The organism is Variovorax sp. PDC80, from assembly GCF_900115375.1.
GTDB lineage: Bacteria > Pseudomonadota > Gammaproteobacteria > Burkholderiales > Burkholderiaceae_C > Variovorax.
The window spans coordinates 1-226,710 of the sequence record NZ_FOWG01000013.1 but is presented as its reverse complement, the minus strand read 5'-3'; the positions used below and the strand labels follow the sequence as shown (position 1 = coordinate 226,710).

The window sequence follows — 226,710 nt, the reverse complement described above, 5'->3', positions numbered from 1 at the left end:
GACCACGCCCGAGTTCGCCCAGAGGTTGTAGTCGAGCTGGTAGCCCGGACGGGCGAGGGTGGTCGTGGCGGCGGTTTCGGCGGCGCGGGTGGGGGCTGCGGCCGAAGAGAGGTCATTCGAATTCATTGCGAGATTGTTGTTCTCGCTCAGGAGGAATATTCTCTTGAATCACTACAGGGTGACCCTGGAATCAGGAATATCCATCTCGAAAATCGCCATGAACGACGAATTCATCCCTCTCGACCATCATTCGCTGCGCATCCTCGACGAGCTGCAGCGCGACGCGCGCCAGACCGTGCAGCAGATCGCCGACGCGGTGGGGCTGTCGCCCACGCCGTGCTGGCGCCGCATCAAGGACATGGAGGCCAGCGGCGTGATCCGCGGCTACACGGTGATCGTCGACCGCGAGAAGGTGGGGCTGAACCTCGCCGCCGTGACGGAGGTGAACCTCGACCGCCACAGCGAGGCCAAGGTGCGCGACTTCGAGCGTGCCGTGGCCGCGAGCCCGCAGGTGGTGCGTTGCGCCTCGGCCACCGGGCCGGCCGACTACATCCTCACGGTGCTGGTGCCCGACATCAAGCACTACGAGCAGTTCCTGCACACCACGCTGTTCGAGCAGGCCGGCGTGACGCACGTGCGCTCGGCGATCGTGCTGCGCGAGGTCAAGGCCGATGCGCCGCTGCCGATCGACATGGCGTCGACCGCGGCGGGGCCGCGGCGCAGGGCGCGCGGCTGAAGCGGCGCGCCCAAAGAAAAAGGCCGGGGCGAACCCCGGCCTTCCGTCGTGTCTGAACGACCCGCCCGTCGAACGCCGAAGCGCTCGCCGGGCGAGAGGCAATTACATGCCCATGCCGCCCATGCCACCCATGCCGCCCATGTCGGGCATGCCGCCGCCGGCAGGAGCGTCGTCCTTCGGAGCGTCAGCCACCATGGCTTCGGTCGTCAGCAGCAGCGAGGCCACCGAAGCGGCGTTCTGCAGCGCGGTGCGGGTCACCTTGGTCGGGTCCAGGATGCCCAGCTCGAGCATGTCGCCGTACGAGTCGTTGGCGGCATTGAAGCCGTAGTTGCCCTTGCCGGCCAGCACCGCGTTCACCACCACCGAGGCTTCGCCGCCGGCGTTGTTCACGATTTCGCGCAGGGGGGCTTCGATGGCCTTCAGGACCAGCTTGATGCCGGCGTCCTGGTCGGCGTTGTCGCCCTTCACGCGGTCGCCCACGGCTTGCTTGGCGCGCAGCAGGGCCACGCCACCACCGGCAACCACGCCTTCTTCCACTGCAGCGCGGGTGGCGTGCAGGGCGTCTTCGACGCGAGCCTTCTTTTCCTTCATTTCGACTTCGGTGGCAGCGCCGACCTTGATCACTGCAACGCCGCCGGCCAGCTTGGCCACGCGCTCTTGCAGCTTTTCACGGTCGTAGTCGCTGGTCGCTTCCTCGATCTGCACGCGCACTTGCTTCACGCGGGCTTCGATGTCGGCAGCAGCGCCCGAACCGTCGATGATGATGGTGTTTTCCTTGCCCACTTCGATGCGCTTGGCCTGGCCCAGGTCGGCCAGCGTCACCTTCTCGAGGGTCAGGCCGACTTCTTCGGCGATGACCTTGCCGCCCGTCAGGATGGCGATGTCTTCGAGCATGGCCTTGCGGCGGTCGCCGAAGCCAGGCGCCTTGACGGCCACGACCTTCAGGATGCCGCGGATCGTGTTCACGACCAGCGTCGCCAGGGCTTCGCCCTCGACTTCTTCGGCAATGATCAGCAGCGGACGACCGGCCTTGGCGACTTGTTCCAGCGTGGGGAGCAGGTCACGGATGTTGCTGATCTTCTTGTCGAACAGCAGCACGAAGGGGTTGTCGAGCAGCGCCGATTGCTTCTCGGGGTTGTTGATGAAGTAGGGCGACAGGTAGCCGCGGTCGAATTGCATGCCTTCGACGACGTCCAGTTCGCTGTCCAGCGACTTGCCGTCTTCGACGGTGATCACGCCTTCCTTGCCGACCTTGTCCATCGCGTCGGCGATGAGCTTGCCGATGGTTTCGTCGCTGTTGGCCGAGATCGAGCCGACTTGAGCGATTTCCTTCGACGTGGTGGTGGGCTTCGAAGCCTTCTTCAGCTCTTCGACCAGGGCCGTCACGGCCTTGTCGATGCCGCGCTTCAGGTCCATCGGGTTGATGCCGGCGGCCACGTACTTGAAGCCTTCGCGCACGATGGCTTGTGCCAGCACGGTCGCGGTGGTGGTGCCGTCACCGGCGTTGTCCGAAGTCTTGGAAGCCACTTCCTTCACGAGCTGGGCGCCCATGTTCTGCAGCTTGTCCTTGAGTTCGATTTCCTTCGCGACCGACACACCGTCCTTGGTCACGGTGGGGGCGCCGAACGAGCGCTCGAGCACCACGTTGCGGCCCTTGGGGCCCAGGGTCACTTTGACCGCGTTGGCCAGGATGTTCACACCCTCGACCATGCGTGCGCGGGCTTCTCCGCCGAAGACGACGTCTTTTGCTGCCATGTTTGTTTACTCCGAATAGGATGGGTGGATTACTTCTCGACGACCGCGAACAGGTCGTCTTCCTTCATGACGAGCAGCTCGTCGCCATCGACCTTGACGGTCTGGCCGCTGTACTTGCCGAACAGGACGCGGTCGCCGACCTTCACGGTCAGGGCCGACAGGTCGCCCTTGTCATTGCGCTTGCCCGGGCCCACGGCCAGGACTTCACCCTGATCGGGCTTCTCGGCGGCGGCGTCGGGGATGACGATGCCCGAGGCAGTCTTGGTTTCGCTGTCGATACGCTTGACGATCACGCGATCGGCCAAAGGACGAAGTTTCATTGCATCTCCTGGATAAGAAACTGGGTGGTGGTTTTTTGGGCGCCCATCCTGCAGGACCGGTTGCCCGTCGACTGGAGGCGAGGCTTGTTAGCACTCAACCACAGCGAGTGCTAATCATAAGGGCAATCGCCGGGGTTTCAAGCGCCGGGGCGGGTTGCGCGGGAAGTCGGTTGCCACGATTCAATATTTCAACGATGATTGAAATATGGAAGAAGAAGCCGTCATCCGCGCCCTCATGGCCCTCGCGCAGAGCGTGCGCCTGCGCGTGTTTCGCGCGCTGGTCGTGGCCGGCCCGCAGGGCATGACGCCCGGCGCGCTGACCGAAACGCTGGGCGTTCCGGCCACGGGCCTGTCGTTCCACCTCAAGGAGCTGGGCCGCGCGGGCCTCGTGTCGCAGGAGCGGCAGGGACGCCACCTGATCTACCGCGCCTCGTTCGACCAGATGAACGGGCTGCTGGCCTATCTGAGCGAGAACTGCTGCCAGGGGCAGCCCTGCGAAGTCGATGCGCAAGGCGCGTCCTGCGACTGCTGACGGTCGGCGCCGCATCGTTTCCTCGCCCCATGCTCACCGCCGTTCTCATCTTTCTCGCGACCCTGGTGCTCGTCATCTGGCAGCCCCGCGGCCTCGGCATCGGATGGAGCGCCGCGCTGGGCGCACTGGTGGCCCTGGCCCTCGGCGTGGTGCATCTGCCCGACGTCGTGCGGGTCTGGCAGATCGTCTGGAATGCCACCGGGACCTTCATCGCCGTGATCGTCATCAGCCTGTTGCTCGACGAGGCCGGCTTCTTCGAATGGGCCGCGCTGCACGTCGCGCGCTGGGGCGGCGGCAACGGCGGCCGGCTGTTCGCCTTCATCGTGCTGCTCGGCGCGGCCGTCTCGGCGCTGTTCGCCAACGACGGCGCCGCGCTGATCCTCACGCCGATCGTGATGGCCATGCTGGTGGCACTGGGCTTCACGCCGGCCACCACGCTGGCCTTCGTGATGGCGGCCGGCTTCATCGCCGACACCGCGAGCCTGCCGCTGATCGTGTCGAACCTCGTCAACATCGTCTCGGCCGACTTCTTCGGGATCGGCTTCAACGCGTATGCGGCGGTGATGGTGCCGGTCAACCTCGCGGCGGTGGTCGCCAGCCTGCTGGCCTTGCTGCTCTACTTTCGCCGCGACATCCCCGCGCGCTACGACGCCAGCCGCTTGAAGCGCCCGGCCGATGCCATCCGCGACCCGGCCACCTTTCGCGCGGGCTGGGTCGTGCTGGCGCTGCTGCTCATCGGCTTCTTCGGCCTGGAGCCGCTCGGCGTGCCGGTCAGCGCCGTGGCGGCCGTTGGCGCGCTGCTGCTGCTGGCCGTGGCGGCCCGCGGGGAGGTCATCGCCACGCGCAAGGTGCTGCGCGGCGCGCCCTGGCAGATCGTCGTGTTCTCGCTGGGCATGTACCTGGTGGTCTACGGCCTGCGCAATGCCGGCCTGACCGAGCAGATCTCGACGCTGCTCGACGTGTTCGCGCAAGGCGGCATCTGGGGCGCGGCTCTGGGCACGGGCTTCCTGGCGGCCGCGCTGTCTTCCGTCATGAACAACATGCCGACGGTGCTGATCGGCGCGCTCTCCATCGATGCTTCGGGCGCCACCGGCGTGGTGAAGGAGGCGATGGTCTACGCCAACGTCATCGGCTGCGACCTGGGCCCGAAGATCACGCCGATCGGCAGCCTCGCCACCTTGCTGTGGCTGCACGTGCTCGCGAAGAAGGGCATCACCATCGGCTGGGGCTACTACTTCAAGGTGGGCGTCGTCATGACGGTGCCCGTGCTCGCCCTGACCCTCGCCGCGCTCGCACTGCGCCTGAGCTTCGGCTGATCTGCTTTCTCACCAGCGACATCCCTCCCATCCATGAGCGACATCACGATCTATCACAACCCCGACTGCGGCACCTCGCGCAACGTGCTCGCGCTGATCCGCAACAGCGGCGAGGAGCCGACCGTCATCGAGTACCTCAAGCATCCGCCGGACCGCGCAACGCTCGAGCAACTGGTCGCCGACATGGGCATCGGCGTGCGCGACCTGCTGCGCCAGAAGGGCACGCCCCACGACGAGCTCGGGCTGGCCGATGCGAAGTGGACCGATGCGGAACTGATCGGCTTCATGCTCGCGCACCCGATCCTCATCAACCGCCCGATCGTCGTCACGCCGTTGGGCACGCGCCTGTGCCGGCCATCGGAGGCCGTGCTCGACCTGCTGCCGCACGCCCAGCGCGGCGCGTTCTCGAAGGAAGACGGCGAGCCCGTCATCGATGCGAAAGGCCAGCGTGTCGCCAAGCCCTGACCTGCCGAACCTGGATGCGGAGGCCTTCCGGCTGCCGGACCCACAGCAGCTGTGGCCCGCCGAGCGCTCGACGCACGCGCCGCGCATCCTGCTGCTCTATGGCTCGGTCCGCGAGCGCTCGTACAGCCGCCTGCTGACCGAAGAGGCCGAGCGGCTGCTGCGCGCGCTGGGCGCGCAGACTCGCGTCTTCGATCCGCGCGGCCTGCCGCTGCCCGACAGCGAACCCGAGGACCATCCGAAGGTGCAGGAGCTGCGCGCGCTCGCGCAGTGGTCCGAAGGCATGGTCTGGTGTTCGCCGGAGCGCCACGGCGCGATGACCGGCATCATGAAGGCGCAGCTCGACTGGATACCGCTGTCGGTCGGTTCCGTGCGGCCGACCCAGGGCAAGACGCTGGCCGTGATGGAGGTGTCGGGCGGCTCGCAGTCCTTCAATGCGGTGAACCAGCTGCGCGTGCTCGGGCGCTGGATGCGCATGATCACCATCCCGAACCAGTCCTCGGTCGCCAAGGCCTACCTCGAGTTCGACGAAGCCGGGCGTATGAAGCCCTCGCCGTACTACGAACGCGTGGTCGACGTCATGGAGGAGCTGGTCAAGTTCACGCTGCTGACGCGCGACTGCGCCGGCCATCTGGTCGACCGTTACAGCGAGCGGCGCGAGAGTGCCGAGGCCCTGTCGCGGCGCGTGAACCTGCGAAGCATCTAGGAGTCTGCGCGGCAGAAGCCGCATCGGCTGCAACGCGCGAGAAAACGGTCCATCGCGGCGATCCCGCCTGCGCCCATAGCCCAGCTATGGGCTTGTCGGTATCACCACGCTGTCCTCGTTTTTCGCGCGTTTCGCTTCGATGCCTTCTGCCGCGCAGACTCCTAACGCCGTGCCTTGCCGGGCGCGGTCCAGCCCGACGGCAGGGCCGGCGCGCCCGCGACCAGCGCATCCCAGAGATGGCGCGACGCGTTCGTGTGATGGCGCGTGCGCGAACGCACGAGGCAGGCCTTGCGCTGCAGTTCGACGCAGTCGATCGGCACCGCGTCGTGCACCGCCAGGCTCGATGCGGCCGCGGCGTTGAGGATCGCGACCATGCCGCTCTCGCGCGCGGCCGCCACCAGGTCTTCGAGCGCATCCGATTCGAGCCGGACCTGCGGCTTGAGGCCCTGCGAGGCGAAGGCCGCGTCGAGCTCGCGGCGCATCATGTATTCGCTCGGCAGCAGCGCGAGCCTGCAGGGCGCGAGCTGCGCCAGCGTGAGCCGCCGCGCGCGCCGTGGCGGGGCGCCGACGGCGACGGCCCGCTCGACGAAGCATTGCGCGATCTCGAGGTCGGCATGGGGATGCGGATCGAAGCTCACCGCGAACTCGAAGTCGCCGCGCAGCACGCCTTCCTCGAGCGCGTGCGCGGTGCGCCGCCGCAGCGCCACGGACAGCGCGGGCCAGCGCGCCTGCGCCGCGCGCATCACCGGCACCACCCAGCAGGCGCCGTAGGACTGCACGAGTCCCACGCGCACCAGGCCCGAGATGGTGTCGGCCCGCTCGGGCACTTCGCGCAAGGCCGACTGCAGCTCGAGCAGGCTGCCCGCGATGCGGCGTTCGAGTTCGTGCCCCGACAGCGTGGGGACCGCGCGGCCGCCGGTGCGGTCGAACAGCGGCACGCCCAGCACCTGTTCGAGCAGCGCGATCTGTTCCGACAACGCGGGCTGCGAGATCGAGCATTCGCGCGCCGCCTCGTTGAAGCTGGGCGCGCGCATCGCGGCGCTGAAGTAGCGCAGCTGCCGCAGCGAAACGAGCTCGAGGGGATCGCGTGCGCGCTGGGCGCGGCTGCTAGGGCGTGCGGTCATGGCGATCGGATTATCCGATGGGGTATGCCGAAAAATGCGATTTGCCGTGGCCGGCGCATGCTCTGAAACTGCTTCCCAAGACGAGACATCAGGAAGCACCGATTCATGCAGCGACGAAATTTCCTCCAGGCCAGCGCGGCCCTTGCGATCCCCGGCCTTGCCGGCGCATCGCACGCACAGGCCTTTCCCTCCAAGCCGATCCGCATCGTCTGCCCGTATCCCGCCGGCGCCACCACCGACGCGATCTCGCGCCTGATGGCGCATGCGCTGCAGACGGAGAGCGGCGCCACGGTGCTCGTGGACAACCGCGGCGGCGCGGGCGGCAACATCGGCACCGAAGCCGTGGCGCGCGGCGAGGCCGACGGCCACACGCTGCTGCTCGCGGCGCTCGGCCCGATGGCGGCGAATGCGGCGCTCTATCCCAAGCTCAACTACGACCCGGCCAAGGACTTCGCGCCGCTGGCCTGGGCCGCGTCGGTGCCGCTGGTGATGGTGGCGCATCCCTCGTTTCCCGCGCCGAACCTGCGCGCGGCGCTCGAGGTGCTGCGCAAGGCGCCGGGCCGCTACTCCTACGCCTCGGCGGGCAACGGCACGCCGCAGCACCTGGCGGCCGAACTCTTCAAGCGCGAGGCGCAGGTGTCGATCCTGCATGTACCGTACCGCGGCTCGGCGCCGGCGCTCAACGATCTGATGGGCGGCACCGTGCAACTGCTGTTCGAGGCCACGCCGGCGGTGCTGCAGCACATCGTGTCGGGACGGCTCAAGGCGCTCGCCGTGACCAGCCCCGCGCGCATCCCCGCGCTGCCCGAGGTCCCGACGCTCAAGGAGAGCGGCGTCGATGCGCAGATCGGTGGCTGGTACGGCTTCGTCGCGCCCGCGGCCACGCCGAGCGAACGCCAGGCCTGGTTGGTCGATCACATGGGCCGCGCGCTGGCGCAGAAGAACACGCGCGACAAGCTCGCGGAACTGGGATCGATCGCCGTCGACAGCTCGCCGCAGGCCTTCGCGCGGATGATGGCCGGCGAGCGCATCCGCTGGCAGCAACTGATCCGCGAGGCCGGCATCAAGCTGGATTGAGGTCGCGCGCCATGCCCCACATCGTTGTCGAGGCATCGCCTCCTCTGCTCGCGGCCATCGATTGGCCGCAGACCCTGCGGACGCTGCACCGCGCGCTCGCGGACAGCGGATCGGCCGCGCTCGGCGATCTGAAATCGCGCGTGCAACCCATCGTGGCCGAGCTCTGCGGCGACGAGCCCGGCGCGCAGCAACTGATCGCCACGCTGGTGCTCACGAATCCGCGTGCGAGCGAGGTGAGCCAGCGGATGGCCGACACCGCGTTCACGGTGCTGTCCCGCGCGGTCGAGGCGCTGTCGCCCGGCCAATGGGTGCAGTGCTGCGTGTTCCTGCGCGAACACCCCAAGGCGAACTACTGGAAGCAGCAGTGGAACCCGCCGTCGAACCCCCACCATCCATGAAAGGGATCCTCCAGATGAACGCCAACCCCTCCATCGGCAGCCTCGAGCGCCGCAACATCCTGCGCGGCGGCGCGGGCACGGTGGCGGCCGCCGCGCTGTCCGGCCTCGCGGCCGGCGAAGCGCGGGCCCAGGCGCGACCGAAGGCCGCAGCCACGGCCGGCACCGGCCGCCACTGGCCGAACGGCGCGCGGCTCGTGATCTCGGTGTCGATGCAGTTCGAGTCGGGCGCGCAGAGCGAGCACGACAACGGCTCGCCGTTTCCGCCCATGGATGCGAAGTACCCGGACCTGCCGGCGCGCACCTGGTTCGAATACGGCGTGCGCGAAGGCATCCCGCGGCTGCTCGACCTGTGGGACCGGCATGGCGTGAAGGTGACCTCGCACATGACCGGCCAGGCGGTCGAGCGCAACCCGCAGCTCGCGCGCGAGATCGTGCAGCGCGGCCACGAAGCCGCCGCGCATGGCCAGACCTGGACCCCGCACTGGGACATCTCGCCCGAGCAGGAGCGCGCCTCCTACCAGGCCAACATCGATGCGCTGGTCAAGGCCACCGGCACCCGGCCCGCGGGCTACAACGCGTTCTGGCTGCGCGGCACGCCACGCACGCTCGGCATCCTGCAGGAACTGGGCTTCACGTACCACATCGACGACCTCTCGGCCGACGAGCCGATGACGACGCAGGTCAACGGCAAGCCCTTCGCGGTGGTGCCCTACACGCTGCGCATGAACGACATCGCCCGCTTCGGCGCGGAGGGTCCGCTCACGGCCGCGGCCTTCGGCCAGGAGCTCAAGGACGAGTTCGACCAGCTCTATGCCGAGGCGGCCGGACGCCGCCGGATGATGTCGATCTCCACCCACGACCGCATCGGCGGCACGCCCGCGCGCGTGAAGGCGCTGGGCGAGTTCCTCGCCTATGCGAACAAGCACCCGGGCGTGGCCTTCGAACGCAAGGACCGGATCGCGCAGTGGGCGCTGTCGATGTCGGGCGTGCCGAGCCGCACCTATTGAGCGGGAGCCCCGGCTCAGGGACTGAAGAGGAGCAGCCCGAAGATCGCGAACAGCGCCAGGTGCATCCAGCCCTGGACCGCCGAGGTCTTCTGGCCGTTGAAGCTCAGCATGCCCAGCGCCACGGTGGCGATGTAGAGCACCGTCTCCATGTTCGAGATGCCCATGATCACCTGCTTGCCGGTCACGAGGCCGATCACGAGCACGGCCGGCACCGTCAGTCCCACGGTGGAGACGAAGGCGCCCAGGCACAGGTTGATGGCGCGCTGCATCTCGTTGTTCATCGCGGCCTTCACGGCCGTGATGGACTCGGGCGTGAACACGATGATGGCGATCAGGACGCCGCCCAGGGCGGTGGGCGCGCCCGCCGCCGCGATGCCGTAGTCGGTGACCACCGCGAGATGGTGGGCCAGCAGCACGATCGGCAGGATCAGCGCGATCAGCAGGGCCGAGCGCAGCACGAGGAACTTCGTGTCCGTCCGCGCGGGCTGGGGCAGCAGGCCGACGGCATGGCGGGCCGGATCGGCATCGACGCCCGGTGCGGGTTCCATGTAGAGCTTGCGATGGCTTCGCATCTGCAGGCCGAGGAAGACCGCGTAGACCACGGCCGTGACCGCCGTGATGCCGATGGCCTGGAAGGTCGTGAACTCGCCCGCGCCGCTCAGGTACTTCGGCAGCACCAGCGCGATGCTGGCCAGCAGCACCACCATCGACAGGTACGAGGCGGTGCCCTGCGCGTTGTAGCCCTGATGGCCGTTGCGGCCGTAGCCCGCGATCAGGCACAGGCCCATCACGAGGTTCATGATGATCATCATGACGGCGAAGATCGAGTCGCGGCCGATGGTGGGGAAGTCGCCCGGCCCCAGCAGCACGGAGGCGATCAGCACCACCTCGATCAGCACGATCGACAGCGTGAGGATCAGCGTGCCGTAGGGCTCGCCCAGCGCATGCGCGAGATGGTCGGCTTCCTTCACCACGCCGAAGGACGCGGCCAGGATCGTGACGAACAGCGCCGCGAACGCGATGCCCGCCGTGACCGGTGTCATCGAGGGGCCGAGCCAGCCGGCGCCGAAGACGGTGAACGCGCCGACGACGGCCCAGGCGGCGATCAGCAGCAGCCAGGTCGATGGCGGAACGGAAGGTTGGAGGGCAGCGCCCGGAGGCGGCAGTTTGCGAGGAGTGACCATGGTTGAACTTCAGCAGAAGCGCAGGGTCGTCCCCGAACGGTGATCGCGTCTTGGAGTCGTCCCCAAAGGCGAGCGCGGCAGGCGCGCTGGAGGCACTCTATCACAGGCAACACCGGGTGAAAGGCGCACCGTCCGCGGCCCAACGCCATCAAGTTGCATTGCCCAGCGCGGGGTGCACCAGGGTGGCCATGAGGCCGTCCAGGCTCTTCTCGACGCGTTCCATGTCGAGCTTCGGCTCGCGCACCGCGCGAATCAACAGGCCCTCGACGAAGCATTCGAGCGTGAGGACGCGGATCCCGATCTCCTGCTCGCTCAAGGCCGCGCCGGACTTGCCGAGGAGATCGCTCAGCCAGTCCGCCAGCGATGTCCTGGCTTCTCCGTCCACCTTGGTGATCTGCTGCGCGATCGCTTCGTTGCGCGTGCTCTCGGCGCTCATCTCGAGGATCAGCGTGGCGCTCGGCACATCGGGATCGCCCGCCAGCCAGCGGCGCAGGTATTCGCAGATGCGCGTGGTCACGACCTTCGGCGGCAGGCCCACCAGGTTCACCCCGTTGCCGGTGCTGATCTGCTGGTGCATGAGCGCGAGAACGATCTCTTCCTTGCTCGCGAAGTAGCGATAGATCAGCCCCGGGCTCATCTGTGCCGCTTCGCTGATGCGGGCGATGGTGCCCGCATGCAGCCCGTCCTCGATGAAGCACTCCCTGGCGGCCTTCAGGATCCTCTGTCGCTGCGACTCCGCCCGCAGTTCGCTCTTGGGGGACGAGCGCTTGGTCGTGCTATTCACTCGGGAATTCCTTGAGGGTGGTGTTGCATGAGGGGGTGGCGTCGACGTTCATGAAAGTCTTGAAAGTATAAACATTCATTCATGTTGTGAGGGGTGCCGGTCGCTGGCAAGGGGGATTGGCGCCATTCCCGGCACCGGACCGAGCCATCTTTCACGAAGAGGGACGTTGCCGACAATTTGATGACGCAGAAGCAAAGTATCGAGAACTAGTTCCGGTTTTCGCGTGAATGTTGTTGCTTTCCCCTAGGAATCAGGCGGACTGGGCCCTCCAGAAAGAGCCAGTAGGTTAACCTAAGAAAAAATGAATATTCACTCTCTTCAATGCAACAGATTCTGTCTGTTCAGCATGCGTCGAAAGGATTCAAGTGGTACAGGAAACAGGGATGAAGCAAGCGGGCGGTGCGCACGATGAAAGTTCATCGCGCAACCGCATTCTTTCGGTGGCGGCCACGTGCTTCGCGCAGCGTGGCATCCGGGCCGTATCGATGGTCTGCATCTGCGATGCGGCCGAAACGAGTCCTGACGAGATTCGTCGCCACTTCGCGACCAAGGACGACATCGTGCTGGCCTTGCTCGACCGTCTGCAGGGGCTGGGGCTCGGCAGCCTGACGGAGCTCACCCCCGAGGCCGTGGCGGCCTTCGTTTGCGACCGGATGCGCTGCTGGCGCTCCACCGGCGCGGCAAACGCGGCATTCATGCTGGAAGCGGTCGCGGAGGGCACACGCCGGGCACGCGTGGCCGGCGCCAACGCGCAGGCCGTGATTCGCGAACGCCAGGCGCTCGTCGCCCTGTTGCAGGCCCGCCTGCGCCAGGCCAACCGCTCTTTGCCCGAGGCGGAGATTCGCGGCCGGGTGTTTGCGTTGCAATGCTTCGTCGAAGGCGTGGTGCTGCGCGCGTCGCGCGAGCCTGACATGGACCTCGATGTGGTCCGCGAAAGCGTCCGGCGCTTCGTGGCCGAGCTGGTCCCGAGCTCCGAATCGGCGGCGCCTGGAGCGTACGCATGAGCCCGACGACGAACGCCGGGCTCTCGAACCCGGGATCCATCTCCTCGCTGGCGCTGGTCTTCGGCGACGACCGCAACCGAGGCGCGTTGCGCGATGCACTCGATTCGCAGGGGTTCGCCTCGGCGGCCTTCGATTCGGTGCAGAACCTGTGGGACTCGCTGTCCTCGGGCCGCCGCTACGACGCGCTGATCGCCTGTGCCGACAAGGCGTGGAGCCCGCGACGCTGGGTGAATCTGCGCAGCATGGTGAAGCTGCCGATCCTCGTGGTCGTCTCGCGCGATGCCCTGGAGCTCGCGTCCACCTTCGACGACGAATCGATCAACGGCGAACGGATCGAGTTCGCCACGGCGCCGGTGGACGGTGCCGAACTGGCCATGCGCCTGCGGCTGCTGCACTCGCGCAGGAACGGCACCAACGCGCCGCCGGTCGAGGAAGACCTGATCTGGGGCAGCTTCCATTTCAAGCGGCAGGCGCGCGTGGTGCTGGTCGATGGCGTGGAAGTCCGCCTGCAGCCACGCGAGTTCGAGGTGGCGCTGATCCTGTTCCAGAACCTCGGCAAGGTCATCGGCCGTGCGGAGATCGAAGCGCAACTCTTCGACCGGCCCGCCAGTCCCGGTTCGCGGGTGCTCGACGTGCACGTGACCCGCGTGCGAAGAAAGCTTTCGCTGGGGCCGGAGAAGGGGGTGAGGCTGTTGACGATCTATGGGGTCGGCTACCGCCTGGTGGCCCTGAATCCCCCCTCGGAAGCGCGGTCAGGGTGACGGTATTGGTGTTTTGCAGACGCAGGAGACAGTATGTTTTGGCAGGGTTCCATCTCTCGTGGCTTTCATGGCGGTCATGCGCGCGCGTTGTCGCGCAAAGCCGAAATGCCCCAGAGCGACAAATGGAGTGTTTCGACGCACCGCATCGAGATGGACTCCGAAGAAGAGCGCTGCGCTGAGCAGCCATTGCAGATTGCGCTGCTGGGCGACGATACGGCACAGGCCGAGGCGCTCGCCAGCTTGCTCGTGGACCTCGGCTATTCGATTCGCACCATGGCGCTCGACGTTCATTCCGTCGAGAAGGACGACACGGGAAATGCCGGCCTGTTCGTCCTCGACCTGCACCGTTTCTCCGCCGAGAAGGCCTGCCTGTTGATCGAGCGTATCCGTGCGCGGGTCGGTGTCTTGCCCCCCGTCCTGCTCCTGAGCACGGAACTCCGTGAAGACGTCATCGCCACCCTGTATGCGGCCGGTGTCGACGATGTCCTGCCGAGGCCCGCGCATCGCTCCGTGTTCGCGGCGCGCATACAGGCGCTGGCCCGGCGCGCCTATCCGCACCTCGAGCTCCCCAGCGATGTATTGCGCGTGGGTGTCTATGCCATCGACCTTCCCGCGCGTCATCTCTGCCTGTACGGCCAGCCGGTCAAGTTGTCGCGCCGGGAGTTCGATCTGGCGCTGTATCTGTTCCGCAATGTCGGCAAGCTCGTCACGCGAACCATGCTCGAAAAGGCCATCTGGGGCCGGGAACTCGGTATCGATTCCAAAACGCTCGACACGCATATCTACCGATTGCGCGTCAAGCTGAAATTGCAGCCCGAGAACGGGGCGCAATTGGCAAGCGTCTATGCGCAGGGATTCCGACTGGTGCGCGTCGTGACATCGAGTGGCGATCGATCGGAGTCCGAATTGCCAGTCATACCTTAGTTGCAATATTGAACAATTGTCAAAGTTCAATTTTTGACGTGTTTTTCCTGAATAGACTTCGCTCCGCCATCTCGGCACTGGTCTCTTAATTTATCAATCTAATTTCCTAGGAAATACAAATGAATCAATTCACGATCGCAAAGATCGTCGCTGTCGCCGCGTTGGGTGTCGCCGCCCAGAGCGCTTTCGCGATCGATGGCACTGTCAACTTCAAAGGCAAGATCATCGAGGCGCCTTGCTCCATCGCTGGCGAGAGCAAGAACCAGAACGTGGAACTGGGCACCATTTCCACCGCCTACATGGCCACCGCGGACGGCACCAAGTCCACGCCGGTGCCCTTCGTGATCAAGCTGATGAACTGCGGCGAAACGGCCACCGGCGCCACGGTGACGTTCAGCGGACCGCCCCATGCCGACAACTCCGCGTATCTGGCCGTCGGCCTGGGCGAAACCGACCCGGCGGCCGGCGTCGGGATCGAAGTGCTCGACTCCGCCGGCAGCCAGATCGCGAACAACGCGGCGTCCGCCAACTACAGCCTGGGCAAGGGCGACTTCTCGCTGCAGTTCAAGGCTGGCTACGTGACGACCAAGAAGGACACCGTCAAGAGCGGTTCGGGCAACGCCGTCGCGAACTTCACGATCGCCTACAAGTAAATCCGGAACCCGTCCGGCGGCAGCCGGATGGGATGTTCCAACCGGATACGGCCCGCTCCTTCACGGGCCATTTTTTCCCTCTTCTTCTTTCTTCTTCTTGGCGCCGGACCGGCTCGCCGCGCACATGAGGCGCGTCACGCGCCGCCTGGGCCGCGCATCGGGGAATTCCATGCTTTTCAAAAACGCGCTGCGCTCGGCAGGTGTCACGTTGATGGTGGTCGGCTTGCTGGGTGTGCATATCGCGCCGGCCGATGCCGCCGTCATGCTCGGTGGGACCCGCGTCATCCTCCACGAGAAAGACCGCGAAGCATCGATCTCGATGAAGAACGAAAGCGGTTCGCCGTATGTCGTGCAAGCCTGGATCGATGCCGGCGAAGGCAAGAACAAGACACCTTTCCTGGTCACGCCGCCTCTTTCGCGGCTGGACCCCGGCGTGGAAAACATTCTGCGCGTACTGCGCACATCCAAGGATCTTCCCGCCGACCGCGAATCGGCGTTCTGGCTCAACGTGAAGGAGATTCCCGAGAAGGCGCAGGAAGACAACGTGCTGCAGATCGCGGTGCGCACGCGCATCAAGCTGTTCTATCGGCCCACGGCCCTGCGCGATGGCGATCCGGCGGCCGCCCGGAACCGGTTGAAGTGGGCCATCGTGGCGGGGCAGGACGGCAAGGGCGCCGCATTGAAGATCGTCAATCCGACACCCTATCACGTCACCTTCACCTATCTCCATGTCAATGGAAATCAGCAGGAGATCAATCCCGACATGTTGCCGCCGATGGACGAGCGCATCTATCCGCTGAACAGCATCACGGAACCGCAGGCTGTTTCCGTGAAGTTCACCACGATCAACGACTTCGGAGGCCAGACCCCCCAGGAAAGCGTCCGCGTTCCCGCGGCGAACGAGCCCGTGGAACTCCAGCCTCAAGCCGCGGCAACCGACAAGCGGCCATGACGTCACGGAGATGAATGTCGTGAGTGCCTCCGTCCCCCCTCGAAATGTTCGAAAGCACGCGCTTTCGGCCATTGCGCTCGCGCTCGTGACACACGCCGGCCATGCGCAGAAGCCGAAGGAAAGCATCTTCAACGAGAAATTCCTGACCATCAACGGCGACCAGGCGAACGCCGATCTTTCGATGTTCTCGTTCGGCAACCAGGTGATGCCCGGCGGCTACATGGTCGAAATCATCCGCAATGGCGCCCCGCTGAGCAAGGCGGAGGTCCGCTTCGATGCGGTGGAAGGCAAGCGCGATGCCGTGCCCTGCCTCACGGTGGACCTGCTGCGCAGTTCGGGCGTGAACGTGGAGGTCTTCTCCAGCCTGTCGACGCTGCCGCCCGAAAGCTGCGTCGACCTGAATGCCGCGGTGCCGGAGGCCACGGCCACCTACGACGCAGGCCAGCAGCGGCTGCTGCTGAGCATTCCCCAGGCGGCCCTGAAGCGTTCGGCCCGGGGCGCGGTCGAGCCGTCGAAATGGGACCATGGCATCAGTGCCGCCATGCTGGACTACCAGCTCAGCGTGTCGCGCAACCATGGATCGAACGGTCTCTCCTACCGAGGTCCGACCACGGCCGGCGCCTTCGGCGGCGAGAAGGTCGAGCGCAACACGTTCTACGCCTCGGTGCTGGGAGGGTTCAACCTCAGTGACTGGCGTTTTCGCCACCGCTCCAACTACGACCGCGGCTTCGATGCCAAAGGGCGCTGGCAGGCCGTCCAGACCTACGCGCAGCGCGATCTTCCTTCGATCGGCGGCCAGCTGCTGATCGGCGATGGCTTCACATCGGCCGAGCTGTTCGACGGCTTCCAGTTCCGAGGCGTGCAGGTGGCCTCGGACACCGCCATGCTGCCGGACAGCCTGCAAGGCTATGCGCCCACCATCCGGGGCGTGGCGCAGACCAATGCCCGCGTCACGGTGAAGCAGAACGGCTACATCATCTACAACACCTATGTCGCGCCCGGCCCGTTCGCGCTGGACGACCTGTACCCGACTTCATCGGGGGGCGACCTGGAGGTGACGATCACCGAGGCCGACGGCCGCGAGACGCGCTACATCCAGGCCTTCGCCGCGGTGCCCACGCTGCTGCGCGAAGGCACGTGGCGCTACAGCGCCACCGCGGGCCAGTTCCGCAGCGGTGACGAGCGCTACAGAGGCAACGCCGAGCGCCCCTATTTCGTCCAGGGCACGCTGGCGCGAGGCCTGCCGAAGGATTTCTCCGTCTATGGCGGCGCCACGCTGGCGCGCGGCTATCAGGCCGGGATGATCGGCTCGGGCAAGAACATGTATGGCCTCGGCGCGGTGTCGCTGGACCTCACGCATGCCCGAACCGAAGGCCAGGGCGATCAGACCCTCAGCGGCCAGTCGCTGCGGGCCCTGTATTCCAAGACGATCGATGACACGGGCACCACGTTTCGCATGGCCGGCTACCGCTATTCGACGAGCGGCTTCCGGACCTTCTCCGAATCGGTCGAGATGCGCTATGCGGCGGAGAACCAGTTGCCCTTCTTCAATCGGCGCAGCGAGGTGCGGCTGGACCTGGCGCAGCCCTTGGGAGAGTGGGGCTCGTTCTACGCGTCGGCCCGGCAGCAGAGCTACTGGGGCAGCGACCGCAAGGACAAGCTCGTGCAGGTCGGCTATTCCGGCAGCTACGGGCGGGTGGGCTACAACATCTTCTACAGCCAGGTCTCCAACCTCCGGGGACCGGCCAATCGCCAGGTCATGCTGACGCTGTCGATTCCGCTCGGATCGAACGTCAATGCGAGCTACGCCGTCTCGCGCAACAACCAGGGCCGTGTCACCCATCAGGCGGGGGTTTCCGGCAGCGCATGGGACGACTTCCGCCTGACCTACGGCCTGACGGTGGACCGCTCCAACGAGGACGGATCGAATGGCAGCGCGAACCTGAACTACAAGGGACGCAGCGGCCAGGTGAACCTGAGCCACAGCCAGGGCCAGGGCTATGGCCAGACCAATATCAGCGTGGCGGGCGGCCTGGTGGCGCATGGCGAAGGCGTGACCTTGTCGCAGCCCCTGGGCGAAACCATCGCGCTCGTGCGCGTTCCCAAGGCCTCGGGCGTGGGCATCGAGTCGCAGTCCGGCGTGAGCACCGACGGCACGGGCCATGCCGTCGTGCCCAACCTCACGCCCTATAGAAACAACCGCCTTGCATTGCTGACGCAGGACCTGGACGACAAGGTCGAAGTCAAGCATGCCGCACGCGAGGTCGTGCCCACGCGAGGCGCCGTGGTGCTGGCGCCGTACGAGACCTCGGTCGGCTATCGGCTGATGTTGACGCTGACCAATCCGCAAGGCCGGCCGCTCCCCTTCGGCGCGCGCATCGACAACGAGGCGGGGCAGGAAGTGGGCGTGGTCGGGCCCGAGGGCCAGGCCTACGTGACCGGCGCGGGTGAGACGGGCACCTTGAAAGTCATCTGGGGCGACCGTGCCGGCGCGCAATGTCAGGTCAGCTATCGCGTACCTGCTCAGGACGTTGCGGCGCCCATCCACGAAATGAAGGAGATCTGCCGATGAGCGCGCTTTATCGTTGCTTTCTCGGGTTCGGTGCTCTGGCGGGGTTGAGCATCGCGTCGGGCAGTGCGTTCGCGAACTGCGAATACAGCACCAACATGAACAAAGGCGCACGCACGTTCAATGTGTCAGGAACGACCACCGCATTGCGGACGGCAAAGGTCGGTGAGACCATTTTGAGCAGCAATGTCATCAAGTTTTCAAGCTATCCATTCTGGATTGGTCAGTGCAATAAAACGGCCGCGGGCGTTCGTGCCGTGCTTTCACCGCTTCGGGGCGCACTGGTGCCTGGACTGTCTCCCCCGACGTACTCGACCAATATCGACGGCATCGGCTACAGAGTGAAGATAGCGGGAAGCAATATCGATCTCAATGACACCTACACCGGAAATTGGCCGACCACTACGTCATCCGTTTATATCGGATGGACAGGAGTGATCATCGATTTGGTCAAGACGGCGCCAGTCGTCGGAAACGGGTTAATTGCTGCCGGCGAATATGCTCGTTTTCATACAAGGGGGGACTCTACGCAGCAGTGGTTCACCGCGAACATCGGCACCGTGAGGATCCTCGCGCCCACCTGCCAGATCACCACGGCGACGCAGAACCAGACGGTCTCGCTGGGGGATGTGCGAATGAATCGCTTCTCGGGCGTGGGCAGCACGGCGGCGGAAAAAACTTTCAATATCGGCGTGGCTTGCGATGTGTCGGAGCATCAGCAGGGCAATACCGTGTCTCTGATCCTCGAAGGGACGGCGGATCCGTCGGAAAAGCCTGGCGTGCTCCAGCTCTCTTCCGATGCCGACAAGGTCGCCGTCGGCGTGGGTATACAGATACTCGACGGCAAGACCAACACGCCGGTGAAATTCGGCCAGCCCGTCGCGATCGGCAATTCCGCGGCTGGCACGATCGACATGCCGTTCAAGGCGCGCTACTACCAGACGGCCAAGGACATCGTCCCCGGTCAGGCCGACGGCATGGTCACGTTGACGCTGGCCTACAAGTAAGCAGGGGCGGCCGGCTCGCGCGGCAACTTCACAGCTGATCCGTCGGCACGAACCACGAGAACAGCAGCAGCTGAAACCGCGTCAGCATGCTCGAATCCGGCTCGCTGTCGAGCACCTCGTTGTTGACGTCCCCCGTGCCGATCCACTGCACGTTCTCGCCATCGGGCTTGAGCACGACGCGGTAGACGCCCTCGATGTCGTCGAGCTGGTAGGCATAGAGCAGGGCCTGGGTCAGGTCGAAGCTGCGCACGCGCACGCCGAACTCGGTGTTGAGCAGGGCCGAGCGCGGGTCGAGGTTCATGGAGCCCAGCATCACCCATTCGCGGTCGATCAGCGCGAGCTTGGCATGCAGCCGGCCGCGCGCCTTCTTCAGCAGGTCGCGGAACTGGCCGCTGCGCTTGAGCTGCTGGGTGCTGACTTCGTAGAGCTCCACGCCGAGCTTGAGCATGTCGACGCGGTAGCGGTTGTAGTTGATGTTGACCAGCGGCTCGTCGCTGTCGGCCAGCGAGTTGGTGATCACGCTGACCTGCACGCCGCGCCGGCGGCCTTCGCGGATGCGTGCCATGCCTTCGTCGCCCGGGATGAAGTAGGGCGAGATCACGAGCACGCTCGAGCGCGCGGTGGCGGCCAGTTCGTGGAAGCGCTGCGCCACCGATTCGGTGGGATGGCGCATCACGCCGAGCGCTTTGTTGGGGCTGTCGGCGCTGGCGTGTGCGTCGGCGCGCATCCATTGCAGGGTGGGAATGTTCAGCAGCTGCAGGCCCAGCGGCGGGTCGCCGAGCACATCGCCGTCGCCCGGTGGATCGGGCCAGGGCGCGAAGCGCAACGAGGTGGCGGTTTCGAAATCGGCCTTCAACACGGCCGGCGTGCGGTGGTTGATGGCCACGGTCTCGATCGGATAGACGACGTCGCTGTTCCAGTAGGTGTCGAAGACCGCGGCCGATTCGGCCACCACCGGGCCGGCCATCAGCAGTTCGAAGTCGATGAAGTTGGCGACTTCGCTGCGCAGGAAGTATTCGTCGGCGAGGTTGCGCCCGCCCGCGATGGCGATGGCGCCATCGGCCACGAACAGCTTGTTGTGCATGCGGTGGTTGAGCCGCCGGAAGTCGCCGAGGAACTCCATCCAGCGCGTGGCCGAGTGGTCGCGCGCATTCACGAAGGGGTTGAACAGCCGCACCGAGGCGTTCGACTCGGTCGCCAGGCCGAGCAGCAGCGGGTCCATGCCGGAGGTATAGAAGTCGTCGAGCAGGAGCCGCACGCGCACGCCGCGGCGCGCGGCATCGCGCAGTTCGCGCAGCAGCAGGCGGCCGGTCTTGTCGTTGCCGAGCTGGTAGGTCTGCACGTCGAGCGAGCTCTGGGCGCGGCGGATCAGCTCGAGCCGCGCATCGAGCGCGAACGAGGCCTCGATCAGCGGCCGCACGCTCGACAGCCCGTCGCGCGGCGCATCGAGATGGGCCGCGGCGCGGCCGAGCAGGGTGGCATTGGAGGCCGGGATGGCGAGCACCGGCGTGTCGGCGGCCCGCGGCGGCAGGCCGGCACAGCCCGCGAGCACGAAGGCGGTCGCCAGCGCGAGCAGCCATGCCGCGGCGCCGCGCAGGGCGAGGAACCGGGAGGCGAGGGTGGTGTGCATGACGGCGGACGCGCGAATGTTGCAGGGGCGGCGGACGAAGCTTGACGGGACTATCCCGCGCCTGGCGCGCGCCGATGCTAGCTGTGTTGCGCCGAAACCACGAGTCGCAAGATCAGGCGGCACCCCTTGGACCCACCCGGATTTGGCGGAAATGTGAATTATTCCGTTTTAGAATGAGAATGGTTCTTAATATCTAGAGGAGTGGAGTCGGAATGGCGGTCTTGTTGACGCAGCGCAATGCCTTGGCGCTGATGGGGTGTCTGGCGATCTACGCGAACCAGCAGGTGCTGGCGCAAACGGCCGCCACGACGGCACTGCCCGAAATCCGGGTCGAGGCCCCGGCCGAAACGGCGACCACGCCGGTGAACGGCTACCGCGCGAGGAATGCGGCGACCGCCACCAAGACCGACACGCCATTGGCTGAAACGCCGCAGTCGGTGACGGTCGTGACCCGCGACCAGATCCTGGACCAGGGCGCCACCAACCTGCAGGATGCGCTCACTTACGCAGCCGGCGTACGCTCCGATGCCTACGGCCTGGACTCGCGCTCCGACAGCTTCCTGGTGCGCGGCAGCGATGCCTCGGTCTACCTCGACGGGCTGCAGCTCTTCTCTGCGGGCTGGTACACCGCGACCGCGCGGCCCGACCCCTACACGCTCGAGCGCCTCGAGGTGCTGCGCGGCCCGTCGGGCATGCTGTTCGGCGCCGGCACGGCGGGCGGCGTGATCAACATGGTCAGCAAGCGGCCGCAGACGCAGGCCGCGCGCGAAGTGGGCGTGCAGTTCGGCTCCTGGGGCCGCAAGCAGATCCAGGCCGACCTGACCGGCCCGCTGACGGCCGACGGCGACTGGTCGTACCGCCTGGTGGCGCTGCAGCGCAAGGCCGACACGCAAGTCGACTACGTGCCCGACGACCGCACGCTGGTCATGCCCTCGCTGACCTGGCGCCCGAGCGCCGCCACCTCGCTGACCCTGCAGGGCCTCTACCAGAAGGACAAGACCGGCAGCACCTCGCAGTTCCTGCCGTGGCAGGGCACGATCCTGCCGAACGTCAACGGCAAGCTGCCCGTGAGCCGCTTCATCGGCGAGCCCGGCGACGGCTACGACACCGAGCGCAAGACCTTCGGCTGGCTGTTCGAGCACCAGTTCAACGACAACTGGTCCTTCCGGCAAAACTTCCGGATGTCGCGCACCTACAACGACTCGCACTACCACTATGCGGACTTCTTCTCCATCCCCGGCGGCTGGGGCATGGACCCGATCGGCCAGCGCGTGATCGGTCGCATCAACGACAAGTCGCTGACCTGGACCCGCATGACGGGCATCGACAACCATGTCGAGGGCCACTTCGACACCGGCGCCCTGCGCCACACGCTGCTGGTGGGCGCCGAGTACTCGCGCCAGCGCCAGGACAAGTACGAAGGCTCGGCCTACAGCGCCATCGACGCCTACACCCCGGTCTATGGCCTGGGCTACGTGCCCGTGACCGACCTGAGCTGGAAGCCCCGCACCACGCAGCGCAATGCCGGCGTGTACCTGCAGGACCAGATGAAGCTCGACAACTGGATCTTCGTCGCGGGCCTGCGCTACGACCGCAGCACGGCCGGCACCGAAGGCAGTGCCTCGGAGACCACCACCGCCACCTCGCGCCGGCTCGGCGTGATGTACACGCTGCCCTCGGGCTGGGCACCCTACCTGAGCTACACCGAGTCGTTCACGCCGCAGGCCGGCACGGATGTCAACGGCCGGCTGTTCAAGCCGCTGCGCGGCGAGCAGGTCGAGGCCGGCGTCAAGTACCAGCCCGCGGGTTCGCCGACCAGCTTCACGGCCTCGGTCTTCTCGCTCAAGGAAAAGAACCGCACCGTCTTCGACAGCACCAACCCGAACTACGGCCGCCAGGTCGATTCGAGCAAGAACAAGGGCCTCGAGCTCGAGCTCAAGACCACGCTCGCGCGCGACCTCGACCTGATCGCCAACTACACCTACATCGAGGTCGATCCCAAGCTCACCGACACGCCGCGCAACCAGTTCTCGGTCTGGGGCAAGTACCGCTTCGCCGTCGGCGGCATCACGGGCTTCTCGGCCGGCGCCGGCGTGCGCTACATGAGCGGCTTCCGCGACATCGAAAGCACGGGCGCGGGCCCGCGCGTGCCGTCGGTCGCGCTGCTCGACCTGATGCTGGCCTACGAGTCGGACAAGTGGCGCTATGCGCTCAACATCAACAACGTGACCGACAAGATCTACTTCAGCACCTGTCTGGCCCGCGGCGACTGCTGGTACGGCACGCGCCGCAACGTGGTCGCCACCGCGACCTACAAGTTCTGAGGTTTTTCGAGCCGCCGCCACACCGAGCCTCGGGGACAATTCCGCCATGTCGATGAACAGCCGAAAGATCAAGACCTGGGCCTGGGTGCACAAGTGGAGCAGCCTCGTGTGCACGGTCTTCATGCTGCTGCTGTGCCTGACGGGATTGCCGCTGATCTTCCACCACGAGATCGGCCACCTGCTGGGCACCGAGGTCGAAGCGCCGAAGATGCCCGCGGGCACGCCGCGCGTGAGCCTCGACCGCGTGCTCGAGGTGGCGCGCGCGCAGCACCCCGACCGCGTGGTGCAGTTCGCCTCGCAGCCCGAGGACGACGACGGCCTGTGGTTCGTCACGCTCACGCCCACGCCCGCGCCCACCGACGACTTCAAGTCGGTCGCGGTCGATGCGCGCACCGGCGTCATCCTCGCGCAGCCGAAGTTCGACGAGGGCTTCATGTACGTGATGTTCAAGCTGCACGTCGACCTGTTCGCGGGCCTGCCGGGCAAGCTGTTCCTCGGCTTCATGGGCTTCCTGCTGCTGGTGGCGATCGTCTCGGGCGTGGTGCTGTATTCGCCGTTCATGCGCAAGCTCGACTTCGGCACGGTGCGCCGCGAGAAGCGGCCGCGCCTCAAGTGGCTCGACCTGCACAACCTGCTGGGCATCGTCACGCTGGTGTGGCTGTTCGTGGTCGGCGCCACCGGCATGATCAACACCTGGGCCGACCTGGTGATCAAGTACTGGCAGTACGACCAGCTCACCACGCTGCTGGCGCCCTACAAGAACGAGCCCGTGGTCGCCGTGAGCGAGCGCGGCTCGGTGCAGCGCTCCTACGAGGCGGCGATGCAGCAGGCGCCGGGCAACCGGCTGTCGTTCATCGCCTTCCCGGGCACCTCGTTCTCGAGCCCGCACCACACCACCTTCTTCCTGCAGGGCAAGGAGCCCTTCACCTCGAAGCTGCTGCAGCCGGTGCTGGTCGATGCGAAGACCGCGCAGGTCACGGCGGCGCCGAAGCTGCCCTGGTACCTCACGGCGCTGCTGGTGTCGCAGCCGCTGCACTTCGGCGACTACGGCGGCATGCCGATGCAGATCCTCTGGGCGCTGCTCGACATTGCGACCATCATCGTGCTGGGCAGCGGCCTGTACCTGTGGCTCAAGCGCGGCAACACCGTGCCCGCGGCGGCTGCAAAGGCGGCCGCCGAACGTCCGCAGCGCGAGGAGGGCGGCGCACCGCAGGCCGATCCCGCGCCCGCATTGAAAGCCTGAGCCCATGACCGCAAAGCATCCGCAGCACCACGGCTTCTGGCGCCTTTGGGGCTGGCCGATCGCCCTCGGCCTGCTCACGGCCTTCGGCCTGATCTCGGCGCTGTTCAGCGACGGCGGCCTGGGCGACGTGCTGGCCTGGATCACGCTCGGCATTCCGGTGGCGGTGGGTGCGTGGTATGGCTGGCGCCGTCCGCGTCCGGCCAGCGAGTAACGCATCGCATCGGCGTGTGCACGGCGCGCGCCACGGTGAGAAACCCCGAGGCCCGGCCGCCGCGCGGCACCGCAGAATCGGCGGCATGAAACCCGTTGCCGCCGCTGCCGTCGCCTGTCTCCTGCTCGATCTCTCCACGGCCTCGCGCGCGCAGTCTGCGACCGAAACCCCGTCGCCGTTCGCGGGCGCCTCGCTGCGCGAGATCACCGTCTCCACGCCGCGCGGCGAGGTCGCGCCCTTCAACGTGCCGGGCTCGGTCGATCGCGTCGACGGCGAGTCCATGCGCGACGGCCGCCTCGGCGTGAACCTGTCCGAGAGCCTGGGCGCGGTGCCCGGGCTGCAGGTGCAGAACCGGCTCAACTACGCGCAGGACCTGCAGCTGTCGATCCGCGGCTTCGGCGCGCGCTCGACCTTCGGCGTGCGCGGCGTGCGGCTCTATGTCGACGGCATTCCCGCCACCCTGCCCGACGGCCAGGGCCAGACCTCGAACATCGACATCGGCTCGCTCGACCGCGTCGAGATCCTGCGCGGTCCGTTCTCGGCGCTCTATGGCAACTCCTCGGGCGGCGTGCTGCAGGCCTTCACCGCCTCGGGCGAGGGCCGGCCGAAGCTGGCCTACTCGGCGGCGGGCGGCAGCAACGGCACCTGGCGCCAGTCGCTGCAGGCCAGCGGCTCGCAGGGCGCCATCGACTACCTGCTCGGCGCCAGCCGCTTCCAGACCGACGGCTGGCGCGAGCACAGCGCCGCGCGGCGCGACATCGCCAACGGCAAGCTCGGCATCGCGCTCGACAACGGCGACCGGCTCACGCTGGTCGTCAACAGCGTGCGCATCGATGCGCAGGACCCGCTGGGCCTCACGGCCGACCAGTACGCGCTGGCGCCACGGCTCGCGCCGCTGGCCGTGCAGTACGACACCCGCAAGACCGTCGAGCAGACCCAGGCCGGGCTGCTCTACGAACGCCGCCTGAGCCAGACGCAGCAGCTGCGCCTGATGGTCTACGGCGGCGAGCGAAAGACCACGCAGTACCAGTCGATCCCGCCCTCGGCGCAGCAGAACCCGCTGCATGCGGGCGGCGTGATCGACCTCACGCGCCAGTACGGCGGCCTCGACCTGCGCTGGACCGGTGCCTTCACCCTGGCCGAGCGCCCGTTCGAACTGGTGGCGGGCCTGGGCTACGACAGCCTGCGCGAATGGCGCCGCGGCTACGAGAACTACCTCGGCAGCGGCGCGGCCCAGATCCTCGGCGTGCAGGGCCGGCTGCGGCGCTACGAGCGCAACGAGGTCTGGAACCTCGATCCCTATGCGCAGGCCAGCTGGCGCTTCGCCGAGCGCTGGACGCTCGAGGCCGGCCTGCGGCGCAGCAGCGTGCACTTCGATTCGGGCGACCGCTACATCGTCGGCAGCAACCGCGACGACAGCGGCAGCGCGCGCTATGCCAAGACCCTGCCCGTGGCCTCGCTGCGCTTCCAGGCCACGCGCGACATCGCGCTCTACGGCTCCATCGGCCGCGGCTTCGAGACGCCGACGCTCAACGAGCTGTCGTACCGCGCGGGCGGCGCGAGCGGGCTCAACTTCGCGCTGCGGCCCTCGGTCAACGACAGTCTCGAGCTCGGTGCCAAGGCGCGGCTCGGCGGCGGGCTGCTGACCGCGGCGCTGTTTCGCACCCGCACGCGCGACGAGATCGTGACCGACACCAACCTCGGCGGCCGCGCCACCTTCCAGAACGCGGGCCGCACGCGGCGCAACGGCTTCGAGCTGGCCTGGCAGCACGAGACCGAGAACCACTGGCGCACCCAGCTCGCCTACACCTGGCTCGATGCCACCTACCGCGATGCCTTCTGTTCGCCCTCGCCGTGCGCGGCCGCCAACACGGTGGCCGCGGGCAACCGCATTCCGGGCATCGCGCGGCAGTCGCTGTTCGCCTCCTTGGGCTGGGTGCCGCCCGAGGGCTGGCGCGCGGGCTTGGAGATGCGCGCGCTGGGCCGCATCCAGGCCAACGACCTCAACAGCGCGAGCGCGCCCGGCTACGCGGTCGCGGCGGCCTATGCCGGTTACCTCAAGAAATGGGAACGCTGGGAGTTCAACGCCTTCGCGCGCGTGGACAACCTGTTTGACCGGCGCTATGCCGGCTCGGTCATCGTCAACGAAGGCAATGCGCGCTATTTCGAGCCCGCGCCGGGGCGCAACTGGACGGTGGGCATGAGCGGTTCGTACCGCTTCTGAGCCTGCGGGTCGCCATGAAAAACGGCGGGCACTGCCCGCCGTCGCGATGGATGGCCAAGCGCCTCAGAAGGCCGCGGGCCGCCACTTCAGCAGCCGCTTCTCGAGCGAGCTCAGCAGGAAGTCGGCCGCCAGCGCGACCACCGCGAGCACGATCATCGCCGCGAACACGCCGCTGGCATTGAAAGCGCCCTGCGCGGTCGAGATCAGCAGGCCGATGCCTTCCTTGGCGCCAAGGAACTCGCCGACCACCGCGCCGACCAGCGCGAAGCCGAAGCTCACATGCAGGCTCGCGAGGATCCACGACATCGCCGAGGGAATCACCACCGCCATCGTGAGCTGGCGCGGCGAGGCGCCGAGGATCTGCGCGTTCGCGATCATGTACTTGTCGGCTTCGCGCACGCCCTGGAAGGCATTGCCGAAGACCACGAAGAACACCATCACCACCGCGAGCGCCACCTTCGAGGCCATGCCCAGGCCGAGCGCGATCACGAAGATCGAGCCGAGCACCACGCGCGGGATCGAGTTGGCGATCTGGATGTAGAGGCTGAACACGTCCGACAGCAGCTTGTTGCGCCCGAGCACGATGCCGCAGATCACGCCGGCGATGGAGCCGATCAGGAAGCCGATCACCGTTTCCTCGAGCGTCACCGCGACCTGCATCCACAGCGACCCCTGGGCCGTGCCGTCGCGCATCCATTCCACGAGCTGGTCGTAGATCATGGTGGGCATCGAATAGAAGAACGGATCGATCCACTTCAGGCGCGCCGCGATCTCCCAGCCGCCGAGCGCGACCACCAGCACGACCAGCCGCAGCGCGATGATCATGCGGCGCCGGCCGCGGATGGCCGCCTGCGCGATCTCGGATTCGCGCGCGAGCGCGGCGTCGCTGAGGGCCGAGGGAAGTTGCGCGGCGGCAGGCGTGTGGGTGGAGGAGCTCATGGCGGCGTGGGAGGGTGTGACAGCGTTGTTCATTGGATGACGACCTCTTCGCGCAGGTCGTCCCAGATGTGCTTGGACAGTTCGATGAACTGCGCGTCGTAGCGCACCTGCGCCATCACGCGCGGTCGCGGCAGGTCGATCTCGTAGACGCGCTTGAGCGTGGCGGGCCGCGCCGAGAGCACGAACACGCGGTCGGCCAGCGCGATCGCCTCCTCGAGGTCGTGCGTCACGAAGACCACGCTGCCGCCGTTGTTCGACCACAGCTGCAGCAGCTCGTCCTGCATCAGCGTGCGGGTCTGCATGTCGAGCGCGGAGAAGGGCTCGTCCATCAGCAGGATCTCGGGGTCGTTGATGAAGGTCTGGGCCAGCGCCACGCGCTTGCGCATGCCGCCCGAGAGCTGGTGCGGGTAGTGCTTGCCGAACTTGGCCAGGCCCACGCGGTGGATCCACTGCTGCGCCAGTTCCATCGCTTCCTTCTTCGGCTTGCCGCGGAAAAGCGGGCCGGCCGCCACGTTGTCCTCCACGCTGCGCCACGGGAACACCGCGTCGGCCTGGAACACGAAACCGATGCGCGGATCGACGCCTGTCACCGGCTGGCCCATCACGCGCACGTTGCCGACGGTGGGCTTGAGCAGCCCGGTGATCATGTTGAGCGTGGTCGACTTGCCGCAGCCCGTGGGCCCGACGATGGCGACGAACTCGCCGCGCGCCACCGACATGCTGAAGTTGCGCAGCGCGACCGTGGCGTTGCCGTCCTGCGAGATGAAGCGCAGCGACACGTCGTCGAAGTCGATCGCGGAGGTGGCCGCTACGTTGCCACCGCTGGAGGAGGGAGAGCCGTGGCGCATGGTCATTTCGCCGCCGCGAGGTAGGCGTTGCTGTAGGTCTTCGACAGGTCGATGTTCTTGCTCTTCACGAGCGGCTTGTAGGTGGCCAGCACCTTGAGCACGGTCTCGGGGCCGCCCGCGGGCATCTTCGCGTCGGCCGTGAACATCGGCAGCGAGGCCCTGAGCGCCTGCACGTAGAGTGCCTTGTCGTTGCCGTAGTAGTCGCGCGGCACCTTCTCGGCGATCTCCTCGGCGCTGTGCGACTGGATGTATTGCATGGTGCGCGCGAAGGCACGCGCCAGCTTGCCGGCCTCGGCCTTGTGCGACTCGGCCCAGGTGTTCTGCACGTAGAGGCTGGCGGCCGGATAGAGGCCGCCGAGCGCCTTCACCGTGTCGGCCTCGGTGCGCAGGTCGACCAGCACCTGCGCATCGCCGCTCTTGACCATCTGCGACACCGTGGGCTCGGTCGTCATGCCGGCCTGGATGCGGTCCTGCTTCATCGCGGCGATGAAGGTGTTGCCCGCGCCCACGGGCAGCAGCGAGTAGTCCTTCGAGGCCACGCCCGCGCGGTCGGCGAGGTAGCGCGTGAGGAAGTCGGTCGACGAGCCCAGCCCGGTCACGCCCAGGGTCTTGCCGCCCTTGGCGTCGGCCATGCTCTTGAAGCCGGCCGCGGCGGCCTTGGTGCTGACCAGCTCGACCTCGCCCGGCACCTTGCAGAAGACGGCGATCGCCTGGATCTCCTTGCCCTTGCTCTGCAGGTCGATGGTGTGGTCGTAGAAGCCGACCACGCCCTGCACGGCGCCGGCGATCAGCTGGTTCTCGGCGTCGACGCCCGCGGGCTGCGACTGCAGCTCGACGTTCAGGCCCTCGTCCTTGAAGTAGCCCAGCGCCTCGGTGAGCTTGGCCGGCAGGTAGATGATCTTGTTGATGCCGCCCACCATGATGGTGATGGGGGCGTCGGCGGCCTGGGCGAAAGGCGTGGCGAAGGCGGCGCAGAGGGCGGCGGCGAGCAGGGTGCGGCGGGTGGCGGACATGGGGTCGGGTGTCTCCGGTCGAGGTTGTTCGGTCGGGCCAGTCTAGGAATCGCCATCCTTCGGCCAGCTTTCAGCGCCGCGTGCGATTCCTCATGGTTATCCCTAGGCCCGTGCCCTGGCCGCCACCCTTCCTAGAATCCACGGCCACTCCCGCCGACCGCATGAAGCTGCTGCTGATCGAAGACAACCCGCAACTCGCGCACTGGCTTTCCAGCCTGCTGCGCGAACAGGACTTCGTGGTCGACCACGTCGCCAACGGCGAGGCCGCGGACCTGCAACTGGCCCAGGCCGGCTACGACGTGGTGCTGCTCGACCTCAACATCCCGGGCTTGCCGGGCAAGGCCGTGCTGCGCCGGCTGCGCGAGCGCGGCGACACGGTGCCGGTGATCATCCTCACGGCCACGGCCTCGCTCGACCAGAAGGTGCTGTGCCTGGAGATCGGCGCCGACGACTACCTGGTGAAGCCCTTCGAGATTCGCGAGCTGGTGGCGCGCATCAAGGTGCTGGTGCGCCGGCAGATGCCGGGCAAGGCCAACGACATCGCCTGCGGCGACCTGCGCTACGACCTGCGCACGCGCCAGTTCGCGCTGGCCGGCGAGGAACTCGCGCTGCCGCCGCGCGAGCGCACGCTGCTCGAAACGCTGATGCTCAAGGCCGGCAGCACGGTGTCGAAGCAGGCGCTGATCGACGCCATCTTCGGCCTCGACGACGAGCCCAGCGCGGACGCGGTGGACATCTACATCCATCGCCTGCGCAAGAAGCTCGAGGCCAGCCAGGCGACCATCATCACGCTGCGCGGCGTGGGCTACCTGCTGCGCACGCGCCAGGAAGAATGAAGAAGCGCTCCAGCCTGCGCCTGCGCCTCGCGCTGTGGCTGCTGCTGCCGCTGTCGCTGTTCGTCGCGCTGTGCGGCTGGCTCAACTGGCGCAACGCCGCCGGCGTGGCCGACTACGTGCAGGACCACGACCTGCTGTCCTCGGCCAAGGTGCTGTCGGACCGGCTGATCTGGGAGGACGACGACGTGCAGGCCAGCGTGCCGCCGTCGGCGCTGAGCCTGTTCGTCTCGCCCGAGCACGACCGCGTGTTCCTCAGCGTGACGGGCGCCAACGGCGAGGTGCTGGCCGGCTCGGCTGACTTCCCGCTGCCCGCGCGGCGCAAGCCCGAGGGCGTCGATCGCGCCCAGTGGTACGACACGGAATTCGCGGGCCTGCCGCTGCGCGCGGTCGTCACCACGCGCTCGATGTACGAGGTCGGCGGCGCGCGCGACATCACCATCGCCGTCGGCAAGACCGAGCGCAGCCGCGACCACATGCTGCGCACGCTGTGGTGGCCGTCGATGGAGTACCTGCTGATCGCGCTGGCGCTGGCCATCGCGCTCGCCGTGGCGGCGCTGACGCTGGAGCTGCGGCCCATCGTGCGGCTGAGCCAGCAGCTCGCGCAGCGCGATCCGCTGCATCTGGACCTGGTGGTGGATCCCGGCGCGCTGCACTCCGAGCTGCGGCCGGTGGCCGACACCATCAACCGCTTCGTCGCGCAGCTGCGCGCGCACTCGGAGGCGCAGCGGCGCTTCATCGCCGATGCGGCGCACCAGCTGCGCACGCCGCTGGCGATGCAGGCCTCGCAGATCGAGTACGCGCGCTACACGCGCCAGCACCGCGGCGAATGGGACACGCGCCGGGCCGACATGGATGCGATGTGGCTCGCGATGCAGACCAGCAACCGGCGGCTGGTCGACGTCACCAACAAGCTGCTGCTGCTCGCGCAGGCCGAGCATGGCGATGCGCACACGCGGCTCGAGCGGGTCGACCTCGCGGCGGTGGCGCTGCGTTGCGTGGAGCAGCTCGCGGCGCTGGCGGACCGGCGTCGCATCGACCTGGGGCTGGAGGCGTCCGGCACGGCCTTCGTGCGGGCGCAGCCGGCGCTGCTCGATGCGCTGGTCAGCAACCTGCTCGACAACGCACTGCGCTACACGCAGGAGGGCGGCCGGGTGACGCTGGGCGTAGACGAGGCCGCGGACGCGGTCGTGCTGAGCGTGGAGGACAACGGCCCGGGCATTCCCGCCGAGGCGCGCGAGCGCGTGTTCGAGCGCTTCTACCGGGTGGCGCAGGACAGCGAGGGAACGGGGCTGGGGCTGGCCATCGTGCGCGAGATCGCGCGGGCCTTCGATGCCGACGTGGACCTGGCGGCCAACCCGCGCGAGGCGAGCGGGCTGCTGGTCACGGTGCGTTTTCCGCCGGCGGGGCCGGCGGAGAACGCGGGGTAGGCCCGGGGTAGGCCTTAGAGGCCGGCGGCAGCGCGCAGGGCCGCGGCCTGCGTGGTCGCTTCCCAGGTGAACTCGGGCTCCTCGCGGCCGAAGTGGCCGTAGGCGGCGGTCTTCTGGTAGATCGGGCGCAGCAGGTCGAGCATCTGGATGATGCCCTTCGGACGCAGGTCGAAGTGCTCGCGCACGAGCTCGGCGATCTTCTCGTCGGGGATCACGCCGGTGCCTTCGGTGTAGACCGTGATGTTCATCGGCTGGGCCACGCCGATGGCGTAGGCCACCTGGATCTGGCACTGGCGCGCCAGGCCGGCGGCCACGATGTTCTTGGCCACGTAGCGCGCGGCATAGGCGGCCGAGCGGTCGACCTTCGAGGGGTCCTTGCCCGAGAACGCGCCGCCGCCGTGCGGGCAGGCGCCGCCATAGGTGTCGACGATGATCTTGCGGCCGGTGAGGCCGCAGTCGCCCTGCGGGCCGCCGATGACGAAGCGGCCGGTCGGGTTGATCAGGTAGCGCGTGTTCTGCAGCCATTCCTTGGGCAGCACGGGCTTGATGATCTCCTCGATGATGGCTTCGTTGAACGAGGCCTTCATCTTGGTCGGCGTCTCGCTCTGGTCGGGGCTGTGCTGGGTCGAGAGCACCACGGTGTCGATGCTGTGCGGCTTGCCGTCGACGTAGCGCATCGTCACCTGGCTCTTGGCGTCGGGACGCAGGAAGGGCAGGCGGCCATCCTTGCGCAGCTGGGCCTGGCGCTCGACCAGGCGGTGCGCGTAGTAGATCGGCGCGGGCATCAGCTCGGGCGTCTCGTCGCAGGCGTAGCCGAACATCAGGCCCTGGTCGCCGGCGCCGGTGTTCAGGTGGTCGTCGCTCGCATGGTCCACGCCCTGGGCGATGTCGTTGGACTGCTTGTCGTAGCAGACCATGACCGCGCAGCCCTTGTAGTCGATACCGTAGTCGGTGTTGTCGTAGCCGATGCGCTTGATGGTGTCGCGCGCGACCTGGATGTAGTCGACGTGCGCGTTGGTCGTGATTTCGCCGGCGAGCACCACGAGGCCGGTGTTGGTCAGCGTCTCGGCGGCCACGCGGCTGCGCGGGTCCTGCTCGAAGATCGCATCCAGGATGGCGTCCGAGATCTGGTCGGCCACCTTGTCGGGGTGGCCTTCGGAGACGGATTCGGAAGTGAAGAGGAAGTCGTTCGCCATTTGTTCAAAGCTCCTTGAAGTGGTTTGGCGCGTTGCCAACTCTGCGGAGCCCTGGCGAACGCTTTAGCAGAATGCCGATGAGCCATCGGCGGGCACAATCGCCATGCGGCGCCCGTGCTTGTCGCCCTGCAAGTTGTTCCGTAACTCGGCGACAATTTCGATTCTATTCGAGCCGCGCCAAACCGTGCGCGCGCGTCCTTGACCCCATTCCCGACCTGTCCATGATCGCTCTCTTCCGATTGCTTGCCCGCGTACCGATGCCCGTGATGCATTGGTTCGGCGCCGGGCTCGGATGGCTGGTCTGGGCCCTGGCGCCCGACTATCGGAGGCGCTTCCGGGCCAATGCCCACAGCGCCGGCTTCGGCCCCGATGCCTACCGCCCGGCCATCGCCGCGGCCGGCAAGATGGCCTCCGAACTGCCCTGGCTCTGGCTGCGCCCCCATGGCGAGACGGTGCTGCCGCGCGTGTTGCGCTGGGAGGGCGTGGAGGCCTTCGAGGCCGCGCTGCAGGCGAAGAAGGGCGTGATCCTGGTCGCGCCCCACCTGGGCAGCTGGGAGATGTGCGGCCAGGCGATCGGCGAGCGTTTCCATGAACGCTATGGCCCGATCACCGCGCTGTTCCGTCCCGCGCGCAAGAAGTGGATGGCCGCGCTGATCGCCGCCGGCTCGCGCGACCGGCCCGGGCTGCAGACCCTGCCGACCAGCATCACCGGCGTGCGCGGCCTGATGCGCACGCTGCGCAACGGCGGCTACACCGGCATCCTGCCCGACCAGGTGCCGCCGTTGGGGCAGGGCGTGTGGGCGCCGTTCCTGGGCCGGCCCGCCTACACCATGAGCCTGCTGCCGCGGCTCGCGCAGCAGACCGGCGCGGCCTGCTTCCTCAGCGTCTGCGAACGGCTGCCGCGCGGCGCGGGCTACGTGATCCGCTTCGAGCCGATCGTGGGCACCGCGCTGACCGACCCGAAGGCCTCGCTCGAGGACGCGGCCGCCGCGATGAACGAGGCCATCGGCCGGCTGATCCGCAGCCTGCCAGGGCAGTACGTGTGGGACTACGCGCGCTACAAGCAACCGCGTGGCGACGCGCCCGTGGTGGCCGAGGCCGGGGGGGCTGCACGATGAGTCTGGGTTCCCGTCTGGGCATCGGTTTCATGCGCGTGATCGCGCCGCTGCCGCTGCCGCTGGTGCGTGGCTTCGGCGCCTTCCTGGGCCGCGTGCTGCACACGATCGCGCTGCCGCGCCGGCGCGTGGTCGACACCAACCTCGCGGTCTGCTTCCCCGAGAAGTCCGAGGCCGAGCGGCGCGCGATCGCGAAGGAGAGCTTCGTCTACGTGACGCAATCGTGGCTCGACCGCAGCTGGCTCTGGCATGCGCCCGAGAAGGTGGTGGCGAGCCGGCTGAAGATCGTGGGCGCGGCCGCGGAGATCCGCGAGATCGCCGAGGGCAGCGAGCCGATGATTTTGTTCGCGCCGCACTTCTACGGCCTGGACGCCGCGGCCACCGCGCTCACGATGCACACGGCGCGGCCCTCGGCCACCATCTACACGACCCAGCGCGACCCGATGGTCGATGCCTGGATTCGCGAGGGCCGCACGCGCTTCGGCGACGTGGCGGCGCTCAACCGGGTCGACGGCATCAAGCCGGTGCTCTCGGGGCTGCGCAAGGGCGGGCTGCTGTACCTGCTGCCCGACATGGACTTCGGCCGCGACCAGACCATCTTCGTGCCCTTCTACGGCGTGCAGGCGGCCACAGTGCCCTCGCTCTCGCGCTTCGCGCGGCTGGGCAAGGCGAAGGTGGTGCCGATCGTCGCGAAGCTCACGCGCGGGGGCTACGAGATCGAGGTGCTCGAGACCTGGCGCAACTTCCCGACCGACGACGTCGAGGCCGACACCGCGTTGATGAACACGCGGCTGCAGGGCTACATCGACCCGATGCCGGCCCAGTACTACTGGGTGCACCGCCGCTTCAAGACGCGCCCCGAAGGCGATCCGCCTATTTATTGAGGAAGGCCTCGATCTCGCCCGCCACGAGCTGCGGCTGCTCGTGCACGATCCAGTGGGTGGCACCCGGCACCTTCTTGACCACGAGATCGGGCACGTACTCGTCGAGCCCTTCGAGCAGGCCCGGCAGCAGCGCGGCGTCGTCGAGCGCCCAGAACACGAAGGTCGGCACGTCGACCACCAGCCGCTCGCGCGGCAGCACCGGGATGCCGTCGATGGTCTGGCCCGGCAGCGGCGGCTTCATCGGCGTCACGCGGTAGAGGTTGCAGGCACCCGTGAGGCCCGCGCTCCAGACCTCGCGGTACTGCTGCTTCACTTCCTCGGTGAGCCAGCCGAAGCCGTCGGGGCCGGCCTTCATCAGCAGGAAGAAGGGCCACATGCGCTTGAAGTCGTCGGCCGCGAGCAGGGCCTCGGCATCGGGCCGCGCGAGGAAGTTCATGTAGGCGCTGGCCTGCTGCTGCGCCGCGCTGTTGCGCAGCTCGCGCGTGAAGGTGCCGGGATGCGGCGAGTTGATGATCACCAGCTTGCCGACCTGTTGCGGGAACGCGTTGGCGTAGCCCCAGCCGAAGGCGCCGCCCCAGTCGTGCGCGACCAGCGCGGCCATCGTGCCGTCCTTGCTCTCGGTGGCCACCAGCTGCTGGATGTCCTGGATCAGCAGCTGCGCCTTGTACTCGGCCACCTCGGTGGGCGCGCTCGACTTCTCGAAGCCGCGCAGATTGGGCGCCACGCAGCGGTAGCCGCCATGCGCGGGATCGGCGAAGTAAGCGAGCAGCTCGTCCCAGATGAACGCGGCCTCGGGGAAGCCGTGCAGGAACACCATCAGCGGGCGGCCGGGTTCGCCGGCGGCGCGGCAGCTCAGGGTGATGCCATTGGGCAGGCTGCGTTGGAAGGTCTCGATCATGCGTCTTGTCTCCTCTTGGTTGCTATCTTTTCGATAGTGAGTTCGGCAGATGGGACGGCCGCTGCAGCCGGTCGTGCTCAGGATTCCTCGGGCGGCTCCGCGGCGGGCCCGCCGGTGTCCTCGTCGGGCTGGGCCGAGGCATCCTCCGTGTGGACCCAGCGCGACAGCAGCTCGGCCGCCTCGCCCACGCCCTGTTTCTTCAGTGCCGAGAACAGTTTGACCTCGCCGCCGCCGGCCTGCAGTCGCACGATGGACAGCACCTTCGCGCCCTCGGAGCGCGTGAGCTTGTCGGACTTGGTCAGCAGCACCAGGAACTTGAGGCCCTGCTCGACGCGCGGGCGGATCACCTCGAGCAGGATCTCGTCGAGCTCGGTCAGGCCGTGGCGCGGATCGCACATCAGCACCACGCCGCGCAGGTTCTCGCGCGTCATCAGGTAGTTGCCCATCACGCGCTGCCAGCGCAGCTTGGCCTCGCGCGGCACGGCCGCATAGCCGTAGCCGGGCAGGTCGGCGAGCACCGCGTCGTCGACCTTCTGCCGGCCGATGCCGAACAGGTTGATGTGCTGCGTGCGGCCCGGCGTCTTCGAGGCGAAGGCCAGCCGCGTCTGCTGCGTGAGCGTGTTGATGGCGGTGGACTTGCCGGCGTTGGAGCGGCCGACGAAGGCGATCTCGGGCAGGGCGAAGGGCGGCAGGTGCTCGAGCTGCGGGGCACTGGTCAGGAAGTGCGCGGTGTGCAGCCAGCCCAGCGCGGCACGTTCGCGTTCGGCGGTCTCGGGGTCTTTGGCGGGGGCCGCGCGGGAAGGAAATGCGGTGCTCTTGCGCGACGGCGTGGTCATCAATGGGCTTTCGGAACGGGGCGCCATTGTAGAATCGCGGGGTTTTGCGCCAATAAATTCGAGCCCCCGATATGAAGTTGTTTGCCAATTTTCTGCTTGCGGCCCTCGTGGGGATCGCTGGTACCGCAGTCAGCACTGGTGCTTTTGCCGAGGAGACGGCAGCCGCACCGACCACACCGGTCAAGGCCAAGCCCGACCCGGCCAAGGGCGACACCATCTTCAATGCCACCCCGGCCAACAGCCAGAGCTGTGCCTCCTGCCACAACGCGGATGGCAACTCGGCGATCCCGGCCAATCCCAAGCTGGCGCAGCAGCACCCCGAATACATCCTCAAGCAGCTCGAGGACTTCAAGTCCGGCAAGCGCAAGAGCGCGATCATGAAGCCGCTGGCTTCGGCGCTGTCCGAGGAAGACATGCGCAACATCGCCTGGTTCGTCGGTTCGAAGAAGGTCAAGCCTGGCTTCTCGAAGGACAAGGACACGATCGCCCTGGGCGAGCGGATCTACCGCGGCGGCATCGCCGACCGCCAGGTCCCGGCCTGCGCCGGCTGCCACAGCCCGAACGGCGCCGGCATGCCCGCGCAGTACCCGCGCCTGGGCGGCCAGCACGCCGATTACACGGCGGCCCAGCTCACGGCCTTCCGCGGCGACGGCACCACGGTGCGCGCCAACAACGCCGTGATGACCGGCGTGGCCGCCAAGCTCAACGACCGCGAAATCAAGGCCGTGGCCGACTACATCGCCGGTCTGCGTTGATCCCGCACGCGCGAGCGTGAACTAACCGCCGACAACAACCCCAAAAGAGGGCGGGCCGATCCAGAAGGATGGCCCGCCCTTTTGCGTTTCGCCTCTTCCGGACGCCTTTTCTTCTCTCTTCTCTAGCAATCGATGTCAGTCTCCACTCACGGCCTTCGCGTCCATCGCGGCCCGCAAGCGGTTCGCGCGGCGGTGGAACTGCTGTCGTCGATGCGCTTCGCGATCGCGCTGCTCACGATCATCTGCATCGCCTCGATCATCGGCACGGTGCTCAAGCAGCACGAGCCGATCAACAACTACATCAACCAGTTCGGGCCGTTCTGGGCCGAGGTGTTCCGCGCCGCGCGGCTCGACTCGATCTACAGCGCCTGGTGGTTCCTGCTGATCCTGCTGTTCCTGGTGATCAGCACCACGCTGTGCATCGTGCGCAACACGCCGCGCATCGTGGTCGAGCTGCGCACCTTCAAGGAAGACATCCGCACCCAGAGCCTCAAGGCCTTCGGCCAGCGCGCGCAGACGCAGCTCGGCGAAACGCCCGACATGGCGGCCAACCGCATCGGCCAGCTGCTCGTGAGCGGCGGCTGGAAGGTCAAGCTGCAGCAGCGCGAGGCCACCGGCGACGGCAAGACGCCGGCCGGCTGGATGGTCGCCGCGCGTGCCGGCGGCGCGCACAAGCTCGGCTACATCGCGGCGCACAGCGCCATCGTGCTGGTGTGCATCGGCGGCCTGCTCGACGGCGACCTGGTGGTGCGCGCGCAGACCTGGTTCAACGGCAAGAGCGTGTTCACCGGCGGCGGCATGATCGCCGACGTGCCGCCGCAGCACCGGCTGTCGGCCAGCAACCCGACCTTCCGCGGCAACATCCTGGTGCCCGAGGGCGGGCAGGGCAGCGTGGCGATCCTCAACCAGGCCGACGGCGTGCTGCTGCAGGAGCTGCCGTTCTCGATCGAGCTCAAGAAGTTCATCGTCGACTACTACTCGACCGGCATGCCCAAGCTGTTCGCGAGCGAGGTGGTGCTGCACGACCGCGAGACCGGCGCGCAGGTGCCCGCGCGCATCGAGGTCAACCATCCGGCCAGCTACAAGGGCGTGGAGATCTACCAGTCGAGCTTCGACGACGGCGGCTCGACCGTGAAGCTCAAGGCGGTGCCGATGGCGGCCGCGGCCAAGCCCTTCGAGGTCGAGGGCGTGATCGGCGGCCCGAGCAGCGAGATCACCAACGGCAAGGAGAAGCTCACGCTGGAGTTCGCCGCGCTGCGCGTGATCAACGTCGAGAACTTCGCCGACGGCGGCGCCATGGGCAGCGGCGCCGACGTGCGCAAGGTCGACCTGCGCCACGACATCGAGTCGCGCCTGGGCGCAGCCAACAAGACCAACAAGCCCAAGGTGCTGCGCAACATCGGCCCGAGCATCGGCTACAAGCTGCGCGACGCGGCCGGCCAGGCGCGCGAATACCAGAACTACATGGTGCCGGTCGACACCGGCGATGGCCAGCCGGTGTTCCTGCTGGGCATGCGCGAGAAGCCCGAGGAGCCGTTCCGCTACCTGCGCGTGCCGGCCGACGAGCAGGGCTCGATGGACGGCTTCGTGCGCATGCGCGCCACGCTCGAGGACCCGGCGATGCGCGCGCGCGCCATCGAGCGCTACATCGCCAAGGCCAGCGATCCGCAGCGCCCCGAGATGGCCGACCAGCTGCGGGTGTCGGCCACGCGCGCGCTGGCGCTGTTCGCGGGCAGCGAGCCCGCGCGCGCCGATGCCGCTGCCTCCGCGGGCGGCTGGCAGGCGATCGCCGAGTTCATGGAGAGCAACGTGCCCGAGGCCGAGCGCGAGCGCGCGGGCGCGGTGCTGGTGCGCATCCTCAACGACGTGCTGTACGAGGTGCTGAACCTCAGCCGCGAAGGCGCGGGCCTCGCGGCCCTGCCGGGCGACGAGAAGTCGCGGGCCTTCCTCACGCAGGCGGTGATCGCGCTGAGCGACGCCCACTTCTATCCGGCCCCGGTCGCGATGATGATGACCGACTTCACCCAGGTGCAGGCCAGCGTGTTCCAGGTGGCGCGCGCCCCTGGCAAGAACGTCGTCTATCTGGGCTGTCTGTTGCTGATCGTCGGGATTTTTGCCATGCTGTACGTGCGCGAGCGTCGGCTCTGGGTGTGGCTGACACCCGCCGGCGCCGCCGGAGACAAAACCACCGAGACCGCCGCGACGATGGCGTTCTCGGTCAATCGCAAGACCATCGACAGCGATCGGGAGTTCGAGCACCTCAAGCACAAACTGCTCGCCCTGAAGAAAGAAGAGTCCGCCTCACCATGAACACCACCACCCTCACGCTCAACGAAAGCTGGCTCTCGCGGCGCAACCTGTTCGACTGGGTGTTCGCGGCGCTGGTGCTCGCGGGCGGCCTGTTCGCCTTCGCGCGTCATGCGGGCTCGATGGATTCCTACGAGAAGCCGATCCTGGTGGGCGCGCTGATCTGCGTGATCGCCATGGGCTGGTTCTGGCGCCCGTTGCGGGTGCTGGCGATCGTGGTCGCGGCGGCCTCGCTGCTGGCCATCGCGTCCTACCAGGGCGACCTGGCGCGCGCCGACACCGTGTTCTGGCTCAAGTACTTCCTCTCGAGCCAGTCGGCCATCCTCTGGATGAGCGTGCTGTTCTTCATGAGCACGCTGTTCTACTGGCTCGGCTTCTTCGGCGGCAAACAGGGCGATGCGCTCGAGGCGATCGGTTCGCGGCTGGCCTGGGCCGCCATCACCATGGCGCTGATCGGCACCATGGTGCGCTGGTACGAAAGCCACCAGCTCGGCCCCGACATCGGCCACATCCCGGTCAGCAACCTCTACGAGGTGTTCGTGCTGTTCTGCTGGCTCACGGCCGCGTTCTATCTCTACTACGAAGAGCACTACCGCACGCGCGCGCTCGGCGCCTTCGTGATGCTGGTGGTGAGCGCGGCGGTCGGCTTCCTGCTCTGGTACACGCTGGTGCGCCAGGCGCACGAGATCCAGCCGCTGGTGCCCGCGCTGCAGAGCTGGTGGATGAAGCTGCACGTGCCCGCCAACTTCATCGGCTATGGCACCTTCTCGCTCGCGGCCATGGTGGCCTTTGCCTACCTCGTGAAGGAACAGGCGAGCGAGACCCGCTGGTACAAGCTCACGCCGATCTGGCTGCTGGGCATGGCGCTGTGCTTCGTGCCGGTGGCGTTCCGCCAGCGCGTGCAGGAAGCCGGCGGCAGCTACTGGGTGGCCTATGCGGCGATCTCGGCGCTGATCGCGGCCGGCATCCTGCTGGGGCGCAAGCGCATCGCGGCGCGCCTGCCGGCCAACGAGGTGCTCGACGACGTCATGTACAAGTCGATCGCGGTCGGCTTCGCCTTCTTCACCATCGCCACCGTGCTGGGCGCGCTGTGGGCCGCCGATGCCTGGGGCGGCTACTGGAGCTGGGACCCGAAGGAGACCTGGGCGCTGATCGTCTGGCTCAACTACGCGGCCTGGCTGCACATGCGCCTGGTCAAGGGCCTGCGCGGCACCGTGGCGGCCTGGTGGGCGCTCGCGGGGCTGGCGGTCACGACCTTCGCCTTCCTCGGCGTCAACATGTTCCTGAGCGGCCTGCACAGCTACGGCACGCTGTAGGCGCGCGCCGGCCGCCTTTCGCGAAGAATTGAAACCGCACGCCCCGCGTGCGCGTAACCGAATCGGGGGTCGCCACGAACTACCTTCCGAGTACAACGATTCCAGCGAAAGGCCCGTCATGTCGTTCCATTCCCGTCCGTCGCGCCGCAGCTCCAGCGGTTTCATCCATCCGCTGTCCAGCGAGATCACGCCGCGCGCCCTCTACGAAGGCCGGCGCGACCTGCTCAAGCTGATGGCCGGCGGTGCCGCCGGTGCCGCGCTGGCCTCCTTCGCGGGGCGCGAGGCGCTGGCCCAGACGGCGCGGCCGAACAAGCTGGAAGCGCTGCCGGGCGCGAAGTCCGCGGTGCCCGGTGCACAGACGATGGAAAAGCTCACCGACTACAAGGACGCGACGAGCTACAACAACTACTACGAGTTCGGCACCGACAAGGGCGATCCGGTCAAGAACGCCGGCACGCTCAAGACCCGGCCCTGGACCGTCGAGGTCGAGGGGTTGGTGAAGAAGCCCGGCAAGTACGCGATCGAGGACCTGCTCAAGCTCAGCGCGCAGGAAGAGCGCATCTACCGGCTGCGCTGCGTCGAGGGCTGGTCGATGGTGATCCCGTGGGTCGGCTATTCGCTGGCCGAACTGATCAAGAAGGTCGAGCCGCAGGGCAATGCCAAGTTCATCGAGTTCGTGACCCTGGCCGATCCCAAGACCATGCCCTTCGTCGGCTCGCGCGTGCTCGACTGGCCCTACACCGAGGGCCTGCGCATGGACGAGGCGATGCATCCGCTCACGCTGCTGGCCTTCGGCATGTACGGCGAGGTGCTGCCGAACCAGAACGGCGCGCCCGTGCGGCTCGTGGTGCCATGGAAGTACGGCTTCAAGTCGGCCAAGTCGATCGTGAAGATCCGCTTCGTCGAGAAGGAGCCGAGCACGGCCTGGAACAAGGCGGCCGCGCAGGAGTACGGCTTCTATTCGAACGTGAACCCGAACGTCGACCATCCGCGCTGGAGCCAGGCGACCGAGCGCCGCATCGGCGACGGCGGCGGCCTGTTCGCCAAGCGCAACAAGACGCTGCTGTTCAACGGCTACGAAGCGCAGGTCGGCCAGCTCTATGCGGGCATGGACCTGAAAAAGAACTACTGAGGCGGGCGCGCACCCCCGCAACCCGCGGGGGCGCGACCCGAACGCCATGAACAAGCTGCTGCTGCATCCCGCCGCCAAGCCCGTCGTCTTCCTGCTGTGCCTGCTGCCTTTCGCGTGGCTGGCCTACGGCGTGGTGGTCGACCAGTTGGGCCCGAATCCCCAGGAGTACCTGATCCGCGCGACCGGCGACTGGACCTTGCGCTTCCTGTGCATCGTGCTGGCGGTCACGCCGCTGCGCGTGACGACGAAGTGGAACGGCCTGGCGCGCTTCCGGCGCATGCTGGGCCTGTACGCCTATTTCTACGTGGTGCTGCACCTGCTGTGCTACGCGTGGTTCGACATGGGGCTCGACTGGGGCGAGATCGCGAAGGACATCGCGAAGCGGCCGTTCATCCTGGTCGGCTTCTCGGCCTTCGTGCTGCTGACGCCGCTGGCGCTGACTTCGTTCAACCGCGCGATCAAGGCCATGGGTGCGAAGCGCTGGCAGCTGCTGCACAAGCTGGTCTACCTGATCGCGGGGCTGGGCCTGCTGCACTTCTTCTGGATGCGCGCGGGCAAGAACAACTTCGCCGAGGTGTTCGTCTACGCGGCGATCATCGGCCTGCTGCTGGCGTGGCGGCTCTGGCGATGGATGAGCGCCCGCAAGGCGGGCGTACCGGCGGCGCGCGCCGGCGCGCGGGCGCGGCCGTCGAATTAGCCGCGGCCCCGTTCAGCCCTTGGCGGCCTGCAGCTCGGCCTGCAGCTGGTCCTCGATGGTTTCGCGCCGGCGGATCAGCGTGGCCGCCGCGCCGCTCACGAGCACCTCGGCCGCGCGTGCGCGCGTGTTGTAGTTGCTCGCCATGCTCATGCAGTAGGCACCGGCCGAGAGCACGCCCAGCAGGTCGCCGGCCACCACGTTGAGTTCGCGGTCGCGGCCGATCCAGTCGCCGCTCTCGCAGACCGGGCCCACCACGTCGTAGCTGGTGGCCGTGCCAGCGCGCTCGCGCAGCGGCACGATGCGATGGAAGGCCTGGTACATCGCGGGGCGCGGCAGGTCGTTCATCGCCGCGTCGACGATGCAGAAGTTCTTGTCCTCGCCGGGCTTGGTGTAGAGCACCTCGGTCAGGCACACGCCGGCATTGCCGACCAGCGAGCGGCCCGGCTCGATGACCAGCTTGCGCTGGCCGAAGCCGCGCGCGTCGAGCCGCGCGAGCAGCTGCTGCCACAGCGCATCGGCCTGCGGCGGCGTCTCGCCGTTGTAGTCGATGCCCAGGCCGCCGCCGAAGTCCAGGTGATGGATGGGAATGCCCGCGGCCTCGATCGCCACCACCAAGTCGAGCACGCGCTCGAAGGCATCGAAGTAGGGCGAGGCCTCGGTGATCTGCGAGCCGATGTGGCAGTCGATGCCGACCACCTCGAGGCCCGGCAGGCTGGCCGCATGGCGGTAGGCCTGCACCGCGCGGTCGTGCGCGATGCCGAACTTGTTGCCCTTGAGGCCGGTGGAGATGTAGGGATGCGTCTTGGGATCGACGTTGGGATTGATGCGGATGCTGATCGGCGCGCGCGCCTTCTCGGCCAGCGCCACTTCGTTGAGCACGTCGAGTTCGGCCTCGCTCTCGACATTGAAGCAGGCGATGCCGGCCGCGAGCGCCTGCCGCATCTCGGCGCGGGTCTTGCCGACGCCCGAGAAGATGATCTTCTTCGGATCGGCGCCGACCGCGAGCACGCGCGCCAGTTCGCCGCCCGAGACGATGTCGAAGCCGCAACCGGCCTCGGCGAACACGCGCAGCACGCCGAGCGAGGAATTGGCCTTCATCGCGTAGCAGATCAGCGCATCGCGGCCTTCGAAGCCGCGCTGGTAGGCCGCCAGGGCGTCGAGCATCCACTGCTTCGAATAGACGAACAGCGGCGTGCCGTGCTCGCGCGCGAGCGCGTCGAGCGACACGCCTTCGACCTGGAGCGCGCCGTCGCGCTGCGCGATGTGGGGATGGCCGGGCAGGGGAAGGGTGCTCATCGGGCGGCTCCGCTGCTGGCGGTGGCGGGCTTCGGCGCGGCCTGGCCGGCGCCGGAAGAGGGGGTGGCATCGCTGTTGCCGCCGGGCATGCTGGGCGTCAGCAGATCGGGCAGCGTGGCGCGCTGCGAGGCGGCCGGATCGGTCGGCAGGTAGAGGGCGCCGCGCTGTCCGCAGGCGGCCAGGCCGAGGGTGGCGGCGGCGAGGCAGACCATGAGCGCAGTGCGGCCGCGGGCGCTCACTAGAATTTGGTGGACATTCAACATAACGAAATTGTAATGACGGACTCCGAATACATGGACCGCGCCGAAGCCGCGCTGGCGGCGATCGAGCAAAGCTGCGACCGCCTCAACGACGCCACGGACGCCGACATCGACAACCAGCGCGTGGGCGGCATGATCACGATTTCGTTTCCCAACGGCAGCCAGCTGATCGTGAACCTGCAGAAGCCGCTGCAGGAGATCTGGCTGGCGGCGCGCTCGGGTGGCTACCACTACCGCTTCGACGGCCAGGCCTGGGTCGACACCAAGAGCGCGGAAGAATTCTTCGGCAACCTGTCGCGCGAGGCGACGCTGCAGGCGGGGCAACCGCTGAGCTTCACCGCGGGCTGAGGCCCGCGGCTCGGCCGACGCGGCATCAGTTGCGGAACAGGTCGAGGATGCGGCTGCGCTCCTCGGGCGGTGCCGGCGGGCTCACCGGCGCGCCGCTCAGCGATTCGGCCGGCGCCGCCGGTGTCGTGTCGACACCCAGGCTGGCCACGCCGCGGCCCGGCGCGTAGTCGTCGTAGTACCACTCGCCGCCCACGTTCACCACGCCGGAAGGCGGCGCGGTCGAGAGGTCGGTGATCGGCGCGCCCTTGATGGCGGTTTCCATGAAGTTGATCCAGATCGGCAGGCTCAGGCCGCCGCCGGTTTCGCGATCGCCGAGGTTGCGCGGCGTGTCGTAGCCGATCCACGAGATCGCGGTCATGGTGGGCTGGAAGCCCGCGAACCAGGCGTCGAGCGAATCGTTGGTGGTGCCGGTCTTGCCGTAGAGGTCGGGCCGCTTGAGCATCGCCTGGGCCTTGGCCGCGGTGCCGGCGCGCGCCACCGACTGCAGCAGGCTGTCCATGATGAAGGCGTTGCGCTGCGGGATGGCGCGCAGCGCCTCGTTGAGCAGCGGCGGCTGCTTGTCGACCAGCAGCTTGTCCTTGTGGTCGGTGATGCGCGTCACGAGATAGGGATTGACGCGGTAGCCGCCGTTGGCGAACACCGAATAGCCCACCGCCATCTGCATCGGCGTGACCGAGCCCGCGCCGAGCGCCATCGGCAGGTAGGCCGGGTGCTTCTCGCGCTCGAAGCCGAAGTTGGTGATCCAGTCCTGCGCGTAGCGCGTGCCGATCGACTGCAGGATGCGGATCGAGACCAGGTTCTTCGATTTCATCAGCGCGGTGCGCATCGACATCGGACCGTCGTAGCCGCCGCCGTAGTTCTTGGGCTCCCAGGGTTGGCCACCGGTGGTGCCGGCATCGAAGAACAGCGGGCCGTCGTTGATCACGGTGGCGGGCGTGAAGCCCTTTTCGAGCGCGGCCGAGTAGATGAAGGGCTTGAAGCTCGAGCCCGGCTGGCGCCAGGCCTGCGTGACGTGGTTGAACTTGTTCTTGCCGAAGTCGAAGCCGCCGACCAGTGCCTTGATCGCGCCGTCGCGCGGGTCCATGGCGACGAAGGCGCCTTCGACCTCGGGCAACTGGGTGATCTCCCAGGTGTTCTTGGGCGTCTTGACCACGCGGATCACCGCGCCGCGGCGGATCTTGATGTTGGGCGGCGCCTTGTCGGAAAGGCCCGATTGCGCGGGCTTGAGGCCTTCGCCCGTGATCTGCACCGCGTCGCCGTTGCCGCGCACCGCGTCGATCTGCTTGGCCGTGGCCTTGAGCACCACGGCCGCCATCACGTCGCCGTTGTCGGGATGGTCGCTGAGCGCGTCGTCGACGGCTTCGTCGAGGTCCTTGGCATCGTTCGGCAGCTCGACGAACTTCTCGGGGCCGCGATAGATCTGGCGGCGCTCGTAATCCATGATGCCCTTGCGCAGCGCCTTGTAGGCGGCCGCCTGATCGGCCGCCACCAGCGAGGTGTAGACCTTGAGGCCGCGCGTGTAGGTGCTGTCGCCGTACTGCGCATACATGAGCTGGCGCACGGTCTCGGCCACGTACTCGGCATGCAGCCGGTTCGGATCGGCGGCATCGCGCAGGTGCAGCTCTTCCTTCTTGGCGGCCGCGGCCTGCTCGGCGGTGATGAAGCCGGCGTCCTGCATGCGGTCAATGACGTAGAACTGCCGGCCGCGCGCGCGCTGCGGATTGTTCACCGGGTTGTTCGCGCCGGGGGCTTTGGGCAGGCCGGCCAGCATCGCGGCCTGGGCGATCGTGAGCTCGGACAGCGGCTTGCCGAAATAGGCCTCGGAGGCGGCGGCGAAGCCGTAGGCGCGGTTGCCGAGGTAGATCTGGTTCAGGTAGATCTCGAAGATCTGGTCCTTGCTCAGCAGGTGCTCGAGCTTGAAGGTCAGCAGCACCTCGTAGATCTTGCGCGTCAGCGTCTTCTCGGAACTCAGGTAGACGTTGCGCGCCACCTGCATGGTGATGGTGGAGGCACCCTGGCTCTTCACGCGGTTCATGTTCGCGAGGCCGGCGCGGATCATGCCCTTGTAGTCGACGCCGCCGTGGTCGTAGAAGCGGGTGTCCTCGGCCGCCAGCACCGCGTCCTTCACCACCTTGGGGATGGCGGAGATCGGCGTCAGGTTGCGGCGTTCCTCGCCGAATTCACCGATCAGGATGCCTTCGGCCGAGAACACCCGCAGCGGCAGCTTGGGCCGGTAGTCGGAGAGCTCGGAGATGTCGGGCAGGTTCGGATAGGCGACCGCCAGCGCCACCGCGACCACGCAGATCACCGACAGCACGCCGGCCGCGGCGATGCCCAGCCCCCAGAACACGAAACGCAGCAGCCATTTGAGCCAGGCGGGTCGGGTGGAGGTGGGGGGAGTCTTGGCTGGGCGTTTGGGGTTTGGCGTTGGCCGTGTGTTTTCTTGCATGGAGGGCCCGAGAGTCACCGCGCATTATAAAAAGCCACCCCTTGAGCGGGCCCGGATGTTTCCTCGGGCGCCCAGTCCTAAATCGAAAGTTACAGAACGAGGCTTTAACGTCAGGTTTTGACAACGTTCGACCATTCCGCCCCGATCCCTCGCTTGGATGCCTTGGAGCGTGCTGCTAGCATGCAACCGAACGCATATTTTTCTATTGGTTACAAATGCAGGGGAAGAGGGACAGAACTTGGCTGCTCTTGGAACGTTGTTTCGTCGTCAGAACGCCCCCCTGCTCGGGCTGGATGTCAGTTCGTCCAGCGTCAAGCTGGTCGAGCTCGGCCGTGAAGCCAGCGGCAAGCTGATCCTGGAACGCTGCGCCATCGAGCCCCTGGAGCGGGGCTGGATCACCGATGGCAACGTCGAGAAGTTCGACGAAGTCGCCGAGGCCGTGCGCCGCGTGGTGCGCAAGAGCGGCACGCGCACGCGCAATGTCGCGCTGGCGCTGCCGCCGTCGGCGGTGATCACCAAGAAGATCATTCTTCCGGGCGGGATGAGCGAGCAGGAGCTCGAAATTCAAGTCGAATCGGAAGCAAATCAATACATTCCTTTCTCGCTGGACGAAGTGAGCCTCGATTTCTGCGTGACGGGGCCGAGCCTGAGCTCGGCGGGCGACGTCGAGGTGCTGATCGCCGCGTCGCGCAAGGAGAAGGTGCAGGACCGCGAAGGCCTGGCCGAGGCGGCGGGCCTCAAGGCCATGATCCTGGACGTCGAGTCCTATGCCTCGCGCCTCGCCACCGCGCGCCTGATCGAGCAACTGCCGGGCAAGGGCCTGGACGCCATCGTCGCCCTGTTCGAGGTCGGCGCCTTCACCACCAGCATGCAGGTGCTGCGCAACCAGGAAGTGCTGTACGACCGCGACCAGGCCTTCGGCGGCGCCCAGTTGACCCAGATGATCGTGCGCCAGTACGGCTTCTCGGCCGAAGAGGCCGAGGCCAAGAAGCGCAGCGGCGATCTGCCCGACGACTACGGCGCGGGCGTCCTCAAGCCCTTCGTCGAAAGCATTGCCCAGGAAATCGCGCGTGCCCTGCAGTTCTTCTTCACCAGCACGCCGCACAACCGCGTCGACTACGTGATGCTGGCCGGCGGGTCGGCCTCGCTGCCGGGCCTGAGCAATGCGGTGACGCGGCAGACCTCCTTCGCCTGCTCGCTCGTGAATCCCTTCGACGGCATGGAGCTCGGTTCGAACATTCGCGAGAAGAAGGTCCGGCGCGAAGCGCCTTCCTACCTGACCTCCTGCGGTCTGGCCATGCGGAGGTTCCTGCAGTGATCCTGATCAATCTGCTCCCTCACCGCGAGGCCGCGCGCAAGCGCCGGCGCGAGGCCTTCTTCGGCACCCTGGCCGCCGCTGCGCTGCTCGGCGGCCTGATCGCCTGCCTGGGCTATCTCTGGTTCGAGGCCCAGATCTCGGCCCAGCAATCGAAGAACCGCTTCCTGCAGGGCGAGATCAAGAAGCTCGAGGTCGAGATCAAGGAGATCTCGACCCTGCAGGAGGAAATCGCGGCGCTGCGCGCACGCCAGCAGGCCGTCGAAGACCTGCAGGGCGACCGCAACCTCCCGGTGCATCTGCTCAACGAGCTGGTGCGTCAGCTGCCCGATGGCGTCTACCTGTCGAACATGAAGCAGGACAACCAGACCGTCACGCTGCAGGGCATGGCGCAGTCGAACGAGCGCGTGTCGGAGCTGTTGCGCAATCTTGGCAACAACAGCCCCTGGCTCGTGAAGCCGGAGTTGGTCGAAATCACCTCCGCGACCGTGAGCTTGAGTGCCAGCCAGCGCGACCAGCGGCGCGTGGCGAACTTCACCATGCGCATCGGCCTCAAGCGGCCCACCGACGCGCAGAAGGCGGCGGCCGACAAGGCGCTGGCCACCGCAGCGCAGTCCAAGGGCTAGGCGATCATGGCAAGCAACCGCTCCTCCCCCAAAGTCGATGTCGGCGCCGCGATGCGCCGCTTCGGCGATCAGTTCCGTGGACTGAACCTCAACGACCCCGCGAACTGGCCGCCCGTGCCGCGCTATGCGCTGTGCCTGGGCCTGTCCGTCTTCGTGGTCGTAGCCCTGTGGTTCGTCTGGCTCACGAATTCGAACGACGAACTCGAATCGGAGCGCGGCAAGGAAGCCACGCTCAAGACCGACTATCAAAAGAAGGTCGCCCAGGCGGCCAACCTCGATCTGCTGAAGAAGCAGCGCGAACAGGTACAGCAGTACGTCACGCTGCTCGAGAAGCAACTCCCGAGCAAGGCCGAGATGGATGCCTTGCTGTCGGACATCAACCAGGCTGGGCTCGGCCGCAGCCTGCAGTTCGAGCTGTTCCGCCCAGGGCAAATCGTCGTCAAGGATTACTACGCCGAGCTGCCGATCTCGGTGCGTGTGACCGGTCGATATCACGACATGGGCGCTTTCGCGGCCGACGTCGCGAGTCTCTCGCGCATCGTCACGCTGAACAACCTGAGCGTGACGCCGCAGAAGGACAAGGACGGTGCGTTGACCATGGATGCGACGGCGCGTACCTACCGCTATCTCGATGAAGAAGAGCGGGCAGCCCAGAAACGCGCTGCGGCGCCCAAAGGCGCAAAGAAATGAGAGCGGCGTTCAAGTTGTTGTGGCTGGCGATGGCCGCGTTGGGATTGAGCGCCTGTGGGGATTCCGACCAGGAAGATCTTCAGCGCTGGATGGTGGAGCAACGCGCTCAGGTCAAACCCAACATCTCGCCAATCACGGAGCCGAAAAGGTTTACGCCACAGGCTTACACGGAGGCCTCGGCGTTCGAGCCCTTCAACATGCTGAAGCTCACGCAGGCATTGCGCCGCGAATCGAACCAGCCGGGAAATTCCGACCTGATCGCGCCCGAACTGGCGCGTCGCAAGGAGGCCCTCGAGGCCTTCCCGCTCGATTCGATGGCGATGGTCGGCACCATGAACCGCAGCGGCCAGCCGGTGGCTCTGGTGAAGGTCGACAAGCTGCTCTACAAGGTGCGCGTCGGCGAATACCTGGGCCTCAACTATGGCCGCATCACCCGGATCAACGAAAGCGAAGTCGCCCTGCGTGAGATCGTGCAGGACGCGGCGGGCGAATGGATCGAACGCGCAGCATCGCTGCAGTTGCAAGAGAGTGCGAAATGAACCTAGAAAAATCGAAGATGGCACAGCGGTTGCGAAACGCCGCGCTCGGGCTGCTGGCATTCGGTGCCCTGGCCATGGCCCATGCCCAGAATGCCATCGAGTCGGTGACGAGTTCGATGCAATCGGGCGCGGAGGTGGTCCGTATTGATCTGGCGCAACCTTTGGCCGCCGTGCCCAATGGTTTCGCGGTGCAGACGCCTGCACGCATCGCGCTTGATTTTCCCGGTGTCACGAACGCCATCGGGCGCTCCGCGATCGAGGTGAACCAGGGCAATCTGCGCTCGGTCAACGTGGTGCAGGCCGGTGAACGCAGCCGCGTGGTGCTCAACCTCAAGCAGGCCACCGCGTACAAGACCGAGATCCAGGGCAAGTCGCTGTTGATAACGCTCGAACCCACGGCGGGCGTGGCGCTCGCGGCGCCGGTTTCCGCAACCTTTGCCGAAAACCGCAACCGGGACACCTTGGCGCTGCGCGATGTCGATTTCCGTCTGGGCTCCGACAACACCGGCCGCGTCATCATCGATTTGGCGAACAACCAGGTGGGCGTGGATCTGCGCCAGCAAGGCAAGAGCCTGGTGGCGGAATTCACCAAGTCCACGCTGCCCGAGGGCCTGCGCCGTCGGCTCGACGTGGCCGACTTCAATACACCAGTGCAGTCGATCACGGCCCAGCAGGCGGGCGATCGCGTGCGCCTGACGATCGAATCCAAGGGCGACTGGGAGCACAGCGCTTACCAGAGCGAGAACCAGTTCGTGGTGGAAGTCCGCGCGCGCAAGGTCGATCCGACCAAGTTGACGCAGGGCGCGGGCTACACGGGCGAGAAGCTCTCGCTCAACTTCCAGAACATCGAGATCCGGTCGCTGCTGCAGGTGATCGCCGATTTCACGAACTTCAACATCGTGACCTCCGACTCGGTGACCGGTGCGCTGACCCTGCGGCTGAAGGATGTGCCCTGGGACCAGGCGCTCGACATCATCATGCAGGCCAAGAACCTCGGCATGCGCAAGAACGGCAGCGTGCTTTGGATCGCGCCGAAGGACGAGATCAACGCCAAGGAAAAGCTCGAGTTCGAAGCCAAGGCCACGATCGAGAACCTCGAACCCCTACGGACGCAGTCGTTCCAGCTGAACTACACCAAGGCGATAGCCATTGCCCAAGGGTTGACGGGAACTGGCTCGTCAGCGGGTGGTGGTAGTGCCGGCACGGCCACGCGCATCTTGAGCCCGCGCGGCAGCGTGATCGCGGAAGCGCGCACCAATCAGTTGTTCGTGTCGGACATCCCCTCTCGTCTGAACCAGGTGGCCGAACTGATCCAGAAACTGGACGTGCCGGTGCGGCAGGTGTTGATCGAGGCCCGTATCGTTGAAGCGACCGACACATTCGGCAAGTCGCTGGGCGCGCGCCTGGGGGGAGGTATTGCGGGCGAGCGCGTGGCTTCTGCCAACGGCAATCGGGCCTTCGGCAACTTTGGTGCGATGCCGGTCGTAACCCAAGGGACCAATGGCAGCGGAAGTACGGGCACCACCACCTGGACCAACTCGAACTTCGTCAACATGCCTGCGTCGGATCCCACCGGCAACGGCGTCGCCGCCGGCACCTTCGCCATCTCGCTCTTCAATTCCAGCTTCTCCCGCATGCTGAACCTCGAGATCTCGGCGCTCGAAGCCGACGGCAAGGGCAAGCTGGTGTCCAGCCCCCGTGTCATCACGGCCGACCAGACCAAGGCCCTGATCGAGCAGGGCGAGGAAATCCCCTACCAGCAGGCGACCTCGAGCGGCGCCACCTCGATCTCGTTCCGCAAGGCGGTGCTCAAGCTCGAAGTCACGCCGCAGATCACGCCCGAAGGCAACATCATCCTGACGCTGGATGTGAGCAAGGACGCCCGGGGCATCAACACCACCGCCGGCCCGGCCATCAACACCAAGCACGTCCAGACCGAGGTGCTGGTCGAAAACGGCGGCACGGTCGTCATCGGTGGTATCTTCGAGCTCAACGAATCCAATGACGAGTCGCGCGTGCCGGTGCTGGGTGAAGTGCCTTATCTGGGGGCGCTGTTCCGCACACGCACTCGCATTGCGAACAAGACCGAAATGCTCGTCTTTATCACCCCGAAGATGATTACCGACCGCAACGCCGCGCGCTGACGCGCGGGCGTAGCAGCCACGGCGTGGCCGTCGCACTCGTCGGATTGCCCGGCGCCGGAAAGTCCGCGGTGGGCCGGCGCCTGGGGCTTCGACTCGATCTTCCCTTCGTCGACACCGACCACGAGATCGAGCAGCGCATCGGCTGCTCGATCCGCGATTACTTCGAGCGCGAAGGCGAAGCCGCCTTCCGCGACCTCGAGCAGCAGGTGATCGCCGAGCTGGCGGCCGGCGCGCATGGCGTGCTGGCCACCGGGGGCGGCGCGGTGCTGCGCGAGGCCAACCGCCAGCAGCTGCGCGGCCATTTCCACGTGATCTACCTGCGGTCCTCGCCCGAGGACCTGTTCCGGCGCCTGCGCCACGACGTCAAGCGCCCGCTGCTGCAGGTGGCCGATCCGCTGGGCCGGCTGCGCGAGCTGCACGATGCGCGCGATCCCTTCTATCGCGAGACCGCTCACGATGTGGTCGACACCGGGCGTCCCACGGTCGCGACGCTCGTGAACATCATCGTGATGCAGCTCGAGCTGGCCGGCATCGTTCCGCCCGGTGCGCATCCCGAGGGCCCCGAGCCGCCCCCGTCCTCGGGCTAGAGAGGCCCGGGCCGGGCACGGATCGACCCTCGCGCGCCAAGGCGCTTGGGGCCGGCGTTCCGGCCCCTGGGCGCCGCACCGCCTAAACTCCCGCCATGCCATCGCCCGCCGCTTCCGCTTCCTCGCCCACCCTCGAACGCGTCGACATCCCGCTCGGCGACCGCAGCTATCCCATCCTCATCGGCGCCGGCCTGTTCGACGATCCCCAGACCTATGGCATCGTGCCGCAGGCGGCCAGCGCGCTGATCGTCAGCAACACCACGGTCGCGCCGCTCTACGCCCAGTCGCTGCGCCAGGCGCTGGCCGGCCGGTTCCGGCAGGTGCATCTGCTCGAGTTGCCCGATGGCGAGGCCTACAAGAACCTCGAAACCCTGAACCTGATCTTCGACGCGCTGCTGGGCCACGGCAGCGACCGCAAGACCGTGCTGTTCGCGCTCGGCGGCGGCGTGGTCGGCGACATGACCGGCTTCGCGGCCGCCAGCTACATGCGCGGCGTGCCCTTCGTCCAGGTGCCGACCACCTTGCTGGCGCAGGTCGATTCCTCGGTCGGCGGCAAGACGGCCATCAACCATCCGCTGGGCAAGAACATGATCGGCGCCTTCTACCAGCCGCAGCTGGTGGTCTGCGACCTCGGCACCCTGCAGACCCTGCCACCGCGCGAACTCAGCGCTGGCCTGGCCGAGGTCATCAAGTACGGGCCGATCCACGACATGGCCTTCCTCGACTGGATTGAAGCCAACATCGAAGCCCTGGTGGCGCGCGATCCCGCCGCGCTCGCGCATGCGGTCAAGCGCAGCTGCGAGATCAAGGCGCTGGTGGTCGGTCAGGACGAGCGCGAGACGGGCCTGCGCGCCATCCTCAATTTTGGCCACACCTTCGGCCATGCGATCGAATCGGGCCTGGGCTATGGCGAATGGCTGCACGGCGAGGCCGTGGGCTGCGGCATGGTGATGGCGGCGCGGCTGTCGCAGCGCCTCGGCGGCGTGGACGCGGCCTTCGTCGAGCGCCTGACCCGTCTGATCGAGCGCGCCGGCCTGCCCATCGTCGGTCCCGACCTCGGCGCGGACCGCTACCTGGAACTGATGCGCGTCGACAAGAAATCCGAGGGCGGCGAGATCCGCTTCGTCGTGATCGACAAGCCCGGCTCCGCGATCATGCGCGGCGCGCCCGACGCGCTGGTGCGCGAGGTGCTCGCGCAGTCCTGCGCGGCGGCCTGAGCCCGCTTCCGATGGCCGGCATCGCCACTGCGGATTCATGAGCCTCGCGCCCTACGCCTCGCATCCCGCGCGTTCACGCGGCCGTCGCCATCCCGAGCCGCCCGCGCCCACGCGCGACGCCTTCCAGCGCGACCGCGACCGCATCGTGCATTCGACGGCATTCCGGCGGCTGGTCTACAAGACGCAGGTGTTCCTCAATCACGAGGGCGACCTGTTCCGCACGCGGCTCACGCATTCGCTCGAGGTGGCGCAGCTCGGCCGCTCCATCGCGCGCGCGCTGCGGCTCAACGAGGACCTGGTCGAAGCGGTCGCGCTGGCCCATGACCTGGGCCACACGCCCTTCGGCCATGCGGGGCAGGACGCGCTCAATGCCTGCATGGCCGAGCACGGCGGCTTCGAGCACAACCTGCAGAGCCTGCGCGTGGTCGATGCGCTCGAGCACCGCTATCCGCAGTACGACGGTCTCAATCTCAGCTTCGAGACGCGCGAGGGCATCCTCAAGCATTGCTCGCGCGCCAATGCCGAAAAGCTCGAGGCGGCCGAGCCCGGCGGCGTGGCGCGCCGCTTCATCGACCGCACCCAGCCCGGCCTCGAGGCGCAGCTGTGCAACCTGGCCGATGCGATCGCCTACAACGCCCACGACATCGACGACGGCGTGCGCTCCGGCCTGATCGCCGTCGAGCAACTGGCCGAGGTCGAGCTGTTCGAGCGCTACCGGCGCGAGGCGCTGGCCGAATACCCGGCGCTCAGCGGCCGCCGCGTGCTCTACGAGACCATCCGCCGCATGCTCAGCGCCCAGGTCTACGACGTGATCGACGCCACCCGCGCGACGCTCGAGGCGCTTGCGCCCGGCGATGCCGACGCGGTGCGGCGCGCGCCGCCGGTGGTCGCGTTCAGCGAGGGCATGCGCGCGCAGTCGGAGACGCTGCAGCGCTTCCTGTTCCGCAACCTCTACCGCCACCCGCAGGTGGTGCAGACCACCGACCAGGCGCGCGAGGTGGTGCGCGAACTGTTCGATGCCTACCTCGAGCGCGGCGCCGAGATGCCCGAGTCCTTCGCCGAGCGCGCGGACCGCCCGCGCGCCGTGGCCGACTACATCGCGGGCATGACCGACCGCTTCGCGATGCGCGAGCACGAGCGGCTGACCGGCCGGCGCGGCATTGCGCGCGCCGACGGGCCGACGGCATGACATCGCCCGGCGCGCGCCCGCGCATCCCCGCGGCCGCCTTCGCGGTCGTGGTCGCGGGCGTCAGCGCCGCGCTGCACCTGGGCAAGCTGCCGCCCGCGGTCCCGGCGCTGCAGGCTTCGCTGGGCATCGGCCTGGTCGAAGCCGGCTTTCTGCTTTCGCTGGTGCAGGTCGCGAGCATGACGCTAGGGCTGCTCGCGGGCCTGGCGGCCGACACCATCGGCCTGCGCCGCAGCATGCTCGGCGGACTGGCGGTGCTGACCCTGGCCAGCCTCGCGGGCGGCGCGGTCGGCAGCCACCTGCCCGCAGAGCAGGCTGTGCCCTGGCTGCTGGTGCTGCGCGCCATCGAGGGCATCGGCTTCCTGCTGGCGGTGATGCCGGGGCCGGGCCTGATCCGCGCCCTCACGCCCGCGGGCGCCGACAAGGCCGCGCTGGGGCTCTGGGGCGCCTACATGCCCTTCGGCGTGGCGCTGGCACTGTTGCTCGGCCCGGTGCTGATCGGCTGGAACGGCTGGCCCGGCTGGTGGTGGACGCTGTCGATGGTGTCGGCGCTGGCGGCGGCCTGGCTGTTCGTCGCGGTGCCGGCCGACCGGCAACGCGCGCCGATCGCCGCCACCGCACCCGAGAGCGGCTGGTCGCGCCTGCGCACCACCGTCGGCGCGCGCGGGCCCTGGCTCACGGCGCTGAGCTTCGCCGTCTATTCGGCACAGTGGATGGCGGTGATCGGCTTCCTGCCCGCGATCTATGCCGGCGCGGGCGTGCCGGCCGGCTGGAACGCAGTGCTCACGGCGCTGGCCGCGGCGATGAACATCGTCGGCAACATCATGGGCGGGCGCTGGCTGCAGCGCGGCATCGCGCCCGAGCGGCTGCTGCAATGGGGCTTCCTGATCATGGCGCTGGGCGGCATCGCGGCCTTCGCGGAACTGCGCGGACCGGGCGCCGATGCCATCGGGCTGCCCGCCTCGCTGCGCTTCGTGGCCGTCTGCGCCTTCTCGCTCGCGGGCGGCATGGTGCCGGCCACGCTGTTCCTGCTTGGCGTGCGCTTCGCGCCCGGGCCGGCCACCGTGTCGACCACCGTCGGGCTGATGCAGCAGGCCTCGTCGCTGGGCCAGTTTCTGGCGCCGCCGACGGTGGCTTGGGTGGCGCACCGCGTCGGCGGATGGCACTGGACCTGGGTCGCGACGCTGGCCTGCTCGCTGACGGGCATCGCGATCGCGCGCCGGCTCGGCCGTGCGCGGCTGGCACTGGAGGCGGCGACGCCATGAGCGGTGATGCTTCCATCACGGCCGAGCAGGCCGTCGCCGACACGCGCCGCTGGCTCGAGCGCGCGGTGATCGGCCTCAACCTGTGCCCGTTCGCCAAGGCCGTGCACGTCAAGGGCCAGATCCACTACGCCACCTACCTGTCCGCCGAGCATGACGACCTGCTCGACGCATTGCTGGCCGAAGCCAGGCAGCTCGTCGCGCTCGATGCCGCCGAGCGCGACACAACCTTGCTGATCGCGCCGAACGCGCTTTTGGACTTCCTCGATTTCAACGACTTCACGGCGCGCGCCGAGCGCCGGCTCGCCAAGGTCGGTTTCGACGGCGTGCTGCAGCTCGCAAGCTTCCATCCTCAATTCCAATTCGGCGGCACCGAGCCCGACGACATCGGCAACGCGACCAATCGCGCGCCCCATCCCACGCTGCACCTGCTGCGCGAAGAGAGCGTGGACCGTGCGGTCGAAGCCTTTCCCGATGCCGAGGAGATCTTCGGCCGCAACATCGACACCCTCGAGGCCCTCGGGCCCGAAGGCTGGGCCGCGCTCGACGTCGGCCCCGGGAGCACCCCCACATGAATACCCACGCACCGAAGAAGACCCGCGACGACCATTCCGCCAAGGGCGGCAAGACCGCCAAGGTGGCGAAGGCCGATGCCGAACTCGCCGAGGCCCTGCGCCCGGGCCAGTCGGTCGAGCTGCTCAAGGAGCTGCACATCCTCACGCGCGAGGGCCGGCTCAACCAGGACTCGCGCCGCAAGCTCAAGCAGGTCTACCACCTGTTCCAGTTCATCGAGCAACTGCTGCGCGAGCTGCCCGAGGGCGGCGCCAACGCCACGCTGGCCGACCATGGCGCGGGCAAGTCGTACCTGGGCTTCATCGTCTACGACCTGTTCTTCCGCGCGGGGCAGGGCGGTCAGGTCTACGGCATCGAGACGCGCGCCGAGCTGGTCAAGAAGTCGCGCGAACTCGCGCAGCGGCTGGGCTTCGACCGCATGTCCTTTCTGAATCTGACGGTGGCCGAGTCCGCCACCGCGGGCGAGCTGCCATCGCAGATCGACGTGGTGACCGCGCTGCATGCCTGCGACACCGCCACCGACGACGCGATCGCCTTCGGCCTCGCGAAGAAGGCCCGCTGCATGGTGCTGGTGCCCTGTTGCCAGGCGGAGGTGGCGGCCTGCCTGCGCGAGACCAAGGCGCTGGCGCTCTCGCGCACGCCGCTGGCCGAGCTCTGGCGCCATCCGCTGCACACGCGCGAGATCGGCAGCCAGCTCACCAACGTGCTGCGCTGCCTGTACCTCGAGGCCAACGGCTACAGCGTCACCGTGACCGAGCTCGTGGGCTGGGAGCACAGCATGAAGAACGAACTGATCCTCGCGCGCCACACCGGCCAGCGCAAGGCGAGTGCGGCGGCGCGGTTGCGCGAGCTGCTGGCGCAGTTCGGGCTCGATGCGTTGGGCGATACGCGCTTTAGGCTCGACTGAGCCTGACGCCGCGTCGGGTCAGCGCGACGCGAGCAGCGCCGGCAGCGCGTCGCGCGCGGGCCAGTCCAGCGTCTTCCACGGGCTGCGCTCGTCTTCCAGCAGCCGCTCGGTCACCGAAGCCAGCACCTTGCGGCCCATGAAGTTGCTGCCCGCGGCATCGCGCTCGCCCTCGAGGAAGCTGCGGCCGTAGTGCTCCCAGCCGTCGAAGCGTTCGATCGCCAGCGCCACCGCCGGCTCGAGCGCGTCCAGCGCTTCGCGCGCTTCCAGGTAGCCGACCGCTGCCGAGCCGGTCGCGAGGTGCGCGAAGCGGGCGATCCACACGGCCAGCTCGCCGTCCGTGCTCCGGGCCATCGCCTCGGCCGCGTCGTGGGTGTCGGCGATGGCTTCGCGTGCCTGTGCCTCGTCGCCCGCGTCGAAGTCGCGCGCCAGCAGCTTCTTCCAGGGCGCGACTTCCTCGTCGGGGATCGGCACGCACAGCAGGTGCACCGCGCTGCGGTTCGCCTCCTTGGCGGCCTTGAGCTCGGGGGCGAAGGTCTCGCGGTAGATCGCGGCCAGCGCCACGGCCATGTTCTCGTAGCGCGACGAGGCCGCGAGCCGTGCCTCGAGCGTCGCGCCGTCCTGCTGGGTCTTGGCCTCGCGCTCGGCGGCTTCCTGCGCCAGCTCGGCGCGTCCCTCCGCCATGCCTTCCTTGACCGTATCGAGCATTTCCTTGAAGAACTTGAACATCGAATGGCTCCTCCCCCGCCAGGATGGAATGGTTCGGCGGGCGGCTTAGGATACAAGCCCCGCGCGTCAACCCTTTCCTGGCCCATGGCCCGCCTTCCCCGTCTCACCCTTGCCGGCCTGCCGCACCACGCGATCCAGCGCGGCAACAACCGCCAGCCGATCTTCGTGGACCGCACGGACCACGAGAAGCTGCTCGCCCTGCTGGCCGACAGCGCCACGCGCTTCGGCGTCGCGGTGCATGCCTACGTGCTGATGGACAACCACTTCCACCTGCTGGCCACGCCCGACAGCGCCACCGGGCTGCCGCAGCTGATGCAGGCGGTCGGGCGCAGCTACGTGCGCTATTTCAACGACCGCCATGGCCGCAGTGGCACGCTGTGGGAAGGGCGCTACAGGTCGACCCTGATCCAGACCGAGCGCTACCTGCTGACCTGCATGGCCTACATCGACCTCAACCCGGTGCGCGCGGGGCAGGTGATCGATCCGCGCGACTTCGCGTGGTCCAGCCATGCGCACTACGCGGGGCTGCGGCACGACCGGCTGCTCACGCCCCATCCGTTGTACTGGGAGCTCGGCAACACCCCATTCGCGCGCGAGGCGGCGTATGTCGAACTGGTGCGTGCGGGCGTCCGGGCCGCCGACCAGTCGACGCTGACCGAGGCCACGCTGCGGGGCTGGGCGGCAGGCGATGCGGATTTTCTGGACGCGTTGCAGAAGAACACCGAGCGCCGAGTGCTGCCGGCCAAGGCCGGGCGGCCGCCTTCGGGCGCCAAGAACTGAACTGAAAAGGGCGGAAACCGCTGTCCAGTTGTGGTTTTCCGCTATCTAATTTGATGTGTCCCCAATTAAATTCTGACAAGAAAACTCAAGATTTAATTGGAATCTGACCCCCATTAAAGTGTTTGGCATTCTTTGTGCATCGCAATATGCTCCCAATCCCTGCGAAAACTGAAGGAGTGCGCCATGACGACGGCTGCCGAGATTCAACATCTCCAACAACACGGTCTGTATTCCGGTGCCGACGAGCACGACGCCTGCGGCGTCGGCTTCGTGGCCCACATCAAGGGCGAGAAGAGCCACGCCATCGTGCTGCAGGGCTTGAAGATTCTCGAGAACCTCGACCATCGCGGGGCCGTGGGCGCCGACAAGCTGATGGGCGACGGCGCCGGCATCCTGATCCAGCTGCCCGACCACCTGTACCGCGACGAGATGGCCAAGCAGGGCGTCACGCTGCCCCCGCCGGGCGAGTACGGCGTCGGCATGATCTTCCTGCCGAAGGAGCACGCCTCGCGCCAAGCCTGCGAGCAGGAAATGGAACGCGCGATCAAGGCCGAGGGCCAGGTGCTGCTGGGCTGGCGCGACGTGCCGGTCAACCGCGACATGCCGATGTCGCCCACCGTGCGCGAAAAGGAACCGCTGCTGCGCCAGGTCTTCATCGGCCGCGGCAACGACGTGATCGTGCAGGACGCGCTCGAACGCAAGCTCTACGTGATCCGCAAGACCGCGAGCGCCAACATCCAGCGCTTGAAGCTCAAGCACAGCAAGGAATACTACGTTCCGAGCATGTCGAGCCGCACCGTGGTCTACAAGGGCCTGCTGCTCGCCGACCAGGTCGGCACCTACTACCTCGACCTGCAGGACAAGCGCTGCGTCTCGGCCCTGGGCCTGGTGCACCAGCGCTTCTCGACCAACACCTTCCCCGAGTGGCCGCTGGCCCACCCGTACCGCTACGTCGCGCACAACGGCGAAATCAACACTGTCAAGGGCAACTACAACTGGATGAAGGCGCGCGAGGGCGTGATGTCGTCGCCCGTGCTCGGCGCCGACCTGCAGAAGCTGTATCCGATCAGCTTCGCGGGCCAGTCCGACACCGCCACCTTCGACAACTGCCTCGAGCTGCTGACGATGGCCGGCTACCCGATCAGCCAGGCCGTGATGATGATGATTCCCGAGCCCTGGGAACAGCACAGCACCATGGACCCGCGCCGCCGCGCGTTCTATGAATACCACGCCGCCATGCTCGAGCCCTGGGACGGCCCGGCCTCGATCGTGTTCACCGACGGCCGCCAGATCGGCGCCACGCTCGACCGCAACGGCCTGCGTCCCTCGCGCTACTGCGTGACCGACGACGACCTGGTCATCATGGCCTCCGAGTCGGGCGTGCTGCCCGTGCCCGAGCAGAAGATCGTGCGCAAGTGGCGCCTGCAGCCCGGCAAGATGTTCCTGATCGACCTCGAGCAGGGCCGCATGATCGACGACGAGGAGGTCAAGGCCACCCTCGCCAACAGCAAGCCCTACAAGCAGTGGATCGAGAACCTGCGCATCAAGCTCGACAGCGTGCAGGCCGAGCCGGTGACCGCGCCGATCTCGCAGGTCGCGCTGCTCGACCGCCAGCAGGCCTTCGGCTACACCCAGGAAGACATCAAGTTCCTGATGAGCCCGATGGCGCAGGCCGGCGAAGAGGGCATCGGTTCGATGGGCAACGACAGCCCGCTGGCCGTGCTCTCGAGCAAGAACAAGCCGCTGTACAACTACTTCAAGCAGCTGTTCGCTCAGGTCACGAACCCGCCGATCGACCCGATCCGCGAAGCCATCGTGATGTCGCTGGTGTCCTTCATCGGACCCAAGCCCAACCTGCTCGACATCAACCAGGTCAACCCGCCGATGCGGCTCGAGGTGAGCCAGCCGATCCTCGACTTCGCCGACATGGCGAAGCTGCGCGACATCGGCAAGTACACGCAGGGCAAGTTCAAGAGCTACGTGCTCGACATCACCTACCCGCTCGCCTGGGGCGACGAAGGCGTCGAGGCCAAGCTGGCCTCGCTGTGCGCCGAAGCCGTCGATGCCATCAAGGGCGGCCACAACATCCTGATCGTCAGCGACCGCGGTGTCGGCCCGACGCAGGTCGCCATCCCCGCCGTGCTGGCGCTGTCGGCCGTGCACCAGTACCTGGTGCGCGAGGGCCTGCGCACCACGGCCGGCCTGGTGGTCGAGACCGGTTCGGCGCGCGAGGTGCACCACTTCGCCGTGCTCGCGGGCTACGGCGCCGAGGCGGTCCATCCCTACCTCGCGATGGATACCCTGGCCGGCATGCATGCCGACCTGCCGGGCGCGCTGAGCGCCGAGAAGGCGATCTACAACTACGTGAAGGCGATCGGCAAGGGTCTGTCGAAGATCATGTCGAAGATGGGTGTCAGCACCTACATGAGCTACTGCGGCGCCCAGCTGTTCGAGGCCATCGGCCTGAACAGCGAGACCGTCAGCAAGTACTTCACCGGCACCGCCAGCCGCGTGGAAGGCATCGGCGTGTTTGAGATCGCCGAGGAAGCCATCCGCATGCACAAGGCCGCTTTCGGCGACGACCCGGTGCTCGCCAGCATGCTCGACGCCGGCGGCGAATACGCCTGGCGCACGCGCGGCGAAGAGCACATGTGGACGCCCGACGCGATCGCCAAGCTGCAGCACAGCACGCGCGCCAACAACTGGAACACCTACAAGGAATACGCCCAGCTCATCAACGACCAGAACCGTCGCCACCTCACGCTGCGCGGCCTGTTCGAGTTCAAGATCGATCCGGCGAAGGCAATTCCGGTCGACGAGGTCGAGTCGGCGGCCGACATCGTCAAGCGCTTCGCCACCGGCGCGATGTCGCTGGGCTCGATCAGCACCGAGGCGCACTCGGTGCTGGCCGTGGCCATGAACCGCATCGGCGGCAAGAGCAACACCGGCGAAGGCGGTGAAGACCCCGCGCGCTACCGCAACGAGCTCAAGGGCATCCCGATCAAGCAGGGCGACACGCTGCGCAGCGTGATCGGCGCCGAGAACGTCGAGGTCGACCTGCCGTTGAAGGACGGCGACTCGCTGCGCTCGCGCATCAAGCAGGTGGCCTCGGGCCGCTTCGGCGTCACGGCCGAGTACCTGCACTCGGCCGACCAGATCCAGATCAAGATGGCCCAGGGCGCGAAGCCGGGCGAGGGCGGCCAGTTGCCGGGCGGCAAGGTCACCGAGTACATCGGCAAGCAGCGCTACGCGGTGCCGGGCGTGGGCCTGATCTCGCCGCCGCCGCACCACGACATCTACTCGATCGAGGACCTGGCCCAACTGATCCACGACCTGAAGAACACAGCGCCGCACGCCAGCATCAGCGTGAAGCTGGTCAGCGAGATCGGCGTCGGCACCATCGCCGCGGGCGTGGCCAAGTGCAAGAGCGACCACGTCGTGATCGCCGGCCATGACGGCGGCACGGGCGCCTCGCCCTGGTCGTCGATCAAGCATGCGGGCAGCCCGTGGGAAATCGGCCTGGCCGAGACGCAGCAGACGCTGGTGCTCAACCGCCTGCGCAGCCGCATCCGCGTGCAGGCCGACGGCCAGATGAAGACCGGCCGCGACGTCGCGATCGGCGCGCTGCTGGGTGCCGACGAGTTCGGCTTCGCCACCGCGCCGCTGGTGGTCGAGGGCTGCATCATGATGCGCAAGTGCCACCTCAACACCTGCCCGGTGGGCGTGGCCACGCAGGACCCGGTGCTGCGCAAGAAGTTCTCGGGCAAGCCCGAGCACGTCGTCAACTACTTCTTCTTCGTCGCGGAAGAAGTGCGCCAGATCATGGCCCAGCTCGGCATCCGCAAGTTCGACGACATGATCGGCCGCGCCGACCTGCTCGACATGCGCAAGGGCATCGAGCACTGGAAGGCCTCGGGCCTCGACTTCAGCCGCCTGTTCGCGCTGCCGAACGTGCCGGCCGATGTCTCGCGCTTCCATGTCGAGAACCAGGACCACGGCCTCGACAAGGCGCTCGACGTCCGGCTGATCGAGAAGTCGCGTCCCGCGATCGACAAGGGCGAGAAGGTGCAGTTCATCGAGGTGGCGCGCAACGTCAATCGCTCGGTGGGCGCGATGCTCTCGGGCGCGCTGACCAAGGTGCATCCGCAGGGCCTGCCCGACGACTCGATCCGCATCCAGCTCGAGGGCACGGGCGGCCAGTCGTTCGGCGCCTTCCTGGCCCGCGGCATCACGCTGTACCTGATCGGCGACGCCAACGACTACACCGGCAAGGGCCTGTCGGGCGGCCGCGTGGTGGTGCGCCCCAGCCTCGACTTCCGCGGCGAGGCCGTGCGCAACACCATCGTCGGCAACACCGCGCTGTACGGCGCGACCACCGGCGAGGCCTACCTGTGCGGCGTGGCCGGCGAGCGCTTCGCGGTGCGCCTGTCGGGCGCCACGGCGGTCATCGAAGGCACGGGCGACCATGGCTGCGAATACATGACCGGCGGCACCGTGGCCGTGCTCGGCAAGACCGGACGCAACTTCGCGGCCGGCATGAGCGGCGGCGTGGCCTTCGTCTACGACGAGGACGGCCAGTTCGCCTCGCGCTGCAACATGTCGATGGTCTCGCTCGAGAAGGTGCTGACCTCGGCCGAGCAGACCGCCAGCGTGCATCGCAAGATCTGGCACGGCGGCGAGACCGACGAGGCCCAGCTGAAGAAGCTGCTCGAGGAACACCACCGCTGGACCGGCAGCAAGCGCGCGCGCGAGCTGCTCGACACCTGGGCCGTGTCGCGCACCAAGTTCGTCAAGGTCTTCCCCAACGAGTACAAGCGCGCCCTCGGCGAGCTGCACGACCGCAAGGTCGAGCTCGCCAGCACCGGCAACAACGCGCACGTCGGCCTCGAGCCGCACGCGATCGCCGCCGCGCCCAAGACGGCGCCGGCCGCCGCCTGAAGGCGCCGGTGAACGAAGACACAACGAAGGAACAGCACGATGGGAAAGATCACCGGTTTTCTGGAGCATGAGCGCATCGAGGAGGGCTACCGCCCGGTCGAGGAACGGCTCAAGCACTACAAGGAATTCGTCGTCGGCCTGGACACCGACCAGGCGAAGGTGCAGGGCGCGCGCTGCATGGACTGCGGCACGCCGTTCTGCAACAGCGGCTGCCCGGTCAACAACATCATTCCGGACTTCAACGACCTGGTGTACCGCAACGATTGGCAGAACGCCTTCGCGGTGCTCGACTCGACCAACAACTTCCCGGAGTTCACCGGCCGCATCTGCCCCGCGCCCTGCGAGGCGGCCTGCGTGCTCAATGTGAACGACGACGCGGTCGGCATCAAGTCGCTGGAGCACGCGATCATCGATCGCGCCTGGGACGAGGGCTGGGTCGCGCCGCGCGTGGCCAAGCACAGGACCGGCAAGAAGGTCGCGGTGGTGGGCGCGGGCCCGGCAGGCATGGCCGCCGCGCAGCAGCTCGCGCGCGCCGGTCACGACGTGACGCTGTTCGAGAAGAACGACCGCATCGGCGGCTTGCTGCGCTATGGCATCCCCGACTTCAAGATGGAGAAGTCGCACATCGACCGCCGCGTCGAGCAGATGAAGGCCGAGGGCGTGGTGTTCCGCACGGGCGTGGTCGTCGGCGCCGCCAAGGATCCGCTGGGCAAGGGCTCCAAGGTCACGAACCTGGCCAAGGAAACCGTCACGCCCGAACAGCTGCAGAAGGACTTCGACGCCGTGCTGCTGACCGGCGGCGCCGAGCAGTCGCGCGACCTGCCGGTGCCCGGCCGCGACCTCGACGGCATCCATTTCGCGATGGAGTTCCTGCCGCAGCAGAACCGCGTCAACGCGGGCGACAAGGTCAAGGGCCAGCTGCGCGCCGACGGCAAGCACGTGATCGTGATCGGCGGCGGCGACACCGGCTCCGACTGCGTGGGCACCAGCAACCGCCATGGCGCCGTGAGCGTCACGCAGTTCGAGCTGATGCCGCAGCCGCCCGAGGAAGAGAACCGCCCGCTGACCTGGCCCTACTGGCCGATCAAGCTGCGCACCAGCTCCAGCCACGACGAGGGCTGCGAGCGCGAGTTCGCGATCTCGACCAAGGAATTCATCGGCGAGAAGGGCAAGATCACCGGCCTGAAGACCGTTCGCGTCGAATGGAAGGACGGCAAGATGCAGGAAGTGGCCGGCAGCGAGCAGGTGCTCAAGGCCGACCTCGTGCTGCTCGCGATGGGCTTCGTGAGCCCCGTGGCGACCGTGCTCGATGCCTTCGGCGTCGAGAAGGATGCGCGCGGGAATGCGAAGGCCAGCGTCGACTTCATCGGCGGCTATGCCACCAACGTGCCGAAGGTCTTTGCCGCCGGCGACATCCGCCGCGGCCAGTCGCTGGTGGTGTGGGCGATCCGCGAGGGCCGCCAGGCCGCGCGCTCGGTCGACGAGTTCCTGATGGGTTTCAGCGACCTGCCGCGATAAGTCCAGGTGCCGCGCCCGCCCTCCCTCGGGAGGGCGGGCGTCTCCTCCAAACGGAGCAGGCCGGCCCGGCGGAAATTTGTTTCAATTCGGCGGGGCTTCTCGTGGCTCCTTTATCATCCGCGGAAACCGCATGCCGGGATGCCTCTTCAGGGCGCCCGGCTTTTTTATTGAGATGGACCCAGCCGCACAGCCACAGCCCTTCGTAGAGTTTCGCGACGTTCGCTTCGGCTATGGCGCGCGCGCGATCCTCGATGGCGTCTCGTTCTCGCTGCCGCGCGGCAAGGTCACGGCGCTCATGGGCGCGTCGGGCGGCGGCAAGACCACCGTGCTGCGCCTCATCGGTGGCCAGCAGCGCGCCCAGCGCGGCGAGGTGCTGTTCGACGGCCAGGACGTCGGCCGCATGGACTCCGCCGCGCTCTATGCCGCGCGGCGCCGCATGGGCATGCTGTTCCAGTTCGGCGCGTTGTTCACCGACATGAGCGTGCTCGACAACGTGGCCTTTCCGTTGCGCGAACACACCGAACTGCCCGAAGCGCTGGTGCGCGACATCGTGCTGATGAAGCTCGACGCCGTCGGCCTGCGCGGTGCGCGCGACCTGCTGCCCAGCGAAGTCTCGGGCGGCATGGCGCGGCGCGTGGCGCTGGCGCGCGCGATCGCGCTCGACCCCGACTTCGTGATGTACGACGAACCCTTCGCCGGCCTCGACCCGATCTCGCTCGGCACCGCGGCGCGGCTGATCCGCCAGCTCAACGACACGCTGGGACTCACCAGCATCATCGTGTCGCACGACGTGGAAGAGACCTTCCGCATCGCCGACCAGGTGATCGTGCTCGCCAACGGCGGCATCGCCGCGCAGGGTACGCCCGACGAGGTGCGCAACAGCAGCGACCCGCTGGTGCACCAGTTCGTGCATGCGCTGCCCGACGGGCCGGTGCGCTTCCACTATCCGGGCGTCAGCATCGAGGACGACTTCGGCCCCGCGCATGGAGGCCATTCATGAGCTGGTGGAACCCGCGCGACGTCGGCTTCGCCGTGCGCAGCAAGCTGGCTGACCTCGGCTATGGCGCCAAGCTGTTCATGCGGCTCGCCTTCCAGGGCTCGCGCAGCCTGCGCCGCTTCGCACTGGTGCGCGACCAGATCCATTTCCTGGGCAACTACTCGCTCGCGATCATCGCGGTGTCGGGTCTGTTCGTGGGCTTCGTGCTCGGCCTGCAGATGTACTACGCGCTGCAGCGCTATGGCTCCTCGGAAGCGCTCGGCCTGCTGGTCACGCTGAGCCTGGTGCGCGAGCTCGGGCCGGTGGTGGCGGCGCTGCTGTTCGCGGGCCGTGCCGGCACCTCGCTCACGGCCGAGATCGGCCTCATGAAGGCCGGCGAGCAGCTCAGCGCCATGGAGATGATGGCGGTCGACCCGGTGCAGCGCATCCTCGCGCCGCGCTTCTGGGCCGGCGTGATCACCATGCCGCTGCTGGCGGCCGTGTTCAGCGCGGTCGGCATCCTCGGCGGCTACGTCGTGGGCGTGCTGATGCTCGGCGTCGACCCCGGTGCGTTCTGGGGCCAGATGCAGGCGGGCGTCGATGTTTGGCGCGACGTCGGCAACGGCGTCATCAAGAGCATCGTGTTCGGCTTCACCGTGACCTTCATCGCGCTGCTGCAGGGCTACGAGGCGCAGCCCACGCCCGAGGGCGTGTCGCGCGCCACCACGCGCACGGTGGTGGCGGCTTCGCTGTCGGTGCTGGGGCTGGATTTCCTGCTCACCGCCATGATGTTCAGTATCTGAAGGGGCTCGCCCCCGATCGTTCTAGATAGAGAGTGCAACCATGCAACGTTCCAACAACGACATCTGGGTCGGCCTGTTCGTGCTGCTCGGTGCGGCCGGGCTGCTGTTCCTCGCGCTGCAGTCGGCCAACCTGCTGAGCCTGAACTTCCAGAAGACCTACACCGTCACCGCGCGCTTCGACAACATCGGCGGCCTCAAGCCGCAGACGGCCGTCAAGAGTGCCGGCGTGGTGATCGGCCGCGTGCAGTCCATCTCGTTCAACGACAAGACATTTCAGGCCGACGTGACGCTGGCATTGCAAAACCGTTACAGTTTTCCCAAGGACAGCTCGCTGAAGATCCTCACCAGTGGCCTGCTCGGCGAGCAGTACATCGGGATCGAGGCAGGCGTCGAAGAGAAGAACCTGCAGGCCGGCGACACGATCACAGCGACCCAATCGGCCGTGGTGCTCGAGAACCTGATCAGCCAGTTCCTCTACAGCAAGGCCGCCGAGGGAAGCTCCACGCCGGCCAACAGCAACAAGAAATGAAAAACCGTCACCCCATGTCGAATGCTATGAAGAACATAGCTACCTATGCCCGCTGGATGGGCGTTTCCGCCGTCCTGTCGGTGCTCGCTGCGTGCGCCACCGGCCCGCAGGCCAATCCGCTCGATCCGCTCGAGCCCTTCAACCGTGGCGTGACCCGCTTCAACGACGTCGTCGACGAGAACGTGCTCGTGCCGGTGGCCACCACCTACACCCGCGTGCTGCCCTCGCTGGTGCGCACCGGCGTCGCCAACTTCTTCAACAACGTGGGCGACGTCTGGAACCTCGCCAACAACGTGGCGCAGGCCAAGCTGCAGAACAGCGCGCAGACCTTCATGCGGCTGAACGTCAACACCATCTTCGGTCTGGGCGGCCTGCTCGACATCGCCACCGAAGCGGGCATCGACCGCCACGACGAGGACTTCGGCCAGACGCTGGGCTACTGGGGCGTGGGCTCGGGCCCGTACCTCGTGCTGCCGCTGCTCGGCCCCTCGACCGTGCGCGATGCCGCGGCGCTGCCGGTGGACCGCTGGGGCGATCCGATCTCGCACATGAACGACGTGGCGTGGCGCAATTCGCTCAACGTGCTGAACCTGGTCGACACCCGCGCCAAGTACCTGCGCGCCGGCCGCCTGCTCGACGATGCGGCGCTCGACAAGTACACCTTCACGCGCGACGCCTACCTGCAGCACCGCCGCAGCGACATCTACGACGGCAACCCGCCCGACGAGCGCGAGGACATCGACGGCAAGGACAGCAAGGGCAACGACGGCAAGTAAGCGCCGGCCCGCCGTGCCTGGCGCATGGCGACCCAGGCAACCGGCTGCGGCATTTGCTTGCATCCGGTTGCAGGCTTCATCCGACGTTCAGGAACCCCGCGAGCCGGTACCCTGTCGAAACCGTTCCAGACTTGGCGCGGCTGCTCTCTTTTTCGAAGAGCCGCGCGGCAGATTCAACCAGAGGGACTCACGATCATGACAAAAACCCAGACCTTGATTCAACGACGCAGCCTCGGCCGCCTGGTGCTGGCCGGCGCGCTGCTGATCGGCGCCGGCGTCGCCTTCATGCGTCCCGCGCAGGCCGCGGACGAAGCGCCCGACGCGCTGGTCAAGCGGCTGTCGACCGACGTGCTCGAGACCATCAAGGCCGACACCTCGATCAAGGCCGGCGACGTCAACAAGATCATGCTGCTGGTCGACAGCAAGATCATGCCGAACGTCAACTTCCAGCGCATGACCGCCTCGGCCGTCGGCCCGGCCTGGCGCCAGGCCACGCCCGAGCAGCAGAAGCGCCTGCAGGAAGAGTTCAAGACCCTGCTGGTGCGCACCTACGCCGGCGCGCTCGACCAGGTGAGCGACCAGACCGTCACCGTGCGTCCCTACCGCGGTTCGCCCGACGACAAGGAAGTGCTGGTGCGCACCGAGGTCCGCGGCCGCGGCGACCCGGTCCAGCTCGACTACCGCCTCGAGAAGACGCCCGGCCAGGGCGGCGGCTGGAAGGTCTACAACCTCAACGTGCTCGGCGTGTGGCTGGTCGATACCTACCGCACCCAGTTCTCGCAGGAGATCAACGCCCGCGGCATCGACGGCCTGATCACCGCGCTGGCCGCCCGCAACAAGGGCAGCGGCAAGGGCTGAGCCCGGCCGGCACGCCAAAACAGGAGCCGAGGCCATGCTGGTCCTGCCGACGAAGCTCACGCACGACGAGGCGCCCGCCTGCATGCGCATGCTGCAGAAGGGCCTCGCCGGCCAGGCCGATGCCTCCGCCACCGTGGTCGATGCCAGCGCGCTGGTGCAGTTCGACTCGTCGGCGCTGGCGGTGCTGCTCGAATGCCGCCGCGAGGCCAGCGCCCTGGGGCGCGGCTTCGCGGTGAAGGGCCTGTCGCCGCGGCTGCGCGAGCTGGCGGCGCTCTACGGGATCGCCGGCCTGCTGCCGGCCGCGCCCTGATCCCTTCTGATCCCTACTTCCCCTCGTCTTTACGCGCTCAGGAGGCCGGAACGGCCTCCATCAGCAGCTTCAGCGCATCGTTGAGCGACCGGCTGTAGACCGGTGCGCCCTTCGAGTGCCCGATGCGCACGATCACCAGGTCGTGCGAGGGCACGATCAGCACCACCTGCCCGTCGGCCCCCAGCATGTAGTAGGCCGAGGTCGGCACCGGGAACACGGTGGCTCCGCTGATCGCGCCGTTGAGCCAGAAGAAGCCGCCGTAGATCGGCCGCTTGTCGGCCGCCCAGCCCGGCGCCACGGTGCGCACGAAGTTCACGTAGCCCTCGGGCAGCAGGCGCTCGCCGTTCCAGACCCCGTCCTGCAGGTACAGATTGGCCAGCCGCGCCCAGTCGCGGCCCGACATGAAGTCGTAGCCCTGCGCCAGGAAATTGCCGTAGGGGTCGGTCTCCAGCACCATCGAGCGGATGCCGATCTTGTCGAACAGCGCGCGCTGCGGGAACGAGAGGTACTCCTCGCCGCGCTTCTCGACCGCGAGGCGCACCAGGTAGCTGGCCAGCACCGGGTCGGTGTTGCGGTAGCGGCCCACGAGGTTGGGCTGCCATTGCTGCGGCCGCGTGGCGGCGTAGTTGAAGGCGTTGATCCGCCCCGTGTAGAAGTAGAGGTGGTCGGGGTAGGTGCCGTTGGGATCGAAGTCCGGATCGTCGGGCGCCTTGATGCGCAGCCCGCTCGACATGTGCAGCAGGTCCGAGATGCGAATCTTCTGGCGGCCATCGCCTTCGCCCTGCCATTCGGGAATCGGCGCCGGCTGGTCGAGCGTGTAGACGCCCTGCTTGATCAGCACGCCCATCATCGTGGCCACCACGCTCTTGCCCATCGACCACGATTCCAGCGGTGTCGTCGGGCCGATGCCCTGCATGTAGCGCTCGCCGATGATCCGCCCCTTGTGCGTGACCACGAAGGCCGAGGTGTAGGCCTCGGGGATGGCGAAGGCGGCGTCCACGGCCTGCGCCACCTTGGCCATGTTCACGCTGGCCGGCGGCGGGGTGCTCGGCAGCAGGTCGCCCATCGGCCAGGGCTGGGTGGCCGCATCGGGCAGCGTGCTCTTGACCTCGAGCGGCGTGAAGAACACGTCGTCGCGTCCGGGTGGCAGCGTCACGCAGCCCTGCGAGCCGAACTGGCGCGCGGTCAGCGTCGGGCCGCCGGGGATGGCGATGCGTACTTCGCGCTTCGTGCGGTCGACGACCGGCTTGCCCACCTTCCTGCGTTCCGAATACGGCCCGACGAAGTAGCCGATGGTCTCGGCGGCGACGTCCGGGTCGAGCCCGGTGATGAAGACCGCCGAGCACATCGCCTTGGCATAGCCCGAGGTGTTGTGTTCGAGCACGTTGCCGGGCGGCGGCACGTAGGGCGTGTTGAGCTCGAGCGCCCGCGCGCGGGCGATCAGCGCCTCGCGGGCCGGCAGCTCGGCCGTGCTGGGCGGCGGCGCGCCGCCGACGCCGGGGAAGCCTCCGCCCCCTCCACCGCCACCGCCGCCACAGGCGGACAGCAGGCTCGCAAGAATGAGGGCCCCGGCGGCCAGCCAGGGCCGGGGAGGGCGGTGCAACGATCGCATCACGAGGGCTCCTTGCGACGGCCGGCGGTGGCGGTGCCCCGCCCGGCGTCGGGCGCGATTCTGATCCGAACCGGGCCCGCGGTCCTTAAGGGTCCGCCGGGCTTGCATTCCCGCACGAACTGCGCTGGAGGACCCGCGCCCTTAAAATCCCGGCCTCCCATGCCCGCGATCTCATTCCAATCGGTCTCCAAGACCTATCCTCCCTCACGACAGCAGCGGGCCCAGGGCAAGGCCGGGCTGCGAGCGGTCGACGAGGTCAGCTTCGACATCGAACCCGGCGAGTTCTTCGGCCTGCTCGGCCCCAACGGCGCCGGCAAGACCACGCTGATCAGCATGCTCGCGGGCCTGTCGCGGCCCACTTCGGGGTCGATCCGCGTGCACGGCTTCGACGTGCAGCGCGATTACGCCGAGGCGCGCCGCCAGCTCGGCATCGTGCCGCAGGAGCTGGTGTTCGACCCCTTCTTCAACGTGCGCGAGTCGCTGCGCATCCAGTCGGGCTATTTCGGCATCAGGAACAACGAGGCCTGGATCGACGAGCTGCTGCAGAGCCTGGGCCTGGCCGACAAGGCCACCGCCAACATGCGCCAGCTCTCGGGCGGCATGAAGCGCCGGGTGCTGGTGGCGCAGGCGCTGGTGCACAAGCCGCCGGTGATCGTGCTCGACGAGCCCACCGCTGGCGTCGACGTCGAACTGCGCCAGACGCTGTGGCAGTTCGTCGCGCGGCTCAACAAGCAGGGCAGCACGGTGCTCCTGACCACCCATTACCTCGAGGAAGCCGAGGCGCTGTGCAACCGCATCGCGATGCTCAAGCTCGGCCGCGTGATCGCGCTCGACCGCACCAGCGAGCTGCTGAAGTCGGCCGCGAGCAACGTGCTGCGCTTCAAGACCGATGCGATGCTGCCCTGGGAGATCGCCCAGCATGCGCGCATCACGGGCCGCATCGTGCAGCTGCCGGCGCAGAACGCGCATGAGGTCGAACAACTGCTGGCCGCCATCCGGCAGGCCGGCGTGGCGGTGGAAGACGTGGAAATGCGCAAGGCCGACCTGGAAGACGTGTTCATCGACCTGATGGCGGGCGAGCAGACGCCGCTGGAGGTCGCGCGATGATGGCTGTCACGGGTTGGCGTGCGCTGCTCTACAAGGAAACGCTGCGCTTCTGGAAGGTCGGCTTCCAGACCGTCGGCGCGCCGGTGCTCACCGCGCTGCTGTACCTGATGGTGTTCGGCCACGTGCTCGAGGACCACGTGAAGGTCTACGGCACCGTCGGCTACACCGCCTTCCTGATCCCCGGACTGGTGATGATGAGCGTGCTGCAGAACGCCTTCGCCAACAGCTCGTCCTCGATCATCCAGAGCAAGATCATGGGCAACCTCGTGTTCGTGCTGCTCACGCCGCTGTCGCACTGGGGCTGGTTCCTGGCCTACGTGGGCTCGTCGGTGATCCGCGGGCTGGCGGTGGGGCTGGGCGTATTCCTGGTCACGATCTTCTTCGCGGTGCCCGACTTCGCGGCGCCCGTGTGGATCCTGGTGTTCGCGCTGCTCGGCTCGGCCATGCTCGGCACGCTGGGCCTGATCGCCGGGCTCTGGGCCGAGAAGTTCGACCAGATGGCCGTGTTCCAGAATTTCCTGATCATGCCCATGACCTTCCTGTCGGGCGTGTTCTATTCGATCGGCTCGCTGCCGCCGTTCTGGCAGTCGGTGAGCCACCTGAACCCCTTCTTCTACATGATCGACGGCTTCCGCTACGGCTTCTTCGGCGTCAGCGACGCCTCGCCGTGGCTGAGCTTCGGGATCGTCGGCAGCGCCTGGCTCGTGGTCAGCGCGATCGCGGTCCACCTGCTGAAGATCGGCTACAAAATCCGGGGCTGAACGGCCCCTTTCCATACCCCATGACCGCAGACCAACTCAAGGCCATCATCCAGTCCCACCTGCCGTGCGAGCACATCGCGCTCGAGGGGGACGGCCGACATTGGTACGCCACCATCGTCTCGGCCGAATTCGAGGGCAAGCGCTCGATCCAGCGCCATCAGCGGGTCTACGCCACCCTCGGTGCGAAAATGCATACCGATGAGGTGCATGCGCTCTCGATGAAGACCTATACGCCGTCCGAATGGGCGGTGGCTGAAAAATAACTCTCCGGGCCTGCGGGCCCTTTGCGAGCCACTCGCTGGACCTTCGATGGACAAACTCCTGATTCGCGGCGGGCGCCAGCTCCGCGGCGAAGTACTCATTTCCGGCGCCAAGAACGCCGCGCTGCCCGAGCTGTGCGCGGCCCTGCTGACCGACCAGCCCGTGGTGCTGCACAACGTGCCGCGCCTGCAGGACGTGTCGACCATGCTCAAGCTGGTGCGCAACATGGGCGTGTCGGCCGAGCGCGACGACAACGGCACCGTGCGCCTGAACGCCGGCGACCTGACCCGCCCCGAGGCCCCGTACGAACTCGTGAAGACGATGCGCGCCTCGGTGCTGGCGCTGGGCCCGCTGCTGGCGCGCTTCGGCCACGCCAAGGTGTCGCTGCCGGGCGGCTGCGCCATCGGTTCGCGGCCGGTCGACCAGCACATCAAGGGCCTGCAGGCCATGGGCGCCGAGATCGTGGTCGAGCACGGCTACATGGTCGCGCGCCTGCCCGCGGGCCGCACGCGCCTGAAGGGCGCGCGCATCCTGACCGACATGGTCACGGTCACCGGCACCGAGAACTTCCTGATGGCCGCCGCGCTGGCCGAGGGCGAGACGCTGCTCGAGAACGCCGCGCAGGAGCCCGAGATCGTCGATCTGGCCGAGATGCTGATCCGCATGGGCGCGAAGATCGAGGGCCATGGCACCAGCCACATCCGCATCCAGGGCGTCGAGACGCTGCACGGCTGCGAGCACGCCGTGGTGGCCGACCGCATCGAGGCCGGCACCTTCCTGTGCGCCGTGGCGGCCGCGGGCGGCGAGGCCTTGCTGCGCCATGCGCGTGGCGACCACCTCGACGCGGTGATCGACAAGCTGCGCGACGCCGGCTGCGAGGTTGGCTGCGAGCAGGACGGCATCCGCATCGCCTCGAAGGGCGCCGAACAGCTCAAGGCCCAGAGCTTCAGCACCACCGAGTACCCGGGCTTCCCGACCGACATGCAGGCGCAGTTCATGGCGCTCAACGTGATCGCGCACGGCGCCTCGATGGTCACAGAGACCATCTTCGAGAACCGCTTCATGCACGTGAACGAGATGGTGCGCCTGGGCGCGCGCATCCACGTCGAGGGCAAGGTGGCGATGGTCGAGGGCGTGCAGCAACTGTCGGGCGCCACCGTGATGGCGACTGACCTGCGCGCCTCGGCCAGCCTGGTCATCGCCGGCCTGGTGGCCGAAGGCGAGACCCTGGTCGACCGCATCTACCACCTGGACCGCGGCTACGACCGCATGGAAGCCAAGCTGCGCGGCCTCGGGGCCGACATCGAACGCGTGACCGGAGCCACCGCATGATCACCCTGGCGCTTTCCAAAGGCCGCATCTTCGAAGAGACCATGCCGCTGCTGGCGGCCGCCGGCATCGAGGTCACGGAAGACCCCGAGAAGTCGCGCAAGCTGATCCTCGGCACCACCCGCCCCGACGTGCGCGTGGTGCTGGTGCGTGCCTCCGACGTGCCGACCTACGTGCAGTACGGCGGCGCCGACCTCGGCGTGACCGGCCTCGACGTGCTGCTCGAGCACGGCAACCAGGGCCTGTACCAGCCGCTCGATCTGCGCATCGCCGCCTGCCGCCTCAGCGTGGCCGTGCGCGCCGACTACGACTACGCCTCGGCCGTGCGCCAGGGTTCGCGCCTCAAGGTCGCGACCAAGTACGTGGGCCTGGCGCGCGACTTCTTCGCCAGCAAGGGCGTGCACGTCGACCTGATCAAGCTCTACGGCAGCATGGAGCTCGCGCCGCTGACCGGCCTGGCCGATGCCATCGTCGACCTGGTCTCGACCGGCAACACGCTCAAGGCCAACCAGCTGGTCGAGGTCGAGCGCATCATGGACATCAGCGCGCGCCTGGTCGTCAACCAGGCCGCGCTCAAGCTCAAGCGCGAACCCATCCGCCGCATCATCGACGCCTTCGCGTCGGCCATTCCCTCCGCCTGATCCCTCGAACCGCACTTCGCCAAATGACCCTGCAAGCAGCCCCCGCCCGACTGTCCACGACTTCAGCCAGCTTCGATACTGAATTCAAGGCGCGGCTGCATTGGTCCGCGGATGCCGATGCCGCGATCGAGAAGACGGTGGCCGACATCCTGGCCGACGTGCAGACGCGCGGCGACGCGGCGGTGCTCGAGTACACGCGCCGCTTCGACGGCCTGGGTGCCGCTTCGGTGTCCGAACTCGAACTGACGCAGGCCGACTTCAAGCAAGCCTTCGACTCGCTGCCCGCCGTGCAGCGCGAGGCGCTGCAGGCCGCGGCCGACCGCGTGCGCAGCTACCACGAGGCGCAGAAGAAGGCCTCGGGCGAGAGCTGGAGCTACCGCGACGCCGACGGCACGCTGCTGGGCCAGAAGGTCACGCCGCTCGATCGCGTGGGCATCTACGTGCCGGGCGGCAAGGCGGCCTATCCGTCGAGCCTGCTGATGAACGCCATTCCGGCCCACGTGGCCGGCGTGGGCGAGATCATCATGGTCGTGCCGACGCCCGTGAAGGGCAGCGTGGCCACCGGCGGCGCCGGCGGCGAATCGTCCGCCAAGGGCGAGCGCAACGTGCTGGTGCTGGCCGCCGCCTACGTGGCCGGCGTCACGCGTGCCTTCACCATCGGCGGTGCGCAGGCCGTGGCCGCGCTGGCCTATGGCACCGCGACCATTCCCGCGGTCGACAAGATCACCGGTCCCGGCAATGCCTACGTGGCCGCCGCCAAGCGCCGCGTGTTCGGCACCGTGGGCATCGACATGATCGCGGGCCCGAGCGAGATCCTGGTGCTGGCCGACGGCAGCACGCCGCCCGACTGGGTGGCGATGGACCTGTTCAGCCAGGCCGAGCACGACGAGCTCGCGCAGAGCATCCTGCTGTGCCCCGACGCCGCCTACATCGACCGCGTGCAGGCCGAGATCGACCGCCTGCTGCCGACCATGCCGCGCGCGGCGATCATCGCGGCCTCGCTCAACGGCCGCGGCGCGCTGATCCACACGAAGAGCATGGAAGAGGCCTGCGAGATCAGCAACCGCATCGCGCCCGAGCACCTGGAAGTCAGCAGCAGCGAGCCGCAGCGCTGGGAGCCGCTGCTGCGCCACGCGGGCGCGATCTTCCTCGGCGCCTTCACCAGCGAGAGCCTCGGCGACTACTGCGCCGGCCCGAACCACGTGCTGCCCACCAGCGGCACCGCGCGCTTCTCGAGCCCGCTGGGCGTGTACGACTTCCAGAAGCGCTCGAGCCTGATCGAGGTCAGCGAGGCCGGGGCCCAGGTGCTCGGGCCGATCGCCGTCACGCTGGCCGAGGGCGAGGGCCTGCAGGGCCACGCCGAGGCCGCGCGCATGCGGCTGCGCAAGGTTTGAGGGCCGCGGCCGCGGGCCCGGTTCCGATGGCATTTCCGTCCACAACCCGCTCGGGAGGAGCAAGCCTGATGATGAATCAACGTCTGCGTCGTTCGCGCCTGTTCAAGTTCGCCCTCGGCCTGCTGGCCGGTACCGCGCTGCTCGTGGCCTGCACCCCGATGCCGCGCACCCAGGGCCAGGCCGAGGCGGTGCCGAGCACGGCCGCCGCCGTTGCCGCGCCCGCCGCACCGGCGCCGCGGCTCGGTACCCAGTGGGGCGAGGGCCGCGAGTCGAACACGCGTAGCGTGCAGGTCCAGCGCTACACGCCCGACCAGCCCGACGAGGTCGCTTCCATCGGCTACAACGACGCCGCCAGCGTGCGCCGCGGCGTCGGTGCCAATCCCGAGCGCCGGCTCAACCTGCAGCTCGCGCAGGGCGACGTCGAATGGTCGGTGATCGACGAATCGGGCCGCGCGATCCCGCTGCAGCGCGCGCGCCGCGGCACGGGCGGCGACGAGAACTTCCGCCTCGCCGGTGCAGAGGGCGCGCGCTACACGCTGCGCTTTCGCAACCTCAGCGACCGCAGCTACGAGGTGATCGCCACGGTCGACGGCCTCGACGTGCTCAACGGCAAGCCCGGCAGCCTGCGCAACGGCGGCTACGTGCTGCGTCCGCTGCAGGTGCTCGACATCGAGGGCTTCCGCAAGAGCCAGTCCGAGGTCGCGGCCTTCCGCTTCGCCACGCCGGGCCGCGCCTATGCCGCCAACACCGAGGCCGGCGACGCGCGCAACATCGGCATCCTCGGCGCCGCGCTGTTCGAGATCGCGCAGCCCGACGCCCCGCGCCGTCCGCGCCGCGGCCCCGATGCCGCGCAGCCCAATGCCTTCCCGGCCGACGGCGCGACCGGCTACGCGCCGCCGCCGCGCTACGCGAAGTGAGGTCCGCCATGCAGCGCATGCGTCTCTGTCTGCTGCTCGCGCTGGCCGCGGCCAGCCTGGGCGCGCAGGCCATGAGCATCCGCGAGTTCCACACCCTCGAGGTGAAGGAGAAGAAGGAGGGCAAGGCCTACGCCAGCTACTACCTCGTGGGCGTGCTCGAAGGCCTGCGCGAGGCCGGCGACGCCGCGCGCCGCACGGGCCAGAAGCCGCTGTTCTGCGTCGAGGGCCGCCGGCTCGAGCCTTCGATGGCGCGCTCGCTGTTCGAGGCCGAGCTCAAGCGCAACGCCGAGCTCTACGAGGCCGACATGCCGGTGCAACTGGTGCTGTCGACCGCGCTGCAGAACAGCTTCCGCTGCGCTTCCTGATTTTTTCCATCGACCGTTTTCCCTCCGAGCCCCCGATGTCCGACACCACCGCCCCCGTCCCCGCGCTCCAGCGCATCCGCGCCGACGTGCGCGCCATGCAGGCCTATGCCGTGCAGGACGCGCGCGGCCTGGTCAAGCTCGACGCGATGGAGAACCCTTTCGGCCTGCCGCCCGCGCTGCAGGCCGAGCTGGGCGCGCGGCTCGGCGCGCTGGCGCTCAACCGCTACCCGGGCGAGCGCGGCGCCGACCTGCAGCGCGCGCTGGCCGCGCAGGCGCGCCTGCCCGAGGGCTTCTCGCTGGTGCTGGGCAACGGCTCGGACGAACTGATCTCGCTGCTCGCGATCGCCTGCGACCTGCCGGGCGCCAGCGTGCTGGCACCGCTGCCGGGCTTCGTCATGTACGCCATGAGCGCCCAGCTCCAGGGCCTGCGCTTCGTGGGCGTGCCGCTCACGGCCGACTTCGAGCTCGACGAGGCCGCCATGCTGGCCGCGATCGCGCGCGAGAAGCCGGCCATCGTCTATCTGGCCTATCCGAACAACCCGACCGCCAACCTCTGGGACGACGCAGTGCTCGAGAAGATCGTCGAGGCCCAGGGCGTGCAGGGTGGCCTGGTGGTGATCGACGAGGCCTACCAGCCCTTCGCCGCGCGCAGCTACATCGACCGGCTCGCGAAGCATCGCCACGTGCTGCTGATGCGCACCCTCAGCAAGTTCGGCCTGGCCGGCATCCGGCTGGGCTACCTGATGGGCCCGGCCGCGCTGATCGCCGAGATCGACAAGGTGCGCCCGCCCTACAACGTCAGCGTGCTGAACTGCGAGTGCGCGCTGTTCGCGCTCGAGCATGCCGAGGTGTTCGAGGCCCAGGCCCGGCAGATCCGCGAGGAGCGCGAGCGGCTGATGATGGGGCTCGGCCGGCTGCCGGGCGTCAAGGTCTGGCCCAGCGACGCCAACATGATCCTGCTGCGCGTGCCCGATGCTTCCCGCACCTTCGACGGCATGAAGGCGCGCGGGGTGCTGGTGAAGAACGTTTCTAAAATGCACGAACTGCTCGCGAACTGCCTGCGCCTGACCGTCGGAACGGCCGACGAGAATGCAAGGATGCTCGCGGCGCTCGAAGCCTCACTATGACCACCCCCCAAGCCGCCCCCGCGGTCACCCCCGACGCCATCGCCGCGCGCACCGCCACGGTCGCGCGCAACACCGCCGAGACGAAGATCACCGTCAGCGTCAACCTCGACGGCACCGGCCGCGCCAAGCTGGCCACCGGCATCGGCTTCTTCGACCACATGCTCGACCAGATCGCTCGCCACGGGCTGATCGACCTCGAGATCGACTGCCAGGGCGACCTGCACATCGACGGCCATCACACGGTGGAAGACGTGGGCATCACGCTGGGCCAGGCCGTGGCCAAGGCCGTGGGCGACAAGAAAGGTATCCGCCGCTACGGCCATGCCTATGTGCCGCTCGACGAGGCGCTCAGCCGCGTGGTCATCGACTTCTCGGGCCGGCCCGGCCTCGAGATGCACGTGCCCTTCACCAGCGGGATGATCGGCGCCTTCGACAGCCAGCTCACCTACGAGTTCTTCCAGGGCTTCGTGAACCACGCCTTCGTCACGCTGCACATCGACAACCTCAAGGGCGTCAACGCGCACCACCAGTGCGAGACCGTGTTCAAGGCCTTCGCCCGCGCCCTGCGCGCCGCGCTCGAGCTCGATCCGCGTTCGGCCGGCGTTATCCCCTCGACCAAGGGCTCGCTCTGATCCTGCAAGCGGAACAGCGTGCCATCGCACGCTCCGCCTGTCATTGAAGCTATGAAAACTGTAGCAAACAACGCCAACACCGTCGCCGTGGTGGACTACGGCATGGGCAATCTGCACTCCGTCGCGCAGGCGGTGCGCCATGCCGCCGACCAGGTCGGCGTGGAGGTGTTCGTGACCTCCGACCCCGAGGTGGTGCGCAAGGCCACGCGCGTGGTGCTGCCGGGGCAGGGCGCCATGCCCGACTGCATGCGCGAGCTGCGCGATTCGGGGCTGCTCGAATCGGTGCTCGAGGCCGCGGCGAGCAAGCCGCTGTTCGGCGTCTGCGTGGGCATGCAGATGCTGCTGTCGCGCAGCGATGAGGGACCGACCGACGGGCTCGGCCTGATCCCGGGCGAGGTGGTCCGCTTCGAACTCGAAGGCCGGCTGCAACCCGATGGCAGCCGCTTCAAGGTGCCGCAGATGGGCTGGAACCAGGTGCGCCAGGCGCAGCCGCACGCCGTGTGGGCCGGGGTGCCCGACGGCAGCTACTTCTATTTCGTGCACAGCTTCTACGCGCGGCCGGTCGATGCGCGGCACAGCGTGGGCGAAGCCGAATACGGGGCATGCTTTACCGCCGCCATCGCACGCGATAACATTTTTGCCACCCAGTTCCACCCGGAGAAGAGTGCGGACCACGGGTTGCAGCTCTACCGAAACTTCCTCCACTGGAATCCCTGAACACTTCGTTCCCCTGACCGGGCGCCGCCGGCCGGCGCCCTTTCGTTGCACTCTCGCGTCACTTTCATGCTCCTCATCCCAGCGATCGACCTCAAAGACGGCCATTGCGTACGCCTGAAACAAGGCGACATGGAACAGTCCACCATCTTCAGCGAAGACCCTGCCGCCATGGCGCGCAAATGGGTCGAGGCCGGTGCCCGGCGCCTGCACCTGGTCGACCTGAACGGGGCCTTCGCGGGCAAGCCGCAGAACCACGCGGCGATCAAGGCGATCCTGAAGGAGGTCGGCGACGACATCCCGGTGCAGCTCGGCGGCGGCATCCGCGACCTCGACACCATCGAGCGCTACATCGACGACGGCCTGCGCTACGTGATCATCGGCACCGCCGCCGTGAAGAACCCGGGCTTCCTCAAGGACGCCTGCAGCGCCTTCGGCGGCCACATCATCGTGGGCCTCGACGCCAAGGACGGCAAGGTCGCCACCGACGGCTGGAGCAAGCTCACGGGCCACGAGGTGGCCGACCTGGGCAAGAAGTTCGAGGACTACGGCGTCGAATCGATCATCTACACCGACATCGGCCGCGACGGCATGCTGTCGGGCATCAACATCGAGGCCACGGTCAAGCTCGCGCGCGTGCTGTCCATTCCGGTGATCGCCTCGGGCGGCCTGTCGAACATGGCCGACATCGACCAGCTCTGCGCGGTCGAATCCGAGGGCGTCGAAGGCGTGATCTGCGGCCGCGCCATCTACTCGGGCGACCTCGACTTCGCTCAGGCGCAGGCGCGCGCCGACGAACTGGCCGGCGCCTGAGGAGGCTCGGCGGCGCGTGCTGTCCGCGCTCGCCATCGCCAACTACCGCTCGCTGCGCCAGCTCACGGTGCCGCTCGCGCGGCTCACCGTGGTCACCGGGCCCAACGGCAGCGGCAAGTCGAGCGTCTACCGCGCCATGCGCCTGCTGGCCGAGATCGCCAACGGCGGCGCGATCCGTTCGCTGGTGCGCGAGGGCGGCCTGTCCTCCACGCTGTGGGCCGGGCCCGAGCGCTTCTCGGCCGCCATGCTGCGCGGCGAGATGCCGGTGCAGGGCACCACGCGCAGCGAACCGGTCGCGCTGAAGCTGGGCTTCGCAGGCGCCAGCTCCGAGGACTTCGGCTACGCGATCGACATCGGCCTGCCGCCGCCGATTCCCTCGACCGCCTTCTCGCGCGATCCCGAGATCAAGCACGAGGCCATCTGGAGCGGCCCGCTGCTGCGGCCGTCCACGCAGCTGGTCGACCGCAAGGGTGCCTCGTTGCGGTTGCGCGACGGCCGTGGCTGGCAGCCCGTGGGCCGGCCGATCCCGCCCTTCGCGAGCATGCTGACCGAGCATGCCGATCCGCGCGACGCGCCCGAGATGCTCACCCTGCGCGAGCAGATGCGCTCCTGGCGCTTCTACGACCACTTCCGCTCGGACGCCGAGGCGCCGGCGCGCCAGCCGCAGCTCGGCACCCGCACGCCGGTGCTGGCCAACGACGGCGCCGACCTCGCCGCGGCGCTGCAGACCATCCGCGAGATCGGCGATGGCGAGGCGCTCGATCGCGCCGTGGACGATGCCTTCCCGGGTGCGCGCATCGAGATCGACGCCGCCGGCGACCGCTTCCAGACCCTGATGCACCAGCATGGCCTGCTGCGCGCACTGACCGCCGCCGAGCTGTCCGACGGCACCTTGCGCTACCTGCTGTGGATCGCGGCGCTGCTCACGCCGCGGCCGCCCGCGCTGCTCGTGCTCAACGAGCCCGAGACCAGCCTGCATCCCGACCTGCTGCCCGCGCTCGGCCGGCTGATCGCGCATGCCGCGCGCGAGTCGCAGGTGATCGTGGTGTCGCACGCCTCGCGGCTGATCGCCGCGCTCGAGGAGGCGGCCGCGGGCGGCGTCGCGCTGCAGTCGGTGGTGCTCGAGAAGCGCCTGGGCGAGACCCGCATCGCGAACCTCGACATGAGCGAGATTCCGCGCTGGGAGTGGCCGGCGCGCTGAAGGCCGCCCCCGCTACTCGGCCTTGACCGACATCGTCTTGATGATCGTCTCGAGCTGCGCGCTCATCGGCAGGTCGAGGCTGGCGCCGGTGGGCAGCTTGCGCAGGAACCAGCGCTTGTACTGGCGCTCGATCTCGCCGTCCTCGGCCAGCACCTGGAAGCTGTCGTTGATCACCTTCGCGAGCTGCGGGTCGCCCTTGCGGTACATGATCCCGTAGGGGTCGTAGGAGAGGAAGTCGCCGACCACGCGGTAGTCGGCCTGGGCGTTCTCCTGCGCGATCAGACCGTAGAGCAGCACGTCGTCGGTCGCGAAGGCATCGGCCTGGCCGCTCCTCACGAGAGCGAAGGACTCGGCATGGTCGCGCGCCACCTGCAGCTGGATGCCGAGCTTGAACTTCTCGGAGAGATCGCGCAGCGTCTTCTCGTTGGTGGTGCCCGCCGTCACCGCCACCTTGCGGCCCGCGAGGTCGCGGAACGAGGCGATCGGCGTGCCCTTCTTCACCAGCACCTTGGTGCCCGAGACGAAGATCGTCGGCGAGAAGCTCACGCGCTTCTGGCGCTCGAGGTTGCTGGTGGTCGAGCCGCATTCGAGGTCGACCTTGCCGCTCGTGACCGCGTCGAAGCGCGAGTCGGAGGTGACCGGCTCCCACTGGATCGCGAGCGTGCGGTCGACCGCGTTGCCGATCGCCGTGACCAGCTCGCGGCACAGTTCGATCGAGTAGCCGACCGGTTCCTTGCGCGTGTTGAGGAAGGAGAAGGGCACCGAGGATTCGCGGTAGCCGATGGTGATGGCGCCGCTGGCGCGCGCCTTGGCGAGCGTGCCGGTGAGCAGCTCCTGGGCCTGCGCCGCGCCGGCCGCGAGCAGCAGGGCCGCGCAGGCCAGGCCGGCCCTGCCAAGCATCGTCGTCATGGTGCGCATCGCCTCAGCCATGCGCCGGATGCGCCAGCGTCGCGGCCGCCTCTTCGTCGAGCTTGGCCGCGTTGAGCTCGGCCTCGCTCTCCGGCAGCAGCTCGCCTTCCCACTTGGCGACCACGGCGGTGGCGATCGAGTTGCCCACCGCGTTGGTGGCCGAGCGGCCCATGTCGAGGAAGGTGTCCACGCCCAGGATCAGCAACAGGCCGGCCTCGGGAATGTCGAAGTGGTTGAGCGTGGCGGCGATCACCACCAGCGAGGCGCGCGGCACGCCGGCCATGCCCTTGGAGGTGAGCATTAGGATCAGCAGCATCGTGACCTGTGTGCTGATCGGCATGTGGATGTTGTAGGCCTGCGCGATGAACAGCACGGCGAAGGTGCAGTACATCATCGAGCCGTCGAGGTTGAACGAGTAGCCCATCGGCATCACGAAGCTCGAGATCTTGCGCTTGACGCCGAAGCGGTCGAGCGCCTGCAGGATCTTCGGGTACGCGGCTTCCGAACTAGCGGTGGCGAACGAGAGCAGGAAGGCTTCCTTGATCAGCACCAAGAGCTTGAACACGCGCGGCCCGAGGAAGGTGAAGCCCGCGAGGATCAGCACGCCCCACAGCACGAACAGGCCAAGGTAGAAGTCGCGCATGAACACCGCGAACTTGATCAGGATGCCCAGCCCGTTGACCGCCACCGTGGCGGCCATGGCGGCCAGCACCGCGAGCGGCGCGAGCTTCATCACGTAGCCCGTGATCTTCAGCATCGCGTGCGAGAGTTCCTCGGTGGCGGCGACCAGCGTCTTCGCCTTGTCGCCGAGCGAGGCCAGCGCCACGCCGAAGAACATCGAGAACACCACGATCTGCAGGATCTCGTTGTTGGCCATGGCCTCGATGAAGGACTTCGGCACCGTGTGGCTCACGAAGTCCTTGAAGGTGAACTTGGAGGTCGCGAGGTTCGCCGAGGCGCCGATGTCGGGCAGCGGCAGGCCCAGGTTGGCGCCGGGCTCGAGCAGGTTGGCCATCACCAGGCCGATCACCAGCGAGATCAGCGAGGCCGTGAGGAACCAGCCGATGGCCTTGCCGAACACCCGGCCCACCGACTTGGCGTCGCCCATGTGCGCGATGCCGACCACGAGCGTGGAGAACACCAGCGGCCCGATCAGCATCTTGATCAGGCGCAGGAACACGTCCGAGACGATCGAGACATAGCCCGCGATCTCCTTGGCGGTTCCCTTGTCCGGGAAGCTCGCGAAGATCATGTAGCCGAGGATGATGCCGAGCACCATGGCAATCAGTATCCACGCCGCCATCGGCAACTTCTTCTTCATTCGATTCCCCTTGTGCTTGGTTGTGTGAGCGATTTTTTTGCAGGCACAGGGTATCCAAGAAGGCCCCCGGCTTGCAATCGGGGCCTGACCATGCAGTCTTTAGGCCCCATGGCCGTGCCGCGCGAGGCGCCGATGTTGCGCGAAGACGGTGCGATCGGAGCGCTGCCTACAATTCCTCACATGCACACCAGCTCGATCGAGTTCCGCGGCCAGCCCGCGCTGCGCGCCACCGGTGCCGACGGCAGCACCCTCACCGTGGCCCTGCACGGGGCGCATCTGCTCTCGTGGACCACGGCCGACGGCAGGGAGAGGCTCTACCTGAGCCCGCGCGCCGTGTTCGACGGCAAGACCGCGATCCGCGGCGGCGTGCCCATCTGCTGTCCGCAGTTCAACCAGCGCGGCATGCTCCCCAAACATGGCTTCATGCGCAATCTGCCTTGGGAGAGCCAGGGCGTGGATCCCGAATCGGGCGCGCTGACCCTGCGGCTGCGCGACGACGACGCCACCCGGGCCCTGTGGCCGCATGCCTTCGAGGCGCGGGTCGCTTTCACGCTCGAGGCCGGGCAACTGCGCACCGCGCTGAGCCTGCGCAACCTCGGCGGCGGGCCCTTCGGCTTCACGGCCGCGCTGCACACCTACCTGGCCGTGGACGACATCGCCGAGGCCCGGCTCGAAGGCCTGCAAGGCGCCAACCGCTGGGATGCGGTGCGCGACGACCGCCATGTGGAAACCGCGCCGGCGCTGCGCTTCGAATCCGAGTTCGACAGCGTCTATGCCGCGCCCGCCGAGCCGCTGCGGCTGGTGCAGCCCGGCGGCACGCTCGAGATCGCCCAGGGCGCCACCTGCACCGAAACCGTGGTCTGGAACCCGGGTGCCGCGCTCGGTGCGAAACTCGCCGACATGCCCGAGGACGGCTTTCGCCACATGCTCTGCGTCGAAGCCGCGCGCATCGACGAGCCCGTGCAGCTCGCGCCCGGCGCCGAGTGGCAGGGCTGGCAGCAGCTGCGCGTCCTCTGATTCCCACTTCCTTCCAGTTACCCCACCATGCTCGCCAAACGCATCATTCCCTGCCTCGACGTCACCGGCGGCCGCGTCGTCAAGGGCGTCAACTTCCTCGAACTGCGCGACGCGGGCGACCCGGTCGAGATCGCCGCGCGCTACAACGCGCAGGGCGCCGACGAGCTGACCTTCCTCGACATCACCGCCACCAGCGACGGCCGCGATCTGATCCTGCCGATCATCGAGTCGGTCGCCTCGCAGGTGTTCATCCCGCTGACCGTGGGCGGTGGCGTGCGCACCGTGGAAGACGTGCGTCGGCTGCTCAATGCCGGCGCCGACAAGACCAGCTTCAATTCGGCCGCCATCGCCAATCCGCAGGTGATCAGCGACGCCTCGGCCAAGTACGGCGCCCAGTGCATCGTGGTCGCCATCGACGCCAAGCGCCGCACGCCCGAGGAAGCGGCCAGCCGCGGCCCGGGCTGGGACGTCTACAGCCATGGCGGGCGCAAGAACACCGGTCTCGACGCCGTCGAGTGGGCCACCGAGATGGCGCGCCGCGGCGCCGGCGAGATCCTGCTGACCAGCATGGACCGCGACGGTACCAAGAGCGGCTTCGACCTGGCGCTGACCCGCGCCGTCAGCGACGCCGTCAACGTGCCGGTGATCGCCTCGGGCGGCGTGGGCAACCTCGACGACCTGGCCGATGGCATCCAGAAGGGCGGGGCGGACGCCGTGCTGGCCGCGAGCATCTTCCACTACGGGGAGCACACGGTCGGCGAGGCCAAGGCGCGGATGGCCGAGCGCGGCATCCCGGTGCGGATTTAATGACCCTTCGGCGTCGGTCGCGGCCGGCCGATCGCCGACAATCCCGCCCATGATCTGGCTCGATGAAGTGAAATGGGACGCCAACGGCCTCGTGCCGGTGATCGCCCAGGAACAAGGCACCAACGACGTGCTGATGTTCGCGTGGATGAACCGTGAGGCGCTCGAGAAGACCGCCGAACTCGGCCGTGCGGTGTATTTCAGCCGCTCGCGCGGCAAGCTCTGGTTCAAGGGCGAGGAATCGGGCCACGTGCAGACCGTGCACGAGATCCGCCTCGACTGCGACAACGACGTGGTGCTGCTCAAGGTCACCCAACTGGGCCACGAGCCCGGCATCGCCTGCCACACCGGTCGCCACAGCTGCTTCTTCAGCAAGTACGAGAACGGCCAGTGGACCGTGACCGAGCCGGTCTTGAAAGACCCGGAATCGATCTACAAATGAGCGGCACCGTGAACACCAACGACGCCCTCGCACGCCTGGCCGCGGTCATCGAGAGCCGCCTGCCCGCCAATGGCGGCGATCCCGAGAAGAGCTACGTCGCGCGGCTGCTGCACAAGGGTCCCGACGCCTTCCTCAAGAAGATCGGCGAGGAAGCCACCGAAGTGGTGCTGGCGGCCAAGGACGCCGACCATGGCGGCGACCGCACGAAGGTGGTCTACGAGGTGGCCGACCTCTGGTTCCACACCATGGTGGCGCTCGCGCACTACGGCCTGACGCCCGCCGAGGTGGTGGCCGAACTCGAGCGGCGCGAAGGCACCAGCGGCATCGAGGAAAAGGCGCTGCGCAAGGTGCAGGCCCGCGAAGCCGCCAGCGAGTGACCGCCTGATTGCCGAGGGATGACTCTGACGACCGAAAGGACATCGCCATGCCCAACGACATCGTGAACGTTCAGCCCGACGACTCGCTCAAGACCTGGGGCTGGGTCAGCTACATCCTGCACCTGATCGTCGCCATCGGCGCCGTGGTGCCGGGCGCCCAGGCCTCGGTGCTGCTGCTGCTGCTGGCGCTGGTGATCGACTTCGTGAAGCGCGACGACGCGGCCGGCACCTGGCAGGCCTCGCACTTCAGCTGGCGCATCCGCTCGGTGCTCTGGGCCGGGCTGCTGTACATCGTCACCTCGTGGCTCTGGCTGCTGCTCTTCGTCCCGGGCTGGATCGCCTGGAGCCTGATTTCGCTGTGGTTCCTCTACCGGATCGTGAAAGGCATGATCCGGATGAACGACGGCCGTCCCATGGAACCCAACGATGTCATCTGATCCGAACTGCATCTTCTGCAAAATCGTCGAGGGCAAGATCCCGTCGCGCAAGGTCTACGAGGACGAGGACGTCTTCGGCTTCCACGACATCGCGCCCTGGGCGCCGGTGCACTTCATGCTGGTGCCCAAGAAGCACATCGCGTCGATGGCCCAGCTGACGCCCGACGACGCGGCCCTGATGGGCAAGATCATGACCCTGGCGCCCAGGCTGGCGCTCGAGCAGGGCTGCAATCCGTACCCCGAAGGCGGCTACCGGGTGGTGGTCAACACGGGTACCGAAGGGGGGCAGGAGGTGCATCATCTCCATGTCCACGTCATGGGCGGTCCGCGCCCCTGGCTTCGCGGCTGAGCCGTTAAGTAAATTTGTCACATTCGCCGCGACTAAAATCGGCACATTCTTAGGAGTCTTCCATGGGTTCTTTTTCCATCTGGCACTGGCTGATCGTGCTGCTCGTCGTCGTCATGATCTTCGGTACCAAGAAGCTTCGGAACATGGGTTCCGACCTCGGTGGTGCCGTCAAGGGCTTCAAGGACGGCATGAAGGACGGTTCCGCGACCGACGCGCCGACCGCCACCGGCCCGGCCGCCCAGGTCACGAGCCAGTCGGCCGCCACCGACAAGCCGACGATCGACGTCGAAGCACGCCACAAGTCCTGATCCGGGCGACACGTGCTGGACCTCGGCATTGAGAAGATGGCGCTGATCGGCGTCGTGGCGCTGATCGTCATCGGACCCGAAAAGCTGCCGCGCGTGGCGCGCACCGTCGGCACGCTGCTCGGCAAGGCGCAACGCTACGTCAACGACGTCAAGGCAGAGGTCAACCGCTCGATGGAGCTCGACGAGCTCCGCAAGATGAAGACCACCGTCGAGGACGCGGCGCGCGACGTGGAGCAGAACATCCATTCGGGCGTGAGCGACCTCGAGAAGCAGTTCTCCACCCCCGCGGGCGAAACCCTCTCGGCGCTGGCCGAACCGGAACCGGTGGTGCCGGTCTACAAGCATCCGCGCAAGAACTGGCGCCTCAAGCAGGGCGCCACGCCGCAGTGGTACAAGTCCCGCAACGGCGTGCGCACCAAGGCGCTGTCGGGCGCGGCGCGCGTCGCGCGCTACCGGCCGCACAAGGTCAGCTAGCAGCGGCGCGGCGCGTTTCCCCCTCCACCCAGCGTTCCCACGCGCGCCGCCCGTCGGCAGCCCACGCTTTCCATCTCCTCAATGGCTGATTCCGACTCCAAGAACAAAGAAGACGAGCTCGCCGGCACCGAGCAGCCTTTCGTCGCGCACCTGATCGAGCTGCGCGACCGGCTGCTCTATTGCGTCTACGGCATGGCGATCGCCGGCATCCTGCTGGCGGTCTGGCCCGGTCCGGGCGGCTTGATCGACATCATCGCGATGCCGATCCGCGCCCACATGCCGCCCGACGCCAAGCTGATCGCCGTGGGCGTGTTCTCGCCCTTCTTCGTGCCGCTCAAGGTGCTGATGATGGCCGCCGTGCTGCTCGCGCTGCCGTGGCTCATGTACCAGGCCTGGATGTTCGTGGCGCCGGGCCTCTACACCCACGAGAAGCGCTTCGCGCTGCCGCTGATCATCTTCGGCAGCCTGCTGGCCTACGCGGGCATCGCCTTCGTGCAGCTGTTCGTGCTCGACAAGATGTTCGGCTTCATCCAGAAGTTCACGCCGGCCGCGGTGGCGGCCACGCCCGACATCTCCTCGTACGTCGAGGCCATCCTGTCGCTCTATCTCGCCTTCGGCGTCGCCTTCCAGGTGCCGATCGTCGTGATGCTGCTGGTGCGCTTCGAGATGGTGACCATCGAGAAGCTGCGCTCCTTCCGCGGCTACTTCATCGTCGTGGCCTTCATCGTGGCCGCCGTGCTGACGCCGCCCGACGTGGTGTCGCAACTGGCGCTGGCGATCCCGATGTGCGTGCTGTACGAGGTCGGGATCATCGGGGCCAAGTACTTCTCGCGCGTCTCGAAGTCGCCGGAGGACGAGGAAGCGGATTCCTCGTCGACCACGCCGCCCTGAGCGGCGAGGATCTTCCGGATCCGGCATGAAAAAAGCGGCCCGTCGGCCGCTTTTTTCATGGCTGCGCGGACCCGGGCCCGCGCGTCTCGTTCGTTCACTCGTTCTGGTTCGGCACCTGCCGCACCGGGCTCTTCGGCCGCAGCCCCGGCATCACGTCCAGTTCCATCTTGTCGCTGCCGCGTTGCAGCGCGAAGCGCGCGGTGCTGCCGGGCTTGAGGCCGGCCACGGCGGTCAGCAGCGCCTGCACGCTGTCGGTCTTCTTGTCGCCCACCGCGGTGATCACGTCGCCAGGGCGGATGCCGGCCTTGGCGGCCGGGCCGTTCTGCAGCACGCCGGTGATGATCACGCCCGCGTCGGCCTTCACGCCGAAGGTCTCGGCCAGCTCGGGCGAGAGGTCGCTCGGCTCGACGCCGATCCAGCCGCGGCGCACCTGGCCTTCCTTCACGATGCCCTCGAGCACGATCTTGGCCATCGACACGGGAATGGCGAAGCCGATGCCCATGCTGCCGCCCGAGCGCGAGTAGATCGCGGTGTTGATGCCCAGCAGGTTGCCGTTGACGTCGATCAGCGCGCCGCCCGAGTTGCCGGGGTTGATGGCCGCGTCGGTCTGGATGAAGTTCTCGAAGTTGTTGATGCCGAGCTGGTTGCGGCCCAGCGCCGAGACGATGCCGCTGGTCACGGTCTGGCCGACGCCGAAGGGATTGCCGATGGCCAGCACCTGGTCGCCCACTTGCAGCTCATCGGAACTGCCCAGCACGATCACCGGCAGCTTGTCGAGCTCGATCTTGAGCACGGCCAGGTCGGTGTCGGGGTCGGTGCCGATCACCTTGCCGCGCGCGTGGCGGCTGTCGTTGAGCGTGACCTCGATCTCGTCCGCGCCCTCGACCACGTGGTTGTTGGTGAGGATGTAGCCGTCGGTGCTCACGATCACGCCGCTGCCCAGGCCCACCTGGGGCTGGTCGTCCTGGTCGCCGAAGAAGAAGCGGAACCAGGGGTCGTTGCTGCGCGGATGGCGCTGCGCCGCCTTGCTGGTGTTGATGCTCACCACTGCCGGCGAGGCCTTCTTGGCCGCGGCGCTGAGGCTGCCGGGCGCGGGCACGCCCGGCGTCGAGCTGGCGGGCGCCTCGATGATCGAGACCACGCCGCCCAGCGAGGTCGTGCGCCGGTTGATCCATTCGGGCTTGAGCGTGGCGACCACGAAATAGGCCGCCAGCAGGACGGTCACGGCTTGGGCGAAGAGCAGCCAGGTGCGTTTCATGAAAACTTGGTGAAAAGGCGCGAAAGGGCGAGGGCGCTGAGGGGGAAAGGCCGCGGAGCGCGGCGCTGCGGGAGATTGTCTCTCAACGGCAGAGGACGAAGACCGCGCCGGCCGGTCGAGATTCCTGGAGGCTCGAGGCGCCTATAAGGGATAACCCTTAGCATCGGTGCCCTGCCGACCCGGCTCTCCTTCGCCGCTGCACCGCCCACCCGGTGGACGCGGCCCGGCACTTTCGTCGGCGTACCGCTTTCGCTTCCCATCCGGCCTTGCGGCCCCGGTGCGCAGCCATGACTCTCCGCCCGCCATGACTTCACACGCCATCACCCCGGACGGCACCACGCCGGCCCCGGCCCGCGCGCTCGATGCCCGCGACTACAAGACGCTCGCCCTGTCCGCCCTCGGCGGCACGCTCGAGTTCTACGACTTCGTCATCTACGTCTTCTTCGCCACCGTGCTGGGCGCGCTGTTCTTCCCGACCGACATGCCCGACTGGCTGCGCCAGCTGCAGACCTTCGGCATCTTCGCGGCCGGCTACCTGGCCCGGCCGGTCGGCGGCATCGTGATCGCGCACTTCGGCGACCTGCTCGGCCGCAAGCGCATGTTCACGCTGTCGATCTTCCTGATGGCCGCGCCCACGCTGGTCATCGGCCTGCTGCCCACCTACGCCAGCATCGGCGTGGCGGCGCCCCTGCTGCTCTTGGCCATGCGCGTGCTGCAGGGTGCAGCCATCGGCGGCGAGATGCCCGGTGCCTGGGTGTTCGTCGGCGAGCACGTGCCCGCGCAGCGCTACGGCTTCGGCGTCGGCACGCTGACCTCGGGCATCACCGGCGGCATCCTGCTGGGCTCGCTGGTGGCCGTGGCCATCAACCGGCACTACGCGCCCGAGCAGGTGAGCGACTTCGCCTGGCGCATCCCCTTCATCCTCGGCGGCGTGTTCGGGCTGGTGTCGGTGTACCTGCGCCGCTTCCTGCACGAGACCCCGGTGTTCCGCGAACTGGCCGACCGCCGCAGCGTGGCGCGCGAGCTGCCGCTGCGCACCGTGCTGCGCGAGCACCGCGGCGCCAGCGTGTTCGTCGCGCTGCAGACCTGGGTGCTGTCGGCCGCGATCGTGGTGATCGTGCTCTACACGCCCACCTACCTGCAGAAGGTGCACCACATCCCGGCTGCGCTTGCGCTCGAGGCCAATGCACTCGCCACCCTCACGCTGACCATCGGCTGCGTGATCGCCGGCTGGGCCAGCGACCGCATCGGCACGCGCGCCGTGATGCTGATCGGCTGGGGTGGCCTGTTCGTGACCGCCTACCTGTTCTACACCGGCCTGCCCGGCACGCCGGCCACGCTGTTCTGGCACTACGGGTTGACGGGCCTGTTCGTGGGCACCATCGCCACCGTGCCGATCGCCGGCGTGCGCGCCTTCCCCGCGCCGGTGCGCTTCACGGGGCTTTCGTTCGCGTACAACATGTCGTACGCCGTCTTCGGTGGGCTCACGCCGGTGGTCCTCACGCTCTGGCTGCAGCACGACAGCATGGCGCCTGCGCACTACGTGGCGGTGCTCGCCGCGCTCGGCTTCGTGCTCGCGTTCTGGCCCCTGGCTGCGCGCGGCCACCCCATGCGGGCTGGCGTGGCGTCGGCCGGCGGCGCGACAATGTCGCGATGAGCACCACCCGCCACGAACTGCTTCACGCATTCGACCTGCTGCTCGCTCCCGAGCGCTTCAAGGACTACGGACCGAACGGCCTGCAGGTCGAGGGCCGCACCACGGTGCGCAAGATCGTCTCGGGCGTGACCGCGAGCCGCGCGCTGATCGAGGCCGCCATCCGCGCCGAGGCCGATGCCATCTTCGTCCACCACGGCCTGTTCTGGCGCGGCCAGGACGGCCGCGTCACCGGCTGGATGAAGCAGCGGCTGGCGCTGCTGCTGAACCGCGACGTCAACCTCTTCGCCTACCACCTGCCGCTCGACGCGCATCCCGAGCTCGGCAACAACGCGCAGCTCGGCCTGCAGCTCGGTCTGCTGGCGCATCCCGGATCGGCCGGACGCTTCGGCGAGCAGGAGTTGGGCTTTCTCGGCGGCCTCGAGGACGGCGAGACCCTGGCCAACGCGAAGGCGCTCGCCGTCCACGTCGAGAAGGTGCTCAAGCGGCCCGTGACGCTGGTCGACGCTGCCCATCGTCCGATCAAGACCATCGCCTGGTGCACAGGCGGTGCGCAGGGCTACTTCGAGGCCGCCATCGCGGCCGGCGCCGACGCCTTCATCACCGGCGAGATCTCGGAGCCGCAGGCCCACTACGCGCGAGAGATGGGCGTGGCCTTCCTGGCGTGCGGGCACCATGCCACCGAGCGCTATGGCGCGCCTGCCGTGGCCGAACACGTGGCTGCGCAGCTCGGGCTCCAGCACGAGTTCATCGACATCGACAACCCGGCATGACGGGCGACGCTTCCGCGGGCAGTAAGCCTGTTGCCATCACGCTCGGAGACCCGGCCGGCATCGGGCCCGAGATCATCGGCAAGGCGTTTCGCGATGCGTCCGACGCCACGCGCGGCGCCTTCGTGGCGGGCGATGTGGGCACGATGCGGGCGGCGCTGCAGGCCCTGTCGGCGCCCGGGCATCCGGTGTGGCCCGTGGTCGAGATTGCTTCGTCGGCCGAGGCGCTGGAGGTTCCGCCCGGTTGTGTGCCTGTGCTGCAGGTGATCGCGTCGCCGCAGGGAGTGGTCCATGGCCGCATCAGCGCCGAGGCTGGGCGCGCGGCGGGCGACGCGGTGGTCTGGGCGGCCCAAGCCGCGTTGCGCGGCGAGATCGCTGCCATCGTCACCGCGCCCTTGCACAAGGAAGCGTTGTCGGCGGCAGGATTTCCCTTTCCGGGCCATACCGAACTGCTGCAGGCCGAGGCCGCGGCGCATCTGGGCCGCAGCGTGGCCGAGGTGCCCGTGCGCATGATGCTGGCCAACGACGAGCTGCGCACCGTGCTCGTCAGCATCCACATGTCGCTGCGCCAGGCGATCGAGGCCGTCACCTTCGACGGCGTGCTCGAGACCCTGCGCATCACCCACCATGCGCTCTCGCGCACCCTGCGCCGCGCGCCGCGCATCGGCGTTGCGGGGCTCAACCCGCATGCCGGGGAGGGCGGACTCTTCGGGTCGGAGGAGCAGGAGATCATCGTGCCGGCCATCGCCGCGGCGCGCGCCGAAGGCATCGCCGCCGATGGGCCGCATGCGCCCGATACCGTCTTCATGCGTGCCCGCGCGAAGCGGCCCGGCGTGGCCGATAGCGGCGAGTTCGACGTGGTGGTGGCGATGTACCACGACCAGGGACTGATCCCGGTGAAGTACCTGGGCGTGGAGAAGGGCGTGAACGTGACGCTCGGGCTGCCGCTGGTGCGGACCAGCCCCGATCACGGGACGGCGTTCGATATCGCGGGCACCGGGCGGGCGGATGCATCGAGCCTGGTCGAGGCGCTGCGCATGGCGCGCGCGCTGGCCGGTATCTGAGAGGGGCGCGCGGTCTTCAGGGCCGCGCTGCGCTTCAGGAGCGCTTGAGGCTGTCGCGGATCTCGCGCAGCAGCACGATGTCTTCGGGCGGTGCGGCGGGGGCAGCCGGTGCGGCTTCTTCCGTGCGGCGCAGGCGATTGATCTGCTTGACCATCATGAAGATGATGAAGGCGAGGATCACGAAGTTGACCACGATGGTGATGAAGTTGCCGTACGCCAGCACCGGCACGCCGGCCTTCTTGAGCTCCGCCAGGTTGTTGGCGATTCCCGCGGGCACCGTGCCCAGGACCACATAGAGGTTCGAGAAGTCCAGCTTGCCGAACACCAAGCCGATGACCGGCATGATGATGTCAGCCACGAGCGAATCGACGATCTTGCCGAAGGCCGCGCCGATGATCACGCCGACCGCCAGGTCGACGACATTGCCCTTGACGGCAAACTCCTTGAATTCGCTGAGGATGGTCATGGTTGGGAGGGTGCGGGAGCACTGGGGTTGAGAGAGGCGCCAGTATGCACGGGAGGCCGTGGTGTTCCGCGTGGCGTGGTGCCTGAGCCTCATGAAGTCCTTCACAAAGCTGAATCGAATCTGGATTTCTGTCGGCGCGACAGATCGCTCGGTGACCCGACTGAGCCCAACTTGTTGCTAGTTGTTTCCAGTCCTGCTCGGACTGAGGCAAGCCTTTGCCTCTTGGCACTCCCTCAAGCGGGGGATGCGCGAACTTTTTCGCAACTTTACATTCACGCGGGCGGCCTTCTCGGCGAGGTTTTTCGTGGGTGTCGAACAACGTTTCCCCACGGAAAACGGTAACGACGTGGGGATCGCTAACACTTTGGCAATGCTACGAAGGTTATAAAAAAGTCTTCTTCATCGAGTAGATTGGTTTGCTGGGCAGGGGGTGTTGAAACGAGAGAGACCAAAGGACTCGCCTATGATCGACCTGTCGAGCAAGGGTTGGACACAATCTTTTGCAACTCACAAGCTGGGATAGCAGTCGTCACGTGCAGCGACAATGCCGGGTTGGCCTGGGGAGGGAAATCCCGCGGGTCTCTTGACCAACAGCCAAACAGGGAGGCTGTCTGACCACCGCGTCAGAGGCCAGGCGCAGATGCGCTTGGGGGTCTGGGTTGTTCAACAATCAATCAGTCGTGCGATGAGGATCGTTTTGAGAAGACGCTATGTGCACCCCATTGGGCCAGCCAATCATTTGGTTCGGGTTTTGTTGAGGTAGGGCTTGTCCCGAATTCGAAATTGACGATGGCGAAAATTGATTTTCCGTGGGGGTTGAAATTGAAAAGAGTAGCGAATTTTCTGAAGTGGGGTCTGCTTGCATCTGTGATGGTGTTGCAGGCATGCGCAATTGCACCAGGCATGGGGAACGTCGAACCCTATGACGCTGCCGGTCCGTTGCCCAACGACTTCCGCTATCTGCCGGACGGGGCGCCCGAGGGCGAGATCACTCCTATTTCCCTTGCGCTGGTTCGTACCTTGGCCGAGGCCGCACCTCAGGGCGTGCCGTCGGAAGTGCGTGCGCTGTTTGGCAAGGGCGCGCGCTACACCATTGGATCGGGCGATGTGGTGGGTGTCATCGTGTATGACCACCCTGAACTTTTGCCGAATGCAGGGGCTGTCATCTCGCAGTCGGTGGATCCGACGGGCGTGCAGGTCGCTCCGGGGTTCATCGTCGATGCCGACGGCGAGATTGCATTTCCCTATATCGGTCGTGTGCGCGTTGCAGGTTTGAGCGAAGGCGATGCTTCGGATCTGCTGATCAAGTTGCTGAGACCGCACATTCGCGATCCCCAGGTCACGGTGCGAATCCAATCCTTCAGAAGTCGCCGTGCGTACGTGGAAGGCGAAGTTCGCACTCCTGGCTCGCAGATCTTCACGGACGTCCCGATGACGCTGAATGAAGCCATCAACCGAGCTGGTGGCATCACGGCGGCGGGGAATCGGTCCTCGGTCACGCTGATTCGGAATGGCCAGTCCATCCTCATTGATTTGGTCAAGCTGCGCGAGGCCGGTTATGACGGCAACAGCATTCCTCTGAAAAGCGAGGACACCATCCGCGTGGCGAATAGGGAGGACTCCAAGGTCTTTCTCATGGGCGAGGTCCTCGCACCTTTGGCATTGCCCATGCGCAGCAATGGTCGTCTCAGCTTGAGTGAAGCCTTGGGCGAAGCCGGAGGGCCAATGAATGCCACGGCCAGTGCCGGTCAGATTTATGTCATTCGGCAAGGTGCAACAGGTGCTCCTGCGATCTTCAATCTCAATGCCAAGAACCCCGCTGCACTTGCGATTGCGAGCCAGTTTCGGCTGCAGTCTCAAGACGTGGTCTACATTGATCCCGTGCCGTTGGTCAAATGGAACCGTGTTGTCAACCTGATTCTGCCTTCGGCTTCGGTGGCGAATACTGCGAGCGAAATTTACATCAGGCATAACAACTGATTCATAGAGCCCCATTCATTGCCTGAACGGCGAATACGGTGATTGGGGCTATCAAAAATCGTTCAGGCGCTCAGGCGAAGTCTTCTGTCGGAGACACGTCGACAAGTCTTTGACTTCGGTGTTCTTAGTATGCAAATTCTTCCTCTCAAACAACCTATTGCGATCGTTGGCCTGGGCTATGTGGGGCTGCCCCTTGCCGTGGAGTTCGGCAAAAAGCGTCAAGTTGTCGGCTTTGACATCAATGCCAAACGCATTGCCGAACTTCAAGGCGGACAAGATCATACGCTCGAGACCACGCCTGAAGAACTGAAGGCTGCAACGCAACTTGTCTTTACGTCACACGCCGATGACTTGCGCGATTGCGCCGTCTTTATCGTGACGGTTCCAACGCCGATCGACAATGCCAATAGACCAGACCTGACGCCTCTGATAAAGGCCAGCGAAACCATCGGCAAGGTCATGAAGACCGGTGCGATCGTGATCTTCGAGTCGACGGTTTATCCAGGGGCCACCGAAGAGGTTTGCGTACCCATGCTGGAGAAGTTCAGCGGCAAGAAATTCAATGTCGATTTCTTCTGCGGATACAGCCCGGAGCGGATCAACCCGGGGGACAAAGTCAACACGCTTACAAAGATCAAAAAGATCACCAGCGGCAGCACCCCTGAAGTAGCAGATCTGGTGGACGCCCTCTACAACGAGATCATTACTGCGGGTACGCACAAAGCGGCCAGTCTCAAGGTGGCCGAGGCCGCCAAAGTTATCGAGAACACGCAACGCGATCTGAACATCGCGCTGGTGAACGAACTCTCCGTGATCTTCGAGCGCTTAGGTATAGATACTCTCGACGTGCTTGAGGCCGCGGGCAGCAAATGGAACTTTCTGCCGTTTCGCCCGGGCCTTGTCGGTGGGCACTGTATCGGCGTGGACCCCTATTACCTCACACACAAGGCCGAGCAGGTTGGCTATCACCCGCAGGTGATATTGGCCGGACGTCGCATCAACGACAACATGGCGCGCTATGTTGCCCGTAACACCATCAAGCTGATGCTTAAGAATGGCATGGACGTGCCGCGCTGCCGTATCGGTGTGCTGGGCATCACTTTCAAAGAAAACTGCCCGGACATCCGCAACAGCAAGATCGTGGATATGGTGCGGGAGTTCGAGGCGTGGGGGGCTTCCGTGGAAGTGGTAGACCCTTGGGCTGAGCCTGAAGAGGTGTCCCACGAGTACGGCCTTCAACTCGGCCATGTCGACGTGGACCATCCGGTCGACGCACTTGTCGTCGCGGTGGGCCACAACGAGTACCGTCGCGCGAGCATGGCTGAATTGCGTGCTTTGTGCCGGGGCGAACGGCCCGTCCTGGTGGACGTCAAGAGCCTGTACAACGCGCAGGATGCGCGCGACAGCGGCTTTTCCGTGTTCCGTCTTTAAGCGTTTTCCCGCCTTTCCCCCGACATGAAAAACTTTGCTCTTATCGGCGCAGCCGGCTACATCGCTCCGCGCCACATGCGTGCCATCAAAGACACGGACAATCATCTTGCGATCGCCTACGACATCAACGATTCGGTCGGCATCATCGACAGCATCTCGCCGCAAAGCGAATTTTTTACGGAGTTTGAACGGTTTTTAGAGTATGCGCAGCAACTCAAGCGCAATCCCGCAACTGCATTGGACTACGTGGCGATCTGCAGCCCCAATTATCTGCATCACCCGCACATTGCCGCAGGTCTGCGCTTGGGTTGCGACGTGATCTGCGAAAAGCCACTGGTGCCGACGCCCGATCTGATTGACGAACTGGAGCTTGTAGAAAAGGAAACCGGCAAGCGCGTCTTCAACATTCTTCAGTTGCGTCATCACGATGCCATTCTCAAGTTACGCGACAAGGTCGCTGCCGCACCGGCAAATACCAAGTTCGATGTCGAGCTGACCTACATCACTTCGCGCGGCAAGTGGTACATGGAAAGCTGGAAGGGCGACAACCGCAAGTCGTTCGGCGTGGCAACCAACATCGGCGTGCACTTCTATGACATGCTGCATTTCATCTTCGGCAAGCTGCAGCGCAATGTGGTGCATTACAGCGGTATCGCAAAAGCGGCAGGGTATCTTGAATACGAGCGTGCGCGCGTGCGGTGGTTCTTGTCCATTGACGCCAACGATCTGCCGGCTGACGTAAAGGGAAAGAAGACCACTTTCCGAAACATCGACATCAGTGGCGAGAAGCTCGAATTTTCCGAAGGCTTCACCGACCTGCACACGGTGAGCTACAAGGAAATCCTCGCGGGTCGCGGCTATGGCCTCGAAGACGCGCGTCACTGCATCGAGACCGTTGACGTGATTCGCCGCTCGACGCCTGTTCAGGGTGAGCAGGGTGAAGTACACCCGTTTGTGCGTCACTTGGCCTGACGCGAAGCGAGGTCGTCATGGCATACAAAGCCCACCCCACCGCCATCATCGACGACGGGGCCCGCATCGGCGACGGTTCCCGTATCTGGCATTGGGTTCACGTCAGCGCGCAGGCATCCATTGGCGAGGGATGCTCGTTGGGCCAGAACGTCTATGTAGGCAACGACGTAACCATCGGCCGCAACGTAAAGATTCAGAACAACGTCAGCGTTTACGACGCGGTCACTTTGGAAGACGATGTCTTCTGCGGGCCGAGCATGGTCTTTACCAATGTCTACAACCCGCGCTCGGCCGTCACTCGCAAGGACGAGTACCGTCGCACTATCGTGAAACGCGGCGCGACGCTGGGCGCCAATTGCACCGTCGTTTGTGGCAACACGGTGGGGGAATACGCTTTTGTCGGCGCCGGCGCCGTAATCAACAGAAATGTGCCGGCTTATGCGCTCATGGTGGGCGTACCAGCCCGGCAGATCGGCTGGATGAGCGAATTTGGCGAGCAACTTTCATTGCCACTCGAAGGTAAGGCAGAAGCCGTTTGCGCACACACCGGTGCGCGTTATGTACTCGAAGGCAACGCCGTGACTAAGTCGGATAACAAGAAGCCATGATCGAATTCATCGACCTCAAGACCCAGCAAGCGCGCATCAAGGACCAGATCGACGCAGCCATTCAGCGCGTCCTCGCTCATGGGCAGTATATCCTCGGCCCTGAAGTCGCTGAGTTGGAGGAAAAATTGGCTGCCTACACAGGCGCTAGGCATTGCATTACCGTGGCCAACGGCACTGATGCATTGCAGATCGCCCAAATGGCGCTTGGCATTGGACCGGGGGACGAAGTTATAACTCCGGGTTTTACCTACATTGCAACTGCCGAGACCGTAGCGCTATTGGGTGCCAAGCCAGTGTACGTGGATATTGACCGGCGAACCTACAACCTGGATCCGGCGCTGCTTGAAGCGGCTATTACTGCGCGGACCAAAGCCATTGTGCCGGTTAGCTTATATGGTCAGTGCGCAGACTTCGACGCTATCAACGCGATTGCTGCCAAGAATGGTATTCCCGTCATCGAAGATGCGGCGCAGAGCTTTGGCGCTACCTATAGAGGGCGCAAGAGCTGTAATCTCAGCACCATCGCGTGCGCGAGCTTTTTTCCGAGCAAACCACTGGGATGCTATGGGGACGGAGGGGCGATTTTTACCAGTGATGACGAACTGGCAAGGGTGATGCGGCAGATCGCACGCCATGGGCAGGACCGCCGGTATCACCATGTTCGGGTCGGTGTGAATAGTCGCCTCGATACGCTGCAGGCGGCGGTGTTGTTAGCAAAAATGGAAATCTTTGATGACGAAATCGCGGCCCGTCAGCGGGTGGCCACGGAATACGGGAAATTACTCAAAGAAATCGATATTGCAGTAACTGCTCCGTATGTCGATTCAGAAAATCGGAGCGCTTGGGCGCAATACACCGTTCGGGTAGCGGATCGTGACGCTTTACAAGAACGAATGAAAAAGGCGGGAATTCCAACCACGGTTCATTATCCCATTCCATTAAATAAGCAGCCCGCAGTGGCTGATTTGAAGGTGAAACTTCTCATTGGTGACGAAGTCGCAAGTCAGGTTTTAAGTCTTCCAATGCATCCATATGTAGATGACGAAGCACTTGGCGCAATTCTGCAAGCACTCAAAAATATTTAGCGACTGCTGTGAAGAAAATTCTGGTAATTGGATCTGCCGAATCTGTATTTGTTAGAGATTTTATTTCTCAGTTTTCCTCCGAAGAACTTGTTGTTGATCTAATTTCGCTGTCGAATGAAGTTCAGGGCGTAAATGCACGCACTATCGAGTATGTACCATTAGATATTCGCAAACAAAAAGTACTTGGGCGGCAACTGGACTTGTTTTTTCGAATTCGTGCGGCTCTGAAAAAAGTCGCATCCGAGTACGATGCCATTGTAATTCACTATGTATTCTTTTTTTTGGCGCCCCATGTTCTTCGCATGCGCTCGATGACAAAAAATATTGTTTCGGTGATATGGGGGAGCGATTTTTACAAATCTACCAAAATAAAAATTCTACTACAGTCAGTTATTTATCGATCTTCCAAGAGCATTGTCTTCACCAACCCAGCGACGAAGGAAGAGTTTTCAAAAAAACACCGCTCGGTCCCGAGCTGCCGATTGAAAGTTGCACGCTTTGGATTACCGGTACTTGAAGAAATCGATCGGATCATTTCGAAAAAAATTGACCGGCATGGTATCTGTGAAGAATTTGGTCTTCCTTCGGAAAAAGTCCTTATATTTGCCGGATACAACGCAAATGAATCTCAGCAACAAACCTTGGTTGTCGAGAAATTTTCGAAGCTAGATCGATCTCTAAAAGATAAGGCGGCTTTGATATTCACGCTCGGATACGGCGATCCTTCCGCAGAGCAGCGTATTAGAGATTCACTGGAGCGAAATCATGTGGAACATTTCGTTGTCCTCAAAAAATTCTATGGACCAGAAGAAATTGCAAAAATACGATGTGTAACGGATGTCTTGATCAATATCCAGCCTAGCGATCAATTCAGCGGCTCAATGCAGGAGGTGCTTTACGCGGGGGGGCGCGTGATAGCTGGAGCATGGTTGCCATACAAGGAGATTATTGAGGCCGGCGGAAGAATAAGAAGTATAAATAATAAAGATGAAGTTGGACGAGCATTAGAGTTCGAAATAAATTTCGATGCTCGAAATTTGGATTTAAATAATGATGGGGCTCGAGGTTTTATTGAAAGCTCGTCCACATGGCGAGGAAATTTAGGGGTTTGGAAGCACATTGTGGTTCCATGACAAAACTACATGGCTGCACAAGTCGGTCAATTTTGAAAAAAACTTCGCCCCTGTTCAAGTTGGGTGTTATTGATTGCGATATGAAGTTGACTCTGTTGGGTTGTTGGCAGGAAAAGCTTAGTTTTGAGATTTGAAATCGGATTTCGATTTGAACCTAAAAAAAATTACTGCCTTTGCGGTTGGCCCGCTTACAAGCATGCTACTTGGGATGGTTGTCGTTCCTGTGATCGCTTGGGCATTCAGGCCTGAAGACGTGGGGCGGCTTGCGTTATTTCAGCTGGCGTTATCACTCACATTATTATTTTTTACGCTTGGTTTGGATCAGGCATATATTCGTGAGTTCCACGAATCGAACGACAAATATCGCCTTTTGAAAGCGACGTTCTTGCCAGGTTTTTCGCTGCTTTTGATCGCCGTTTTTTTTGCTGCATGGTTTTCAGTGCCTTTGTCTATATGGATTTTTGGTGAATACGATCCCTTGTACGGCTGGCTCTCGCTTTTTTGTATTTTATCGACTTACGTTTCCCGATACCTTTCCCTTATTTTGCGAATGGAAGAACGGGGGCTTGCGTTTTCGCTGAGTCAAATTATTCCTAAAGCTTTACAATTGGTTTTGTTGCTCGGCACGATACTATTGGGCGGCCCTAAAACATTTTCTACATTACTGGTAGTTTGGGGAATCGCGAACTTTGCCGTGGTCTTGGCTTACGCATGGAACACACGCCAACAGTGGCTTTTGGCAAGCGGCGCAGCGCTGAAGGTAGCCGAAATCCGACTGCTGCTGAAATTTGGGGTTCCATTAATGTTCTCGGGGCTGGCGTACTGGGGGCTGACTGCGACTAGCTCATTAGTGCTGCGATCCAGATCCTCGTTTGACGAACTGGCGATTTTTTCGGTTGTAAACAGCTTCGCATCGGCTGCGTCGGTTTTTCAAGTTGTTTTTTCAATTATCTGGGCCCCAACAGTTTATAGATGGGTGGCCAACGGTATTGAAGAAGCACGACTGGATGCCATTCGACGGCAAGGCTTGGCAGTTGCGTGTGCCATATTCATTTTGATTGGCTCTTTTTCATGGTTTGTTGACTATCTCCTGCCCGAGCATTACCTTAATGTAAAAAATCTTCTTCTCTGTGCCGCTATTCCGCCATTATTGTATGTTTTGGCCGATGTTACTTCTATAGGAGTAAATATTACGCGCCGTACAGGACTAACAATGGGAGTTACGCTGGCAGCATTTCTCCTGAATATGTTGTTGAACTTGTGGTTGGTTCCAAAACACGGAGCAGCGGGGGCTGTGATGGCAAATGCGATCGCATACCTAATTTATTTTATTGGGCGCACTGAGGCGGCCGCTTACGTATGGTGCCAATTCCCTAGAAAAAAAATCTATATGTTTGTTGGAATTGGATTGATTATGGCGCTGATTGCTGCAAGTGGTGGCCATAAATTTTCTGCGCACTATTCGCTAACGATGTTAATTTTAGTCCCTGTCTTGGCGTGGAGTTTTAGAGTGGAATGGACGGAAATCCTAGCTGCCGCCAAGCTAACAAAGGCCTCGTAACTAGGTCTTGTTTGAGACGAACCTGCCAATATTCTCACGAGACATTCAAGTGACGAAAATTAGAATTTATTTTCGAGCCGTCGTTGACCGACATCCTACTTGCGGCTGAATATGCAAACGACATCGCTTGTTCGAATTTTTAGGATTTGGGTGATTTTCATCCTCGTTCTATATCTGATTGCGCCAACTTCGACGGATGCCTTACTTCGGGTAGTTGGTGGAATCTTTTTTCTAACACTATTTTTGTTTGCTTTTTTAACTGCCCAAACTCAAGTGCCCGGAAAAATAGTCGGCCGTGCTTTAAGTTTGCGAACAGTAGTAGCGTTGCTGATTCTTCAACTAGTCAGTGTTGCCTATGCAATTAATTTTTATACCGGCTCTAGTATTTTTAGCGTAATCACGGGTTCCCTTGCAGGCGAAAATCTCTATTTATCCTATCAAAACTACTTTAGAGACGAAGGTGTAGCCGAGTTTAGTATAGGAAAAATACCTGCAATCTTAGGCCTCGCTGCCACAAAATCGATTTTCTTGTTTTTGTTCGCATCTGTTTTTCTTGGTAATGAGCCCAAGGGCATTCGTAGAGTAATGATGCTGTCCGCGTTGCCGATCGTATTGATGTCAATGGCGCGAGGAACTTTTTTTGAAATCTTTGAGATTTTGGTGGTGGTCGCATATGGAATTTCACTCCGAACTCGCAGGTTCAAGGCAAAATACGTCTTCTATTTTTTGGCTGTCGGAATTTCTTTTTTTGTTTTATTCATCCTTAATACTATTAGGCGTTACGAGGATGCAGAGAGTTATTTTGCAAGTAGTTGTGCAACGTTAAATTACTGTTTTTCTCCGTATGGATTTGCTTTTTACGTCGAATATGCAATTTATTTGCTAAGTACATATTTTTCAATGGGAATATTTTTTCTCTCGAATTATATTTCTATTATTTTTAGTGGAAATTTACTGTCTTCGATTTTTCCGTTGGCTTCGACTAGTTTTTTTGGATTAATGGAGAATGGGCTTGAGCGAGAATTGTGTCGGCGTTATTTGGATTGCAGCGCTGTTTGGATGCCTGAGGTGATTTCGTGGGTTTCATTTTTCGGTCTTCTGATTGTCTTTCCAGCCGTTTGGCTTTTTATTCGTGCCGCAAATAAGTTCGAGATTCAAGCTTTGAAAACAGGCAGCCGATATTCATTCCCGATTTTGGCGCTCCTTCTGATTTATCTTGTATCTCTGCCGGTTGGAAAATTCTGGACAGTATCATCGCAAAACATACTAAGCACAATATTTTTTGGGGTTGCCTTTGTTTTGAGCGGAAAAAAGCTTGTAGCCCGGACAAAAAATCGAAGCATAGCGTAATAGTTAAACAAATCACTGTATGACGGTTCACATTTTTTCTCGCTCTAAATGGGATGAGCCGCATCGTCTGCGCCAGCAACTTGCTGGATTGCTTTCCTCAGGTTATCAAGTTGAGTACTGGTCTCCAAAGTCTTCTGGCAATTTGAATCGATTAAATCTTCCAAATGAATTGCGCCTCAGGCAATTTCGATTTATCGAACGCTTTGCTTCTGTTCCATTTGTGTCTATTGCAAATGCTATTTTTCTTTACTTTTATCTAAAAGCAAATGTCAAGAAGGGTGATGTTGTATTTAATTTTTTGCCAGAATTGATTTGGATTCCCCGGCAAAGGTGCTCGGCAATAATTTCTGTGCTGAATGACGATTTTGCGTCAATGGCGCCAAAGGTTTCAGCTTGGTGGGTCAGGTGGATGTTGAAAAGAATGGCGGCGAAGGCTGATGCAGCTCTTTATGTCTCAACTCTTCTTCGCACGAAGTATCCAGCAAAAAATGGATATTTGTTCTATCCGTGGTCTGATTTTGAATTTTTCTCTGAGAAAAATAAAAAGCGCCGAGATGTTATTTTGTACTGGGGATATATTTCCTCGCATTTAAATTTAGAGCAAATCGAAGAGATGGCTAGGCAAATCCTGGATTCATCACTTTCTCTCGAAATTCATTTGGTAGGGCCATTGGATTCGCTAGTTTCCGAGCGAATTCTTGAGCTGGCTCAAAAATTTTCGTGTGTTAAGTATTTTCCCCCTAGAAGCTTGAAGGCTCTGGATATGGAGCGAGTGCTTTGTGGTTTGGAGCTATTGGGGAAAGATTTTAAGAACGCAGGTGCGGTTGAATTTCCCAACAAGGCGCCACGATTGCTTGCGTATGGAATTCCGTTGGTCTTCAGTGGTTGTGCTCTTTTGAAGGAACCGTATTTCATCGAGTATCAGGAAAATATTTCCGCATTGGTTTCCGAAATAAATGAAAAATCGGATGCGATCGACGCGTCCATATCTGATTATTTTTTAAAAAATAACTCAAAAATTCGGCTGGACAAGATTCGAGAGATATTGAAAAAAGTGTCTTTATCTTCGAATTAGAGTTCGCTGCGGGCGTATGAAAATATTGATGCTTACCACGAAGTTCAAGCACAAGGACGGGTCGCCTTGGCTGATAAGTGAACTTGCCGCTGAATTGGGAAGGCAAGGTCATGAGGTTACGGTTTTGAACGTCGAATGGTCGGGCGACCCAGTTGCCACGACTCCGGGGGAGTTCAATGTAACTTTGAAAAACTTTAGTAGCGTGAGAGTCGGACGGGGAAAGATTTCACTGGCACTTCGATGGATGTTTTCCTCCTTCAAAGCCGTTCCATCATTGCTGGCGGATTTGTTTCGTGGCTCGCGCTATGATCTTTTGATTTGCTTTAGCCCGTGTTCTGCACTTTCTGTTGCAATTGTTGCTGCTAAACTTATTTGCAAAAGATCTTTTTTGATCTATTGGGATTTCTTCCCAATTCACAATTACGAAATAAGTGAAAAGTTGCCTTCATTTGCTCTTCCGCTTCTAAAATTTTTGGAGAGATGCTTAATTGGATGCTTTTCTCGAGTTGGCTGCATGAGTGAGAAAAGTATTTTGTACTTTGAAAACTATTTTGGGAGGATGGCGGGGGTGCATGTGTCCCATCTTCCTATTTGGACTTCCTTTCTTCGGTCGGAGCCGAATTCTCGTGCTACGGTTCGAGAGCGACTCGGCATTGATAATGAGTCCTTGGTTTTGGTCTTTGGTGGTCAGCTAAGTGCCGGGAGGGGTATCGAACACATATGCCGCGCGGCAATCATGGCGTGGGAGGCTGATCGAAGAATAGTTCTCTTAATTTGCGGGTCAGGGGATAGATTGGGTCAGGTCCGCGAGTTTGAGAAACTAAACCCGCGTGCAATAAAGTACGGAGGCTCCCTCTCGAGAGAAGAGTATCTTGAAGTTCTTGGCGCAGCGGACGTTGGAATAGTTTCAACGACAGGCTCTACTTCTTCACCATCTTTTCCATCCAAAAGCCTTGACTACATGGCCAGCCGATTGCCGATACTTGCGACAGTGGAGTTTTCCAGCGAATTCGGTGCGATTGTGGAGGGCTTCGATATGGGTATAGCGTGCATAGCGGCAGACGTATCAGATATGGCTGGCGCTATGGGGCGAATTTTTTCCAGTAGGGAGTCAATGATTAAAATGGGAACTAACGCGCAAAAATATTTGCGTATTCACCATTCGGTGGAGCAGGTTACGCGGTTGATAACGGATTAATACATGTTTGACGAAAAAACTTTGCTTATTACCGGTGGAACCGGATCCTTTGGAAATGCCGTTCTCAAGCGTTTTCTTGATACCGGCATCGCCGAAATTCGCGTTTTCAGCCGAGACGAGAAAAAGCAAGATGACATGCGCAAGCGCTACAACCATCCTAAACTCAAGTTCTATATTGGCGATGTGCGTGACTCACGAAGCGTGAGTGCAGCCATGCGCGGGGTGGACTATGTTTTTCACGCGGCGGCTCTCAAGCAAGTTCCGTCCTGTGAATTCCATCCGATGCAAGCTGTGCGGACTAACGTTCTCGGCACCGAGAACGTTTTGGAGGCAACGGTTGCTGCCGGCGTTAAGCGCGTCGTATGCCTCAGTACTGACAAGGCGGTCTACCCTATTAATGCCATGGGCATCAGCAAGGCGATGATGGAAAAGGTGATGGTCGCCGCCAGCCGGAATCTCGAGAGCACGAAAACTGTCATTTGCGGAACTCGTTATGGCAATGTTATGGCCTCTCGTGGTTCAGTCATTCCGCTGTTTGTGGAGCAGGTGCTTGCGGGCAATCCCATCACTGTGACCGACCCCTCCATGACTCGCTTCATGATGACATTGGAAGACGCTGTCGAATTGGTGCTACATGCTTTCGAACACGGCAGCAACGGCGATATCTTCGTACAGAAGGCCCCTGCAGCTACGGTGCGGGTGTTGACGCAGGCCATCCTGGAACTGATGGGTAAACCGGATCACGAGATTCGGGAGATCGGCACGCGTCATGGAGAGAAGCTCTACGAAGCGCTTTTGAGCCGTGAAGAAATGGCTTGCGCCGAAGATCAAGGTGGTTACTACCGGGTGCCGCCCGATGGTCGCGACCTGAACTACGCCAAGTATGTGGAGCAAGGCGAGCAGCGCATCACCCACAGCACGCACGGCGAGGACTACAACTCGCACAACACGACTCGCTTGGACGTGGAAGGCATGAAGAAACTGCTACTCAAGCTCGACTTCATGCAGCGAATCGCGCGCGGTGAGCATGCCGAAGCAGAGGGCTAAGACGATGAAGGTGTTAATTACCGGCGCTGACGGGTTCGTGGGAAAAAACCTGCGTTTGCACCTGACCGAGCGCAAGGATGTGCAAATGGTTTGCTTCACACGCGACAACGGTGTGGAGGAGTTGCCAGCGCTGTTGCAGGATATCGACTTCGTCTTTCACCTGGCAGGCGTCAATCGCCCTCAAGATCCGAAAGAATTCGCTATTGGTAACGCGGAACTCACACGGGCCCTCTGTCTCGCCGTCGGAGCCGTGGCGGAAGCGGCAGGTAAGAAGGTGCCGATCATCTACACGTCGTCCACGCAGGCCGCACGCGACAACCCTTACGGCAACAGCAAGCGTGGCGCGGAAGACGCACTGCGAGCGGCGGCACTTAGCCTCGGCATTCCTGTGCACGTCTTTCGCTTGCCCAATGTATTTGGAAAATGGTGCCGGCCTAACTACAACTCTGCAGTTGCGACGTTCTGCCACAACATCGCCCGTGATATTCCGATCCAGGTCAACGATCCAGCCTCGCCCGTTACGCTGGTGTACGTGGATGATGTCATCGAGCGCTTCGTCCAGCTGATGGACGGCGCAGATGCTGCTGTGGACAAGGATGGCTTCGCAACGGTCGTGCCGCAGTACACCACCACGGTCGGAGAGCTTGCCCGGCAGATCCAGTCATTCAGGGCAAGTCGGAGTACCCTTGTGACTGATCGCGTGGGAACCGGGCTTGTGCGTGCCCTCTACTCCACCTATGTAAGTTATCTGCCCCCAGAATCTTTCGCCTATGTCGTGCCGCAACATGGAGATGCGCGCGGCGTATTCGTCGAGATGCTGAAGACGCCAGATTCGGGCCAATTCTCGTTCTTCACAGCGCACCCGGGTATCACGCGAGGCGGCCATTACCATCACAGTAAGACCGAGAAGTTCCTCGTCATTAAAGGGCGGGCACGTTTCAAGTTCCGACATATGCAGACCGGCGAGATCCATGAATTGGTGACCGCAGGAGATAAGTCGGAAATCGTCGAGACCGTTCCCGGCTGGACGCACGATATCACCAACATCGGCGCCGAAGAAATGGTCGTCATGCTATGGGCCAACGAAGTGTTTGATCGTGCACGGCCAGACACCTTCGCCTGCCCTCTGTAGTCTCGGGGCTTGGATCTCTTCGATGAAAAAACTCAAAGTCATGACCGTGGTCGGTACCCGACCCGAAATTATTCGTCTTTCGCGCGTATTGGCTCGTCTGGATGAGCATTGCGACCATGTGCTGGTGCATACCGGCCAGAACTACGACTACGAACTCAATCAGGTTTTCTTCGACGACCTGGATGTGCGCAAGCCCGACCATTTCCTGAACAGCGCGGCCAACGCAACCAGTGCGGCACACACTATCGGCAATCTCATCATCTCAGTAGACCAGGTGTTGAGCGAGGTGCAGCCTGAGGCGATGCTTGTGCTGGGCGATACCAACAGCTGTCTCTCGGTAATTCCAGCCAAGCGCCGGAAGATCCCGATCTTTCATATGGAGGCAGGCAATCGCTGCTTCGATCAGCGTGTGCCAGAGGAAACCAACCGACGCATCGTGGACCACACGGCGGATGTCAACTTGACCTACAGCACCATAGCGCGCGACTACCTTCTGCGCGAGGGGCTTTCGCCCGACCTAGTGATCAAGACTGGTAGCCCGATGTTTGAAGTGCTGACGCACTATCGTCCGCGCATCGACGAATCCAATGTGCTAGAGCGTTTGGGTTTGCAAGCTGGGCAGTATTTCGTGGTGAGCGCTCATCGCGAAGAGAATATCGAGTCGCCACAGTCCTTTGCCAAGCTGGTTGCAGTCTTGAATGCAGTTGCTGAAGACCATGACTTGCCAGTCATCGTATCAACCCATCCACGCACGCAAAAACGCATCGACGCGACGGGCGTGCAGTTTCACAGCCAGGTACGTTTGCTGAAGCCGCTGGGGTTTCATGACTATGTGAAGCTGCAGCTTTCGGCGCGTGTCACGCTCTCCGACAGCGGGACTATCAACGAGGAGTCCTCTATCCTCAATTTTCCGGCGCTCAACCTGCGCGAGGCGCACGAGCGCCCCGAGGGGATGGAAGAGGCGGCCGTCATGATGGTGGGCCTCGAAGTAGACCGCGTACGCCAGGGCCTGGCAATTTTGGAGAGCCAGCCCCGAGGGGAAGTGCGCGGCCTGCGCCAAGTAGCTGACTACAGCATGCCCAACGTGTCGGACAAAGTGCTGCGCATTGTCCACAGCTACACCGATTACGTGAATCGCGTGGTCTGGAAGAAGTATTGACACATGGCGATTCGCGTGTTGCTACTGACGCAGTGGTTCGATCCCGAACCGACATTCAAGGGCATCGTGTTCGCCCGTGAGTTGGTGCGCCAGGGTTTTGAAGTCGAGGTGCTGACGGGGTTCCCCAATTACCCGGGCGGCAAGGTGTATCCGGGCTACCGGATCAAGCTGCTGCAGCGTGAAGTGATCGACGGCGTCCAGGTGACACGTGTACCTCTTTACCCTAACCATAACCAGTCGGCGATCAAGCGGGTGTTGAACTACGCGAGTTTCGCCGCATCGTCGTTCGTTTATGGTCTGTTCATGGCGCGGCGACCCGACGTGATCTATGCCTATCATCCGCCACTTACGGTAGGTATCACGGCCGGGCTGCTGCGGCTTTTGCGCCGCATCCCGGTGGTCTACGACATTCAGGACATGTGGCCGGACACCCTGCGTGCCACTGGTATGGTCAGCAATAACAGAGCCTTGAGCGTAGTAGGGACTGTGTGCCAATGGGTGTATCGGCGTATGGACCACATCGCAGTGCTCTCACCGGGGTTCAAGCGCCTTCTGTTGCAGCGCGGCGTGCCTGACACCAAAGTGGATGTGATCTACAACTGGGCCGATGAGGTTGCGCTGGCCTCACCGCAGGGTCATCCTCCCGCAAACTTTCCGGGTCCGGAGCGACTTCGCATCCTTTTTGCAGGGAATATGGGCAAGGCTCAGGCCCTGGACACCGTACTGGAAGCTGCTGCCCTCCTGCAAGCACGCGACGCCAGGGTGTGTTTCGTATTGCTGGGAGGGGGTGTCGAAGCTGCTCGGCTCGAGCAGCGCGCTATCGATATGCAATTGCACAACACGATCTTTTTACCTCCTGTACCTATGTCGGAAGTTGGAGCTCTGTTGAATGAGGCCGAAGTTCTCCTGGTCCATCTGCGCAAGGATTCGTTGTTTGAAATCACGATCCCGTCCAAGACGCAGGCCTATATGGCGGTGGGAAAACCGCTATTGATGGCGGTCGATGGTGATGCGGCCGAGCTAGTTTCACAGTCGGGTGGTGGCGTGGTCGTTGAATCCGAGAATGCGTCGGCGCTCGCGGATGCCGCGGAAGCACTGGCAGCAGTGCAACAGGACGCGTTGGCCACCATGGGGCGCCAAGCGCAGCGTTTCTATCGTGAGCAACTGGCCTTGCAAGTCGGCGTCTCTAAGTTCGGTGCGATCTTCACGCGGCTGGCTGCGAGGTGATAGCGAAATGAAACGTCTTTTCGACATCGTACTTGCCGGCTTGGCTTTGCTGATCCTTGGCCTTCCGCTGTTGTTTTTGACATGGCAGGTGCGCCGTAAGCTGGGTAATCCAGCATTTTTTCGTCAGCGGCGACCGGGTCTGGGCGGCCGGCCATTCAACATGGTGAAGTTCCGCACGATGACTGACGCGCGTGGCGCCGGTGGTGTGCTGCTGCCCGATGCAGACCGCTTGACCCCCTTCGGCCGCTTCCTGCGCGCCAGTAGTCTCGACGAATTGCCTGAGCTCTGGAACGTGCTCAAGGGTGATATGAGCTTGGTTGGACCGCGCCCGCTGTTGATGGATTACCTGCCGCTTTATTCCGCCGAGCAAGCCCGCCGCCATGAGGTGCGCCCCGGTATCACCGGTTGGGCGCAGATCAATGGGCGCAATGCGCTCAGTTGGGACGAGAAATTCAAGCTCGATGTTTGGTACGTTGACAATCGTTCGCTCTATCTCGATATCAAGATCCTCTGGCTGACAGTACGCAAGGTGCTGGTGCGCGATGGCATCACCGCCACGGGCGAAGCCACGATGCCGCGCTTTACAGGATCGCGAATGGAGCATAAGCAATGAGTCTGCCGCTGTTTGCTGTGTTTGGCGCTAGTGGATGCGGTCGGGGCGTGATGCCTTTGGCCCGCTTGCAGCTTGCGCGTGAAGGCATCCCAGCGACACAGCTGGTATTCGTTGACGACCGGCCCGAGGCCAGTGAGGTCAATGGCCATCGCGTACTGCGTTATGAAGAATTCGTGCAAATTGATGCAAGCACAAGACGAATAGTGATCGCCATTGCAAACAGCACTGTGCGGGAAAGTCTGGCCGACCGCTGTGCTGTAGATGGTGTGCTGCCCTGGACGGTTCAAGCCGCGAATGTCGTGATCATGGACGACGTGTCGCTGGGGGAGGGCGCAGCACTGAGCCCGTTCGTCACCATTACGTCCAACATTCGCATTGGCAAGCACTTCCACGCGAACCTGTACAGCTATGTCGAACACGATTGCGTGATAGGTGACTTCGTAACTTTTGCGCCTGGCGCAAAGTGCAATGGCAACGTGCACATCGAAGACCACGCGTACGTCGGAGCCGGCGCTGTTATCAAGCAGGGCCAACCGGGCCGTCCTCTCGTGATCGGTCGGGGTGCCTTGGTCGGCATGGGCGCGGTCGTCACGCGCGATGTGCCACCTGGCGCCGTCGTGGTCGGAAACCCTGCCAACCCATATCTGAAAAAGGCTGAACTCTCGTGTTAAATACTTCTTTCTCCCCATGGCCTAGCTTCACTGCAGAAGAAGCCGATGCAGTGCAGCGCGTGCTGCTGTCCAACAAAGTCAACTACTGGACAGGGCAGGAGTGCCGCACATTTGAAAAAGAGTTCGCCACTTGGGTTGGCACCTCGCATGCGCTGGCTCTCGCCAATGGCACTTTGGCGCTGGACGTGATCCTCAAGGGAATGGGCATCGGACCAGGTGACGAGGTGATCGTCACGCCGCGCACGTTCATCGCCAGCGTGTCCTGTGTTGTGAATGCGGGGGCGACGCCGGTATTTGCGGATGTTGATGCGCAAAGCGGCAATCTATCCGCCGAAACCATCGCGCAAGTTGTCACGCCGCGCACCAAGGCCGTGATCTGTGTTCATCTGGGAGGTTGGCCCTGCGACATGGATCCGATCATGGCGCTGGCCACTGAACACAGCTTCAAGGTCATCGAAGACTGCGCTCAGGCGCACGGCGCGCGCTACAAGAATCGCTCGGTCGGCTCTATTGGGCATGCGAGCGCCTGGTCTTTCTGCCAGGACAAGATCATGACGACAGGCGGCGAAGGTGGCATGGTCACCACCGACGACAATGCGTTGTGGCGTGCCATGTGGGAGTACAAGGACCATGGTAAGAGCTTCGAGGCCGTTTACGAGCGGGCGCATCCGCCAGGCTTTCGCTGGCTCCACGAAAGCTTCGGTACGAACTGGCGCATGCTCGAGATCCAGGCGGTCATCGGTCGAATTCAATTGCAGCGAATGGCGCAATGGACTGCAGTGCGTACGCGGCATGCGAAAGCGTTGTGGAATGCAGCCCGTCCTTATGCTGCTGTGCGCGTTCCCGATTTCGGCCACAACGAAGCCGCAGGGAGCGCTCATGCGCATTACAAGTGCTACCTCTACACACAGCCAGAACGGTTGGCGCACGGCTGGACGCGCGACCGTATCATCGATGCCATTCAAAACGGTGGCGTTCCTTGTTATCAAGGATCATGCTCTGAGGTGTACTTGGAGCGAGCCTTCGATGGCACCGGATGGCGGCCGATGCAACCACTTCCCATCGCGCAGGCGCTCGGCGAAACAAGCCTGATGTTTCTTGTGCATCCCACGCTGACGTCGCTCGAAATCGACAGGAGTTGCAGCGTGATTTCTCAAGTGCTGGCTGAGGCAACGGCTTGATTGGTGGCGTAGGTCTGTGTGGTTTTGCGACTCGGATTTGCAAGTCGAGGCGGCAGTGGTGGTTGGGTCTAAAAAACTGCTACATGCGCGGGCGAGACGCGTCCCGATCGATTTGGTCATGCCGAATCAACGCAAAGCAATGGGCAACTAAAATGTGAAACAAGGGAAGAGAATATTGTGATCGATTCTTCAACGCGGTTGAAAACCGCCCTCAACTTCTCGGGTCATTGCTCGGCATGAAGTCTGTATTGGTCGTATGCATCGGTAATATCTGCCGAAGTCCGATGGGCGAGGCGTTGCTTGCGGCAGCATTACCGGATTTGAATGTGCGGTCTGCAGGCGTTGGAGCGCTCGTTGGGCAGCCCGCAGATCCCTTGGCGTGTACTTTGATGGCCGAGCGTGGAATAAACATCGAAACCCATCGTGCGCGGCAGTTGACGAGTCACATGTGCCAAGAGGCTGACCTGATTTTGGTCATGGACGATGAGCAACGCTTGCATATCAACCAGCGTCACCCGTTTGCCCGCGGCAAGTTATTTCGCTTGGGCGAGGTTGCTCGCGTAGATATTCCCGACCCCTATCGCTTGGGCCGAGCGGCCTTCGATCAAGCCCTACAACTCATCGACGCCGGCACCGCAGCTTGGGCCGAGCGCATTAAGAAGCTTTCATGAACGCCTTAGCTACATCATCTGACTTGCCGATAGGCGGTGCCGCCTCTTATGACGACGACGCTTTTCGCGTGTCCGAGTATTTAGATATTCTGATTGATCGTAGATGGCTGGTAGCAGCTATCACGGGCGTCGCAGTCGCGCTTGGAATGGCTTATGCAATGCTTTCCACGCCCGTGTACCAATCTAACCTCTTGATCCAAGTCGAGGATTCGGCGCCAGACGCAAAGAGTTTTCTTGGCGACACAGCCAACTTGTTCGATGTCAAGACATCAGCCGCCGGTGAGATTCAGATTATTCGGTCGCGCATGATCATGGGCGGTGCGGTGGAGGCGACTCGGCTTTATATCGACGCACGCCCGCACTATGTGCCATTCATTGGTGCCTGGCTTGCCAGACGTGCAAAGACGCTTTCCGAACCGGGCTTTCTTGGAATGAATGGGTACGTTTCTGGCGCGGAAGCAATTACGGTTGCCAAGTTTGATGTACCACCGACTTTCGAGGATCAGCAAGCTTTCGTTATTACAGCGGAGGCCGATGGGCAGTACACCCTTGCGCACCCCGGCCTCGAGAATGTGCTGAGTGGCACCGTTGGGAAGCCCTTGACCCAGGAAGTCGCCGGAGGGACTTTGGTGCTGATCGTGTCGCAGCTGGAGGGTAAACCTGGAGCTCAGTTCGTGGTGTCGAGAGCCTCCGTGCTCGCTACAACCGAGGGTTTACAGAGACGCGTTCAACTCAGTGAACAAGGCAAGCAATCGAATGTGATCAGTGTGACGCTCGAAGACAGCGATCGCGAGCGTTTGCGTCGGATCCTCGATGAAATCGGGGCACAGTATGTGCGTCAGAACGTGGATCGAAAAGCGGCCGAAGCAGAAAAGACGCTTCAATTTCTCGATACTCAATTGCCCGCCTTCAAGAAACAACTTGAAAGTTCGGAAGATGCATATGCGGATTTCCGCAACAAGAACGGAACCATCGCTTTCGATGAGGAAGCCAAGGCAGTTCTCGGTCAAGCAGTGCAGCTACAGACCAAATTGCTCGAATCGCAACAGCTTCGTCGCGATTTGCTCTCGCGCTTCACCGAAACAAATCCAAAGGTGCGTGTCGTCGATGGCCAAATCGCAGCATTTCGCCATGAACTCGATGGTATCGATCGACGGGTAAGCTCAATGCCCGTACTGCAACGCGACGCATTGCGTCTTGAGCGGGACGTGCGCGTGAATGGAGAATTGTATAAGTCCCTTCTCAATAGCTCTCTTCAATTGCGCCTTGTGAAAGAGGGTAAGGTAGGGAATGTCCGTTTGCTAGATAAGGCTATCAAGCCAAGAAATCCGGTGAAGCCGCAAAAGCCTTTGATCGTTGCATTGGCTTTTGTAATAGGTCTTCTTTCTGGTATTGTTTTTGCAATTGTCCGCAGCAAGATGGCCAGTGGCATTCACAATCCGCAAGAAATCGAAGATCGCCTTGGGTTGAGCGTGTATTCCGTAGTGCCGCAAGCGGTGGAGCAAGACGCACTTATTCAATTGATCGCCACTGGAGCTGGTGGTGCTCAAGTCCTTGCAGTTACAGCGCCAGAAAGCCTTGCAATCGAAAGCTTAAGGAATTTGCGAATTTCCTTGCAGCTCGCTTTGATGGAGTCTGGAAGCAATCGAGTGCTGGTGACCGGTGCGACACCAGGTGTTGGTAAAAGCTTCGTATCGAGCAACTATGCCGTCATCATGGCTCAAGCCGGTAAGCGCGTGCTGTTGATCGATGCGGACTTGCGCAAAGGTCATATCAACAAGTCCTTTGGCCTCCCGCGCCAAGGAGGTCTTGCGGATGTTTTGGCTGGAGATATGGCTCTTGAGCAAGCCCTGCATGCGCAGGTGCTTCCAAATCTTGATGTGCTCACGACAGGAAACTATCCCTTCAACCCGGCCAATATGATGCTGTCATCTGCTCTAGGAGAAATCTTGGATGGGGCGTCGCAGCGGTACGACTTGGTGGTGATCGACAGTCCACCAGTTCTTGTTGCAGCAGATGCGGCCGCGGTGTCTGCTCACGTTGGCGCGATCTTGTTAGTTGCTCGCGATGGATTGACTCAGGTCGGAGAGTTGAGCGAGAGCGTCAAGAGGCTGGCACATGCCAATCAACGAGTCAGTGGGGTAGTCTTTAATGGGATGGATCTCTCTCGCAGACACTATGGGAGCTATGGATACAAGTATGGCGGCTATCGCTATACGGAGTACAAGTACAAGCAAGCGAGTTGACGCGAAGCGATGTAAGCAATCGGTAGTGGTGACGAGCGCCGCCGCTTCTCAGAGTCGACGAGATCGAACTTCGTATGTCTTTTGGAGGAATGTCTCCAAACGTGGTGATTTGTACACTTCCTAACAATCAAGATTTGGGGGCAAGAACAGCCCTGGAGCATGAGATGCACAATCATTCGCGATATCCGAGTGCGGCTCGGGGTAGGAGTCTTGCGTGATTAATCGTCTGGCAGAGCGGTTGCTCGGATTGCCTAGACCTGCCAAACGGTTACTGGCGCTGTGCGTGGATGCGCTCGTGTGTGTACTGTGCGTCTGCTTTGCGTTAAGCCTGCGCTTTGAGCAATGGATGCTCCCTCGGGGGTCACAATGGTGGGCGGCAACGATGGCGGTGTTGATTGCACTTCCGCTGTTCACGGTCTTCGGCTTGTACCGCGCGATATTTCGCTATGCGGGTGCACCAGCGGTCTTGGCGATCTTGCGGGCGTGTGCGTTGTTCGGGCTCGCCTATGCCGTACTTTTCACCGTCTTCGGCGTCAGCACGGTGCCGCGCACGGTCGGGCTTGTGGTTCCATTGCTGCTCTTCATGTGCATCGGCGGTCTCCGCATGCTGGCGCGCTACTGGCTCGGCGGCATGTACATGAGCGCAGTCCAGCGCAAGTCGCTGCCGCAGGTGGTTATCTATGGCGCTGGCGGTGCGGGGCTACAGCTTGCGGCTGCGCTCGCGCAGAGTCGCGACATGCTAGTGCGAGCCTTTATCGATGATGCAAAGCATCTTCATGGCAGCACTCTCAACGGCGTCAGGATTCAACCGCCAAGCTGGTTGCGAGAGAACGCCGCGATGCTCGGGATCTCGGACGTCTTGCTGGCGATGCCCTCTACCAGCAGGGCACGGCGCGCCGAGATCCTGCATGATTTGCTGCCGCTCCATCTGCATGTACGTACGCTGCCCGCGCTCGCCGATCTGGCCAATGGCCGCGTTCAAGTTCATGACTTGGTCGAAGTTGATATCGAGGATCTGCTGGGCCGTGATCCGGTCGCGCCGGTCGACGATCTGCTGCACAAGCACATACGACACCAGGTAGTGTTGGTCACAGGTGCCGGAGGTTCGATCGGCAGTGAACTCTGCCGGCAGATCGTAAAACTTTCGCCGTCGAAGCTGCTGTTGGTAGAACTGACGGAGTTTGCGCTTTACGCAATCCACCAAGAACTAGAGGTGATGAGTCCGGAGGTCCAGATAATCCCTCTCCTGGCTTCGGTGCGTGACCCGGCACGCCTGCGCGAAATCATGCGGACCTGGCGGCCCGATACCGTCTACCACGCTGCAGCCTACAAGCATGTGCCGCTCGTGGAGCACAACCCTGTCGAAGGCGTTCGGAACAATTCGCTAGGTACGCTCCTGGCGGCACAGATCGCGATGGAATGCCAGGTTCGCCGATTCGTGCTGGTGAGCACCGACAAGGCGGTGCGGCCGACCAACATCATGGGAGCAAGCAAGCGCTTGGCCGAGCTCGCTTTGCAGGGTTTGGCACAGCAGCCTTCAGGAACCTGCTTTTCGATGGTGCGCTTCGGCAATGTGCTGGGCTCTAGCGGCTCGGTGGTTCCGTTGTTCCGCCGGCAGATCGAGGCTGGTGGCCCGATTACTTTGACGCACGCAGATATCACCCGCTATTTCATGACGATCCCGGAGGCGGCGCAGCTCGTCATCCAGGCCGGCGCCATGGCGCAAGGCGGAGATGTCTTCGTTCTCGACATGGGCGAGCCGGTTCGAATCATCGATCTGGCCCGGAGACTGGTAGAGCTGTCGGGGCGAACCGTTCGTGACGAGAGTGCCCCTGACGGAGACATCGAACTTCGCATTACGGGTCTGCGACCGGGTGAAAAGCTCTACGAAGAGCTTCTCATCGGGGACAACGCGATGCAGACCACGCACTCTCGGGTGATGAAGGCTCACGAGCCTTGCCCACCGGCCGAGGAGCTTTGGCGGCAGTTCACAATGCTGGGGGCCATTCTCGATCGCAACGATGTACCGGCTCTCAAGCACGCGCTGGCGCAGATGCTGCCCGGATACCAGCCGCACGCGGAGGTGGTCGACTGGGTGCATTTGGAAAGGCACTCGGCAAACGCAGTGCTGTTGCATGACGACGATCCGGATTCGAACGTCATTGGTGGTGAGGTCCTGCTGGACGGCTCTCCTCGGGTTGCCGGGGCTGCTCTGGTAGCTTGATCGGATTGCTTGACTCGCGCGCCTTAGGACGACTGAAAACAAACGACAATGCGGCCCGTTGCTTCAGCAACGGGCCGCATTGTTTTTGATGTGAGTGCCTTCGAACGCCGTGCGGAGGGGACTGGAGTTCTCGACCCGTTCCTCAGCCCGCAGTTGCCAATCCTTTGCCTCAGCGAGCCCCATCGAAGTTCAGAATATTGTCCCCCGCCCGCGCCGGATTGCTCTCCGGCGCCCCGATCGAGAAGGCCTTGGGATCCCTGATCGACGTCATGTCGTACAGCGGATTGATCCGCCCCAGCTTCGCACCACCATCCCGAATGAGCGGCGACCAATTGAAGGCCGCGGTGAACTTGCTCGACTTCGGCAGGAAGGCGTCGAAAGGCACCGCCACGTAAATGCCCTTGTCGAAGCTGCCTTCGCCGAACTCTCGCGAGGACACGTTCGTCTTGGTTGCATAAGCACCGAGCACGACGCCGTTGTCGAAGCTCTTGCTGACGTTGAGCGTGACGCCCTTGTCGCCAGCGAGGTACTGGCCCACGCTGACGGTCGCGCGAACGCCGTTCCAGCCCGTGTCCCAGTACAGCGTGGCGTGGCCCGTATTGACCTTGTAGTCGCGCAGGCCGAAGTCCTGGGCGAAGTCGCGCTGGCGCACATGATTGATGTCGATGCCGAAAGCGACACGGCTGCGTGACGGGCGATAGAGCCATTCGGCGCCGACGCCCGCAAACATGGGCTCGAGCGCGCCACCGTAGACGCTGTAGTACTGATCCTCTGCCAGACGGCCCACATGCGTGAGTTGGAACACGGGCAAGGTGAGCCGCTTTGTCGTGGCGTACTCACGCTGGAAGGTTCGTACGCGCGGCAGATTGCTGGGCGCTGTATAGCTGAACTTGTCGAAGTTATCGAACATGCGCCAGTTGAGGGCGCCGTTGAACCAGGTGCTGTCGGTGAACCGGTACTCGAGAACTGCTTGAATACCGATCTGGTAGAGCAGGAAGGCGTCTGGGCCGCCGACGATCTGCGAGGTGCTGGGCGTGATGCCGAAGGTATAGCGTTCGCGCTTGCGTTCCCATGGTGCCATCGGCGGCGTGGCCGTTGCAGCTGTGGTGGCGGCGACACCGGTCGGCGAGCCATTTCCCGCATTCTGCGGCGCATTGACGGATGCGCTTGCCGCCGTGGCAGCCACTGCTCGCAGCGGCTGCATGTCTTCGCTGCTGTCCACGTTGGGCGCGTATTCGCGCTGACCGACAGCACGCTTCTCGCTCGGCGTCATCGCCCTGTAATGCTCGTTGACCCATTCGTCTCGATTGATCACTTGCGCATGCAGCGACAGCCCGCGTTCGCGATAGTGGAGCACGAAGTACTTGATTGAAGCCGGCGCATCGCGATGCAGCAACGCGGTGATGGTCTCGACGCGCGCCTCGCGATAGACCGTCAGGCTCTCGCTGATCCAGACATGCAGCTTGTCGTCTTGCGGGGCGATGCGCTGCACGGTCCATTCGGTGCGGGCTTCGATGTCGGCTGCGGTGGTCGGCCAACCAGGTGGTGTCTTGGGTGCTTCGGGCGTGAAGCGTGGCAGCGGCGCATCGAGCACTTTGGGAGACTGGAGCTTGGCGAGATTGGTCGAGAGCGATACGCCGAGCATGACCTTGTCGCCACGCTCGAAGCCCAGGGAGAACGACAGCCCGGGCGCGTAGCGGTACTCGAGCCCCACATTGAAAGGAGTGCGCTGGCGCTGATTGATGCCCGACGGCTCGTGCTGATAGTCGTTGCCGTCGTATTCGAGCTTCAGGGTCAGCGGGTCCCAGGGAGTACGCCATTCGACGCCGCCGAAAAGCGCTGCGGGCCCGCGGAAGAAGCTGTTGAAGTTGGCTTGGCCGCCGGTGGTGGCTGTGCTGCCGGGGCGTGTTCTGAAGCGATTGCTGACGGCGATCAGCGGGTTCTTGATGTTGCCGCTGTTGCCCATGTAGCCCCAGCCGATGCCGAGGCTGAAATCGAAGTCGCCATAGCGTTTGCTGGCGACGAGGTATTCGGACGAGAACAAGCCGGTACCGCCGAAGTCGCGGAATCCGAGAGCGAGCTCCGGCACGTAGGCCGACTCCTTGGCGAGCCGGACCTTGAAATCGATACTCTTGTCCTTGTTCGACTGGCCCGTGGTGCTCGCCGCGTAGGCTTGGTTGCTGATCGAGGTGTAGCGAAAGCCCGCTTCGAACCACTCCAGAGGCTGAAACATGAAGTTCAGCCGCGAGTAGGGATAGACGTTGGTGAGCGAGAGCCGGAAGTCCCCGAGCTCGCCCATGCGGGCCGTGGGCGTTTGGAGCAGGCCGGTTTCGCCCCAGTCGTTCGTGCTGGTTCTGAAGACCTTGGGCGTGGGCACCGGCTCGGGCAGCACGGAGCGCACGGGCGCATAGTGGGCTGCGTCGACGCCTTTGCGTGCGTCGAGGGATGTGGTCAGCGGCATCCGCTTGTCGGCGGCGGGCGCCGACGCAACAGCATCGAGCGCCGCGGCATCCAGCACCTGGGGCGAGGGGCCCTGGGTCGCCAGAAATTTGATCATCCCCTCCGACGCCGCGACCAGATCCGGCATCGCTCGCGGCGCAGCCCAGATCCAGGATCCAGGCGCGGGTTCGTCTGATGGTTGCGCATTCCAGGGCGCCACAGCGACGCGCGCAGTGCGACCATCGGGCTGCGCCACCCAGGCCCAATCGGCGGCGGGAAGATCGCAGGCCTTGGCATAGTCCCAGGCGCTGCGGCCGGCCTCATGCCGGACATGGCAGAGCTCGCCATTGGGACGCACCACGGCGATGGTCTTCAGTTCAGGTGGGCCCGGCACGAATTGCTGGCCGACTGACAGGACGGGATCCTCCGCGGGATGCGTCTCGAGCCAGCGGGGATCGACGATGCCGAGGGCCACGCGTCCGGTCACGGGCAGGCTTTGCAGCCAGGTGATCAGCGCGAGCCGGTCGACCTGGTTCTCGCGCGGGGCGCGGCGAGCTTCCGCCTCGAGGCGGACCAGCAGAGTGTTCTTCAGGAACTGCTGGGCCAGCCGCTCCTCTGGAACGCGCCACGAAAGCCCCGGAGAGGCCGTCTCCGGCGGTTGCCGCAGCAACCATGTACTGAAGCGTTCGCCGGCGCGAACATCGGCGTCTGAGCGAGGGGCCTGGCCGCTCGACGGCGCCGGATTGGGTTGCTGAGCCCAGGCGCTGCAAGTGACGATCAGCGCGCATGCCGCCGCGATATGACGAGGCCAGTGGGAATGCCGGTGGTGCGGACCTCGCGAGGTCATGTCCCAGCGCTCGCCGGGGCGCCGGCTGCCGGCGGCGTGGGGGGGGTCCAGCGCTCGAAGCTCATACACAGATTGTTGGAGATGCACTGCTCGGAATAGATGACAACAGGTGTGCCTGTCTTGTTCGAGATTCCGAACCGGGCGGCAGGAAGAGAGGCGTTCGCCGGGCGCGAGACGCTGCGCTCCTCATACCACTGCAGCGACTTCGGATCCGTACCGGCAATCGCGCTGTCGCTAGGTGCCGGTATGGAGATGCGGGTGATTTCGTCGTTGATGCCGAAGCGATAGCCGGGCATGACGTCGCGCTCGCGTTCGTAGCGCTGCACGGGGGCGCTGCCGGCGTTCGAAGCTGTGGTGGGCCATGCGGGCCAGTCGGCAATGCGAACCGCGCGCCAGTCCGTGGAAAGCCCGGTGGTGCCGATCAGGCGGCCATTCAACAACCGAATGACTTCGCCGCCGCCGCTGTACCAGACTTCGACAGCGCCCTCGGGTCGCTGATCCAGGTAGCCAAGCACCATGTAAACGGTGCGGCCAGAGATGTTGGCGCGCAGGTAGGCGAAATTGGGGTTGAAAGTCGGCGGCGGGGCCGACGATTGCCCTCGATAGAGGGCGCGTGCTGTATCCAGCATCGCGGAAGAACCGGAAGAACAACCGCCAACGCCCAAAAAAAACGTTGCCAAAAGGCAACATTTTATAAGTCGCGTGGCGATACCGACGCGGGGACTTTTCAGCGAATGCCCTCCGTCAAGGAGGGCTCGCGGCATCAGCGCGTGGTGCCAGTCGTGCCGGTGGTGCCGGTGCCGGGGATCAGGCCGAAGCCGCCGCCCGAATTGCCACCATTGCCGCTGACGGCAGCGACGAACAGAGCCGCGCCTGCACCGGCAGCGATCTTCTCTTCGGTCGTGAAGCTGCCTTGCGCATTGTTGGTGGCATTGGTGCCGCCAGCAGGAGCGGTCTGAGCGAACGCAGACGAAACCGCCAGGGCGGACAGAGCGACAGCTGCAACCAGTTGGTTGGTTTTCATAAGGGATCCTCTCAAAGATTTTTATGCAATCGATTCGAGAGTAGCAGCATTGAAAGTGGGTCGCAACCCGTTTGCACTCGGTTTCTTCTTTGTTACCCGATGCGGGGCAGGTCCGTGAAAAAGGTTACGCATCTGATGTTACGTAGCGACAGGCGTGACGTCGGCCGTAACGAGGCCTCCGAAACGCCCGAAATCCACCGTGTTCCGGGGGCGGTTGAGCAAATCCTCCTGAAAAAAGACTAATGAAATCAACCGCTTAGTCGTCGTGAACTCCGGTTGCCGGCTGCGGCGAGCCACGCAGGCATCGATCCTGCGTTTGCGTAAACCAACGTTAACTTTTTTCAGACCCGCAACCCAGTTGCCGCACCGGGAGACTCAAGGTGGAAATTCTGTTGGAAAAGACCGACGCCAGCGTGATGGCGAGGAATTCGAAGTTCCAGAGCGTGCTGATCGTCCACGACGATCTTCAGGTGACCGAACGTCTGCGCAGCGTGGTGTCGGTGCTCGAGCCCCGAGCCCGCGTGCTGGTTGCCCGCTCGTGCGCCCAGGCCCGCGAGATCCTGGCGCGCAGCTCCTGCTCGCTGGCGCTGGTCGGCATGGACCTGCCCGAGGACGGCGGTGTCTCGACGATCCTGCATCTGCGCGAGGCGCACCCGCACATGGAGCGCATCGCCGTCTCGGCCTTGCCCGATACGCAGCGCGTGCGCGCCGCGGTCTCGGCCGGCGTGGCGGGCTACCTGCTCACCGATGCGCTCGACACCGAGCTGGTCTTCCTGCTGCGCTCGCTCGAGCGCGGCGGTGCGGCCATGGATCCCCGCGTCGCGCGCTGCGTGCTCGAGCGCATGTTCGGCACCGCGCGCCGCGCGCCGGCCAGCAGCAGCACGCAGGTGCCGTCGGCCGCCGCCGAAACCGAGGCGCCGAAGTCGGTGCTCTCGGTCAGCGAGCTCAAGGTGCTGAACCTGATCGCGCAGGGCTGGAGCAATCGCCAGATCGCCGAGGCCTTCTACCTCTCGATCAACACGATCGAGTTCCACGCCAAGAGCATCTACCGCAAGCTCGCGGTCAAGTCGCGCACGCAAGCCGTTCGCGAAGCGATGCAGCACGGCCTGCTGAACTGAATCTCCCCTCGTGAAGCGCCCGCGGTGCCAAGCCGCGGGCGCTTTCGCGCGCGCTCGTTCCGTCCATCGACGAAGCGTCGATGACACGCGGACGGCGCCCCGCCGATGTCGGATCGGAGCGTCATTCGCGCGACCGCGCGGTCTTGCAACCGTTGAATTCGCACGTTGCGCCCCGCTACAATCGTCGGTTGACCCTGCTCCAGCGAAGAAGATAGAGGATCCCCATGAGTGACATGACCGCCGGCTCCCCCCGGATCGACACAAGCAAGCGGACCTGGTTGATCGCGTCCGGCTGTGCCGGTGCAGTGGGAGGCGTGGCCACCGCGATTCCCTTTGTCAGCACGTTCCAGCCCTCCGAAAAGGCCAAGGCCGCCGGCGCTGCCGTCGAGGTCGACATCTCCGGCCTGAAGGTCGGCGAGAAAGTCACCGTCGAGTGGCGCGGCAAGCCGGTCTGGATCCTCAAGCGCTCCCCGGAGCAGATCGCCGAGCTGCCGAAGCTCGATGCGCAGCTCGCGGACCCGCAGTCCAAGCGTCATCCCGACGAATTCACGCCCAAGTACGCCCAGAACGAGCACCGCTCGATCAAGCCCGACGTGCTGGTCGTGGTCGGCATCTGCACCCACCTCGGCTGCTCGCCGGTGGACCGCCTGCAGTCCGGCCCGCAGCCCTCGCTGCCCAACGACTGGGAAGGCGGCTTCCTCTGCCCTTGCCACGGTTCCACGTTCGACCTGGCCGGCCGCGTCTTCAAGAACAAGCCCGCGCCCGACAACCTGCCTGTGCCGCCGCACATGTACCTGTCGGACACCAAGCTCCTGATCGGTGAAGACTCCAAGAAGGCCTGAGGCAGAAGAAGAACATGGCTGAATTCCACGAAATCTCCCCCAACGCTCCGGCCAGCGCCAAGCTGCTGAACTGGGTCGACAACCGCTTCCCGCTGACCAAGCTGTGGAACGATCAGTGGGGCAAGTACTACGCGCCGAAGAACTTCAACTTCTGGTACATCTTCGGCTCGCTGGCGATGCTGGTCCTCGTGATCCAGATCGTCACCGGCATCTTCCTCGTCATGCACTACAAGCCCGACGCGAACCAGGCGTTCGCATCGGTCGAGTACATCATGCGCGACGTGCCATGGGGCTGGCTGATTCGCTACATCCACTCGACGGGGGCCTCCGCGTTCTTCGTGGTGGTCTACCTGCACATGTTCCGCGGCCTCATGTACGGCAGCTACCGCAAGCCGCGCGAGTTGATCTGGGTGTTCGGTTGCGCGATCTTCCTGTGCCTGATGGCCGAAGCCTTCATGGGCTACCTGCTGCCCTGGGGCCAGATGTCCTACTGGGGCGCCCAGGTGATCGTGAACCTGTTCGCCGCCATCCCGTTCATCGGTCCTGACCTGGCCCTGCTGATCCGCGGCGACTACGTGGTGAGCGACGCCACGCTGAACCGCTTCTTCAGCTTCCACGTGATCGCCGTGCCGCTGGTGCTGCTCGGCCTGGTGGTGGCCCACCTGATCGCGCTGCACGAAGTGGGTTCGAACAACCCCGACGGCATCGAGATCAAGGCCAAGCGCGGTCCCGACGGCCATCCGCTCGACGGCATCCCGTCGCACCCGTACTACACGGTGCACGACATCTTCGGCGTGGTGGTGTTCCTCACGATCTTCTCGGCGGTGATCTTCTTCGCCCCCGAAGCCGGCGGCTACTTCCTGGAGTACAACAACTTCATCCCGGCCGATTCGCTGAAGACGCCGAACCACATCGCGCCGGTCTGGTACTTCACGCCCTTCTATTCGATGCTGCGTGCGACCACCGACGACATGGTCAACGTGTTCGCGCTGATCATCGGCGCGGCCGCGATCTGGAACTTCGTCAAGGGCAAGTCGGGCGTGGCGCTCAAGGTCGCGATCATCGTCGTGGCCGCCGTGGCGATCTTCCTGCTCAAGACCTTCGACGCCAAGTTCTGGGGCGTGGTCGTGATGGGCGGCTCGGTCATCATCCTGTTCTTCCTGCCGTGGCTCGACCACAGCGAAGTCAAGTCGATCCGCTACCGTCCAAGCTGGCACAAGTACGTGTATGGCGTGTTCGTCTTCTTCTTCCTGATCCTGGGCTACCTCGGCATCCAGCCGCCCGGCGTCTGGGGCAACCTCGTGATCGGCTCGTTCGCGCTCGACATCGCGCAGACCATCTCGCAGATCGGCACGCTGTTCTATTTCGGTTTCTTCCTGCTGATGCCGTGGTGGAGCCGCAAGGGCGAGTTCAAGACCGTGCCCGACCGCGTGACCTTCGCCGCCCATTGAAAAGCGCAAGACAGCTCGAGAGACACACGATGAAGAAAAGCATTTCCGGCTGGCTCGCGGCCCTGGGCCTGGTCATCGGCCTGGCTTCTGGCCTGACCTTCTCCACAGCCGCTTCGGCCGAATCCGGCGGCCTCGCCTGGGACAAGGCCCCGAACAAGACGAACGACGTGGCCGCGCTGCAGAACGGCGCCAAGCTGTTCGTCAACTACTGCCTCAACTGCCACTCGGCCGCCTTCATGCGCTTCAACCGCCTGCAGGACATCGGCATCAGCGAGCAGCAGATCAAGGACAACCTTCTGTTCACGACCGAGAAGGTCGGCGAGACCATGAAGGCCAACATCGACGCGCGCCAGGCCAAGGAATGGTTCGGCACCACGCCGCCCGACCTGACGCTGGTGGCACGCTCGCGCGCCGGCCACGGCGGCACCGGTGCGGACTACCTCTACACCTACCTGCGTACCTACTACCGCGACGACACGAAGGCGACCGGCTGGAACAACCTCGCATTCCCGAGCGTGGCCATGCCCAATCCGCTGTGGGAGCTCCAGGGCGAGCGCCGTCCGATCCATGCCAAGGTCGAGCAGCATGGCCACGAGGCCGATGTGTTCACCGGCAAGTGGGAGCAGGTCACGCCCGGCACCATGACCCCGCTGCAGTTCGACACCGCCGTGGGCGACCTGGTGAGCTACATGCAGTGGATGGCCGAGCCCGCGCAGAACACGCGCATCCGCATCGGTGTTTGGGTGCTGCTGTTCCTGTCGATGTCGGTGATTTTCGTGTGGCGACTGAACGCCTCGTATTGGAAAGACGTCAAGTAGTTCCATCCTTGCCGACCGGAGCGTCAAGTGCGCCGGTCCCGTGGAGTGGGTTGCCAACGCAACCCACTCTTTTTGATTTTTAGGAGTCTTTCGCCATGATGGTGCTGTATTCAGGTACGACCTGCCCCTTTTCCCACCGCTGCCGCTTCGTGCTGTTCGAGAAGGGCATGGACTTCGAGATCCGCGATGTCGATCTCTACAACAAGCCTGAAGACATCAGCGTGATGAACCCGTACGGCCAGGTCCCGATCCTGGTCGAGCGCGACCTGATCCTGTACGAGTCAAACATCATCAACGAGTACATCGACGAGCGCTTCCCGCATCCGCAGCTGATGCCCGGCGACCCGGTCGACCGCGCGCGTGTTCGCCTGTTCCTGCTCAACTTCGAGAAGGAACTGTTCGTTCACGTGTCCACGCTCGAGAACCGCACTGCCAAGGGCAACGAGAAGGCGCTCGAAAAGGCACGCTCGCACATCCGCGACCGCCTCACGCAGCTCGCGCCCGTGTTCCTCAAGAACAAGTACATGCTGGGCGACAACTTCTCCATGCTCGACGTGGCCATTGCGCCGCTGCTGTGGCGCCTCGACTACTATGGCATCGACCTCAGCAAGAACGCCGCACCGCTGCTGAAGTACGCCGAGCGCATCTTCTCGCGCCCGGCCTACATCGAAGCGCTGACTCCTTCTGAAAAGGTCATGCGCAAGTAAATAGGCTCGCCCCCAGGCTTCGCGCACTTCGTGTCGCTTCGCCAACCCCCTTCCGGGGGCAACACCTGCGGCCCGGCAAAGCCGGTTCCGCGGTGTTTCGCGAAAAGTCCGACGTTTGCGATTGCACGGTAGAAAATTTTTCATGATCAACGCGCTCGAGTCGTCTTCCACCCGCCCGTACCTCATCCGGGCGCTGTACGAATGGTGCACCGACAACGGGTTCACGCCCTATGTCGCGGTGCAGGTCGACGACACCGTCCAGGTGCCGCGCGAGTACGTGAAGAACGGCGAGATCGTGTTGAACATCAGTTTCGACGCGACCAGCTCGCTCAAGCTCGGCAACGACTTCATCGAGTTCAAGGCCCGTTTCGCGGGCACGGCGCGCGAGATCAGCGTGCCCGTGGGCCGCGTGATCGCGATCTATGCGCGCGAGAACGGGCAGGGCATGGCCTTTCCCGCACCGCCTCCCGCGGCCGACACCGGCATGGGACTCGACTCGCCAGCCGCCACGGGCGTGCCGGCGCCGGCGAGCCCGGTGCGTTCGGCGCTGCGCGATGCCTCGCGCGGCGGTGGCGAGAGCGAGGCCAACCGGGTCGTGCACCTGGTGACGGCCGATGATGCGGGCAGCGACGTGACCGACATCGGCGATGGCCTCGAGGCCGACCCGACCGACGAGCCGCCGCGCCCTCCGGCCGGCGGCGGCGCACGGCCTTCGCTCAAGCGCGTCAAGTAACCGGCCCAGGGCCTGCAAGACGCGCCCGCTTCCGGACCCTGGTGGGCACCCCACTAGAATCCGCTGCAGATTTTTCTTTTTCGGCCGCTTTAGCTCAGTTGGTAGAGCACCCGCCTTGTAAGCGGAAGGTCGTCCGTTCGATTCGGACAAGCGGCACCAAACACCCCCTCCAGTCCGGCGCCGGCCCGCTCAGCGCTTGGGCTGTTCGCGCAGCCGCAGCACGAAGGTCTTCGCGCTCGGCACGAGGAAGAAGCGCCGTGCCTGCCAGCGCGCCTGCCGATGCGCCTCGAGCCAGGCGGCCGCGTGCTCCAGCTCCGGTCCCTGCAGGTTCGCGGCGCCTTCGCGCTGCAGCCGGGTCCAGGCCTTGAAACACTGGACCACCCGCGCCGAGGTGCCGAGTTGCGACTCGAGCTGGATGCGATAGGTGAAGCCGGCCACCATCGTGTCCTGTACGGTGACTTCCTCTCCCTGCACTTCGATGACATAGGGGCGCTCGCCGCCCACTGTTTCGACCGTCATGGGGGCCGAGTATGCCAACACGCCGTGGCGTCACGGCCGAATCTCGAGAATGGCCACTTCGCGGTGGCTCTGGTCGTCGCCATGCAGGTGCAGCGGATAGCGCCCGGCATGCAGCGCCGCGAGGCGCAGCGTGGCGGTCTGGCCCGCGGCCACGGGCACCATCTCCTGCATGTAGCCGTGGATCATCAACTGGCCGGCCTGCGCCGAGCTCACGGCGATCGAGACGATGTCGCCGCGCGTGACGGGCAGCACCGGCAGCGGCGTGCCCTCGGCCTCGGCGGCCGCGCCGATCCGCACCTCGAACTGCGTGCCGGTGCGCGCGGGGGCCGCGGCGGACGTGGCCGGGTCGGTCGACGGTCGCGCCGCGAGATAGCCGAGCGCCATCAGCGCGACGATGGCGAAGCCGCCGAAGGTGTAGACCAGTGAAGATTTCATGGGCGGATCCAGCGGAATGAAGAAGGACGCGGCGTCTATCCCGCCAGCGGCAGCGAAAGAATCCACAGCCCCACGGCCGTCAGCGCGACCATCAGCAGCAGCATCGGCACCTGGCTCGCGAGCGCGCGGCCCGTGTGGCGGAAGATCCGCAGCGCCTCCGCATGGGCCAGCACCACGCTGGCGATGTGCCCGGCCAGGATCAGCCCGACCTGGGTGTGCCAGACGATGTTGAGATCGATGATGCGCTGCGGCATCGCGGCGCGTGCGGTGCCCAACAGGTTCCAGCCCCGGCCCAGCGGATCGGACAGCAGCGGCAGCAACTGCGCGCCCTGGGACCACAGCATCGTGTAGTAGTGGGTCGCGTGGTAGACGAAGGCGATCGGCACCAGCGTGAGCGCGAAGCGGCAGGCCAGCTCGCGCGTGGAGAACTCGGAGGCCGTCACGCGCCGCGTGAGCGCGAGGAAGAACAGGTAGACGCCGTGATAGGCCCAGGGCGAGAGGCACAGCGCCAGCCATTGCCAGCCATGGAACAGGCTGGCCGCGGTCGCATAGGGCTGGGCGCTGTGGGCCTTCACGGCCGGCTCGACGAGCGGATAGAGCGTCTTCCAGAACAGCCGGCTCCAGGGCCAGGTCTCGTGCGCGCCGTCGTAGGCGGTCGACGAGAGCATGAACAGGATGAACAGCACCAGGCTCACATGCCCCGGATGGCGCTCGAGCAGCCCCGACAGCGGCAGGCGCCAGCGCAGCGCGACACCGCGGCAGCCGGCGCGCCGCCACGCGATCGGCGCCATACGCCCCACGAGCGAGAGAAACAGCCCGAAGAACTCGCCATGCCGGAACCAGGCCGCGCTGCCGAAGAGCCAGGCCATCGCCACGGTCAGCAGCGTGTAGGCGGTGAGCATCAGCGCCAGTTGCCGCGGCGTGCTGTGGCCGAACAGCTCGATCCAGATGAAGGCGATGTAGAGCGCCAGCGCCGGGTAGTACGCGAGCCACGCGGGATAGGCGATGCGTCCGCCGAAACGCATGCCGCAACGCGCGCGCAGCAGCTCGCAGAGCGTGCGCCACGGGTTGCAGAACACGAACAGGTCGCCGACGACCGCGGTGGCATAGGTCAGGCCCAGCACGAACACGATCCAGAACAGGGTCATGTTGAGGTTGCGGAACGGGTTGTCGGTGCCGAGGAAGCCGCAGGCGATGGTGAGCGCGAGCAGGCCCACCGACAGGGCGCGCAGGCCTTGCACGACGAAGGCCGGAACGAAGGCATGCGTGCCCACGCGGCGCGCGTTCGGCGAGGTATCGCTCCGCGCGGGCGGAACGGCCGCGAAGATCCCCACGATCACGAACGACAGCACCAGCGCCGCGGTCGCGCCATAGGCATACATCCAGAACGGCACCGGCAGCGTGTACTGCACGCCGAAGGAGTGGGCGAACGCGAAGCCCGGCACGGCCGCGGCGGCGAGAAGAAGGGTGGGGCGCCAGCGGACGAGCGAACGCATCAGCGAGAGGCCTTCCGCGGGTCGGCAACGCGGGTCGCGGCCGACAAGGCCAGCGGCTGTGCCCCCGCGCCGGGCACATGGCAGACCTGCGTCTCCACCAGGTAGAGAAAGCGCGCATCGCGGTCCGCGCGCTCCAGCCCGAGCGCGAGCAGGCCCGCCAGCGCGGCCCAGGCGGCGGCCAGCAGCAGCGCAACTGCGTGCCGACCGATCCATCGGCGTGCGTCCATCGCGTGCATGGGCCGCATCAGTGGTCCCTCACACCTTGCAGCGACACCACCGACCAACGCCCTGCGCGGCGCTGCGCGACCAGCAGCAGCTCGTCGTAGGGCGCGTGCCGCAGCTTCGCGATCGCGAGCATCCGGGGCTCGCCATCCTCGAGCGCGGGCAGCGGCCGCACGATGTAGGGCAGCAGCGGCGGCGCATAGGACTCGATCGCCATCAGCGGGAAGAAGGCATCGGCCAGTCGCGGATAGCGCGCATACGCGGAGCGGTCGCGCGCGAGCGCATCGACGCGCTGCAACTGCGCGCGCGTGAGCGCGGACGGCGCATGCGCGAGCGCGGCCGCGGCGCCGTGATCGTGCAGGCGCCACACGCGCAGCCGCGCCGCGAGATCGCGCTGCGCGGGCGTGCCTTCGCCCTTGGCCAGTCCCAGCGCGGCGGCAGGGTCGCCGTCGCCGAGCCAGGCCGCGAAGAAGTCGTCGAAGAAGCGGCGCACCTCCACGGGTACGCCATGCTGCGTGGAGGCCGCCTCCTGCAGCCGCGGCAGCCGGCGCCCGGACCAGGTCGCGGTCCAGGGCTGCGCGCCATCGGGCAGGCTGATGCCTTCGAGAAAGCCCGTGTCCTCCATGCCGTGCTCGCGGAACCACGCGGCCTTCGCCGCCTTGGTGGACGCCGTCACGAAGCCACCGAGCTGCGCCTCGACGCGCGGCCAGTCGGCGGCCGCGCGCGGCGCGTCCCCGATCGGCGGGTAGCGCTGCAGCCATTCGAAGCTCGCGCGCGCCATCGCGAGCGCGGTGGCCGGCCGCGCCGCGGTGATGTCCGCGCGATGCGCCTGTTCGCCGCTCGCCGCGGCGGGCGTCGGCGGCAGATCGCATGACAGTCCCGCGATGGCGGGCGCGCCGATCCCGGCCGCGTCCGCCCCTTCGTGGGCCGATGCATCCTGCAGCGGATGCAGCGCCTCGCCGAACTTGAGCAGCAGCAATCCGGCTTTCGGCCCCGCATCGCGCAGCAGCGTGCGCAGCGCCTCGGTCGAAGCCTCGCCGCCGCCGGGGGCGTGCAGGCGCCGCGCCGCGCGTGCCACCTCCGCGCGGCCCTCGGCATCGGCGCCGGTGCAGGCGTACTCGGTCACGAGCAGCATCGTCTCCATCGCACCGAAGTCCACGCGCTGGTTGCCGGTCGCGATCGCATCGGCCTGCGGTGCGCTGAAGCCTGCCTGCACCGCGAGCCAGCGCGTGAGGCCGAAATGCACGTCGGCCTCCCAGGCGGCGGCTGTCAGAGGCAGGCCGCTCGCCAGCATGGCGGCGGCCACCGCCCATGCGCGCAGATGTCGATCCAGTGTTCGCGTCATCGTCAGTTCTGTAGCGTGGAAGGCGTGCTCTGCGCAAAGGGCCAGGTGTTCTGGGCGAACTTCAGCATCAGCAGGCCGTTGTCCTGGCACATGGTCGTCAGGAGGCCGCGCTCGAAGTCGAAGTCCGCGCGCGAGGCGCACCAGTCGGGGCTGGCGACACTGGCCGCGCGCGGTTGGAGGTGGTTGGAGCCCGCGGGTGTGCTTGTCGTCCCCGCGGGGTTGAAGTACGCGATCTCCTTGGGCCGCGCGGGATTGCGGATATCGAACACGCGCATGCCTGAGTTGAAGTGCGAGCAGGCGAGCGCCGTGCCGTTGCTGCGGTTGTCGACCGAGCAGTAGTGGCTGCCGTAGGTGAAGGTCGACAGGCCCGCGATATCGGGCAGCAGCTTGTCGCAGTTGGCGGGATCGTGCGTCTCGAGCATCATCTTGGACACCAGCACGGGCTTGGTCTCGTCGCTGATGTCGTAGATGCGCGCCATCGGATAGGGAGGAAGCTTCGCCTCGCAGGCCAGCTTGACGTTGGCGGTCTCGCTCAGGCCTGCCGATCCGCCTTCGTCGACCATCACCAGGTGAGGCTTGCCCCCGATGGTCACGGGAATGGTGTGCTGCGCCACGCTGCCGTCCTTGAAGGTGGTGGCCGAGATCACTTTCATCTGCGCATCGGGCAGGCGCGCCTGCACCTCGGAGGTGTCGAGGATCAGGAAGCCGTTGCGGGTTTTTGCGGCGGGGTCGAGCACCTCGTCCGGCTTGGGGAGTCCGACCGTGACCACGTAGGCACGCTGGCCGTCCTCGCTGACCGAAAGCCCGTGCGGAATCCCGAGGTCGACGGTCTTCATGTCGAACGAGGCCACCATGTGCGGCCGGGTCGAGTTCGTGATGTCGACCGCGTGGTAACGGCCCTGCGTGATGTCGCCGATGTAGTAGGTCAGTCCATCGGGCGACACGTTGCCTTCGTGCCCCTTGGGACTGCCGGGTGGCGCGATGCCGCCGTCCTTCCCCGTGCCGACTTCCATGCTCGCGAACAGCTGCGGCGTGCGGCAGTCGGCCGAAAGATCGTAGACGTCGATCTCCGGGCCCCCGAAGACGCTGTTGGTGCCATTGCTCGCCAGCAGCAACTGGCGCCGCGCATTCACGCGCAGCGATTCCCAGGGATCGAGCATCGCGGCCGTGGCGAGCGACATCGAGCGCCACGGCCTCGCCGGGTCGGTGATGTCGATCACCGGCACGCCGGGGTTCACGCGCCCGCGCGGTTTGCCATCGAAGCCCACCGGGTACGCGGTCGCGTGGTAGGCGCAGGTGCGCCCGCCGGGATCGCGAAACGAGGCCGAAGACCAGCTGCCGCCTTCGCCCTCGAACTGGCCCACCAGCTTCAGGTTGCACGAGAAGCCCTTGAACCCGGCCTGCCGCATCGCGGCGGGCACCTGGCCCTGCAAGGCCGATTCGGGGACGTCGCCCTCGGCGCACACGGCTTTCGGCACCGTGAGCGGTGGCGGCGCTTCGGCGACCGGTGATGGTGCCGGCGGTTCGCCGATGCCCGTGGGCAGCGACGGTGGCGGCGCAAACGCCAGCACCGCCGTGCCACCGTCCCCACCTCCGCAGGCTGCGAGGATTGCCGTGGCCACGACGGTGGCGACGGCGGGAAGTCGTCCCTGGAATCTCATGGCTTGTCTCCTTCGATGAGCCGGGCACTGCGTCTTCGAATGCGCATGAATTGGGAATCGCGCCCGGTTCCAGGGGAGTCTTGAGATCGGCACTTACTGCAATCTTACTGCGATAGCGAGCAGGAATAAGGGATGACGATGATGTTTCGGATTATTTGTTATTGAATTGCTAGCATTAATTAATGCGCGATATGTCTCGACGCTCATCCCCGGCAGGCGCCGGGTCGATCCTGAAGTAACAGCCATACGCGGCCCCCGTGGCCTGGTCGGCGAGAAACAAGGTCGCACCGGTGTGCCCGCTGCAGGTGCCCGTCTCGACCACGAAGCGCACCGGCGTGTAGTGCTCGGGCGAATCCTCGAAGTGGATGACGTCGCCAGCCAGCCTGTAGCGGCCGAACGGCACCAGCTCGGCGTGCGCAGGCGTGGCCCGGAACAGGCGCCCGTCGCGCTGGTAGTCGTACACGACCCACTCGCCGTTGTCCTTCGTTCGTTTCCAGCGGCCGACGAGGGCCGGTTCGTCGGCCGGACTGGCCGATGCGGCGATCGAGAAGAGAAAGGGAATGGATGCAAGGAGGGCAAGGCGCGCTTTCTTCATGTCTGCAATGGGGGGAGTCGAACAACGACTCATTGTCCATTGCGACGAGATGCAATCACGAATGCGCGTGGCATTGCAATTCATCGAATTGCAATGGCCGCGCCATCCGTCGTCAGTTCTGCAAGGTCGAAGGCGTGCTCTGCGCGAAGGGCCAGGTGTTCTTCGCGAACTTCAGCACCAGCAGCCCGTTGTCCTGGCACATGGTCGTGAGCAGGCCGCGATCGAAATCGAAGTCCGCGCGCGACGCGCACCAGTCGGGCCCGCCGCTGCCGGCCACCGACAGCTGGCTGTGGAAGGAACCGGCGCGCGGCGTGGTCGCGCCCGCGGGGTTGTAGTAGGCGATCTCCCTGGGCCGCGCGGGTTCGCGGATGTCGAACACGCGCACGCCCGAGTTGAAATACGAGCATGCCAGCGCGGTGCCGTTGCTGCGGTTGTCGACCGAGCAGTAGTGGCTGCCGTAGGTGAAGGTCGACAGGCCCGCGATGTCGGGCAGCACCTTGTCGCAGTTCGCGGGATCGTGGGTCTCGAGCATCAGCTTCGACACCAGCACCGGCTTCTTCTCGTCGCTGATGTCGTAGATGCGCGCCATCGGGTAGGGCGCCATCTTCGCCTCGCAGGCCAGCTTGACGGCGGCCGTGTCGCTCAGGCCCGCGGCGCCGCCTTCATCGACCATCACCAGGTGGGGCTTGCCCGCGATGGTCACGGGAATGGTGTGCTGCGCCACGCTGCCGTCCTTGAAGGTGGTGGCCGAGATCAGCTTCATCTGCGCGTTGGGCACGCGCGCCTGCACCTCGGAGGTGTCGAGGATCAGGAAGCCGTTGCGCGTCTTCGCATCGGGGTCGAGGAACTCGCCGGGCGCCGGAATGTTCGCGGACACCACGTAGGCGCGCTTGCCGTCCTCGCTGACCGAGAGCCCGTGCGGAATGCCGAGGTCGACGGTCTTCATGTCGAACGAGGACACCATGCGCGGCTTGGTCGAGTTCGTGATGTCGACCGCGTGGTAGCGGCCGGTGGTGATGTCGCCGATGTAGTAGGTCAGCCCGTCGGGCGAGACGTTGCCCTCGTGCCCCTTCGGCTTGTCGGGCGGCACGATGCCGCCGTCCTTGCCGGTGCCGACCTCCATGCTCGCGAGCAGTTGTGGCGTGCGGCAGTCGGCCGAGAGGTCGTAGATGTCGACCTCGGCGCCGCCGAGCGCGCCGCCATTGCCGGCGTTGTCGGCCAGCAGCAGTTGGCGCGGCGCATTCACGCGCAGCGATTCCCACGGGTCGATCATCGCGGCCGTGGTGAGCGACATCGAGCGCCAGGGTTTGGTCGGGTCGGTGATGTCGATCACCGGCACGCCGGGATTCACGCGGCCGCGCGGCTTGCCGTCGTAGCCGATCGGATGCGCGGTCGCATGGTAGGCGCAGGTGCGTCCACCCGGATCGCGGAACGACGCCGCCGACCAGTTGCCGCCCTCGCCCTCGAACTGGCCCACCAGCTGCAGGTTGCACGAGAAGCCCTTGAAGCCCTGGCGCATCGCCGCGGGCACCTGGCCCTGCAAGGCCGACTCGGGCGTGCCGCCTTCGGTGCAGACGGCCTTCGCGACCGTGAGCGGCGGCGGACCCGCGGGCGGCGGCGGTGGCGCGGGCGGCTCGGCCACGCTGCTGGGCGGCGGCAGGATGGGCAGCACCGCGCCCCCGCCGCTGCCGCCACCGCATGCCATGAGAAGTGCCGTCGCCGAGGCGGCGGCGCCGATGAGTCTTGCGCGTTTCATTCCTGCGTGTCTCCGTTGTTGTGATCCACGCAGCGTTGGCGCGGCGCGGGCCGCCGCGCTTCGTTGCGTGTGGGAGAAGTATTCGCGGCGGGGCGTTTCGGCGCTTCCGGGGAATTGCGGGCGCATGCGCGCCGCGCCGGCCCCGCGCGGCGGCGGTGCGGCTTCCGGAAAATTGCAGCGCCGCCGCGTCGGCGACCCGTCAGCGCGCTGTAAGTCCGCTCGCAAACCATCGCCGCCCGGAGACAACATACAACCACAAGGACCAGGCCATGGGCGTTCGGCAGCGCGTGCAGGGCCGCGGCCAGCCGGTCGGCATCGACCGCGGCTGCGGCAGGCTTCTCTTCGAGGCCCGCTGGGAAGGCATGCTCCTCGAGCACGAGGAGGCCGACCCGATGGACAACGTCGAGGGCGGGCTGATCCGCCACTGCGTCTCGGTCAACCTCGGCGGTCCCACGCGCTTCGAGATGCGCCTGCACGACGAACGCTTCTGGTCCGCGACCGCGCAGCCGCTGGGCATCAGCATCCTGCCGGCCGGCGCGCAGATCAAGGGACGCACCTGGGACCCGTGCGAGGCGCTCACGCTGAGCATCGATCCGCGTCACTTCCAGAATGCAGGCGAAAGCGATGGCGGCGACCGCGCGCTGGTGCCCTGCTGCAACGTGTCGAGCCCGCTGATCGCGCAACTGCTGCTCGCGCTGCATGCCGATGCGAAGACCGGCCAGCCCGAGGGGCCCGGCTATGGCGAGACGCTGCTGATCGCGCTGCTCGCGCACCTGCGGCAGACGCACACGGCCGCGGCCAGCGAGGCGCAGGCCGAGGGCCTGCTGTCGAAGGCCGCGCTCGAGCGCGTCAAGGAGCACATCCGCGGCCGGCTCGAAAGCGGCGTGTCGCTGACCGCGCTGGCCGCGCTGCTCGACATGGACCCGTATGCCTTCCTGCGCGCCTTCAAGCGCAGCACCGGCGTGACGCCGCACCAGTACCTGATCCGCGCGCGCATCGAGCATGCGAAGGAGATGCTGCACCTCACGCGGCTGCCGGTGACCGACATCGCGCTGCGCTGCGGCTTCGCGAGTCCCAGCCACTTCGCCGACACCTTCAAGAAGGTGGAGCGGCGCACGGCGCTCGAATACCGCAACTGCTGCGCTGTCTAGCGCGCGAACGGGGCTATTGCCCCACGCCCTGCATCCACAGGCTCAGCAGCGCGAGCCGGCCCACCAGCGCGCCGCGCTGTGCCGCGCGCAACTGGCCGAGCACGCCGCGCAGCAGCCTGGCGCTGCGCGCGAGTCCGGCCCGTTCGAGTTGCGCGGCCTGCGTCTCGGCGCGCGAGGCGGCGCCACCGCCCTGGTGGCGCAGGCCCTGGCGCAGCCACAGCGCGAGCAGGTCGAGCGTGTCGGTGGCGAGCGCGTTGAGCGCGGGCGGCTCCTCGTGCTCGCCCTGCAGCGGCAACGGTTGCGGCGCGGGCGCCTCGGCCTGCAGCACCACGGCGCGCTGCGCGGTCAGCAGGGCCGTCGGCTGCATCACGGGTTCGCCGTCCTGCAGCCGCACGCTGCCGGCCACGGCGCGCAGCGCGCCCCATTCGCCGGCGAGCGCGCGCGCGAGCGCGTCGACGGCACCGGGCGCGGCCGCGCGATGGGGCAGTGCGAGATGCAGCGGCGGGACTTCATCGGCAGGCGCGTCGGCTTCCGTTTCGTCCGCCGCGCGCCCGATGCGCGCATGCAGCACCTGCGCCGCCGCATCCCAGTGGCTGGCCAGCACCGCCATGTGCTCGAAGGCCGCCACATGCAACTGGCCCGAGGCACCCGCCGCGGCACCGCTCGCCGCCTGGCGCGGCCGCACGAAGTCGGGCGGCGTCTCGCGCAGGTGCGCGACCAGTGCCTGCACGCTCGGCTGCTTGAGCGGCGCGACGAGGTCGTCCCAGGACTTCGGCGACAGCGGCATCACGCCGGTCTGGCGCGCGCCGGGCGCGATGTCGATCTGGCCGTTGGCGCGCCGGGTCGCGGTCTTGGTGATGACCTGCCCGCTCGCGAGCTGCCGCAGCGGAAAGCCCGCGACGCGGCGGCCCAGCAGGTTCGCGGGCGTGCCGCCGGCCGTGGCATCGTCGGCGCGCGACCACTGGCGCTCGAGCACGGTCACGGCCTGCGTGTCGGGGTCGGCGAACATCACGCTCGCGCCTTCGCCGCTCTCGTCGGACCAGAGCTCGGCGCCCAGCGACACCAGCCGCAGGTGATCGAGCGCGACCTCGCCCTTCACGCCCACGCCGAGGATCTGGCTCGCGGGCAGCGGCGGCGGCCCGGCCGCGCCGTCGGCATGGGCGGCCGCGCGCAGCCGCGCCCAGAGCTCCGCCATCACGTGCAGCAGCCGCCGCGGATCGAAGCGGCTGCTGCGCGCCTGCTGCGCCTGCAACAGCATCCAGAGCTCGTCGATGCCGTCCTCCACCCAGCGCCAGCCCAGCGTGCGCGCCTGCTCGCGCGCGGCCTCGAAGCGCGCCGCCAGCGCCATCAGCGGCTGGCTCGAGCCGTCGAGCCAGAGCGAGAGGCTCAGCGCCTCGAGCTGCGCCTGCAGCGCGCGCGCGGCCTCGCCCTGCATCAGCGCGGCGGGGCGGTGGCCGTCGCCGGCCGCGTCGCCGGCGGCCGGCGCGCGCACCTCCACCATGCGCTCGGGCGAGCTCGCGGCCAGCGGCCCGGCCTGGCGGAAGGCCCACAGCGCCACCACCACGTGGGCGCAGCCGCTGCCCTGCTTGCAGTCGCAACGCGCATGCACCAGCGAGCTGCGCGAGAAGAAGCGCACGCTGCACATCGGCAGCCGCGCGATCGGCGGCGCGCTCGCGCTGCGCCAGGCCTGCACCGCGACCACGGGCCGCGCGGCGGCCAGGCGCTGGGCCTGTTCGATGACGGAGGGCGCGAAGCTCGCGGCGAGCGCGGCATCGTCGAAATGGGACGGGCTCCATTCGCCGCCCGCGGCCGAGGCGTCGACCTCGTCCTCCGCCGGCGTGGCCGAAGGCGCGGGCGCGGCGCTCGCCGCCTGCGCCTGGTAGGCCAGCACCAGCATCACGCGGTGCCGGCACATGCCGCTGGCCGGACAGCTGCACTGCGCATCGCGCAGGGTGCGGCCCGGCGGCAGGCTGGTGCGCACGCCGTCGTCGAAGCGCGCGCTCACCGTGCCGTCGTCGGCGGTCTCGAGCACCGGCAGCAGGCCGGCCGCCACGTCCTTCTGCGCGCGCTTCACGAAGCCCGCGTTGGCGAGCGCGGTCAGCGCCTCGGGCGTGAGTTCGAGCAGGTCGCCGCGCACCGCCGTCATGCCTGCACCTTCTCGGCCAGCCAGCCCGCGAGCTGGCCCGGCGTCATGGCGCCGATCTGCGCGCCCTCGCGCACCAGCCGCGCGGCCATCTCGCGGTCGTAGCTCGGCTCGGCCTTCGCATCGAGCGCGGCCAGGCCCAGCACCTTGGCGCCGGCCTCCACCAGCGCCTTCACGCGGCGCACCAGCTCGTAGGGGCTGCCGCCCTCGTAGAAGTCGCTGACCAGCACCACGATGGTCTTCGCGGGATTGGCCACCAGCGACTGCGCATAGGCCACCGCCTTCGCGATGTCGGTGCCGCCACCGAGTTGCACCTTCATCAGCAGCTCGACCGGGTCCGACACGTCGGCCGTGAGGTCGACCACCGCGGTGTCGAATGCCACCAGCCGCGTGCGCATGCCCGGCAGTTGCCAGAGGCAGGCGGCCATCACCGCGCTGTGGATCACCGAGTCGACCATCGAGCCGCTCTGGTCGATCAGCAGGATGATGTCCCAGGGCTCGGCATGGCGCTTGGTGCGGCTGATGAACACCGGCCGCTCGACGTAGAGCTTGCGCCGCCGCGGGTCGTAGCGGTGCAGGTTGGCCGCCAGGGTCTGCTTGAAGTCGAAGTTGCGCGCCACCTTCATGCGCGAGCGCCGGCGCCGGTCGCGGCTGCCGCTGAAGGCCTGCCGCACCTCGGTCGCGAGCTTCTCCATGATGCGCCGCACCACCTCGGCCACCAGCTTGCGCGCGGCCGCGAGCACCTCGGGGTTCATCAGGTGCTTGGTGTGCAGCACCGCGCGCAGCAGCGACTCCGAAGGCTCGATGCGCTCGAGCACCTCGAGGTTGGTCACCACCTCGTCGATGCCGTAGCGCTCCACCGCGTCCTGCTCGAGCCGCTCGATCACCTCCTTGGGAAACAGCGTGTGGATGGCGTTGATCCAGTCGGGCGTGCTGAGCGCCGAGGGCCCGAGGCCGGCGCTGCGTTCGCCGCGCTCGGCGCGGTCGCCGTCGCGGCCGTAGAGCCAGTCGAGCGCGGCATCGGCGGCCTGCGCCTCGGCGCTCAGGCCGCCGCAGGCCCGCTCGGCCGGATCGCCGAGCAGCAGGCGCCAGCGCTGCAGCGGATCGGGGATGTCGAGGCTCATGGCTGTTCTTCCGTATCGAGGCTCAGGCCCCAGCCCGCGAGCCGCGCGATCGCCGCATCCTCGGCGGCGCGCGCCGCGGCCAGCGCCTCGGGCGCGGCCTCGCCCTCGCGCCGCGCCGTGAGCGCGCGGCGCGACAGGTGGGTGGCATCGTGCAGCGCCAGCACCTGGTCGGCCAGTCGGCCGCGCTCCTGCGGCGGCAGCCAGGCGAAGGCCGCGCGCAGGCTCGGCATGGCGCGCACGAAGTCGGCGTTGTCCAGGGCCTGCACGGTGCGGTCCATGCCGGCGGCGAAGGCGGGTTCGGACGACAGCGTCTCGCGCGCCAGCGCAAGCAGGCCCGTGAGCGCATCGCCGAGCACCGGCGCGGGCATCGCATGCAGCAGCTGCATCGCGTCGGCCACGCCGGCCTGCGGGGCTTGCGGCACGCGGTGCGCGAGGCTCAGCGTCGCGCCCAGCGCCGCGCCGCGGCTCAGCGGTGCCGCGCCGGCATCGGCCGCCTTGCGCTGCCACACGGCGAGCGCGCGTGCGGGCTCCACGTCGAGCGGCTCGGCCTGCGCCGCGTCCTCGCGGTCGGCCAGCACGTCGGCCACGATGCGGCGCAGCGCGAGATGGCCCTGCAGGTGCGCGTCGATGTCCGACGGCGCGATCGCGGCGGGCGGCTCGAGCAGCCACAGCGCGCGGTCGAAGCCGGCCTCGATCGCCACCCGCAGCACCGGCGCGTCGGCCATGCCGAGCAACTGGCCGTGGCGCAGCAGCGTGTGCATCACCGCGAGGGCAGGGCCCATGGCCTCGAAGCGCGGCTCCCGAGCCATCGCCTGCTGCAGCTCGCGCAGCAGCGCGCCGCTGAGCGCCGGCAGGCCGGCCCAGGCGGCCTGGTTGAGGCCCTCGGCCAGCGGACCGATGCGGCCCTGCGCATGGCGCAGCTCGTCCTCGAGCCGCGCGCGCGCCGCGTCGTGCAGGTTGGCGCCCCAGGCGCCGGCCTCGATCAGCGCGGCCTGCTGCTCGAAGGGCTGGCCCAGGGTCCAGACCTCGGTGCGTTCGCCCGACATCGCGAGCTTCGGTCCCTGGCTGCGCACCACGCCGGGCAGGCGCAGCAGCGCGAGCCGGTGCAGCACGCGGCTGCGCGCGCGGTCGGCGGCATCGAGCAGGTCGAGCTTGCGCTGGCCGCGCAGCTCGAGGCCGTGCGCCGCGAGCTCGTCGCGCACCGACTTCACCAGCGGCGGCTGCGGCGTGCCGTCGGCGAGCTGGCCCGCGATGTCGCCGGCCAGCACGTCCATCGCCTGCACCAGCACCGGCGCGGTGCCCGGTCGCATCGGGCCGCGGTAGGTCCAGGGCAGCGGCGCGTCCAGTGCTTCCTTGACCAGCGCGCCGGCCAGCGCATCGAGCCAGTCGGAGCGCAGCGGCTTCTCGTGGCCGCGCAGCCGCGCCAGGCCCTGCGCGCGCAGGTGCACCGCCATCAGGTCGGCGGTGGAGGCCGGCAGCTTCCTGTCGCGCAGCCGCTGCATCACCTGCTGCAGCGCGCGGTGCGCGGCGCCCTCGGGGCCGAGCTCCCACATCCACTGGTAGTAGGCCGGCGAGGGCATGCCCGAGGCATAGCCCGCGAAGGCGTCGAGCCGCTTGAAGGTGTAGGGCACGAGGTAGGAGCCGTAGCGCACCACGGTGTCCTGGTCGGCATCGGGCGTGTCCTCGACCTCGGGTTCGGGCGTCTCCGGCATCTGCGCCGGCAGCCCGGGCCACAAGCGCGCGAGCGCGGGCGCGTGGTAGCCGCCGCAGACCACCAGCACCGGCGCGCCGGCCTGCACCGCGGGCTGCGCCATGGCCCAGGCGATCCAGCGCGCCATCATGGCTTCGCGCGCCTGGTTGCCGAGCGAGCCCGGGTCCTCGCCGCGCAGGTGCTCGAAGTAGGTGGACAGCCGCTGCGCGAGTTCGGCGCTGTCGCAGCCGTCCTCGAACAGGTGGTCCCACAGCGCGTCGCGGCCCTGCACCGAGAGCTTCTCGGTCAGCGCGCGCTCGTAGGCGGCGGCGCGTTCCTCGTGGTGGGTGTCGGCCACGTCGGCATAGCGGTTCTCCATGCGCGAGAAGGCGTCGTGCCAGGCGGGCAGATCGATGAAGCGCACGTCGGCGCCGACCTCGCGGCCGGCCTGCAGCGCCTGCCATTCGGGCGAGTGCTCGGCGAACGGCGACCACGAGCCATGGTGCGTCTCGCCGGCCGAGAGGTAGCTGTAGATCGCCACCGGCAGCCGGTGCGGCAGGTAGAGTTCCTCGAGCCGCGCGTTGAAGTCGGCCGGGCCCTCGATCAGCACATGGGCCGGGCGCAGCGCGCGGATGCGCTCGGCCACCAGCCGCGCGCAGGCGGGGCTGTGGTGGCGCACGCCGACGATGTGGGGCGCGTTCATCTCAGGGCAGGCGGTGGCGGGCCTCGTAGTAGGCGCGCCAGTGCTCGCCGCTGCGCTTGGCCGCCTTCTGCTCGAAGTAGCGGCGCAGCTTGGCGCGGTCGTCGGCGTTGTCCTTGACCACCGTGCCCGCGATGCAGTCGACCAGGTCGGCCGGCGAGCCCTCGCGCTGCTCGAGGAACCAGGCGCGCACGCCCACCGCGTGCGCCACGTTGACCGCCTCGGCGGTCGACATCACGGCCGTGAGCCGATCCATCGCGGCGTCGCTGCCGCCGCCGTTCTTCTCGGAGGAAGCGGGCGCGCCGCGCAGGTCGCGGAAGGTGGCCACCAGCAGCTCGAGCACCGGCTGCGGCACGGTCTTCGGAATGCCGCTCTGCGCGAGCAGCCGCGCCGACGATTCGCGCACCAGCGCGAGCTCGCGCTCGAAGTCGAGGATCGGGAACACGGTCTCGAAGTCGAAACGGCGCTTGAGCGCGGCGCTCATCTCGTTGACGCCGCGGTCGCGCGTGTTGGCGGTGGCGATGATGTTGAAGCCCTCGCGCGCATAGAGCATGCCGTGCTCGCCCGAGAGCTCGGGCACGGCCATCACGCGGTCGGACAGCATGCCCAGCAGGCAGTCCTGCACCTCGAGCGGCGCGCGCGTGATCTCCTCGAAGCGCACCACCTGGCCCTGCTGCATGCCGATGTACAGCGGCGCCGGCACCATCGCGCGCGGGCTCGGGCCCTCGTTGATCAGCAGCGCGTAGTTCCAGCCGTACTTGATCTGGTCCTCGGTGATCGAGGCGCCGCCCTGGATGGTCAGCGTGGACACGCCCGAGATCGCGGTCGCCAGCAGCTCCGAGAGCATCGACTTCGCGGTGCCGGGCTCGCCCACCAGCATCAGGCCGCGGCCGGTGGCCAGGGTGACCAGCATGCGCTCGATGCTCGCGACCGGCGCGACGATCTTCGGCGCGATGCCCAGCTGCGCATCGCCGAGGATGAAGGCGCGCGCGGCCTTCAGGCTCATGGCCCAGCCCGGCGGGCGCGGGTCCTTGTCCTGCGCCTGCAGCTGCGCGATCTGCGCGGCGTACTGGATCTCGGCGGGCGGGCGCTGCAGGGCAGGGGAACCGGTGGGTGGGGTGTCGGTCGGCTTGCGGGAGGTGGCCATGGTCTGGATCGGTGTCGGATCTGAAAGGGGTGCGGGGTCGTGCCCGCGCAAACATAGCAGAGCGATAGCGGAACGGCGTCGCGCGCCTCAGCGCGCGCCCAGCGCGTCGATGTCGCGCACCGCCTCGCTGAAGACGATGGGATCGAGTTCGCCGAACGGGTGGCCGTGGTGCAGCACGTCGAGCGTCTGGTCCTCGCCCGCGCCGGCGTTGTAGAGGCCGGGCCCGAAGCGCAGCGCCAGCGTGCGGCCGCCGGGCAGTGCGCGCCACGCGTGGTCGTAGGCACCGCCGCCGCCGCGCCCGCGCAGCCAGCCGCGCGATTCCAGCGCCCACAGCGGACCCGGCCGCGCGATGCGGCCCGACCAGCGCGCGAGCGCCGTCAGCGCGCGTTCGTCCTCGCGCGGCGCATGCACGGCGCGGTGCAACTGCTCGAAGGGCTGGATCAGCTCGTAGTCGGCGAACTGCTGCGCGAAGGCCGCGATCTGCGCGGCGCTCAGCTGCAGCGGATGGGCCACGACGATGCGCGCGGCGGCGCCGTCGTCGAGGGCCTGCGGCACCTCGTCGGCATCGACCCATTCGCCCTCGGCGCTCACGCGGAAGGCGGCGCGCAGCAGCGTCACGTGGCGCGCATCGCGCCCGCCGTCGGTCACGCCCCACACCAGCCGCTCGGCCAGGTGGCGCATCAGCGGATGCTCGGCGATGAAGCGGCGGAAGTCGCCGACCGGCCAGCCGCGGCCCGTGGCCATCGCGCGTTCCAGCCGCAACGGCTGCTGGGCCGCGACGGTGGCGGCGTCCTGCTTGAGCGCCTTGAAGCGCTCGGCGGCCGCGGCCGCGCGTTCGGCATCGTCGCTCGCGCGCGGGCGCGGCGCGGTGGCCAGGCGCGCGCCGGGCCGGCCCTCGACCGATTCGCGCACGAAGGGCACCAGCGCCTCGTCGAAGCCGACGTGGAACCGGCGCGGCCCGAAGTCCAGCAGCAGGCTGCCGCGTTCGTCCAGGCCGAGGTCGGGCGCGAGCCGGTCCTCGAGTTCGTCGCCGCTCAGGCCGCGTTCGGCCGCGGCCTGCGCCAGCTTCTCGGCGGCCGCATGGCGCGCCGCGGCGATGCGGTTCTTGCGCGCGATCGCGTCGAGCTGCATCAGCGCGACGTCGCTGCCCAGCCGTGCCAGCGCCTCGAGCACCCAGCCGATGCGCGTGGCGGTGCCGCCCGCGCCCGGCGCGCTCCAGCGCCGCACGAGGGCGCCGAGCCGGCGCGCCGTGTCGTCGGTGCCGACCAGGCCGAGCGCGCGCAGCGCCCAGTTGCCGGGCGCGCCGGCGCCCGCGGCCTCCCACGATTCGCAGACGTCCCAGGCGAAGTCGGCCAGGCTCTGGGGCTCGCAAGCGGCGCGCACGGCGTCCAGGCCCGCATAGCCCTGCGGCAGGTCGGGCGCGAAGCTCAGCATCAGGCCCAGCGGCTGCAGCGCCTCGTCGGGCAGTGCGAGGCCGTCGTCGCGCAGCCGCGGCTTGCGCCAGCCGGCCGGTTGCCAGAAGGCCGGGAGCTTGCTGCGTGCGTTGATGCGCGACGGGAAGTCGCGCAGCGGGTCTTCGGCCAGCAGCGCATCGACGGCGGTCGCCACGGCCGGGTCGTCATGGCGGTGCGCAATGGCGCGCAGCGCCTCGGCCTGTTCCAGCGCGGCCATGGCGCGCAGCGCGGCGCGGGCCTGCTGGCGTGCCTCGCCCTCGGGGCCCAGCGCGGCCGGCAGCAGGCCGGCGGCCGCATGCGACGCGAAGCGCACCAGCCACTGTCGTGCGTGCGCGCGGCGCGTCGGCCGGCGCGCGAGCGCCTGCGCCATGAAGGGCGCGAGCTGCGTGGCGCCGATGAAGCGCGCGACGAAATGCTCGTCGCCGTCGTTGGCCAGCGCCTGCAGCAGGCCCGGCAGCGCGGCACTTCCGAAGCGCGCCACGAAGCCGCCGGCGCGCGGCGCCTCCTTGCCGCTGCCGACGGCATTCCAGAACGCCAGCCCGGTGGCCGGCGGCAGGAACCAGGCGGCCTGCACCGCGATGAAGGCGCCGTACTGGCGGCGGTCGGGCGCCGCATCGTCGTGCGTGCGTTGCCAGTCGGCGATGAAGCGCTCGAGCGCCCGCGGCGGCTGCATGTGCAGCGCGGCGACGCGCTCCGGCGTCCATTCGCGCAGCCGCTCGCCGATGGCGCGCTCGGCTTCCATCGGCTGGCGGTAGACATAGGGCGTGTCGCGGTCGATCCAGTCCTGGCGGACCTCGTCGCCCCAGTCCTCCTCGGGCGGCACCTCGAGCACGGGCAGGCCGGCCAGCACCAGCGGCGGTGGGTCGTCGGCCGCGCGCCGCGCCCAGGGCGGGTCGGCGAGCACCGCGGGCCAGCGCGCGCGTTCGGCGAAGGCTTCTGGTGCCGCGCCCGCCTGGTCGGCGACCGCGCCGAGCTGGCGCCGCACGGCCGCCGGCAGCGCCGGCAACAGCGCGGGCAAGCGCTCGCCGAGCGTGCCGGCCAGGGTCTTGAGCTGTGGCACCAGGCGCGCGGCGCCGGCCTTGGGCAGGCCGCCGTCCTCGAGCACCTTCGCGAGCGCGAGGAAGCAGCGCTCGGGCCGTTCGCCCGTGACCCAGCCCAGCGCCTTGGCGCAGGCGGCATCGGCGGCGGTCATGCGCGCCAGCGCCTCGGTGGCCTCGGGCGTGTCGAAGGCGGCCAGCGTCCAGGCCACGGCCACGCTGCGCTGGCGCGCGCCGAGGTCCAGCAGCAGGGGCAGCAGCGCCTCGCCGTGTTCGCGCAGCAGCAGCGCGAGCAGCGCGGGCTGATCGAGCAGCCGCGTGCCGTCGCCCGCCACTTCGGCCAGCGGCAGGCCGGCGGCCCAGCGCAGCCAGGGACCGCAGCGCTCGAGCTGCTCGGGCGTGGCCTGCTCGAACAACTGTCGCGCGAGCGGGCGCCATTCGGGCAGCGCGATCGCGAAGCGGGCGCGCGCGGCCAGCGGCAGCTGCGGGTCGAGCGCGCGCAGCCGCTCGATGCAGGCGGCGCGCGTCGCGGCGTCGGCCTCCATCCAGTGGCCACGGAACTGCCACAGCGAACTCGCGGGCTGGCCCCAGAAGGAATGGGCGCCATCGTCGGGCGGCGCATCCTGGCGCAGCGGCTTGTGGCCGATGCGTTCGCGGCGCCAGCGCGCCGCATGCAGCAGCGCGTCGAAGGCGGTAGCCAGGCCGTGCTGCAGCACCAGCCAGTGCACCAGCGCCTCGGCCGGTTCGTCGCGGCCGGTGTAGGCCTGCTCGCGGAAGCGCGCGATCATCAGGCCCAGCAGCCGCGTGTCGGCCGCGTCCATCGCGGCCTCGAGCCAGCCACGCGTGGCGGGCGAGCGCACTTCGAAGGGCTCGGGCAGCAGCGCTTCGATCAGGTACTCGCCGCACTTGTCGAGCACGCGCTTGCGCAGCGTGGGCAGCGAGGCGGCCTTGGGCGGCGGCTTCGCGCCGGGTTCGCCGGGCGGCAGCGCGTTCTGGAGCTCGGGTGGCAGGGAGAAGCTGGAAGCGGTCATCTGGTGGGTTGCTCGAGCAGCTGGTAGCGGCCGGGCGCGCCGGCCTCGATCGCGATGTCGGTGGTCTCGTGGGAATAGCTGTGCGTGCTGCGCAGCCGGATGCGCGGGCCCTCGAAGGTGCTGCGGGCGCGCTCGTCGACGGCGAGCACGTTCATGCCGCCCGACAGCTCCTTGACCAGCACCCGCGCCACGCGGCGCGCCGGCCCGCGTTCGCCGCTCGCCAGCCATTCGAGCCACAGCCGCGAGTGCACGTGCTCGAAGCCCTGGTGGACGATCACGATGCGCAGCACGCCGCTCTCGCGCGCCGTGCGCCATTCGCCGCCGGTGGCCACGGTGTCGACCTGCGGTGGCACCTCGGGTGCCAGGTCACGCGCGGCCGCGGGGGCCAGCGCCGCGAGCAGCAGGCCCGCGGCCAGCAGCCAGGACCGCGGCCGCGCGGCGGCCGCGCTCAAGCGCGCAGCCCTTCCATGTCGCGGATCAGCTCGCTGGCCGAGATCGGATCGAGCTGGTCCAGCGTCTCGGCGTTCTGCATGTTGCCCCAGCCCGAGGGCTTGCCGACCTGCACCTCGCCGAGCTTCTGCTCGGGGTACTCGTCGACCATGCCGACGATGATGCCGGGGTCGAGGTAGAGCTCGATCACGCGGTTCGGACCCAGCGGCTTGCTGAAGTACCAGATGCCGCCGCCGTCCTGCGCCTCGCCGCGGCGCCAGCCCTTGTTGACCAGGCCCAGCACGCGGCCCGTGGGCACGGTGGCGTCCTTCCAGCGCTCGAGCTTCTGGCTCTTCTTCTCGTCCTCGGTCAGCACGTAGGTGTCGCGGCCGATCTGCGCGAAGGGCTGCAGCAGCTCGTAGTCGGCGAACACCTGGCCGAAGGCGCCGGCGTCGGTCGGCGAGAGCTCGAGCGCATGCGGCACGCCGATGCGGATGTCCTCGCCCGCGGGCAGCTCGAAGGGATCGTCCTCGGCGGTGCTGAAGCTGCCGTCCTCGGCCACGCGGAAGCACGCCTGCAGTTCGCCGCCGTAGCTGGCCTCGCCCTGCACGCGGTAGGTGCCCCAGATCAGCCGCTGCACCAGGTGGCGCACCAGAGGATGCTCGACCAGGAAGGTGCGGAACACCTCGGGCGTCCAGCGCCGGCGCACGCACATCGCGACCTCGAGCCGCAGCAGCTGCTGGCTCGCGATGGTGCGCACGTCCTTCTTGAGCAGCTTGAAGCGTTCGACCGCCTCCTTGCTCTTCTCGGCGTCGTCGGTCTTCTTGGGCTTGGGCAGGTCGGACAGGCGCGCGCCGTCGACGCCGTCGGCGCGCTCGCGCACATAGGGCTTGAGCGCCTCGTCGAAGCCGACCTTGAAGCTGCGCGGGCCGAAGTCCAGCAGCAGGGTGCCCTGCTCGTCGAGGCCGAGGTCGGGCGCGAGCCGGTCCTCGAGTTCCTCGGTCGAGAGGCCGCGTGCCTCGGCGATCGCATCGATCTTCTCGCGCGCGCGGTCCTGCAGGCCCTTGAACTTGACCTTCTGCGCGATGCCGTTGAGCAGCATCAGCGCCACGTCGGAGCCGATGCCGGCCAGCACGTCGAGGCCGGTGACGGCGCGCGCATGCGCGGCCTCGCCGGGCCAGGCGCGGATGAAGGGCGTGAGCCGGCGCGCCGTGTCGTCGTTGCCGAGGAAACCGAGCACCGTGAGCGCCCAGCCTTCCTTGCTCGGGCCGCCGGCCTCGAGCCAGGCGCTGAAGGCGTCCCAGGCGAAGTCGGCCAGCGACTCGGGCGCGCAGGCCTCCTTGACCACCGCGATGCCGCCGTAGACCTCCTCGTTGGTCGGGAAGGTGAACATCTGGCCCAGGTGGTCGAGCGCCTCGTCGGGCAGCGCCTTGCCGTTGAGCAGCACCGGCCGGCGCCAGCCGCGCGGCTGCCAGAACTCGGGCAGCTTCGCGCGCTTGGTGGGGAAGCGGTCGAGCGGGCTTTCCTCGAGCACCGCGCGCAGCGCCTGCACCACTTCGTCCTTGCCGTAGCGGCCGGCGACCTCGAGCAGCAGCTCGGCATGGCCCTCGGCCTGCAGCAGGCGCAGCGCCGAGCCCGCCACGTCGCGCGCCTCGCCGGCCTTGCCGAGCGCGGGCGCGATCAGGCCGCAGGCCGCGTGCTCGGGGTACTTGAGCAGCCAGTCGCGGCCGGCCTGGCGCACGGTCTTGAGCTTGGCGAAGGCGCGCGCGGCCGGTGCCGCGAGTTCCACCGCGCCGTAGTTCAGTGCCAGCTGCAGGTTCTCGCCGGGCTTGGCGCGCACCACCGACAGCAGCCCCGGCAGCGCGGGCAGGCCGAAGTTCGCCATCACGAAGTCGGCGCCCTGCGTCTCGGCCTGGCCGGCCACCGCGTTCCAGAACGGCACGCCGAGTTCGGGCGGCAGCAGCGCCGCATAGCGCGCATCGAACCAGAAGAAGTAGTAGCGCTCCTGCTTGCGCGCGGCCAGCATGCCGCGCCAGGCGGCGATCAGCTTGCTGGCATCGCCGCTGCGGATGCCTTCGCGCGCGGTGTCGAGGATCGGGTCGCGCAGGCTCGCGAGCACTTCCTTCTCGCGCGCCTCGCCGCGCTGGTGGATGTCCTGCAGCACCGCGGCATCGGGCATGTCCTCGGCCTCGTAGGCGGCCTGCATCAGCTTCACCTGCTCCTCGTGCGCGAGCTTGCTGGCCTTGCTCTCGAAGCCCAGCTCCTTGAGCATCACCTGCACATCGGTGCGCGCGGTCGCGAAGCGGTTCACCTGCCACGAGGTGCCGGGCCGCTGCGCTTCCTCGCGCGCGCCCGGTGCCCACTGCTCGACCGGCGCCAGCGCGAGCGGCTCGAGCGCGAGCACGGCGGCCGCCTTCTTCTGCACTTTGGCGAGCCAGGGCGGCGAGGCCAGCACGCCTGGCAGCTCGCTGGCATCGGCGACCTCGCTCGGGCCCGACAGCAGCGCGAGCTGGCGGTCGATCGCGCCCTGCGCGCCGGCATCGAGCCAGGGCCGCAGGCCGTCGACCAGGCCACCATGCGCGCGCAGCAGCCGCGTGAGGCTGGGCGTGAGCAGGCCCGCGTCCTTGCCGCCGGCGGCGACCAGCCGCGCCAGCGCGACGATGGCGGCCTGCGGCCAGCGGTCCACCGCGAGCGACAGCCGCGCCAGCGCCGCCTTCGAACCGCTCGCGACCTTGGCGAGCGCCGCCACCGCCTCGGGCGTGCCGATGGCCGCGAGCGTCTCGCCCGCGTGTTCCTCGGCCGCGCCGCGCTCGAGCAGCGCCACGGCCTCGGTGCCGCGTTCGAGCAGCGCGGTGGCCGTCATCTTGTAGTGGCCCCAGAAGCCGCTCGAATAGCTGAGCCGCACCTTGGCGGCCTGCGCGGCGGCGGCGGCATCGGTGATGGTCAGCAGCAGCCAGTGCAAGGTCTCGCCGCTGTCCTTCTCGCCGGCCAGCCGCAGCGCGAGCGCGTTCGAGAGTTCGGGCCGCTCGGGCAGCAGCAGTGCCGCCAGCGGCTGGCGGCTCGGATGCAGCGAGGGCAGCGCGGCCTCGATCAGGTCGGCGCACTGCTGCCATTCGGCCTCGGGTGCGGTCGAGAGCTGCTCGCGCAGCACTTCCTCGGCATCGCCCACGGCGCCGTACCAGCCGTGGTTGACGGCCTGGCCGGGGTTGCCCGAGAAGCGGCTGCGCCACTTCTTGGCCTGCTGGTCGTAGCTGCCTTCCACCTGCAGGCGCAGCGCCGACAGGTAGACCTCGATCGCGCCGGCCAGCCCGTACTGCGCGACCAGGTACTGGATCAGGAACACCACCGAGCCGGCCTTGTCGCGGCGCGTGTTGTGGTCCATGAAGGCCAGCAGCAGCGCATCGGCCTCGGCATCGGGCGCCGGGGTGGCGGGCTTGTCGCGCGCGAGCATGCGCTCGGCTGCGGGCCGCAGCGCGGCATCGGTCGCGGCCAGGTCCAGCGGCAGCTCGAGGTCGTTGCAGGCCCGCTTCCAGGCCTGCGCCAGGTCGAGCACCGGCCGGGTCGAGGGAAAGCGCCGCGAGGCATAGGCGAACTCGCGCGTCTGCGCCGTGATGCGCAGCGGCTGGCCTTGCGCGAGCCAGGGCGGCGCGCCTTCGGTCACGGGCTGGGCGGGCGTCTCGCCGTGCGCGGCCACCGTGCGTTGCGCGAGCTCGCGCGCCGCATCCTGCGCCTTCTCGCGCACCTCGGCGGTGGTGCCCCAGCCCGACAGCAGGCCATGGGACTTGAGCTCCTCGAAGGCCATCGTGGCGCCTTGCTCGCTCACGCCGTACTGGCGCTTGAGCGCGGCGGCCGAGAACTTGTCGCCGGTCTTGACGCTGCCGTCCTCGATCGCGATGCGCACGGCCTCGACGACGCGCTCGCACTGGCTGTCGAGGCTTTCGCTCGCGACGGGCGGCGGTGCCGGCGTGGCGGGCGCGGATGCGGTGGCCTTCGCAGCTGCCTCCGTGGATGCGGCCGCAGGTGCCACGGCGGGTGCTGCAGCAGGCGCTTCCGCCTTCGGCTTTGCCTCGGTCTTGCCGATGCTCGCATCGGCGCTCACGCCAACTTCCTTGTAGCCCTTGCCGGTCTTCTCGCTCACCAGCTTGGTCAGCGCGGTGGCGGTCTTCGCGGCATCGGCGAAGGACTTGGTCTGGCTCTGGCCCGCGGTGCCGATGCGGCCCCAGCGGATGTTGAGATCGTTCTCCGCCTGTTCCACTTCCCAGAACTTGCTGGCGGTTCCCTCGATCAGTTCAAAACGGCGCATGGAAAGAAAATCCTCCTGGGGTTCGTCGGTGAGCGGACATCAAGAAGCGTTGCCGTACGCAAGCCCGGGGGCAGGATAGGCGCGCCATGTGAACGCCGCGTGCAAGCGGCGCATCGAAGGGCGCGGGGGTTCAAGACGCAGGCGCCCGATGGGCACCCGGCAGTCGCATGCTGCGCGCCGGAGCGATCGGGAAAGGACAACGCATGGGCGCGATCATGCCCGCGAGGCACGCTCGCGTGCACCTCCAAAAGTCGCAAGGCTACGTAGGGCGTCGGGAATGTACGAAGAAGGTTCCGACGTTCGCGCGTCGACGGTCCGGGACGGCTCAGGAAGGCGCGTGCGCGCTGCCCGGTTCCGCGATCCTTCGATGCTGCTCGGCCAGCGCGGGCGAGGGCATCACGCGCGACAGCGCCACCTGCATCTTGTTGCGCCAGCCCGCGATCACGCCGCTCTCGCCCTTCATCAGCGCCTCGAAGCCTTCCCTCGCCACCTCGGCCGGATCGGCCTTGTCGGACTGCTGGCCCACGCGCGTGTCCAGGGTCTGTCGTCCATCAAACGCCCTCGCGAAGCCCTGTTGCGCGGGGCAGTGCAAGGCGCCCTGAGCGCTGCGTAGCGTGCTACGTGAGCGAAGGGCAACGCCGCAATGCACCGCGCAACAGGGCTTCCCTCCGGGCTGGCCCCGCCATACGGCGGCTACTTTGTCGGCCGGCTTGCCCATGGGTGGCCATGGGCTACGCCGCCCTTCGCGTATCCACCGCATGGCGGGGCCAGCGCGAGGGCGTTTGATGGACGACAGACCCTGGCATGTCGGCGCGCGCGAAGAAGTGGGTGTCGGTCACGCCGGGCATCAGGCAGGTCACGGTCACGCCCGTGTCCTTGAGCTCGTTGCGCAGCGCCATCGCGAAGGAATCGATGAAGGCCTTGGTGCCGTTGTAGACCGCCTGGAAGGCGCCGGGCTGGAAGCCCGCGATCGAGCCCGTGATGAGGATGCGGCCCTGGCCGCGCTCGCGCATCGCGCGGCCCACGCGCTGCACCAGGTAGAGCGTGCCGGTCACGTTGGTGTTGATCACGTGCTGCACGTCGTGGAATTCCTGGTCGAGGAAGCCATGGCCCAGGCCGTGGCCCGCGTTGGCGAACAGCACGTCGATCGGCCGGTCCTCGCAGGCCGCGAGCAGCGCGTCGACGCCGTCGCGCGTGGCGAAGTCCTCGCGCACCGCGAACACGCGCGCGCCCAGCGCGCGCAGGTCGGCTTCGGCCTGGGCCAGTGATTCGTCGGCGCCGATCAGCAGGTCGTAGCCATGTTCGGCCGCGCGCCGCGCGAGCTGGTAGCCGATGCCCGAGGAGGCGCCGGTCACCAGCGCGAGCGGGCGGCGTTCGGCGCCGGGGAACACGTCGGGGGAGGGTGTCTGCATGCCGGTCTCCTGCGTTGCACCGCGTGGACGCTGCCGGAAATCGGCCGTGGCGCGCCGTGCATGGAAGCCAGCGTAGAAGGCTCGCGCGCCTTCCATGTAGGAATGTGTACCGACCGCGCGCCCGCCGTGGCGGGACAGCGCACGCAATTGCTTGCAGCGGAAACCCCGGCGTAACCTGTGGCCGGGGCTCGAACGCTTCAGATCTCCGCGCCCTCGACCAGGAAGCGCACGCGCCGCACGCCCTGCCATTCGTCGGCGTCGAGCCGGAATGCCAGCTTCACGCGCGGCGGCAGCGGGTCGGTGTGGCCGAACCAGATGCCGTCGATGGGCTGGCCCTGGTGGCGCAGCTTGAGCGCGAGATGCCGCTCGCCGACCAGCCGCTGCGACACCACCTCGACCTCCTCGCTGAAGGTGGGCGGCGCGAAGCCCTGGCCCCAGACCTCGCGGTGCAGGGTGTCGATCAGGTCCACGCGCAAATACTCGCGCGAGATCGGGCCGTCGGTGTCGATGCGGCGCGTGAGCGTGGCGGCATCGAGCCATTCGTCGGCCACCTGCGCGAGCGCGCGCTCGAAGGTCTGGAACTGCTCGCGCGCGACCGTGCAGCCGGCCGCCATCGCATGGCCGCCGAAGCGCAGCAGCACGCCCGGATGCCGCTTGGCGACGAGGTCCAGCGCATCGCGCAAGTGAAAGCCCGGGATCGAGCGGCCCGAGCCCTTGAGTTCGTGCTCCTTGCCGGGCGCGCCGCTGGCCGCGAACACGAAGGTGGGCCGGTGGAAGCGTTCCTTGATGCGCGAGGCCACGATGCCGACCACGCCCTCGTGGAAGTCGGCGTCGAACACGCTGATGGCGGCGGGCACGGTCTCGGTGCCTTCGCCGTCGACGGTGAACAGCGACTCGGCCAGCAGCAGCGCCTGGTCGCGCATGCCGCCCTCGATGTCGCGCCGCTCGCGGTTGATGCCGTCGAGCAGGCGCGCGAGCTCGTCGGCGCGCGCGGCATCCTCGGTCAGCAGGCATTCGATGCCCAGCGTCATGTCGGCCAGCCGGCCGGCCGCATTGATGCGCGGGCCGAGCGCGAAGCCGAAGTCGAAGGTGGTGGCCGCGGCGGCCACGCGGCCCGCGGCCTTGAACAGCGCCGACACGCCCGCGGGCATGGCACCGGCGCGGATGCGGCGCAGGCCCTGCGCCACCAGCCGGCGGTTGTTGGCGTCGAGCTTCACCACGTCGGCCACGGTGCCCAGCGCCACCAGCGGCAGCAGCGCGTCGAGCTTGGGCTGCGTCGCCACGTCGAACACGCCGCGCCGGCGCAGCTCGGAACGCAGCGCGAGCAGCACGTAGAACATCACGCCGACGCCGGCGATGCACTTGCTCTCGAAGCCGCAGTCGGGATGGTTGGGATTCACCAGCACGTCGGCGATCGGCAGCTCGGGGCCGGGCAGGTGGTGGTCGGTCACCAGCACCTGCAGGCCGCGCGCCTTGGCCGCGGCCACGCCGTCGACGCTGGCGATGCCGTTGTCGACCGTGATCAGCATGTCGGCGCCGCTCGCGGCCACGCGCTCGGCGATCGGCGGCGTGAGGCCGTAGCCGTCGACCACGCGGTCGGGCACGAGGTAGCTCACGTTCTTCGCGCCCAGCAGGCGCAGGCCGCGCACGCCGACCGCGCAGGCGGTGGCACCGTCGCAGTCGTAGTCGGCCACGATGCACAGGCGCTTGTCGGCGGCCATCGCGTCGGCCAGCAGCACCGCGGCCTCGTGCGTGCCGCGCAGGGTGTCGGGCGGCAGCAGGCGCGCCAGGCCGTCGTCGAGCTCGTCCTTGGCGCTGACGCCGCGCGCGGCGAACAGCCGGGCCAGCAGCGGATGCACGCCGGCCTGCTCGAGCACCCAGGCGCTGCGCGGGGGAATGTCGCGGGGATGGATCTTCATCAGAGCGCCTCCAGCACGGCGGCGGCGCGCGGCCGTTCGAACAGGCTGCGCGCCCAGCCCACGAAGCCGCGCGGCTGGATCTCGTGGCGCTGCGCCGTGCGGTCGCCGCACAGCGTGATCGTGACCGGGGCGCCCGCGTTGTAGTGGTCGAGCAGCGCAGCGATCGGACCCGCGTCGAGCGCCTGCCAGGCCTCGGCCCAGCCAATGCCGTCGTCGTGCAGCGCGGCGGTGCGCAGCGAATCGTCGACCTGCGGTGCGGGGCCTTCGGGGCTGACGGCACCCGCGGGGAGCACGCCGGTGCCGCTGAGCCAGAAGGAATTGATCGGCGGCGCGCCGCGCGCGGCGCGGTCGTCGTTCACGCGCTGGGTGTAGAGCAGCATCTGCATCTCGTTCTGGAGCCGGCGCAGCGGTCGCGCGGCATCGGCCAGCGGCGACCACTGCGAGATCGGGTGGCCCACGGCGCGGTCGATGGCGGCGGTGGCGAGGTCCTGGAAGATCGGCGCGCGCGCGAGCCAGCGGCCGGGGCGCGCGGACGGATGCAGCGCGATGCCGTCCTCCTCGAAGAAGGGGCGCGCCGCGGCCAGCAGCGCGGCCGACTCCTCGGCGTCGATCTCGATCGCCGAGGGATCGCCGAGCACCACGTCGTCGATGCCGACCTGCCAGTGGCACAGCGTGACCAGGCCCCAGGCGCCGGTATCGCTCGCTTCGGCGGCGCCGTTCTGACGTGCCTCGAGCGCGGCCCAGGGGAGGCAACCGTCGGCCGCGGCGATGCCGAGCGCGCGCGCCAGGGCGCGTTCGTGCGGCGGGGAGCGGGTGCTTTCGTCCTGCGTGTCGGTGGCCGTGACGGCGAGCCGGCCGAGCAGGGCCTCGAGCTTGGGCAACCTTAAGGTTGGGAGGGCTGCGCGGCAGGACGGGGAACCGCGGCCGGCAAAGGGAATCAGGAGATGACGGGCGGGAGCGGGTTCGGCCATGGGCCTATTGTCCGGGATGCCACAATTCCGCCCGCCTTCCTCTTCGTCTTCACCCTTTTTCCCATGAACCGACCCATGCCGTCGCCCCGAGCGCCGCAGGAGACCTGATGCGACTCCCCTACGAACTGCAGCTCGGCTGGCGCTACACGCGCGCGGGCCGGGCGACCCGGCGCAACGGCTTCATCTCGTTCATCTCCGGCGTGTCGATGCTCGGCATCGCGCTCGGCGTGGCCGCGCTGATCATCGTGCTGAGCGTGATGAACGGCTTCCAGAAGGAAGTGCGCGACCGCATGCTGGGCGTGGTCTCGCACATCGAGATCATCTCGCGCGACGGCCAGGCCCTGCCCGAGCTCGACACCATCATGGCGGCCGCGCGCAAGTACCCCGAGGTGGTCGGCGCGGCGCCCTTCATCGCGACCCAGGCGCTGATCGCGCGCGGCGAGGACATGAAGGGCACGCTGGTGCGCGGCATCGAGCCCAAGCTCGAGCCCGAGGTCACCGACATCGCGGCCGCCGCGCCCAAGGGCACGCTCGACAAGCTGGTGCCCGGCGAGTTCGGCATCGTGCTGGGCGGCGAGCTGGCGCGCTCGCTGTTCGTGCAGCCCGGCGACCAGGTCACGCTGGTGGCGCCGGGCGGCCAGGTCACGCCGGCCGGCGTGGTGCCGCGCCTGAAGCAGTTCACCGTGGTCGGCACCTTCGATTCGGGCCACTACGAATACGACTCGGCGCTGGCGCTGATCAACGAGCAGGACGCGGCGCGCGTGTTCCGGCTCGAGGGCCCGACCGGCATCCGCATCCGCCTGAAGGACCTCAACCAGGCGCGCGACGTGGCCGACGAGATGGCCGTCTCGCTGCCGGGCCAGTTCCTGATCCGCGACTGGACGCGCCAGAACAAGACCTGGTTCGCGGCCGTGCAGGTCGAGAAACGCATGATGTTCATCATCCTCACGCTGATCGTGGCGGTGGCCGCGTTCAACCTGGTGTCGACGCTGGTGATGACGGTGACCGACAAGCGCGCCGACATCGCGATCCTGCGCACCCTGGGCAGCTCGCCGCGCAGCATCATGGGCATCTTCGTGGTGCAGGGCGCGATGGTGGGCGTGATCGGCACCGTGGCCGGGCTGCTGCTGGGCCTGGGCATCGCCTACAACATCGACGTGATCGTGCCCTTCCTCGAGCAGCTGTTCCATGCGAGCTTCCTGCCCAAGGACATCTATCTGATCAGCAAGATGCCCAGCGATCCGCAGCGCAGCGACATCATGCCGATCGCGATCATCTCCCTGGTGCTGGCCTTCCTGGCCACGCTGTATCCGAGCTGGCGCGCCAGCCGCGTGAATCCCGCCGAGGCGCTGCGCTATGAGTGAAGTCGTATTGAAGGCGCGCGGTCTGACCAAGCGCTTCCACGAAGGGCGCCTCGACCTGACCGTGCTGCACGGCATCGACCTCGACGTGCATGCCGGCGAGACGCTGGCCATCGTCGGCGCCTCGGGTTCGGGCAAGAGCACGCTGCTGCACCTGATGGGCGGGCTCGATTCGCCGACCTCGGGCAATGTCGAGCTGCTCGGCAAGGACATCGCGCATGCCGACCCCGCCGAGCAGGGCCGGTTGCGCAACCTGCACCTGGGCTTCGTCTACCAGTTCCATCACCTGCTGCCCGAGTTCAGCGCGCTCGACAACGTGGCGATGCCGCTGAAGATCCGCCGCGTCGACCCGGCCACGGCCGCGCAATCGGCGACGAAGATCCTCCAGAGCGTGGGCCTGGGCGAGCGGCTGCATCACCGGCCGGCCGAACTGTCGGGCGGCGAGCGCCAGCGCGTGGCGATCGCGCGCGCGCTGGTCACGCAGCCGGCCTGCGTGCTGGCCGACGAGCCCACCGGCAACCTCGACCGCAGCACCGCCGACACCGTGTTCGAGCTGATGCTCGACCTCGCGCGCCGCCACGGCACGGCCTTCGTGATGGTCACGCACGACCAGGACCTGGCGCGGCGCTGCGACCGGGTGCTGCAGCTGGTGGCGGGGCGGCTGGCCTAGATGTCTTTCTCCCTCCCCCGCTGGGGGAGGGTAGGGGTGGGGGCGCCGGGCGGTCGATATGACTGTGGCCTTGCCACCGCCGCGTGCCCCCATCCCGGCCTTCCCCCAGAGGGGGAAGGAGCAATACCGAGATTCAGAGCGAGAGCGCTTCCGCCTCTTCCTGCCGCGCCTCCAGCGGCAGCACGCACAACAGCTTCCCGCCCAGCGTCAGCACCAGCCCGAGCCGGCCGCCGATCTGCACCACCTGGCAGGCCGCGCGCGGCGAGCCCGAGGCCGGCGGCGGCGCGGCATGGGCCGACAGCCCGATCGCCCGCGCCGGCGGCTGGCGCAGCATCGCGAACAGCAGCCGCGCATCGGCATCTCGCAGCGCCTGCTGGTAGAGCGGGAAGACGGCGTTGCGTCCGGTGCTGTCGGATGCCTTCTCGCGCGGCTCGCGCAGCCGCAGCAGCGCGCGGTGCATCTGCTGGCGCCAGGCGGCCTCGGTCCGGCCCGTGGCCTCGGCCAGTTCCTTGAAGCTGACCTCGAACACCTCGCGCAGCAGCACCGCGGCGCCATCGGCGGGGCTCAGCCGCTCGGCCAGGAGGCGCAAGGCCTGCCCGGTCTCTTCGGCGCGCGCGGCCTCGGCTTCGGCCGATTCCGCCGTCTCCGGCGTGGATCCGGCCTCGTCGAGCCAGCGCCGCATCCAGCCTTCGCGCCGCAGCCGGTCGATCGCGAGGTGCTGCATCACGGTCGTGAGCCAGGCCTGCGCGGTGTCGATGCCGGCGTGTTCGCCGGCCTCGAGCGCGCGCAGGTAGGTGTCCTGCACCAGGTCCTCGGCCTGTGCCGTGCCGCCGAGCAGCCGTGCCGCCGCGCGCACCAGTCGGCCGCGCAGGGCCGGGAATTGCGAGAGATAGCGTTCGTCGAGCATCGGCGCAGCTTGCCACGACCGGCGATGTCACGAAAGCGTGGGCTTGTTCGTCAAGACAGTTCGAACCGTCCAACCCGCAGGAGCTTTCCCATGACCGCCATGTTCGCTATGGAATCCGAAGACGACACCCGCCCGGCCGCCACCGCCGAGCCGCGCAATTCCTACCTCGAGGAGAAGGCCTTCCGTTCGCGCACGCTGCTGATCTTCGGCAGCATCACCGACGCCGTGGCCGCCGACGTCACGCGCCGGCTGATCGCGCTCGACGCCGACAGCGCCGACAAGCCCATCGACATCCTCGTGAGCTCGCCCGGCGGGCACCTCGAATCGGGCGATGCGATCCATGACGTGGTGCGCTTCATCGCCGCGCCGGTGCACATGATCGGCACCGGCTGGGTCGGCAGCGCCGCCACCCACCTGTTCCTGGCCGCGCCGCGCGAGCGCCGCGTGTGCCTGCCCAACACCCGTTTCCTGATCCACCAGCCCTCGGGCGGGGCCGGCGGCCAGGCCACCGACATCGCGATCCAGGCGCAGGAGATCGTCAAGGCCCGCCAGCGCATCGCGCACGAGATCGCGCGCGAGACCGGCAAGCCCATCGAGGTGGTGCTGGCCGACATCGAGCGCGATCGCTGGCTGTCGGCCGAGGAGGCGGTCGATTACGGGCTGGTCTCGCGCATCGTGCAGCGCAAGAGCGAGCTGCGGGGCTGACGCGGGACGGAAATCCGAACAGCCGAACGCAGAAGAAAAACCAAAGCTACGCAGAAGTCGCAGAAAAGACCGAAGGTATTTCTCGGTTTTCTTCTGCGACCTTCGCGCAACCTTCGCGACCTCTGCGTTCGGCTGCCCGATCCCCGTGTCTCAAGCCTTCGGCTTGTACGCCACCACGTCGATCTCGACCTTCGCATCGACCATCAGCCGCGCCTCGGTGGTCGAGCGCGCGGGTTTGTTCTCGCCGAAGTAGCTCATGTAGATGCGGTTGAAGGCGCCGAAGTCGCGCGCGTCGTCGAGCCAGCAGGTGGTCTTGCAGACGTCGTCGAGCGTGGCGCCGGCCAGCGCGAGCACGGTCTTCAGGTTCTCCATCACCTGGCGCGTCTGCGCCTCGATGCCGCCGGCCACGATCTCGCCCTGCGCATTGGCCGGCACCTGGCCCGACACGTAGATGAAGTCGCCCGCGCGCACGGCCGGCGAGAAGGGACGCACCTGGCGGTCGGAAGCGGTGGGCGGGGCGCCGAGGTATTCGAGAGGCATGGACGAGCTCCTGTCTGAAGAAGGGAAATGAAAGGGGAGGGGGTGAAAACGGCCGCCAGTATCGGCCGAAACTGAAAATCTATTTCAGTGATAACGCTGAATCAAGGGTTTTCACGGATGATTTGGCATAGATACTGCTTCAAAGTGCGACCCGCAACGAAAGTTTTTTTCACAAACGCGTCTCGCCCCATGAAGGAGAACTCCATGCCCCACGCCGGCTCTTTCCCGCGCCTGCCCATGCTGACGAAGCGCACCCTTCTGGGTGCCACCCTGCTCGCGGCGCTGTATGCCGTGGCACCGCTGAGCGCCCAGGCGCAGGGTCCGCGCAACTTCGCCACGCTGGCGATGGTGGCCGAGCCGCAGACGCTCGATCCGATGGCCTCGACCGCCGACCTGGTCGGAACCATCATGCAGCACGTCTACGAGACGCTCTACACCTTCGACGCCAAGTGGAACGTGGTGCCGATGCTGGCCGAGGGCATGCCGAAGATCTCGGCCGACGGCAAGACCTACGCGATCGCGCTGCGCAAGGGCGTGATGCTGCACAGCGGCCGCGAGCTCACGGCCGACGACGTGGTCGCGAGCCTGCAGCGCTGGATGGACCAGTCGCCGCGCGGCAAGGCCGTGGGCAAGGAGATCGACAGCCTCAAGGCCAAGGGCCCGCTGGCGGTCGAGATCGTGCTCAAGGAACCCTATGCGCCGCTGCTGTCGCAGCTCGCGCTGCCCAGCGGCATGGCCGCGATCATGGCCAAGGAATCGATCGCCTCGCCGCTCAAGGACTTCGTCGGCACCGGCCCCTACAAGTTCAAGGAGCGCCGGCCCGACCAGTTCGTGCTGCTCACGCGCTTCGACAAGTACGCGGCGCGCAAGGAGCCCGCGAGCGGCTACGGCGGCAAGCGCGAGGCGGCGATCGAGGAACTGCGCTTCGTGCCGGTGCCCAACGCCAGCACGCGCGTCGAGGGCGCGCTGGCCGGCCAGTACGACTTCGCCGACCTGCTGCCGGTGGAGGCGCTGCCGCGCCTGGAGAAGTCGGGCGGCAAGACGGTGCCGATCATGACGCCCTCGTTCGGCTTCCCCTACCTGGTGCTCAACACCAAGGAAGGCGTGGCCGCGAGCCAGCCGGTGCGCCAGGCGATCCAGACCGCGCTCGGCGAGGGCGAGATGCTCGCGGCCGGCTTCGGCGACACGCGCTTCTTCGTGGCCGAGGCCAACCACTTCCCGAAGGGCTCGCCCTTCTATTCGACGGCCGGCGCCGACCAGTACAACCAGCGCAACGCCGCCAAGGCCAAGGAGGCCGCGGCCAAGGCCGGCTACAAGGGCGAGCCGATCCGCGTGCTCACGAGCCGCCAGTACGACTTCCACTACAACATGTCGCTGCTGATGGCCGAGCAGCTCAAGCGCGCCGGCTTCAAGGTCGACCTCAACGTGGTCGACTGGGCCACGCTGGTGCAGCGCCGCAACGACGCCAAGCTGTGGGACATCTACGTCACCCACTCGGGCCAGTTCCCCGAGCCCATGCTCTCGCCGCCGCAGCTCGGCGACGGCGCGCCCGGGTGGTGGGACACGCCCGCCAAGAAGGCGGCGCTGCAGGCCTTCAACGTCGAGAGCGACCCGGCCAAGCGCGGCGCGCTGTGGGGCAAGGTGCAGCAGGTGGTCTACGAGGAGGTGCCGTACATCAACGTCGGCAAGTTCAACGGGCTGTCGGCCAGGAGCCCGGCGCTCGACAACTACCAGCCCGCGACCTGGCCCTTCTTCTGGAACGCGAAGATCAAGTAAGGCCGAGAAGGACATCCGCCATGCCATCGCGTCGCCAACTTCTGCAAGCCAGCGCATGGGCCTCCGGTCTCGGAGCCCTGGGCCTCGCGGCCTCCACCGTCCAGGCCGCCACGTCGGGGCCCGTGTACGCCTACGTCGGCACCTACAGTGACGGCGGCAAGCCGTGGCGCGGCGGGCGCGGCCTGGGCGTGCACCAGTTCGTGCTCGACGGCGCGACCGGCGCGCTCACGCCCATTCCCGGCGCGCCGCCCGCGGTGGCGAGCCAGGGCGAGGGCGCGAAGCTGCGCAACCCCGCCTCGCTCGCGCGCCATCCGAGCCTGCCGCTGCTCTATGCGGCCAACGAGTTCGAGGCCGGCTCGGTCTCGGCCTTCCGCATCGGCGCGAACGGCGCGCTGTCCTTCGTGGCCGAGATGCCCTGCGGCGGCAAGGACCCGGCGCACCTCAGCGTGCATCCCGAGGGCCGTTTCCTCTTCACCGCCAACTACGCGAGCGGCGACGTCAGCGTGATCGCGCTGCGCGCCGACGGCGGCTTCGAGGCCGACCGTGCCGCCGTCGTCTACCCGGACGCGGCCGCCTGCGGCGCCACGCCCTGCAAGCCCGGCGCCGACGTGGTGCCGGCGGCCGCGCGCTCGCACGAGGGCTTCGCCACCTCCGACCACGACGGCCCGCATGCGCACATGGTGCAGTCCGATCCCAAGGGCAACTTCGTGCTCGTGGCCGACCTGGGGCTCGACCGCGTCATCTCCTACCGCTTCGACCGCGCGACCGGCGTGCTGAGCCAGCCCGGCACGGTGGCCGTGTCGGAGAGCTCGGGCGCGCGCCACTTCGTGTTCCATCCGAACGGCCGCTGGTTCTACCTCGTGAACGAGGAGGCCTCGACCATCGCCTTCATGCGCTACGACGACGCCACCGGCGTGCTCACGCCCGTGAGCGAGACCTCGGCGCTGCCGAAGGGCTTCAAGGGCACCAGCTACGCCTCGGGCATCCGCATGCTGCCCGGCGGCCGGCACTTCGTGTCGCTCAACCGGCTGCATGATTCGATCTCGCTGTTCGCGATCGATGCCCGCACCGGCGCGCCCACGCTGGTGCGCGAGGAATGGACGCGGGGCAACTACCCGCGCAGCTGCACGCTCGACCCGAGCGGGCGCTTCCTCTACGTCTGTCACAACAAGCAGGGCGACAACGTCACGGTCTTCCGCGTGAAGAACGGCGACATCGCGTTCACCGGCCAGTACGTGGCGGTGGGCAGCGCGGCAGCGATCGAGTTCTCGGCATGAAGAAGAACGCCTCGCTTCGCTACATCGCCTCGCGCGCGGGCGGCATGCTCATCGTGCTCGCCATCGTGGCGGTGCTGGTGTTCGTGCTCACGCGCGCCGCCTCGGGCGACCCGGTCTCGGTGCTGCTGGGCGACCAGGCCACCGCGGCCGACATCGCGCGCGTGCAGAAGGAGTACGGCCTCGACAAGCCGCTGCCCGTGCAGTTCGGCTACTGGCTGCGCGAGGTGCTGCAGGGCAACCTCGGCACCTCGATCTTCCTGCAGCGCCCGGTCACGCAGGCGCTGTGGGAGCGCGCCGAGCCCACCGCGCTGCTCGCGCTGATGGCGGTGGCCATCGCCGCGCTGATCGGCGTGCCCTGCGGCATCGTCTCGGCCGTGTTCCGCGGCCGCACGGTCGACCAGCTGTTCACCGGCATCGCGATGCTGGGCGCGAGCATCCCGAGCTTCTGGCTCGGCATCGTGCTGATCCAGATCTTCGCGGTCTCGTTCGGCTGGTTCCCGGTCTCGGGCTACGGCGCGCCCGACGCGGCGCTGGCCGAGCGGCTGCATTCGCTGGTGCTGCCGGCCACGGTGCTGGGCCTCCTGAACTCCGCGCTCATCATCCGCTTCACGCGCGCCTCGATGCTCGACGTGCTCGGCGAGGACTACGTGCGCACCGCGCGCTCCAAGGGCCTGAGCGAGACGGTGGTGGTGCTCAAGCATGCGCTGCGCAACGCGCTGGTGCCGATCGTCACGGTGATCGGCCTGACGGTGGCGTTGATGATCGGCGGCGCCGTCATCACCGAGACCGTGTTCGGCCTGCCGGGCGTGGGCAACCTCGTGGTGAGCGCGGTGCTGCGGCGCGACTACCCGGTGATCCAGGGCGCGCTGCTGGTGATCGCCGCGATCTACGTGCTCATCAATTTCTCGATCGACCTGCTGTATGCGGTGGTCGATCCGCGCGTGAAGGTCTGAGCCATGCGGATGCCAAGAATGCTGCGCCAACTGATGCACCGCCGCATCGTGATGCTGTCCGCGCTGGTGCTGCTGGCGATCGCCATCCTCGCCATCGGCGCGCCGCTGTTCGCCTCCATCGATCCCAACGACACGGCCGTGCTGCAGCGCCTGAAGGCGCCGAGCGCCGAGCACCTGCTGGGCACCGACGAGCTGGGCCGCGACCTCTACTCGCGCATCGTGCACGGCGCGCGCTACTCGCTGGCGATCGCGGCGCTCACCGCGCTCGGTGCCGTCGTCGCGGGCACCGTGCTGGGCCTGATGGCCGGCTTCTTCCGCCGGCTCGACGCGCCGCTGATGCGCGTGGTCGACGCGATGATGTCCTTCCCCGACATCCTGCTGGCGATCGCGCTGGTGGCGATCCTCGGGCCCTCGCTGATGAACACGGTGCTGGCGCTGGTGCTGGTCTACACGCCGCGCGTGGCGCGCGTGGTGCGGGCCTCCACATTGGTGGTGCGCGAGCTGCTGTTCGTCGAGGCCGTGCGCGCGCTCGGCGTGCGCACCTCGCGCATCCTGTGGCGCCACATCCTGCCGAACCTGATGTCGCCGATCCTGGTGCAGGTCTCGTTCATCTTCGCCTACGCGATCCTGGCCGAGGCGGGGCTGTCCTTCCTCGGCGTCGGCGTGCCGCCCGAGATCCCGACCTGGGGCACCATGGTCGCGGGCAGCCAGCAGTACGCGCACCAGGCCTTCTGGGTGGTGCTGTTCCCGGGGCTCGCGATCATCCTCACGGCGCTGTCGCTGCAGCTGCTGGGCGATGGCGTGCGCGACCTCCTAGACCCCAAGCTCAAGAAGACCGCGTGATGACGACCGCCACATCCTCCCCGCGCCTCGTGGTCGACAGCCTGAGCACCAGCTTCCCCACCGAGGACGGCCTGATCCGCTCGGTGGCCGACGTGAGCTTCGCGATCCAGCCCGGCAAGACCACCGCGCTGGTCGGCGAATCGGGCTCGGGCAAGTCGGTCACCAGCCTCACGCTGATGCGCCTCTTGCCCAGGACCGCCAATGCCCAGGTCAGCGGCGGCGCGCGCTTCGTCACGCGCGAAGGCAAGACCGTCGACCTGCTGACCCTGCCCGAGCGCGAGATGCGCGCATTGCGCGGCAACCAGCTCTCGATGATCTTCCAGGAACCGATGACCAGCCTGAACCCGGTGTTCACCATCGGCGAGCAGATCGCCGAGAGCGTGCGGCTGCACAAGGGGCTCGATCGCCAGGCCGCGCTGGCCCATGCCAAGCGCATGCTCGACCTGGTCGAGATCCCGGCCGCGGCGCAGCGCCTCCACGAGTACCCGCACCAGCTCTCGGGCGGCATGCGCCAGCGCGTGATGATCGCGCTGGCCATGGCCTGCGACCCGACGCTGCTGATCGCCGACGAGCCCACCACCGCGCTCGACGTGACCATCCAGGCGCAGATCCTGGTGCTGATGCGCCGGCTGCAGGCCGAGACCGGCATGAGCATCCTGTTCATCACGCACAACCTCGGCGTGGTCGCGCACCACGCCGACGACGTGGTCGTGATGTACGCGGGCCGGGTGGTCGAGAGCGCGCCGGTGCGCCCGCTGTTCGCGCAGCCCGAGCATCCCTACACCCAGGGCCTGCTGGCCTGCCTGCCGGGCAAGGCGCGCCAGCCGGGGCAGCCCAAGCCCAAGCGCCTGTTCGCGATCCGCGGCCAGGTGTCGAGCCCGCTGGCGCCGCCGCCGGGTTGCGCCTTCGAGCCGCGCTGCGACCATGCGCAGGCCGGTTGCGCCACGGCGATGCCGCCGCTGATCGACATCCGCCTGGACCGCCAGGCCCGCTGCACCCGCGTGCAGCCCGACGCCCACCTCGCGAGGCTCGCATGAACGCCGTCGTTTCCCCTCTGATCGAAGTCCGCGGACTCAAGAAGTATTTCGGCAGCGGCGAGCGCCCGGTGCGCGCGGTCGACGACGTGTCGTTCGCGATCCAGCCCGGCGAGACGCTGGGCCTGGTCGGCGAATCGGGCTCGGGCAAGAGCACCATCGGCCGCACCGTGCTGCGCCTGCTCGAGCGCACCGAGGGCCAGGTGCTCTACCGCGGCGACGACATCGGCGCGCTGTCGGGCGAGCGCATGCGCAAGCTGCGCAGCAAGCTGCAGATCATCTTCCAGGATCCGTACGCGAGCCTGAACCCGAAGATGCGCATCGGCGCGATCCTCGGCGAGGCGCTGGCCACGCACGGCCTGCACAAGGGCGCGGCCGCGCGCGACAAGCGCATCGCCGAGCTGCTCGAGACCGTGGGCCTGCGCGCCGAGCATGCGAGCCGCTTCCCGCACGAGTTCTCGGGCGGCCAGCGCCAGCGCATCGGCGTGGCGCGCGCGCTCGCGGTGGAGCCCGAGTTCATCGTGGCCGACGAGCCGCTGTCGGCGCTCGACGTGTCGATCCAGTCGCAGGTCATCAACCTGCTGGCCGACCTGCGCGAGCGCCTGGGCCTGACCATGCTGTTCATCTCGCACGACCTCGACGTGGTCGAGTACCTGTGCGACCGCGTGGTGGTGCTGTACCTGGGCAAGGTGATGGAGGTTGCGGAAACCGACGAACTCTTCGCGCGCCCCTCGCACCCCTACACCCAGGCGCTGCTGGCCGCGAGCCCGAAGCCCGATCCCGAGCTCGCCACCGAGCGCATCGCGCTCAAGGGCGACATCCCCAGTCCGATCTCGCCGCCCTCGGGCTGCGTGTTCCGCACGCGCTGCCCGCATGCCATCGAGGCCTGCGCGCAGACCGTGCCGCCGCTCGAGCAGGTTTCGAGCGGACACTACAGCGCCTGCATCCGCAAGGACCTGCTTTCCCCCATCGCCGCATGACCATGACCGACACCGCCGCTTCCTCCTTCGACGACCCGCTGCTGGGCAACAGCTTCAAGGGCTATCCGCGCACCCAGGCGCCGCGCCGGCGCAGCGAGATCGGCGCCGCGGGCTGGAACGTGCTCGCGGGCGACCTGCCGCTGCCGCTGGCCGTGCTCAAGCGCGAGGCGCTCGAGCACAACCTGGCCTGGATGCAGGCGCGCGTGCGCGAATGGGGCATCGACCTCGCGCCGCACGGCAAGACCACCATGTCGCCGCAGCTGTTCCAGCGCCAGCTGAACGCCGGCGCCTGGGGCCTGACCTTCGCCACCGTGACCCAGCTCGCGGTGGGCGTGGCCGCCGGCGCGCGCCGCACCCTGATCGCCAACCAGGTGGTGAGCGACGAGGACCTGGCCGGCATCCAGCTGCTGCTGCGCGACCATGCGGGCCTGCGCATCGTGTTTCTGGTCGATTCGCTGGCGCAGCTCGCGCTGATCGAGGACTGGGCGCGCCGCCACCCCAACAGCGTGCCCTTCGAGGTCATGCTCGAGATCGGCGTGCAGGGCGCGCGCACCGGCTGCCGCACGCATGAAGAGGCGGTGGCGCTCGCCACGCGGCTGCGCGCGAGCGACGCGGTGCGGCTGGTGGGCATCGAGACCTACGAAGGGCAGGGCGCCACCGGCGCCAGCGAGCCCGACGCGGCCTATGCCGCGACCCTGATGGACCGCGTGGAAGCGGTGGCGCGCCATTGCGACACGCAGCAGCTGTTCGAGACCGACGAGGTGCTGGTCTCGGCCGGCGGCTCGGCCATCTTCGACCTCGTGGCCGGGCGGTTGAAGCCCGCGCTGGCGTCGCCGGTGCGCGGCCTGCTGCGCTCGGGCTGCTACGTCACGCACGACCATGGCTTCTACAAGCGCATGGTCAGCGCGGTCGACGAGCGCCTCGGTTGCGATTGCGGCGAGAGCCTGGTGCCCGCGATGGAGGTCTGGGCCACCGTGCAGTCGCGGCCCGAACCCGGCCTCGCGATCCTGGCCGTGGGCAAGCGCGACATCTCCTTCGACCTCTCGCTGCCGGTGCCGATCGCGCGCGCGGCGCGCGGCGTGCTGGCGCCCGAGGCCGTGCCCGCGGGCTGGAAGATCACCGCGCTCAACGACCAGCATGCCTACCTGCGCTGGGAAGCCGACGAGGAGGCGCGCGCGCCGGCCGTCGGCGACCGCGTGGGCCTGGGCATCTCGCATCCCTGCACCACCTTCGACAAGTGGCACTGGATGCCCGTGGTCGAGAACGACTACCGCGTGAGCGACGCGGTGGCGATGCACTTCTGACCGCGCGGCCGATGACTCCCTCGCTGCTCCAGAAGATCGCACAGACCCGCGAGGGCGCGCCTGCCACGCGGCGCGCGATCCTCGACCTGATCCTCGAGGACCCCGACCGGGTGCTCGAGGAGAGCTTCGAATCGCTGGCCGAGCGCTCCGGCAGTTCGGTGCCGACCATCATGCGCACCTGCCGCGACCTCGGCTTCGCGGGCCTGCGCGAGTTCAAGCTCGCGCTGGCGCAGGAGCTCGCGCTCGGCGGCTCGCCGCTGCACCGCCGCGTCAACATCGAGGACGCCGCCGACGAGGTGGTATCGAAGATCGCGCGCAGCGCGGCCGCCTCGGTCTCGGGCGTGCGCGGCCAGCTCGACATGCAGGTGCTCGACGGCGCCGTCTCGGCCATCGCGGCCGCGCCGCACGTCGACCTGTACGGCGCCGGCGCCACCTCGTGGTTCATGGCCAACGACCTGCAGGCGCGGCTGTTCCGGCTCGGCCTGTCGGCCAATGCCTGGGCCGACTACCACCTGCAGCAGGTGGCCGGCGCCGCGCAGCGCCCGGGCGGCGTGGTGATCGCGATCTCGCACGTGGGCGGCATGCCCTCGCTGCTCGACGCGGTCGACATCGCGCGCGGCCAGGGCGCCAAGGTGGTCGCGCTCACGCGGCCCGGCACCGCGCTCGCGGCCAAGGCCGATTTCCTGCTCGGGCTCTCGGTGCCCGACGACGCCGTGATGCACGTGGGCATCGATGCCTACCTGACGCACCTCACGGCGATCGAGATCCTCACGGTGCTGGTCGCGCAGCGGCGCGGCGAGCCGGCGGTGCAGCGCCTGCAGCGCGCGCGCGAAGCCTTCCAGCGCCACGGCATCGACGCCACCACGCACCCGCTGCAGAGCTGGGACGGCGGCGGCATCAACGAGAAAGGACACCGGTCGTGAGCGCTCCCCAAGCCGTGCTGCTCGAAGCCGGCCTCGTGGTCGACGGCTCGGGCGGCCCCTCGTGGCCCGGCGACGTGCTGCTGCGCGGCGACCGCATCCTCGCGCTCGGCGAGGGCCTGCGCGCGCGCCTGCCCGAGGGCCTCGAGCTGGCCGATGTCGAGGTCGTCGACTGCCGCGCCAAGGTGATCGCGCCGGGCTTCATCGACGCCCACACGCACGACGACGCGATCGTGCTGCGCGACCCGCTGTGCCTGCCCAAGGTGTCGCAGGGCATCACCACCGTGGTCACGGGCAATTGCGGCATCTCGCTCGCGCCCTACCGCACGCCGCAGTCGAAGCCGCCGCTCACGCTGCTGGGCGCCGATTCGTTCCGCCATGCGAGCATGGCCGAGTACCGCGCCGCGGTCGACGCCACGCAGCCCGCGCTCAACGTGGCCGCGTTGGTGGGCCACACCACCCTGCGCTTCGCGGCCATGGAGGCGCTCGACCGGCCCGCGAACGCGGACGAGCTCGCGCGCATGGCGGCGCTGCTCGAGGCCTGCATGGCCGAGGGCGCGCACGGCATGTCCTCGGGCCTGTTCTATGAAGAAGCCTTCGCCGCGCCCGCCGAGGAGGTGACCGCGCTCGCGCGCGTGGTGGCGCGCCATGGCGGCGTGTACGCCACCCACCTGCGCAGCGAGATGCAGCAGATCGTCGAGGCGCTGCACGAGGCCGGCGACTCGGCCTTCGCCGCTGGCGTGCCGCTGGTGATCTCGCACCACAAGTGCGCCGGGCCCGCGAACTGGGGCCGCACGAAGGAAACGCTGCCGCTGATCGAGTCGCTCGCGCAGCGCCAGAAGATCGCGATGGACGTCTACCCCTACGTCGCCGGTTCCACCGTGCTGCGCGAGGACCTGGTCGACGGCGTGATCGACGTGCTGCTGACCTGGTCCGACCCGCATCCCGAGATGACCGGCCGGCTGGTGTCGGACATCGCGCGCGAATGGGGCGTGAGCGAGCAGGAGGCCTGCCTGCGGCTGAAGCCCGGCGGCGCCTGCTACTTCCAGATGCAGGAAGAGGACGTGGAGCGCGTGATCGCGCATCCGCTGACCATGATCGGCAGCGACGGCCTGCCGCACGACCGCCATCCGCATCCGCGGCTGTGGGGCGCGTTCCCGCGCGTGTTCGCGCGCTACTGGCGCGAGCGCCGGCTGTTCACGCTCGAGCAGGCGGTGCACAAGATGACCGGCATGAGCGCGCGCAACCTGCGCATCGCCGAGCGCGGCCTGCTGCGCGCGGGCCACATGGCCGACGTGGTGGTGTTCGATCCCGAGACCATCGCCGACACCGCCACCTACGACCGGCCCAAGGGCCTGAGCCTGGGCATCGAGCACGTGTTCGTCAACGGCGTGCTGGCCTACCGCGGCGGCGCGACCGTGGACGAGGCGCGCGTGCTGGCGCGCGCGGGGCGCATGCTGACGCGCGGCACCTGAGCGCGGCGGCCGCCCCGCGGCTGTCATCGGACTGTCACGAACCGTCATATTGCGTGGCTAGGATGTTCCTCGAACCCCGATGAAGGGGCCGAGGAGCAGCACCGTTGGAAATCCGCAAACTGATCGCGCCGGCGCTGGCCGTGGTCCTGCTGGCCGCGGTCGCGGGCGGCGTCTGGTATTCGAACCAGCGCGTGCGCGACGACACGACGGCCGGCAACGCCGCGCGGATCGAGCAGGCGCGCCATGTGGCGCTGCGCGGGCTGATCGGTTCCGAGAAGGAATCGTTCTTCGCCGACGAGCGCGTGCAGCAGGCGCTGGCCGCGCAGGGCATCACGGTCACGGTGGAGAAGGCCGGCTCGCGCACCATCGCCGAGCGCTACGACGCCGCCAAGTTCGACTTCGGCTTTCCCTCGGGCGCGCCGGCGGCGCAGCGGCTCAAGGAGCTCGCGAAGGCGCCCAATGTCTACAACCCCTTCTACACGCCGATCGTGCTCGCGAGCTGGCGGCCGATCGCCGAGATCCTGATCGCCAACGGCGTGGCCGAGAAGCAGGGCGACTTCTACTACGTGGTCGACCTGCCGAAGCTGATGGCGATGATCGAGAAGGGCACGCGCTGGAAGGAGCTCAAGGCCAGCGCCGCGTTCTCCACCAGCAAGTCGCTGCTGATCAATTCGACCGACGTGCGCACCTCCAACTCGGCGGCGATGTACCTGGCGCTGGCGAGCTACCTCGCGAACGGCCAGCAGATCGTGCAGAGCCAGCAGGACGTGGACCGCGTGCTGCCGACGGTGGCGCCGCTGTTCCTGCGCCAGGGCTTCCAGGAACAGTCCTCGGCCGGGCCGTTCGAGGACTACCTCGCGCTCGGCATGGGCAAGGCGCCGCTGCTGGTGGCCTACGAATCGCAGCTGGTGGAGTTCTGGCTCAAGCATCCCGACCGGCTGCGCGGCGACATGGTGCTGCTCTATCCGCGGCCCACGGTCTATTCGAAGCATGTGCTGGTGCCCTACACGCCGGGCGGCGCGCGCCTGGGCGCGGCGCTGGAGAACGATCCCAAGCTGCGCGAGCTCGCGCACGAGTACGGCTTTCGCACCGGTGGCGAGGCCAAGGGGCCCGAGAACTGGGCCGGCCGCGGCGTCAAGGTGCCCGACGTGCTGGTCGACGTGATCGACCCGCCCAGCTTCGAATGGCTCGAACGCATGACCACCGCCATCGAAGGCCGCTTCAAGTGAACCCGAGGAACCCATGAACACTTCCCGTCCCGAGTCCGCCCCCGCCACAGCGGTCGCCGTTGCCGCGCCCGACGTGCTGCAGCCGCCGCAGTCCTTCGTGCTCGAGCCGCCAGCGCCCGTCGCGCCGGTGCCGGTCGAATCCGCCAGCGGGCGGGTGCGGCTCAAGCCCGAGGAGGTCGGCGAGCTCGATGCGCAGGTCGACCGCTTCATCGACGACATCACGGCGCACGACAGCCAGCATCCGCAGTTCAAGGAAGCGGTGGCGCGCATCCACTCGATGGGCAGCAAGGAGATCGAGGCCTCGGCCTCGGTCTCCAACCGCATGCTCGAACGCCCGGTGGGTTCGCTGCGCAACGGGCTGTTCGGCCAGGGCTCGCAGATCGGCCAGTCGCTGATCGACCTGCGCCATCAGGTCGAGGACCTCGATCCCTCGAAGCAGGGCGACCTGTTCTCGGCGCGCAAGCTGCTGGGCCTGATCCCGCTGGGCAACAAGCTGGTCGCCTACTTCGAGCGCTACCAGTCCTCGCAGTCGCACCTCAACGCCATCATCGAATCGCTCAAGCGCGGCAAGGACGAGCTGCTGCGCGACAACGCGGCCATCGAGCAGGAGAAGGTCAACCTCTGGACGCTGATGGAGCGGCTCGAGAAATACGTGCACATCGGCAAGGCGCTCGACGCGCGCCTCGACGCCAAGGCGCGCGAGTTCGACGCCACCGATCCCGAGAAGGCGCGCGTGGTGCGCGAGGAGATGCTGTTCTACGCGCGCCAGAAGGTCACCGACCTGCTGACGCAGCTCGCGGTCAACATCCAGGGCTACCTGGCGCTCGACATGATCCGCAAGAACAACCTCGAGCTGACCAAGGGCGTGGACCGCGCCACCACCACCACGGTGTCGGCGCTGCGCACCGCGGTGATCGTGGCGCAGGCGCTGGCCAACCAGAAGCTGGTGCTCGACCAGATCGGCGCGCTCAATGCCACCACCGGCAACCTGATCGCCACCACCAGCGAGCTGCTGCGCGAGCAGACCGGCCAGATCCACCAGCAGGCGGCCTCGGGCACGATCGAGATCGCCAAGCTGCAGCAGGCCTTCGCGAACATCTACCAGACCATGGACGCGATCGCCGACTTCAAGCTCAAGGCGCTCGACTCGATGCAGACCACGGTCGACACGCTGAGCGACGAGGTGGCGCGCAGCCGCGGCTACCTCGACCGCGCGCGCCGCGAGACCTCGACCGCCGCGCTGCGCGAGCCGGCGGCGGGCAGCGGGGTCGTGCTGTGAGCCTGGCGCCGGCGCGGCGCTTCGCGCTCGGTGCGCTGCTGGCGCTGGCGCTCGGGCTGGCCGGCTGCGGCCGCGAGGAGACACCCACCGCCGCCGCGCCGCAGGCCACTGCGCCATCGGCCGCCTTCACCGTTCTCGCGGGCTCCGAGCTCAAGGACCTCGAGGCGCCGCTGGTCGAGGCCGCGCGCGCCGCCGGGGTGGAGCTGCAGCTGTCGTACGCGGGCACGCTCGACATCGTGGAGCGCGTGAACGCCGGCGAGCGCTTCGATGCGATCCTGCCGCCCAACGGCGCCTATCCCGCGCTGGCGCTCGCCAAGCCGGCGGTGGCGCGCGAGAAGCTCTTCTACTCGCGCATCGCGCTCGGCGTGAAGGCCGCCAAGGCCGCGCGGCTGGGCTGGGACAAGCGCGCGCCCGGCTGGGCCGACATCGCGCGGGCCGCGAGCACGGGCCAGCTGCGCTACGGCATGACCAACGCGACCAGCTCCAACACCGGCATGAGCGCGCTGTTCGCGGTCGCCTCGGCGCTCGCGGGCAAGACCGAGGACCTGACGGCGCAGGACGTGGACGAGAAGACGCTCAAGGCCTTCCTCTCGGGCCAGAAGCTCACGGCCGGCAGCTCGGGCTGGCTGGCCGATGCCTACCTGGCCGATCCCGCGGCGATCGATGCGATGGTCAACTACGAGGCGGTGATCCTGCGCCTCAACGAGCGGCTGCCCGCGGCCGACCGGCTGCTGCCGATCTATCCGCGCGACGGCATGATCTCGGCCGACTATCCGCTGATGCTGCTCGACGAGGCCCGGCGCGAGCCCTACAACCGGCTGGTGGCGGCCTGGAAGGGGGCCGCGTTCCAGCGCGATGCGCTGTCGGCCGCCTTCCTGCGCCCGGTCAATCCCGAGGTGCAGGCCGCGAGCGCGCTGCCCACGGCGGCAGTGTCGGAGCTGTCCTTTCCGAACCGGCTCGAGGTGATCGATGCCGTGCTCGGCACCTACCAGGCGCGCTGGCGCAAGCCCTCCACCTCGATCTTCGTGCTCGACCTCAGCGGCTCGATGCAGGGGCAGCGTCTGGAAGCCATGCGCGAGGCGCTCAAGCGGCTGTCGGGCGCCGAGGCCGGCGCCGCGGCGAGCGTGCGCTACAGCGCGTTCCAGAGCCGCGAGCGGGTGGTGCTGATTCCATTCGCCACGCGCGTGTCGGAACCGGTGTGGGTGCGCTTCGAGCCCGAGCGCATCGGCGCCGCGCGCGAGGAGCTGCGCCGCCAGGCCGACGCGATGAAGGCCGATGGCGGCACCGCCATCTATTCGGCGCTGGCCGTGGCCGAGGACCTCGCGCGCGAGGAGCAGCGCAGCGATCCCGATCGCTTCGTGAGCATCGTGCTGCTGACCGACGGCCAGAACAACGCGGGCCTGAATCCCGAGGAGTTCCAGGCACGCTATGCGAACGGGCTGCCGGCGCGCATCTTCCCGATCCTGTTCGGCGAGGGCAACGCGGCCGAGATGCACCAGCTCGCGAAGTCCTCGGGCGGGCGCGAGTTCGACGGCCGCCGGCTGGTGCTGGCGCAGGTGTTCAAGGAAATCCGGGGCTACCAGTGAGCTCGCGCAAAGGCTCGATGTGGCGCGGCGTTCGCTGAAGCTGCGCGCGCTGCTGTTCCTCTACGGCAACGGCAACATCCTCGGCTGCGCGCTCGCGCTGGCCGGTCCGGCGCTGCTGTTCGCGGGCATCATCGACCGTGGCTGGCTCGCCATCACCGCCGGCCTCTACATCGGCGGCTGGCTGCTGGGCCGGCGCGCGCCCGAGCTCGAGCGCCGCATCGAGGACAGCCTGAGCCTGGAGGAGACGCTGCGGCGGCTCGAGCAGGTGGTCGCGCGCGCCTCGCCGCACCTGACCGATGACATGCGGCACAGCCTCGAGAGCGTGCGCGGCCTGGTGGTCGAAGTGCTGCCGCAGTTGATGGATGCCGGCACCGGCGGCGACGACCTGTTCACCGTGCGCGAGACCGTGCTGCGCTACCTGCCCGAGACCCTGGCCAACTACGTGACGCTGCCGCCGGCCTTTCGCGTCACGCAGCCGTTGAAGGACGGCAAGACCGCGCGCCAGCTGCTCGGCGAGCAGCTGGGCCTGCTCGATGCCAAGCTGCGCGAGGTGGTCGCCAACCTGGCGGCGAGCGATGCCGCGGCGCTGGTGGCCAATGGCCAGTTCCTCGAGCAGAAGTTCAGGCAGCCCGACTTCCTCGAGGGCTGAGCCGCGCCGGCAAAGCCCTTGCAAACGTGGGGCCGCGCGCGGGCTTCGATAGACTGCGCGGGTGACTTCCTCTTCCGAGCCTCCCAGTCCGTCGCTGGCCTGCGCCAGCCTCCCGCTTCCTCGCCGCCGCTTTCCGCGCGTGCTGTCCCCGCCCCTGACACGGCCTCCGCCGCGTCCAACGGCTGCTTCTCTCCTCCCGATTCCCCCGTCATCGCCCGCCATGGTTCGCGCCATGCCGGGCCGCCTGCGCACGCGCGCCACCTTCCATGATTGAACTGCTGTCCGACCCCGCCGTCTGGATCGGTCTCCTCACGCTCATCGTGCTCGAGATCGTGCTGGGCATCGACAACCTGATCTTCATCGCGATCCTCGCGGAGAAGCTGCCGCCGCACCAGCGCGACCGCGCGCGGCTCATCGGCCTGAGCCTGGCGCTCTTGATGCGCCTGGGGCTGCTGTCCATCGTCTCGTGGCTGGTGACGCTGACCACGCCGCTGTTCAGCCTGTTCGGCCAGGGCTTCTCGGGGCGCGACCTGATCCTGCTGTTCGGCGGCCTGTTCCTGCTGTTCAAGGCCACGGCCGAGCTGCACGAGCGCATCGAGGGCGTGAGCCATGCCGTGACCGGCAGCGCGGCCTATGCGAGCTTCGGCGTGGTGGTGGCGCAGATCGTGGTGCTCGATGCCGTGTTCTCGCTCGACGCGGTGATCACGGCCGTCGGCATGGTCGACCACCTGCCGGTGATGATGGCCGCGGTGATCATCTCGATCGCGATCATGCTGTGGGCCTCGAAGCCGCTGACGCGCTTCGTCAACGCCCATCCCACGGTGGTGGTGCTGTGCCTGAGCTTCCTGCTGATGATCGGCCTGAGCCTGGTGGCCGAGGGCCTGGGCTTCCACATTCCCAAGGGCTACCTCTACGGCGCGATCGGCTTCTCGGTGCTGATCGAGGCGCTCAATCAGTGGGTGCGCCGCAATGCGCTGCGCCACGAGGCGCGCCGGCCGCTGCGCGAGCGCACGGCCGAGTCGGTGATCCGCCTGCTCGGCGGCCGCACGCGCGGCGAACCGGTGCCCATGGGCGGCGATGCGGCCGATGCCGATGCGCCCGCGGACGAACCCGCCTTCGGCATCGAGGAACGCAACATGGTCAGCGGCGTGCTCTCGCTGGCCGAGCGCAACGTGCGCTCGGTGATGACGCCGCGCGCCGACGTCTCCTGGGTCGACCTGGACGACGATCCCGAGGCGCTGCGCGAGCAACTGCTCGACACGCCGCACGGCATCTTCCCGGTGTGCCGCGGCTCGCTCGATCAGGTGGTGGGCGTGGCGCGCGCCAAGGACCTGCTGGGCCAGCTGCTGCGCCATGGCCGCATCGACGAGGGCCATGGCCTGCGCGCGCCGATCTACGTGGCCGAGTCGACGCGCGTGATCCGCCTGATCGACACCCTGCGCGGCGCGCGCGGCCAGCTCGCGCTGGTGGCCGACGAGCACGGCACGCTCACGGGCGTGGTCACGCCGATCGACGTGCTGGAGGCGATCGCGGGCGAGTTTCCCGACGAGGACGAGGCGCTCGAGATCCAGCAGACCGGCCCCGAGGCCTGGACCGTGGCCGGCAGCGCCGACCCGCACCTGCTCGAGCAGGCGCTGCAGACCGACGGCCTGGCGAGCGAGGACGACAGCTACACCTCGGTGGCGGGGCTGCTGCTCGACCGCTTCGGCGGCCTGCCCGCGGCCGAGGCCACCTGGGTGCACGACGGCTGGGAATTCGTCGTCACCGGCGTGGATGCGCAGCGCATCCGCGAGGTGGCGGTGCGGCGCGTGCCCGTGGCGCCGCCCGAGGCCTGAAGCGCGCAGGGCGCCGCTTTGATAGGCTGGCGCCTTCCGCTCTCCGATCCGCTCCGCGCATGACCTCCAACGCCGCCCACCGCCAGCCCGTTCCCCTCGCCAAGGCCTACCGCCTGCTCAACCACGGCCCCACGGTGCTGGTGAGCGCGGCCCATGCGGGCCGGCGCAACATCATGGCGGCGGCCTGGGCCATGCCGCTGGACTTCGATCCGCCCAAGGTGGCGGTGGTGCTCGACAAGAGCACCTGGACCCGCGTGCTGCTCGAGGGCGCGGGCAGCTTCGCGCTGCAGGTGCCGGTGCGCGCGCAGCTCGACCTGACCGAGGCGCTGGGCAGCAGCTCGGGCCGCGAGCTGGTCGAGCGCGACGGCCGCGACAAGTTCGAGGCCTATGGGCTGCAGAGCTTCGCGGGCAGCGCCACCGGGGCGCCCCTGCTCGAGGGCTGCGCGGCCTGGCTCGAATGCCGGCTGCTGCCCGAGCCGCCGATCCAGCAGCGCTACGACCTGTTCCTCGGCGAGGTGATCGCGGCTCAGGCCGATGCGCGCGTGTTCTCGAACGGCCGCTGGCACTTCGAGGGCCACGACGATCTGCGCACGCTGCACCATGTGGCGGGCGGGCACTTCATCGTCGACGGCGAGGCGGTGGACGCGAAGCCGCTGCCGCAGGCCGGGCACTGAATCAGCCGTCGCTGGTCCGGCCCGAGGCCACCAGCAACTGCCGCAGCACCACCCCGCCGCACAACGCGGCCGCGCCGGCCAGCAGCACGAAGCTCAGCACGCCGGCCGGCGAGGCGTCCTCGAGCCAGCCGGCCACCAGCAGCGTGGCGCTGTTGTAGGCCGCGTGCAGCGCGATGCACGGGATCAGCGAGCGCGTGCGCTCGTAGAGCCAGCCCAGCACCGCGCCCATCGCCACGCCGACCACGAACTGGTAGATGTTCATGTGGGCCGCGCCGAACAGCAGCGCCGACATGAAGATCGCCTGCCCGCGCCCGTAGCGCTGCAGGAAGCCGCGCAGCACGATGCCGCGGAACAGCATCTCCTCGAGCAGCGGCGCCATCACGCAGACCGCCAGCACCGCCGCCACGCTGCCGTCGGCCATGCGGCTGAACATCGCCTCCTCCCAGGCCGACAGCGGCAGCGCCAGCGTCAGCAGGTTGATCGCGCAGGTGATCGCCAGCATCAGCGCCGGCACCAGCAGCAGCGTGGGCGGCACCACCAGCATCAGCGTGGCGCGCATCGAGGCATTCGAGGGATGGAACAGCGCGCGCCAGCCCAGCTTCTGCTGCTGCATCACGACCGCGAACACCAGTCCGTTGCCCAGCACGGACGACAGCACGCCGATCTGCATGGTGCTCAGGCCGAACAGCCGGTTGCCGTCGCGCAGCGCGGCGCCCACGACCAGCTCGCAGAGGAACAGGGCGAGGTACAGCAGGACGGCCTGCGTCGCCGAGGGGAAGGCCGGGCGGTTCGGGGAGGGCATGGGCGCTGCGCGAAGGTGGCGGGCATGTTAGCCGCTGCCGCCGGCCCGGCGCCTCCCCCAACCGGGGGGCGGTGTCAGACCACGAAGGGCAGGAAGCGCTTCGTGCCGCGCATGTAGGCGCGGTAGGCGTCGCCGAAATGCGCGATGCATTCGCGCTCGTCGCTGAGCGCCGTCAGCACCAGCAGCACCGTGGCCGCGAGCGCCAGCGCGAGGCCGGGACCGCCGATGTCCTTGAGGCAGGCGCCCCAGGCCAGCAGCATCAGCGCGGTGTACATCGGATGGCGGATGTAGCGGAAGGCACCGTCGGTGACCAGCGAGTCGGTCTTCTCGAAGCCTAGCAGCGCGGGATCGTCGTCGCGCGCCGCGCCGGGCCGCACCGCGGCCTGCAGCCGGCGCCAGGCATGCACCGGCAGCCAGGCCGACAGCGCCAGCAGCAGCCACGACAGCAGCTGGTGCGGCGCCAGCGGATCCACATGCCACACGGGCAGGTTCAGCAGGATCAGCGCCAGCATGCACTCCCAGGCGAAGAAGCGGTAGAAGCCGTGCGAGCCGCGCCGGCGCAGCGCGCCGCGCGAGACGTACAGCAGCGCGGCCGAGACGGCGACGAAGAGGGCGATCTGGATCCAGGCGAAAGGCATGGGCCCGAATCTACACGCCGGGCCGCGGCGCCCTCACAAGGTGTGAAGAAACCGTAGCGAGCGCCCCGAGGTCGCGCCGAGGACCGGAGCCGTACTCTGTACGGTGAGGACCGCAGGTGCGAGATCGGGGCGCGCAGTAGGTTTATTCACACCTTGTCAGCCCATCGTCGAGTAGCCGCCGTCGACCGGGATCGACACGCCGGTCACGTAGTCGGCCGCGGGGCTCGCGAGGAACACGGCCGTGCCCGCGATGTCGGCCGGCCGGCCCCAGCGGCCCGCCGCCGTGCGCGCGACCACGCGCTCGTAGAGGCCCGCGACCTGGGCGCGCGCGCCGTCGGTCATCTCGGTCTGGAACCAGCCCGGCAGAATCGCGTTGACCTGGATGTTGTCGGCCGCCCACGAGAGCGCGGTCGACTTGGTGAGCTGCACCACGCCGGCCTTGCTCGCGGCATAGGCGGGCGAATAGGCGGCGCCGAAGATCGACATCATCGAGCCGACGTTGACGATCTTGCCGCCGCCGCCGCGCTTCATGTGCGGATGCGCTGCGCGGCTCACGAGGAAGGCGCTGGTGAGGTTGGTCTGGAGCACGAGGTTCCACTCGTCCAGCGTGAGCTGGTCCACCGGCTTGCGCACGGTGGTGCCGGCGTTGTTGACCAGGATGTCGAGCCGGCCGCAGCGCGCGGCCACGTCGTCGACCGCCTGCTGCACCGAGGCCTCGTCGGCGACGTCGATGGCGACCGCGAAGCTGTCGCTGCCGAGCGCCTTCAGCGTCTCGACCGCGGCGGCCGATTTCTCGGGGTTGCGCGCGGCGATCACCACGCGCGCGCCGGCCTGCGCCAGGCCCTGGGCCATGCCGAGGCCCAGGCCGCCGTTGCCGCCGGTGACCAGCGCGACCTTGCCGCCGAGGTCGAACATCAGGCGGCCGCCGCCGGCACCGGCTTCTTCGCGACCAGCGTCAGGATGTCGTAGCTCGCGACCAGCTCGCCGTCCTGGTTCGTCACCTCGACGTCCCAGGCCACCACGCCCTGGCCCTGGCCGTTGGCGTCCTTGCGGTTGCGGTCGATCTTGCGCTTGCAGGTCAGGCGCGCGCGGATGGTGTCGCCGATGCCCACGGGCTTGACGAAGCGCAGCGTGTCGAGGCCGTAGTTGGCCAGCACCGGGCCGGGCGCGGGCGAGACGAACAGGCCGGCGGCCGCCGACAGCACGAAGTAGCCGTGCGCGATGCGCTTGCCGAACGGCGACTCCTTGGCCGCGATCTCGTCGAAGTGCATGTAGAAGTAGTCGCCCGACAGGCCGCCGAAGGCCACGATGTCGGCCTCGCTCACGGTGCGGCGGTGCGTCAGCAGCGAGTCGCCGATGCGCAGGTCCTCGAAGTGGCTGCGGAACGGATGCACCTCGCTCTCGCGCACCTTGGCGCCGCGCACGTGCTCGCCGGTGACGGCCGCCAGCATGGTGGGCGAACCCTGCAGCGCGGCGCGCTGCAGGTAGTGCTTGACGGCGCGCAGGCCGCCGAGCTCCTCGCCGCCGCCCGCGCGTCCCGGGCCGCCGTGCTTGAGCGGCGGCAGCGGCGAGCCGTGGCCGGTCGATTCGGCGGCGGCCTCGCGGTCGAGCACCAGCAGCCGGCCGTGCCAGGCCGCGGCGACGGGGATCGCCTTGGCGGCGGTGGCGGGATCGCGCGTGACCAGCGTGCCGACCAGGCTGCCGCGGCCGCGCGCGGCCAGCGCCAGCGCCTCGTCGATGCCCTCGTAGGGCATCAGCGTGCTGACCGGGCCGAAGGCCTCGATGTCGTGCACCGCGTCGTGCTCGAGCGGCTTGCGGCTCAACAGCAGCGTGGGCGCGAAGAAGGCGCCCTCGGCCGTGCCCTCGCCCACGGGTGAGAAGCCGTCGCCGCCGCCGTACACCAGCTCGGCGCCCTTGCGCAGCTCGGCCACGCGCTCGGCCACGTCGGCCTGCTGCGCATGCGAGGCCAGCGCGCCCATGCGCACCTCCTCGCGCGAGGGATCGCCCACCACCGTCTTGGCCAGCCGCGCGCGCAGGCGCTCGGCCACGGCGTCGAGATGCTGGCGCGGCACGATGGCGCGGCGGATGGCGGTGCACTTCTGGCCGGCCTTCACCGTCATCTCGCGCGCCACCTCCTTCACGAACAGGTCGAACTCCTCGTCGTCGGGCGTGACGTCGGGCGCGAGGATCGCGCAGTTGAGCGAGTCGGCCTCGGCGTTGAACGGGATCGACTGGCGCACCAGGTTCGGATGCACGCGCAGCTTGGCGGCGGTGTCGGCCGAGCCGGTGAATGTCACGACGTCGGGGCCCTCGAGGCGGTCGAGCAGGTCGCCCGTGCCGCCGATGACCAGCTGCAGGCTGCCCTCGGGCAGGATGCCCGACTGCACGATCAGCCGCACCACCGCCTCGGTGAGGTAGCTGGTGGCGGTGGCCGGCTTGCCGATGCAGGGCATGCCCGCGAGGAAGCTGGGCGCGAACTTCTCGAGCAGGCCCCAGACCGGGAAGTTGAAGGCGTTGATGTGCACCGCCACGCCGCCGCGCGGCACCAGGATGTGGGTGCCCGCGAAGCCGCCCTTCTTGCCCAGCGGGAAGGCCGGGCCCTCGTGCACCAGGTTGCCCGAGGGCAGCTCGTTGCTGCCGATGCCCGCGTAGGCCGCCAGCGTGCCGGCGCCGCCCTCGATGTCGACCCAGCCGTCGGCGCGCGTCGCGCCGGTGTGGGCCGAGACGGCGTAGAGCGTTTCCTTGTGGGCGGCGATGTACTTGGCCAGTGCCTTGAGGCGTTCGGCGCGCTGCTGGAAGTCGAGCGCCATCAGCGCCGGGATGCCGACGCGGCGCGCATGGGCCAGCGCCTCGGCGAAGTCGATCGCCTCGGCGTGGGTGCTGGCGATGGCCTGGCCGTTGACGGCGCTGCGCAGCGACTGCGCGGCCTCGCGGCCGATCCAGCGGCCGGCGATGTAGCTTTGGAGGGTGGTGCTCATGGTGCTGGGTCCTTTGCTATCTCTGTGTTGGGCCTTCCCCTGCGGGGGAAGGTCGGGATGGGTGCAGCCCCGGAGCTCGAGGCTGCGCGGAGGTCGAGGCCGTCGTGCCCCCACCCCGGCCCTCCCCCGGCGGGGGAGGGAGGCATTCGTCAGTGGGCGTCGTCCTTCTTGCCGATGCCCAGGTAGGTATCGATGATCCGCTGGTCGTGCAGCAGCTCGCGCGCCGGGCCCTCGAGCGCCACGGCGCCCATCTCGAGCACGTAGGCGCGGTCGGCCACCTGCAGCGCGGCGCGCGCGTTCTGCTCCACCAGCAGCACCGACACGCCGTGCTTGCGCAGCTGCGCCACCACGCGCAGCACCTCGCGCACCACCAGCGGCGCGAGGCCCAGCGAGGGCTCGTCGAGCATCAGCAGGCGCGGGCGCGCCATCAGCGCGCGGCCGATGGCCAGCATCTGGCGTTCGCCGCCCGAGAGCGTGGAGGCCATCTGCGGCCGGCGCTCCTTCAGGCGCGGGAAGATCTCGAAGATCTCGTCCATGCGCGCGCGCTGGTCGCGCTTGCCCTTGCGCCACTGGTAGAAGCCGCCGAGCAGCAGGTTGTCTTCCACCGACATCTCGCCGAACAGCTCGCGCCGCTCGGGCACCAGCGCCACGCCGCGCGCGACCATGGCCTCGACGCCGGGGCGCGCGATGCGCTCGCCCTGCAGCGACAGGCTGCCGGTGGAGGGCAGCAGGCCCATCGCCGCGCACAGCAGCGTGGTCTTGCCGGCGCCGTTCGGGCCGATCACGGTGACGATCTCGCCTTCGTTCACGTGCAGGCGCGCGCTGTGCACCGCCTCCACCTCGCGGTAGGCGACGCAGAAGCCGTCGAGTTGAAGCAGGGGTTGGCTCATCGCGATGCGTCCTCGAGCAGTTCGTCGTCGGCGCCGCCGAGGTAGGCCTCGAGCACGCGCGGGTTGGCCTGCACTTCGGCGGGCGAGCCGGTGGCGATCACGGTGCCGAACTCGAGCACGGTGATGCGGTCGGCGAGGTTCATCACGAACTCCATGTCGTGTTCCACCACCAGGATGCCGAGGCCTTCGGCGCGCAGCTGGCCGAGCAGCTCGGACAGCGCGCGCTTCTCGAGGTGGCGCAGGCCGGCCGCGGGCTCGTCGAGCAGCAGCACCGAGGGCTGGCCCGCGAGCGCGCGCGCGATCTCGACCACGCGCTGCTGGCCCAGCGAGAGCGAGGCCGCGGGCGTGTCGGCATGCGCGCCGAGGCCGCAGCGTTCGATCTGGCGCCGTGCCTCGGCCATCAGCGCGGCTTCCTCCGCGCGGTCCAGCCGCAGCATCGCCGAGACCCAGCCGCGTTTGGCGCGCAGGTGGGCGCCGAGCGCCACGTTCTCGATCACGCTGCGCTGGCCGAGCAGCCGCACGTGCTGGAAGGTGCGGCCCAGGCCCAGCGAGGCGAAGGCGCGCGAGGGCTTGCCCGACATCGGCTGGCCGACCAGCCGCACCTCGCCGGTGGTGGGATCGTCCACGCCCGAGATCATGTTGAAGAAGGTGCTCTTGCCGGCGCCGTTGGGGCCGATCAGCGCGTGCACCTCGCCGGCCTTCAGGGTCATCGAGATGTCGTTGTTGGCCACCAGCCCGCCGAAGCGCTTGCTCACGCCGTCGGCCTGCAGCAGCAGGCTGCCCGTGGCCGGCAGCGCGCGCTGCGCGAGCTGCTCGGTGCTCGAGACGGCCGGGCCGGCGCCGGCGGCGCGCGGCAGCTCGCGCACCCAGCGGCGCGACAACCGCGCCAGCGTGGGCCACAGGCCGTCGGCGAAGCGCTGCAGCACGAACAGCATCAGCAGGCCGAACACCACCACCTCGAAGTTGCCGCTGGTGCCCAGCAGCGCGGGCAGGATGTCCTGCAGCTTCTCCTTCAGCAGCGTGATCAGCGTGGCGCCGAGCACCGCGCCCCAGAGATGGCCCGCGCCGCCGACCACCGCCATGAACAGCATCTCGATGCCGATGTTGAGGTTGAACGGCGTGGGGTTCACGAAGCGCTGCATGTGGGCATAGAGCCAGCCCGAGATCGCGGCCAGCAGCGCGGCCAGCACGAACAGCTTGATGCGGTGGCGCGCGGTGTCCACGCCCATCGACTCGGCCATCAGCCGGCCGCCCTTGAGCGCGCGGATGGCGCGGCCCTCGCGCGAGTCGAGCAGGTTGTGCATGGCCCACAGCGCGAGCAGCAGCACGGCCCAGATCACCACGCCCAGCATGCGCGGGGTGGCGAAGGAGACGCCCGCGATCACCAGCGGCGGAATGCCGGTGATGCCGGTCTGGCCGCCGAGGAACTCCATGTTGCCGAGCAGGAAGTACAGGCTCAGGCCCCAGGCGATGGTGCACAGCGGCAGGTAGTGGCCCGAGAGCTTGAGCGTGACCGCGCCGAGCGCCCAGGCCAGCGCGAAGGTCAGCACCAGCCCGAGCAGCAGGCCGAGCCAGGGCACCAGCGCGGAACCCGCGAGGCCGCCGAGCCAGCCGGCCGCGGTCGGCGAGGTGCAGATCCAGGCCGTGGCATAGGCGCCCATGCCGACGAAGGCGGCCTGGCCGAAGGAGGTCATGCCGCCGACGCCGGTCAGCAGCACCAGGCCCACGGCCACCAGCGCATAGAGGCCGATGTTGCTGAGCACGGTGACGGTGAAGGGCGGCAGCCAGCCCCAGGCCAGCGCGAGTGCGACGATGAAGACGAGCGTGAGCACGCGCGGCGTGACGAGCGGACGGCCCTCGGGCACGGCGTTGGCGGGAGAAGAAGCCACAGGGGTCGATGAAGACGGGTTCATTCCTCGTCCTCCACGTGATGGCTGCGCAGCGAACGCCACCACAGCACCGGGATGATCAAAGTGAAGACCAGCACTTCCTTGTACGCGCTGGCCCAGAAGGAGGAGAAGGCCTCGAGCAGGCCCACCAGCAGCGCGCCCGCGAGCGCCAGCGGATAGCTCGCGAGCCCGCCGACGATGGCGGCCACGAAGCCCTTGAGGCCGATCAGGAAGCCGGTGTCGTAGTAGACCGTGGTGATCGGCGCGATCAGCAGGCCCGACACCGCGCCGATGACGGCCGCGAGCGCGAAGCTCAGGTCGCCCGAGAGCTCGGTGGGAATGCCCGACAGCCGTGCGCCCACGCGGTTGATGGCGGTGGCGCGCAGCGCCTTGCCGATCATCGAGCGGCCGAAGAACCAGAACATCGCGATCACCAGCACCAGCGTGACGCCGACCACCACCAGCGACTGGCCGGTGACGGGAATGCCGCCGAGGTCGAGGCGCAGCTCGGAGAACGCGCTGGTGCGCGAGCCCTCGGCGCCGAAGAAGAACAGCCCGAGGCCGATCAGCACGCCGTGCAGCGCCACCGAGACGATCAGGAGCATCAGCACGCTGGCATCGGCCAGCGGGCGGTAGGCGAGGCGGTAGAGCAGCGGGCCCAGCGGCGCGATCAGCACCAGCACGGTGAGCGCCTGCGTCGCGAGCGAGGTGGGCTTGAGCACCAGCACCAGCGCGGCGGCCACCGCGGGGAAGGCCACGCACCAGGTCAGCGCCGAGCGCCAGTCGACCGTGGCGCCGCGCTTCCAGCGCCAGGCCTCGATCGCCAGCACGGCCAGCGCCAGCGCCAGCAGCAGCCACAGCGTGGACGGCGCGCGGCCGCCCTGCAGCGCGGCCATCGACAGCGCGCCGAAGGCGACGAACTCGCCCTGCGGGATGAAGATCACGCGCGTGACCGAAAACACCAGCACCAACGCGAGCGCCATCAGTCCGTAGACCGCGCCGTTCACGATGCCGTCCTGCCCGAGCAGCAGGGCGATCTGCAAATCCATACGACCAACTTTCCTTCAGAAGACCAGGGGCGAGAGAAAAACCGTGCCCCTCTTGCAGGAACACCGCGGGCCGGTGGCGCCGGCCCGCGGTGTCCGTCGTTCAGCCCCGTGCGATCAGGGTTGGAATTTCCAGGCGCCGTTCTCGATCTTGACCATCACGCGCGCGCGCTGGTCCAGGCCCAGGTGGTCGCTCGCGCTCATGGTGAACACGCCGTGCGCGCCCGCCACGTCCTTGGTCTGCTCGAGCGCGTCGCGCAGCGCGGCGCGGAACTCGGGCGTGCCCGGCTGGGCCTTCTTGAGCGCGACCGGCACGGCCGAGCTCATGAGCAGGCCGGCGTCCCAGGCGTGCGCGCCGAAGGTCGAGACCGAGCCCTTGCCGTAGGCGGCTTCATAGGCGGCCACGTAGGCGAGCGCGGACTTCTTCACCGGGTGGCCGGCGGGCAGCTGGTCGGCCACCAGCACCGGGCCGGCCGGCAGGAAGGTGCCTTCCACGTCCTTGCCGCCCACGCGCAGGAAGTCGGCGTTGGCCACGCCGTGCGTCTGGTACATCTTGCCGGTGTAGCCGCGCTCCTTGAGCGTCTTCTGCGGCAGCGCGGCCGGCGTGCCGGAGCCGGCGACCAGCACCGCGTCGGGCTTGGCGGCCATGATCTTCAGCGCCTGGCCGGTGACCGAGGTGTCGGTGCGCGCATAGCGCTCGTTGGCCACGACCTTGATCTTCTTGAGTTCGGCGGCCTTGGCGAATTCCTGCGACCAGCCTTCGCCGTAGGCGTCGGAGAAGCCGATGAAGGCGACGCTCTTCACGCCGTTGGCGGCCATGTGCTCGGCGATGGCCAGCGACATCATGATGTCGTTCTGCGGCGTCTTGAAGACCCACTTCTTCTTGGCGTCCATCGGCTCGATGATGCGGGCCGAGGCGGCCACCGAGATCATCGGCGTCTGCGCCTCGCTGGCCACGTCGATCATCGCGAGCGAGGCCGGCGTGGTGGTCGAGCCCAGGATCACGTCGACCTTGTTCTCGGCGATCAGCTTGCGCGTGTTGTTGACGGCGGCCGTGGTGTCGGAGGCGTCGTCGAGCACGATGTAGTTGATCTTCTGGCCGCCGATGGTCTTGGGCATCAGCGAGATCGTGTTCTTCTCGGGGATGCCCAGCGAAGCCGCCGGGCCGGTGGCCGAGATGGTCACGCCGACGTTGACGTCGGCCCAGGCCGACAGGGCCGTGGCGCACAGGGCGGCGATCAGCAGGGGCTTGAAGAATTTCATGGTTGGCTTGTCTCCGGGTTGAAAATCGATTGAGGCCTGAAGTATCTCCGGTGCAGCTGTCTTTTTCAGGGCACCCGTGGAACCGGCTTTGCCGGGCCACCGGGTGCGCCCCCTTGAGGGGGGATCCGAAGCGACACGAAGTGCGCGGAGATTCGGGGGTGGGTTCATTCTTCAGCGCTCGTCGAACGAGAGCGTGACGCGTTCGGTAAGGGGGTGGGCCTGGCAGGTCAATACGAAGCCCGCGGCCACTTCATTCTTGTCGAGCGCGAAGTTTCTTTCCATGCGGACTTCCCCGTCCACGCACTTGGCGCGGCAGGTGCCGCACACGCCCGAGGTGCACGAGAACGGCACCTCGAGGCCGGCCGCCGAGGCCGCGTCGAGGATGCTGGGCTGGCCTTCGGTGTAGGTGATCTCGCGCTGCAGGCCGTCGCGCACGATGGTCACGCGCGCGCGCTTGGCGTCGCCGGGCAGGGCCTCGTGCACCACGGCGCCGACCTGGGCGGTCGAGCTCGCCGAGGGTAGCGCGACGCCGAAGCGCTCGATGTGGATGCGTTCCTCGGGCACGCCCGCGGCCAGCAGCGCGGCCTCGGCCTCGTCGTTCATCTGGAACGGGCCGCAGATGTAGACGTGGTCGATGCTGCCCGCCGGCACCAGGCCCTGCAGGAACTCGCCGATCTTCTCGCGGTTCATCACGCCGAAGCCCAGCGGCGAATCGGTGTGCTCGTCGGAGAACACGTGCTGCAGCACCAGGCGCGTCATGTAGCGGTTCTTCAGGTCCTCGATCTCTTCCTTGAACATCGTGGACTGGAGCTGGCGGTTGCCGTAGATCAGCGTGAAGCGGCTCTTCGGCTCGCGCGCCAGCACGGTCTTCATGATCGACAGGATCGGCGTGATGCCGCTGCCACCCGCGATGCCGACGTGGTGGCGCGCGGACTCGCCCTCGATCGGCACGAAGAAGCGGCCTTGCGGCGCCATCACCTGGATCGAGTCGCCGGGCTTGAGGTGGGCGTTGATCCAGTTGGAGAACTGGCCGCCGCGCACCTTGCGCACGCCCACGCGCAGCTCGCCGTCGTCGACGCCGGCGCAGATCGAATAGGAACGGCGCAGGTCCTGGCCGTCGATCTCGTTGCGCAGGGTCAGGTACTGGCCCTGCGTGAAGCCGAAGACTTCGCGCAGCGTCTCGGGGACCTCGAAGGAGACGATGACGGCCTCGGGCGTGTCGGGCTCGATGGCCTTCACGCGCAGGGGGTGGAACAGGGTACTCATCGGCGTGGGGCCTAGATCGGCTTGAAATGTTCGAAGGGTTCGCGGCAGGCGAGGCAGCGGTACAGCGCCTTGCAGGCGGTGGAGCCGAAGGCCGACAGCCGCTCGGTGCGCTCGCTCGCGCAGCGCGGGCAGGCGATGCGCTCGCCGGCGAGGCGGCCGAACAGGCGGATCGGCACCGCGGTGCCGGCGGCCTGCTCGGGCGTGAGGTGGGCGGGCGGGGCGATGCCGTAGGCCTTGAGCTTCGCGCGGCCCTCGTCGCTGATCCAGTCGCTGGTCCAGGCCGGCGCGCGGCGCAGGGTGGCGCGCGCGGGGCCGAGGCCGGCGCGCTCGATCGCGGCCAGCACGTCGTGCTCGATGGCCTCGGTCGCGGGGCAGCCCGAATAGGTCGGCGTCAGCACCACCTCGAGGCCGTCGTCGTGCTCGATCACGTCGCGCACGATGCCGAGGTCGCAGACCGACACGGCCGGCACCTCGGGGTCGGGCACCGAGTGCAGCACCTCCCAGGCGGCGTCGATGCGCGAGGCGGCCATGGTGTCGGCAGTCACCACACGCCCCCGGGGAAGGCGCGCTGCAGGTGCTGCATCTCGGCCAGCACGAAGCCCATGTGCTCGCTGTGCACGCCCTGCTTGCCGGTGCTGCGGAACTTGGCCTCGGCCGGCGCGGCCAGGCCGGCGGCGTCGAGCACCTGCTGCATCTCGGCGAACCACGGTTCGCGCAGTTCGTTCCAGGCCGGGCCCAGGCCGCTGGCGCTGGCCTCGCGGTCGACGGCGTCGGCCTCGAACAGCTCGGGCATGTAGAGCCAGGCCTGCTTGAGCGCGGCCTCGGTGCGGCGGCGCGATTCCTCGGTGCCGTCGCCCAGGCGCACCACCCAGTCGGCCGAATGCTGCTGGTGGTAGCGCGCTTCCTTCAGCGCCTTGCCGGCGATGGCGGCCACTTCCTCGTCGCTCGAGCTCGCCAGCCGTTGCCACAGCAGCTTGAGCAGGGTGGCGATCATGGTGTTGCGCACCACCGAGAAGGCGAAGTCGCCGCGCGGCAGCTCGACCAGCGTGAGGTTGAAGTAGTCGCGCTCCTCGCGCAGGTAGGCGAGCTGGTCCTCGTCGTGCTCGCGGCCGGCGCCTTCCAGCTTGCCGGCATGGGTGAGCAGCGCGCGCGCCTGGCCCACGAGGTCGAGCGCGATGTTGGCCATCGCGATGTCCTCCTCGAGCACGGGCGCGTGGCCGCACCACTCGCCCAGGCGCTGGGCCAGCACCAGGCAGGTGTCGCCGATGCGCAGCAGGTACTGCACGGCGGGCGTGCGGTTCAGTTCGATCGATGCTTGCATGGCCGGCCGCTCACATGTGGTCGACGGACTTGGGCAGCGCGTAGAAGGTCGGGTGGCGGTAGACCTTGTCCTCGGCGGGATCGAAGTACATGTCCTTGTCGCCCGGATCGCTCGCGACGATCTGCTCGGAGCGCACCACCCAGATGCTGCAGCCTTCCTGGCGCCGCGTGTAGACGTCGCGCGCCATCTGGATCGCCATCTTCGAGTCGGCGGCATGCAGGCTGCCGCAATGCTTGTGGTCCAGGCCGGCCTTGCTGCGCACGAACACTTCCCACAGGGGCCATTCTTGTTTCTGTTCGACGGTCATGCCGCCTCCTTCATCGGTTGCTTGTTGGCATGGGCGAGTGCGGCTTCGCGCACCCAGGCGCCGTCTTCCCAGGCGTCGACACGGGCCTGCAGGCGTTCGCGGTTGCAGGGGCCGTCGCCGCCGATCACGCGCCAGAACTCGCTCCAGTCGATGGTGCCGAAGTCGTGCGCCTGGCGCTCCTCGTTCCACTTGAGGTCGGGGTCGGGCAGGGTCACGCCGAGGATGGCCGCCTGCTCGACGGTGGCGTCGATGAACTTCTGGCGCAGCTCGTCGTTGCTGAAGCGCTTGATGCCCCAGCGCATCGACTGCGCCGAGTTGGGCGACTGGTCGTCGGGCGGGCCGAACATCATGATCGAGGGCCACCACCAGCGGTTGACCGCGTCCTGCACCATCGCCTTCTGCGCGTCCGTGCCGTGGGTCATCATGGTCAGCAGCGCCTCGTAGCCCTGGCGCTGGTGGAAGCTCTCCTCGCGGCAGATGCGGATCATGGCGCGCGCATAGGGCGCGTAGGAGCAGCGGCAGATCGGCACCTGGTTCATGATGGCCGCGCCATCGACCAGCCAGCCGATGGTGCCCATGTCGGCCCAGGTCAGCGTGGGGTAGTTGAAGATCGAGCTGTACTTGGCCTTGCCGGTGTGCAGCGCGTCGAACATCTGGTCGCGCGAGGTGCCCAGCGTCTCGGCGGCGGCATAGAGGTAGAGGCCGTGGCCGCCCTCGTCCTGCACCTTGGCCAGCAGGATCGCCTTGCGCTTGAGCGTGGGCGCGCGGCTGATCCAGTTGCCCTCGGGCAGCATGCCGACGATCTCCGAGTGCGCGTGCTGGCTGATCTGCCGCACCAGCGTCTTGCGGTAGTGATCGGGCATCCAGTCCTTGGCCTCGATGAAGTCGCCGGCGTCGATGCGCGCGTCGAAGCGTTCCTCGAGCCGCAACTCGTCGGCCGAGCGCAGGGCCTTCTTGCCGTCGCCGGCGTCCTTGCCCATGGTGTCCATGGCTTGTGTGTACATCGCGGTTCTCCTTGAGAGGTGAAGAGGTCGTCGATCGGTGGTCAGTAGCTCAGCTGCTTCGTGGACTGCGCCCGGCGGTCCACGTCGGCCGGTGTCAGGGCCTCGCTCTTGCAGCCGAAATCCTTGAACAGCGCCATCTGGTCGGCGTAATGGGGCGACTTGCGGCCGTCGGGTGCGACGAAGCCGCTCTGGCCCGGCGGGGCGGCGGTGCACAGCACGACGCCCTTGGCGCCGAGCACCACCTTGTCGTTCTGCGTGCCGCGGTTCATGTAGCTCGGCAGGGTCAGCTGCTCGTCGGCCCCGGCCTGCGGCGCGCCGATGAAGTTGCTGGTGAGGAACACATGCTTCGTCACTGGCGTGCGCCACTTGGCGGTGTCGCTGCCGTAGCGCTTGTCGAGCTCGGCCACGGCCTGCGCGAGCGTGGCGCGCAGCACGGCGTTCCTGTCCTCGCCGTTGAAGAAGTCGTAGCGCTGCGGCACGCCGGCCTTCGGGCCGAGCAGCGCGTTGTAGACCAGCTTCAGGCCGTTGCCCGGGCGGATGCTGGCCACCTGCGTCTCGCCGGCATAGCCGGTGCCCGCGTAGGCCGCGAACACCTCGGGCGGCAGGTCGTCGGCCAGCACCTTGCGGTAGAGGATCGGCAGCCACGCCGTCATGAGCGTGGTGGCCGGGCTGTCGTAGACGCCGCGCTCGGCCGGGTCCTCGTTGAGCATGTTCCAGTCCGCCAGCAGCTGGGCCGCGCGGCGCGCCGGGTCGGCGGCCGGCAGGCCGCGCGTCGCCTCGAGGGCGAAGGGCACGAGGTAGCGCGCGTTGGTGTCGGCGTAGGCGGTGGTGCGGTTGAGCGCCCAGAGTTCGTCGGGCGTGAGCCGGGGCTTGGCCTCGAGCCGCGCCGTGAACTCGCGCACCCGGTCGACCACCGAGTAGTTGCCGCCGTCGCTGACCGCGCCCGGCGCCGACTGGTTGTTCCAGTTGGCGACGTAGCCCTGCGCCGGGTTGAAGGTCTTCGGGTCCTCGCTGAACGGGCGGATGCCGAGCCATTCCATCGAGCCGTCGCCCACGGCGGGCAAGCGGATGTCCTGCGTGGCCGGGCGGATCGGCAGCCGGCCCGGCGAGACGTAGCCGATGTTGCCGGCGGTGTCGGCGTAGTACCAGTTGATGGTGATGGCCACGCGCGAGGCCTGCGCCAGCCACTGCTCCCAGTTCTGCGCGCGCATCGCGTGGATCCAGCCCAGCAGCGACTCGAGCTCGTAGCCGTCCCAGCTGCGCTTCATCGAATACGCGGTGCCGTTGGGCAGGTCGAAGTTGGTCACGGTGCCGTGCACGGTGGCGTAGACGTCCAGGCTCTGGTCGGGCTGGCCCTTGACCTTGATGAGCTCGGTGCGCTTGCTCATGGCGCGCATCGCGCCGTTGAAGCGGTACTGATACTGGTTGGCCGGGTCCAGCTTCTCCTGGTACATGTCGTTCACGTCGAGCGGGCCGGCGGTGGCGCCCCAGGCGATTTTGCCGTTGGTGCCGAACAGCACCACGGGATGCGCGAACGGCGTGTTGCCGGTCACGTCGAAGCCGGCGCCGTGCAGGCCGATGCCGAACACGTACGAGGGATTGAACCAGTTGAACTGCGGACCGTTGATGAAGACGGTGCTGCCGTCGGTGGTCTTGTTCGGGCCGGCGATCCAGAGGTTGCTGGCGATCGGGCGGGTCCAGGGCTCGGCCACGCCGCGCTGCGCGGCATCGATCTCGTTGCGCGCGACCAGCAGCTCGGGCGAGACCGGCGCCAGCGCCGCGCGATGGGCGGCGTGCGCGTCGTCGGCGGCGCCTCGGGCCACGGCCTTGGGACGCGGCACGGTGGTGGGCGCGAGCGGGTCTTCCACCCAGCGGATCTGGTCGAACAACTGGCGGCCGGCCTCGTCGCCGCGCGCCTTGCGCAACTGCTCGAGCAGGCGCAGGTTGGCGAGCTCGCTGCTCACGTTGGAGTAGCGGTTGGCCATGGTGCCGACCCAGATCATCGCCACGTCGTAACCGCTCCAGTCGGCCTTCGGTCGGAAGCCGGCATCGGCGAACTGCTTGGGCAGCAGGGTGGCCGGCGCGGCCAGCACTTCGTTGACGCGCGCATTGAAGCCGGCGGCATAGCCGTCGAAGATGGCCTTGTCGTCGCTCGACAGGCGCGCCATCTGCGCGCGGATCGAGGCGGGATCGAAGCTGGCGCGGCTGCCCTTGTCGAGCGCGACATAGGCCGGGCCCATCACTTCGGCGACGGTGCCCAGCACGGCGCGGCGCGCCATCTCCATCTGGAACAGGCGGTCTTCCGCGACGGCATAGCCGAAGCCGTGGAACAGGCCGCGCACGTCGTTGGCATAGACGTGCGGCACGCCGTAGTCGTCGCGCTTGATCGTGACCTTGCCGGCCGGGGGCATGACCGCGCCGGTGACCGGGGCGGTGGAGTTGGCGGCGCAGCCGGCCAGCGCCACCAGGGCACAGGCGAGGGCGATCGATCGGAAATTCAGTGTCATCGGTGGCGGTTCGGGGGAAAGCGGCGGCGCCTCAGCGCGGGCGGTTGTCGACGACGCGCCGGGCCTTGCCGGTCTGCGTGCGTTCCATCTCGTTCGGGGCATGCACCACCACGCGGGTGGAGATGCCGACCAGCGTCTTCACGCGGTGCTGCACCCAGCCGGCGATGGCCGCGCGGTCGGCCGCGGCGGCTTCGTTCGGCGCGAGCTCGCAGTGCACCTCGACCTGGTCGAGCAGGCCTTCGCGGCTCACGTGCACCTGGTAGAGGCCGGTGAGGGCGCCGTGCGCGAGCACGATCTCTTCCACTTGCGTGGGGAACACGTTCACGCCGCGGATGATCATCATGTCGTCGCTGCGCCCGACGATCTTGCCCATGCGGCGGAAGGCGCGCGAGGTGGGCGGCAACAGGCGCGTGAGGTCGCGCGTGCGGTAGCGGATGATCGGCATCGCTTCCTTGCTCAGCGAGGTGAAGACCAGTTCGCCTTCCTCGCCGTCGGCCTTCAGCTCGCCGGTCTCGGGATCGATGATCTCGGGATAGAAGTGGTCCTCCCAGATCACCGGGCCGTCCTTGCTCTCCACGCATTCGCTGGCCACGCCCGGGCCCATGACTTCGCTCAGGCCGTAGATGTCGACCGCGTCGATGCCGGCCTTGGCCTCGATGTCGCGGCGCATGGCCTCGGTCCAGGGCTCGGCGCCGAAGATGCCGATGCGCAGCGAGCTGTCCTTGGCGTCCAGGCCCAGGCGCTCGAACTGCTCGATGATCACCTGCATGTAGCTCGGCGTGACCATGATGATGTCGGGCCGGAAGTCCTGGATCAGCTGTACCTGCTTCTCGGTCTGGCCGCCCGACATCGGGACCACGGTGCAGCCCGCGCGCTCGGCGCCGTAGTGCGCGCCCAGGCCGCCGGTGAACAGGCCGTAGCCGTAGGCGATGTGGATCAGGTCGCCGGCGCGGCCGCCCGCGGCGCGGATCGAGCGCGCGACCAGGTCGGCCCAGGTGTCGATGTCCTTCTTCGTGTAGCCCACCACGGTCGGCTTGCCGGTGGTGCCCGACGAGGCGTGGATGCGCGCCACCTGCTGGCGCGGCACCGCGAACATGCCGAAGGGGTAGTTGTCGCGCAGGTCGCTCTTGACCGTGAACGGGAATTTCGCGAGGTCGGCCAGCGTCTTGAGGTCACCCGGCTGCACGCCCTTGGCGTCGAAGGCCTGGCGGTAGTGCGGCACGTTGTCGTAGGCGCGCTGCAGCGTGTCGCGCAGGCGCTGCACCTGCAGCGCGGTGATCTCGTCGCGGCTCGCGGTCTCGATCGGTTCGAGATCGCCGGGGGCGGGGCGGGGTGCTGGCATGACGGGGTCCTCGTTTTTTTCGTTCGGTTCAGGCCGCGACGGCGGGGCGGCCCTTGGCGGTGTAGGAGCGGCCGCGGAAGATCGCGACGCGCTCGCCGCGCTGGTTGGTGATCTCGGTGTCGTAGACGCCGGTGCGGCCGGCCTTCGAGACCTCGAAGCAGCGCGCGGTCAGCAGGTCGCCTTCGCGCGCGGGCGCGATGAAGTCGATCGCGAAGCCCGAGGCCACGGTCAGCTCGTTGTAGGAGTTGCAGGCGAAGGCGAAGGTGGAATCGGCCAGCGTGGCCATGAAGCCGCCGTGGCAGATCGCATGGCCGTTGAGCATGTCGGGGCGCACGCGCATCTCGATCGTGGCCTGGCCGGGGCCGACCTCCACGATGCGCATGCCCAGGCCCTTGGAGGCGTTGTCGTTGGCGAACATGCCGTCGCGCACGTATTCGGCGGTCTGTTGCGGGGTGCGTTCGGTGCTCATGGCTCAGCGGTCCTTGAAGACGGGGGCGCGCTTGGCGCGGAAGGCCTCGACACCTTCGCGGTAGTCGTTGGCGGCACCGAGCTCGCGCTGCAGGCGAGCCTCCTCGGCCAGTGCGGTGTCGAGGTCCATGGTCTGCGCGGCATTCATCGCGGCGCGCGTGGCGACCAGGGCGCGCGACGGCATGGCGGCGAGCCGGCCCGCGAGCGCGGCGGCGGTGTCGGCCAGCGCGGCGTCGTCCACCACCTGCCAGATCAGGCCGATGCGCGCGGCTTCCTCGGCCGGCAGCTTGTCGCCGAGCATCGCGATGCCCAGCGCGCGCGCCGGGCCCACGAGCCGCGGCAGCAGCCAGGTGCCGCCGGTATCGGGCACCAGGCCGATCTTGGTGAAGGCCTGAATGAAGCTGGCCGAGCGCGCGGCGAGCACCAGGTCGCAGCACAGCGCGAGGTTGGCGCCGGCGCCGGCGGCCACGCCGTTGACCGCGGCCACCACGGGCACGGGCATGGTGCGGATGCGCTTGACCAGCGGGCCGTAGAGCTTCTCGATGACATGGCCCAGGTCCTTGGGCGTGGCGCCGGGGCTGGTGTCGGGCGCGACCATCGGGTCGGCGAGGTCCTGGCCGGCGCAGAAGGCGCGGCCGGCGCCGGTCAGCACCACGCAGCGCACGTCGGCATCGGCGGCGGCCGCTTCGAGCGCCGCCAGCAGTTCGGCGTGCAGTTCGCTCGTGAAGCTGTTGAGCGCCGCGGGGCGGTTGAGGCTCAGTGTGCGGACGGCGCCGGCATTGCCGACGAGGACCAGGGGTTCCGACATGGGCTTGTCTCTCATCTGTGGGGGGGATGACTTCGGGTCAATTACTATTGACCGACCGTTCGGTAGATTTTAGGATGGCGAACGAATCCGGCACAAGTCCAAAGCATTCAGGGAAAACCCTGAATCGCGAGACGAAGGACCGGCACCCCACAGGAGACCGCACCCATGCCCAGCTACGCCATCGACGGCGTGATCCCCGTCGTCGACCCCACCGCCTACGTGCATCCGTCCGCCGTGCTGATCGGCGACGTGATCGTGGGCCCGAACTGCTATGTCGGCCCCTGCGCCAGCCTGCGCGGCGATTTCGGCCGCATCGTGCTGGAGGAGGGCTCGAACCTGCAGGACAACTGCTGCGTGCACGGCTTTCCCGACAACGACACGGTGATCGAGGTCAATGGCCACATCGGCCATGGCGCGATCCTGCACAGCTGCGTGGTGCGGCGCGACGCCATGGTGGGCATGAACGCGGTGGTGATGGACGAGGCCGAGATCGGCGAGAAAGCCATCGTGGCCGCCAGCGCCTTCGTGCCGGCCGGCATGAAGGTGCCGCCGCGCACGCTGGTGGCGGGCATGCCCGCGCGCGTGAAGCGTGAACTGAGCGAGGCCGAGATCGCGTGGAAGCTCGAGGGCACGCAGGTCTACCAGGCGCTCGCGGTGCGCAGCCTCGCGACGATGCGCGAGGTCGAGCCGCTGGCGCAGGTCGAGGCCGGGCGGCCGCGGCTGCCGGCGATCGACGTCAAGCCGCTGATTGCGACCAAGCGCAGCTAGGATCGCGCGCTGCCCGTCACACCCTCTCAACGCCAGAACAGAAAGAACACCGATGCCCAGAGGAAGATCCGCCAGCTACGACGACCAGCGCGAGCTCATCCTCGAGCGGGCCGCGCGGCTGTTCGCGCGCCAGGGTTACCCGGCCACCTCGATGAACCAGGTGGCCGAGGCCTGCAATCTCTCGAAGGCCACGCTCTACCACTACTACAAGGACAAGCGCAGCCTGCTGATCAGCATCGCCGAGACGCACGTCTCCAAGCTGGCGGCGCTGGTGGCCGAGGAGGAGGCCTCGACGCAGACCGACGAGGAGCGGCTGCGGCGCTTCATCTACCGCATCGTCGAGGAGTACGCGGGCGCCCAGGACGCGCACCGTGTGCTGACCGACGACGTGCGCTTCCTCGAGGAGGAGGACCGCGAGCGCGTGCTCGACAAGGAGCGCGAGGTGGTCGCGGGCTTCGCGCGCGCGGTGGCCGCGCTGCGCCCGGGCACGCCGAGCGACGACCTCGCCAAGCCGCTGACCATGCTGCTGTTCGGCATGATCAACTGGATGTTCACCTGGATGAAGCCCGGCGGCCAGCTCGACCATGCCTCGATCGCGCCGGTGGTGGCCGACCTGTTCCTCGGCGGCATCGGTGCCGTGAAGGCGCCGCCGGCACGCGCGAAGAAGAAGCCGAAGCCGGCGGCCTGAGGGCGCGGAACTTCAGCGCGCCGCGCCGGCGTAGCGCGCGGCCGGCGTGCCGTTCTGCGAGGCGCCGAAGAGTTGGGCACGCGCGTCGTCGTAGGCCGCGAACAGCGGCGCGTAGTCGTCCACCGAGGGCATGGTGATCGGCTCGCCGAGGTCGAGGCCGGCGATGGCGGCATCGACGCAGTGCTCGGCCGTCATCACGTGCGCGGGATCGAGGTTCGTGACCGGCACGCCCGACAGCTCCCAGATGTCGGTGGCGGTGGCCGCGGGCAGCACCAGCTGCACGCGCACGCCGCTGCCCGCCACTTCCTCCTGCAGGCCGCGCGTGAAGTTCAGCACGAAGCCCTTGGTGCCGCTGTAGATGCTGCTGATCGGCAGCGTGTGGAAGCCCAGCACCGAGCCGATGTTGATCAGCGTGCCGCGGTCGCGCGCCTTGAAGCCCGCGAGCGCCACCAGGCTCAGCCGCGCCAGCGCGGTGACGTTGACGTCGATCATCGACTGCGCTGAGGCGGGCGCGGTCGCGAGCACCGGCGCCAGCGTGGAGGTGCCGGCGTTGTTGACCAGCAGCGTGATCGAGGCATCGGCGGCGATGGCCTGCGCCACGCGCTCGAGGTCGGCGGCGGCGCCGAGGTCGGCCACCAGGGTGTTGACCGTCACGCCGTACTGGCTGCGCAGCGCCTTGGCGGCTTCGTCGAGGCGGTCGCCGCGGCGCGCCACCAGCAGCAGGTCGTGGCCGCGGCGCGCCAGCCGGTCGGCGAAGAGCCGGCCCAGGCCGGCGGAGGCGCCGGTCACCACCGCGGTGCCGGGGTGGGCGGAGGTGTTGTTCGCTTGATCGCTCATGTCGTTCTCCAGAAAGAAATCGGGGTGCCCGCGCGGTCGGCGACCGCTTCCAAAGGCTCTTCGTCGTTAAGCATGATGGTGATCATGTTTGACGGTGCGAAGCATGATGCCTATCATGAATAGCGTCAACCAGGGTCTGGAAGTACCCGGAAAGAGGATGAGGTCACATGCGATACCCCGCAGCGGAAACCGCCGAAAAGCATCAGAAGATCCTGGGCGAGGCCTCGCGCCTGTTCCGCGAGCGCGGCTTCGGCGGCGTCAGCGTGAGCGAGATCATGAAGGCCACGGGCCTCACGCACGGCCCGTTCTACAACCACTTCGACTCGAAGGAAGCGCTGATGGCCGAGTGCGTCGACCATGCGTCGGCGCATTCGCTCGCCGACCTCGACGCCGCCACCCGGCTGCCCAACGGCATGGTCGACTACGTGCGCGCCTACCTCAGCGTGTCGCACCGCGATGCGCCCGGCGACGGCTGCCTGCTCGCGGCCTTCTCGGCCCAGACGGCGCAGAAGCAGGTCACCGCGCCTTCGCTCACCGCGCACATGAAAGCGAGCATCGAGCGCTTCGCGAAGTTCTTTCCCTGGCGTACGCGCAAGAACGCCGATGCGCGCGGCGACGCGATCCGCGCGGTGGCGGCGATGACCGGCGCTCTGGTGCTGGCGCGCGCGATGAACGACGAGGCGCTGTCCGAGGAGATCCTGCGCGAGGTGCTCGCGGGGATCGAGGGAATGGCGAAGGCCTGAGAGGGCGCCGCCCTAGAGAATCCGGTTGAACCAGAGCAGCGAGAGCCCGGCCGACAGCAGCGTGAGCACCGCGGCGCCGAGCGCGAACAGCGCCGAGATCTCGGTTTCCTTCTTCTCGACCGTGAGCCGCGAGCTCAGCGTCTCGTAGACCTTCTTCAGGTCGGCGGCGGTGCCGGCATAGAAGTAGTCGGCCTGGGTCTTGCTGGCGACGGCCTTGAGGGTTTCCTCGTCGAGCCGCACGCGCATCGACCAGCCTTCGAAGCCGATGGTCTCGCCGTCGACCGTGCCGATGCCCACGGTGTAGATGCGCACGCCGCGGTCGGCCGCGGCCTTGGCCGCGTCGAGCGGATCGACGCCGGTGGTGCGCTGGCCGTCGGTCAGCATGATGATCGCGGCCGAGGTGAAGGAGCCCGGCGCGACCGGCGTGAACTCCTTGGCCGGCTTGTCGGCCTGGTCGATGGCCACGCCGCGCTGGCGGCTCGGTGCGCTGAACTGCGAGACGTCGATGCCGGCCTCGGGGAACAGGGTGGCGAGCGACACCACGATGGCATTGCCGGTGGCCGTGGCGCGCTGCAGCTGGAAGCTGTCGATCGCGGTCACGAGGTCGTCGTGGTTGGTGGTGGGCAGCTGTGCCACCTGCGCGCTGCCCGCGAAGGCGACGATGCCGACCTTCACGTTGCGCGGCAGGTCCTTGATGAAGCTCTTGGCGGCATCCTGCGCCGCCACCAGCCGGTTCGGCAGCACGTCGGCGGCGCGCATGCTGCCCGAGACGTCCATCGCGAGGATGATGGTCTGCTGGTTCGACGGCAGCATCACCACCGCCATCGGCCGCGCGGCCGCCACCAGCATCGCGGCCAGCGCGAGCAGGAACAGGAACGGCGGCACATGGCGCCGGATGCTCTGGCCGGTGCCCATTGCCTCGCGCACGATCGAGAGGCTGGCGTAGCGCACCGCGAGCTTCTTCTTGCGGCGCAGCAGCCACAGGTAGAGCAGCACCAGCAGCGGCAGCGCCAGCAGCAGCCAGAGGAATTGGGGCCAGAGGAAGGTCACGGCGAAATCCTCGCGCTCGTCGTCGCCAACGTCAACTCGATATACCCGGTAATCGTCATGCGGCCACCGCCTTTACTCGCGCCGCGCCCGAGCTGCGCACGCGCCGCTTGCGCATGTCGGCGAAGCGCACGATCGCCTCGACCAGGTCGTCGGCGGTCGACAGCTCCAGCGTGTCGACCCCGGCACGGGCCAGCGCGCCGCGCAGCGCATCCTCGCGCTCGCGGGCGATGCGCGCGAAGCGGCGGCGAAAGCCCGCATCGTGGGTATCGACCCAGAGCTGCTCGCCGGTCTCGGCGTCGCGCAGCGGCACCAGGCCCAGGTCGGGCATGTCGAGCTCGAGCGGGTCGAACAGGCGCACGGCCACCACCTCGTGGCGCTGCACCAGCTGGCCCAGCGGCTTCTCCCAGCCGGGCTCGCTCAAAAAGTCGGACACCACGAACACGGTCGAGCGGCGCGGCATCAGGGTGGCGGCCGACTTCAGCAGGTCGTCGAGCCGGGTCATGCCCTTCTGCGGTGGCGCCTTGTCGGCCTGGTCGGCGCGGCGCTCCATCGCATGCAGCAGGTGCAGCACATGGCGCCGGCCGCTACGCGGCGGGATCACGGCCTCGAGGTCGTGGCCGTAGACCAGCGCGCCGACGCGGTTGCCGTGGCGCGTGAGCAGGCGCGCCAGCACGCCGACGAAGCCGGCCGAGATCTCGCGCTTGGCCTTCAGGCCCGAGCCGAAGTCGACCGAGCGGCTCAGGTCGAGCACGAACCAGGCCGACATCTCGCGGTCCTCGGTGAAGACGCGCACATGCGGCGTCTGCAGCCGCGCCGTGACGTTCCAGTCGATGTGGCGCACGTCGTCGTGCAACTGGTATTCGCGCAGGTCGGCCAGATCGAGGCCGGTGCCGCGCATCAGCGTGCGGTAGTCGCCCTGCAGCAGGCCGTCGAGGCGGCGGATCACGGTCCATTCGAGGCGGCGCAGCGCGCGCTCGGCGCCGCCCGCCTCGAGCGCGGGGCGTTCGTCGTTCGCGGCGGCCTCGGGGGCCTTGCGCCACCAGCTTTTCTTCATGGCGGGTCGTGTGGGGTGATCCGGGTTCAGGCGGCGAGCTTCTCGTGCTCGAGCGGCTTCGGCGGCGCGGGCACCGCACGCATGATCTTCTCGATCAGGCCGTCGGGCGTCAGGCCCTCGGACAGGCCCTCGTAGGACAGCGTCACGCGGTGGCGCAGCACGTCGGGCACCAGCGCGGTCATGTCCTCGGGCAGCGCGTAGCTGCGCCCGCGCAGCAGCGCCAGGGCGCGCGCGCCCTCGGTCAGGCTGATGCTCGCGCGCGGGCTGGCGCCGAAGGTGATGAAGCGGCCCATGTCCTTGAGCCCGTGCCTGTCGGGCGTGCGCGTGGCCGAGACCAGCTTCACCGCGTACTGGATCAGGGAGGGATCGACGTACACGCGCCGCGCCTCGGCCTGCAGCGCCGCGAGCTGTTCGGTGGTGGCGACCGGCACGGCCTCGACCGGCGGGCCGATCACGCGCTGCACGATCACGAACTCCTCCTCGTCGGTCGGGTAGTCGACCAGCACCTTCATCATGAAGCGGTCGACCTGGGCCTCGGGCAGCGGATAGGTGCCCTCGGTCTCGATCGGGTTCTGCGTCGCCATCACGAGGAAGGGGCGCGGCACCTTGTGCGTCTCGCCCGCGATCGTGACCTGGCGCTCCTGCATCACCTCGAGCAGCGCGCTCTGCACCTTGGCCGGCGCGCGGTTGATTTCGTCGGCCAGCAGCAGGTTGGCGAACACCGGGCCCAGCGAGGTGCTGAAGTCGCCGGTCTTCTGGTTGTAGATGCGCGTGCCCACGAGGTCGGAGGGCACCAGGTCGGGCGTGAACTGGATGCGCTTGAACTGGCCCTGCACGGTGTCGGCCAGCGTCTTCACGGTCAGCGTCTTCGCGAGGCCCGGCACGCCTTCGACCAGCAGGTGGCCGCCCGCGAGCATCGCGACCATCACGCGCTCGAGGAAGCGGTCCTGGCCCACCACCACGCGCTTCACCTGGTAGAGGATCTGCTCCATCAGCTCGGCGGTGCTGGCGGGCGTGGCGAAGGAGGAGGTCTCGGTGCTGCTCATTCGGGGCTCTTTCTGGGTCGAAAAAAGGAAGAGGGGATCAGAACGGTGGCGAACCGGCCGCCGAGGCCGCGTTCTCGATCGGCACCGCGAAGCCGATGCCGATGAAGGTGCGCTGCTGCGTGGGATTGAGGATGGCGGTGACGATGCCGAGCACCTCGCCGTCCATGTTGACCAGCGGGCCGCCCGAATTGCCGGGGTTGGCGGCCGCGTCGAACTGGATCAGGTTGCCGAGCTCCTGCTTGCCCTCGGGCGAGCGGAACGAGCGCTTGAGGCCCGACACCACGCCGGCCGACACCGAGGGGCCGATGCCGAAGGGGAAGCCCACCGCGGCCACCTGGTCGCCGGGCCGCAGGTCGGCGGTCGAGCGCATCACGGCCGGGATCAGGTCGTCGGGAATCTTCTGCGCCTGCAGCACCGCGAGGTCGTTCTCGGGCTGCACGCCGGTGATGACGGCCGGCGCCTCCAGGCCGTCGGCGAAGGTCACCTTGATGGTCTCGGAGCCCGCGACCACGTGCAGGTTGGTGAGGATCACGCCCTTGTCGACGATCACCACGCCGGTGCCCACGCCGCGCTCGACCTGGCCCGGCGGGCCGTCGTCGGCCGGTGCCTCGGGCGACTTGCCCTTGGCCATGTTGCGGCCGCGCTTCTGCGTCTTGGCCTCGGGCGTGGCCTTCTCGGGGCCGTAGCCGACCACGCGCACCACCGAGGGCCGCACGATGTCGGCGGCCTTGGCGGCGGGCGAGGGCAGGGTGTTGGTCTGCAGCGTGCGCAGCACGGCCGCGTCGATGTCCTTCTGCGTGAGCTGGCGCGCATTGCCGCGCTGCCACCAGGCCGCGCCGCCGGCCGCGAGGGCCGCGCACAGCGCGAGGCTCAGCAGCGCGAAGCTGCGGCGGCCGGGCTGCCAGCCCTGGCGCGCGGGAGGCGCTGCCTGCGCCTCGGCCACAGCGGGATCGACGACCGCCGGCGCGGGGGACCCGTCATCGGACGCGTTCGGCGTGCGTGGCGAGCGGCTGTACATGGCGGGCCTGCGCATGGGGTGGACCTCCGGCAAAAGGGGTGTCGCGTGATGAAAGCCACAGTAGCACGCTTTCTTCTGCCTTGCATCCCTTCGGGCATCATCGCGCGATGGCTCGTTTCGTCGACACCCACTGCCACCTCGACGCGCCCGAATTCGGTGCGGAGATGCCCGTGATCCGCGCCCGCGCGGCCGAGCGCGGCGTCGCGCTGTGCGTGATCCCGGCGGTGGCCGCCTTCAATTTCGCGACCGTGCGCGAGCTCGCCGAGCGCCAGGGCGACGCCTATGCGCTGGGCATCCATCCGCTGTGCACGGGCGATGCCAAGGAAGAGGACCTGGCCCTGCTCGACGCCGAATTAAGCGCGCGGCGCGACGATCCGCGGCTGGTGGCGGTCGGCGAGATCGGGCTCGACTACTTCGTCGAGCACCTCGACGACGACAAGCAACAGCACTTCTTTCACACTCAGTTGCAATTGGCGCGCAAGCACGGACTGCCGGTGCTGATCCATGTGCGGCGCTCGGTCGACAAGGTGCTCAAGCACCTGCGGCAGACCGCCGGCGGGCAGCCCTGGCGCGGCATCGCGCATGCCTTCAACGGCAGCGAGCAGCAGGCGCAAGCCTGCATCGCGCTCGGGCTCAGGCTGGGCTTCGGCGGCGCCGTGACCTTCGAGCGCGCGCTGCAACTGCGCCGGCTCGCGGCCACCTTGCCGGTCGAGGCGCTGGTGATGGAGACCGACGCGCCCGACATCCAGCCGCACTGGCTCTACCGCACGCAGGCGCAGCGCGACGCGGGCGAGGCGCAGGGCCGCAACGAGCCCGGCGAACTGCCGCGCATCGCCGAGGTGGTGGCTCGATTGCGCGGCATCGTGGTCGATGAACTGGCCGAAAAAACCACGCGAAATGCCATCGAAGCGATGCCGAAGCTCCAAAGTCTGCTGGACCTGTCGGAGGGGTTCTTACCCGCGCCGTAGGCCAATGCCTTGACTTGGGTTCAAGTGCTTTCCGGGCCTGCATTTGCTGTCATCCTTGAACCGTGGAGCTTCGTTGGACAGGGGTGACGACCTTCGTCACCGATGTCGAACGACACCGGCTCCCAGCATTTCATCCAAGAAAAGGAGTTCATCCATGAAAGCAACTTTCGCTCGCACCCTTCCCGTCGTGCTCGCCCTGGCCTTCGGTGCCGTGGGCCTCTCCGCCGTGGCACAGACCACCGCGCCAGCGACGGCCGAACCCTCGACCACCGAGAAGGTGAAGGAAGCCGGCAAGGACGCCTATGACGCGACCAAGGACACCACCAAGCGCGCCGTGAACGCGACCGAGCGCGGCGCCGAGAAGGCCTGGGACGCGACCAAGCGCACGACCAAGAAGGCCGCCAACGCGACCGAGTCGGGCGCCGAAAAGACCTGGGACGCGACCAAGAAAACCACCAAGAAGGCCACCCACGCCACCAAGAAGGCCGCCACCAAGACCGGTGAAGTGGTCGAGAATGCCGGCCACAAGACGGCTGACGGCATGCGCAGCACGGGTCACGCCATCGGCGAGAAGATCCCGGGCACGGCCGAGAACGAAGCCGCCAAGAAGTAAGCAAGCAGGCCGTCGCGCCGCGACCGCAACGAAGACCCGCCTCGGCGGGTTTTCTTTTGGGCCCGCTCAGGCCGGCTTGGGTGCCGTGTCCGGCGCCGTGCGATGCAGCACCGGCGTCTCGGGCGTCGGGTAGCCGGCCGCGCCGAAGGTCTTCACGATCGCCTTGTGGGTGTCGAAGTAGACCTGCCAGTAGTGGTCGGTGTGGGTATAGGGCCGCACCGCCAGCAGCGGCCCCTCGGGCGTGAACTGCAGGATCTCCACGTCGGGCGGCGGCTGCGTCGCCACGTTGGGGATGGCCTGCACGGCCTGGCGCAGCAGCTCGATGGCCTGGTTCACGTCGACGCCGTTGGCCACCTTGGCCGTGGTGTCGACGCGCCGGAAGGCGAGGGTGCTGAAGTTCTGGATGGTGTCCGAGAGCACCTTGTTGTTGCCCACCGTGGCGGTCACGTTGTCGGGCGTGATCAGCGTGGTGCCGAACAGCCCGAGCTCCTGCACCGTGCCGTTCACGCCGCCGATGGTCACGTAGTCGCCCACCTTGTACGGCCGCAGCACCTGCAGGAACACGCCGGCCGCGAAGTGCGTGAGCAGCCCGCCCCAGGCGGTGCCGATCGCCAGCCCCGCGCCCGCGAGCAGCGCCGCGAAGGAGGTGGTCTTGACGCCGAACATGTCGAGGATCGCGAGGATCAGCACGATGTTCAGCAGCACGCTGAGGATCGACACCAGGTAGTGGCTCAGTGTCGGATCGACACGCCGGCCGCGCTCGAGGCCGACGCGCACGAAGCGCAGCGCGAACCCGATCAACCATCGGCCCACCAGCCAGGCGGCGATCGCGCCGAGCACCTTGAGGCCAAAATCGGCGCCTTGCGTACTGAGAAAAGTCCAGACGGCTTCCGTGTTCATGAATCTCCATCCTCCGGTACAGGCGCGGTGACTCGATCCAAACCCCAAAAACCTTCGACCCGGTCCGACCGCGCCCCCATTCACAAACGAGCAGCGGCGGAACCCGCCGTTGCGGCAGCGGGCGCCGTGCTCACGGGGCTGGCACCGATCGTCTCGCCCGCCACCGTGGTGTTGATCCTCGGCAGCTTTCCGGGCGCGAGATCGCTGGAACAGCGGCAGTATTATGCGCACCCGCAAAACCAGTTCTGGAAAATCTTGCAAGCCCTGTGGCCCCACGACCCGCTCCCCACGGGAGTCGATAGCTATCAAAAGCGTAGCGATTGGCTGCTGGCGCACGGCCTCGGCGTGTGGGACGTCTATGCGGCCTGCGAGCGCGAGGGCAGCCTCGACTCGGCGATCCGCGCGGCGGTGCCCAACGACATCGCGGCGCTGCACCTGCCGAAGCTGGCGGCCGTGGCCCACAACGGCGGCGAGAGCTTCAAGCACGCCCGGCACACCCGAACCCTGGGCGTGCCGGTTTACCCACTGCCTTCCACCAGCCCGGCCAATGCGTCGTGGAGCTTCGAGCGCAAGCTCGCCGCATGGCGCGAGGTCTTCTCTGTCCATGGACTGGTCTGATGGCCGCACGCAAGCAATCCACTTCCCGCCTTCCCGCCGAACTGCCCGAGGTCAACTTCTCCGACTGGGGCGACATCCGCTACCTGCACCTGGGCACCGAATGGGTCCAGGGCTCGATGAAGCTGGACGCGCCCTACGAGATCGAGCTCGAGTACGTGCAGCGCATGATGGCCTGGCTGCTGTTCGTTGACGGCACCGGCATCGGCAACCGCCATGCGATGCAGCTCGGCCTGGGCGCGGCCACGCTCACCAAGTTCTGCCGCAAGACCTTGCGCATGCGCACCACCGCGGTCGAGCTCAACCCGCAGGTGGTGTCGGCTTGCCGCGGCTGGTTCAAGCTGCCGCCCGACGACGCCAAGCTGCGCGTGGTGATCGCCGACGCGGCCGAGGAGATCCGCCGACCCGAATGGCAGGGCACGGTCGATGCGCTGCAGGTCGACCTCTACGACCACGAGGCCGCCGCGCCGGTGCTCGACAGCGAGGACTTCTATGCCGACTGCCGCGCGCTGCTCACCGAGGACGGCGCGATGACGGTCAACCTCTTCGGCCGCTCGTCGAGCTACGAACGCAGCCTCGAGAAGATCCAGGCCGCCTTCGGCGTCGACGCGGTCTGGGCCTTCAAGCCGACGCGCGAGGGCAACACGGTGGTGCTCGCGCAGCGCCAGCCCAGCCGGCCCAAGCGCGAGGCGCTTGCCGAGCGTGCCCAAACCATCCAGACTCGCTGGGGCCTGCCCGCGCCCAAGTGGCTGCGGGTCTTCAAGCCGGTCCTTTCCATCTGAATCCATGAGCGCCGTTCCCGCTTCCGCCGCACCGGCAACCATCCGCCACGAGGGCCCGCTCGAGCTGCGCCGCATGATCGAATGGCTGGCCGCCGACGGTGTCATCTCGCCGTCGGAAGCCAAGCGCACCATCGCGCGCTGCGCCCAGGGCGAGAGCCGCCAGCATCCGCTGGTGCGACTGGCCAACGTCGCGATGACGCGCGAGAGCGACAGCAAGCCGCTCGACCTCGAGACGCTCGCGCAGTGGCTCGCGGGCCGCGCGGGCCTGTCCTATCTGCGCATCGATCCGCTCAAGGTCGACGTGGGCAAGGTGGCCGACACCATGAGCGCGGCCTATGCCGAGCGCCACAAGGTGCTGCCGGTGCAGGTGCTGCCCAACGAGGTGGTGGTGGCCACGGCCGAGCCCTTCCTCACCGACTGGATCTCCGAGGTCGAGCGCCAGTCGCGACGCGCGGTGCGGCGCGTGGTCGCGAACCCGGCCGAGATCCAGCGCTACACGGCCGAGTTCTTCGCGCTCGCGAAGTCGGTGCGCGCCGCGCAGAAGGCCGGCGGCAACACCGGCGGCGCGAGCTTCGAGCAGCTGGTCGAGCTCGGCAAGAGCAACAAGCAGCTCGATGCCAACGACCAGGGCGTGGTGCAGGTGGTCGACTGGCTGTGGCAGTACGCCTTCAGCCAGCGCGCGAGCGACATCCACCTCGAGCCGCGCCGCGAGCTGGGCGTGATCCGCTTCCGCATCGACGGCGTGCTGCATCCGGCCTACCAGATGCCGATGGGCGTGATGAACGCGATGGTCGCGCGCATCAAGCTGCTGGGCCGCATGGACGTGGTGGAGAAGCGCCGTCCGCTCGACGGCCGCATCAAGACCCGCAACATGCGCGGCGAAGAGGTCGAGATGCGGCTGTCGACCTTGCCCACCGCTTTCGGCGAGAAGATGGTGATGCGGATCTTCGACCCCGACACCGCGGTCAAGGACCTCGACGCGCTCGGCTTCGCGCAGCACGATGCGCAGCGCTGGGAGCAGCTCGTCACGCGGCCCAACGGCATCATCCTCGTGACCGGCCCCACGGGCTCGGGCAAGACCACCACGCTGTACTCCACGCTCAAGCGCGTGGCGACCGAGGAGGTCAACGTCAGCACCGTCGAGGACCCGATCGAGATGATCGAGCCCGCGTTCAACCAGACGCAGGTGCAACCGCAACTCGACTTCGGTTTCACCGAGGGCCTGCGCGCGCTGATGCGGCAGGACCCGGACATCATCATGGTCGGCGAGATCCGCGACCTCGCCACCGCCGAGATGGCGGTGCAGGCCGCGCTGACCGGCCACCTCGTGTTCAGCACCCTGCACACCAACGACGCGCCCAGCGCCATCACGCGGCTGATGGAACTCGGCGTGCCCTCGTACCTCATCAACGCCGTGATGCTGGGCGTGCTCGCGCAGCGGCTGGTGCGCACCCTGTGCCCGCACTGCAAGCAGCCCGACGACGGCATCACGCGCGAGAAGCTCGAGGCCATCGTCAAGCCGTGGCAGATCACGGGCTCGGTGCGCGCCTACAAGCCGGTGGGTTGCGTCGACTGCCGCATGACCGGCTACATGGGCCGCATGGGCCTGTACGAACTGCTGAGCATCAGCGAGACCTTCCGCTCCGAGGTCACGAAGGAACCGAACCTCTCGGCGCTGCGGCGCCAGGCCGTGGTCGACGGCATGCGGCCGCTGCGCCTCGCGGGCGCGCTGCGCGTGGCCGAGGGCCTGACCACGATCGAGGAAGTGCTGAGCGCGACCCCGCCGCTCGACGCTTGAACCGTCCCCGGCGCAGCCCCGCGCCGAATACGAACCACCTACATCCGAGGCGCCTCGTGCACCGGGGTTATCCCTAAGTTCTCGGTAGGTGGAACCCACATGGGGCTGACTTCCACCTGACTCCACAATCCCGCATCGAAATTTGTTCGAGGAGACTGTTCGTGAAAATCAAAAGTCAGAAAGACTTTTTCTCGGGACTGATGTTCACCGTGGTCGGGGTCGCCTTCGCTTGGGGCGCCACCAACTACAGCGTGGGCACCGGTGCTCGCATGGGTCCCGGCTACTTCCCGCTGGTGCTCGGTATCCTGATGGCGGTGATCGGCCTGGGCATCATGTTCAGTGGCATGACCGTCGAAACCACCACGGGCGACAAGATCGGCAAGTGGGCCTGGCGGCAGGTGGTGCTGATTCTCGGCGCCAACCTCGTGTTCGGCATCCTGCTGGGCGGTCTGCCGAGCTTCGGCGTGCCGGCCATGGGCCTGATCATCGCGATCTACGCGCTGGTGATCATCGCCAGCCTCGCGGGCCACGAGTTCAAGTTGCCCAGCGTGCTGATCCTGGCCACCGTGCTGGCGGTCGGCAGCTACATCGCCTTCATCTGGGCGCTCAAGCTCCAGATCCAGGTCTGGCCGACCTTCATCGGCTGAGGACGCAAGCACCATGGAACTCTTTCAAAACCTCTCGACCGGCTTCGGCGTCGCGTTCACCTTCACGAACCTGCTGTACTGCCTGGTCGGCTGCATCCTGGGCACGCTGATCGGCGTGCTGCCCGGCATCGGCCCCGTCGCGACCATCGCGATGCTGCTGCCCGCGACCTACGCGCTGCCCCCGGTGTCGGCCCTGATCATGCTGGCCGGCATCTACTACGGCGCGCAGTACGGCGGCTCCACCACCGCCATCCTGGTGAACCTGCCAGGGGAGTCATCATCAGTGGTGACAGTGATCGACGGCTACCAGATGGCGCGCAAGGGCCGGGCGGGGCCGGCACTCGCCGCGGCGGGCCTCGGCTCGTTCTTCGCGGGCTGCGTCGGTACGCTGATCCTGGCCGCCTTCGCGCCGCCGCTGACCGAGCTGGCCTTCAAGTTCGGCCCGGCCGAATACTTCTCGCTGATGATCCTGGGCCTGATCGGCGCCGTGGTGCTGGCTTCGGGTTCGCTGCTCAAGGCGATCGCGATGATCGTGCTGGGCCTGCTGCTGGGCCTGGTGGGCACCGACGTGAACTCGGGCGTGGCGCGCTTCAGCTTCGACATTCCCGAACTGACCGACGGCATCGGCTTCGTGGCCATCGCCATGGGCGTGTTCGGCTACGGCGAAATCATCGCGAACCTCTCGCGTCCCGATGAAGAGCGCGAAGTGTTCACCGCCAAGGTGAAGGGCCTGTTCCCGACCAAGGAAGACTTCAAGCGCATGGTGCCCGCGGTGCTGCGCGGCACGGCCCTCGGTTCGGCCCTGGGCATCCTGCCCGGCGGCGGCGCGCTGCTGGCGGCCTTCGCGGCCTACACCATCGAGAAGAAGACCAAGCTGAAGCCGGGCGAAGTGCCCTTCGGCAAGGGCAACATCCGCGGCGTGGCGGCTCCCGAGTCGGCCAACAACGCCGGCGCGCAGACCTCCTTCATTCCGCTGCTGACGCTGGGCATTCCGCCCAACGCCGTGATGGCGCTGATGGTGGGCGCGATGACGATCCACAACATCCAGCCGGGCCCGCAGGTCATGACCAGCAACCCCGAGCTGTTCTGGGGCCTGATCGCCTCGATGTGGATCGGCAACGCGATGCTGATCATCCTGAACCTGCCGCTGATCGGCATGTGGATCAAGCTGCTGTCGGTGCCCTACAAGTACCTGTTCCCGGCGATCGTGCTGTTCTGTGCCATCGGCGTGTACTCGACCAACAACAACACCTTCGACATCTGGATGGTGGGCATCTTCGGCTTCGTGGGCTACACCTTCTTCAAGCTCGGCTGCGAACCCGCGCCGCTGCTGCTGGGCTTCATCCTGGGCCCGATGATGGAAGAGAACCTGCGCCGCTCGCTGCTGCTGTCGCGCGGCGACTGGACCGTGTTCATCACGCGCCCGATCTCCGCCGGCCTGCTGGCTGCCGCCTTGCTGCTGCTCGTCATCGTGCTGCTGCCGGCCGTGAAGTCGAAGCGCGAGGAAGCCTTCGTCGAGGAGTGATCGACGACCGCCCGGCACGCGTGCCGGGCTCGCTCCAGCCAACGGCGCCTGCGGGCGCCGTTCGTTTTTGGCGAAGGCCGTTCAGCCCTTCGCCGTGCGCGGCTTCAGGTGCTGCCGCGCGATGTCGAGGAAGGCCATCGCGGCCGGGCTCAGCGGATGCTTGGCCAGCCGTACCGCCACCAGCGGGTACTCGAGCACCGGCCGCGTGACCGCGAGCGCGCGCAGGTTCGGCGGCATCAGCACCTCGACGTAGCGCGGCAGCAGCGCCACGCCCGCGCCGGCCTGGATCAGGCCGAAGGCGGTGGAGAGCATCGACACGTGGTGCGCCACCTGCGGGTAGACGTTGGCCACGCTCGAGAGCTGGCGGCTCACCGCGCGCCAGACGTTGGCGTCGGGGTTGACGTGGATGAAGGGCAGGGCCTCGAGCTGCCGCGCCTCGATGCTGCTGCGCTGCGCGAGCGGATGGTCCTCGCGCACGAACAGCGCCATGCGCTCGACGAACAGCGGCTCGGTCGCGAGCTCCGAATGGGCCTGGCCGATGTCGGAGCCGAAGCCGAGGTCGGCCTCCTGCGAGAGGATGCGCGAGATCATCTGCTCGGCGGTGCTGTCGAGCAGCGTGGTGGCGAGCTTGGGGTGCTTCTGCGCGAAGCGCCCGAGCAGCGGCGGCATCAGCGCGCCGGCCGTGAGATGGCCCACCGCCAGCACGACGCGGCCCTCGCGCAACTGCGCCTGCGAGCGGCAGGCATTGACCGACTCATCGATCAGCCGCAGCGCGCGCACCGCCGTGTCGACCATCATCTGGCCGGCATCGGTCATGCGGATGCGGCGCCCGCGCACCACCAGCGGCTGGCCCAGGTCCTCCTCCATGCGCTTGACAAGGTGGCTGATGGCCGGCTGGGTCAGTTGCAGGCTCTCGGCGGCCAGCGTGAAGCTGCCCGTTTCGGCCACCGCCGCGAGCGCGCGAAGCTGCTGCAGCGAAACCTCCTCGGCGGCGATCCGTGCCATAAATTGTGCTCATAGTTGAATAAGCGGGATTATCTGGCTTGATGCGCCCGCGCTGCTTAGCATCGAATGTTCGCCATCTTGCGAAGGGAATCCAGCACCATGCAACGCCACCAGTTTCTCCACGGCCTCGCGGCCGCCTTCGCCGCGCTGTGCCTGGCCGCGCCGGCCACCGGCCTCGCGCAGGGCTACCCGAACAAGCCGATCCGGCTGGTCGTGCCCTTTCCCGCGGCCGGCGCCACCGACCTGTTCGCGCGCACGCTGGGCCAGAAGATGGGCGAGAAGCTGGGCACCACGCTGGTGGTCGACAACAAGCCCGGTGCCGGCGGCGCCATCGGCTCGGACCTCGCGGCCAAGGCCGCGCCCGACGGCTACACGCTGCTGCTGGCCACCACCAGCACGCACTCGATCGGCCCGGCCATCACCAGCCGCCTGCCCTACGACACGGTGCGCGACTTCACGCCGATCGCGCATGTGGGCGACGCGCCGAGCATCATGCTGGTGCCCGTGAACTCGCCCGCGAAGACGGTGCGCGAGTGGATCGACTACGCGAAGAAGAACCCCGGCAAGCTCAACTACGCCTCGAGCGGCAACGGCACCATCGTGCAGCTCACGGCCGAGCTGTTCAAGGCGCAGGCCGGCGTGTTCGTCACCCACATTCCCTACAAGGGCACGGCGCTCGCGATCCCCGACCTGATCAGCGGCAAGGTCGAGGTGCTGTTCGACTCGCTGCCCACCGGCATGCCGCACGTGCGCGATGGCCGGTTGCGCGCACTCGGCGTGACCACGCTCAAGCGCAGCCCGCTCGCGCCCGAACTGCCGCCGATCGCCGACACGCTGCCGGGCTTCGAGTCGAACACCTGGTTCGGCTTCTACGGTCCCAAGGGCCTGCCGCCCGACATCGTGGCGCGCGTGAACAAGGCCGCCAACGAGGCGCTGGCCGACCCCGAGGTCAAGGACAAGCTGTCGCGCCTGGGCATCGAGCCCGCCACCGCCGGCACGCCCGAGCAGTTCGCGAAGATGGTGGCCGCCGACGCCGCCAAGTGGAAGAAGATCGTCGTCGAACGCAAGATCACCAACGACTGAAGACACGAGAGCACGACCGCCATGACCGCCCTGAACTTCGATTTCGGCAACCCCTACACCTCCACCCGCATCCCGGTGTTCGCGCGCAACGTGGTGTCGACCTCGCACCCGCTGGCCGCGCAGGCCGGCCTGCGCATCCTGCAGCAGGGCGGCAACGCGGTCGACGCGGCCGTCGCCACCGCGGCGGTCATGACGCTGGTCGAGCCGGTGAGCAACGGCCTGGGCAGCGATGCCTTCTGCATCCTCTGGGACGGCAAGGCACTGCACGGCCTCAATGCCTCGGGCCCCGCGCCCAAGGCCTGGACGCCCGAGTACTTCAGGGCCAAGTACGGCGCCGATGCCGCCACGCCGCCGATGCGCGGCATCGACTCGGTCACCGTGCCGGGCGCGGTGCGCGGCTGGGCCGCGCTCAGCGAGCGCTTCGGCAAGCTGCCCTTCGCCGACCTGATGGCGCCGGCCATCGACATCGCCGAGCGCGGCTACCTGGTGCCGCCGGTGGTGCAGGGCAAGTGGCTCGCGGCCACGCCGCTGCTGCAATCGCAGCCGGGCTTCGCCCAGGCCTTCCTGCCCTGGGGCCGCGCGCCCGAGGTCGGCGAGCTGTTCCGCTTCGCCGCCGCCGCGCGCGCGCTCAAGGCCATTGCCCGCACCAAGGGCGAGGCTTACTACACGGGCGAGATCGCCGAGGCGCTCGCGAAGTTCTCCAGGGAGCAGGGCGGCGCGCTCACCGTGGCCGACCTCGCGGCCTACCAGCCCGAGTGGGTCACGCCGATCTCGCGCGATTACCGCGGCCACACGCTGCACGAGATCCCGCCCAACGGCCAGGGCATCGCGGCGCTGATCGCGCTGGGCATCCTCGAGAAGTTCGACATCGCCTCGTTGCCGGTCGACTCGGTCGAGTCGCAGCATCTGCAGATCGAGGCCATGAAGCTGGCCTTCGCCGACGTCTACCGCTACGTGTCGGAGCGCGGGACCATGGAGGTCACGACCGAGCAGATGCTCGACGACGCCTATCTGGCTTCGCGCGCGCGGCTGATCGACCGCAGCAAGGCGCAGGACTTCAAGGCCGGCAACCCCGTGAAGGGCGGCACCATCTACCTTACCGCGGCCGACGAGAGCGGCATGATGGTGAGCTTCATCCAGAGCAACTACATGGGCTTCGGCTCGGGCTGCGTCGAGCCAGAGTTCGGCATCAGCCTGCAGAACCGCGGCCACGGCTTCAGCCTCAAGGCCGAGAGCCCGAACGTGGTGGCACCGGGCAAGCGCCCGTTCCACACCATCATCCCGGCCTTCCTCACCAAGGACGGCCAGCCGGTGATGAGCTTCGGCGTGATGGGCGGCAACATGCAGCCCCAGGGCCACATGCAGACGCTGGTGCGCATGCTCGACTACAAGCAGAACCCGCAGGCCGCCTGCGACGCACCGCGCTGGCGCTTCAATGCCGGCATGGAGATCAACGTCGAGGCCGCGATGAACCCGGCCACCGTGCAGGGCCTGCGCGGGCTGGGCCACCACCTCGAGGTCATCAACGACTCCTACCAGGACTTCGGTGCCGGCCAGTTCATCTGGCGCGCGGGCGATCCCTCGGTCGAGGGCTACGTGGCCGCCAGCGATCCGCGCCGAGACGGAGCGGCAGCAGGGTATTGAGCTTTCACGCGATGATCGGGGGATGACCAAGACGGCCGCGAGCACCGGCATTCCCCTTCCAGACGGCGCGAAGCGCATCGCGCCCGGCCTCGTCCTCGCCTCGCTGGGCGCGATCGCGTTCAGCGGCAAGGCGATCATCGTCAAGCTGGCCTATCGCCACGGCGTCGATGCCGTGACGCTGATCATGCTGCGCATGCTGTTCGCGCTGCCGCTGTTCGCGCTCATGGCCTGGTGGGCCGGGCGCGGCAAGCCCGCCTTGAGCTTTCGCGACTGGCTCGGCGTGATCGGGCTGGGCTTCTCGGGCTACTACCTCGCGAGCTTCCTCGACTTCGCCGGGCTGGCCTACATCTCGGCCAGCTTCGAGCGGCTGATCCTCTATCTCAATCCCACGCTGGTGCTGTTCTTCGGCTGGGTGCTCTATCGCCGCCGCGTCACGCGGCCGCAGCTCATCGGCATGGTCATCAGCTACGCGGGCGTGCTGCTGGTGTTCGGCCACGAGCTGCTGGCCGGCGAGAGCAAGGGCGGCGGCCTCGCGGCGGCCTGGGGCGCGTTCCTGGTCTTCCTCAGCGCGGTGAGCTATGCGGGCTACCTGGTCTACAGCGGCGAATTCGTGCAGCGCCTCGGATCGCTGCGGCTGGTGGGCCTCGCGACCACCGTGGCCTGCCTGTTCTGCCTCGCGCAGTTCGCACTGCTGCGGCCACTCGATGCGGCGCTGCAGGTGGCGCCCGAGGTGATCTGGCTGTCGGTGCTCAACGCCACCTTGTGCACCGCGGTGCCGGTGCTGATGGTGATGATGGCCATCGAGCGCATCGGACCGGCCATCGCCGCCCAGACCGGCATGATCGGCCCATTGTCGACCATCCTCATGGGCGTGGTCATACTCGGCGAACCGTTCACCGCCTGGATCGCCGCCGGCACGGCGCTGGTGATCGCGGGCATCTTCGTTTTCACGCGCAAGGGCCGCTGAGGCCGTCGCGCTTTTCTTCTTTCTCTTCTGGAGTCGAACAAATGGATCTGGGCATTGCAGGCAAGACCGCGCTGGTGTGCGGCGCGAGCAAGGGGTTGGGCTATGGCTGCGCCGAGGCGCTGGTGCGCGAGGGCGTCAACGTGGTGATCGTGGCGCGCGGCGCCGAGGCGCTCGAGGCGGCCGCCAAGCAGCTGGCCGACGCGGCCACGGCGGCGGGTACGCCCGCGCCCTTCGTCAAGGCCGTGGCGGCCGACATCACGACCGAGGCCGGCCGCGCCGCGGTGTTCGCGCTGGGCCACGCCTTCGACATCGTGGTCACCAATGCCGGCGGCCCGCCGCCCGGCGACTTCCGCAACTGGGAGCGCGAGGACTGGATCAAGGCGGTCGACGCCAACATGCTCACGCCGATCGAGCTCATCAAGGCCACGGTCGACGGCATGGCCGAGCGCGGTTTCGGGCGCATCGTCAACATCACCTCGAGCTCGGTGAAGTCGCCGATCGAGGTGCTGGGTCTGTCGAACGGCGCGCGCAGCGGCCTCACGGGCTTCGTGGCCGGCGTGGCGCGCAGCGGCGTCGCGGCCAAGGGCGTGACCATCAACAACCTGCTGCCCGGCTCCTTCGAGACCGACCGCCTCAAGGGCACGATGAGCGGCGCGGCGCAGAAGTCGGGCCTGGACTTCGACACCGTGTGGGAGAACCGCAAGAAGTCCGTGCCCGCGCGCCGCTTCGGCACGCCGGCCGAGTTCGGCGCGATCTGTGCCTTCCTCTGCAGCGTGCAGGCCGGCTACATGACCGGGCAGAACGTGCTGGCCGATGGCGGTGCCTACCCGGGCACCTACTGAGCCGGACCGGGCATCACGCGGAACGAAGAATTCGCGGGGCAAGAAGAAGATGAGCAGGGAGTCGTTTCAGAAGATCACGCTGGTGTCCGTCACCGGCCTGCCGGACGCGCGCGGCGCCGCGATGGCGCTCGAGCTGAGCCTGGCGCAGATGCCCGGCGCGCGCGCGCTGCTGTGCAGCCCGCAGGCGCCGGCCGATCTGGGCCGCGGCATCGCGCACCGCGCGATCGCGCCGCTCAACTACCACGAGTACAGCTGGTTCGTCATGTTCGCGCTCTGGCGCGTGGTGCAGACCGAGTTCGTGCTGATCGTGCAGGAAGACGGCTGGGTGCTCGACGCGGCCAACTGGAACGAGGCCTTCCTCGACCACGACTGCATCGGCGCGCCGATCCACCTCGCGCGCATCGAGCCGCCGCAGGGGCCGGCGTACTGGCGCACCCGCTTCGAATGGGCCGACGAGTACGCGCGGCCCGACCACCGCGTCACGCCGGTGCTCAATGGCGGCTTCAGCCTGCGCAGCCGGCGCTTCCTGCGCGCGCTGGTCGACCATCCGCAGATCCGCGTCGAGATTCCGCCGCCCGATGCGCTCGACGGCGAGCCGTTGCGGATGCACTGGCATCACAACCCGCTGCTGGAGGACGTGCAACTGACCGGCGTGCTGCGGCCCGCACTCGAGGCCCGGGGCCTGCGCTTCGCGCCGGTCGAGCTGGCGCGCGAGTTCGCGATCGAGCACGCGGGCCCGCAGCTGCACCATGGCTTCGATGCGCTGAGGATCTTCGGCCATCACTCGAAGGTGCGCCGGCTGGTCTCGCTGTCGCCGCCCACGGTGCGTTCGCTGGTGCCGCTGTCGGAGCTCGACGGCTGGTACGGCGAGCGCGACCTGCTGACGATGTTCGAGCGCCGCGGCTACCGCATCGAGTTTCCGTCCGAGGCGCAGGCCGTGGCCGTCTCGCCGGGCCCCACGCGCAGGGTCTACGACTGCTTCACCTACAACGGCGAGGCCGACATCCTCGCGGCGCGGCTGCACGAGCTCGACGAGGTGGTCGACTGCTTCGTCGTGGTCGAGGCCGACCGCAGCTTCACCGGCGTGCCCAAGCCGTTGCGCTTCGATGCCGCCGATCCGCGCATCGCGGCCTTCCTGCCGCGCATCCGCCATGTGGCGGTGCACGACCTGCCCGAGGTCGACGCGGCCGCCGATGCGATGGCCGTGCCCGGCGACTGGCATGCCGACACGCCGAAATCGGGCTTCTGGATCCGCGAGAAATTCCAGCGCAACCAGATCCTGCGCGGCCTGCACGACGCGGCGCCGCACGACCTGGTGATGATCTCCGACGCCGACGAGATACCGCGCGCCGACACCGTGCGCGCCATGCGCGACGACCGCCGCCACGAGGTCTTCGGACTGCGCCAGGCCTTCTATTACTTCTACGCCAACTACCGCAACGTGCAGGGCCCCGAGGCCGCGTCGGTCTGGACCGTGGCGGCCACGCGCGCGCGGCTCGACGGCCTCACGCCCGACCAGTTGCGCCTGCGCGTGCGCAACGGCGCCCAGCCCGCGCGGCTGATCGACGACGCGGGCTGGCACCTGTCGTACCTCGCGATGGACGAGGAGGCGGTGCGCGCCAAGATCCGCGGCTTCGCGCACCAGGAATACAACCGGCCCGAGCTGCTCGATGCGCTCGACATCCCCGCGCTGCTGGCCTCGGGGCGCGACCTCTATGACCGGCCCGGCTATGCGTGGCAGTTGGTGGATCGCGAGGAGGCACCGCGCTGGCTGGCGAGCCAACCGGAGCTGGCGCACCTGTTCGCGCCCGCCGCGCCGCCGCTGGTGCGTTATGCCAAGGAGTCGTACCTCACGGTCGAGCCGAGCCCGTTCGGCTTCTGGGAGCGGCATGCGAACCGCCGCATCCTGCAGGCCTATGCGCCCTTCATCCAGGGTCGCGTGCTCGACATCGGCTGCAACCACGGCGCGAGCACCTACTGGCTGCGCGAGAACCCGCGGGTGAGCGAGGTGGTCGGCGTGGACCTCAACGAACAGGCGCTGTCGCTGGCGCGCGCACTCTTCGAGGCCGTGCCGCTGGCCAGCCTGTTCGTCGAGCACGACCTCACGGCCGACGGCCCGATCGTTCCGCCGGCCGACACCGTCGTGAGCTTCCATACGCTGGAGCACATCTACACCGACGACGTGGCGGACTTCCTTTCGTCGGCGTGCCGGTCGCTGGTGCCGGGCGGCCACTTCGTGATCTCGATGCCCTACGACCGCGCCTATCCCGATCCTTGCCACGTGGGCTTCTACACCGAGGCCAGCCTGGCGCAGGCGATGGAAGCGGCGGGACTGAAAACCATCGAGTGCTTCAAGGACGACCGCTTCGACGAGAAGGACCTGCTGACCGGGCTGTTCCGCAAGCCCTGAGCAGCGCGCGCGAGCGCTCGTTCAGCGCCGCGTCGACACCACGATCCCGCCCACGATCAGCACGAAGGCCGCGCCGTGGTACCAGTGCGGCGCCTCGCGCAGAAAGGCCGCCGACATCACGGCCGCGAACAGCGGCGTGAGGTTCATGAAGATGCCGGCCACCTGCGGCCCCGCGCGCTGCACGCCGGTGCCCCAGCAGCGGTAGGCCAGCACGGCCGGGCCGATGCCGATGAAGGCCATGGCGGCGACCAGCGGCCAGCCCAGGTCGAGGTGGGCCGGCGTCAGCGTCCATTCGCCGGCCGCCAGCGCGCCCGACCAGGCGATGCCGAACACCAGCTGCGCCATCAGGAAGGCGGCCCAGTCGCGCCGCAGCGCGGCGGGCTCGTGCGTGCGCGCGAGCAACCAGCTGTAGAAGGCCCACGCGATGGTGCCCAGGATCATGTAGAGGTCGCCCGGCACCAGCCGCAGCGCCAGCAGCTGGCGCCACTCGCCGCGGCTGAGCACCAGCAGCACGCCGAGCATCGACAGCAGCGCGCCGCCGATCGCGCGCCCATGCGGGCGGGCACCGAAGAACAGGCTGCCCACCGCCAGCATCCACAGCGGCAGGCTCGAGCCCACCAGCGTCACGTTGATCGGCGTGGAGGTCTGCAGCGCCAGGTACTGGAAGGCGTTGTACAGGCCGATGCCCAGCAGGCCCAGCAGCGCGTAGCGCTTCCAGTGCGCCCACAGCGGGCTCGCGGGCCGCAGCACCGGGGCCGCGAGCGGCAGCAGCAGCACGAAGGCGATGACCCAGCGCACGAAGTTCAGCGTGAGCGGCGACACCAGCTCGCGCACCAGGCGGCCGACCACCGCGTTGCCGGCCCACAGCAGCGGCGGCACGACGAGCAGGAGGATGGTCAGGGGCGTGAGGCGCTGTGGCGATTGCATGGGCGCCGACTCTAGCGGCTGGCGGCAATGACCCGTGTCGCCGCGGAAACCCCAAACATGGCAGGATGCGCCTGTTCTTTTTTCGCGCGTGGAGACAGCACCGATGTTGAGCAAAGCCGTTCGTATCGACCGCCATGGCGGTCCCGAGGAACTGAAGATCGTGGAGGTCGAGGTCGGCGAGCCCGGCCCCGGCGAGATCCGCATCCGCCACAAGGCCGTGGGCCTGAACTTCATCGACACCTACCAGCGCAGCGGGCTCTATCCGTTCCAGATGCCGCTGCAGCTCGGCATGGAGGCCGCGGGCGTGGTCGAGGCGGTGGGCGAGGGCGTGACGCACCTGAAGGCCGGCGACCGTGCCGCCTATGCGAGCCAGCCGCCCGGCGCCTACAGCGAGCTGCGCGTGATGCCCGCCAAGTGCGTCTGCAAGCTGCCCGACGACATCTCCTTCGAGACCGGCGCGGCCATGATGCTCAAGGGCCTGACCACGCAGTACCTGCTGAAGAAGACGCTGCCGGCCGAGGGCCTGCAGCCCGGCGACTTCGTGCTGTTCCATGCCGCGGCCGGCGGCGTCGGCCTGATCGCCTGTCAGTGGGCCAAGGCGCTGGGCCTGCAGCTGATCGGCACCGCCGGCAGCGACGCCAAGTGCCAGCTCGCGCTGGACCACGGCGCGGCGCATGCCATCAACTACAGCAGCGAGAACTTCGCCGCCCGCGTCAAGGAGATCACCGGCGGCAAGGGCGTGAAGGTGGTCTACGACTCGGTCGGCAAGGACACCTTCGAAGGCTCGATCGACTGCCTGCGTCCCTTCGGCCTGCTGGCCGTGTTCGGCAACGGCTCGGGCCCGGTGCCGCCGGTGAACCTCGGCGTGCTGGCCTCGAAGGGCTCGCTGTACCTGACGCGCCCCACGCTGTTCTCGCACCTGGCCACGCGCGACAGCACGCAGGCGGCGGCCGACGACCTGTTCGCCATCGTGCAGAGCGGCGCGGTGAAGATCCCGATCGTGCAGCGCTATGCGCTGGACGACGTGCAGCAGGCGCACCGCGACCTCGAGGCGCGCAAGACCACGGGCTGCACGATCTTCACGCTCTGAGCGGCCCCGAAGCCGGGCGTGGCGGCACCCCGGCCTTGTCCTACCCGGGCAGGGGTGTCATGCCTGCGTCTTGTGGCGGGTGCACTTTGTAGCCTCGTTGCCAACAAAGTCCAGCCAGCCGTTCTTTATCGGGCCGAAGCGGATGCCTCGCTTCGCCGCCCGCAGGGATGGCCGCATGCCGCCATGAGCACCGTCCGCACCTTCATCGTCGAAGACAACCCCACCATCCGCGAGAACCTCGTGGGCACCTTGCGCGAGGTGGCGCGGGTCGATCCGGTCGGCCTGGCCGATACCGAGGCCGAGAGCACGCGCTGGCTGACGCGCAACATGGCGCTGTGGGACCTGGCGATCGTCGACCTGTTCCTCAAGGACGGCACCGGCCTCAGCGTGCTGCAGGCCTGCCGCCACCGCGATCCGGCCCAGAAGATGGTGGTGCTGAGCAACCACGCCACGCCCGACATGCGCCGCCGCTGCCTGCAGCTCGGCGCCGACGCCGTGTTCGACAAGGCCACCGAGGTCGACGACCTGATCGACTACTGCCTGCGCCGCCGGCAGGCGCGCTTCACGACGGCCGCCGCGAGCTATCCCCCACCGTCCGCGTCGCCTTCTTCGCGCCCCGCCGCCTCGACGGCGCACTAGCGCGAAAATACGGGTAATCCCTTATCCGAGCGATCGTCCCTGCACAGGGGCCGGTCGCGCTTTGCCTTTCCATGTCCCGTTCCCGTCTCCTGCCCGACAACTTCACCCTCGCCCTGTTGTCGGTCGTCACCCTCGCGAGCCTCGTCCCCGCCAGCGGCCGTCCGGCCCAGTTCTTCGAGGGCCTGACCACGGTGGCCATCGGCCTGCTGTTCTTCCTGCACGGCGCCAAGCTCTCGCGCGAGGCGATCCTCGAGGGCATCACCCACTGGCGGCTGCACCTGCTGGTGTTCGCGAGCACCTTCGTGCTGTTCCCGCTGCTCGGGCTGGCGTTGAAGCCGGTGCTGGTGCCGCTGGTCACGCCCGAGCTCTATACCGGCGTGCTGTACCTGTGCGTGCTGCCCGCCACCGTGCAGTCGGCGATCGCCTTCACCGCGATGGCGCGCGGCAACATGCCGGCGGCGATCTGCAGCGCCTCGGCCTCGACATTGCTGGGGGTGTTCGTGACGCCGGTGCTGGTGGGGCTGGTGGTGTTGCCGCATGGCGGGCATGCGGCTTCGTCGTCGCTCGATGCGATCGGGCGGATCCTGCTGCAGCTGATGGTGCCGTTCGCGGCGGGGCATCTGCTGCGGCCGTGGATCGGGGGCTGGGTGAAGCGGCGTGCTTCGGTGCTGAAGTTCGTGGACCAGGGGTCGATCCTGCTGGTGGTCTATACGGCGTTCAGTGCGGCGGTGATCGAGGGGTTGTGGCGGCAGGTGCCGGGGCATGCGCTGGTGGGGGTGCTTGTGGTGTGTGCGGTGATCCTGGCTTTGGCGTTGAGCCTGACTACCTTGTTGGCGCGCAAGCTTGGCTTCGATACTGAAGACGAGATCACGATCGTGTTCTGTGGGTCGAAGAAAAGTCTGGCTAGTGGGATTCCTATGGCGAAGGTTCTGTTTGCTTCGCATGCTGTTGGCGCCATCGTTTTGCCGCTGATGTTGTTTCATCAGATGCAGTTGATGGTTTGTGCTGTGTTGGCGCAGCGGTATGCGCGGCGGCAGGTGCGTGTTGCTGGTGAGCCTGCTGCATTGGGGGCTGCTTCCTCCAAGTAGGTTGTTCTTTTTGCTTAGGTCGCTGGCCGGGTCTCGCCCCGGCGGGCGAGTCACTTTCTTTTGCTTCGCCAAAAGAAAGTAACCAAAGAAAAGGCGACCCACTGTCTGCGACCCCTCCGCTGCGCTCCGGGGCAACCTGCGGTGCTCGCGTTTCGCGGGGTCTCGCAGAACTCGCTCCGCTGCGCTGCGCTCAGACAGCTGCGAGCCCTTATCCGCGAAACGCT

General features: G+C 67.2%; 208 protein-coding genes and 1 tRNA gene (1 of these 209 only partly in view). 138 read left to right on the top strand and 71 right to left on the bottom strand.

The genetic code is table 11. The features are described from left to right. Positions 1-126 carry the 5' end (the start) of an indolepyruvate ferredoxin oxidoreductase family protein gene (locus BM109_RS32115; protein ID WP_093352129.1) on the bottom strand. 3,537 nt of this gene lie to the left of the window's left edge, so 126 of the gene's 3,663 nt are visible here — the first part of the coding sequence; its start codon is at positions 124-126; its stop codon lies off the left edge, out of view. Between the two features lie 91 nt (positions 127-217). Between BM109_RS32115 and BM109_RS32110 the strand changes: the two genes are divergently transcribed. After that, a complete protein-coding gene (locus BM109_RS32110) occupies positions 218-736 on the top strand; it encodes an Lrp/AsnC family transcriptional regulator (protein WP_057597712.1) in 519 nt (172 codons plus the stop codon). A gap of 102 nt (positions 737-838) precedes the next feature. Here the strand turns inward: BM109_RS32110 and groL are convergent, their stop codons facing one another. Next, a complete protein-coding gene (gene groL, locus BM109_RS32105; RefSeq protein WP_057597713.1) occupies positions 839-2,491 on the bottom strand; it encodes a chaperonin GroEL in 1,653 nt (550 codons plus the stop codon). Between the two features lie 29 nt (positions 2,492-2,520). Then, complete coding sequence (locus BM109_RS32100; RefSeq protein WP_057597714.1) at positions 2,521-2,811, bottom strand: co-chaperone GroES; 291 nt, start codon at positions 2,809-2,811, stop codon at positions 2,521-2,523. 205 nt (positions 2,812-3,016) lie between these two features. On the opposite strand from BM109_RS32100, the gene BM109_RS32095 reads away from it, so the two are divergent. From BM109_RS32095 to arsH, 4 genes are read left to right on the top strand one after another with little or no spacing between them, the layout of a single operon-like run. Then, positions 3,017-3,343 carry an ArsR/SmtB family transcription factor gene (locus tag BM109_RS32095; protein WP_093352126.1) on the top strand — a complete coding sequence of 109 codons (327 nt, stop codon included), beginning with the start codon at positions 3,017-3,019 and terminating at the stop codon, positions 3,341-3,343. Between the two features lie 29 nt (positions 3,344-3,372). Continuing rightward, positions 3,373-4,659: an arsenic transporter gene (locus BM109_RS32090; RefSeq protein ID WP_093352123.1), complete on the top strand. Its 1,287-nt coding sequence runs from the start codon at positions 3,373-3,375 to the stop codon at positions 4,657-4,659. 33 nt (positions 4,660-4,692) lie between these two features. After that, complete coding sequence (gene arsC, locus BM109_RS32085; RefSeq protein ID WP_057596046.1) at positions 4,693-5,124, top strand: arsenate reductase (glutaredoxin); 432 nt, start codon at positions 4,693-4,695, stop codon at positions 5,122-5,124. Beyond that, entirely contained in the window at positions 5,093-5,827 is a 735-nt protein-coding gene (arsH, locus tag BM109_RS32080) for an arsenical resistance protein ArsH (RefSeq protein ID WP_093352121.1), read from the top strand. Before arsC ends, arsH begins: the two co-directional genes overlap by 32 nt. A 161-nt stretch (positions 5,828-5,988) precedes the next feature. Here the strand turns inward: arsH and BM109_RS32075 are convergent, their stop codons facing one another. Next, entirely contained in the window at positions 5,989-6,951 is a 963-nt protein-coding gene (locus BM109_RS32075; protein WP_093352118.1) for a LysR family transcriptional regulator, read from the bottom strand. Positions 6,952-7,056: 105 nt separating this feature from the next. Here BM109_RS32075 and BM109_RS32070 point away from each other — a divergent pair, with 105 nt between their 5' ends. From BM109_RS32070 to BM109_RS32060, 3 genes are read left to right on the top strand one after another with little or no spacing between them, the layout of a single operon-like run. Further along, complete coding sequence (locus BM109_RS32070; protein ID WP_093352116.1) at positions 7,057-8,028, top strand: Bug family tripartite tricarboxylate transporter substrate binding protein; 972 nt, start codon at positions 7,057-7,059, stop codon at positions 8,026-8,028. Positions 8,029-8,039: 11 nt separating this feature from the next. Continuing rightward, on the top strand, positions 8,040-8,426 hold the full coding sequence (locus tag BM109_RS32065; protein WP_093352112.1) for a 5-carboxymethyl-2-hydroxymuconate Delta-isomerase: 387 nt from the start codon (positions 8,040-8,042) through the stop codon (positions 8,424-8,426). A gap of 14 nt (positions 8,427-8,440) precedes the next feature. Continuing rightward, a complete protein-coding gene (locus BM109_RS32060; protein ID WP_093352110.1) occupies positions 8,441-9,433 on the top strand; it encodes a polysaccharide deacetylase family protein in 993 nt (330 codons plus the stop codon). Between the two features lie 14 nt (positions 9,434-9,447). On the opposite strand, the gene BM109_RS32055 is transcribed toward BM109_RS32060, so the two are convergent. Next, positions 9,448-10,617, bottom strand: a complete 1,170-nt coding sequence (locus tag BM109_RS32055; RefSeq protein ID WP_093352107.1) for a calcium:cation antiporter — start codon at positions 10,615-10,617, stop codon at positions 9,448-9,450. Positions 10,618-10,765: 148 nt separating this feature from the next. Continuing rightward, the gene (locus tag BM109_RS32050; protein ID WP_093352105.1) at positions 10,766-11,401 is read right to left on the bottom strand and encodes a TetR/AcrR family transcriptional regulator; all 636 of its coding nucleotides are present in this window, start codon (positions 11,399-11,401) and stop codon (positions 10,766-10,768) included. 383 nt (positions 11,402-11,784) lie between these two features. Between BM109_RS32050 and BM109_RS32045 the strand changes: the two genes are divergently transcribed. From BM109_RS32045 to BM109_RS32015, 7 genes are all read left to right on the top strand, one after another. Continuing rightward, complete coding sequence (locus BM109_RS32045; protein ID WP_093352103.1) at positions 11,785-12,405, top strand: TetR/AcrR family transcriptional regulator; 621 nt, start codon at positions 11,785-11,787, stop codon at positions 12,403-12,405. Beyond that, positions 12,402-13,166: a winged helix-turn-helix transcriptional regulator gene (locus BM109_RS32040; protein WP_093352100.1), complete on the top strand. Its 765-nt coding sequence runs from the start codon at positions 12,402-12,404 to the stop codon at positions 13,164-13,166. The genes BM109_RS32045 and BM109_RS32040 overlap by 4 nt, the downstream gene beginning before the upstream one ends. Positions 13,167-13,199: 33 nt before the next feature. Continuing rightward, positions 13,200-14,090 carry a response regulator transcription factor gene (locus tag BM109_RS32035; protein WP_093352096.1) on the top strand — a complete coding sequence of 297 codons (891 nt, stop codon included), beginning with the start codon at positions 13,200-13,202 and terminating at the stop codon, positions 14,088-14,090. A 119-nt stretch (positions 14,091-14,209) separates the two neighbouring features. Beyond that, the gene (locus BM109_RS32030; RefSeq protein ID WP_093352093.1) at positions 14,210-14,743 is read left to right on the top strand and encodes a fimbrial protein; all 534 of its coding nucleotides are present in this window, start codon (positions 14,210-14,212) and stop codon (positions 14,741-14,743) included. Between the two features lie 124 nt (positions 14,744-14,867). Beyond that, entirely contained in the window at positions 14,868-15,695 is an 828-nt protein-coding gene (locus BM109_RS32025; RefSeq protein ID WP_256222903.1) for a fimbrial biogenesis chaperone, read from the top strand. A gap of 10 nt (positions 15,696-15,705) precedes the next feature. Beyond that, entirely contained in the window at positions 15,706-18,267 is a 2,562-nt protein-coding gene (locus BM109_RS32020) for a fimbria/pilus outer membrane usher protein (protein ID WP_093352091.1), read from the top strand. Then, positions 18,264-19,271 carry a fimbrial protein gene (locus tag BM109_RS32015; protein WP_177239509.1) on the top strand — a complete coding sequence of 336 codons (1,008 nt, stop codon included), beginning with the start codon at positions 18,264-18,266 and terminating at the stop codon, positions 19,269-19,271. The genes BM109_RS32020 and BM109_RS32015 overlap by 4 nt, the downstream gene beginning before the upstream one ends. A gap of 28 nt (positions 19,272-19,299) precedes the next feature. On the opposite strand, the gene BM109_RS32010 is transcribed toward BM109_RS32015, so the two are convergent. Then, positions 19,300-20,901, bottom strand: a complete 1,602-nt coding sequence (locus BM109_RS32010) for a phospholipase D-like domain-containing protein (protein ID WP_093352086.1) — start codon at positions 20,899-20,901, stop codon at positions 19,300-19,302. Positions 20,902-21,113: 212 nt separating this feature from the next. Here BM109_RS32010 and BM109_RS32005 point away from each other — a divergent pair, with 212 nt between their 5' ends. The 4 genes from BM109_RS32005 to BM109_RS31990 all read left to right on the top strand — a co-directional run bounded on the left by BM109_RS32005 (position 21,114) and on the right by BM109_RS31990 (position 26,903). Next, the gene (locus BM109_RS32005) at positions 21,114-23,225 is read left to right on the top strand and encodes a TonB-dependent siderophore receptor (RefSeq protein WP_093352083.1); all 2,112 of its coding nucleotides are present in this window, start codon (positions 21,114-21,116) and stop codon (positions 23,223-23,225) included. A gap of 52 nt (positions 23,226-23,277) precedes the next feature. Next, entirely contained in the window at positions 23,278-24,468 is a 1,191-nt protein-coding gene (locus BM109_RS32000) for a PepSY-associated TM helix domain-containing protein (RefSeq protein ID WP_093352212.1), read from the top strand. A 4-nt stretch (positions 24,469-24,472) separates the two neighbouring features. Then, positions 24,473-24,679: a hypothetical protein gene (locus tag BM109_RS31995; protein ID WP_093352080.1), complete on the top strand. Its 207-nt coding sequence runs from the start codon at positions 24,473-24,475 to the stop codon at positions 24,677-24,679. 85 nt (positions 24,680-24,764) lie between these two features. Then, positions 24,765-26,903 (top strand): TonB-dependent receptor, encoded by a 2,139-nt coding sequence (locus BM109_RS31990; protein WP_093352078.1) that lies wholly within the window; start codon positions 24,765-24,767, stop codon positions 26,901-26,903. A gap of 63 nt (positions 26,904-26,966) precedes the next feature. Here the strand turns inward: BM109_RS31990 and BM109_RS31985 are convergent, their stop codons facing one another. From BM109_RS31985 to BM109_RS31975, 3 genes are read right to left on the bottom strand one after another with little or no spacing between them, the layout of a single operon-like run. Continuing rightward, entirely contained in the window at positions 26,967-27,842 is an 876-nt protein-coding gene (locus tag BM109_RS31985) for an ABC transporter permease (RefSeq protein ID WP_093352075.1), read from the bottom strand. A 29-nt stretch (positions 27,843-27,871) separates the two neighbouring features. Beyond that, positions 27,872-28,690: an ABC transporter ATP-binding protein gene (locus BM109_RS31980; protein ID WP_093352072.1), complete on the bottom strand. Its 819-nt coding sequence runs from the start codon at positions 28,688-28,690 to the stop codon at positions 27,872-27,874. Between the two features lie 2 nt (positions 28,691-28,692). Beyond that, on the bottom strand, positions 28,693-29,703 hold the full coding sequence (locus BM109_RS31975; protein WP_093352070.1) for an ABC transporter substrate-binding protein: 1,011 nt from the start codon (positions 29,701-29,703) through the stop codon (positions 28,693-28,695). Between the two features lie 161 nt (positions 29,704-29,864). Between BM109_RS31975 and BM109_RS31970 the strand changes: the two genes are divergently transcribed. Continuing rightward, positions 29,865-30,539, top strand: coding sequence for a response regulator transcription factor (locus tag BM109_RS31970; protein ID WP_057596005.1), 675 nt, complete (start codon positions 29,865-29,867; stop codon positions 30,537-30,539). Continuing rightward, the gene (locus BM109_RS31965; RefSeq protein WP_093352066.1) at positions 30,536-31,966 is read left to right on the top strand and encodes a sensor histidine kinase; all 1,431 of its coding nucleotides are present in this window, start codon (positions 30,536-30,538) and stop codon (positions 31,964-31,966) included. The genes BM109_RS31970 and BM109_RS31965 overlap by 4 nt, the downstream gene beginning before the upstream one ends. Positions 31,967-31,980: 14 nt before the next feature. Here BM109_RS31965 and metK read toward each other — a convergent pair whose 3' ends face one another. Next, positions 31,981-33,162, bottom strand: a complete 1,182-nt coding sequence (metK, locus tag BM109_RS31960; RefSeq protein WP_093352062.1) for a methionine adenosyltransferase — start codon at positions 33,160-33,162, stop codon at positions 31,981-31,983. Positions 33,163-33,383: 221 nt separating this feature from the next. Between metK and BM109_RS31955 the strand changes: the two genes are divergently transcribed. Next, positions 33,384-34,280 (top strand): lysophospholipid acyltransferase family protein, encoded by an 897-nt coding sequence (locus tag BM109_RS31955; RefSeq protein WP_093352058.1) that lies wholly within the window; start codon positions 33,384-33,386, stop codon positions 34,278-34,280. Next, entirely contained in the window at positions 34,277-35,161 is an 885-nt protein-coding gene (locus BM109_RS31950) for an LpxL/LpxP family acyltransferase (protein ID WP_093352055.1), read from the top strand. Before BM109_RS31955 ends, BM109_RS31950 begins: the two co-directional genes overlap by 4 nt. Here BM109_RS31950 and BM109_RS31945 read toward each other — a convergent pair. Together BM109_RS31945 and yihA are read right to left on the bottom strand one after the other, a co-directional pair. Next, complete coding sequence (locus BM109_RS31945) at positions 35,151-36,059, bottom strand: alpha/beta fold hydrolase (RefSeq protein WP_093352052.1); 909 nt, start codon at positions 36,057-36,059, stop codon at positions 35,151-35,153. The two genes, BM109_RS31950 and BM109_RS31945, sit on opposite strands and share 11 nt — an antisense overlap. Positions 36,060-36,136: 77 nt before the next feature. Beyond that, the gene (yihA, locus tag BM109_RS31940; protein WP_093352050.1) at positions 36,137-36,895 is read right to left on the bottom strand and encodes a ribosome biogenesis GTP-binding protein YihA/YsxC; all 759 of its coding nucleotides are present in this window, start codon (positions 36,893-36,895) and stop codon (positions 36,137-36,139) included. 71 nt (positions 36,896-36,966) lie between these two features. Between yihA and BM109_RS31935 the strand changes: the two genes are divergently transcribed. The 5 genes from BM109_RS31935 (at position 36,967) to BM109_RS31915 (ending at position 43,102) form a co-directional block, all read left to right on the top strand. Further along, positions 36,967-37,650, top strand: coding sequence for a c-type cytochrome (locus BM109_RS31935; protein ID WP_093352047.1), 684 nt, complete (start codon positions 36,967-36,969; stop codon positions 37,648-37,650). A gap of 132 nt (positions 37,651-37,782) precedes the next feature. After that, positions 37,783-39,960: a cytochrome c biogenesis protein ResB gene (locus tag BM109_RS31930; RefSeq protein ID WP_093352045.1), complete on the top strand. Its 2,178-nt coding sequence runs from the start codon at positions 37,783-37,785 to the stop codon at positions 39,958-39,960. Beyond that, positions 39,957-41,273, top strand: a complete 1,317-nt coding sequence (ccsB, locus tag BM109_RS31925) for a c-type cytochrome biogenesis protein CcsB (protein ID WP_093352042.1) — start codon at positions 39,957-39,959, stop codon at positions 41,271-41,273. The genes BM109_RS31930 and ccsB overlap by 4 nt, the downstream gene beginning before the upstream one ends. Before the next feature lie 118 nt (positions 41,274-41,391). Next, entirely contained in the window at positions 41,392-42,405 is a 1,014-nt protein-coding gene (gene msrP / locus BM109_RS31920) for a protein-methionine-sulfoxide reductase catalytic subunit MsrP (protein ID WP_093352039.1), read from the top strand. Between the two features lie 46 nt (positions 42,406-42,451). Further along, complete coding sequence (locus BM109_RS31915; protein WP_093352037.1) at positions 42,452-43,102, top strand: protein-methionine-sulfoxide reductase heme-binding subunit MsrQ; 651 nt, start codon at positions 42,452-42,454, stop codon at positions 43,100-43,102. A 12-nt stretch (positions 43,103-43,114) separates the two neighbouring features. Here the strand turns inward: BM109_RS31915 and lysA are convergent, their stop codons facing one another. Together lysA and BM109_RS31905 are read right to left on the bottom strand one after the other, a co-directional pair. Then, a complete protein-coding gene (lysA, locus tag BM109_RS31910; protein WP_093352034.1) occupies positions 43,115-44,398 on the bottom strand; it encodes a diaminopimelate decarboxylase in 1,284 nt (427 codons plus the stop codon). Next, entirely contained in the window at positions 44,395-44,610 is a 216-nt protein-coding gene (locus BM109_RS31905; RefSeq protein ID WP_371268980.1) for an LPS translocon maturation chaperone LptM, read from the bottom strand. Before BM109_RS31905 ends, lysA begins: the two co-directional genes overlap by 4 nt. Positions 44,611-44,673: 63 nt before the next feature. On the opposite strand from BM109_RS31905, the gene cyaY reads away from it, so the two are divergent. Next, positions 44,674-45,006, top strand: a complete 333-nt coding sequence (gene cyaY / locus BM109_RS31900; protein WP_093352029.1) for an iron donor protein CyaY — start codon at positions 44,674-44,676, stop codon at positions 45,004-45,006. A 25-nt stretch (positions 45,007-45,031) separates the two neighbouring features. Here cyaY and BM109_RS31895 read toward each other — a convergent pair whose 3' ends face one another. Then, positions 45,032-47,455, bottom strand: coding sequence for a penicillin-binding protein 1A (locus tag BM109_RS31895; RefSeq protein WP_177239508.1), 2,424 nt, complete (start codon positions 47,453-47,455; stop codon positions 45,032-45,034). Positions 47,456-47,693: 238 nt separating this feature from the next. On the opposite strand from BM109_RS31895, the gene BM109_RS31890 reads away from it, so the two are divergent. The 11 genes from BM109_RS31890 to BM109_RS31840 all read left to right on the top strand — a co-directional run bounded on the left by BM109_RS31890 (position 47,694) and on the right by BM109_RS31840 (position 58,501). Then, the gene (locus tag BM109_RS31890) at positions 47,694-48,773 is read left to right on the top strand and encodes a pilus assembly protein PilM (RefSeq protein ID WP_093352024.1); all 1,080 of its coding nucleotides are present in this window, start codon (positions 47,694-47,696) and stop codon (positions 48,771-48,773) included. Then, positions 48,770-49,396, top strand: coding sequence for a PilN domain-containing protein (locus tag BM109_RS31885; RefSeq protein ID WP_093352022.1), 627 nt, complete (start codon positions 48,770-48,772; stop codon positions 49,394-49,396). The genes BM109_RS31890 and BM109_RS31885 overlap by 4 nt, the downstream gene beginning before the upstream one ends. A 6-nt stretch (positions 49,397-49,402) precedes the next feature. Beyond that, positions 49,403-50,086, top strand: coding sequence for a type IV pilus inner membrane component PilO (locus tag BM109_RS31880; protein ID WP_093352018.1), 684 nt, complete (start codon positions 49,403-49,405; stop codon positions 50,084-50,086). Further along, positions 50,083-50,625, top strand: a complete 543-nt coding sequence (locus BM109_RS31875; protein ID WP_093352015.1) for a pilus assembly protein PilP — start codon at positions 50,083-50,085, stop codon at positions 50,623-50,625. Before BM109_RS31880 ends, BM109_RS31875 begins: the two co-directional genes overlap by 4 nt. After that, entirely contained in the window at positions 50,622-52,769 is a 2,148-nt protein-coding gene (gene pilQ, locus BM109_RS31870) for a type IV pilus secretin PilQ (RefSeq protein ID WP_093352012.1), read from the top strand. Before BM109_RS31875 ends, pilQ begins: the two co-directional genes overlap by 4 nt. A 23-nt stretch (positions 52,770-52,792) precedes the next feature. Next, positions 52,793-53,356: a shikimate kinase gene (locus tag BM109_RS31865; protein WP_093352010.1), complete on the top strand. Its 564-nt coding sequence runs from the start codon at positions 52,793-52,795 to the stop codon at positions 53,354-53,356. A 95-nt stretch (positions 53,357-53,451) separates the two neighbouring features. Next, on the top strand, positions 53,452-54,573 hold the full coding sequence (gene aroB, locus BM109_RS31860) for a 3-dehydroquinate synthase (RefSeq protein WP_093352007.1): 1,122 nt from the start codon (positions 53,452-53,454) through the stop codon (positions 54,571-54,573). 37 nt (positions 54,574-54,610) lie between these two features. After that, positions 54,611-55,762, top strand: coding sequence for a deoxyguanosinetriphosphate triphosphohydrolase (locus tag BM109_RS31855; protein WP_093352005.1), 1,152 nt, complete (start codon positions 54,611-54,613; stop codon positions 55,760-55,762). Then, the gene (locus tag BM109_RS31850; RefSeq protein ID WP_093352002.1) at positions 55,759-57,024 is read left to right on the top strand and encodes an MFS transporter; all 1,266 of its coding nucleotides are present in this window, start codon (positions 55,759-55,761) and stop codon (positions 57,022-57,024) included. The genes BM109_RS31855 and BM109_RS31850 overlap by 4 nt, the downstream gene beginning before the upstream one ends. Continuing rightward, positions 57,021-57,596, top strand: coding sequence for a DUF1415 domain-containing protein (locus BM109_RS31845; RefSeq protein WP_093352000.1), 576 nt, complete (start codon positions 57,021-57,023; stop codon positions 57,594-57,596). Before BM109_RS31850 ends, BM109_RS31845 begins: the two co-directional genes overlap by 4 nt. Then, positions 57,593-58,501: a class I SAM-dependent methyltransferase gene (locus tag BM109_RS31840; RefSeq protein WP_093351997.1), complete on the top strand. Its 909-nt coding sequence runs from the start codon at positions 57,593-57,595 to the stop codon at positions 58,499-58,501. Before BM109_RS31845 ends, BM109_RS31840 begins: the two co-directional genes overlap by 4 nt. Before the next feature lie 18 nt (positions 58,502-58,519). Here BM109_RS31840 and BM109_RS31835 read toward each other — a convergent pair whose 3' ends face one another. Beyond that, the gene (locus BM109_RS31835; RefSeq protein WP_093351995.1) at positions 58,520-59,227 is read right to left on the bottom strand and encodes a DUF1266 domain-containing protein; all 708 of its coding nucleotides are present in this window, start codon (positions 59,225-59,227) and stop codon (positions 58,520-58,522) included. A gap of 84 nt (positions 59,228-59,311) precedes the next feature. Here BM109_RS31835 and BM109_RS31830 point away from each other — a divergent pair, with 84 nt between their 5' ends. The 9 genes from BM109_RS31830 to BM109_RS31790 all read left to right on the top strand — a co-directional run bounded on the left by BM109_RS31830 (position 59,312) and on the right by BM109_RS31790 (position 70,715). Then, positions 59,312-60,007 carry a transposase gene (locus tag BM109_RS31830; RefSeq protein ID WP_093351992.1) on the top strand — a complete coding sequence of 232 codons (696 nt, stop codon included), beginning with the start codon at positions 59,312-59,314 and terminating at the stop codon, positions 60,005-60,007. Positions 60,008-60,190: 183 nt separating this feature from the next. Further along, a complete protein-coding gene (locus tag BM109_RS31825) occupies positions 60,191-64,945 on the top strand; it encodes a glutamate synthase-related protein (protein ID WP_093351990.1) in 4,755 nt (1,584 codons plus the stop codon). Between the two features lie 39 nt (positions 64,946-64,984). After that, positions 64,985-66,463 (top strand): glutamate synthase subunit beta, encoded by a 1,479-nt coding sequence (locus BM109_RS31820; protein ID WP_093351988.1) that lies wholly within the window; start codon positions 64,985-64,987, stop codon positions 66,461-66,463. Positions 66,464-66,635: 172 nt separating this feature from the next. Continuing rightward, positions 66,636-67,463, top strand: a complete 828-nt coding sequence (locus tag BM109_RS31815) for an ABC transporter ATP-binding protein (protein WP_093351986.1) — start codon at positions 66,636-66,638, stop codon at positions 67,461-67,463. Beyond that, a complete protein-coding gene (gene mlaE, locus BM109_RS31810) occupies positions 67,460-68,242 on the top strand; it encodes a lipid asymmetry maintenance ABC transporter permease subunit MlaE (protein WP_093351984.1) in 783 nt (260 codons plus the stop codon). Before BM109_RS31815 ends, mlaE begins: the two co-directional genes overlap by 4 nt. A 40-nt stretch (positions 68,243-68,282) precedes the next feature. After that, positions 68,283-68,771, top strand: coding sequence for an outer membrane lipid asymmetry maintenance protein MlaD (gene mlaD, locus BM109_RS31805; RefSeq protein WP_093351981.1), 489 nt, complete (start codon positions 68,283-68,285; stop codon positions 68,769-68,771). A 26-nt stretch (positions 68,772-68,797) separates the two neighbouring features. After that, positions 68,798-69,547: an MlaA family lipoprotein gene (locus BM109_RS31800; RefSeq protein ID WP_093351979.1), complete on the top strand. Its 750-nt coding sequence runs from the start codon at positions 68,798-68,800 to the stop codon at positions 69,545-69,547. Positions 69,548-69,742: 195 nt separating this feature from the next. After that, positions 69,743-70,405 carry an MlaC/ttg2D family ABC transporter substrate-binding protein gene (locus BM109_RS31795; protein ID WP_093351976.1) on the top strand — a complete coding sequence of 221 codons (663 nt, stop codon included), beginning with the start codon at positions 69,743-69,745 and terminating at the stop codon, positions 70,403-70,405. Between the two features lie 34 nt (positions 70,406-70,439). Next, positions 70,440-70,715, top strand: a complete 276-nt coding sequence (locus BM109_RS31790) for an STAS domain-containing protein (protein WP_057596774.1) — start codon at positions 70,440-70,442, stop codon at positions 70,713-70,715. Positions 70,716-70,752: 37 nt separating this feature from the next. Here BM109_RS31790 and BM109_RS31785 read toward each other — a convergent pair whose 3' ends face one another. Then, on the bottom strand, positions 70,753-72,327 hold the full coding sequence (locus BM109_RS31785; protein WP_093351974.1) for a serine hydrolase domain-containing protein: 1,575 nt from the start codon (positions 72,325-72,327) through the stop codon (positions 70,753-70,755). A gap of 159 nt (positions 72,328-72,486) precedes the next feature. Between BM109_RS31785 and BM109_RS31780 the strand changes: the two genes are divergently transcribed. The 13 genes from BM109_RS31780 to BM109_RS31720 all read left to right on the top strand — a co-directional run bounded on the left by BM109_RS31780 (position 72,487) and on the right by BM109_RS31720 (position 83,589). After that, positions 72,487-73,434 (top strand): ABC transporter ATP-binding protein, encoded by a 948-nt coding sequence (locus BM109_RS31780; protein WP_093351971.1) that lies wholly within the window; start codon positions 72,487-72,489, stop codon positions 73,432-73,434. Beyond that, complete coding sequence (locus tag BM109_RS31775) at positions 73,431-74,195, top strand: ABC transporter permease (RefSeq protein WP_057596771.1); 765 nt, start codon at positions 73,431-73,433, stop codon at positions 74,193-74,195. The genes BM109_RS31780 and BM109_RS31775 overlap by 4 nt, the downstream gene beginning before the upstream one ends. A gap of 20 nt (positions 74,196-74,215) precedes the next feature. After that, on the top strand, positions 74,216-74,458 hold the full coding sequence (locus BM109_RS31770; protein ID WP_093351969.1) for a BolA family protein: 243 nt from the start codon (positions 74,216-74,218) through the stop codon (positions 74,456-74,458). A 46-nt stretch (positions 74,459-74,504) separates the two neighbouring features. Further along, positions 74,505-75,788: a UDP-N-acetylglucosamine 1-carboxyvinyltransferase gene (gene murA, locus BM109_RS31765; protein ID WP_093351966.1), complete on the top strand. Its 1,284-nt coding sequence runs from the start codon at positions 74,505-74,507 to the stop codon at positions 75,786-75,788. Beyond that, positions 75,785-76,426: an ATP phosphoribosyltransferase gene (gene hisG / locus BM109_RS31760; RefSeq protein WP_057596768.1), complete on the top strand. Its 642-nt coding sequence runs from the start codon at positions 75,785-75,787 to the stop codon at positions 76,424-76,426. The genes murA and hisG overlap by 4 nt, the downstream gene beginning before the upstream one ends. Before the next feature lie 23 nt (positions 76,427-76,449). Next, entirely contained in the window at positions 76,450-77,820 is a 1,371-nt protein-coding gene (gene hisD, locus BM109_RS31755) for a histidinol dehydrogenase (protein WP_093351963.1), read from the top strand. A 68-nt stretch (positions 77,821-77,888) separates the two neighbouring features. Beyond that, positions 77,889-78,737 carry a hypothetical protein gene (locus tag BM109_RS31750; protein WP_256222901.1) on the top strand — a complete coding sequence of 283 codons (849 nt, stop codon included), beginning with the start codon at positions 77,889-77,891 and terminating at the stop codon, positions 78,735-78,737. An 8-nt stretch (positions 78,738-78,745) separates the two neighbouring features. After that, positions 78,746-79,102, top strand: coding sequence for a hypothetical protein (locus tag BM109_RS31745; protein WP_093351961.1), 357 nt, complete (start codon positions 78,746-78,748; stop codon positions 79,100-79,102). Between the two features lie 35 nt (positions 79,103-79,137). After that, complete coding sequence (gene hisC, locus BM109_RS31740) at positions 79,138-80,229, top strand: histidinol-phosphate transaminase (protein WP_093351958.1); 1,092 nt, start codon at positions 79,138-79,140, stop codon at positions 80,227-80,229. Then, on the top strand, positions 80,226-80,861 hold the full coding sequence (hisB, locus tag BM109_RS31735; protein ID WP_093351955.1) for an imidazoleglycerol-phosphate dehydratase HisB: 636 nt from the start codon (positions 80,226-80,228) through the stop codon (positions 80,859-80,861). Before hisC ends, hisB begins: the two co-directional genes overlap by 4 nt. 51 nt (positions 80,862-80,912) lie before the next feature. Beyond that, positions 80,913-81,578, top strand: coding sequence for an imidazole glycerol phosphate synthase subunit HisH (hisH, locus tag BM109_RS31730; protein WP_093351953.1), 666 nt, complete (start codon positions 80,913-80,915; stop codon positions 81,576-81,578). Between the two features lie 66 nt (positions 81,579-81,644). Beyond that, complete coding sequence (gene hisA / locus BM109_RS31725) at positions 81,645-82,388, top strand: 1-(5-phosphoribosyl)-5-[(5-phosphoribosylamino)methylideneamino]imidazole-4-carboxamide isomerase (protein ID WP_093351950.1); 744 nt, start codon at positions 81,645-81,647, stop codon at positions 82,386-82,388. Positions 82,389-82,404: 16 nt separating this feature from the next. Beyond that, positions 82,405-83,589, top strand: coding sequence for an AAA family ATPase (locus BM109_RS31720; protein WP_093351948.1), 1,185 nt, complete (start codon positions 82,405-82,407; stop codon positions 83,587-83,589). A 12-nt stretch (positions 83,590-83,601) separates the two neighbouring features. Here BM109_RS31720 and BM109_RS31715 read toward each other — a convergent pair whose 3' ends face one another. Both BM109_RS31715 and BM109_RS31710 read right to left on the bottom strand, forming a co-directional pair. Further along, positions 83,602-84,498: an amino acid ABC transporter substrate-binding protein gene (locus BM109_RS31715; protein WP_093352206.1), complete on the bottom strand. Its 897-nt coding sequence runs from the start codon at positions 84,496-84,498 to the stop codon at positions 83,602-83,604. 13 nt (positions 84,499-84,511) lie between these two features. Further along, positions 84,512-85,819, bottom strand: coding sequence for a dicarboxylate/amino acid:cation symporter (locus tag BM109_RS31710; protein WP_093351945.1), 1,308 nt, complete (start codon positions 85,817-85,819; stop codon positions 84,512-84,514). A gap of 180 nt (positions 85,820-85,999) precedes the next feature. Between BM109_RS31710 and BM109_RS31705 the strand changes: the two genes are divergently transcribed. The 9 genes from BM109_RS31705 (at position 86,000) to tatC (ending at position 90,918) form a co-directional block, all read left to right on the top strand. Next, on the top strand, positions 86,000-86,836 hold the full coding sequence (locus BM109_RS31705; protein ID WP_093351943.1) for a D-hexose-6-phosphate mutarotase: 837 nt from the start codon (positions 86,000-86,002) through the stop codon (positions 86,834-86,836). Between the two features lie 27 nt (positions 86,837-86,863). After that, a complete protein-coding gene (hisF, locus tag BM109_RS31700) occupies positions 86,864-87,643 on the top strand; it encodes an imidazole glycerol phosphate synthase subunit HisF (protein WP_093351941.1) in 780 nt (259 codons plus the stop codon). Positions 87,644-87,683: 40 nt separating this feature from the next. Continuing rightward, on the top strand, positions 87,684-88,082 hold the full coding sequence (gene hisI, locus BM109_RS31695; RefSeq protein WP_177239513.1) for a phosphoribosyl-AMP cyclohydrolase: 399 nt from the start codon (positions 87,684-87,686) through the stop codon (positions 88,080-88,082). Continuing rightward, positions 88,079-88,459 (top strand): phosphoribosyl-ATP diphosphatase, encoded by a 381-nt coding sequence (locus tag BM109_RS31690; RefSeq protein WP_093351935.1) that lies wholly within the window; start codon positions 88,079-88,081, stop codon positions 88,457-88,459. The genes hisI and BM109_RS31690 overlap by 4 nt, the downstream gene beginning before the upstream one ends. Positions 88,460-88,506: 47 nt before the next feature. Continuing rightward, entirely contained in the window at positions 88,507-88,896 is a 390-nt protein-coding gene (locus tag BM109_RS31685) for a DUF4870 family protein (protein ID WP_093351933.1), read from the top strand. Continuing rightward, positions 88,886-89,245, top strand: coding sequence for a histidine triad nucleotide-binding protein (locus tag BM109_RS31680; RefSeq protein WP_093351930.1), 360 nt, complete (start codon positions 88,886-88,888; stop codon positions 89,243-89,245). The genes BM109_RS31685 and BM109_RS31680 overlap by 11 nt, the downstream gene beginning before the upstream one ends. A 62-nt stretch (positions 89,246-89,307) precedes the next feature. After that, the gene (tatA, locus tag BM109_RS31675) at positions 89,308-89,553 is read left to right on the top strand and encodes a Sec-independent protein translocase subunit TatA (protein WP_093351928.1); all 246 of its coding nucleotides are present in this window, start codon (positions 89,308-89,310) and stop codon (positions 89,551-89,553) included. A gap of 12 nt (positions 89,554-89,565) precedes the next feature. Continuing rightward, entirely contained in the window at positions 89,566-90,027 is a 462-nt protein-coding gene (tatB, locus tag BM109_RS31670) for a Sec-independent protein translocase protein TatB (protein ID WP_093351925.1), read from the top strand. Between the two features lie 81 nt (positions 90,028-90,108). Beyond that, positions 90,109-90,918, top strand: coding sequence for a twin-arginine translocase subunit TatC (gene tatC, locus BM109_RS31665; RefSeq protein ID WP_093351923.1), 810 nt, complete (start codon positions 90,109-90,111; stop codon positions 90,916-90,918). A gap of 94 nt (positions 90,919-91,012) precedes the next feature. On the opposite strand, the gene BM109_RS31660 is transcribed toward tatC, so the two are convergent. After that, positions 91,013-92,176 carry a S1C family serine protease gene (locus BM109_RS31660; RefSeq protein ID WP_093351920.1) on the bottom strand — a complete coding sequence of 388 codons (1,164 nt, stop codon included), beginning with the start codon at positions 92,174-92,176 and terminating at the stop codon, positions 91,013-91,015. A gap of 304 nt (positions 92,177-92,480) precedes the next feature. Between BM109_RS31660 and BM109_RS31655 the strand changes: the two genes are divergently transcribed. Genes BM109_RS31655 through pdxA form a run of 3 tightly spaced genes read left to right on the top strand, consistent with a single transcriptional unit; the run spans position 92,481 to position 95,664 of the window. After that, positions 92,481-93,833, top strand: a complete 1,353-nt coding sequence (locus BM109_RS31655) for an MFS transporter (protein WP_093351917.1) — start codon at positions 92,481-92,483, stop codon at positions 93,831-93,833. Next, positions 93,830-94,603 carry a Nif3-like dinuclear metal center hexameric protein gene (locus BM109_RS31650; protein ID WP_093351915.1) on the top strand — a complete coding sequence of 258 codons (774 nt, stop codon included), beginning with the start codon at positions 93,830-93,832 and terminating at the stop codon, positions 94,601-94,603. Before BM109_RS31655 ends, BM109_RS31650 begins: the two co-directional genes overlap by 4 nt. Next, positions 94,600-95,664, top strand: a complete 1,065-nt coding sequence (gene pdxA / locus BM109_RS31645) for a 4-hydroxythreonine-4-phosphate dehydrogenase PdxA (protein WP_093351912.1) — start codon at positions 94,600-94,602, stop codon at positions 95,662-95,664. The genes BM109_RS31650 and pdxA overlap by 4 nt, the downstream gene beginning before the upstream one ends. Positions 95,665-95,698: 34 nt before the next feature. Here pdxA and mscL read toward each other — a convergent pair whose 3' ends face one another. Beyond that, positions 95,699-96,130, bottom strand: coding sequence for a large conductance mechanosensitive channel protein MscL (mscL, locus tag BM109_RS31640; protein ID WP_093351910.1), 432 nt, complete (start codon positions 96,128-96,130; stop codon positions 95,699-95,701). Positions 96,131-96,919: 789 nt separating this feature from the next. On the opposite strand from mscL, the gene BM109_RS31635 reads away from it, so the two are divergent. From BM109_RS31635 to BM109_RS31550, 20 genes are all read left to right on the top strand, one after another. Beyond that, positions 96,920-98,110: a polysaccharide biosynthesis/export family protein gene (locus BM109_RS31635; protein WP_371269009.1), complete on the top strand. Its 1,191-nt coding sequence runs from the start codon at positions 96,920-96,922 to the stop codon at positions 98,108-98,110. A gap of 129 nt (positions 98,111-98,239) precedes the next feature. Continuing rightward, complete coding sequence (locus BM109_RS31630) at positions 98,240-99,541, top strand: nucleotide sugar dehydrogenase (protein ID WP_093351906.1); 1,302 nt, start codon at positions 98,240-98,242, stop codon at positions 99,539-99,541. A 24-nt stretch (positions 99,542-99,565) separates the two neighbouring features. After that, positions 99,566-100,513: a Gfo/Idh/MocA family protein gene (locus BM109_RS31625; RefSeq protein WP_093351903.1), complete on the top strand. Its 948-nt coding sequence runs from the start codon at positions 99,566-99,568 to the stop codon at positions 100,511-100,513. Positions 100,514-100,530: 17 nt separating this feature from the next. Further along, positions 100,531-101,121, top strand: a complete 591-nt coding sequence (locus tag BM109_RS31620) for an acyltransferase (RefSeq protein ID WP_093351900.1) — start codon at positions 100,531-100,533, stop codon at positions 101,119-101,121. Further along, entirely contained in the window at positions 101,118-102,206 is a 1,089-nt protein-coding gene (locus BM109_RS31615) for a DegT/DnrJ/EryC1/StrS family aminotransferase (protein WP_093351898.1), read from the top strand. Before BM109_RS31620 ends, BM109_RS31615 begins: the two co-directional genes overlap by 4 nt. Before the next feature lie 8 nt (positions 102,207-102,214). After that, positions 102,215-103,339, top strand: coding sequence for a glycosyltransferase (locus BM109_RS31610; RefSeq protein WP_093352203.1), 1,125 nt, complete (start codon positions 102,215-102,217; stop codon positions 103,337-103,339). Between the two features lie 130 nt (positions 103,340-103,469). Further along, a complete protein-coding gene (locus BM109_RS31605; RefSeq protein ID WP_143129294.1) occupies positions 103,470-104,900 on the top strand; it encodes a lipopolysaccharide biosynthesis protein in 1,431 nt (476 codons plus the stop codon). A gap of 150 nt (positions 104,901-105,050) precedes the next feature. Continuing rightward, positions 105,051-106,250 carry a hypothetical protein gene (locus tag BM109_RS40955; protein ID WP_143129293.1) on the top strand — a complete coding sequence of 400 codons (1,200 nt, stop codon included), beginning with the start codon at positions 105,051-105,053 and terminating at the stop codon, positions 106,248-106,250. A gap of 19 nt (positions 106,251-106,269) precedes the next feature. Continuing rightward, entirely contained in the window at positions 106,270-107,325 is a 1,056-nt protein-coding gene (locus BM109_RS40950; RefSeq protein WP_143129292.1) for a glycosyltransferase family protein, read from the top strand. 28 nt (positions 107,326-107,353) lie between these two features. Beyond that, complete coding sequence (locus BM109_RS31600) at positions 107,354-108,523, top strand: glycosyltransferase family 4 protein (protein ID WP_177239506.1); 1,170 nt, start codon at positions 107,354-107,356, stop codon at positions 108,521-108,523. 3 nt (positions 108,524-108,526) lie between these two features. Then, entirely contained in the window at positions 108,527-109,570 is a 1,044-nt protein-coding gene (locus tag BM109_RS31595; RefSeq protein WP_093351890.1) for a polysaccharide biosynthesis protein, read from the top strand. A 4-nt stretch (positions 109,571-109,574) separates the two neighbouring features. After that, positions 109,575-110,702 carry a UDP-2-acetamido-2,6-beta-L-arabino-hexul-4-ose reductase gene (locus tag BM109_RS31590; protein WP_093352201.1) on the top strand — a complete coding sequence of 376 codons (1,128 nt, stop codon included), beginning with the start codon at positions 109,575-109,577 and terminating at the stop codon, positions 110,700-110,702. A 22-nt stretch (positions 110,703-110,724) separates the two neighbouring features. Beyond that, positions 110,725-111,861 carry a non-hydrolyzing UDP-N-acetylglucosamine 2-epimerase gene (wecB, locus tag BM109_RS31585; protein ID WP_093351886.1) on the top strand — a complete coding sequence of 379 codons (1,137 nt, stop codon included), beginning with the start codon at positions 110,725-110,727 and terminating at the stop codon, positions 111,859-111,861. 3 nt (positions 111,862-111,864) lie between these two features. Then, the gene (locus BM109_RS31580) at positions 111,865-113,088 is read left to right on the top strand and encodes a glycosyltransferase family 4 protein (RefSeq protein ID WP_093351883.1); all 1,224 of its coding nucleotides are present in this window, start codon (positions 111,865-111,867) and stop codon (positions 113,086-113,088) included. A gap of 7 nt (positions 113,089-113,095) precedes the next feature. Beyond that, a complete protein-coding gene (locus tag BM109_RS31575; RefSeq protein ID WP_093351881.1) occupies positions 113,096-113,701 on the top strand; it encodes a sugar transferase in 606 nt (201 codons plus the stop codon). Next, positions 113,698-114,372, top strand: coding sequence for an acetyltransferase (locus BM109_RS31570; protein WP_093351879.1), 675 nt, complete (start codon positions 113,698-113,700; stop codon positions 114,370-114,372). The genes BM109_RS31575 and BM109_RS31570 overlap by 4 nt, the downstream gene beginning before the upstream one ends. Beyond that, positions 114,366-115,553, top strand: coding sequence for a DegT/DnrJ/EryC1/StrS family aminotransferase (locus BM109_RS31565; RefSeq protein WP_093351876.1), 1,188 nt, complete (start codon positions 114,366-114,368; stop codon positions 115,551-115,553). Before BM109_RS31570 ends, BM109_RS31565 begins: the two co-directional genes overlap by 7 nt. A gap of 236 nt (positions 115,554-115,789) precedes the next feature. Further along, positions 115,790-116,224 (top strand): low molecular weight protein-tyrosine-phosphatase, encoded by a 435-nt coding sequence (locus BM109_RS31560; protein WP_093351874.1) that lies wholly within the window; start codon positions 115,790-115,792, stop codon positions 116,222-116,224. Then, positions 116,221-118,470, top strand: coding sequence for a polysaccharide biosynthesis tyrosine autokinase (locus BM109_RS31555; RefSeq protein WP_093351872.1), 2,250 nt, complete (start codon positions 116,221-116,223; stop codon positions 118,468-118,470). Before BM109_RS31560 ends, BM109_RS31555 begins: the two co-directional genes overlap by 4 nt. A gap of 214 nt (positions 118,471-118,684) precedes the next feature. Beyond that, positions 118,685-120,694, top strand: coding sequence for a polysaccharide biosynthesis protein (locus tag BM109_RS31550; RefSeq protein ID WP_093351868.1), 2,010 nt, complete (start codon positions 118,685-118,687; stop codon positions 120,692-120,694). 169 nt (positions 120,695-120,863) lie between these two features. Here the strand turns inward: BM109_RS31550 and BM109_RS31545 are convergent, their stop codons facing one another. From BM109_RS31545 to BM109_RS31535, 3 genes are all read right to left on the bottom strand, one after another. After that, entirely contained in the window at positions 120,864-123,980 is a 3,117-nt protein-coding gene (locus BM109_RS31545; RefSeq protein ID WP_143129291.1) for a YjbH domain-containing protein, read from the bottom strand. Next, a complete protein-coding gene (locus BM109_RS31540; protein ID WP_177239505.1) occupies positions 123,977-124,609 on the bottom strand; it encodes a YjbF family lipoprotein in 633 nt (210 codons plus the stop codon). The genes BM109_RS31545 and BM109_RS31540 overlap by 4 nt, the downstream gene beginning before the upstream one ends. Positions 124,610-124,743: 134 nt before the next feature. Beyond that, complete coding sequence (locus BM109_RS31535) at positions 124,744-125,004, bottom strand: hypothetical protein (protein WP_093351865.1); 261 nt, start codon at positions 125,002-125,004, stop codon at positions 124,744-124,746. 392 nt (positions 125,005-125,396) lie between these two features. On the opposite strand from BM109_RS31535, the gene BM109_RS31530 reads away from it, so the two are divergent. From BM109_RS31530 to BM109_RS31500, 7 genes are all read left to right on the top strand, one after another. Next, positions 125,397-126,122, top strand: coding sequence for a response regulator transcription factor (locus BM109_RS31530; RefSeq protein ID WP_256222900.1), 726 nt, complete (start codon positions 125,397-125,399; stop codon positions 126,120-126,122). A gap of 224 nt (positions 126,123-126,346) precedes the next feature. Further along, complete coding sequence (gene petA, locus BM109_RS31525; protein WP_093351864.1) at positions 126,347-126,964, top strand: ubiquinol-cytochrome c reductase iron-sulfur subunit; 618 nt, start codon at positions 126,347-126,349, stop codon at positions 126,962-126,964. 14 nt (positions 126,965-126,978) lie between these two features. Continuing rightward, entirely contained in the window at positions 126,979-128,415 is a 1,437-nt protein-coding gene (locus tag BM109_RS31520; RefSeq protein WP_093351863.1) for a cytochrome b, read from the top strand. Between the two features lie 29 nt (positions 128,416-128,444). Further along, a complete protein-coding gene (locus tag BM109_RS31515; RefSeq protein WP_057596960.1) occupies positions 128,445-129,233 on the top strand; it encodes a cytochrome c1 in 789 nt (262 codons plus the stop codon). Between the two features lie 95 nt (positions 129,234-129,328). After that, positions 129,329-129,940, top strand: a complete 612-nt coding sequence (locus BM109_RS31510; protein ID WP_057596959.1) for a glutathione S-transferase N-terminal domain-containing protein — start codon at positions 129,329-129,331, stop codon at positions 129,938-129,940. 142 nt (positions 129,941-130,082) lie between these two features. Beyond that, positions 130,083-130,673, top strand: coding sequence for a ClpXP protease specificity-enhancing factor (locus tag BM109_RS31505; RefSeq protein ID WP_093351861.1), 591 nt, complete (start codon positions 130,083-130,085; stop codon positions 130,671-130,673). An 83-nt stretch (positions 130,674-130,756) separates the two neighbouring features. Continuing rightward, a tRNA-Thr gene (locus tag BM109_RS31500) sits at positions 130,757-130,832 on the top strand. A 30-nt stretch (positions 130,833-130,862) separates the two neighbouring features. On the opposite strand, the gene BM109_RS31495 is transcribed toward BM109_RS31500, so the two are convergent. From BM109_RS31495 to BM109_RS31460, 8 genes are all read right to left on the bottom strand, one after another. Beyond that, positions 130,863-131,192: a hypothetical protein gene (locus BM109_RS31495; RefSeq protein ID WP_093351860.1), complete on the bottom strand. Its 330-nt coding sequence runs from the start codon at positions 131,190-131,192 to the stop codon at positions 130,863-130,865. 30 nt (positions 131,193-131,222) lie between these two features. After that, a complete protein-coding gene (locus tag BM109_RS31490) occupies positions 131,223-131,627 on the bottom strand; it encodes a hypothetical protein (protein ID WP_093351858.1) in 405 nt (134 codons plus the stop codon). A gap of 35 nt (positions 131,628-131,662) precedes the next feature. Beyond that, entirely contained in the window at positions 131,663-133,123 is a 1,461-nt protein-coding gene (locus BM109_RS31485; protein ID WP_093351857.1) for a hypothetical protein, read from the bottom strand. Continuing rightward, positions 133,123-133,350 (bottom strand): hypothetical protein, encoded by a 228-nt coding sequence (locus BM109_RS31480; protein ID WP_143129290.1) that lies wholly within the window; start codon positions 133,348-133,350, stop codon positions 133,123-133,125. The genes BM109_RS31485 and BM109_RS31480 overlap by 1 nt, the downstream gene beginning before the upstream one ends. A 17-nt stretch (positions 133,351-133,367) precedes the next feature. Next, positions 133,368-134,690 carry a hypothetical protein gene (locus BM109_RS31475; RefSeq protein WP_143129289.1) on the bottom strand — a complete coding sequence of 441 codons (1,323 nt, stop codon included), beginning with the start codon at positions 134,688-134,690 and terminating at the stop codon, positions 133,368-133,370. 2 nt (positions 134,691-134,692) lie between these two features. Further along, positions 134,693-136,351, bottom strand: a complete 1,659-nt coding sequence (locus BM109_RS31470; RefSeq protein ID WP_093351852.1) for an LVIVD repeat-containing protein — start codon at positions 136,349-136,351, stop codon at positions 134,693-134,695. Between the two features lie 175 nt (positions 136,352-136,526). Beyond that, positions 136,527-136,946, bottom strand: coding sequence for a hypothetical protein (locus BM109_RS31465; protein ID WP_093351851.1), 420 nt, complete (start codon positions 136,944-136,946; stop codon positions 136,527-136,529). 112 nt (positions 136,947-137,058) lie between these two features. After that, positions 137,059-138,702 carry an LVIVD repeat-containing protein gene (locus tag BM109_RS31460; protein WP_143129288.1) on the bottom strand — a complete coding sequence of 548 codons (1,644 nt, stop codon included), beginning with the start codon at positions 138,700-138,702 and terminating at the stop codon, positions 137,059-137,061. A 269-nt stretch (positions 138,703-138,971) separates the two neighbouring features. Between BM109_RS31460 and BM109_RS31455 the strand changes: the two genes are divergently transcribed. After that, positions 138,972-139,853, top strand: coding sequence for a helix-turn-helix transcriptional regulator (locus tag BM109_RS31455; protein ID WP_093351848.1), 882 nt, complete (start codon positions 138,972-138,974; stop codon positions 139,851-139,853). A gap of 13 nt (positions 139,854-139,866) precedes the next feature. Here BM109_RS31455 and BM109_RS31450 read toward each other — a convergent pair whose 3' ends face one another. The 11 genes from BM109_RS31450 to BM109_RS31400 form a co-directional block, all read right to left on the bottom strand. Then, positions 139,867-141,999, bottom strand: coding sequence for an SWIM zinc finger family protein (locus BM109_RS31450; RefSeq protein WP_093351847.1), 2,133 nt, complete (start codon positions 141,997-141,999; stop codon positions 139,867-139,869). Continuing rightward, positions 141,996-143,120: a VWA domain-containing protein gene (locus BM109_RS31445; RefSeq protein ID WP_093351845.1), complete on the bottom strand. Its 1,125-nt coding sequence runs from the start codon at positions 143,118-143,120 to the stop codon at positions 141,996-141,998. Before BM109_RS31445 ends, BM109_RS31450 begins: the two co-directional genes overlap by 4 nt. Further along, entirely contained in the window at positions 143,117-145,513 is a 2,397-nt protein-coding gene (locus BM109_RS31440) for a DUF5682 family protein (RefSeq protein WP_093351843.1), read from the bottom strand. The genes BM109_RS31445 and BM109_RS31440 overlap by 4 nt, the downstream gene beginning before the upstream one ends. A gap of 1 nt (position 145,514) precedes the next feature. Continuing rightward, positions 145,515-146,657 carry an ATP-binding protein gene (locus BM109_RS31435; RefSeq protein WP_093351842.1) on the bottom strand — a complete coding sequence of 381 codons (1,143 nt, stop codon included), beginning with the start codon at positions 146,655-146,657 and terminating at the stop codon, positions 145,515-145,517. Between the two features lie 87 nt (positions 146,658-146,744). Continuing rightward, the gene (locus BM109_RS31430) at positions 146,745-150,179 is read right to left on the bottom strand and encodes a DUF4132 domain-containing protein (protein WP_093351840.1); all 3,435 of its coding nucleotides are present in this window, start codon (positions 150,177-150,179) and stop codon (positions 146,745-146,747) included. Further along, complete coding sequence (locus BM109_RS31425) at positions 150,176-150,631, bottom strand: hypothetical protein (protein ID WP_093351839.1); 456 nt, start codon at positions 150,629-150,631, stop codon at positions 150,176-150,178. The genes BM109_RS31430 and BM109_RS31425 overlap by 4 nt, the downstream gene beginning before the upstream one ends. Next, positions 150,628-154,911 carry a DUF4132 domain-containing protein gene (locus BM109_RS31420; protein WP_093351837.1) on the bottom strand — a complete coding sequence of 1,428 codons (4,284 nt, stop codon included), beginning with the start codon at positions 154,909-154,911 and terminating at the stop codon, positions 150,628-150,630. The genes BM109_RS31425 and BM109_RS31420 overlap by 4 nt, the downstream gene beginning before the upstream one ends. A gap of 325 nt (positions 154,912-155,236) precedes the next feature. Continuing rightward, positions 155,237-155,437, bottom strand: coding sequence for a hypothetical protein (locus tag BM109_RS31415; RefSeq protein ID WP_256222898.1), 201 nt, complete (start codon positions 155,435-155,437; stop codon positions 155,237-155,239). Between the two features lie 205 nt (positions 155,438-155,642). Further along, positions 155,643-156,323 (bottom strand): SDR family NAD(P)-dependent oxidoreductase, encoded by a 681-nt coding sequence (locus BM109_RS31410; protein ID WP_093352195.1) that lies wholly within the window; start codon positions 156,321-156,323, stop codon positions 155,643-155,645. Positions 156,324-156,520: 197 nt separating this feature from the next. Continuing rightward, positions 156,521-158,242: a single-stranded-DNA-specific exonuclease RecJ gene (gene recJ, locus BM109_RS31405; RefSeq protein ID WP_093351835.1), complete on the bottom strand. Its 1,722-nt coding sequence runs from the start codon at positions 158,240-158,242 to the stop codon at positions 156,521-156,523. Then, positions 158,242-159,213 (bottom strand): hypothetical protein, encoded by a 972-nt coding sequence (locus BM109_RS31400; RefSeq protein WP_093351832.1) that lies wholly within the window; start codon positions 159,211-159,213, stop codon positions 158,242-158,244. The genes recJ and BM109_RS31400 overlap by 1 nt, the downstream gene beginning before the upstream one ends. Before the next feature lie 107 nt (positions 159,214-159,320). On the opposite strand from BM109_RS31400, the gene BM109_RS31395 reads away from it, so the two are divergent. Beyond that, on the top strand, positions 159,321-160,577 hold the full coding sequence (locus BM109_RS31395; protein ID WP_093351829.1) for a lipoprotein-releasing ABC transporter permease subunit: 1,257 nt from the start codon (positions 159,321-159,323) through the stop codon (positions 160,575-160,577). Then, positions 160,570-161,244, top strand: coding sequence for a lipoprotein-releasing ABC transporter ATP-binding protein LolD (lolD, locus tag BM109_RS31390; RefSeq protein ID WP_093351827.1), 675 nt, complete (start codon positions 160,570-160,572; stop codon positions 161,242-161,244). Before BM109_RS31395 ends, lolD begins: the two co-directional genes overlap by 8 nt. A 133-nt stretch (positions 161,245-161,377) precedes the next feature. Here lolD and BM109_RS31385 read toward each other — a convergent pair whose 3' ends face one another. Then, on the bottom strand, positions 161,378-162,151 hold the full coding sequence (locus tag BM109_RS31385) for a sigma-70 family RNA polymerase sigma factor (protein ID WP_093351824.1): 774 nt from the start codon (positions 162,149-162,151) through the stop codon (positions 161,378-161,380). A 90-nt stretch (positions 162,152-162,241) separates the two neighbouring features. On the opposite strand from BM109_RS31385, the gene BM109_RS31380 reads away from it, so the two are divergent. Then, positions 162,242-162,856: an ATP-dependent Clp protease proteolytic subunit gene (locus BM109_RS31380; RefSeq protein ID WP_371268941.1), complete on the top strand. Its 615-nt coding sequence runs from the start codon at positions 162,242-162,244 to the stop codon at positions 162,854-162,856. Positions 162,857-163,006: 150 nt separating this feature from the next. Here BM109_RS31380 and BM109_RS31375 read toward each other — a convergent pair whose 3' ends face one another. After that, a complete protein-coding gene (locus BM109_RS31375; RefSeq protein WP_057597741.1) occupies positions 163,007-163,396 on the bottom strand; it encodes a RidA family protein in 390 nt (129 codons plus the stop codon). A gap of 204 nt (positions 163,397-163,600) precedes the next feature. Here BM109_RS31375 and BM109_RS31370 point away from each other — a divergent pair, with 204 nt between their 5' ends. From BM109_RS31370 to BM109_RS31300, 15 genes are all read left to right on the top strand, one after another. Then, positions 163,601-165,172 (top strand): ABC transporter substrate-binding protein, encoded by a 1,572-nt coding sequence (locus BM109_RS31370; RefSeq protein WP_093352192.1) that lies wholly within the window; start codon positions 163,601-163,603, stop codon positions 165,170-165,172. A gap of 20 nt (positions 165,173-165,192) precedes the next feature. Beyond that, the gene (locus tag BM109_RS31365) at positions 165,193-166,449 is read left to right on the top strand and encodes a lactonase family protein (RefSeq protein ID WP_093351818.1); all 1,257 of its coding nucleotides are present in this window, start codon (positions 165,193-165,195) and stop codon (positions 166,447-166,449) included. After that, positions 166,446-167,402, top strand: a complete 957-nt coding sequence (locus BM109_RS31360) for an ABC transporter permease (RefSeq protein ID WP_093351815.1) — start codon at positions 166,446-166,448, stop codon at positions 167,400-167,402. Before BM109_RS31365 ends, BM109_RS31360 begins: the two co-directional genes overlap by 4 nt. A 3-nt stretch (positions 167,403-167,405) precedes the next feature. Continuing rightward, positions 167,406-168,245 (top strand): ABC transporter permease, encoded by an 840-nt coding sequence (locus tag BM109_RS31355; RefSeq protein WP_093351813.1) that lies wholly within the window; start codon positions 167,406-167,408, stop codon positions 168,243-168,245. Further along, positions 168,245-169,282, top strand: a complete 1,038-nt coding sequence (locus BM109_RS31350; protein WP_093351809.1) for an ABC transporter ATP-binding protein — start codon at positions 168,245-168,247, stop codon at positions 169,280-169,282. Before BM109_RS31355 ends, BM109_RS31350 begins: the two co-directional genes overlap by 1 nt. Then, complete coding sequence (locus BM109_RS31345; RefSeq protein WP_093351806.1) at positions 169,279-170,259, top strand: ABC transporter ATP-binding protein; 981 nt, start codon at positions 169,279-169,281, stop codon at positions 170,257-170,259. The genes BM109_RS31350 and BM109_RS31345 overlap by 4 nt, the downstream gene beginning before the upstream one ends. A 2-nt stretch (positions 170,260-170,261) precedes the next feature. Further along, positions 170,262-171,563: an amino acid deaminase gene (locus tag BM109_RS31340; RefSeq protein ID WP_177239512.1), complete on the top strand. Its 1,302-nt coding sequence runs from the start codon at positions 170,262-170,264 to the stop codon at positions 171,561-171,563. Positions 171,564-171,574: 11 nt separating this feature from the next. After that, positions 171,575-172,486 carry a MurR/RpiR family transcriptional regulator gene (locus BM109_RS31335; RefSeq protein WP_093351801.1) on the top strand — a complete coding sequence of 304 codons (912 nt, stop codon included), beginning with the start codon at positions 171,575-171,577 and terminating at the stop codon, positions 172,484-172,486. Continuing rightward, on the top strand, positions 172,483-173,958 hold the full coding sequence (locus BM109_RS31330) for an N-acyl-D-amino-acid deacylase family protein (RefSeq protein ID WP_093351799.1): 1,476 nt from the start codon (positions 172,483-172,485) through the stop codon (positions 173,956-173,958). Before BM109_RS31335 ends, BM109_RS31330 begins: the two co-directional genes overlap by 4 nt. Before the next feature lie 104 nt (positions 173,959-174,062). Further along, positions 174,063-175,187: a hypothetical protein gene (locus BM109_RS31325; protein WP_093351796.1), complete on the top strand. Its 1,125-nt coding sequence runs from the start codon at positions 174,063-174,065 to the stop codon at positions 175,185-175,187. Positions 175,188-175,200: 13 nt separating this feature from the next. Continuing rightward, the gene (locus tag BM109_RS31320) at positions 175,201-176,466 is read left to right on the top strand and encodes a toxic anion resistance protein (protein ID WP_093351793.1); all 1,266 of its coding nucleotides are present in this window, start codon (positions 175,201-175,203) and stop codon (positions 176,464-176,466) included. Further along, positions 176,463-178,052 (top strand): vWA domain-containing protein, encoded by a 1,590-nt coding sequence (locus BM109_RS31315; protein ID WP_256222895.1) that lies wholly within the window; start codon positions 176,463-176,465, stop codon positions 178,050-178,052. Before BM109_RS31320 ends, BM109_RS31315 begins: the two co-directional genes overlap by 4 nt. 19 nt (positions 178,053-178,071) lie before the next feature. Further along, positions 178,072-178,701 (top strand): hypothetical protein, encoded by a 630-nt coding sequence (locus BM109_RS31310; protein ID WP_256222894.1) that lies wholly within the window; start codon positions 178,072-178,074, stop codon positions 178,699-178,701. Between the two features lie 269 nt (positions 178,702-178,970). Further along, the gene (locus BM109_RS31305) at positions 178,971-180,536 is read left to right on the top strand and encodes a TerC family protein (RefSeq protein ID WP_093352184.1); all 1,566 of its coding nucleotides are present in this window, start codon (positions 178,971-178,973) and stop codon (positions 180,534-180,536) included. 59 nt (positions 180,537-180,595) lie between these two features. After that, positions 180,596-181,210, top strand: a complete 615-nt coding sequence (locus BM109_RS31300) for a flavin reductase family protein (RefSeq protein ID WP_093351790.1) — start codon at positions 180,596-180,598, stop codon at positions 181,208-181,210. A 1-nt stretch (position 181,211) separates the two neighbouring features. Here the strand turns inward: BM109_RS31300 and BM109_RS31295 are convergent, their stop codons facing one another. From BM109_RS31295 to BM109_RS31215, 17 genes are all read right to left on the bottom strand, one after another. Continuing rightward, on the bottom strand, positions 181,212-182,012 hold the full coding sequence (locus BM109_RS31295) for a CPBP family intramembrane glutamic endopeptidase (protein ID WP_093351788.1): 801 nt from the start codon (positions 182,010-182,012) through the stop codon (positions 181,212-181,214). Positions 182,013-182,086: 74 nt separating this feature from the next. Further along, positions 182,087-182,650 carry a methyltransferase family protein gene (locus tag BM109_RS31290; RefSeq protein ID WP_093351785.1) on the bottom strand — a complete coding sequence of 188 codons (564 nt, stop codon included), beginning with the start codon at positions 182,648-182,650 and terminating at the stop codon, positions 182,087-182,089. Positions 182,651-182,806: 156 nt separating this feature from the next. After that, positions 182,807-183,565 carry an SDR family NAD(P)-dependent oxidoreductase gene (locus BM109_RS31285; protein ID WP_093351783.1) on the bottom strand — a complete coding sequence of 253 codons (759 nt, stop codon included), beginning with the start codon at positions 183,563-183,565 and terminating at the stop codon, positions 182,807-182,809. Continuing rightward, positions 183,565-185,628, bottom strand: a complete 2,064-nt coding sequence (gene paaZ, locus BM109_RS31280) for a phenylacetic acid degradation bifunctional protein PaaZ (RefSeq protein WP_093351780.1) — start codon at positions 185,626-185,628, stop codon at positions 183,565-183,567. Before paaZ ends, BM109_RS31285 begins: the two co-directional genes overlap by 1 nt. Positions 185,629-185,777: 149 nt before the next feature. Continuing rightward, complete coding sequence (locus BM109_RS31275) at positions 185,778-186,518, bottom strand: ABC transporter ATP-binding protein (protein WP_093351777.1); 741 nt, start codon at positions 186,516-186,518, stop codon at positions 185,778-185,780. Then, positions 186,515-188,431, bottom strand: a complete 1,917-nt coding sequence (locus tag BM109_RS31270) for a branched-chain amino acid ABC transporter ATP-binding protein/permease (RefSeq protein WP_093351775.1) — start codon at positions 188,429-188,431, stop codon at positions 186,515-186,517. Before BM109_RS31270 ends, BM109_RS31275 begins: the two co-directional genes overlap by 4 nt. Beyond that, positions 188,428-189,456, bottom strand: coding sequence for a branched-chain amino acid ABC transporter permease (locus tag BM109_RS31265; RefSeq protein ID WP_093351772.1), 1,029 nt, complete (start codon positions 189,454-189,456; stop codon positions 188,428-188,430). Before BM109_RS31265 ends, BM109_RS31270 begins: the two co-directional genes overlap by 4 nt. Positions 189,457-189,570: 114 nt before the next feature. Next, complete coding sequence (locus BM109_RS31260) at positions 189,571-190,716, bottom strand: ABC transporter substrate-binding protein (RefSeq protein ID WP_093351770.1); 1,146 nt, start codon at positions 190,714-190,716, stop codon at positions 189,571-189,573. Positions 190,717-190,887: 171 nt separating this feature from the next. Further along, positions 190,888-191,982, bottom strand: a complete 1,095-nt coding sequence (gene paaE / locus BM109_RS31255; RefSeq protein ID WP_093351767.1) for a 1,2-phenylacetyl-CoA epoxidase subunit PaaE — start codon at positions 191,980-191,982, stop codon at positions 190,888-190,890. Positions 191,983-191,993: 11 nt separating this feature from the next. Next, positions 191,994-192,512: a 1,2-phenylacetyl-CoA epoxidase subunit PaaD gene (gene paaD / locus BM109_RS31250; RefSeq protein WP_093352182.1), complete on the bottom strand. Its 519-nt coding sequence runs from the start codon at positions 192,510-192,512 to the stop codon at positions 191,994-191,996. Positions 192,513-192,523: 11 nt separating this feature from the next. Further along, positions 192,524-193,303 carry a 1,2-phenylacetyl-CoA epoxidase subunit PaaC gene (gene paaC, locus BM109_RS31245; protein ID WP_093351765.1) on the bottom strand — a complete coding sequence of 260 codons (780 nt, stop codon included), beginning with the start codon at positions 193,301-193,303 and terminating at the stop codon, positions 192,524-192,526. A gap of 10 nt (positions 193,304-193,313) precedes the next feature. Continuing rightward, complete coding sequence (paaB, locus tag BM109_RS31240; protein WP_057593738.1) at positions 193,314-193,610, bottom strand: 1,2-phenylacetyl-CoA epoxidase subunit PaaB; 297 nt, start codon at positions 193,608-193,610, stop codon at positions 193,314-193,316. Beyond that, positions 193,607-194,614, bottom strand: a complete 1,008-nt coding sequence (gene paaA, locus BM109_RS31235) for a 1,2-phenylacetyl-CoA epoxidase subunit PaaA (protein ID WP_057593739.1) — start codon at positions 194,612-194,614, stop codon at positions 193,607-193,609. Before paaA ends, paaB begins: the two co-directional genes overlap by 4 nt. Before the next feature lie 41 nt (positions 194,615-194,655). Continuing rightward, positions 194,656-197,121: a penicillin acylase family protein gene (locus BM109_RS31230; protein WP_093351763.1), complete on the bottom strand. Its 2,466-nt coding sequence runs from the start codon at positions 197,119-197,121 to the stop codon at positions 194,656-194,658. 31 nt (positions 197,122-197,152) lie between these two features. Continuing rightward, on the bottom strand, positions 197,153-198,463 hold the full coding sequence (gene paaK / locus BM109_RS31225; RefSeq protein ID WP_093351760.1) for a phenylacetate--CoA ligase PaaK: 1,311 nt from the start codon (positions 198,461-198,463) through the stop codon (positions 197,153-197,155). 28 nt (positions 198,464-198,491) lie between these two features. Next, entirely contained in the window at positions 198,492-198,932 is a 441-nt protein-coding gene (paaI, locus tag BM109_RS31220) for a hydroxyphenylacetyl-CoA thioesterase PaaI (RefSeq protein WP_057593742.1), read from the bottom strand. A 3-nt stretch (positions 198,933-198,935) separates the two neighbouring features. Further along, positions 198,936-199,739 carry an enoyl-CoA hydratase-related protein gene (locus BM109_RS31215; protein WP_093351757.1) on the bottom strand — a complete coding sequence of 268 codons (804 nt, stop codon included), beginning with the start codon at positions 199,737-199,739 and terminating at the stop codon, positions 198,936-198,938. A gap of 165 nt (positions 199,740-199,904) precedes the next feature. Here BM109_RS31215 and BM109_RS31210 point away from each other — a divergent pair, with 165 nt between their 5' ends. Together BM109_RS31210 and BM109_RS31205 are read left to right on the top strand one after the other, a co-directional pair. Then, entirely contained in the window at positions 199,905-200,507 is a 603-nt protein-coding gene (locus tag BM109_RS31210; protein WP_093351755.1) for a phenylacetic acid degradation protein PaaY, read from the top strand. A 52-nt stretch (positions 200,508-200,559) separates the two neighbouring features. Beyond that, entirely contained in the window at positions 200,560-201,195 is a 636-nt protein-coding gene (locus tag BM109_RS31205) for a TetR/AcrR family transcriptional regulator (RefSeq protein ID WP_093351752.1), read from the top strand. 12 nt (positions 201,196-201,207) lie between these two features. Here BM109_RS31205 and BM109_RS31200 read toward each other — a convergent pair whose 3' ends face one another. After that, positions 201,208-202,032: an SDR family NAD(P)-dependent oxidoreductase gene (locus BM109_RS31200; RefSeq protein WP_093351749.1), complete on the bottom strand. Its 825-nt coding sequence runs from the start codon at positions 202,030-202,032 to the stop codon at positions 201,208-201,210. Positions 202,033-202,199: 167 nt separating this feature from the next. Here BM109_RS31200 and BM109_RS31195 point away from each other — a divergent pair, with 167 nt between their 5' ends. Continuing rightward, positions 202,200-202,775 (top strand): TetR/AcrR family transcriptional regulator, encoded by a 576-nt coding sequence (locus BM109_RS31195; protein WP_093351747.1) that lies wholly within the window; start codon positions 202,200-202,202, stop codon positions 202,773-202,775. A 12-nt stretch (positions 202,776-202,787) separates the two neighbouring features. On the opposite strand, the gene BM109_RS31190 is transcribed toward BM109_RS31195, so the two are convergent. The 4 genes from BM109_RS31190 to BM109_RS31175 are packed head-to-tail and all read right to left on the bottom strand — an operon-like array spanning position 202,788 to position 206,958. Further along, positions 202,788-203,825, bottom strand: coding sequence for a VWA domain-containing protein (locus BM109_RS31190; protein WP_093351744.1), 1,038 nt, complete (start codon positions 203,823-203,825; stop codon positions 202,788-202,790). Between the two features lie 55 nt (positions 203,826-203,880). Further along, positions 203,881-204,879: a DUF58 domain-containing protein gene (locus BM109_RS31185; RefSeq protein ID WP_093351742.1), complete on the bottom strand. Its 999-nt coding sequence runs from the start codon at positions 204,877-204,879 to the stop codon at positions 203,881-203,883. A gap of 26 nt (positions 204,880-204,905) precedes the next feature. After that, positions 204,906-205,925, bottom strand: a complete 1,020-nt coding sequence (locus tag BM109_RS31180) for an AAA family ATPase (RefSeq protein ID WP_093351739.1) — start codon at positions 205,923-205,925, stop codon at positions 204,906-204,908. A gap of 37 nt (positions 205,926-205,962) precedes the next feature. Beyond that, positions 205,963-206,958 carry a S1C family serine protease gene (locus tag BM109_RS31175; RefSeq protein WP_093351737.1) on the bottom strand — a complete coding sequence of 332 codons (996 nt, stop codon included), beginning with the start codon at positions 206,956-206,958 and terminating at the stop codon, positions 205,963-205,965. 92 nt (positions 206,959-207,050) lie between these two features. On the opposite strand from BM109_RS31175, the gene BM109_RS31170 reads away from it, so the two are divergent. Beyond that, complete coding sequence (locus tag BM109_RS31170; protein ID WP_093351734.1) at positions 207,051-207,911, top strand: TatD family hydrolase; 861 nt, start codon at positions 207,051-207,053, stop codon at positions 207,909-207,911. A gap of 154 nt (positions 207,912-208,065) precedes the next feature. Further along, positions 208,066-208,524, top strand: coding sequence for a hypothetical protein (locus tag BM109_RS31165; protein ID WP_093351730.1), 459 nt, complete (start codon positions 208,066-208,068; stop codon positions 208,522-208,524). Between the two features lie 66 nt (positions 208,525-208,590). On the opposite strand, the gene BM109_RS31160 is transcribed toward BM109_RS31165, so the two are convergent. Then, the gene (locus BM109_RS31160) at positions 208,591-209,424 is read right to left on the bottom strand and encodes a mechanosensitive ion channel family protein (RefSeq protein ID WP_093351727.1); all 834 of its coding nucleotides are present in this window, start codon (positions 209,422-209,424) and stop codon (positions 208,591-208,593) included. A gap of 126 nt (positions 209,425-209,550) precedes the next feature. On the opposite strand from BM109_RS31160, the gene BM109_RS31155 reads away from it, so the two are divergent. The 5 genes from BM109_RS31155 to BM109_RS31135 all read left to right on the top strand — a co-directional run bounded on the left by BM109_RS31155 (position 209,551) and on the right by BM109_RS31135 (position 214,791). Then, the gene (locus tag BM109_RS31155; protein ID WP_177239504.1) at positions 209,551-210,042 is read left to right on the top strand and encodes a DNA-deoxyinosine glycosylase; all 492 of its coding nucleotides are present in this window, start codon (positions 209,551-209,553) and stop codon (positions 210,040-210,042) included. Continuing rightward, positions 210,042-210,821 (top strand): class I SAM-dependent methyltransferase, encoded by a 780-nt coding sequence (locus BM109_RS31150; protein WP_093351725.1) that lies wholly within the window; start codon positions 210,042-210,044, stop codon positions 210,819-210,821. The genes BM109_RS31155 and BM109_RS31150 overlap by 1 nt, the downstream gene beginning before the upstream one ends. 4 nt (positions 210,822-210,825) lie before the next feature. After that, positions 210,826-212,619, top strand: a complete 1,794-nt coding sequence (locus BM109_RS31145; RefSeq protein ID WP_093351722.1) for a type IV pilus assembly ATPase TfpB — start codon at positions 210,826-210,828, stop codon at positions 212,617-212,619. A gap of 161 nt (positions 212,620-212,780) precedes the next feature. Continuing rightward, positions 212,781-213,266: a tripartite tricarboxylate transporter TctB family protein gene (locus BM109_RS31140; RefSeq protein ID WP_093351719.1), complete on the top strand. Its 486-nt coding sequence runs from the start codon at positions 212,781-212,783 to the stop codon at positions 213,264-213,266. 13 nt (positions 213,267-213,279) lie between these two features. Next, the gene (locus BM109_RS31135; protein WP_093351715.1) at positions 213,280-214,791 is read left to right on the top strand and encodes a tripartite tricarboxylate transporter permease; all 1,512 of its coding nucleotides are present in this window, start codon (positions 213,280-213,282) and stop codon (positions 214,789-214,791) included. Positions 214,792-214,872: 81 nt separating this feature from the next. On the opposite strand, the gene BM109_RS31130 is transcribed toward BM109_RS31135, so the two are convergent. After that, positions 214,873-215,796, bottom strand: a complete 924-nt coding sequence (locus tag BM109_RS31130) for a LysR family transcriptional regulator (RefSeq protein ID WP_093351713.1) — start codon at positions 215,794-215,796, stop codon at positions 214,873-214,875. Positions 215,797-215,895: 99 nt separating this feature from the next. Between BM109_RS31130 and BM109_RS31125 the strand changes: the two genes are divergently transcribed. From BM109_RS31125 to BM109_RS31105, 5 genes are read left to right on the top strand one after another with little or no spacing between them, the layout of a single operon-like run. After that, positions 215,896-216,879 carry a Bug family tripartite tricarboxylate transporter substrate binding protein gene (locus BM109_RS31125; protein WP_093351710.1) on the top strand — a complete coding sequence of 328 codons (984 nt, stop codon included), beginning with the start codon at positions 215,896-215,898 and terminating at the stop codon, positions 216,877-216,879. Between the two features lie 30 nt (positions 216,880-216,909). Next, positions 216,910-218,523, top strand: coding sequence for a gamma-glutamyltransferase family protein (locus tag BM109_RS31120; protein ID WP_093352176.1), 1,614 nt, complete (start codon positions 216,910-216,912; stop codon positions 218,521-218,523). A 22-nt stretch (positions 218,524-218,545) separates the two neighbouring features. Further along, a complete protein-coding gene (locus BM109_RS31115) occupies positions 218,546-219,490 on the top strand; it encodes a DMT family transporter (RefSeq protein WP_093351708.1) in 945 nt (314 codons plus the stop codon). A gap of 41 nt (positions 219,491-219,531) precedes the next feature. After that, complete coding sequence (locus BM109_RS31110) at positions 219,532-220,332, top strand: SDR family oxidoreductase (RefSeq protein ID WP_093351705.1); 801 nt, start codon at positions 219,532-219,534, stop codon at positions 220,330-220,332. A 49-nt stretch (positions 220,333-220,381) separates the two neighbouring features. Next, a complete protein-coding gene (locus BM109_RS31105) occupies positions 220,382-222,742 on the top strand; it encodes a DUF5672 family protein (RefSeq protein ID WP_093351703.1) in 2,361 nt (786 codons plus the stop codon). A gap of 21 nt (positions 222,743-222,763) precedes the next feature. On the opposite strand, the gene BM109_RS31100 is transcribed toward BM109_RS31105, so the two are convergent. Beyond that, a complete protein-coding gene (locus BM109_RS31100; RefSeq protein ID WP_093351702.1) occupies positions 222,764-223,669 on the bottom strand; it encodes a DMT family transporter in 906 nt (301 codons plus the stop codon). A 103-nt stretch (positions 223,670-223,772) separates the two neighbouring features. On the opposite strand from BM109_RS31100, the gene BM109_RS31095 reads away from it, so the two are divergent. The 3 genes from BM109_RS31095 to BM109_RS31085 all read left to right on the top strand — a co-directional run bounded on the left by BM109_RS31095 (position 223,773) and on the right by BM109_RS31085 (position 226,486). Continuing rightward, complete coding sequence (locus BM109_RS31095; protein WP_093351699.1) at positions 223,773-224,759, top strand: quinone oxidoreductase family protein; 987 nt, start codon at positions 223,773-223,775, stop codon at positions 224,757-224,759. A 183-nt stretch (positions 224,760-224,942) separates the two neighbouring features. Then, positions 224,943-225,398, top strand: a complete 456-nt coding sequence (locus BM109_RS31090) for a response regulator (RefSeq protein WP_093351697.1) — start codon at positions 224,943-224,945, stop codon at positions 225,396-225,398. A 71-nt stretch (positions 225,399-225,469) separates the two neighbouring features. Beyond that, positions 225,470-226,486, top strand: coding sequence for a bile acid:sodium symporter family protein (locus BM109_RS31085; protein WP_093351694.1), 1,017 nt, complete (start codon positions 225,470-225,472; stop codon positions 226,484-226,486). Positions 226,487-226,710 lie beyond the last annotated feature (224 nt).

What these genes read in the sequence shown, in the direction of transcription:
- lysA (WP_093352034.1), bottom strand. Translation starts at nt 44,398, where the DNA reads ATGAGCACCCTTCCCCTGCCCGGCCATCCCCACATCGCGCAGCGCGAC.
- BM109_RS32095 (WP_093352126.1), top strand. Translation starts at nt 3,017, where the DNA reads ATGGAAGAAGAAGCCGTCATCCGCGCCCTCATGGCCCTCGCGCAGAGC.
- BM109_RS32020 (WP_093352091.1), top strand. Translation starts at nt 15,706, where the DNA reads ATGAATGTCGTGAGTGCCTCCGTCCCCCCTCGAAATGTTCGAAAGCAC.
- BM109_RS31650 (WP_093351915.1), top strand. Translation starts at nt 93,830, where the DNA reads ATGAGCACCACCCGCCACGAACTGCTTCACGCATTCGACCTGCTGCTC.
- BM109_RS31905 (WP_371268980.1), bottom strand. Translation starts at nt 44,610, where the DNA reads ATGGTCTGCCTCGCCGCCGCCACCCTCGGCCTGGCCGCCTGCGGACAG.
- BM109_RS31455 (WP_093351848.1), top strand. Translation starts at nt 138,972, where the DNA reads ATGGGCGTTCGGCAGCGCGTGCAGGGCCGCGGCCAGCCGGTCGGCATC.
- BM109_RS31745 (WP_093351961.1), top strand. Translation starts at nt 78,746, where the DNA reads ATGCAGCGCATGCGTCTCTGTCTGCTGCTCGCGCTGGCCGCGGCCAGC.
- BM109_RS31445 (WP_093351845.1), bottom strand. Translation starts at nt 143,120, where the DNA reads ATGAGCCTCGACATCCCCGATCCGCTGCAGCGCTGGCGCCTGCTGCTC.
- BM109_RS32065 (WP_093352112.1), top strand. Translation starts at nt 8,040, where the DNA reads ATGCCCCACATCGTTGTCGAGGCATCGCCTCCTCTGCTCGCGGCCATC.
- BM109_RS31470 (WP_093351852.1), bottom strand. Translation starts at nt 136,351, where the DNA reads ATGAGATTCCAGGGACGACTTCCCGCCGTCGCCACCGTCGTGGCCACG.
- cyaY (WP_093352029.1), top strand. Translation starts at nt 44,674, where the DNA reads ATGACGGACTCCGAATACATGGACCGCGCCGAAGCCGCGCTGGCGGCG.
- BM109_RS31135 (WP_093351715.1), top strand. Translation starts at nt 213,280, where the DNA reads ATGGAACTCTTTCAAAACCTCTCGACCGGCTTCGGCGTCGCGTTCACC.
- BM109_RS31485 (WP_093351857.1), bottom strand. Translation starts at nt 133,123, where the DNA reads ATGCGTTCGCTCGTCCGCTGGCGCCCCACCCTTCTTCTCGCCGCCGCG.
- hisB (WP_093351955.1), top strand. Translation starts at nt 80,226, where the DNA reads ATGACCACCCCCCAAGCCGCCCCCGCGGTCACCCCCGACGCCATCGCC.
- BM109_RS31375 (WP_057597741.1), bottom strand. Translation starts at nt 163,396, where the DNA reads ATGCCTCTCGAATACCTCGGCGCCCCGCCCACCGCTTCCGACCGCCAG.
- paaE (WP_093351767.1), bottom strand. Translation starts at nt 191,982, where the DNA reads ATGAGTACCCTGTTCCACCCCCTGCGCGTGAAGGCCATCGAGCCCGAC.
- BM109_RS31090 (WP_093351697.1), top strand. Translation starts at nt 224,943, where the DNA reads ATGAGCACCGTCCGCACCTTCATCGTCGAAGACAACCCCACCATCCGC.
- BM109_RS31970 (WP_057596005.1), top strand. Translation starts at nt 29,865, where the DNA reads ATGAAGCTGCTGCTGATCGAAGACAACCCGCAACTCGCGCACTGGCTT.
- BM109_RS31430 (WP_093351840.1), bottom strand. Translation starts at nt 150,179, where the DNA reads ATGACCGCTTCCAGCTTCTCCCTGCCACCCGAGCTCCAGAACGCGCTG.
- BM109_RS31460 (WP_143129288.1), bottom strand. Translation starts at nt 138,702, where the DNA reads ATGAAACGCGCAAGACTCATCGGCGCCGCCGCCTCGGCGACGGCACTT.
- BM109_RS31620 (WP_093351900.1), top strand. Translation starts at nt 100,531, where the DNA reads ATGGCATACAAAGCCCACCCCACCGCCATCATCGACGACGGGGCCCGC.
- BM109_RS31770 (WP_093351969.1), top strand. Translation starts at nt 74,216, where the DNA reads ATGACCGCAGACCAACTCAAGGCCATCATCCAGTCCCACCTGCCGTGC.
- BM109_RS31410 (WP_093352195.1), bottom strand. Translation starts at nt 156,323, where the DNA reads ATGCAGACACCCTCCCCCGACGTGTTCCCCGGCGCCGAACGCCGCCCG.
- msrP (WP_093352039.1), top strand. Translation starts at nt 41,392, where the DNA reads ATGTCGTTCCATTCCCGTCCGTCGCGCCGCAGCTCCAGCGGTTTCATC.
- tatA (WP_093351928.1), top strand. Translation starts at nt 89,308, where the DNA reads ATGGGTTCTTTTTCCATCTGGCACTGGCTGATCGTGCTGCTCGTCGTC.
- BM109_RS31110 (WP_093351705.1), top strand. Translation starts at nt 219,532, where the DNA reads ATGGATCTGGGCATTGCAGGCAAGACCGCGCTGGTGTGCGGCGCGAGC.
- BM109_RS31320 (WP_093351793.1), top strand. Translation starts at nt 175,201, where the DNA reads ATGAACACTTCCCGTCCCGAGTCCGCCCCCGCCACAGCGGTCGCCGTT.
- BM109_RS31520 (WP_093351863.1), top strand. Translation starts at nt 126,979, where the DNA reads ATGGCTGAATTCCACGAAATCTCCCCCAACGCTCCGGCCAGCGCCAAG.
- BM109_RS31795 (WP_093351976.1), top strand. Translation starts at nt 69,743, where the DNA reads ATGACAAAAACCCAGACCTTGATTCAACGACGCAGCCTCGGCCGCCTG.
- BM109_RS31440 (WP_093351843.1), bottom strand. Translation starts at nt 145,513, where the DNA reads ATGAACGCGCCCCACATCGTCGGCGTGCGCCACCACAGCCCCGCCTGC.
- BM109_RS31170 (WP_093351734.1), top strand. Translation starts at nt 207,051, where the DNA reads ATGGCTCGTTTCGTCGACACCCACTGCCACCTCGACGCGCCCGAATTC.
- tatC (WP_093351923.1), top strand. Translation starts at nt 90,109, where the DNA reads ATGGCTGATTCCGACTCCAAGAACAAAGAAGACGAGCTCGCCGGCACC.
- BM109_RS32030 (WP_093352093.1), top strand. Translation starts at nt 14,210, where the DNA reads ATGAATCAATTCACGATCGCAAAGATCGTCGCTGTCGCCGCGTTGGGT.
- BM109_RS31345 (WP_093351806.1), top strand. Translation starts at nt 169,279, where the DNA reads ATGAACGCCGTCGTTTCCCCTCTGATCGAAGTCCGCGGACTCAAGAAG.
- BM109_RS31295 (WP_093351788.1), bottom strand. Translation starts at nt 182,012, where the DNA reads ATGCCCTCCCCGAACCGCCCGGCCTTCCCCTCGGCGACGCAGGCCGTC.
- BM109_RS31510 (WP_057596959.1), top strand. Translation starts at nt 129,329, where the DNA reads ATGATGGTGCTGTATTCAGGTACGACCTGCCCCTTTTCCCACCGCTGC.
- hisF (WP_093351941.1), top strand. Translation starts at nt 86,864, where the DNA reads ATGCTCGCCAAACGCATCATTCCCTGCCTCGACGTCACCGGCGGCCGC.
- BM109_RS31590 (WP_093352201.1), top strand. Translation starts at nt 109,575, where the DNA reads ATGAAGGTGTTAATTACCGGCGCTGACGGGTTCGTGGGAAAAAACCTG.
- paaC (WP_093351765.1), bottom strand. Translation starts at nt 193,303, where the DNA reads ATGCAAGCATCGATCGAACTGAACCGCACGCCCGCCGTGCAGTACCTG.
- BM109_RS31845 (WP_093352000.1), top strand. Translation starts at nt 57,021, where the DNA reads ATGAGCGGTGATGCTTCCATCACGGCCGAGCAGGCCGTCGCCGACACG.
- BM109_RS31400 (WP_093351832.1), bottom strand. Translation starts at nt 159,213, where the DNA reads ATGGCCGAACCCGCTCCCGCCCGTCATCTCCTGATTCCCTTTGCCGGC.
- BM109_RS31350 (WP_093351809.1), top strand. Translation starts at nt 168,245, where the DNA reads ATGACGACCGCCACATCCTCCCCGCGCCTCGTGGTCGACAGCCTGAGC.
- BM109_RS31420 (WP_093351837.1), bottom strand. Translation starts at nt 154,911, where the DNA reads ATGCGCCGTTTTGAACTGATCGAGGGAACCGCCAGCAAGTTCTGGGAA.
- paaK (WP_093351760.1), bottom strand. Translation starts at nt 198,463, where the DNA reads ATGCCAGCACCCCGCCCCGCCCCCGGCGATCTCGAACCGATCGAGACC.
- arsC (WP_057596046.1), top strand. Translation starts at nt 4,693, where the DNA reads ATGAGCGACATCACGATCTATCACAACCCCGACTGCGGCACCTCGCGC.
- BM109_RS31790 (WP_057596774.1), top strand. Translation starts at nt 70,440, where the DNA reads ATGCTGGTCCTGCCGACGAAGCTCACGCACGACGAGGCGCCCGCCTGC.
- paaB (WP_057593738.1), bottom strand. Translation starts at nt 193,610, where the DNA reads ATGACCGTCGAACAGAAACAAGAATGGCCCCTGTGGGAAGTGTTCGTG.
- BM109_RS31655 (WP_093351917.1), top strand. Translation starts at nt 92,481, where the DNA reads ATGACTTCACACGCCATCACCCCGGACGGCACCACGCCGGCCCCGGCC.
- mscL (WP_093351910.1), bottom strand. Translation starts at nt 96,130, where the DNA reads ATGACCATCCTCAGCGAATTCAAGGAGTTTGCCGTCAAGGGCAATGTC.
- BM109_RS31995 (WP_093352080.1), top strand. Translation starts at nt 24,473, where the DNA reads ATGACCGCAAAGCATCCGCAGCACCACGGCTTCTGGCGCCTTTGGGGC.
- BM109_RS31780 (WP_093351971.1), top strand. Translation starts at nt 72,487, where the DNA reads ATGCCCGCGATCTCATTCCAATCGGTCTCCAAGACCTATCCTCCCTCA.
- murA (WP_093351966.1), top strand. Translation starts at nt 74,505, where the DNA reads ATGGACAAACTCCTGATTCGCGGCGGGCGCCAGCTCCGCGGCGAAGTA.
- BM109_RS31385 (WP_093351824.1), bottom strand. Translation starts at nt 162,151, where the DNA reads ATGCTCGACGAACGCTATCTCTCGCAATTCCCGGCCCTGCGCGGCCGA.
- paaZ (WP_093351780.1), bottom strand. Translation starts at nt 185,628, where the DNA reads ATGAGCACCACCCTCCAAAGCTACATCGCCGGCCGCTGGATCGGCCGC.
- BM109_RS31835 (WP_093351995.1), bottom strand. Translation starts at nt 59,227, where the DNA reads ATGTTCAAGTTCTTCAAGGAAATGCTCGATACGGTCAAGGAAGGCATG.
- BM109_RS31150 (WP_093351725.1), top strand. Translation starts at nt 210,042, where the DNA reads ATGGCCGCACGCAAGCAATCCACTTCCCGCCTTCCCGCCGAACTGCCC.
- BM109_RS31475 (WP_143129289.1), bottom strand. Translation starts at nt 134,690, where the DNA reads ATGACGCGAACACTGGATCGACATCTGCGCGCATGGGCGGTGGCCGCC.
- BM109_RS31945 (WP_093352052.1), bottom strand. Translation starts at nt 36,059, where the DNA reads ATGATCGAGACCTTCCAACGCAGCCTGCCCAATGGCATCACCCTGAGC.
- lolD (WP_093351827.1), top strand. Translation starts at nt 160,570, where the DNA reads ATGAGTGAAGTCGTATTGAAGGCGCGCGGTCTGACCAAGCGCTTCCAC.
- BM109_RS31230 (WP_093351763.1), bottom strand. Translation starts at nt 197,121, where the DNA reads ATGACACTGAATTTCCGATCGATCGCCCTCGCCTGTGCCCTGGTGGCG.
- mlaE (WP_093351984.1), top strand. Translation starts at nt 67,460, where the DNA reads ATGAGCTGGTGGAACCCGCGCGACGTCGGCTTCGCCGTGCGCAGCAAG.
- BM109_RS31260 (WP_093351770.1), bottom strand. Translation starts at nt 190,716, where the DNA reads ATGAAATTCTTCAAGCCCCTGCTGATCGCCGCCCTGTGCGCCACGGCC.
- BM109_RS31160 (WP_093351727.1), bottom strand. Translation starts at nt 209,424, where the DNA reads ATGAACACGGAAGCCGTCTGGACTTTTCTCAGTACGCAAGGCGCCGAT.
- BM109_RS31335 (WP_093351801.1), top strand. Translation starts at nt 171,575, where the DNA reads ATGACTCCCTCGCTGCTCCAGAAGATCGCACAGACCCGCGAGGGCGCG.
- BM109_RS31715 (WP_093352206.1), bottom strand. Translation starts at nt 84,498, where the DNA reads ATGACGACGATGCTTGGCAGGGCCGGCCTGGCCTGCGCGGCCCTGCTG.
- hisH (WP_093351953.1), top strand. Translation starts at nt 80,913, where the DNA reads ATGAAAACTGTAGCAAACAACGCCAACACCGTCGCCGTGGTGGACTAC.
- BM109_RS31850 (WP_093352002.1), top strand. Translation starts at nt 55,759, where the DNA reads ATGACATCGCCCGGCGCGCGCCCGCGCATCCCCGCGGCCGCCTTCGCG.
- BM109_RS31285 (WP_093351783.1), bottom strand. Translation starts at nt 183,565, where the DNA reads ATGTTCGACCTCGGCGGCAAGGTCGCGCTGGTCACCGGCGGCAACGGC.
- BM109_RS31570 (WP_093351879.1), top strand. Translation starts at nt 113,698, where the DNA reads ATGAGTCTGCCGCTGTTTGCTGTGTTTGGCGCTAGTGGATGCGGTCGG.
- BM109_RS31985 (WP_093352075.1), bottom strand. Translation starts at nt 27,842, where the DNA reads ATGAGCTCCTCCACCCACACGCCTGCCGCCGCGCAACTTCCCTCGGCC.
- BM109_RS31800 (WP_093351979.1), top strand. Translation starts at nt 68,798, where the DNA reads ATGAAGAACATAGCTACCTATGCCCGCTGGATGGGCGTTTCCGCCGTC.
- BM109_RS31775 (WP_057596771.1), top strand. Translation starts at nt 73,431, where the DNA reads ATGATGGCTGTCACGGGTTGGCGTGCGCTGCTCTACAAGGAAACGCTG.
- BM109_RS31265 (WP_093351772.1), bottom strand. Translation starts at nt 189,456, where the DNA reads ATGGATTTGCAGATCGCCCTGCTGCTCGGGCAGGACGGCATCGTGAAC.
- BM109_RS31990 (WP_093352078.1), top strand. Translation starts at nt 24,765, where the DNA reads ATGAAACCCGTTGCCGCCGCTGCCGTCGCCTGTCTCCTGCTCGATCTC.
- pdxA (WP_093351912.1), top strand. Translation starts at nt 94,600, where the DNA reads ATGACGGGCGACGCTTCCGCGGGCAGTAAGCCTGTTGCCATCACGCTC.
- BM109_RS32055 (WP_093352107.1), bottom strand. Translation starts at nt 10,617, where the DNA reads ATGGTCACTCCTCGCAAACTGCCGCCTCCGGGCGCTGCCCTCCAACCT.
- BM109_RS31505 (WP_093351861.1), top strand. Translation starts at nt 130,083, where the DNA reads ATGATCAACGCGCTCGAGTCGTCTTCCACCCGCCCGTACCTCATCCGG.
- hisA (WP_093351950.1), top strand. Translation starts at nt 81,645, where the DNA reads ATGCTCCTCATCCCAGCGATCGACCTCAAAGACGGCCATTGCGTACGC.
- BM109_RS31785 (WP_093351974.1), bottom strand. Translation starts at nt 72,327, where the DNA reads ATGCGATCGTTGCACCGCCCTCCCCGGCCCTGGCTGGCCGCCGGGGCC.
- BM109_RS31595 (WP_093351890.1), top strand. Translation starts at nt 108,527, where the DNA reads ATGTTTGACGAAAAAACTTTGCTTATTACCGGTGGAACCGGATCCTTT.
- BM109_RS32010 (WP_093352086.1), bottom strand. Translation starts at nt 20,901, where the DNA reads ATGCACACCACCCTCGCCTCCCGGTTCCTCGCCCTGCGCGGCGCCGCG.
- BM109_RS31290 (WP_093351785.1), bottom strand. Translation starts at nt 182,650, where the DNA reads ATGCCTTTCGCCTGGATCCAGATCGCCCTCTTCGTCGCCGTCTCGGCC.
- BM109_RS31380 (WP_371268941.1), top strand. Translation starts at nt 162,242, where the DNA reads ATGACCGCCATGTTCGCTATGGAATCCGAAGACGACACCCGCCCGGCC.
- BM109_RS31545 (WP_143129291.1), bottom strand. Translation starts at nt 123,980, where the DNA reads ATGACCTCGCGAGGTCCGCACCACCGGCATTCCCACTGGCCTCGTCAT.
- BM109_RS31515 (WP_057596960.1), top strand. Translation starts at nt 128,445, where the DNA reads ATGAAGAAAAGCATTTCCGGCTGGCTCGCGGCCCTGGGCCTGGTCATC.
- BM109_RS31535 (WP_093351865.1), bottom strand. Translation starts at nt 125,004, where the DNA reads ATGAAAACCAACCAACTGGTTGCAGCTGTCGCTCTGTCCGCCCTGGCG.
- BM109_RS32060 (WP_093352110.1), top strand. Translation starts at nt 8,441, where the DNA reads ATGAACGCCAACCCCTCCATCGGCAGCCTCGAGCGCCGCAACATCCTG.
- BM109_RS32090 (WP_093352123.1), top strand. Translation starts at nt 3,373, where the DNA reads ATGCTCACCGCCGTTCTCATCTTTCTCGCGACCCTGGTGCTCGTCATC.
- BM109_RS31685 (WP_093351933.1), top strand. Translation starts at nt 88,507, where the DNA reads ATGCCCAACGACATCGTGAACGTTCAGCCCGACGACTCGCTCAAGACC.
- BM109_RS31355 (WP_093351813.1), top strand. Translation starts at nt 167,406, where the DNA reads ATGCGGATGCCAAGAATGCTGCGCCAACTGATGCACCGCCGCATCGTG.
- groL (WP_057597713.1), bottom strand. Translation starts at nt 2,491, where the DNA reads ATGGCAGCAAAAGACGTCGTCTTCGGCGGAGAAGCCCGCGCACGCATG.
- BM109_RS31125 (WP_093351710.1), top strand. Translation starts at nt 215,896, where the DNA reads ATGCAACGCCACCAGTTTCTCCACGGCCTCGCGGCCGCCTTCGCCGCG.
- BM109_RS31085 (WP_093351694.1), top strand. Translation starts at nt 225,470, where the DNA reads ATGTCCCGTTCCCGTCTCCTGCCCGACAACTTCACCCTCGCCCTGTTG.
- BM109_RS31300 (WP_093351790.1), top strand. Translation starts at nt 180,596, where the DNA reads ATGACCTCCAACGCCGCCCACCGCCAGCCCGTTCCCCTCGCCAAGGCC.
- BM109_RS31880 (WP_093352018.1), top strand. Translation starts at nt 49,403, where the DNA reads ATGGCAAGCAACCGCTCCTCCCCCAAAGTCGATGTCGGCGCCGCGATG.
- BM109_RS32015 (WP_177239509.1), top strand. Translation starts at nt 18,264, where the DNA reads ATGAGCGCGCTTTATCGTTGCTTTCTCGGGTTCGGTGCTCTGGCGGGG.
- BM109_RS31680 (WP_093351930.1), top strand. Translation starts at nt 88,886, where the DNA reads ATGTCATCTGATCCGAACTGCATCTTCTGCAAAATCGTCGAGGGCAAG.
- ccsB (WP_093352042.1), top strand. Translation starts at nt 39,957, where the DNA reads ATGAACACCACCACCCTCACGCTCAACGAAAGCTGGCTCTCGCGGCGC.
- BM109_RS32070 (WP_093352116.1), top strand. Translation starts at nt 7,057, where the DNA reads ATGCAGCGACGAAATTTCCTCCAGGCCAGCGCGGCCCTTGCGATCCCC.
- hisD (WP_093351963.1), top strand. Translation starts at nt 76,450, where the DNA reads ATGACCCTGCAAGCAGCCCCCGCCCGACTGTCCACGACTTCAGCCAGC.
- BM109_RS31660 (WP_093351920.1), bottom strand. Translation starts at nt 92,176, where the DNA reads ATGAAACGCACCTGGCTGCTCTTCGCCCAAGCCGTGACCGTCCTGCTG.
- BM109_RS31180 (WP_093351739.1), bottom strand. Translation starts at nt 205,925, where the DNA reads ATGAGCAGCACCGAGACCTCCTCCTTCGCCACGCCCGCCAGCACCGCC.
- metK (WP_093352062.1), bottom strand. Translation starts at nt 33,162, where the DNA reads ATGGCGAACGACTTCCTCTTCACTTCCGAATCCGTCTCCGAAGGCCAC.
- recJ (WP_093351835.1), bottom strand. Translation starts at nt 158,242, where the DNA reads ATGAAGATCCATCCCCGCGACATTCCCCCGCGCAGCGCCTGGGTGCTC.
- BM109_RS32040 (WP_093352100.1), top strand. Translation starts at nt 12,402, where the DNA reads ATGAGCCCGACGACGAACGCCGGGCTCTCGAACCCGGGATCCATCTCC.
- BM109_RS32100 (WP_057597714.1), bottom strand. Translation starts at nt 2,811, where the DNA reads ATGAAACTTCGTCCTTTGGCCGATCGCGTGATCGTCAAGCGTATCGAC.
- BM109_RS31200 (WP_093351749.1), bottom strand. Translation starts at nt 202,032, where the DNA reads ATGAGCGATCAAGCGAACAACACCTCCGCCCACCCCGGCACCGCGGTG.
- BM109_RS31365 (WP_093351818.1), top strand. Translation starts at nt 165,193, where the DNA reads ATGCCATCGCGTCGCCAACTTCTGCAAGCCAGCGCATGGGCCTCCGGT.
- mlaD (WP_093351981.1), top strand. Translation starts at nt 68,283, where the DNA reads ATGCAACGTTCCAACAACGACATCTGGGTCGGCCTGTTCGTGCTGCTC.
- BM109_RS31750 (WP_256222901.1), top strand. Translation starts at nt 77,889, where the DNA reads ATGATGAATCAACGTCTGCGTCGTTCGCGCCTGTTCAAGTTCGCCCTC.
- BM109_RS31625 (WP_093351903.1), top strand. Translation starts at nt 99,566, where the DNA reads ATGAAAAACTTTGCTCTTATCGGCGCAGCCGGCTACATCGCTCCGCGC.
- BM109_RS31935 (WP_093352047.1), top strand. Translation starts at nt 36,967, where the DNA reads ATGAAGTTGTTTGCCAATTTTCTGCTTGCGGCCCTCGTGGGGATCGCT.
- BM109_RS31825 (WP_093351990.1), top strand. Translation starts at nt 60,191, where the DNA reads ATGACGACGGCTGCCGAGATTCAACATCTCCAACAACACGGTCTGTAT.
- BM109_RS31340 (WP_177239512.1), top strand. Translation starts at nt 170,262, where the DNA reads ATGACCGACACCGCCGCTTCCTCCTTCGACGACCCGCTGCTGGGCAAC.
- BM109_RS31115 (WP_093351708.1), top strand. Translation starts at nt 218,546, where the DNA reads ATGACCAAGACGGCCGCGAGCACCGGCATTCCCCTTCCAGACGGCGCG.
- BM109_RS31435 (WP_093351842.1), bottom strand. Translation starts at nt 146,657, where the DNA reads ATGGCCACCTCCCGCAAGCCGACCGACACCCCACCCACCGGTTCCCCT.
- BM109_RS31840 (WP_093351997.1), top strand. Translation starts at nt 57,593, where the DNA reads ATGAATACCCACGCACCGAAGAAGACCCGCGACGACCATTCCGCCAAG.
- BM109_RS31450 (WP_093351847.1), bottom strand. Translation starts at nt 141,999, where the DNA reads ATGACGGCGGTGCGCGGCGACCTGCTCGAACTCACGCCCGAGGCGCTG.
- arsH (WP_093352121.1), top strand. Translation starts at nt 5,093, where the DNA reads ATGCGAAAGGCCAGCGTGTCGCCAAGCCCTGACCTGCCGAACCTGGAT.
- BM109_RS31480 (WP_143129290.1), bottom strand. Translation starts at nt 133,350, where the DNA reads ATGGACGCACGCCGATGGATCGGTCGGCACGCAGTTGCGCTGCTGCTG.
- BM109_RS31095 (WP_093351699.1), top strand. Translation starts at nt 223,773, where the DNA reads ATGTTGAGCAAAGCCGTTCGTATCGACCGCCATGGCGGTCCCGAGGAA.
- BM109_RS31895 (WP_177239508.1), bottom strand. Translation starts at nt 47,455, where the DNA reads ATGCAAGAAAACACACGGCCAACGCCAAACCCCAAACGCCCAGCCAAG.
- paaI (WP_057593742.1), bottom strand. Translation starts at nt 198,932, where the DNA reads ATGAGCACCGAACGCACCCCGCAACAGACCGCCGAATACGTGCGCGAC.
- wecB (WP_093351886.1), top strand. Translation starts at nt 110,725, where the DNA reads ATGAAAAAACTCAAAGTCATGACCGTGGTCGGTACCCGACCCGAAATT.
- BM109_RS32035 (WP_093352096.1), top strand. Translation starts at nt 13,200, where the DNA reads ATGTTTTGGCAGGGTTCCATCTCTCGTGGCTTTCATGGCGGTCATGCG.
- BM109_RS31600 (WP_177239506.1), top strand. Translation starts at nt 107,354, where the DNA reads ATGCTTACCACGAAGTTCAAGCACAAGGACGGGTCGCCTTGGCTGATA.
- hisC (WP_093351958.1), top strand. Translation starts at nt 79,138, where the DNA reads ATGTCCGACACCACCGCCCCCGTCCCCGCGCTCCAGCGCATCCGCGCC.
- BM109_RS31820 (WP_093351988.1), top strand. Translation starts at nt 64,985, where the DNA reads ATGGGAAAGATCACCGGTTTTCTGGAGCATGAGCGCATCGAGGAGGGC.
- paaA (WP_057593739.1), bottom strand. Translation starts at nt 194,614, where the DNA reads ATGTACACACAAGCCATGGACACCATGGGCAAGGACGCCGGCGACGGC.
- BM109_RS32025 (WP_256222903.1), top strand. Translation starts at nt 14,868, where the DNA reads ATGAGGCGCGTCACGCGCCGCCTGGGCCGCGCATCGGGGAATTCCATG.
- pilQ (WP_093352012.1), top strand. Translation starts at nt 50,622, where the DNA reads ATGAACCTAGAAAAATCGAAGATGGCACAGCGGTTGCGAAACGCCGCG.
- BM109_RS31210 (WP_093351755.1), top strand. Translation starts at nt 199,905, where the DNA reads ATGCCCAGCTACGCCATCGACGGCGTGATCCCCGTCGTCGACCCCACC.
- BM109_RS32075 (WP_093352118.1), bottom strand. Translation starts at nt 6,951, where the DNA reads ATGACCGCACGCCCTAGCAGCCGCGCCCAGCGCGCACGCGATCCCCTC.
- BM109_RS31465 (WP_093351851.1), bottom strand. Translation starts at nt 136,946, where the DNA reads ATGAAGAAAGCGCGCCTTGCCCTCCTTGCATCCATTCCCTTTCTCTTC.
- BM109_RS31930 (WP_093352045.1), top strand. Translation starts at nt 37,783, where the DNA reads ATGTCAGTCTCCACTCACGGCCTTCGCGTCCATCGCGGCCCGCAAGCG.
- BM109_RS40950 (WP_143129292.1), top strand. Translation starts at nt 106,270, where the DNA reads ATGACGGTTCACATTTTTTCTCGCTCTAAATGGGATGAGCCGCATCGT.
- BM109_RS31275 (WP_093351777.1), bottom strand. Translation starts at nt 186,518, where the DNA reads ATGAGCCAACCCCTGCTTCAACTCGACGGCTTCTGCGTCGCCTACCGC.
- BM109_RS32005 (WP_093352083.1), top strand. Translation starts at nt 21,114, where the DNA reads ATGGCGGTCTTGTTGACGCAGCGCAATGCCTTGGCGCTGATGGGGTGT.
- BM109_RS31630 (WP_093351906.1), top strand. Translation starts at nt 98,240, where the DNA reads ATGCAAATTCTTCCTCTCAAACAACCTATTGCGATCGTTGGCCTGGGC.
- BM109_RS31130 (WP_093351713.1), bottom strand. Translation starts at nt 215,796, where the DNA reads ATGGCACGGATCGCCGCCGAGGAGGTTTCGCTGCAGCAGCTTCGCGCG.
- yihA (WP_093352050.1), bottom strand. Translation starts at nt 36,895, where the DNA reads ATGACCACGCCGTCGCGCAAGAGCACCGCATTTCCTTCCCGCGCGGCC.
- BM109_RS31690 (WP_093351935.1), top strand. Translation starts at nt 88,079, where the DNA reads ATGAGCGGCACCGTGAACACCAACGACGCCCTCGCACGCCTGGCCGCG.
- BM109_RS31215 (WP_093351757.1), bottom strand. Translation starts at nt 199,739, where the DNA reads ATGTCGGAACCCCTGGTCCTCGTCGGCAATGCCGGCGCCGTCCGCACA.
- BM109_RS31955 (WP_093352058.1), top strand. Translation starts at nt 33,384, where the DNA reads ATGATCGCTCTCTTCCGATTGCTTGCCCGCGTACCGATGCCCGTGATG.
- BM109_RS31980 (WP_093352072.1), bottom strand. Translation starts at nt 28,690, where the DNA reads ATGCGCCACGGCTCTCCCTCCTCCAGCGGTGGCAACGTAGCGGCCACC.
- BM109_RS31370 (WP_093352192.1), top strand. Translation starts at nt 163,601, where the DNA reads ATGCCCCACGCCGGCTCTTTCCCGCGCCTGCCCATGCTGACGAAGCGC.
- BM109_RS31395 (WP_093351829.1), top strand. Translation starts at nt 159,321, where the DNA reads ATGCGACTCCCCTACGAACTGCAGCTCGGCTGGCGCTACACGCGCGCG.
- BM109_RS32000 (WP_093352212.1), top strand. Translation starts at nt 23,278, where the DNA reads ATGAACAGCCGAAAGATCAAGACCTGGGCCTGGGTGCACAAGTGGAGC.
- BM109_RS31830 (WP_093351992.1), top strand. Translation starts at nt 59,312, where the DNA reads ATGGCCCGCCTTCCCCGTCTCACCCTTGCCGGCCTGCCGCACCACGCG.
- paaD (WP_093352182.1), bottom strand. Translation starts at nt 192,512, where the DNA reads ATGGCCGCCTCGCGCATCGACGCCGCCTGGGAGGTGCTGCACTCGGTG.
- BM109_RS31855 (WP_093352005.1), top strand. Translation starts at nt 54,611, where the DNA reads ATGAGCCTCGCGCCCTACGCCTCGCATCCCGCGCGTTCACGCGGCCGT.
- BM109_RS31560 (WP_093351874.1), top strand. Translation starts at nt 115,790, where the DNA reads ATGAAGTCTGTATTGGTCGTATGCATCGGTAATATCTGCCGAAGTCCG.
- BM109_RS31270 (WP_093351775.1), bottom strand. Translation starts at nt 188,431, where the DNA reads ATGAACCCGTCTTCATCGACCCCTGTGGCTTCTTCTCCCGCCAACGCC.
- BM109_RS31100 (WP_093351702.1), bottom strand. Translation starts at nt 223,669, where the DNA reads ATGCAATCGCCACAGCGCCTCACGCCCCTGACCATCCTCCTGCTCGTC.
- BM109_RS31360 (WP_093351815.1), top strand. Translation starts at nt 166,446, where the DNA reads ATGAAGAAGAACGCCTCGCTTCGCTACATCGCCTCGCGCGCGGGCGGC.
- BM109_RS31495 (WP_093351860.1), bottom strand. Translation starts at nt 131,192, where the DNA reads ATGACGGTCGAAACAGTGGGCGGCGAGCGCCCCTATGTCATCGAAGTG.
- BM109_RS31705 (WP_093351943.1), top strand. Translation starts at nt 86,000, where the DNA reads ATGCACACCAGCTCGATCGAGTTCCGCGGCCAGCCCGCGCTGCGCGCC.
- BM109_RS31915 (WP_093352037.1), top strand. Translation starts at nt 42,452, where the DNA reads ATGAACAAGCTGCTGCTGCATCCCGCCGCCAAGCCCGTCGTCTTCCTG.
- BM109_RS31710 (WP_093351945.1), bottom strand. Translation starts at nt 85,819, where the DNA reads ATGAAGAAGAAGTTGCCGATGGCGGCGTGGATACTGATTGCCATGGTG.
- BM109_RS31575 (WP_093351881.1), top strand. Translation starts at nt 113,096, where the DNA reads ATGAAACGTCTTTTCGACATCGTACTTGCCGGCTTGGCTTTGCTGATC.
- BM109_RS31165 (WP_093351730.1), top strand. Translation starts at nt 208,066, where the DNA reads ATGAAAGCAACTTTCGCTCGCACCCTTCCCGTCGTGCTCGCCCTGGCC.
- BM109_RS31975 (WP_093352070.1), bottom strand. Translation starts at nt 29,703, where the DNA reads ATGTCCGCCACCCGCCGCACCCTGCTCGCCGCCGCCCTCTGCGCCGCC.
- BM109_RS31615 (WP_093351898.1), top strand. Translation starts at nt 101,118, where the DNA reads ATGATCGAATTCATCGACCTCAAGACCCAGCAAGCGCGCATCAAGGAC.
- BM109_RS31195 (WP_093351747.1), top strand. Translation starts at nt 202,200, where the DNA reads ATGCGATACCCCGCAGCGGAAACCGCCGAAAAGCATCAGAAGATCCTG.
- BM109_RS31580 (WP_093351883.1), top strand. Translation starts at nt 111,865, where the DNA reads ATGGCGATTCGCGTGTTGCTACTGACGCAGTGGTTCGATCCCGAACCG.
- aroB (WP_093352007.1), top strand. Translation starts at nt 53,452, where the DNA reads ATGCCATCGCCCGCCGCTTCCGCTTCCTCGCCCACCCTCGAACGCGTC.
- BM109_RS31965 (WP_093352066.1), top strand. Translation starts at nt 30,536, where the DNA reads ATGAAGAAGCGCTCCAGCCTGCGCCTGCGCCTCGCGCTGTGGCTGCTG.
- BM109_RS31490 (WP_093351858.1), bottom strand. Translation starts at nt 131,627, where the DNA reads ATGAAATCTTCACTGGTCTACACCTTCGGCGGCTTCGCCATCGTCGCG.
- petA (WP_093351864.1), top strand. Translation starts at nt 126,347, where the DNA reads ATGAGTGACATGACCGCCGGCTCCCCCCGGATCGACACAAGCAAGCGG.
- BM109_RS31185 (WP_093351742.1), bottom strand. Translation starts at nt 204,879, where the DNA reads ATGAAGAAAAGCTGGTGGCGCAAGGCCCCCGAGGCCGCCGCGAACGAC.
- BM109_RS31145 (WP_093351722.1), top strand. Translation starts at nt 210,826, where the DNA reads ATGAGCGCCGTTCCCGCTTCCGCCGCACCGGCAACCATCCGCCACGAG.
- BM109_RS31950 (WP_093352055.1), top strand. Translation starts at nt 34,277, where the DNA reads ATGAGTCTGGGTTCCCGTCTGGGCATCGGTTTCATGCGCGTGATCGCG.
- BM109_RS31540 (WP_177239505.1), bottom strand. Translation starts at nt 124,609, where the DNA reads ATGCTGGATACAGCACGCGCCCTCTATCGAGGGCAATCGTCGGCCCCG.
- hisG (WP_057596768.1), top strand. Translation starts at nt 75,785, where the DNA reads ATGATCACCCTGGCGCTTTCCAAAGGCCGCATCTTCGAAGAGACCATG.
- BM109_RS31175 (WP_093351737.1), bottom strand. Translation starts at nt 206,958, where the DNA reads ATGCGCAGGCCCGCCATGTACAGCCGCTCGCCACGCACGCCGAACGCG.
- BM109_RS31205 (WP_093351752.1), top strand. Translation starts at nt 200,560, where the DNA reads ATGCCCAGAGGAAGATCCGCCAGCTACGACGACCAGCGCGAGCTCATC.
- BM109_RS32045 (WP_093352103.1), top strand. Translation starts at nt 11,785, where the DNA reads ATGAAGCAAGCGGGCGGTGCGCACGATGAAAGTTCATCGCGCAACCGC.
- BM109_RS32110 (WP_057597712.1), top strand. Translation starts at nt 218, where the DNA reads ATGAACGACGAATTCATCCCTCTCGACCATCATTCGCTGCGCATCCTC.
- BM109_RS31635 (WP_371269009.1), top strand. Translation starts at nt 96,920, where the DNA reads ATGGCGAAAATTGATTTTCCGTGGGGGTTGAAATTGAAAAGAGTAGCG.
- BM109_RS31815 (WP_093351986.1), top strand. Translation starts at nt 66,636, where the DNA reads ATGGACCCAGCCGCACAGCCACAGCCCTTCGTAGAGTTTCGCGACGTT.
- BM109_RS31555 (WP_093351872.1), top strand. Translation starts at nt 116,221, where the DNA reads ATGAACGCCTTAGCTACATCATCTGACTTGCCGATAGGCGGTGCCGCC.
- BM109_RS31105 (WP_093351703.1), top strand. Translation starts at nt 220,382, where the DNA reads ATGAGCAGGGAGTCGTTTCAGAAGATCACGCTGGTGTCCGTCACCGGC.
- BM109_RS31875 (WP_093352015.1), top strand. Translation starts at nt 50,083, where the DNA reads ATGAGAGCGGCGTTCAAGTTGTTGTGGCTGGCGATGGCCGCGTTGGGA.